The following is a 230,686-nucleotide window of genomic DNA, read 5'->3' as shown; positions in this document are numbered from 1 at the left end:
AGGCGTGCGCCTTAAACCCGCTCTTCTACCCTACTCATGTAATAGAATCACGTTATTTTATATACTTATATTAATTTTAAATTGAATTTAATTGAGCCATTTCGTATTTTCGGATTGCTGGATATGCAGGGCTCCGACGATATGAGCGGATGTAGAGCGGTCAGGTAGCCGGTGTCAGCACGACTACCGGCAGATGAGGTTATAGGTGAAGTATGTGTGAGCGGGCCTTGCGCCCGGTCTTTTCCTGTTAAAGCTCCTCTTTTACGTCTGACCATCGGTTAGGCTATAGTTTTATTTCGGGCCGGGGCTGCCGGGCAGCCTGCGGTTTGTGTCCTGCTTTTTATCCATCTATTCTACCCTTACAGCCTTTAGCTATGAAAAACTTCTTCTTAGCAATAGCATTCTTACTTAGTGTATCCGCCCAGGCCCAATCAAACCAATGGAGCTGGGTACAGGCGGTAGAAGGCAGCAACCCACTGGAAGACATTGCATCAGATGCTTTTGGCAATCTGTATGTTACGGGCACCTTCACGGGGTTTCTCCAGCTGGGCTCTACGCAGCTGAGCAACCCGGGCTATTGCCTATATGTAGCCAAATTCTCGCCCGCGGGCCAGCTGGTATTTTCTACCAAGCTGCAGGCCGACAACTCAGTTTTTCCGGCCAGCATTGCGGTAGATAAACTGGGTAACAGCTATGTCACGGGCGTTTTTAACGGTTCGCTGAGCCTGGGCGACAAGGCATTAGCCACCAGCCAAACCACAGCCGGGCCCGGTGGGGATGATATCATGACCCTGTGCCTGGCCCCGAATGGCGCGGTGCGCTGGCTCCGGCAGATAAGCAGTGTGCGCACCGGCGACGAATGGGAACCCACAAACCAAAGCCGCGCCATTGCGGTAGACGCGGCCGGCAACAGCTACATAACCGGGAGCGTAAGCGGCAGCTCCGTCCAGATTGGCTTCCGCACCTTTTCCGACCGGGCAGGGCAGGCCTTTATTGCCAGCTATACACCCAAGGGCGCCCTACGCTGGGCCAACGTGGCTACCGGCCCCGATGCCGCCCAAAGCGTAGGCTTGCATCTGGCAGTGGCTGACAAAGGGCAAGGCTACGTGAGCGGCAGCTTTTATGGCGGCAGCCTCACGCTGGGAGGCGCCCACGTTCCGGCAAGCTCCTCCTCCGATGATTTTCTGGCACAGTTTGACCCCGGCAAGGGGCTGGTGAAGTGGGCCCAGGATCCGGCAGGTACGGAGGGCCCTCTGGCCGTTGACCGGAAGGGGCATTTGTACCGAGCGGGGCAATTTACCGGCACCGTAGAATTTGGCAAAACCACGCTGAGCAGCACGGGCAACGCAGATATTTTCGTGGCCCGCTACAACAGCCAGGGCAAACCGGAATGGGCCACGGCCATTCTGGGAGAAGGACCCGGCTACAACTACCCCGAGGATATGGCCGTGGATGCCCAATACGGCAAAATATACCTGACCGGAATACGCAGCATTACCTCCGATTTTCAGGCCTTTATTGCCCTGCTGCAGCCCAACGGCAAGGTAAAGCAACTGGAAGCAGTAGATGGACCGGGCACCAGCTCCGGATTTTCCATTGCTATGGCCGGGCCCGACAACCTCTACAACAGCGGTATTTTCACGGGCACGGCGCAGTTTGGGCCTTTCACCCTGTCCAGCCCTTTTACCAGCTACTACCTGGGGCGCTACGGCACCCGGAAAATAGGCCGCTCAGGCAACCAGACAATGCTGGCGGCGCTAGCGGCCAGCCTCTACCCCATGCCCGCGCATGAGCAGTTTACCCTGCGGCTGGAAAGCGGGGAGAAAAACCAGGTGCTGCGGGCCGTGCTCTACAACCAGCTGGGCGTACCCGTAGCCGAGAAAACCCTCCAAAACCCCACCGGCAAGCTGGAAGCAGTGTTTGACACCTCCCAACTGCCGCGCGGCCTGTATGTGCTGTGCCTGCAGCAGAACGGGCAGCTGCTCACCAAAACCGTAACGGTGGAGTAAGCCCCTATTCTGCCTGCATCAATTGCAGGGCTTCCTCATTGCCCTGCTGCACGGCCAGATCAAAGGCCGTGAGGCCGCGCACGTCGCGTAGGGTGGTATCGGCGCCGGCCTCCAGCATTACTTTCACCAGCTGGTTGCGGCCAAATAAGGTGGCAAACATGAGGGCCGTGCCACCGTTGCCGTTTTGCAGGTTCAGGTCGGCGCCGTGGGCAATGAGCAGTTGGGCAATGGCAGGGTAGCCTTTAAAGCACACGCCCATAAGGGCGGTGTTGCCGGCGCGGTCCTGCACGTTGGGGTCGGCGCCGGCGGCCAGCAGCAGTTTGGTGGCGTCCTCATGCTCATCGTAAGCGGCTATAATCAGCGGGGTAAAGCCTTTGACATCCTGGGTATTCACATCTATTTGCTGATCCAGCAGGTGCTGCAGATACGCCACGTCTCCTTTGCGGGCAGCATCAAACAGCAGGTCTTCGGGACGATTGGAGGTAAAGGACATACGGCGCAGGCTGAAGGGGTTAACAGGGGAACGTACCAGCCATACCGCAAAAGCGCGGGCCGGTTATCGTGTTTCGGGCGGCGAGTTTTCGGCTTGGTGGAATAAAAATTTGTTGGTGGCGGCCTGTTGCCCTGCCGGCATTCGAAAAAAAGCAAGCTTATTCACTTTAATCTGTTGATAATCTGTTTATAACAACTGATTCGGGCTGTCAAAATTTTGCACTATGCGGTAGCAAGAACCCCTAAACCGCACTTTCGCGGGGGCTGATTTGCGTTGTCCTTTTCACCCTGCTTTTTAGGCGCTTTTTTATGCAGCCTGCCCAAATGGGCAGGCTGCTTTGTTTTGCCGGGCAGCAGAAAAAGCAGCCTGGCACCGGGCAGGACAATGAATTTCAGCTGCAATTAGATATCAATAATATTTCATTTTGAAGGTGTCACAAAGAGAGCAGAATGTTCCGTATTTGAATCGTGTAGAAAAGGTGCAAAATTTTGACATTTTGATAATACATTAAAATTAAGCCTACTTTTCGGACATAATTTCAACCATCACCCCAAAATCTTCACACATTTTTATGAAAACAACTAAACTATTTGCCTCTGCTCTGCTGCTGGTTGGCGCTACCTTCTTCTCAAGCTGCAGCAAGCAGGAAGACGTTGCCTCTAAAAATGCTATTAGCGAAGACACCCTCACGCAGATTAAAGCCCTTGGCTTCAGCACCCACGATGTAAAGCGGGATGGCGACGAATATGTGGTAGAAGGTGACATCCGCCTTTCGGCCCGCGACCTGAACAGCAAAGCCGACGGCAAATTCCTGCGGGTGGGCGAATCGGAGCAGTACCGCACCACCAACCTGGTAAGCGTGGGCTCTACTACCCGCACCATTTATGTGGCGGTCAGCACTTCGCTGCCCTCAGCCTACGCCACGGCTACCGATGAAGCTATCCGTCGCTACAACGCGGAAGGGCTGCGTATTCGCTTCCAGCGCGTGTCCTCGGGCTACAACATTCTGCTGACGAAGGCGCCAACCAACGCCTCTTATCTGGCTTCGGCCGGCTTCCCCACGTCGGCAGGCAACCCCTACAACCAGGTGCTGGTAAACTCTACCTACCTGGGCTCTAACCCCGGCACCAACTACCTGGGCACCATTCTGGCGCACGAAATGGGTCACTGCATCGGCTTCCGCCACACCGACTACATGGACCGCAGCTATAGCTGTGGTGGTGCCTACACCAACGAAGGCGCCAGCACGGTGGGTGCCATCCTGATTCCCGGTACGCCTTCTTCCGCCGACCCCAACTCCTGGATGCTGGCCTGCGTGGGCACCGGTGTAAACCGCCCCTTCAACACCAACGACCGCACCGCGCTTAACTACCTCTACTAAGCCCCGGTCGTTTCCAATAAAAGAAGCCCCCTGCCAACGCTGGCAGGGGGCTTCTTTTATGCGGCTTCTTCTGGCTGTTGCCAGCAGCCCGGCCCTTAATGCAAGGGCCGTTTCTTCACCAGCCCCCCCTTGGTGTCGCGCACGCTGCTCATCACCACAAAAGCCTGCGGATCGATGCGGTCAATCTCATCCGTCAGGCGCGTGACTTCCAGGCGCGTCACCACGGTGAAGATGATATCAATTTGCCCGGGATGCTGCCCGTGTGAGCCGTAGCCGCCTTTGCCTACATACAGGGTGGCACCCCGGCCCAGCTTCTCCGTTACCATCTGCCGGATGCTCTCACTACGCGCCGAGATGATAGTGACGCCGGTGTACTCTTCAATGCCTTCAATGATAAAATCGACGGTTTTGGCCGCCGAAAGGTAGGCCAGCACCGAGTAGAGGGCCGTTTCTACAGAGAGCAGCCAGGCCGCAATACTGAAGATGAAGATGTTGATGATCAGAATGACATCCCCCACCGAGAGCATGGTTCTTTTGCTGATGTACACGGCCAGAATCTCGGTACCATCCAGCACGGCCCCGCCGCGCACGGCCAGCCCAATACCGGCCCCCAGGAAAAACCCACCGAATACGGCAATCAGCAACTTATCCTGCGTGAGCGTGGGGAAGGATACCAGTAAGAGGACCACTGCCAGCGCCAGAATGGTAACCAGGGTGCGCAGTGCAAAGCCCAAGCCCAGCTGAAAGTAGCCCAGAATGATAAAAGGAATATTGATAACCACAATCAGCAACGACAGGGAGATACCCGTCAGTTCGGTGGTCAGCAGGGAAATGCCGGTTACGCCGCCATCAATGAAGCCATTGGGCAGCAAAAAGCCTTTCAGCCCCAGCGCCGCCGAGAATACTCCGGCCAGCAGCATGCTGGCGTGCAGCAGCTCACGCCGTACACGGTTAAAGGCGGCGGGAGCCGATGCGGAATTTTCCGGGGGGGTATAGGTAAGATCAGGAATATACTGCGGCTGCGCGGCATCCTTTCTCTTTTTAATTCGCTCTAAAATAAGTTGTTGCAGAAGCATCTGGCAGGCGGTTAGCTTTCAGGAAATAGCCGGTTTGCTCCCTCCCCGGCTCCCCATTCTGGATAGCCGGGCAAATAAGCTTAAAGGGCTGTTGCGTGGACCGGGTTTGAGTAAGATACCCAAACTCTCTGGTCAAAAAGTTCTGAAAGCCGCTAAGGCGCGTTGGGGGCAATATCACTTAAGCGGCACCGTGCCCGCTGTGTTGCTATTACCTCCGTCGTAGCCTGGCGCTGCCGGCCGGCCATTTGCAAACCTGCCAGGTGCAACCAGGGGGCATTGTTGCTTACCCAAGCCGGGCCCAGGCCGGGCGGCATATCCGTGGCGGCGGGCGCCAAGGCTTCCTGATGCAGCCGGAAAGTGGCTGCCAGCTGCTGAGGCGTAGTGCCGGCGTGGCTGGTAGCAGGGCGCAGTACATAGGCTACTTTCCCGGCGGCAACTGCTTCAATGGGCGTACCCAGGCTCAGGGCGGTCCAAAGCATGCCCAAAAGCAGTAGAGCAAACTGCCGACAGCGCGGAATAAATAAAGCTGCGGACACGGAGGGCACGGGAAGCGAAAAAAAAGCGAATACCTTTCTGAGTAACGCAGTCGGTAGGATGATGGTTTATTTACCGGGGCAATGGCTGCTGCGCCCCACCTAGATAATCAACCGGCCCACGCTTTACCTTTCTCTTCGCTTTCCTTCCCTATGCCTGCTTTCAAAAGTGTACTTCCTCCCTTACGCGAGGCTGCCGTGCTGGTGCCCGTGTACCGTGATGCGGCCGGCCGCCTGCGGCTGGTACTGGTGCGCCGGGGCAAGGGTGGCATTCACGGTGGGCAACTGGCTTTCCCGGGTGGCAAGCGGGAGGTGCAGGATACTTCCCTGCAAGCCACGGCCCTGCGCGAAACTCACGAGGAAGTAGGCCTGCCCATTGCCCAGGTTCAGATATTGGCTACGCTGCCGGTTATTGTTACCATGGTTTCCAGCTTCCGCATCACGCCGTTTCTGGGGCACATTCATCCGCCGGCCCGCTGGCTGCTGCAGTCTTCTGAAATAGCCGAGGTGCTGGATGTAGAGGTGGCCGAACTCCTGGCCCCCGAAACCCACACCACCGAGGAGTGGCAGCTGCCGGGCTGGGCCAGCCCCCGCCCTATTTCTTTTTACCGGATTGGGCCGTATGCCCTGTGGGGCGCCAGCTACCGTATTGTGCAGCCACTCCTGCCCCGCCTGCTGGCCGGGGAGTGGGCTATATAAGCTTTGGCAGATGTTAACACAGTTTGGCACGAAATTACGTTGCATAGCTGTGCCGGCGGGTTTCGCTCCGTAATAGCCGGCTTTTTCTGCATATGAAACGACTCCTGTTTTTACTGCTTGCCTGCCTGCCGAGCTTAACGGCTTTGGCTCAGGCCGAGCAAAGCATCTGGTATTTCGGCAACCAGGCCGGCCTCAGCTTTTCCACCGGCCAGCCGGTACCCCTGCTGGATGGTAAGATGAACACCTACGAGGGCTCAGCCGTGGCTACCAATGCCCAGGGCCAGCTGCTGTTCTATACCAACGGCGTAAGCGTGTGGAACCGCCAGCATAAGCTGATGCCCAACGGCCGCCACCTCATGGGCGACGCCAGCAGCACGCAAAGCGCCGTTATCGTGCCCGACCCGGGCAGCGGCAACGTGTTCTACATTTTCACCACTGACCTGCAGGGCCGCAGCAACGGCCTGCGCTATTCCGTCGTCGATATGACCCGCGACAACGGCTTTGGCGATGTGCCCCGCGCCAATATGCTGCTCATTACCCCGGTAGCCGAAAAGCTGGCGGCCGTGCGCCACGCCAACGGCCGCGACGTATGGGTGGTGGCCCACCGCTGGAACTCTAACGCCTTTGTTTCCTACCTGGTAACGGCCGAGGGTGTAGCCGGCATGCCCGTGATGAGCAACGTGGGCAGCATGCACGCGGGCCCCGGCCGCAATGCCATTGGCTGCATCAAATTCTCGCCCGATGGCAGCAAGCTGGCCGCCGCGCTGTGGCGGGAAAGCAACAAGTTTGAGCTCTTCGATTTTGACCGTACCACCGGCGTCATCAGCAACCCGCAGCAGTTTGGGCCTTATGAGGAAGCCTACGGCGTGGAGTTTTCGCCCGATGGCAGCAAGCTCTACGGCACCAGCAACGGCGCCGGTGGTGGCGACGCCACCATCACCCAGTTTGACCTGCGCACCGGCAAAGCAGAAAGAGTGGGCAAGTCAGCCAACCGCAAAGTGGGCACCCTGCAGCTCGGCCCCGATGGCAAAATCTACGTGGCCCGCGAAGACAACCCTTATCTGGGCGTAATTCAGAACCCCAATGCCCCGGGCGCGGCCTGCAACTATGTTGACGATGGGTTTAACCTGGGTGCCAAGCGCAGCAAGCTGGGCCTGCCCAACTTTATCCGGTAGTTTTGGCCGGCATCCTGCCTAAAAAAGTAGCGTAAGCCTTAGCTTGCACAGCCGATTAGCCTGCCGGGTTTACCTTCGGGCTTCTGCTGCCAGCAGCTGCGGCTTACGCTACTTTTCATTTCCCCTTGGCCAAGCGCTTTTCCGTTTCCGAATACACTGACGGCATTCTGGCCGGCAACCGTATGCTGCTCAGCCGCGCCATTACGCTGGTAGAAAGCACCCTGCCCAGCGACCAGCGCCTGGCCGAGCAGGTGCTGGACCGCGTACTGCCGCACACGGGCCGCTCGGTGCGCGTAGGTATTACCGGCGTGCCGGGCGTAGGAAAAAGTACGTTTATTGAAGCCCTGGGCATGCACCTGGTGGAGCAGCAGGGCAAGCGGCTGGCCGTGCTAGCCGTAGACCCCAGCAGCCAGCGCAGTGGCGGCAGTATTCTGGGCGATAAAACCCGCATGAACCAGCTGGCAGCACACCCGCACGCCTACATTCGCCCCTCCCCGGCCGGCCGCTCTCTGGGCGGCGTTACGCGCAGCACCCGCGAGGCCATGCTGCTCTGCGAAGCCGCCGGGCACGATGTCATTTTTGTGGAAACCGTGGGCGTGGGCCAGAGCGAAACCGCCGTGCACGGCATGGTAGATTTCTTTCTGCTGTTGATGCTGGCCGGCGCCGGCGACGAGCTGCAGGGCATCAAGAAAGGCATCATGGAAATGGCCGATGCCGTAGTCATCACCAAAGCCGACGGCGCCAATGAGCTGCCCGCCCGCCGCGCCCGCGCCGAGTACCAGAATGCCTTGCACCTGTTTCCGCTGGCGCCCTCCGGCTGGAGCCCCGTGGTAACTACCAGCTCAGCTTTGACCGGTGCCGGCGTGCCGGAAGTGTGGCAACTGCTGGAAACCTATTGTGCTCAAACACAAGCCAGCGGCTACTTTCAGCAGCGGCGACAGGAGCAGCACCTGCACTGGCTGCACGAAACCATCCGGCAGGGCTTGGAAGACCAGTTCTACGCCCGCCCCGAAGTACAGGCGCACCTGGCCGCCATCCGCCAGCAGGTGCTGGATGGGCGCAAGTCAGCCTTTGGGGCCGCGGCGGAGCTGCTGGGTCTGAAGTAATCGAAGTAGCAAAAAAAGAACGTCATGTCGAGCGGTAGAGAGGTATCTCGCGTGCTGATATTGCCACCCTATCTGTCATCCTGACGCAGGAAGGACCTTCTCCCGCTAGAACGACCATCGTAACAAAGACTCGTGCTTGCGGGAGAAGGTCCTTCCTGCGTCAGGATGACAGTCAAAGCGGGCGAGATGCCCCGGGACTCTGCTGGATACGCAGAATGCTCGACATGACGTTTTAAGAAAGGCAGACGCTATTAGTCAGCCTATAGATTGGTCTGCCAGGCTTTGCGCAGGGCCAACTGCTCGGGCGTGGCCTGCGGATTCAGGGCGAAATTATAGGCCTTCACCTCATCGCGCACCAGCGTGCGGGCCAGCACTTTTTGCTCGGCGCCGTTGCGGCTGATGGTGAGGGTATAGTCGGAGCCGGGCTTGCGGGTCTGCACGGCAGCCAGCAGTTGCCTCAGGTTTTGCGGCGTGACGGCTTCTCCATCAACGGCTACCAGCTTATCGTTGGGCTGAATGCCCTGGGCCTGCAGGTTAGCGGGCACGTTGCTGAACAGAATACCATCGGGGCCGGGCCGGAACCCCAGACCTTCCATAGGAATCAGCCCTACTTTCTGGCCTGTTTTCAGCTTGGCATCATAGCGAATACCCACTTTGGCGTAGTACTCCTGCAAGGGCAGTGGCTCGGCGTTTTCTATGTAGCGCGTGAAGAAGTCCCGGATTTCGGGGTAAGTCATCTTTGTAAAGTCATCGAAAAAGTCCTTCTCGCTAACCGGCTTGCTGGGGCCGTATTTCTTGGCCAGATCCAGCAGTACTTCGCGCAGGCCGCGCTTACCGCCGGAAAGTTCCAGCAGGCGCAGATCCAGCAGGGCGGCCGTCATGGCGCCGCGCTGGTAAATGTTGCCGTACTGCTCCTGACCTTCATCCAGGAAGGAGTTCAGCCCGAGGCGCTTCAGGGAGTAAGTGGTATCGGCGCGCAGGTGGTCGTAGCGCACTTTATCGTGCAGGGTGTTTAGGTAATCATCTAAAGAAACCAGGCCGCTGCGCAGCTGCATCATGTGCGCGGCCCACTCCGTGGTGCCTTCATACAGCCACAGGTGCTGCGAGCCGGTAGGCTGCACAAAGTTGAAGTGCTCGATGATTTCCGAATGAATGTTCAGGGGCGTCACGATGTGGAAGAACTCATGCGCGGCCATATCCGTGATGCTCTGCACGTATTCGGGCGTGAGGGGCTGCTCCTGCAGCACGTACTCCGAACTGTAGGAATGCTCCCAGGCACCCTGGCTCTGGTCTTCGAAGTGATACAGGAAAGCATAGCGCTTCACGGGCAGCTGCACCAGGAAAGTCTTGGCGGCGCCCAGCATTTTCTGCATATCAGCCAGCAGGGGCTCGGCCTTAATCAGGTCGGTTTTAGAGTAGCAGTACAGCGCCACTTCGGCGTCGCCGAGCTTGGTGGTGGCTTCCGTGAGGCGGCCAAGCAGAATGGGCGAGTCTACGGCCTGGTCGTAGTCTTTGGCGTGGTAGTAGCCTTTGGAATCGGGCGTGAGGGCCGAGCCGGCTTTCCAGCCGCTGGGGTAGTTTACTTTCAGGCGCAGGGGCTTGTTCTGCATGCCCTGGGGGTAGCCCAGAATGGTTTGCCCGTTCAGCAGGGCGTGGTCGGCCTCCAGGGAGGAGCCGCACATGCGGTAGATGCGGTGCTCCTGCACCTTGGTATCCCAGGTTTCAGCTATGGTGTAGCGGATTTCGCGGGTCTTCTCCGGGTTGGCCAGCTGCCACTGGTTGGTGGAAATCTGTTTGGCTTCCAGCGGCTTGCCCTTCTTGTCAAAAGCCTCAAACTTGCGCACAAAGCGGCCCATGTCCATTACCTGGTACGTGCCGGGCGCGGTGGAGGCAAACTGGTAAATGGCCTGATCTTTTTTCAGCTTTTTGGGCAGCTGCAGCCGCACCTGAAACTCATCAGTGGAAACGGCCGGGTCAATGTTGACGGTGTAGGTAAGCTCGGAAGCGGCCAGCGCTGAGTGCAAGGGCATCAGGGCAGCCAGCAGGGCACCGTACAGTAAGGATTTCATAGAAACTGAATAGGGGGAAAGAGAAGAGGAAGCAAAAGCGCCCCGGCCAGAGACGGCCGGGGCGCCCAAAGGGTTGCCTGAGTGACTACGAGCGTTTGCGCCGCAGCGTGAGATAATCCAGGTAGTACAGCACCTTCACCGACAGCGAATTATTGTGTGGCGTGTTGATGGTGTTGGTCAGGTTATCGAAGTAAAGCGGCGTAGCTTCCTCGGCCTGCAGGGAATTGGCGGCAGCATTCTTCCACACAATGCTTACCTGCGAGCCCGGCGCAAACCACCACAGGAAGTTGGCATCCACGTTGAAGGCATTGAAGCTGGTGTCGCGGTTGCGGCGGTAGTCTACTTTGTACTCCTTGCCCTCTTTCTGGAGCAGCGTGAAGTCATAGTAATGCACGCTGCTGGAGTAGTGCCGGGTCCGAATGTTGAAAGACATGCGGTTGTTGAACGTATACGTGCCCGTTACGGTGTTCACGTAGGTCATTACCCGCCGGCGGCCCAGCAGAATGTTGCTGGGGTCCAGCGCCAGCTTATAATCCTGCGGGTTGTTTACATCCAGGCCCCCATTCACGTAGCCCACCTGGTTGGGGCGCGTACTCCACTCAAAGTTATAGCGGAACGACAGCTGGTTGCTGACGCGGTAGCGTGGCCCGAAGTTGATACCATAGCCCATGCGGCGCGGCCGGATGCCGTCCAGCTCAAAGCGCCGGAAAGCAGTGGAAAGGTCAAATGCCAGCTTCTTGCGGTAGTCAGAAGAGACGAAGGCATTGCCACCCACGTTGGCCGGCAGCCGCACGTAATACGAGCCGATGTCAGCTACGCGGGGCTCAAAGAAGTCGTGCATCACGGCGGTGTAGTCGCTGTTGAAGCCTACCGACAGGAAGTTTTTGGTGAAGGTGGTATTGCCGCCAAAGTACACGCCGGCGCTGTTGTAAGCCGTGGGCTTATACAGCAGCTTATGCTCCACCACCAGGTAGGTATAGGCGTTGTTTACCTTCCAGAAGGGCTTATAGCGGTTGTAGTTCATCTCGGCCACCTGCGAAATGGAGTTGTTGCTGAACAGAATACCCAGGTCGTTGGGGTTATAGGTATTCGATTCTATGCCCTGACTCAGGCGCCACGTAAAGCTGCCGCCGGTTTTGCCTACGCCCAGCAGGTATTTGTAGCCATCCTTATCATCAATAGGCTGATCTGAGTTAAAGCCCAGCCCGCGGCGACGGGAGTACACTACCTGGCCATCCAGGGCGTAGGAGTTCTTCTTGTTGTTGAAGCGGAACAAACCGCCCGTTACGTTGGCATCAAAGGTGCTGCCCTGCCGCGTTACGTTGGTGTTGATGAGCGACACGTAGGAGTTGTTTTTCAGGGACTGGTCCAGCACAAAGATGTTGTAGTTGGCCAGCGGCTGCGTCTGAATGCGGCGCTGCTCCCCAGTCAGGGTGTTCTCGGCGGTAGCATACATATTGGCCGAAACCGCATTAAACAGCCCTACCCCCAACCCTTTGCTGGTACGCCCCGATATTTTGGTGGCATTCAGCAGTCGGCTTTCGCCGGGGTTTTTCAGCAGCCGCTCATTGCTCTGGAGCTTGCTTTCGGCATCGTAGAAGCCCAGGGGCTGGGCACCCACGCGGCGGGAGTAGAACAGATTGCCTTTGTTGAAGAGCTCCGTGCCTTCCGTGAAAAACTGGCGGTTCTCATTGAACTGCACTTCAAAGGGCGAGAGGTTCAGCACCTGGTTGTCGCTCAGCGTCTGGCCAAAGTCGGGCACCAAGGTAGCATCCAGCGTGAAGCTTTCATTGATGCCCCATTTCACGTCGGCGCCGCCGTTAAAGGAGGTATGGGTGTTGCGCACGCCCTGCTCTTTATAGGGGTAGTGGTTAACGTAGGTAGACACATAGGGCGTGAAGGAAAGGCGCAACGGGGCTTTCACGTCCCGAATGCCGGTTAGCTCGCCCCATTGGTTTACAAAGCCATTTTCCTCAGGCTTCACCTCATTCCAGAAGAATCCCTGCTTCAGAATCTGGCGGTTGCGCATAAAGTTCAGCCCCCAGGTCTGCTCGCCTTCCGTGCTGAAGCGGATGGCCGAATACGGAATGCGCATTTCCGCCACCCAGTCGGTGCCGCGCAGGGCGGTGCGGCTTTCCCATACGGCCGTCCAGTTAAAGTCTTCGCCGCTGGCCGGTGAGTAGCGGGCATCGGCCTGCACCCCGGCTGGCGTTACGAAGAAACCGTAGCCGTTCAGCTTATCATGATAGGTATCGAGGAAGATGCCGAAGAAGTCGGTGTTGCCGAAATCATCCCGGGCGGTTAGCTCCCGGGGAATGGAATCCAATGATACATCATGCATCACGGCACCAATATAAAGCGCGGCGTCATCGTACAGGATGCGCACTTCCGTGGGGTGCTTCTCGTGGGGGCCGGGGTTGGGCCGGTTCTGAATAAAATCGGTGGCAATGGCCGCCTGCTGCCAGATGGGCTCATCCAGGGCGCCGTCCAGCTTAATGGATTCAGTAATGCGCAGGGCCTGCAATTGGCGGCGCAGAACGGGGGCCACTGCGGCCTTGGCAGCGGGAGTAACAGGTTCTGACTGAGCGACGGCCTGCAGGGAGACAACTACGCTAAGCCAGCACAGCAGGAAAAGCCTGATGCGAGCCATAGTGAGAGAGAAAAAGTGGGGCAAATCAGAAAATCAACGGCGGATAACGGGGCTGGCAGGGCAGCAAAAAGTGCCGGTACCGGGGGCTGCGCGTACACCCGGTTTTCTCCCGCACAGAGCAATAGATGCGAACTATATAAAAAGCGTTGCCTGCAGCTACAGAATAAGTCATAAAAAACCGGCTTATGGTACCATAAGCCGGTTTTTTATCTGCGTTATCTTAATCAGTGATAGATATTTGCACTGTATTGTTCGAGTTTTTACCGTCTTCGGGAATATTCAGCAGGCGGCGGTATTTGCGGGCCATTTCCGCCGACTGGGTTTTGCCGTTCACTTTCAGCTCGTCGCCGGTCAGCTGCAGCTGGAAGCCTTTCTTGTTGGCATCCAGCAGCCCGTCTTTGCGCAGCTCGGCCCGAATTTTATCGGTGTTCAGGCGGGGTGGCGCAGGAGGTGGCGGGGGCATGGCCGGTGCCCCGGGAGGCGGCGGTGGCGGGGCCAGATTGCTGCCGCTGCCCATGCGTGGGGCGCGCGGTGCCTGCGGCGCCCGCGGTGGTTGGGGCGGCCGGGGTACATTGCGGGCCGTGGTGCGGTTTTCCTCTGAGCGCCAGTGGCTGGTGCTGGTCAGGGGGCGGCCATTGCGCTCCGCATACATCTTGGCATATTTCTGACGCATCTTTTCCGACTGCTTCTTGCCATTCACGGTGAGGGCTTTAGTAGTCAGATCGAAAGTATAGTTGCGGGAGCTGGAAATCAGTCCGTCTTTCAGCAGCTCATCAGTCAGCTGGCGGCTGTCATCGTTGGCGGTGCGGGAGTTGCGGTCCGCTTCGCGCTGCAGGCGGTCGGCTTCCCGGCGGAGGCGGTCCGCTTCGCGGCGCAGCTCGTCGGCTTCCCGCCCCTGGTCGCGCTGCTCATTGCGGCGTTCCACTATTTCCTGCTGCCGCTCCCGGCTATCAGCTCGCTGCTCGCGCAGCTCATTCAGCGCTTCCCGAATATGCTCCCGCTCCTCATCGGTGGTAGCTTCCGCTTCTGCTTTGCGCAGACCGCGCTCCGCATCTTCCAGCGCGTTTCGGCTCAGCTCATCCGTATCGGGGCCGTCGAACTCAAATTCAAAGTCGCCCTCGTTGCCACTCAGGCGTAGCTCGCGCTGCACCCGTGCGCCCTGCTGAGCAGCTCGGCGAGCCTGCTCCCGGATGCGGATCCGTTCGGCCGGGCCGGGCACCACAATAGTGCGGCGGCCGGCATTCCCACCAAAGGGAAAGGCCTGGTTGAAGTTGCGGTTGAAGCTCTGCTCATCAAAGTCATTCCGGAATACCATGCCGTTGGGCCGCACCCGAATAACTTCAACCCGCTTTTCAATTTTCTCCCCTTTTTTGGCTTTGCCGCTGGATACCACCTGCTGGCCATCTACTATTACGTCCGTTACGCGGCCTTTTTTATCCTTCTGAATAACCACCGTGCCAGGGGCGTTGCGGCGGCCGCGGCCGCCTTGCTCCACTACCACAACCTGCTCAACGTTTTTGCCTTTGCGGGCTTTGTCTTTGTCTTTCTTGTTCTTGAATTTGACCTTGCCCGGCTCATCATCCTGAGCCGCCACCGCCATTTCGGACACTTCTTCTACCTCGCGCTCTACTATGGCCGGCACTTTAGTATCAGTGCTCAGGGTGGAGGCGGCGCTGGAATCAGCCTTGGTTTTGACTAAAGCCTTCGCGGTATCCTGCCCATATACGGTTACGCCGGCCAGGGTTTCCTTTAGCAGATGCGTTTTCTCAGCCGGCCGTGGGCCGGCCATGGCCACGGCCGTGGTCAGCAGCACAATGCCCGTGAGCACCACGCAGGCCGCCATAAAGCCTTCCGTGAAAGTAGGGGCGCTGCGGCCCTGCACTAGGCGGCGCACACGGCCCAGCAAAGACCCATCCGTACCCACCGCCGACAGGGCCAGGCGCGGGGCGGCGTGCGGCTGCAGGCAGCGCTCAGCCAGCGCCGTCAGGGCGCGGGCCAGGGTCATAGGGTTTCCCCCTACCAGGGCGGTAGCGGCATCATCGCAGCAGTTTTCCCGCTCATTGCGCAGCGTGGCGGTAATAAACCACACCGCTGGGTGGTAGAAGAACAGAATTTCCGCTACCGACTGCAGCAGGTTCATGAGGTAGTCGCGGCGGGCAATATGAGCCAGCTCGTGGGCCAGAATGGCCTCCAGGTAGTTTTGGCTGAGGCCGGTTACGGTGCCCAGCGGCAGCAGTATCACGGGTCGCAAATGCCCTACCACCAACGGCACGCGCACCAGCGCCGACTCCAGAATACTGACCGACTGCGTAACACCGGCCCTAGAGGCCAGCTCGGCCAGGCGGGCCTGCCACTCCTCGCTGAGAGGGCGCACCCGATAATGCCGCAGGCGCTGCACGTAGGCCAAGCCACCCAGCATGCGCAAAGTCATGGCCAGCAGGCCCAACAGCCAAATGGTGACAAGAATAGGCAGGTTGCGGTCGAAATACTCCAGCCAGGACTGGGCCATAGATACCGATGCTTCTTCTTCTGTCAGCGGGGCCGCCAGCGCGGCTTCTGCCGAAGTATTAGCATTCACCGAGGCCAGAATGACCTGCGCCCCCGACAGCGACGCCGGCAACGAGCGGAACGGTAGCGACTGAGGCTGCGCCTGGGCCGCCTGCTCCGCGTAGTAGTAGCGGCCAAACGTGACCATGCCCAGCGCTAGCATAGCCACCAGGGCTACTGCAGCGGCCCCGTAGCGGATTTGGGCACTATGCCGGCGCAACAGCAGCAGCAAACCGGCCAGCGACAGGGCCACTACCGCGCCCTGCCACAGAGAATGCACCAGCGTCCAGCCTAAGGCTCGCACCAGCGCGGGGGTTAAAAAGGTTTCGAGCCAGTTCATTGTGCTTCGCCTTTAGTGTTTTCGATTTCGTCCAGTAGCGTCCGGATCTGGTCCAGCTCTTCGCGGGAGGTGCGGCGGTTGCCGAGGGCCTGCATTACCAGCTTCAGGGCCGAGCCGCCGAAGGTGGCTTCCACGAAACGGTCCAGCAGCAGCCCCTGGGTTTCTTCCTGGCGCACGGCGGCGCGGTACACGTGGGTCTTGGTGGCATCATCGCGCTGCACTAGGCCTTTGTCCAGCATCAGCTGCAACAGCTTCAGGGTGGTGGTGTAGCCTATTTCCCGGTGTTGGCTGAGGTCGTCGTTCACAAACCGCACGGTGCTGGGGCCGTGCTGCCACAGCACCTGCAGAATTTCCAACTCCGATTCGGTAGGCTTGGGGGGCGGGGATTTACTCATAGCTCAGAAAGGTTGGTCGTACGAAGTGGTTCGTACATCAAACATATACGAATTGATTCGTAGAGTCAAGTTTTATCTACGATATTTTTCGTACAATATTTTATTCAACAGAAGATCAGGCTTTAAAACCGGTTTTCCAGCAAAGACCCGAAAACGCGGGCTAGCGTTGCCCGGCCCGTTTGCGCACCAGCGTAATCTGGGCACGCCGGCAGATGCCGCCTAGCGGCGGGTTAAACTTGGCTACCTTCACTTTCACGGACAGCACGTGGGGAAACTCTTCCAGCACCCGGTCTATTACCCGGTGCCCCAGGTGCTCCAGCAGCCGCGCTGGCGCCTGCATTTCCTCACGCACCATACGGTAGAGCACTTCGTAGTTCACCGTCTCGTGCAGCTTATCTGAGGTTCCGGCGGCGTACAGATCCGTCCGGATGTACAGGTCTACCCCATACTTATTGCCGATTTTCTGCTCCTCGTCATAGTAGCCGTGAAACGCGAAAAACTCCATGCCTTCCAGTGCAATCTGGCCCATGTGGTGAGGTGTGAATTGGTGAGTAGTGAAACGGGAGCGGCAAGTTCTGAAATGAAAAGCCGGTTTAAGCTATTGGCACCTTAAAACTGCTACCTCTTGCGGCTTGCGGAGCATAGCCAAATATTTCACAGACAATTATTTCCTAGCTGTAATTCTTATTAGCTGCTATTAATTCTAGCTCTCATCCTCACTCAGTTGTCATCCTGAGCTTGCGAAGGACCTTCTCACAGCTGAACAACTAGCGTAACAACGACTCTTTCTAACGTGATAAGGTCCTTCGGCTACCGCCTCAGGATGACAATAAGGGAAGAATTGCAACTGAGATACCATAGCAACATCAGCACGCGAGATGTCCCGATCCTCTGCTTGATGCGCAGAATGCTCCACATGACGGCGTAGGATGAGGGCTGAAGAGTAAGCATGAACGATTTTAAACCACAAAGAAAAAGCCCACCCGATTGGGTAGGCTTTTTCTTTATTCACAAAATCCGTGAAATCCGGATGAATCCGAAGAATCCGTGATTTAGATTTCGTCGAAGAAAGACTTCTCCGTTTGCGTGGCGGAGTGCCGCGTAGGGGAAGGCTGGGTGATTTCCGGATGATCGGGCGAAACCGGGCGGATATCAGGGGCGGTGGGCTCTACGCGGGGGCCGGTGGGGTCCGGAACCCGGGCGGGCTCGGGCTGGTAAATGCGGGAAGGGTCGCTGATGCCCGGGTTTTCGTGCGGAGCCGGGTTTGGCTTGATATCGGGGCCGGGGGTTTGGGCCGGAGCACCGGGGTCGGGTTGCTGGCCGGGCTTGGGGTTATAGCTGCCGGGCTGCGCCGTAGCGGGGCGGGCCGCATTGGTAGCATCGTTACCGCCACTGACCATGGCCGGGCGGGCTGCCGGGCTGCCTACGGCCGCCGCTGATGAGGTAGCTGATGTATTCACGAACATAGTAGTAGCGCTTTCGGAGGATGAATCGGGTCGATTCACCTTTACGCTGGCTGCCCGCGAAAGGATGGCAGAAGTGGAGGATTTTGGCCGGTTGCGGCTTTTCTCAACTTTCTCCAGGGCATCGGTGGCCAGGTGCTGCAGGTCGCGCACCAGGCTTTCCAGTACGCCTTCCAGCCGCTGGTGCTCCTGGCCCAGGGCACTTACCTCAGCCTGCATGTCGGCAACGGTTTTTTCGGCTTGCTTGTAGGCTTCATCTACCACGGAGCGGGCCTTCTGACGGGCATCGGCCAGCAGTTGCTCGGCCTTCAGTTGGGCTTCGCGAATGCGCAGCTCGGCGTCGCGCTGGGCTTGCTCCGTGATGCTGTTGCCGGTATCCTCGGCAGTTTTCAGAGTGCGGTACAGGGACGATTCCACTTCGCGCATTTTCTGCACGTCCTGGGTGGCGTGGTCCAGCTTCATGCGCAGCTCCCGGTTTTCATCGCCCATTCGCTCCCACTGCTGGGAGAGCTGGAGCAGGAATGCTTGAACTTCATCTTTGTCTACCCCCCGAAAGGATTTTTCAAAGGTCTTCTGCCGGATATCGAGAGCGGTAATTTTCATTTTGGATGCTTGTTGCTGGGTGGTAGCTCTGGGAAGCGCATGAAAAAAAGAAGTGTCTGGCGGGCGCTGGCAGCGCCCTAGCACTCACAACCCCACCTCCGTACTAAATCATTATTCACTCACCTGCCATACGGCCAGGGTACGGTCGTCGCTACACGAAACTAGCCTATTTCGATGGGCTGACCAAAATAACTTGTTCACGGAAGTGCCATGGCCGGCGTGCCGGGCCCGGTCCAGCACACGCAGCAGCCGGAAGCCGGTGGCATCCCAGAGCTTAATGGATTTATCCATGCTGCAGGTGGCTACATAGCGCCCGTCGGGGCTATAGATAACGTGGTTGATGGCGAACAGATGGGCCACTACACTCAGGTGCTCGGTGTAGCCCGCGGCCACATCCCACACGCGCAGGTGCGCATCGCGGCCAGCCGTGAGCAGGTAGCGGCCATCGGGGGAGTAGCAAACGCTGAACACGGAGCTGGTAGCGCCGGGAATCACCTGTTTTGGCGTTAGAGTTTCCAGATCGAGGATGTGCACCAGGTGGTCGGAGCCGCCTATGGCCAGCTCCTGGCGCTCTTCGTGCAGGATCAGGCAGCGCAGGCTTTTGTGGGAGAGCGGAACCAGGTGCTCCAGGCTTAAGTCGGCGGCATGCAGCACGGCCAGGGTACCGTTGCCCAGGGCCACGTACACCCGCTGCCGGGATTCCGAATAAGCAATATCAAAAATGGCGGCCGGGGGCAGCGCAGTGGCAAAGATCAGCTGGCGGGCTTTCAGATCAATGGCCTGCACGCCCTGAAAGTTGTGGCCGATGAGGAGCAGGCCGCGCTCGGGAAGATATTTCAGGGCGTATACCGAGTTTTCTACCCGGGCCACCAATTCCCCGTCGCGCTCCGGGTTTTCCAGGTCCCATTCCACCACAAATCCATCGGTACCGGCGGAGTAGACGGAGGTGGAATCAGGAGCGCCGGCCAGCGCATACACACAGTCGCGGTGCCCGGTGAGGGTGGCTAGTTTCTCGGCCTGCGGTCTAAAAAGCGTGGACATACCATTGGATTTAGGGCGAAATTACGGCAGTTTTGGCCAGCAGCGCTTTACCCTGCTTCCAGGCACCCTATTCTGGCTCTAACGCAGCCCCTGCTTTATCTGCTATGCCGCTACACTCCCTTGAACACGTTGCCGACCACACCCTGCTGGGCCTGTGGCACCTCACGGAGCCAGCGGAGCAGTTATGGGAAGCCCTTCCCCAGGCAGCGCCTTATGAGCCGCTCTTACCGGCGGGCCGGGATGCTGCCCGCGCCCAGCAATGGCTGGCGGGCCGGGTGCTGGCCCACCAGCTGCTCGCTGAATTTTCTTTGGCCCCTTCTATGGTGCTGCTGAACGATGCCAACGGGCGCCCTTTCTTCCCGGAACGGCCCGAATTGGCAGTTTCACTCTCGCACTCTGGCGAGTGGGTGGCCGCTTTGCTTTCTACCCGGGGGCGCGTTGGCACAGATGTTGAGCTAGTACGTCCCAAAGCGCAACAATTGGCCTCGCGGTTTCTATCGGAAACGGAACGGGCCGATGCCGGCGACGATGTAGTAAAGCACAGTCTCTATTGGAGTGCCAAGGAAACCCTGTACAAACTGCATAGCCGCCGCGCTCTGGTGTTTAAGGAGCATATTCAGCTCAACCCGTTTAGGCTGCGGGAGGCCGGTGTTTTGACGGGGCACCTGCTCACAGAAAACTCCCGCAGCCAACACCAGATTCACTACCAGCGCCTATCTTCTTCGTATGTACTCACATACACCCTCGATGCCTCTCCCCTTTCCTAAATTCTTTGCTATGTCTTTCCGCCGTATTTCTCTGGCTCTGGCCGCTGCCCTCTTGTTTGGAGTGGTGGCCGTGGGCACCGTTCGGGCCCAGTCTACGGGCGGTACCGTCGCCGACTTCACCCTGAAGAATGCCGCCAACGCCGACGTGAAGCTCAGCAGCTATGCTAGCAGTAAAGCCGTGGTGGTAGTGTTCATCAGCCAAAGCTGCCCCTTCTCCAAGCTCTACCAGGACCGCCTGAGCAAGCTGGCTACCACCTACGGCAGCAAGGGCGTAGAATTCCTGTTTATTGATACGCCCATTAACCTGGAAGCCAGCGCGGCCGAAGGGGAAACCGAAAAGCTCAAAATCAAATCGGGCAGCGCCAATAACCTTACCTATCTGCGAGACGACAGCCAGAAGGTGAGCAGCCTGCTGGGCGCCACCAAAACGCCCGAGGTTGTAGTGCTGCAACCCAGCAGCAATGGCTTTGTGGTGCGCTACAAAGGCGCCATCGACGATAACCCGCAGATGGAGGCCTATGTAAAAGAAAACTACCTGGGTACGGTGCTGGCCAACCTCACGGCCGGCCGCCCCGCCGGCGTGGCCTACCAGCGGGCCGCCGGGTGTCTGATCAAGAAAAACTAAGCTGAGCTAGCTGCTTTGCGAGATTGTATCAAGACGCAACTCGCTCTTTGGCATGCACTGATCTGCAATACTCTAGGAAGCACTTACACGCTTTGCGCTACTTTATTTATATTCTTACAAATCAGAATAGAAGCACTTTATACATTGGTGTAACCAATGACTTAAAACGCCGGGTATACGAGCATATGACTGGCTTGCACCAAGGTTTTACCAAGAAATACAATCTGCACCAGCTCGTATATTTTGAGGATTACACTGATGCGCGCCTTGCCATTGACAGAGAAAAACAATTAAAAGGAGGCTCCCGGCAAAAGAAGCTGGACCTTATAAATAGCTTTAATCCGGACTGGCGGGATTTGTATGAGGATCTGACTTAATGCGTCATTGCGAGGCACGAAGCAATCCGTCCTTTTCAACTCCCGGCACTTCCTTAAACCAGAAAGCCCTTGACTACCGCACAGGTGCCAAGGGCTTTCTGGTTTTTTGAGGGTTCAGTACATTTTAGAGGACGGATTGCTTCGTGCCTCGCAATGACGGGAGATTACTCCTGCTCTCCTTCTTCTTCGGGTTCTGAGTCGATAGACTGCTTGTCTTCTTCCATCAGGATAGCCAGCAGCTGGCTTACTTCGCCGGCTTTGCGCGGCTCCTGCATCTTTTCAAAGCTTACGGCCAAGTTCCGTAATGCCCGGCGCACAATATCAATGTGCGAGCAGGGCTCGAAGAACATGTCATTGGCCGTGAGGTTGAGCTGGGCAATGTAGTGCTCAATATCGGTGCGAGACAGAATCAGGCCGCGGTTATAGCAGTTGATGTAGAAAGGCTCAATGGTAGGCAGCGTGGGCTGAAAAGTGAGCACAAACAGGTTGGGCAGGTTTACGCCATATACCGGCAGGTGCAGCCGCTGGGCCACCAGCAGGTAGATAACGCACAGCGTAAGCGGATTGCCGCGCCGGGTTTCCAGCACCAGATGCAGCATGGAGTTGGCCGGCGAGTGAAAGTTCTGGGTATTGGCCGCGAATTTGTGGGTTTTGAAGAGCACATAATTTAGCACCTGCACCTGATCGGCGGGGTGCAGGTTGGGCTTCATCATGGTCCAGGCCTCAAAGCGCAGCTGCTCAATGGCCCGGTTCAGGGCCTGCAGGTCGGCATCGGGATACTGGTAGCTGTTGAGCAGCCACATACCTTCCAGCAGGTTTTCGCCACCGGAGTCGCGCCACACCCGCAGGCGCTGCTGCAAGCCCTCAAACTGCAGGTGGTGAATCAGGTCCTCGATCCGCTGCTGCTGCGCCGGGTCCAGAGTCTCCTCCCACGATTCTTCCAGAAACGGGACTATACTCTCCCCCAGGGTCTGGATCTTGGCCTGAATATCGGGCGCAATTTCCGGGTCGTCGAGCAGGGAGATAAGCGCTTTTATTTCTTTGTTTGTCAAAGCTTAGGGCGTAGGGGCTGTAGAGCGGCGGAGTAGAAATAGCATAAGGAGCTGCAAATTAACGCAACCGGCGCGGGTTTCTACCGCCGGTTACCAGCTTGTAACACGGCAGAAGCTACCGAATGTTCACTTTTTCTGCATTTCCCCGGCTGAAGAATCAACAGTTGACCTGTTGGGGGTGAAACGCCCAAAGGCTACTTCTACCCCATTACCAGGGCAACTGGCGGCCTCAAAAGCTGGTCTTCTGCCTACAACTTGCCTTCCTTATGGCTACACTTTTTCTCCCCGCCGTTTTGCGGCCTCCTTACTACACCGAGCTTGCAGCGGCTCGCGCCGCTTATCTGCGCCAGGAACCTGCCATGGCCTTTCATCATTTGGAGCGCGCCCATGTTCTGGGGCAGCGGTGGGCTTTCCCGCACACCCAGGTGCACCTGCTGATGCTGCGCCATGGCCTGCGCATCGGCAGCGTGCGCGAAGTGCTGGGCCAAATTCCGCGGGTTATGCTGGGCTTTCTGGGTTCTTTAGTGGGTCGGGTACCCATTGGCAACACGGGCGGCGCCAACGTGCCCGCCGAACAACCCATGCCTATTCCTGCCGATCTGGAAGCATGGCTGCGGCTAGCTTAAGCCGGCAATGGGAGTTCAGCCTCCTGACGGCCTAAAGCTTAAACCTGCGTCGTAGCCAGCCCTTTCTTCATGCACACGCTGTTGTCCACGCCTGCATACTGCCCGTAGTTGGGGATGTAGGCGTAGCCGCTTTTCTCGTAGAGGCGGATGGCCTCGGGCTGCTGTTTACCGGTTTCCAACACGCAGGCGGCGTAGTTTAGCTCCCGGGCCCACTGTTCCAACTCAGCCAACACGGCACCGGCAATGCCCTGTCCCCGGTATTCCGGGCGCACAAACATGCGCTTCACCTCTACCTGCCCGGCTTCATATTCCTTGAAAGCGCCGCAGCCTACTGCCTTATCAGCCAGGTAAGCTACTACCACATGGTTGATGGCCACCAGCTTGTTGTACTGGACATAGAAGGCATGGTCGTCGCCGTCGCGCACGGCTAAATCGTGGTCCAGTAGCGCCACCAGTTCCCGGAAATCGGGGTTGTCAGAGGTTGTTCGACGTAGGGTAATCATCAGCAGGTTTTAATGCGTTGCGTTACACCGAAACTTCCGGCTCGGCCAGCGGATGCCAAAATAATATCAGGCTGAAAAGCACTGCGAAAATAGTATATACGCCCGCTACCAGCCACAGACCAGCAGGCAGTTGCGGGTTGCTGATTAGGGCTTTCAGCAACGCCAGCGCTACCATAAAAAAGTGCGCAAAGTTGGCCAGCGCAATAGGTCGGTTGTAGATACCACCAATCCGGCTGCCCTTCGTCATCCAGTTCAGCATGGCAAAGGCGAAGTGAAGCGCACCCAGTATCTGCAGCAGAACATTTATAACCGGGGCTTGGCCAATACCACTCAGCCGGGCTATTTCATCGGGCAGAAACGTCAGGCTGAGGCCTGCCAGTGCAAGCGCTGCCGCGCTCAGGGTCATGACCAGTTTTGCTTTCATCTTAAGCTATCAAGTTCGATGCTTAAAAATACCAGCATGTTGTATTTCTTTAAATTAAGATGAAATTCGCACATCACCTTTTATTTTTAAGCTGACGAGTTGCTATCGAAGCTGATATATTTTTCTTATTATTTGCTTAAACTCCTGTAAATACCGGCTGGCGCTTTTCCATAAAAGCGTTGGTACCTTCCCGGAAATCGGTGGTTTCGCAACAAGTCACGAAGCCATCTATCTCGGAGGCGAAGCCAGCCGGATGGGTGTAGAAGGTATCTACAGCTTGTAAAACCATAGCAACGGCCACAGGAGCCCGGGACAGAATCCGTTCAATCAGCTCATAGCAGCGGGGCATCAGTTGCTCCGGTGTTACCAGCACGTTGAGTAAGCTGATACGGTAGGCTTCCTCCGCTTTGATGAAGTCACCGGTCAGCATGATTTCGAGGGCCTTGCCTTTACCTACAATCTGGGCTAAGCGCTGGGTCCCTCCATAGCCAGGTATAATGCCCAAGCTCACTTCCGGAAGCCCAAACACGGCTTTGTTGCTACCTACGCGAAGGTGGCATGCCATCGCCAACTCACAGCCGCCGCCTAGAGCAAAGCCATTCACGGCAGCTATCACAGGCTTGTGGCATTGTTCAATCAGGCGAAATACGGCCTGACCGCGCTCCACAAACTCGCGGCTATCAGCCGACGATAGAGCAGCGATTTCCGAAATATCGGCCCCAGCCACGAAGGCTTTTTCTCCCATACCGGTCACCATGATAGCGCGTACCTGTGCATCCTGCGCCGCTGAGCGAAAGCACTCTTCTAATTCTCGTAGGGTTTCAATATTCAGTGCGTTCATTTTGGCAGGACGGTTGACGGCAACTATCATCACCCCGTTTTCCTTCACGTCAACAAACAAATTTTCTGAATTGATCATAATAGGTTATATCAATGTGTGATGTTTTATTTCTATTTACCTGAAGTCAGAAAAGCTTGTTCCAATTGTAGCATTTTCTTCTCCCTTTGTTTCACCAAGCGAGCCGGCGAACCTGAATAAATGCCAAAGGCTTCGCAGTTTCTGTTTGCCAACGACATGGCTCCTAACGCGCTGCCTTCGCCTATCGTGACACCGGGCAAAATGATACATCCAGCTCCAACGATGACATGTTTGCCAATATGCACTGACTTATGCGATACATTAGTGAAATCAGAGTGCACAGTAGGACCAGTCAGGTAGTTACCAGAAAAATCGTCTGAGCTGGAATACACACTGGTTTTACCGGAAAGACCGGCAAAATCTTCTATAGTAATAGTGGCTTGCCCAATTAGGGAGACATAACAGGCAATGTGTACGTGTCGGCCAATGACTATACCGCCCGCGCCAGCTGACATAATGCAAAAATCATCGATGCGGCTATTGTCACCGATGGATATATTTTTAGCCCCATAAACAGCAGCTTTATCCGAAAGCAGTACGTTTTTTCCTAGGGCCCTGAAGCCCATTTTTTCGAGTTGTTCCTGAGAGAAAAATGCCATAGGGTTGGAGATGGTAGAGTTGAATTTAGTTGTTTTGTTATTGATTCCTCACACCTGAATAACCCCCACATTGTACGCCTTTTCAATGGGCGCATGGTTAGCCGCAGCAATGCCCTGGGAAATGACTTTGCGCGTTTCCAGCGGGTCAATAATAGCATCTACCCAGAGGCGGGCAGCGGCGTAATAAGGGGAAAGCTGCTCTTCGTAACGGGCTTTGATGCGGTCCAGCAGTTCCTTTTCGGCTTCGGACGTGATGACTTCGCCTTTGGCTTTGAGGGAGGCTACCTGAATCTGGAGCAGGGTGTTGGCGGCGGCGGCTCCGCTCATTACGGCCAGCTGGGCGGTAGGCCAGGCCACAATCAGGCGCGGGTCGTAGGCTTTGCCGCACATGGCGTAGTTGCCGGCTCCGTAGCTGTTGCCGATGATGACGGTGAACTTGGGCACTACGGAGTTGGCCATGGCATTCACCATTTTGGCGCCGTCCTTAATAATACCGCCGTGCTCACTCTGCGAGCCCACCATAAAGCCGGATACATCGTGCAGGAACACCAGCGGAATGCGCTTCTGGTTGCAGTTCATGATGAAGCGCGCGGCCTTGTCGGCGGAGTCGGAGTAGATAACGCCGCCCATCTGCATGGCGCCCTTCTTGGTCTTCACAATCTTGCGCTGGTTGGCTACAATGCCCACGGCCCAGCCATCAATGCGGGCCAGGCCACAGAGCAGCGTCTGGCCGTAGAGGTCTTTGTATGGCTCAAACTCGGAGTTATCCACCAGCCGGTTGATGATGTCCATCATGTCGTAGGGCTTCACCCGGTCAGAGGGCAACAGGCCGTAGATTTCCTCCTGCTTTTCGCGGGGCAGCGCGGGCTCTGTGCGGCTGAAGCCGGCGGTGGGCGTAGCGCCCATCTTATCGAATATGTTGCGGATGTGGTCCAGGCACTCTTCGTCGTTCGGGAATTTGTAGTCCGTCACGCCCGAAATTTCGGAGTGCGTGATGGCGCCGCCCAGCGTTTCGTTGTCAATGGTTTCGCCAATGGCGGATTTCACCAGGTAAGAGCCGGCCAGGAACACCGAGCCGGTGCCTTCCACTATCATGGCTTCGTCGGACATAATAGGCAGGTAGGCGCCACCAGCCACGCACGGACCCATAATGGCGGATAGCTGCACAATGCCCATGCTGCTCATCACGGCGTTGTTGCGGAAAATGCGGCCGAAATGCTCCTTATCGGGGAAAATCTCGTCCTGCATGGGCAGGTACACCCCGGCCGAGTCTACCAGGTAAATGATGGGCAGCTTGTTTTCGATGCTGATTTCCTGGGCCCGCAGGTTCTTTTTGGCCGTGATGGGAAACCAGGCGCCGGCCTTCACGGTGGCATCATTGGCCACCACAATGCACTGCCTGCCTTTCACGTAGCCAATTACCACCACCACGCCGCCACCAGGGCAGCCACCTTCCGACTGGTACATACCCTCGCCGGCAAAGGCCCCAATTTCAACCTGCTCGGCGCCTTTATCCAGCAGATAATCAATCCGCTCGCGAGCCGTGAGCTTGCCTTTAGCTTTGTGGGCTTCAATGCGTTTTTCGCCGCCGCCCAGGGCTACTTTTTTCAGGCGCTGACGCAGTTGGAAGGTGAGTTGTTTAACCAGGTCTTCGTTTTTGTTGAATTCCAGATTCATGCGGGTGGGAAGTGGGGAGGTAAAAGAAGCGGAAACGGGCGGGGGAGAAACGAAAAAAATCCGCCCGAAGGCGGATTTCAAAAGTAGTCAAAAATGACAGACAGCTTAGTTTTTAGGGGTTACTGCTGTATCAGTAGGTGCCAGGGGCTGGGTAGAGCTTTCCACGGTTTTGGTTTCGATTTTCAGCTCGCCGCCGGGTTTCTGCTCTATTTCCTTCTTGGTTTTTTCTTTACCACCCCCGCCAAACACCGAGAAGTGCACGTAGCGCTTGGGGTTAGCTTTCAGATCCACCAGCAGCGCATTGGCCGAGGCGGAGGTAGCATTGAGGTTGGTGTACAGCGAATCGTCGTTGATGAGCTTGCCCAAAGAGCCTTTCGACTGGCTCAGGGACTGGTTCAGGGATTTCATGGCCGTTTGCGCTTCCGTTACGGTGGCATTCAGGTTGCGCAGGGCGGGGCCCACAGGCGCAACCCGCAGAGAGTCGCTGAGCTGGCCGAAGTTGGCGGCAATGCGGTCAATCTTGCGGGAGGTAACGTTCAGGGCCTGCGTAAGCTGGGCCATGTTTCGTGTAATCTGGTTGATGTTGGATTGGTTGGCCACCAGCATTTTCTGCAGCTCGGCGGAGGTGCCCTCGGCGTTCAGCAGCGTAGCCTGAATGCTCTTCTTGGCATCCTTGTTCAGGAAGCTGTTGATCTTGATGAGCGTGGAATCGACGGTGCCCAGCACGGGAAGGGCGCGGGCCTGGAAAGCATCGGTAATGCTGGCCACGGTGTAGGAGCGCAGCTCTTCTCCGCCCTCATACACTTTAGAATTCTTACCCATAAACAGGGTAATGGTTTTGGAACCCAGCAAAGAGCCCGACAGGCTGGCCACGGTGGAGTCGCCTACCACAATGTTTTTGCCCAGCTCAATGGATACTTTGATGTGGTTTTTTTCTTCCGGCAGCAGCTGCATTTCCTTTACCTGGCCTACCTGCACGCCATTCAGTAAAACCGGGTTGCCCACGGTCAGGCCGTCTACGTTGTCGTACTTGGCGTAGTAGGTGCGGTTGGAAGAGAGAATATTGCTGCCTTTCAGGAACCTAAACCCCACAAACAACAACGCTAGGGCCGCAATGGCCAGCAGGGCTACTTTAATTTCTTTCGACACGTTGGTAAGGTAGTATTGGGAGCGTGGGCAGGCGAGAAACGGGTAATCTGACTACGGAACAGTATTTAGTCGGCGGTAGTTGCCTCCAGCTCCTGTTTGTATTCTTTGAAGGCCCGGTAGACACCCGAGGCCATATACGACTGTCCGGATTTATCGTTCAGATACCGCTCTTCGCCGGGGTTCGTGAGGAAGCCGGCTTCAATGAGCACGGAGGGCATGGCCGTTTTCCAGAGCACCAGAAAACCTGCCTGCTTTACGCCCCTGCTGGGCCGGCGCACGGCAGTACGAAACTGCTGATCTACTTTCTGGGCAAACCGAATACTGTTAACCATATACGCGCTTTGAAACAGAGAAAACAGAATATGGCTCTGCGGGGAGTGCGGATCGAAGCCGTTGTAGCGCTCCTGATAATTGTCTTCCTGCAGGATTACGGCGTTTTCCCGCTTGGCTACGCCCAGGTTGGCATCCGTCTTGTGCGGCCCCATCGTCCAGACCTCCGTACCATGCGCTACGGAAGGCCCGGCATTGCAGTGAATACTGATAAACAGATCCGCATTATGCTTATTGGCAATGCCGGCCCGGTCGGCCAGCTCTACAAATACATCTGTTTTGCGGGTGTATACTACTTTTACATCCGGCATATTCTCTTCTATCTGCCGGCCCAGTTCCAGAATCAGCTTCAAAGAAACATCGGCCTCGCGGGCTTTCACGCCGGCGCAGCCACGGTCTTTCCCGCCATGTCCGGCATCCAGTACCACGGTGCGTAGCTTATAGCGCTGCGTGTGGCGGCTGGCCGAGGCAGGAAACGAGGAAGAAGCTGAAGGAGCCGGGCTGCCGGTGAGGAGCATCAGGCCTACAGTACCAAGAGCGACAATATTCCGCACAGAGTTCGTTAGTTGGAGGAGCAACGCGCTACCTTTGCATACTGCCACAAAATAAACGAAAAAACTACGTGGCCCCGATAGCGCCGAATTATAACTTATACTTCTTCCGCCTATCCGGGCGGCCCGTAGTGTCCCTACTATTGTTCCTGAGCCTGTGGCTGGGGCTTATGGGCAACGCATGGGGACAGCGCAGGCCTTTGACAAAGTCCGTGCCGCGGCCGGTGCAGGTAGCGCTGGATACCGCCCGTACGTCCCAGACCGGCGACTCGTTGCGCGTATCGGCGGCTCCCAAGGGGAATATTGAGACCACCATACACTACGTAGCCCAGGATTCTATTCAGTTTGATGTGCAGGAGCGGGTAGCACATTTGTACACCAAAGCCAAGATTGATTATGGCACCTTGTCTCTGGAAGCCGCCCGTATTTCCATTGATTACAAAAAGAATCTGCTCACGGCTGAAGGCGCCCCCGACTCAACCGGAAAAATAAAGGGCCGCCCCATTTTCAAAGACAAAGACCAGACCTATCAGGCCGGGCGCATTGCCTACAACTTCAAAACCAAGAAAGGCAAGATTGCCGATGCTGTAACCCAGCAGGGCGAGGGCTACGTGCACGCCGAGGTAGTGAAGAAAAATGCCCTGAACGAAGTATTTGGGCGCAATGGCAGCTACACCACCTGCAACCTAGAGCACCCGCACTTCTACATCAATGCCAGCAAAATGAAGGTGATTCCCCGCGAGAAAGTGGTGACGGGCCCCTTCAACCTGGTGATTGGCGACATTCCCACGCCCTTGGGCTTTCTGTTTGGCTACTTCCCTACACCCGGTAAAAAGCGGGCCTCCGGGCTGATACTGCCCACCTTTGGCCAAACCACCGACCGCGGCTTTTTCCTTCGTAACGGCGGCTACTACTGGGCCGCCAGTGATTATGTAGGCGTGCGCCTGACGGGAGAAGTCTACTCCGGCGCCGCCGACCAGTTTGGCGGCTGGGGCGCCACGGCCGATGTACAATACCGCAAGCGCTACTCCTATACCGGCTCCTTCAATGCCACCTTCAGCCAGCGCCCGGAAAGCCAGATTCTGCGCTCCTCAGCTGTTAGTCTGGACCAGCCCTATACTCGTCCGCCCTCGCCACGCACCTTTTGGGTTAGCTGGAACCACTCGCCACAGTCGCGCCCGGGTGGCGGGCAGTTCCGGGCCAGCGTGAGTCTGGGCAGCCAGGCCTACAATGTGCTCAACAGCTTTGATACCCAACGGTACCTTTCCTCCACCTATCAGTCCAACATTGGGTATTCCAAGGTGATTCGCAACTCACCTTTCAACTACTCCATCCAGGCCAGCCAGAGCCAGAATACGGGCACCGGCGAAATGAATGTGACCCTGCCCGACTTTACCCTGGGCGTAGCGCGGCAATACCCGTACGAATGGCTGGGCCTGGCGCCCCGGGGCCGCTTTTATGAGCAGTTCTCCCTGAGCTACGACCTGCAGGGCCAAAACCGCCTGACCAACGTGGAGAAGGCCCGGCAGCTAACCATAGACGGCACCAGCATTCCCCTGATTGGTGGTACCAGCCAGGGCCGCCGCATTCCGGTAAACATTGCAAATGTAGGCGACCTGTTTCGCAACGCGGAATCCAGCGTACGCCATAATTTTGGTATCTCGCTGGGTAGCTACACCTTGCTGAAGCACATCAGCCTCTCCCCTTCTGTAAGCTACGGGCTAATTTGGTACAACAAGAAACTCGATTACAAGTATGATCCTTTGGCTCGGGCCGTACGCATTGATACTACGGGCTTTGGTATGGTGTATAACTACGCCCTTGGTGCTTCTGCCTCTACCAACATCTATGGCTTATATGTAATCAAGGGTAAGAAGGTGGAGGCTATACGGCATAAAATTTCGCCCTCTATCAGCTACAGCCACTCCCCCGATTATCTAAGCAGTGATAAATTGTATGATGGGGACACAGATTTTCTGGACCTGCGGGACGGGAATGGCCGACTCTTGGGTATCCAAAGCATATCCCGGTTTGAGGGCTTTGGCGCGGGCGTGCCCGGTGGCCGAACATCTAATCTCCTCTCCTTCCGCCTGCAGAACCAGCTGGAAATGAAAGTACGGGCCAAGAAGGATACCACCGGCAACACCCCGTTTGAGAAAGTAAGCCTGATTGATGGGCTGGACTTTGGTACTACTTACGACTTTGAGGCGCCGGAATTCAAGCTGGGCTTGATCCGGGGCAGCTTCCGCACCCAGATTGCCCGCAAGCTGAACTTTCAGATGGACGGTATTTTTGACGCCTACCAGCGCGACAGCACCAACCGCCGCCTGAACCAGTTCCTTTTTCAGCAAAGCAAATGGCGGCTGGCGCGTATCACGGCCGCTAACCTGTCCATCACTTATCAGTTTAACCCTGAGCAGCGGAAATCAAATCAGAAGAGCAACCTGGCCCCCAACAACACGCCGGTGCTGGGCCAGCCCCAGAATGCTACTCCGTACGAGGACTATGTTGATTTCAGCATCCCCTGGACGCTGAATACCTCCTTCTCGGCCAGCTACTTCAACCAGCCCCCGGTACTTCCCCGCGCCGGCGAGAAGACCACCTCCTCCCTTACCACCGTTACCCTCAGCGTAAACGGCACCGTAAAACTGACCGATAAGCTCCGCTTTGGCTACAACAGCGGCTACGACTTCCGCCATAAGGAAGTAAGCTATACCTCCCTGGATTTCTACCGGGACCTGCACTGCTGGGAAATCAGCGGCAGCTGGATTCCGTTTGGGCAGCGCCAGGGCTACTCGGTTACCATTGCGGCCAAATCATCGTTGCTGCAGGACCTGAAACTGAGCCGCAACCGCTCTTTCTATAACCGCTAACGGCTGACTACCGGGGCGGCTTTACTTTGGCCCGGGCCCCGGCTCTCGCGGATAGGCGGCGTGCGTTTGCCAGAAAATCAGCAGCTTTGGCTTTGCTTTCCTGACCCCAAACTTTCAAAATACCATGTCGCAGCACAAAGAAGTCAAGCTCGTCACCACTCACCAGCTGCTGGCCATGAAGCAGCGGGGCGAAAAAATTTCGATGCTCACGGCCTACGACTTCTCCATGGCCACCATTCTGGATGGCGCCGGCGTTGACGTGCTGCTCGTCGGCGACTCGGCCTCCAACGTCATGGCCGGCCACGAAACTACGCTGCCCATCACGCTGGACCAGATGATTTACCACGCCCAGAGCGTGGTGCGCGCCGTGAAGCGGGCCTTTGTGGTAGTGGATATGCCCTTTGGCTCCTACCAGGGCAATTCTTCTGAAGCGCTGCGCTCCGCTATCCGCATCATGAAGGAATCGGGTGGGCACGGCATTAAGCTGGAGGGCGGCGCCGAAATCAAGGACAGCATTACGCGCATTCTCACGGCCGGCATACCGGTGATGGGCCACCTGGGCCTCACCCCGCAAAGCATTTATAAGTTTGGCACTTACACCGTGCGCGCTAAAGAAGAAGCCGAGGCGCAGAAGCTGATTGAAGATGCGCTGCTGCTCCAGGAACTGGGCTGCTTCTCGCTGGTGCTGGAGAAAATCCCCTCCAGCCTGGCTAAGCAGGTAGCGGAAAAGCTGAGCATTCCGGTAATTGGCATTGGCGCAGGCCCCGATGTAGACGGCCAAGTGCTGGTAGTGCACGATATGCTGGGCATCACCAAAGAATTTAAGCCCCGCTTCCTGCGCCGCTACGCTGAGCTGGGCGACGTAATGAACGACGCCGTGCAACGCTACATTGCCGACGTCAAAAACCGTGACTTCCCCACGCAGGAAGAAGCTTATTAAGCCCACTAAAAAGCCAGACTCCGTTATTGGGTCTGGCTTTTCTTTTTGTTCTTCTGATCAAAAAATCCAGCCTGCGGCTGCTACCATCCTACTCCCGAAGCCCGACGTTCGATGACCTCGCCTTCCACTTTTGAGCGGCTTAATTCCTGGATCCGGCAATCCGTAACCATCAAGCTGCTGTCTATCGGCATCCTGATTCTGTTGCTGCTGATTCCGGCCTCTATGGTGGAAAACCTGGTGCAGGAGCGCGCTAACACCCGCGACCAGGCCACGGCCGAGGTAAGCGCCAAATGGGGCGGGCCGCAGCAGTTTACGGGCCCGGTGCTGGTAGTGCCCTACCGCCGCCTGGAGCGCGACGATAAAAACCGCCTGCTGGAGAGTACCGCCTACGCCTGCTTCCTGCCCGATACCTTATTGATAAAGGGCTCCCTGGCCCCGGAACGGCGTCGGCGGGGCATTTATGATGTGGTGGTATACAGCTCGCAGCTGCAGGTGCAGGGCACTTTCCAGACGGCTTCGCTGGCCGATTGGAACATCAATCCGGCTGATATCCGCTGGCCCGAGGCGTTTGTGGCCGTGGGCTTGTCGGATATGAAAGGCATCCGCAACGGTATTTCCCTGCGCTGGGACGGGCAGTCCATAGATTTTGAGCCCGGCGTACCTTCGCCCGATGTAATGCCCTTTTCCACCGCGCCTCAGTTTAGCTCGCTGACGGCCGAGGTGCAGCATGTTGAAAAGTATACTAGTCCGGCAGAGGTGGGTGTGGCGGGTACTGGCCCGGCTACCGAAGCCATGAGTGCCACAGTGCCCCTGCCGGATGCCGCCGCCCTGGCCCGGAAACACACCTTTTCCTTTAGCGTGGCACTAAATGGCAGTTCCGCACTGTTCTTTGCACCACTGGGCCGCGAAACCCGCGTGCAGCTGCAGGCTCCCTGGCCCGACCCCAGCTTTGCCGGTGCTTTCCTGCCGCGTCAGCACAGCGTAACGCCCCAAGGTTTCCAAGCCTCGTGGCGGGTGCTGCACCTCAACCGCAGCTACCCCCAGCGCTGGCGCACCGCCGACTTCCGCCCCGATGTGGACAACTCCGCCTTCGGTGCCCGCCTGATTGTGCCGGTGGATGAGTATCAGAAAAACATGCGGGCCGCGAAGTATGCGTTGTTGCCTATTTCGCTTACCTTCCTGATTTTCTTCTTTGTGGAAGTGCTCAACCGGAAGCGCATCCATCCTTTTCAGTATATTCTGGTGGGATTAGGGCTGGTCATTTTTTACGTGCTGCTGCTGGCCCTCTCCGAGCACATGTCGTTTAATGCTGCCTACGCCCTGGCGGGGCTGGCTATCATCGGGCTGGTAACGGCTTATGCCGCCAGCATTTTCCGGCAGCGACGCCTTACGCTTATTACCGCGGGCGTGCTGGTGCTGGTGTACGGATTTGTATTTGTAGTGCTGCAGCTGCAGGATTATGCCCTCCTGATTGGCAGCCTGGGCCTGCTGCTGGTGCTGGCCACCGTGATGTATCTCTCGCGGCGTATCAACTGGTATGATACCACTGAAACGCCCGCCGAAAATTCAGTTGCTTAACTTTACCGCGTGAATCGTCCCAATCTATGGTCGGAACGGAAAGAAATTCTGTTCGAAGACAATCATCTGCTCATCATTAATAAACCGGCCGGCCTGCTTGTGCAGGGCGATGCTACCGGCGATGAGCCCCTCTCAGCCAAGGCGGAGGAATATCTGCGTTTTAAATACAAGAAGCCCGGCGCGGCCTTTGTAGGCGTAGCGCACCGGCTGGACAGGCCGGTGAGCGGCGTAGTGGCGCTGGCCAAAACCAGCAAAGCCCTCAGCCGCCTGAACGAAATGTTCCGGGACAATAAGGTGCATAAAACCTATTGGGCGCTGGTGGGCAAATGCCCGCAGCCGCCCAAGGGCCACCTCACCCACTGGCTGGTGAAAGACCCCATCCGCAACACCACCAAAGCCTACACCGAGCGCCACGCCCAGGGCTTGAAATCGGAGCTGGACTATGAGGTACTGGGCCAGGCCGGAAACCGCTTTCTGGTGCAGGTAAACCCCATTACGGGCCGGCCGCACCAGATTCGGGTGCAACTGGCCACCGGGCTGAGCACGCCTATTGTGGGTGATGTGAAGTACGGCTTTCTGGCGCCCCTACCCGATGTGAGTATTGCGCTGCACGCGCGCCGGCTGGAGTTTCAGCACCCGGTTACCAAGGAGGAAATGTGTTTCAATGCCCCCCTGCCGGACATTGCACATTGGGAAGCTGCCCAACCTTTTTATCAATAATCGCCACACCGCCACATCTGGCTGCATCCTTGCTCTTGAACAATATTTTGTCCTTTTGGACGATTTATTGAACACGGGCTAACCCGACCGTAGTTTTGTACTTGTCTTTGAACTAAAGGTCAATTCTTTGGTTTATGCGGGCAACCTGGGTGCCTGCTCTAGCAGTCGGTTTCATTTTATTTCTGGCCATGCCAATTCTTATCTTCTTCGTTGCCCACTATTACCTTTCACTGTTCACGCAGACGTTCTACCTGCACCGGTACGCGGCGCACAAGATGTTTACGATGAATAAGTTCTGGGAGAAATTCTTCTTCCTGTTCACCTACATCTGTCAGGGCTCCTCGTTCCTCTCGCCGCGGGCGTATGCTTTGCTGCACCGCATGCACCACGCATACTCTGACACCGAGCTGGACCCCCACTCCCCCCTGTTCTCTTCCAATGCCTTCAGCATGATGTGGAAGACCAAGAACATTTACAACGCCGTGCTGAACCGCAGTTATGCTGAAGCCGAGCGTTTTGAGGGCGACTATCCGGAATGGAGCCTGATTGAGAACATCGGCGACAAGTGGTATTCCCGCCTAGCCTGGGGCACGCTCTACGTGCTGTTTTATGTGCAGTTTGCTACCGCCTGGTGGCAGTATCTACTGCTGCCCATCCACTTCCTGATGGGCCCTATCCACGGCGCTATCGTGAACTGGGGCGGCCACAAATACGGCTACCAGAACTTCGATAACCACGACCACAGCAAGAACACGCTGGCCCTGGACTTCCTGGCCTTCGGCGAGCTGTTCCAGAACAATCACCACAAGCTACCCATGCGCGTCAACTTCGGCGTGAAGTGGTGGGAGTTTGACCCCACGTATATGTTCATCTGGACGATGGATAAGATGCGCATCATCAAAGTGAAGCGCAAATGGCAGGAAGCTATACCTATGGCTGCTTAGCTATAAAAGAATAATGAAGAGGCTGTTCCGCTAAGGAGCAGCCTTTTTTTATGCCCATTCACCACTGCCTCTTATTCCAATCAACTCTCCATTAAACACCTGTCATCCTGAGCTTGCGAAGGACCTTCTCACGCATCAACGATAATCGTAGCAATGACTCGTTTCAACGGGAGAAGGTCCTTCGCAAGCTCAGGATGACAGATTTGAATATGAATGAAGGACCGGCTTTGATAATAAACCTAGCTTCATCTTCATCCTTCCTCTTTAATTTCCTACCTTTGCGCCTCACTTTCAACTAGACGCACGAGATGCGTCGCTTAACCAAACCGGTTTATGGCAGTTAAAATCCGCCTCGCCCGCCGCGGCCGCAAAAAGGCCGCTCAGTACGACATCGTTGTTGCCGACTCCCGTTCGCCCCGCGACGGTCGCTTCATCGAGAAAATCGGTACCTACAACCCCCAGACCAACCCCGCTACCATCAACTTCGATGGTGACAAGGCATTTGACTGGGTGATGAAAGGTGCTCAGCCGACCGATACGGTTCGTGCTATGCTCTCTTACCGTGGTGTGCTGTATCGCAAGCACCTGCAGCTTGGCGTAATTAAAGGCGCCATCTCGCAGGACACTGCCGACCAGCGCTTCAGCGAGTGGAAAGAGCAGAAAGACGCCAAAATCGAAGGCAAGCGTACCTCACTGGGCACTGCCAAAGATGAGAAGCGCAAAGAGCAGCTTGCTGCTGAAACCAAGGTGAAAGAAGCCCGTGCCGAAGCACAGCGCGCCAAGCAGGCTGCTGCTCTGGCTGCCGCCGCTCCGGCTGCTGAAGCCGAAGCCCCTGAGGCAGAAGCTGCGGCTGAAACCACCGAGGAAGCCGGCGCTTAAGCCCTTTCCGGAGTTTCCAGGTTGAGAGTTTAGGAGTTGCGAGGCGGCGAATTTCGCCCCGGGCAGCTTTTAAACTCTCAACTTTTTTATCCGCCTCAACTTCTCATTCGCATGAAGCCTGAAGAGTGTTACCTGCTGGGTTCCGTTGTAAAGCCCCACGGCCTGAAAGGGTTTGTAGTGGCCTTTATGGATGTGGATGACCTGGACGACTACCGCAAGCTGAAAACGGTGTACCTGGAAATGCCGGCTGCCCCCGGCAAGCTCACGGCCTACGCTGTAGAAAAGGTGCAGCCCCAGACCGAGGACCGCGCCCTGCTCAAGCTGAAAGGCATTGACCGCATAGAGGAAGCCGAGCCCCTGCGCAACGGGCAACTCTACTGCCCCCTCGCCGACCTGCCCGAGCTGGACGAAGACCAGTTCTACTTTCACGATGTCATTGGCTACACCGTCATCGATGAAAAGCTGGGTGAGCTGGGCACTGTGGAGGCGTTCTATGAGCTGCCGCAGCAGGATGTGATGGGCATGCGCTACAAAGGCCAGGAAGTGTTGATTCCGGTGGTAGACGAGCTGGTGTCGCACGCCGATGAGGAAACGCGCCAGCTGCACGTTACGCTGCCCGAGGGCCTGCTGGATGTGTACATGACCCCGGCTTCCCGCGAGCGGGACGAGCCCGACGAGGTGGCAGAGCCCTAGTATATGCGCATCGACATTGTCACCTGTCAGCCGGAATTGCTGGAAAGCCCCTTTGCCTATTCCATTGTGAAGCGGGCCAAGGAAAAAGGGCTGGCCGAAATCTATGTGCACCAGTTGCGGGATTTCGCCATCAACAAGCACGGGCAGATTGATGATTACGTGTTTGGTGGCGGTGCCGGCATGGTGTTGCGGGTAGAGCCCATTGCGGCCTGCCTGGACGGTTTGCTGGCCCAGCGCTCCTACGATGCCGTGATTTATATGACGCCCGACGGGGAAACCCTGCGCCAGCCGCTGGTGAATCGCTTTTCCCTGACTGAAAACCTGCTGATTCTCTGCGGGCACTACAAAGGCGTGGATGAGCGCATCCGTCAGGAATATATCACCCACGAAATCAGTGTGGGCGACTATGTCCTGAGCGGGGGCGAGTTGGGCGCCGCTATTCTGGTAGATGCCGTGGTGCGGCTGCTGCCCGGTGTGCTGGGCAATGAAGAGTCAGCTTTGAGTGATTCTTTCCAGGACAACCTGCTGGCGCCGCCTATTTATACCCGGCCCGCCGAATGGCGCGGCCACGTGGTACCGGAGATTCTGCTTTCCGGCAACACGCCAAAAATTGAAGAGTGGCGGCACGAGCAAGCCGTAGAACGCACCCGTTTGCGCCGCCCCGACCTGCTTCCGGAGGAGCCTGCTGCCTCCGAAAAACCCGCTTCTAAGCCTGCACGCCGCGGTGCCAGTAAAAAAGCCTAACTCCGGGTTGTAATCTCCAAATCAGAGGGCTATATTTGCGCCTCTTTAATAGAAATCCAAGACGGCGCGGCCGTCCATTATAGTTTCCAAAACCATGAGCGTACTTCTCGACTTCATCAACCAGGAATCCCAGGAGCGCCGCGCCAGCTTCCCCACCTTCGCCGCCGGCGACACCATCAACGTGCACGTGAAAATACGTGAGGGCAACAAGGAGCGCATTCAGCAGTTCCAGGGCGTGGTAATCCAGCGTAAGAATTCTAACTCGAACGGCGAAACCTTCACCGTACGTAAGATTTCGAACCAAATCGGCACCGAGCGTATTTTCCCGCTGCTGTCGCCTAACATCGAAAAAATTGAAATGGTACGTCGCGGCAAAGTACGTCGTGCTCGTCTGTTCTACCTGCGTGGCCTGTCGGGCAAAGCGGCTCGTATCAAAGAGCGTCGCAACACTACGGTAGTAGCATAAGTATTCTGGCTGGTGCCTGGCATCAGCTAGTAAAAAGCCCGTTCTCCAGCTGGAGAACGGGCTTTTTTTATGGTTTGGCTAAGCCGATTTCGCGAAGCTTGTTGACAAGTTTCTCCGCTTTCCGGGCTGTGGGTCTGGCGCAGCTATTCTAACTGGTTAGCTGATCTGCGGCCGCAACCAGCGCATCGGCCAGTTTCAGGACCCGTTCGGCGGTATTTGGGTTTTCGGCGAAATTGGCCGCGCGGGTGGTATTGTTGCCCAAGCGGCGTAGCAGGTGCGCGATAACCAGATTATCGAGGGTTCCGCTATGCATATGTGCTTTCAGCTCCTGGAGGTCTACCACCATTTCGTGCAGGTCTGGGTTGTTTAGATGCTTCAGATCCTCAATCCAGCCTTGCAGGTGGTTATCGAGGCCGGCACCATCTACCTGCTGCTGCAGATTTTGCCCCAGCAGCTTGGCCGTACCGTCCAGATGGTTCTGGTGCTGGGTGTCGTCTTTAGGTATTTTCTGGAAAGCCATAGAAAGGAACGTTGCACCGCCGGGCGGTCGTGAAAGATCAGACTTCAGGAAAACGCGCGGACCTTGGCGAAGGTTGTGCGGCAGAATTCAATTCAGTAAGCGTATTTTCGCACCGGTATTCTCCCTATCCCCTTTAATATGAGAAAATTTCTAAGTGGCTGCGTGCTGGCCCTTTCCCCCTTGTTCAGCTACGCTCAGTCCACCAGTACTCCGGCCGCCTATTGGCAGCAGGAGGCAAAGTATTCTATTGATGTAGTACTGGATGACCAGCAGCACATGCTCACGGGCAAAGAAGAGCTGCAGTATACCAACAACTCCCCCGACCAGCTCACCTTTATCTGGTTTCACCTCTGGCCAAATGCCTACCGCGACAATACCACCGCCCTGGCCAAGCAGCTGCGCCGCAACGGCGACCTGAAGTTTGAATTTGCCAAGCCCGAGCAGCGCGGCTTTATTGATCAGCTCGATTTCAAAGTAAACGGGCAGCCCACCAGCCTGGAGGTTGACCCCAACAACCCCGATGTAGCCCGGCTGGTGCTGCCGCAGCCGCTGGCGCCGGGCGCCACTATCACCATTACCACGCCCTTCCGCGTGAAGCTGCCGGAGTCCTTCTCCCGCATGAGTCACCTGGGCCAGTCTTACCAGGTAACGCAATGGTACCCCAAGCCTGCCGTGTACGACCGCAAAGGCTGGCACCAGATGCCCTACCTGCAAAACGGCGAGTTTTACTCCGACTTCGGCTCGTTTGATGTTCGCATTACCCTGCCCGCCAACTACGTGGTGGGCGCTACCGGCGTACTGCAGAATGCCGATGAGCAGGCCCGGCTGGACCAGTTGGCGGCGGCCACGGCCCTGAAAAAAACCGACAAGGATTTCGGTAAGGATGAGTCTTTCCCGGCTTCCAGCCCCGAAACCAAAACCCTGCGCTACGTGCAGGACAAGGTTCACGACTTTGCCTGGTTTGCCGACAAGCGCTTTAACGTGCTGAAGAGCGGCGTCACGCTGCCTTCAGGCCGCCAGGTAACCTCCTGGGTCATGTTCCTGAACAAAGACGGTATGCGCTGGATTAAGGCGCTGGAAAACGTAGACAAGGCCCTCCTGAACTACTCTAAATGGGTAGGCGAATATCCATACGCGTCGGCTACGGCCGTAGACGGCGCCCTGAGTGCAGGCGCCGGTATGGAATACCCCATGATTACGGTAACGCAGGTTTCTGCTGATGCCGTGGTGCACGAGGTAGGCCATAACTGGTTTTACGGCATCCTGGCCAGCAATGAGCGGGAACACCCATGGATGGATGAAAGCGTGAATACTTACTTTCATCACCGCGTACTGGCCCTGGACACTGCCGGCGGCATCTATGCGAAAATCATGCGCAGCCCGTTCCTGAGGAAAGCGGCCTCCTCTGTGGGCGTTGACCAGCAAACCATTCAGGCCGGCTCCTACCTTCCTTATCAGGCCATGGTCAGCCGTGGGCTGTACCAGGCCCCCAGCCAGCCTTCGGCCACGCTAACCAACATTAACTATGGCGTAGCGCTGTATATGGCCGCGCCCGCGCAGCTGAAGTATCTGGCCTCCTATCTGGGGCAGGATAAATTTGATGCGGCCATGCAGGCGTACTACCAGCGGTGGCAGTTCCGCCACCCCTACCCCGAGGATATGCAGGCCGTGTTTGAAGAAACCGCGGGCCAGAAGCTGAGCTGGTTTTTTCAGGATATGCTGAATAATACTCGCACCTACAATGCGTCCGTGAGCGACGTGCAGGCCACTGACACCGTGAAAGTGCTGGTGCGCAATGACTCGCCCGCGCCATTTGCCGTGCCGGTTGCCTCCCTGGATGCGCAGGGCCGCGTACTGGAAACCCAGTGGACGCCGGTACTGGGCGTAACCGATGAGGATGATGAAACCCAACTGAACTTCCGCCGCGAAAACGTAGCGGCCGTGGTCATCGACCCTACTTACCTGACGCCAGAACTCAACCGCCGCGACGACCGGATGAAAACACAGGGCAGTTTCCGGCGGGTAGAGCCCATTCGTCTGCAGCCGCTGCTGGGCTTGCAGCGCTGGGACCGGGCCGCCATCAACTTTACGCCCGTGCTGGGAGCCAACACCTCGGATAAGCTGATGGTGGGTGCGGCCTTCTACAGCAGCCCGGCCGTGCTGCAGCGCCTGAGCTATGTGGCCATGCCCATGTACAGCTTCAATCAGAAAGAACTGAACGGCATCGGCATGCTGAATGTGAACGTGCTGCCCGACCGCTACGCCCGCCAGATTGTGACCGGAGTGCTGGTGCAGCGCTTTGAGCGCTACCGCAAAATAGAGCCCAGCATTACCTTTCTGCTGCCCGCCACCAACTTCGATGCACCCCAGCACCGCGTTAAATTCGCTTCGGCCTCTATTTATCTGCAGGATGAAAAGCATACCAGCAGCATTCAGACCATAGAGTACGGCGTGAAAGGCGGCAATGCCCGCCTGAAGTGGAATGCGGATGTGGAGTACAACAAGCTCACGCGTGACCGTGAGTTAGACGAGCGGAATGCGAACCTGCTGCGCGCCAGTGCTACCGTAGAGCAATTTTATGCTCCTAAGAAGAGCATTCAAATACGACTGTTCGGCGGGCGCTTCCTGACCAATATTTCGGCGCAGGCCAGCGACTCCCTGCTGGCCGACCGCGACGTGCCGCAGCCCTACGTGCTGGGCCTGAGCGGCAGCCCCGACTACCGCTACCAGACGGCTTTCCTGGACCGCCAGCAGATTTCCCCGGCCCTGGCTGCCCAACGCCACCAGACGGATGACCGCGACGGTGCTTTTAAGGCCTACATGCCGGCTACCAGCACCAAATGGCTGGCTTCGCTGAATGTCCTGGCCGATTTGCCGGTTACCCCACTCAAGGCTTTTGTAGACCTGGGCGCCATGCAGAACAAAGTTACAGTGGCGGAAGGCCGTCAGGCCCAGCGGTTATTTTACGATGCCGGCCTAGTAGTACCTTTCTTCGGAAACCGGCTTCAGTTCTACCTGCCGGTGGCGGGCTCACAGTTTGAAAATGGTTTGCCCGGCAGCCGTAAAGACTTCACCGATAACATTCGGTTTGTCTTCCATCTGGAAAGCCTGAACCCCTTCCGGATTCTGGATGAGCAATTGGCCAAATAGGGCGGGCAAACGCCTGCTTTCCGTACTGTTGCTGGCAGGGCTCCTGGGCTCTGCCAGCAGCTGCGGCACGGACTATGCCCAGCTGCCTACTTTCTCTGCGGAGCGCAAGCTGTTACAGGTTGTAGTAGAGGTACCAGCCGGCACCAACCATCTGCAGTACTTTGATCCGGCTACGCAGCAGTTTCGGGCGGTGCACCGCGCAGGCTTGGAGCAAGTAGTAGAGTTCCTTCCCTGCCCGGGCAACCAGGGCTTTATTCCCGGCACCCGGCCGGCGGGGTCAGAATTGCCCATGCAGGCCTTAGTGCTGGCAGAAACCCAGCCGCAGGGCACTGTACTGGAGGTGTTACCCTTGGCGCTGCTTACTATTGATGACAATGGCACGATGAAGAATATTGTCATAGCCACTCCTGCCCGCCCCAGTCAGCAGATTTTGCCCAAAGTGGAGTCCTGGCAAGACCTAACGACGAACTATCCTAGCGTGCGGGAAATGGTGCGCCAGTGGTTTCAGCACCAGGGCCGGGCCGGCGAAATCCGAATAGTAAGCTGGAAAGATGAACGGGCGGCAGAGCAGGCTGTGAAAGGCGCTATGTAAATCACAATCAGTATCAAGCACAAATAGAAAGCCCCGGCAGATAGCTGACGGGGCTTTTTATATAAGAGAAAGGCGTTGCGAAACGACTACTCGATTTTGTTCATGCGCTCTTTCACGGCTTCCAGAGCCACACGCATGTTAACAATATCGGCGCGGGCCGCTTCCTGCTCTTTCAGGTTCATGTCAATCTGGTTGTTGTACTGCTGCAGTTCGGCAGCGTTCTGCACCAGCTGCTGCTGAATTTCCAGTTTCTTCACCTTGTTCTTCTCGATGTCCTTACGGATGGCGTCGGACTTGGCAATAACCGTGTTGTGGTTGTTCTGCGAAGCTACCAGTGCCTTTTCGGCTTCAGCTACCTGCAGGGCCAGATCTTCGCGGTACAGCATGCGGGCGAAATCCTTCAGGTACTGCTCGCTCGACTTCCACTGTACGGGGGTAGCCTCTTTGCTCAGGTAAGCGTTGCCCAAGTCAATAGACCACCAAACGGTAGTACCGGTTGGCGTAGCGTCCACTTTGCTGATAATGCGGATTGGCGTCTTGGAAATCGACTCCACTACTACACCATCCATCGTGTAAACGCCTTTATCAGCTTTTACCTTACCGATTTTCTCGGTAATCCATTTTTGCCATGAATCCTCAACCCGCTTGCTGTCGAGCTGAATGGTTACCCGCTGGCCTTTACGCGGGATGCCTTTGATAGCCATTTCCGTTTCGTCCACCGGCGACTTCTGAGCATAGCCAGTCACCGTCAGTACAAACATCAACAGCAGGGTTAAGAGTATGCCTGGTTTCATAGATGAGAGTGTTGAAAAGTAGTTAAATGCAATAGGTTAGGGTGGAGCCAGTGGAGGCAAACCGACTCATCAAATTTAACCATAGGTTAGGCATTTCCTTCTGCCACCCTTCTCTTTTTTTTACATTTTGTTGATTTTATTATATAAACACAATCATATCTTTTATACATTACATTAATCAAAGAATCCTAGCGTTTAACGCCATAAATTCTTCTCTCTTGTCCAAACATTAGCAACCTCTAGGAGTTAAAAGGCGACTATGAAAGTTACCGTTTGCCGAAAAGAGCACTTTAATGCAGCCCACCGATTGTACAATCCGGCCTGGACGGATGAGCGCAATGCGGAGGTATTTGGCCCTTGTGCCAATGTGAATTACCACGGGCACAATTACGAACTGGTGGTGCGCGTAACCGGTGAGATAGATCCGGACACGGGCTACGTGTATGACATGAAGCGCCTGAGCTCCCTGATTAAAAGCGAGATTCTGGATACCTTTGACCACCGAAATTTGAACCTGGATATTGCTGATTTCCGCAGCCTGATTCCAACGGCCGAAAATATGGCCGTGGTCATCTGGCAACGCCTACGTCCGCACCTGGCAGCCCCCCTGGGCTTATCGGTCACCCTGTTCGAGACCGAGCGCAACTTTGTTGAATACCATGGATAACTCCGTGCCCGGCCATGAGGCCGACGCCCACCTGCCTTTAGACCTGCGGACTCCGCTGCGGCCTGATGCCTTCGCGCTGTCCGATCAGGAGAAAATTGCCGCCATTGAACCCCATTTTCGGGAAATCATGACCCTTCTGGGGCTTGATCTGACCGACGACAGCCTGAGCGGTACGCCGCGGCGGGTAGCTAAAATGTATGTGCAGGAGTGGTTCCGGGGGCTTAACCCGGAGCACCAGCCGGAGGTGCGGCTGTTTGAAAACCGCTACCACTACCACCAAATGCTGGTAGAGCGCGACATTACGCTGTTTTCCTGCTGTGAGCACCACTTTGTGCCCATCATTGGGAAGGCACACGTGGCGTACATGCCGGGAGAGAAGGTGGTGGGTCTGTCTAAGCTGAACCGCGTAGTGCAGTACTATGCGCGCCGCCCCCAGGTGCAGGAGCGCCTCACGCGCCAGATTGCCGAGGAGCTAAAGCACGCCCTGCATACCAATGATGTGGCGGTGCTGATTGAAGCCGACCACTTGTGCGTGATGAGCCGGGGGGTGAACGATACCAGCAGCAGCACCATTACGGCCGAATACTCCGGCATTTTCTTGCAGCAGGAACACTATCGGACTGAGTTTCTGCGTCTCATCGGTAAATAAGAAATACGCCAAGTAGGTTTTTGGTTGTAGCTTGCGCGCCCAATTTCCTACCCAGCTTCCGGCCCATGCCTAATAGCACAAATGAATCGGCCCGCAAAGTTCTCATTGCGGGCGGCACTGGTCTGATTGGCACGCGCCTAAGCGAAATGCTGATTGACGCGGGCTATGACGTGGCCCATGTGAGTCGCCAGAGCGGCGCCTCGCACTACCGGCGCTTCCGCTGGGATTTGCGCGCCAAAACCATCGACGAAGCCGCCGTTCCCTACGCCGACTATATCATTAATCTGGCCGGCTCCAGCGTTTCGGATGGAAAGTGGACGGATGAGCGCAAGCGCGATATTATGGAAAGCCGCCTGGGCGGCACCAACCTGCTGGTACGGGAGCTGCGCGAGCGGCCCAACCATGTGCGGGCATTTATCTCCGCCTCTGCTATTGGTATCTATGGTGATGCCGGCGACAAAATTGTAAACGAAGAAACGCCCCCGGCCTCTTCCAAAGACTTTCTGGCTGATGTGGCCCACCAGTGGGAACTGGCCGCCGAGCAGGCGGCTACGCTGGGCGTGCGGACCGTTATTTCGCGCATTGGCATTGTGCTAAGCGACCAGGGCGGTGCCCTGCCGTCTATGGCCCGGCCCGTGAAGCTCATGGCCGGCGCGCCGCTGGGCTCGGGCCAGCAGTTTATGTCCTGGATTCACCTAGATGACCTTTGCCGCCTGATTATTCAGATGATGGAGGAAGGCCATTGGGAGGGCACCTACAATGCCGTAGCGCCTAACCCGGTGCGCAACAAGGAATTCACCCAGATGCTGGCCGACGTCATGCACCGGCCGCTGGTGCTGCCCAAAGTGCCCGAGTTTGGCCTGAAGCTGATGATGGGCGAAATGAGTGAAATTGTGCTGGCCTCGCAGCGGGTTAGCGCGGAGAAAATCCTGCACGAAGGCTTCACTTTTGAGTACCCGCATCTGCATGAAGCCCTGGAGTCGTTTTACGGCGAGGATGAATAGATTCCCGGCTGAAAATCTTTAGCCGCCCATCCAACTAGAATTAAAAAGCCCCGGACGTTAGCTCAACGTCCAGGGCTTTTTGCTTTTGCGGAAGCTGCTGCCTATAAGCTATCCGGCACGGCCACTGCCCCGCTGTTTATTTGCTCCAGCAGGTTGTCTACCACAATGCTGTCCACCGGCTCGGCGCGTTTGGGGCGGGGCTCCTCGGTATAGCAAACGTACTTCTTGGAAATCTTGACGGTAGGCTTGGGGAAAGGTCCCATGGTGATGTCCAGGTTCCGGTCCTGGTAGAGCTTTTCCATGTAGGTGCCAAAGATGGGCAGGGCCATGCGGCCGCCTTCGCCCTGTTGCGAGCGGAAGAAGTGGATGCTGCGGTCTTCGCCGCCCACCCACACGCCGGTTACCAGGTCTTTGGTGACGCCCATGTACCAGCCATCGGAATAGTTGGAGGTGGTACCGGTTTTGCCGCCTATCTGGTTGTTCTTTTTCCAGAGCTCATAATCCCAAAGCCCCTGCGAGGTTCCACCGGGCTCGTCCATGCCGCCGCGCAGCATATAGAGCATCAGCCAGGCCGTTTCGGCCGGAATCACGCGTTTCTGCACGGGGTCAAACTGCTTGATGACGTTGCCGTTGCGGTCCTCGATGCGCGTAATGTACATGGGCTCGGTGCGGAAGCCGGTATTCACGAAGGTGCTGTAAGCCCCCACCATCTCATACACATTCACATCACCGGCCGAGCCCAGGCCTATGCTGGGCACGGGCAGCAACGTGCTTTGTATACCCACTTTATGGGCATATTTTACCACGTTTTCCCAGCCCACCAATTCTGTTAGCTGAGCTGTGACGGAGTTAATGGAACGGGCCATGGCGGTACGTAACGTCATGTTGATGCCGGTGTACTCGCGCGTTACGTTATCGGGCTTCCACTCCATGTCCTGGCCGTTTTCCACGTACTTGATGGTCACGTGCTGGTCCCGGATACGGTCGCAGGGCGAGTAGCCATTATCAATGGCGGTGAGATACACGAAGGGCTTGAAAGTGGAGCCGGCCTGGCGCTTGCCCTGCTTCACGTGGTCGTACTTAAAGAAGCGGAAGTTGATGCCGCCCACCCAAGCCTTCACGTGCCCGCTGAAGGGGTCCATGGTCATCATGCCCGCGTGCAGGAAGTGCTTGTAGTACGCCAGCGAGTCGAGCGGGGAAAGCACCAGCGTGGTGTCACCGTCGCCCTTCCAGGTAAATACCTTCATGGGGCGCTTGTGGTGCAGGGCGGAGTCCAGCAGATCAGGGCGGCCTTTGTAGCGGGCGGCCAGTAGCTTGTACTGGTCGGTGCGCTTCATCTGGTTTTCGATGAAGTTGGGAATCTCCTTGCCATCCTCATCCACCCAGGGGTTGGAGCCCCGGTTGCGCCAGAAGTTATCGAAGGAGCGCTGCAGGGCCTTCATGCGGCTCTGCAGGGCCTCTTCGGCGTGGGCCTGCATGCGGGAGTCGATGGTGGTGTAAATCTTTAGGCCGTCGCGGTACATATCGTAGCCGTTCTTCTCGCACCATTTATTTACAAACTGACTCACAGCCCCGCGGAAATAATTTTCCGGCCCGTCTACGTGCCGCTCTACCTGGTATCGTAGCGAAATGGGCCGCTGCTGCAGCATTTTTACACTATCAGCGGAGAGGTAGCCAGCCTGGCCCATGCGCTCCAGCACCAGATTGCGGCGGCGCAGGGCGGCCTCGGGGTGAAAGCGGGCATTGTAGGTAGTAGGTGCATTTACGGCCCCGATCAGCATGGCTGCTTCTTCGGGCTTGAGGCTATCGGGCGAGGTGCTGAAGAACGTTTTGGCGGCTACTTTAATGCCGAAGGAGCTGGAGCCGTAGTCCACGGTATTGAGGTACATCCGCAGAATTTCTTCCTTGGTGTAGCGCTTTTCCAGCTCCACAGCCGTCAGCCATTCCTTGGTTTTGCTGATGACGGTGCTTACAACCGGAATATAGCCCAGCAGTCCGCGCGTTTCGCCGCGGCGGGTTTTGTACAGGTTTTTGGCCAACTGCTGCGTAATGGTGCTGCCCCCACGCTTATCTCCCTGCACCACGGCATATACTGTTCCCAGCAGTGCCTGGGCATCAATGCCGGAGTGCTTATAGTAGCGCACGTCCTCGGTGGCAATGAGGGCCTTCACGAGCATGGGCGACATTTTGCTGTAGGGCACGGGCACGCGGTTTTCGCGAAAGTACCGGCCTATCATTACCCCATCAGAAGTATACAGCTCCGAGGCTTGCTCCACTTTGGGGTTTTCCAACTCCTCCAGGCTCGGCGACTTGCCAAAAAGGAACAGAAAGTTGGTACTGACCAGAATAGGATACAGCAGAAACACCCCCAGCCCGACCACAAACGCACCCCAGATAGCACGGGTCAGAATATTGGGCCAGCGCCGCCGGGGAACTGTTTGAGCAGGGGATTTAGACGAATTGGAAGCGGACATGCAGCGCGTGTTGGGACCAAGACAGAACCAATGCCTGACGTTGGGAAAGCAAATATACCAGTTAGCAGCGGCTCAGCGGTGCGCTAACTCTGCGGAACGGCCGTAAGGTAGTCAGCGCGTTCAATGTGCGCGGGAATCCGTTATTTGCCTGTTCAGCTTTTCTCTGCCCGTGCGCCTTCGCCTTCAGCTATTCGAATTTGAGGATTTACCCTGGTTTCCGGCCCCGGTCCGGGCCGGAATGATGGATTATCTGCGCTTCATGATAAGCCTGCTGCGCACCTATCAGCCCATTGTGCCTTTGCTGCAGGAAGCCTTACAAAAAACCGGGCAGCAGCACATTGTAGAGCTTTGCGCTGGCGCCGGAGGTGGCACTGAAGGCATTCTACAAACCCTGCGCACCAGCGGCCAGCCTGATCTAAATATCACCCTTACTGATTTGTACCCCCAGCCAGCGGCCTGGGAGCTGCTGCAAGAGCGAACCCAAGGTGGCCTGCGCTACCAGCCCACGGCCATTGATGCCACCCACGTTCCGGCCGCGCTAACGGGCTTCCGCACCGTTTTCTCTGCTTTCCACCACTTCCCTCCTGCCGTAGCCGAGGCTATTCTGGCCGATGCCGTGCGCCAGGGAACCGGTATTGGCGTGTTTGAAGGCGCCGGCAAGCACTGGCTGGAAATACTGCTGGCCTGGACGGTTCTGCCCATCGCGCAGCTGCTCATCACCCCCTTTATCCTGCCGTTTCGCCTTAGCCGGCTCGTGTTTACCTACCTGATTCCTCTGATTCCCTTGTGTACCATCTGGGACGGCACGGTTTCCATTCTGCGCATGTACCCCCCCGATGCCCTGCTGGCGCTGGCCCACCAGGCCGATCCGGCCGGCCGGTTTCAGTGGCGGGCCGGTAAGGTGCGGCATAGCTGGGGACCGGAGGTTACGTATCTGGTGGGCTGGCCCGTTTAGCCTTTTTTCCTGTTATCTGTTCGAGCTTATATGGCCTTTGCCGCTTACCGCCGCGTTTTCCCACTGCTGCGCATTCCGTTTTCTGTTTATCTGATGCCCGTATTCTGGTTTGGGCTGAGCGCCTTGCGCGAGCCCTTAAGCCTGTGGCGGGCGGTGGGCGTGTTTGTGGTGCTGCACGTGCTGGCCTATCCAGCCTCCAACGGCTACAATTCCTATTACGACCGGGACGAAGGCAGCATCGGCGGCCTCCGCCAGCCGCCCAAAGTGGCACCTGAGCTGCTGCACCTGGTCTGGCTGTTTGATGTGCTGGCCATTGTGGGCGCCAGCCTGCTGTCGGTAGCATTTGCAGGCTGGGTGGCGGTGTATCTGCTTATCTCGAAGGCCTACAGCTACGAAGGTATCCGGCTGAAAAAATACCCTATCATCAGCACGCTGGTGGTGGTGTTATTTCAGGGGGCTTTCACTTTCCTGATGACGCAGGTAGGCGTTGGCGCACCGGCGGCGGCCATCCAGGCCCCCGACAACCTGCTGCTGGCCCTGGTCAGCACCCTCTTTCTGTGTGGCTCCTACCCGCTCACGCAGGTGTATCAGCACCAGGAAGACCGCCAGCGCGGCGACCAGACTCTGAGCCTGCTGCTGGGGATACGGGGTACTTTTGTGTTTGCCGCTCTGGGGCTGCTGGCCGGCGCCGCAGTATTGGCCGCTGCTTACATTAAGCGCGAGGAAACCCAGAACCTGCTGCTTTTCCTGGTAGCTACCGGCCCGGTGGTCTGGCTGTTCAGCCGCTGGGTATGGCAGGTATGGCGCAACCCCGCCGCCGCCGACTTTGAGCATACGATGCGCATGAACCAGGTATCTTCCCTGTGCCTCAGCGCAGCTTTTGTGGCCATGCTGCTTTTCCGGCATTACCACTTGCTGCGCTTTTAAGTCGAAATTCAACAGGAGAATAATTGCGTCCGTATGAAGGGCTTCACCTACCCTCCTACTGCTATGCGGCTCTTACTCTCTCTGTTGATAATTAGTAGCTTGATGACCCTAGGTGCCTGTAAGGGCCCCACCAAGGAGCAATTAGAAACCGCGGAAAAGCCTTCCGCCAGTGCCGCACAAACGGCTGCTACGGAACCGATGGATACGCTGCGGCCTCTTGGCGTGACTGCTCAGGCTGATACACTACAACAGGTACAGAAGCTACACGAGTTTTCTCAGGTGGGAAAGCCCGATAAGTTTACGTTGGTGCTACGGGGTAAAACGCTGCTTACCGGCGAGCTAACCTTTACCATTGCCAGCGGAGCCGATAACCGGGTCATATTCCGCGAAACGTTTCCGGTTTCCGATCTGGAAGCGGCTATGGTGTATGAGATGAAAACCCCAACGGCTACCCCGGCTGAGCGCGAAGCCTATGTGCGCAAGCGGCTGCAGGAGTTTTTTGCCGACAAAAACTTTGTACAGCCGGCTATTGGCCCCCGGGATACCTACCAGCCCGGCACCACCCTGGACCAGGCAGCCTGGCAGGAATTACACAGCCGTAAGGACGCTGTAGGCTTTGTTTATCTTCTGGGCAAGGAAGACCGTCGCAAAATTGCCTGGTCGCCTATGCGCCAGCAGGTAGTGCAGGTTGCCAGCTATGGCGGCTAGCCGGGGTCGGGCAGCCTAATTCTTACCCGATTCTTCGGCGGCCTGTTGCAAAGCCTGCTCTACTCCTTCGGCCAAAACTGCATAAGGCTGGTAGCCGCGGGCCACTACGTACCCTTGATTCCCTTCCCGCAAGAGTATCGTTGGAAATCCCTGAATGCCCATACGGGCAATGGCGGCAAACTCCTGGCGCACAGTCTGGGCAGTTTGCGGGTCTTCAAAGCGCCTTCTAAACTCCGGCACATCCAGCCCAAACCGGCCAACTAAGGCCTCATAGGTTTTCGGGTCGTTCATATCCTGTCCTTCCTGAAACCAGGCCAGCTGCAGGGCATGGGCAAAATCAAGGGGCTGTTGCGCAGGGGCCAGCTGCCGAAACACCGATAGTGCCCGGCTTGGTGGCTCCGAATCCTGCACCCGTTTGCCTTCCTCGCCTACCTGCCAAAACGCCGCCCCAAACGCAACCCCGGTAGCCTGCTCTATCTGACGCGCGGCCGACCGGATAGCGGGCCACTCTTCGCCAATAGGCCCTGCCTGCTCTCCGGTCAGCATGCCGCCGCTCAAAACCGAAACCTGCAGACGGCCCAAAAAGTCCTGCTGAATCTGCTGGATGACGGGCGTAGTGCCGTAACACCACCCACACAGCGGGTCATAGAGGTAAAGCAGTTCGGGCAGATCAGGAATAGTTGCTTCCATGGTTCAGACTGGTACGTATTGGCCTGCACGTTTTGCTATTGCACGTTCAGGCTAAATCTATATTTAAGAATTTTCACTACAGCAAAGGGCCCGTATGCTAGCATACGGGCCCTTTGCTGTAGTGAAATGAATTACCGTTAGCCATTCATGGACACCAGGAACTCGTCGTTGTCGCGGGTGCCTTTCATCCGGTCCTTCAGGAATTCCATGGCCTCGGCGGGCGTCATGTCCGACATGAACTTGCGGAGTACCCAGATGCGGCTGAGCTCGTCTTTGCTCATCAGCAGGTCTTCGCGGCGGGTGCCGGAAGCAGGTACATCGATGGCGGGGAAGATGCGGCGGTTGGCCAGCTTGCGGTCCAGTTGCAGTTCCATGTTGCCGGTGCCTTTGAATTCCTCGAAGATTACCTCGTCCATTTTAGAGCCGGTATCAATCAGGGCCGTGGCAATGATGGTGAGCGAGCCGCCGTCTTCCACGTTGCGGGCCGCGCCAAAGAAGCGCTTAGGCTTGTGCAGGGCGTTGGCATCAACACCACCCGAGAGGATTTTACCGGAAGCCGGCTGCACCGTGTTATAGGCTCGGGCCAGGCGGGTAATGGAGTCCAGCAGAATTACCACATCGTGGCCGCATTCTACCAGGCGCTTGGCCTTATCCAGCGCAATGCTGGCAATTTTCACGTGGCGGTCGGCGGTTTCGTCGAAGGTGGAGCTGAGCACCTCGGCTTTTACCGAGCGGGCCATATCCGTTACTTCTTCCGGGCGCTCATCAATCAGCAGAATAATGAGATAAACTTCGGGGTGATTCTCGGAAATGGCGTTGGCAATTTCCTGCAGCAACACCGTTTTACCAGTTTTGGGCTGGGCCACAATCAAACCACGCTGGCCTTTGCCGATGGGCGCAAACAGGTCCAGAATGCGGGTGCTATACTGGTTGGATTTCGTGGAAAGCTTCAGGCGCTCCTCAGCAAAAAGCGGCGTGAGGTGGTTGAACGGTACCCGGTCCCGCACTTCATCTACTGTGCGGCCATTGACCAGCTCCACGCTCACCAGCGCGTAGTATTTTTCACCTTCGCGGGGCGGACGAATGGTGCATTTCACCGTGTCGCCGGCTTTCAGGGCAAACTGCTTTACCTGCTGCGGGGCCACGTAAATATCATCGGGCGAGGCGAGGTAGTTATAGAAAGGACTGCGCAGGAAGCCGTAGCCACCATCGGGCATCATTTCCAGGGTACCTTCACCCGGGATGGTGATATCGAAATCGGGACGGGTGCGCTGAGGCTGGTTTGGGCTGGGGGCCTGGCCCGGAGCGGCTACCTCTCCTACCGGGCGGTTGCGCTCCTCGCGGCGCTGCTGGTCCCGGGCAAACCGGTCTTCGCGGCGCTGCTGGTCGCGCTGCTCCCGGTCGCGCAGGGGGCGTGGCTGCTGATCGTCGCGCAAGGGGCGCTGCTCACGGGTAGCCTCGCGGGAGAATTCTCCACGCGGGGCATCGGTGCGGAACTCGCGGGGGCCCTGCTGCTGGTCACGGCCCCGGTCCCGGTCGCGGGGAACATCGCGCAGCCGGTCGCCGCGGCCAGGCTGGGGAATAATCACCGCGCCCGGCGAAGGCATAGGAATCCCCGGTGCTGCTGGCGCTACGGCGGCTACTGCCGGGGCTTCTACTACCTCTGTTACCAATGTTTCGGCGGCCGGCTCAGCCGGAGCCGATACTACAGCCGGAGCTTCCGGCAGCACAACGGAATCCGGCACGTCCAGAGCCACGGCATCTACAGGAACCAAGTCACCATTGAGGGCCTGCACACCACGCGGGGCGCGCTCTTGCCCACGAGCCCGGCGCTCCGGCCGCTGGTAGGGCTTAATGGGGCGAACGGTGGCATCAATCTGAGTGGCTTCATTGGTAGATTCCGTGCCGGAAACAGCCTCTACGGCGGGCGCTTCTACCGGCTGCATAGCGGCCGGGGCTTCCTCTACTTCTGCTGCCACAACTGCGGCAGGAGCACTTTTGCTTGCTTTTGGGCTGCTTGGCTTGGTCTTTTGCGGGAGTTGCTCCAGCGGCGTTACAGCTTGCTGATCTAGAATCTTATAGACTAGATCCTGCTTGCTGAGTTTCTTAAAGTTTCCAACCTTCAACTCTTCAGCAATTTCTTTAAGCTCAGAAAGCAGGCGGTCTTTTAACTCGTCAATAGTGTACATAGAGTAAACTGGAAGGGGGGGAAACGCGCGGCGCAACGTCGTGAACCGGACAGCACAAACCAATCGGAGGCACCAACGGCCGGCCGTGAGACGGCGCGCAACTACTGGAAAGTCTAAACGAAGGGTGGATTTTATAAACGGGAAGGTGCTGGCAAAAAACGGACCGTACGCACAGCAAAAAAAGTACCCGCGGGCCCGGCATCAGCTACCGGCTTATTAGCGCAATGTTAGCGTAATACGCTTGAACTACCAAATTGGATATCGGAATTTTAGCCCCTATCCTTGCCCTATCTATCGATTAGCAGAACAGACGGCGGACTACTCCCAGGGGAAGATAGTGAAAAGCCCGCGTATCCGGTTGTTCTCCCTACTTTTGTCCTGTTCCAATTCGCGTTTTCTGCCTTATGCTGCAAGTTTCCGTTCTGAAAGAGCACCCCGAAGCGGTGCTGGCCGGGCTGGCTAAAAAACACTATACAACCGCCGAAGCCGATGTGCAGGCCATTCTGGCGCTGGACCAGCGCCGCAAGGATCTGCAGACCGGTCACGACCAGGCCCAGGCCGAAGCCAACGAGCTGGCCCGCCAGATTGGTGGCCTGATGAAGTCCGGCAACAAAGCCGAGGCTGAAACGCTGAAAGCCCGCACCGCCGAGTTGAAGCAGCAGACCAAAGCTCACAGCGAGGAGCTGGCGGAGGTAGAAAAAGAGCTGCAGCAAATCCTGTATAAACTGCCTAACCTGCCCCACAGCAGCGTACCCGAAGGCCGCACGCCGGAGGAGAATGAAGTATTGCGCGAGGTGGGCCAGAAGCCGGACCTGCCCGCCTCGGCCAAGCCCCACTGGGAGCTAATTGAGCAGTACGACATCATAGACTTTGCGCTGGGCAATAAGATTACCGGCGCCGGCTTCCCCGTGTACAAAGGCCAGGGGGCCCGTTTGCAGCGTGCCCTTATCAACTTCTTTCTGGATGAAGCCCGCGAAGCCGGCTACACCGAAATTCAGCCGCCTATTCTGGTCAACGAGGCTTCCGGCTTCGGCACCGGCCAGCTGCCTGATAAGGAAGGCCAGATGTACCACGCCACCGCCGACGACCTGTACCTGATTCCGACGGCGGAGGTGCCCATTACTAACCTTTACCGCGACGAGATTATTGCGCCGGAGCGGCTGCCCATCCGCAATGCCGGCTACACGCCCTGTTTCCGCCGCGAGGCTGGCTCTTGGGGTGCCCACGTGCGCGGCCTCAACCGTCTGCACCAGTTTGATAAGGTGGAAATAGTGCAGATAGCTCACCCCGACCAGAGCTACGCCATTCTGGAGGAAATGCTGGCCCACATTGAAGGCCTGCTGCAGAAGCTGGAGCTCCCCTACCGCGTGCTGCGCCTCTGCGGCGGCGACATGAGCTTTACCTCCGCCCTTACTTATGACCTGGAAGTGTGGAGCGCCGCCCAGCAGCGCTGGCTGGAAGTAAGCTCCGCGTCTAACTTCGAAACCTACCAGGCCAACCGCCTGAAGCTGCGCTACCGCGCCGAAAACGGCAAGATGCAGCTGCTGCACACGCTGAACGGCTCGGCCCTGGCCCTGCCCCGCATTGTGGCGGCCCTGCTGGAAAACAACCAGACGGAAGAAGGCATTAAGCTCCCGGCGGTGCTGCATAGCTACTGCGGCTTCAGCCAGATTGGCTAGTCAGTCTTATTCCTTTACAAAAAGCCCCTGGTGCCAGCTGGCATCGGGGGCTTTTTGTATGTCAGCAGGAGCCTTAGTACTCTGCCATTTTGCTCATCTACATAGCACCAAGGTTCCTAACGCTGACAGGTGCGTGCAGAATGTCATTTTCAGTGGGCTTCAACGGATGGTTGATGCGCCGGAAGCAGGCAGGTCACTTTGCATGGCGGTGCTTTCTGATTTTTCATCATCCAGCACCGTGGTTATAATGCGCAGGGTACCGCTGGTAAGGGTTTTCTGTACGGGGCACTTTTCGGAAACCAATTGCAGGCGCTGCCGCTGCGTAGCGGTAAGTGGCCCCAACAGCCGGACTTCCTTGTGCACTTCATCCAACATATAGCCAGGCTCCTCACTATGCTCACAATCCTGCTCATGCACCCGCTGATGGCGCAGCCGTATTTCTATGGTTTCCAGGGGCCACTTCTTTTGGTTGGCGTACACGCGCAACGTAATGGCCGTACACGTACCCAGCGCCGATAACAGCATATCATACGGCGTGGGTCCTGTATCCTGGCCGCCCACTTCTACCGGCTCATCCACGAAAAAGGTATGGCGGCCGGCGCGCACATCGGCCAGCAGAGCGGTGGCTCGTACGTGCACCAGCACGGTAAATTCAGGCGGGGTCATGGGTAGGGGCTCAGGCACGGGGCATCTGCAGTTTGCGCATTAAAGCATCATTTTCCGGCTCAGAATAAGGGCCAAAGGCACTAACCAGCAAGCCCTTCACACCCTCCTCCGACTCTATGGCATATACAATGTCTTCATCACCGGGGTCAGAATTGCCTTCAAACCGATGAAACTCCCGCACCTGGAACTGCTCCGGATGCAGCCGCAGGTTCAGCCCTGAGCATACCAAGTGACCATCCTGAATATTGAAGTCTACCTGGTAGCCTCGTTTTTGCAGGTCGCGCACGGCCTGTAAAACGGTATCATAGTGTGGTGCAGCCATGGCCTGATTGCTTGGAGGATACCCCCTTAAGATAGCAGCTTTTCTCCTCTTTTGCCGCCCGGCCAGCAGCTACCCCACGCGGTTTTGAGAAGCCGGCGCCGCTGCTGCCGGAGCCGCAGGGAAAAACGGTTCAAACTGAATATCACGCATGCACTTGAAATGGCCGCGCGGGCATTTTTCATACCCAATTTTGGAGCACGGCCGGCACTCCAGCCCCGGCACCTCCAGTATATGGTATTTGGTGCGGTACGGATACATGCCGAAGGCGGGCACCGTGTTGCCCCACACACTGTAAATCTCCTTCTGAAAAGCCGCGGCAATATGCATCAGCCCGGTATCGTGGCTGATAACAAACTGCGCCTGCCGTACCAGAGAGGCCGATTGGTTCAACGAATACTGGCCGCAGGCGTTTAGAATTCGGGACTGGCTTTTCTCCGCGTCACGGTTCGAGAAATGCGCTTCCACCAGTTGCCCATTGGCGGCGTCTTCGGGCCCGCCCAGCAGCACAACCGGCTGGCGCAGCAAGGCACACAGTTCTATAATGCGCTCTACCGGCAGGCGCTTGGTGGCGTGCTGTGCTCCAATGGCAAAGGCTACATACCCCTGCTGAAAAGCGGCCGGCAGCGTGGTCAGGCTTACTTCCGCTTCAGCGGGAATAAAATAGTCCAGCCCCTGCCCATCATTGTGTACCCCCAGCGGCGCGGCGGCCGCTAGGTAGCGGTCCACAATATGCACCTGCGGCAGCGTGTTGATTTTCAGATTGACCAGCAGCCATTTCTGCCAGTTCAGCTTATCAAATGCCGCTGATTTTACACCCAACTGCAGCTTGATCAGGCTGGTGCGCAGGTTATTGTGCAGGTCCACGATGAAATCAAACTGCTCGACGCGCAGCTCCTGCACCAGTTCGCGGAGAGAGCTGTTGAGGTAGTGCGCCTTATCCACGTAGGGGTTGGCCTCCAGCAGGCTGCGGTAGCCGGGCTTGGTGGCAAAGTGCACCTCAGCCCCGGGCACCTGCTGCTTAATGGCCCGCACCACGGGCGTAGTCAGCACAATATCCCCGATGGAAGAAAAGCGCAGCACCAGAATTTTCATGCGCCTACCCAAACAGGGAATCCTTGAACTCCAGCGGTGCCTTAATGCCCGCCTTGCGCTTGGCAAAGTAAGCAGCTACTTCTTCCATTGATTTCGCATTGAAAGTCATTTCCTTAGTGAGCCCGCCCTTGCGGCCCATCATCACGCCGTAGCGCATATCGGCGTAGCCATCGGTGTGGTGGGCATCGGGGTTGATGCTGAGCTGCACGCCTTTCTCCAGCGCGTAATGTACCCAGCGCCAGTCCAGATCCAGCCGCCAGGGGTTGGAGTTGATTTCGATGATGACCCCGTGCGCGGCACAGGCATCAATAATGGCTTTATGGTTGATGGGGTACCCTTCGCGGCGCAGCAGCAGGCGGCCGGTGGGATGGCCCAGCATGGTGGTATAAGGGTTTTCAATAGCCCGCAACAGGCGCGTGGTAGCCTTTTGCTCGTCCATGCGCAGGTTGCTGTGCACGGAGGCCACTATGAAATCGAATGTATTGAGCACGGTAGGCGGATAATCCAGGGCGCCGTCGCTCAGAATATCACTCTCAATCCCTTTAAAAATGCGGAAGGGCGCCAGCTCCTGATTGAGCTGGTCTATTTCGCGGTGCTGCTGGCGCACCCGCTCCGGGCTGAGGCCATTGGCGTAATGCGCGGCCTGCGAATGGTCGCAGATACCGAGGTACTCATAGCCTTTATCGCGCAGGAAGGTGGCCATTTCCCGCAGGGAGTGGGCGCCGTCGGAATAAGTGCTGTGGTTGTGCAGGGAGCCGCGCAGGTCCTTTTCCTCCAGGAGTTTGGGCAGCTTATGTTCTTTGGCCAGGGCCAATTCGCCCAGGCCTTCCCGCATTTCGGGCTCTACGTACTGCAGGCCGGCCTTTTCATAGATGGCGGCTTCCTGATAAAACCGCTCCTTATTGATCAGCTGCCGCAGCGAGGCTGGCTGCCCCGGCGCGGTACCGGGCAGGGCTTCTGACAAGTGGGCTTCATTAGCGGAATGCAGAAAAAGCTCCTTCGTAAAATCTTCTTTGGACGTAAGCAGCACTTCCACCCGCACCCCGGAAGCGGCGGTGGTGCCCCGCCACGCAAACGGACCCGACTGCGCCGGGTCGGGCACGAGGCCTTCCAGCTTATCGAGCACCTGATGCGCTTTCCAGGGCTTATCGGTAGCGGCTATCAGCTGCACATTTTCTACTATTTCCAGACGGCGACGCACTTCCCCGGCTACGGCTACCTGCTCCGTATGCAGGGCCGTGCGCAGCTGCGCGGCCAGCTCGTCGGCCAGCTGCTCGGCCTGGGGGTAGAGCAGTTTACCCTGGCTTTGCTGGGTGAATTCCAGCGCCGCCAGAATGGTTTCCTGGGTTTTCTTGCCGAAGCCCTTGAGCTTGCTTACCTCGTCGCGCTCGGCAGCCTCGCGCAGCTGCTGGGGGCTTTCAATGCCCAGCTCCCGCCACAGGGCCCTGATTTTTTTAGGGCCGATGCCTTTCACCTTCAGCAGCTCTACTACGCCGGGAGGCGTGATGCTGAGCAGGCGCGTGAGCTCCTCAAACGAGCCGGTATCCAGCATTTCGGCTACGCGGGCGGCGGCGGTTTTGGAGAGGCCGGTGCGGTCGGGCAGGCCGGTGCGCTCTATATCCGCTACCGGAAAGCTCAGCTGCTCCAGCGCAGTGGCGGTGCCTTCATAGGCACGAATCTTAAAAGGATTTTCGTCGTGCAGCTCCATGAGCTGGGCGGCCAGCCGGAAGGCACGAATAAGAGCACGGTTATCCACGAAGTAGCAGCGCTAAAGGAATGAATCAGTAAACCCGAGGGACCGTAAAAGTACGGGAAAGCCACTGTCAAAGTCGTACTTTCGTTTACTGCTGTTCCGGTTCCTCTGCCTTTGCTTCCTGCTCTTATGCGTCTATTCTCCTTGCTTGCGTGCCTTTGCCTGCTTCTGATGGCTAATACCTGCACCCCGGATCCGCGCCGCGGCAACCCGGAGCTGCAGCTGCTGGAGCAGACGTGGCTGCACGCGCATGAGGAAGACCAGGGCAATGTGCACGTCTACCGGCCCAACACGTTTGCTTTTCCTCCTTCGCGGGGCCGTACGGGCATGGCCTTTGAGCACAACGGCCTGTTTACCCAATATGATATTGCCCCCACCGATGGCCTGGAAGGGCATAAAGGCCAGTGGCAGGCAGTAAAAGAAAATACGCTTCATATTTCCCTGGAGGACCACTCCCAGCCCGACTATACGCTGGAAATTGTTTCCCTGGAACCCGGACTATTGAAAGTGCGCCGGGTAGAGTAAACCCAACATCTACTGCTGGCAACCCGGCAGTAAGGGTCGCGCACCGCGCACCATTCCTTCCTTTTTCTGTCCTTCTCTGCTTGCCGCTGCCTAATAAGTCAGCGGCTTTCACCCGTTCAGCCAATATTATTTCGCTTCAACAGGGCCAGCATTATATCCCCACAAAAAACTTGTTATCAAATACTTAGTTTATCAAAACCCAGCCTTTGCGGTTGAATTAAGAGAGCCGGGGAATATTTTTTATTGCCTCATGCAACCTCCGGCGGTAACAGGGCCTCTTACCTCTGAGAACAGGCAGCCTGTGCGCAGGCAATTTGTTCCCGGCTAAGACTATAGAAGAATTGCGTGTGCAGCGTGTTCCTTGATATTGGGAATTGAGGAGTTTGGGAGACCCTGCCATGGGTACCGGGGTGGTGGCTCGATGGCAGGTGGGTAGCTCGCAGGTCCGCTGAAGTAAGAGAGGAGGTCGAAATTCTTTTTCGACCTTTCGGCGGGTTTAGATAAAGCAACCCTTTCCTCCCAAACTCCTCAGTTCCGAATTACGCAACACACATGATGAATTTTTGGCTAGTCAAATCTGAACCGGCGGCTTATTCCTGGGCTGATTTCACCCGGGATGGCCACACCGACTGGACCGGCGTACGCAACTTTCAGGCGCGTAACTTTCTGCAGCAAATGCAGCCCGGCGACCTGGTACTCTTTTATCATAGCGTGACCGACAAGCAGGTGGTAGGCGTGGCCGAAGTGGCCCAGCCTGCGGCGCCTGATGCCACAGCCGCGCCTGACAGCGGGTGGGTAGCCGTTCAGCTACGTCCGCAACAGGCCCTGGCTCAGCCGGTCTCTCTTGCGCAAATTAAACAAGATATTCGATTGAATAACATCGGACTGTTGCGCCAGTCCCGGCTTTCGGTCATGGGCCTGCGGCCGGAGGAGTTTGATGCTATTCTGGAGCTGGGCAGCTGATTTTTGCCAGTTGTAATTCCGGGCCGCCCGGGATGCATTTCTGCGTGGGGTGTTGTATATTAGGAGTATATCCTGCTTTTATATTTCAGCCTATGCGCTACTTGTTCTATACCTGTTGTTTCCTGGTGGTGCTGGGAGGCAGCACCCCGCGCGCCTGGGGCCAGGCACCCGTGCAGCCCGCCCGGTTTGAGCTGGCCATTACCCCCGGCAACAGTGATGTAAGCGTATTCCCCCTTCCCGATAGCTCAGCCGTACTGTTGGTGCGCAAAGATGCCTTTCTGAGCCCTCAGGACAGCTATACCTTTCATAAGCTGAACACCAGACTGCAGGAGCGCTGGCAGCATTCCATTAAGATGGAAACGCAGTACCAGCAGGTGCTGAGCGGCACCGAGGGCAACCAGGTATACGTCCTGTTTCAGTCTAACTACCTGCCCAGCCGCCTGCTGCTGGTGCATCTGGATGGCAACCGGGGCACAACCCGCCTGGTTAAAATTGACACCCGCGTCTCCCGGGACTTGTTTGATCTGAAAGTGCTGGCCGGCCGGGTATTTGTTACCACGCTGGTTTCCCAGCACGTTACCATTTTGCATATCAACCCGGAAAGCGGGGAGTTTCAGTTCCTGCCCTCGGTATATGAGAGCCTGCCGGCGCAGTTTACCTTCCTGGCCGATTCCGTTACCAAGCGCGCCGAAGTGATTTTAACGCAGACCAACGGCTTAAAATCCCGGCTGCAGGTAAAGCAGCTTTCCCCCCACGGCAACCTGCTGCGCACAGAGTTTGTGCAGACGGAGAGCGACCGAAACCTGATTTCTGCCCAAATAAGCTCCGGCGACAGCACCTCCCGGATCCTGGCCGGCACCTACACCCTGCGCGACCTGCAGTACTCCCAGGGCCTTTTTGCCGCCGACCTCACCGCTGGCGTTACCGCCACGGGGGCCCGCAAGTCGCTGCGGTTTTATGACTTTCTGGCCTTCAAGCATTTCTTTGATTTCATGAACCCGGTGCGGGAAGCCCGTCTGCGGGAACGGGGCGCCCGGCGCAAGGCGGCGGGAGTTCCCATGCGCCTGCACTACCGGCTCCTGATGCATGATATGCTCCCCACTCCCCAGGGCTATATAATGGTGGCTGAGGTGTACTACCCCCGCTACCGCTATGATAATGTGAGTGGCTCGCTTGGGCTTTCCAATACCCGCCAATTTGAAGGCTACCGCACCACTCATGCCATAGCCTGCGGGTTTGATAAGCAAGGCAACTTACTCTGGGACAACACCTTTGTCCTGAAAGACAACTGGAGCTACGAGCTGGCCCCCACGGTGCGGGAGCGGCTGCTGCCCGATGGACGCCTGGCACTGGCCTACATCATAGACCATAAGATTCATTACAAGATTATTGACCGCACCGCTCCCGCCCCCAATGATTTGCAGGTGCCCGTGCGCAGTTCCCTGAGTGACCTGAAAGAGAAGCTGAGCGATACCCAGCAGGAAGAAGTTCTGCCCTGGTTTGGCAGCCGGTTCCTGGTATATGGCTACCAGCATGTGCGCCCCGAGAAGGGCGAAAGCCGCAGTGTGTTCTTCGTGAATAGCCTCGCCTTTGAGCAGTAGTTGATGCCTGATTGCGTGGGCATGCGTATGTTGGGGAAACTTTTTTTCCCTCTATGCGCCACTATTCCCCCCTCCTCCTGCTATTGCTGAGCCTGCTGCTGGGCTCTGCCTCCTCCTGCCGCACGGCCGCCGGCCCCGAAAAGCCGGCCCGTACCGTGGCCGAGTTCTTCCGAAAGTATGAAGCCCGCCCGGGCTTTAAGGCCCAGACTATTGAAGCCAGCTTCACTACCCGCCTGCTGCTGGGCCAGCTGGGTCGCTTGGGTGGAGAAAACGACGTTACCGCTGCGGTGGCTGCATTGCGCAGTGTGCGCGTGCTCACCTTCACGCCTACCGCCAGCAGCGCCCGTAATCTAGTGGAACGGGGCCTGAATGAGGAAGTAGCCGGTCTGCTGAAAAACGAGCGCTACCAGCCACTCCCCGTAGCATCTTCTGCCGATGCTACCACGCAGTATAATTTCTCCGTCCGTCAGGATGGTGACCGGGTGCAGGAAGTAGTAGGCACCGGTAAGGTTGAAAACGTGCCGGATTCCTTCGTGCTGCTGGCTATATCCGGCAATTTCACGCAGGACCAGCTGCAGCAGCTGCTGAAAATTCTGCCGGGAGCAGTAGATCAGATGGCCAAGTAACCGGAAGCATCTGCTCCCGCTACCCCATAAAAAAAGCGGTGAACCGAAAGGCTCACCGCTTTTTTTCATCTAGCCGGGCCGGTTAGGGCTGAGGCTGGCTCGGAATGTAGAACTCAAACTTGAACTCTACCCGACGGTTTTTCGACATGTTCTTCGAGTTAGTGTTCGGGGCAGCTGGCATCGATTCGCCGAAGCCTTCCGTGGTTACCCGGTTCGGATCTACCTTCTTGGTGGTGAAGTAGCGCTTGGCCGAATTTGCACGACGCTCTGACAGACCCTGGTTGTACTCATCGGTACCGCGGCTATCGGCGTGGCCCGAGATGCGCAGGCTGTACTCGGGGTACAGTTCCAGAATCTTAATCATGTTGTCCAAGGTAGGATAAGCGCTGCGCTTGATAACCGTGCTGTTGGTTTCAAACTGCACTGGCTTCACCTTATTGAACAGGGCGGGGTCAATTACGCGGCAGCCGGTAGAGTCTACCTGAGCACCGGTTGGGGTGCCGGGGCACTTATCACGGTTGTCCGGAACACCGTCGCCGTCCTTATCCAGGTTCAGGGGGCAGCCTTCGGCATCTACCTGGGTACCAGCGGGGGTATCGGGGCACTTATCGTTTTTGTCTGCTACACCGTCGTTATCGGCATCGGGGCAGCCGCGCAGGGCAGCCGTACCAGCCTGGTCGGGGCACTCGTCTTCGGAGTCGCGCACGCCGTCGTTGTCACGGTCGGGGCAGCCTTCCAGAGCAGCTGTACCGGCTTCGGTGGGGCACTTATCCTGGTAATCTGGTACACCGTCTTTGTCACCATCAAGCGGGCAGCCGGCTTCATCCACCGCTACGCCGGCAGGGGTGCCGGGGCATTTGTCTTTCCGATCCGGAACACCATCAGCATCGGTATCCTTGGCTTTGCCCAGGGCAATGTTCAGGCCCACGGTGTGCTGCAGGAAACGGTCGTCAATCTTGTTATCGTCGCGGGAAGGGTCGCCATCAATGTTGGCCCCCAGCGGGAAGTGCTGGCCAGTCTGCACAAACAGACCTACTGACTCACCCAGCTGGAAGTTGATACCCGCGGCACCGAACAGATCCAGGTGGTTTTTGTCTTCGTCGGTTACTATTGACTGATTATTGCGGTTGATAACCCCTTCGCGGCTCAGGTACGTGAGGCCCGGAGCGAGCAGCAGGTAGGGCTGAATAGGAGAATCTTCTTTCAAAGCCCAGCCGTTGTTCAGCTTCAGCTTCAAACCCAGATTCACGTTTACCACATTGGTGGCGAAGGTGCTGCCGTAGAGATTGGGGCCGGCGGGGGCCGTCTTCTTGAACTCTACGTAGTTACCGCTCAGCTGCAGGTCCAAACCGGGGGTCAGGTAGCGACTAATGGTCAGGCCTGGTGCGTACTTGTTTTCACCAAACTTCCAGTAGTCGGAACCGAAGTTGCCTTTGTACTGCATGGCACTGACATTGAGGCCGATAGCCGTCTTACGGTCGGCTGTCTGCGCCTCGGCCTTGGGAGCCGCTGCCAGGAGCGTCAGACCCAAGAGAGTTGAGGTTGCTAAAAAGTGTTTCATAGGGACGAAATTAGGTGGAAGAATTGCACAGGCGGGAGCCGCCACCGTTTGGGTATAGCATATCCGAACTATCCGCCTATACCCTTCTTAGCCAAATAAAGTTGCTCCCGGGGTGGCCAAACACGAGCCTACAGGGCATTATTAGGCCTTCAACCCATACATATTCAACAATTTATATTTAAAATAACTACGCAAAAGCCCGATTGCACTGTTCTTTCCAAGGGTAAATTTGATCCTGTAGAAAGCCAATAAAAATAAATGATAAAAAAAGAAGACGCTTGTACTTACAAGCGTCTTCTTGGGGTGACTTAAGCGTATTTTTCTTCTGGCAGGCCTAGGCTTATCGGCGCATGAGACGCTCAATGTCGTCGGCCTCCAGCGGGATAGTTCTCATCAGGTCCTCATTGCCGGATTTCGTGATGAGAATGTCATTTTCCAGGCGAATGCCCAGCCCCTCTTCCCGGATGTAAATACCCGGCTCGCAGGTGTACACCATACCGGCTTCGAAGGGTCGGTATTTGAAGCCGACATCGTGCACATCCAGGCCCAGATAGTGGGAGGTGCCGTGCATGAAGTACTTCTTATAGAGGGGGGCGGCGGGGTCCTGGTTTTTCACGTCCTGCGCATTGAGCAGGTCCAGCTTAATCAGTTCCTGCTCCATGGTGCGGCCTACGGCGGCGTGGTAGTCTTCAATATTGTTGCCGACCACCAGTTGGGAGGTGGCAAACTTCATAACGTGCAGCACGGCATTGTACACCTGGCGCTGGCGCTTGGTGAAGGTGCCGTTTACCGGAATGGAGCGGGACAGGTCGGCGGCGTAATTGGCGTACTCGGCGCCGAAGTCCATCAGCAGCACGTCGCCGTCTTTGCACTGTCGGTCGTTGCTCACGTAGTGCAGAATGCAGGCATTGGCGCCGGAGGCAATAATGCTGCCGTAGGCCGGGCCGCGCGAGGCGTTGCGCAGGAACTCGTGGTACAGCTCAGCTTCAATTTCATACTCCATCACGCCGGGCTTCACAAAGCCCAGCAGGCGGCGGAAGGCCTTTTCTGTGATGTTGCAGGCCTGGCGCATCAGCCGGATTTCTTCCTCGCTCTTGATGGCCCGCAGGCGGTGCATCAGCGGGGCGGAGCGGCGGTAGTTGTGCAGCGGGTAGTCTTGCTTAATCTTTTTGGCAAAGCGGGCATCACGCGTTTCTACCTCCACCACGGCCCGGATGTGCTCGTTGGAGTTCAGATACACGTTTTCGGCCTCATTCATCAGGGCTATCAGCACCGAGGGAAAAGAGTCGAGCCACATGATGGACTTCACGCCGGACTGCGCGCGGGCTTCGTCCCTGGTCAGCTTATAGCCTTCCCACACCAGAATATGCTCGCTGGTTTCCTTCAGGAACAGAATTTCGCGGTGCTGGGGCAGCGTGGCATCCGGGAACAGCAGCAGAATGCTTTCCTCCTGATCTACCCCGGACAGGTAAAACAGGTCGTTGTTTTGCCGGAACGGCATGGTGCCGTCGGCATTGGTCGGCATCACATCATTGGCCTGAAAAATGGCCATCGATGCCGGGGGCAGCAGTAGGGTAAAATTGCGGCGGTTCTGGATGAAAAGCTGCGGATCGATGGAGCCGTAACGCATAGGAGGGCGGAATAGTGAAAAGAGCTACAAAGACGTGCCACGAAGGCGGGGGCTGCAAGTTAGAAGAATGACGCGCACAATGAAGCGCCCCGGGCTTGGGCGGCTGCCGCAAAAACAATAGCTTAGTCGTATCTTTGCAGCCTGCTTTCTTGCACTTTATCGATGTCCGACGCCTCTTCCCGTGCTGTTCTGCTGATTCAGACTGCCTTTATCGGCGACGTCATTCTGGCCACGGCCCTGCTGGAGCACCTGCACCAAACGGAGCCCGACACGCCGGTGGATTTTCTGGTCCGCAAAGGCAATGAGGGCTTGGTGCAAAACCACCCACACGTGCGCAACGTGCTGGTATGGGATAAGAAGAAAGCTAAATACCGGGGCCTGTGGCAGCTGCTGCAGCAAATCCGGCAAACGAAGTACGAGCGGGTTATTACCCTGCAGCGCTTTGCCTCCACGGGTTTTCTCACGGCTTTCTCCGGATCCCCGCAGCGCATCGGCTTCGATAAAAACCCCTTCTGCTCCCGCTTTACCATGGCCATTCCGCACCTGATTGGGGCGGGCATTCATGAAGTATCGCGCAACCTGCACCTGCTGGACCCGGCCTACGAAGGTCCGCTCACGCCCCCCCGCCTCTACCCTTCTGCCGCTGATGAAGCTGCCGCGGCCCAGGTGGCGAGCCTGGCTGAGGATAAGCCTTATATATGCATTGCGCCTACTTCCGTCTGGTTTACCAAACAGTTTCCGGAGGAGCAGTGGCTGAAGCTGCTGGCCGCGCTGCCGCCCCGCTATACCGTGTTTCTGCTGGGCGGCCCGCCCGATGTGGCCGCCTGCCAGCAGCTGCTGGAGCGCAGCAACCGGCCTCACGTATATAATACCGCCGGCAAGCTCTCCTTGTTAGCCTCCGCTGCCCTCATGCGCGGGGCTGTGCTCAACTATGTGAACGACTCGGCACCCATGCACCTGTGCTCGGCGGTAGGCGCTCCTACCTGCGCGGTGTACTGCTCCACGGTGCCCTACTTCGGGTTTGGGCCGCTGAGCCCGTTTGCGCGGGTAGTGATGCTGGAGGAAGAGTTGGCCTGCCAACCCTGCGGCCTGCATGGCCACCGCAAGTGCCCGCTCAACCACTTCCACTGCGCGCACGGCATCCAGACCAGCCAGCTGCTGGCTGTGCTGGCCGAAGCCGAAGCGGTGAAAAAAGGCGAAATGGTAAGCTGGTAACAGCTTACGTTGGCTCTTCACTTTTACGGCCCTCTCCCCGCCTCCTTGCGTACCTTTGCGGCTTCCGATGCCCAACTAACCGGCGGGCTTGTTGGTTATTATCTGGCAGGGCTTTCTGATAACCGGGCCCCGCTCCTCCCAGCTTACAAGACTCTATCCAATGTCTGATTACGACCTGTACGAGCTGCCTAACGGCATCCGGGTTTTGCATAAACAAGTTCTGCACACCAAAATTGCGCATTGCGGCTTCCTGCTGGATATTGGCTCGCGCGATGAAAAACCGGAGCAGCAGGGCCTGGCGCACTTCTGGGAGCACATGGCTTTCAAAGGCACCGAAAAGCGCAAAAGCTTCCATATCCTGAACCGCCTGGAAACCGTGGGCGGCGAGCTGAACGCCTACACCACCAAGGAGAAAATCTGCTTTTACGCTTCCCTGCTCAGCACGCACTTTGAGCGCGCTTTTGAGCTGCTGACGGACCTCACCTTTCACTCCGTTTTCCCGGAAAAGGAAATTGAGAAAGAGCGCGGCGTTATTCTGGAAGAAATGGCCATGTACCACGATGCGCCCGAAGACGCCATCATTGATGATTTCGATGCCGTGGTATTCGGCAACCATTCCCTGGGGCACAACATTCTGGGCACCAAGGAAAGCGTAAGCGGCTTTCAGCAGGGTGATTTCCGGGAGTTTCTGGGCCAGAATGTACGCACCAACCGACTGATCTTCAGCTCGGTCAGCAACCTGCCTTTTAAGGAAGTAAAGCGGCTGGCGGATAAATACCTGGCGCCGCTGCCCGCTCAGCTGGGCACCCAAGCCCGCACGCCATTTGGCCATTACCAGCGGATAGACCGGGTGGAGCGCAAGCCCATTACGCAGGCCCATTGCCTGATTGGCGGCCCCGCCTACGCCATTGAGGATGACCGGCGCATTCCGTTTTTCATGCTGAGCAATCTGCTGGGCGGCCCCGGCATGAACTCCCGCCTGAACCTGGCCGTGCGCGAGAAATACGGCCTGGTATATACCATAGACTCTACGTACTCGCCCTACACCGATACCGGCCTGTTTGGTATCTATTTCGGCACGGAGAAAAAGCAGGTAGACCGCACTATTTCCCTGGTACAGAAAGAGCTCAAAAAGCTGCGTACCACCCCGCTGGGCGGCCTGCAGCTGCACACGTCCAAAGAGCAGCTTATGGGTCAGTTGGCCATGGCTGAAGAAAGCAACGGCGGCCTCATGCAGCTCCTGGGAAAAAGCACCCTGGACCTGGGTCGCGTGGAGTCGCTCAATGAAATCTTCGACCGGGTGAAGCGCATTACTTCCCCGGAGCTGCAGGAGCTGGCCAATGATATCCTGCGCGAGGACAACCTGAGCATGCTGCAGTATCTGCCGGAGTAATTTCGCTTTTATGGACTTCCTCTCCGACGAGCTGCAGGCCTACGCCGACCAGCATACCTCGCCCGAAACGCCGCTGCTGGCCCGCCTCAACCGCGAAACCCACGTGCAGGTGCTGGCCCCGCGCATGCTCTCGGGGCAGCTGCAGGGCCGGCTGCTGAGCATGCTCAGCCACATGGTGCGCCCCCGCCGCATACTGGAGCTGGGCACTTACACGGGTTATTCCGCGCTTTGCCTGGCCGAAGGCCTGACGGCCGATGGCGAGCTGCATACCATTGAGCAGAACCCTGAGCTGGAAGACCGGATACGCCGCTACGTGGCGGAAGCGGGCCTGACCGGGCGCATACACCTGCACATTGGCGAGGCCCTGCAGGTGCTGCCTACCTTAGCGGAAACCTGGGATTTGGTATTTATTGACGCCGATAAGATTAACAATGATGCCTACTATGAGCTGGTGCTGCCGCAGGTGCGGCCCGGTGGCTTTATTCTGGTAGACAATGTACTGTGGAGCGGTAAAGTGCTGCCCTCCCATCAGGTGCGTCCCTCAGATAAGGACACGCAGGCGCTGCGGGCGTTCAACGACAAGGTGCAGCAGGATGAGCGGGTGGAAAATGTGCTGCTGCCCGTGCGCGATGGAATCCTGATGATTCGAAAGCGCTGATTTTTATTTATCTGACTAATTGATACTTAGCCATTTTTTATCGGATCCGTTAAACGGAACCCGAACTCCCGTGTCTGTATGCGGTGTGCCCTGTTCCTGATGCAATGCAAAAATCTGTTTACCTCCTTCTTGTTCTTGTTTTTTCCGCCTTTACCCCGGCTCTCGCGCAAACCAGCTCCGTGAGCGGGCGCATTGTAGATGGGGCTGACCAAACGCCGCTGGGCGGGGCCAACGTGGTGCTCATTCACCTGCCTGATTCCGTAAAACAAGGTACTGCCGCCGATGCCAGCGGCAATTTTACTTTGTCTAGTGTAGCGCCGGGGCCTTATGTGCTGACGGCCTCTTTTCTGGGGTATCAAACCCTGCGCCGCACGGTGCGGGTGGGCAGTCAGCCGCTGGTGCTGGGGCCAGTGGTGCTACGCGCCGGGGGCGTTACGCTTAAAAACGTGGAGGTAGTAGGCCGCGCCGCGGCCGCCGTACAAAAGGGCGACACCGCCCAGTACAGCGCCAAAGCCTTCAAAACCAACCCCGATGCCGACGCCCAAGACCTGATTACCAAAATGCCCGGCGTAACCGTGCAGGATGGTAAAGTGCAGGCCCAGGGCGAAGACGTACGCCAGGTACTGGTAGATGGCAAGCAATTTTTTGGCGATGATGCCAGCGCCGTACTCAAGAATATTCCGGCCGAGGTAATTGATAAGATTGAGGTATTCGATAAGAAAAGCGAGCAGGCCCAGTTCTCGGGTATTGACGATGGCAACGCGGCCAAAACCATCAACATTGTAACCAAGCCGCAATTCCGCAACGGGCAGTTTGGACGCATCAGCGTGGGCGGCGGGCCGGATCGGTACCGGGCCAGCGGCAACATAAACTCCTTCCAGGGCAGCCGGCGCATTTCCGTGGTGGCGCAGTCCAACAACGTGAACGAGCAGAACTTCGGAACCGAGGATCTGCTGGGCGTGGTGGGCAACTCGCAGCAGGGCGGACGGCGCGGTGGTCCGGGTGGCGGCGGTGGCGGCCCCCGGGGCGGCGGTGGCGGTCAGCGCGGCGGCCAAGGCGGCGGTGGCGCCAGCGACTTTCTGACCAACCAGAACAACGGCATCAATACCACCCACGCGCTGGGCATCAACTACGCCGATAAATGGGGCCAGAAGCTGGAAGTAACCGGCAGTTACTTCTTCAACCGCAACAACAACGACCTGGGCAGCAATACCTTTCGGCAGTATATCCTGCCTTCGGCCGCCGACCAGAACTACACGGAAACCTCTAACAGCAACAGCCACAATACCAACCATCGGCTTAACTTCCGGCTGGATTACAAAATTGACTCCATGAACTCGCTGCTGCTGCGGCCCCGCTTCTCCTATCAGCAAAACAACGGAGCCAATAACCTGCTGGGTCAGACGCTGAACGGCGAAACGCCGGTGAGCAACCTCACCAGCCAGTACGGCTCGAAATATAGCGGCATCAACTTCAACAATGAGTTGCTGTTCCGCCACCGCTTTGCCAGGCCCGGTCGCACGCTTTCCATTGGCGCCACCACGGGCTACAATGATAAGAACGGCACCAGCACGCTGCTTACCACCAACTCTACGGTGGCCAACGCCAACCTGGACCAGTTTTCCCGCCTCACGCAAAGCGGCTGGAACCTGGCTTCCAGCATCAACTACTCGGAGCCGCTAACCAAGCAGGACTTCCTGCAGGCCAGCTACGATTTGCGCTACGCTCCCAGCAACTCCGATAAGCGCACCTACAACCTGAACGAAGGCGGCCAGAGCTACACCGTTCCCGATACTGCCCTGAGCAACGTGTTTACCAATGCCTACCTCACGCAGGCGCTGGGCACCAGCTACCGCCGCCAAACCAAGCAGTTTCAGGCCATGGTGGGCGTATCAATTCAGCGGGCCACGCTCAGCCGCGACCAGGAGTTTCCGCTGGTTACCACCGGGAAGTACACCTTCCTGAACGCGCTGCCCACGGCCATGCTGCAGTACAGGCTCACGCAGCAGAAAAACCTGCGCCTGAACTACCGCACCAACACCTCCCCGCCCAGCATTAGTCAGCTACAGGAAGTGGTGAACAATGCCAATCCGCTGCAGCTCACTACCGGTAACCCGGCCCTGAAGCAGGAGTATCAGCACAACCTGTTCCTACGGTACTCGGCGGCCAAGCCGGAGAAATCCACCAACTTCTTTGCCCTGATTGGCGGCTCCTACACGCAAAACCCCATCAGCAACAGCACCCTTATTTCTACCCGGGATAGTGTGCTGAATGAAAGCGTAACGCTGCCGGCTGGCGCCCAGCTCACGCGCCCCGTTAACCTGGACCGCCAATTCTCGCTCCGCTCCTTCCTGAACTACGGCGTACCGTTGGCGGCCATCAAGTCAAACCTGAATCTGAACGCCTCGGCTACGTATTCGCGCACGCCGGGCCTGATTAACGGAGCCCTGAACTATGCCCAGACGCCTGCTTTGGGCGCGGGCGTGGTGCTGAGCAGCAACATCAGCGAGAAGCTGGACTTCACCTTGTCCTCCAATTCTAACCTGAGCTTTGTGCGCAACACGCTGCAGCAGCAGCTGAACACCAACTACTTTGTGCAGAACTCCCGGGCCCGCCTAAACTGGATTGTCGGCAACGGCATCAGCCTGGCCTCCGACGTGACGCACCAGGCCAACCGCGGGCTTACCGCCGGCTTCAACCAGCAGTATGTGCTCTGGAATGCCAGCTTGGGCAAAAAGCTGTTTGCCAAACAGCAGGGTGAGCTGAAGCTGTACGCCTTCGACTTGCTGGGGCAAAACCGCAGCATTCAGCGCAACGCCACCGAAACCTACATTGAAGACGTGCGCACCGATATTCTGCAGCGGTATTTCATGCTGATGTTTACCTATAACCTGCGCAACACCGGCAGCGGCCAGGCGCCGGGCCGCCCCTAACGGCCGCGCCGCGGTACGGAACCCGGGAATAGTTGTATTTGTGGGGCATATTCCCCGGAAACGGGATATTTCGCCTATTTTGGAGGCTAGCAACGCCGGCAGTTTATTCAGGCCGGGCTTTGCTAGCCTTCTTTTTTGCCGATGAAAAAACTATTACTCGCTATAATCTGCCTGTTGCCCCACCTGTTGCAGGCGCAAAGTGTCCCGGTTCCTTCTGATTTGTACCTGGGCGGGCTGCACGTGCGCCTCACCGAAGGTGGCCGTACCGTGGTGCAGCAGAAAGTAGACGCGCTGCGCCGCCACACTACCTCCTTCCAGAACCGCGTAGCCCTGGCCGATGCGTATTTCCCGCTTATTGACCGGGAGCTGCAGCAGCAAGGCGTACCGCTGGATTTCCACTTCCTGGCTCTGCAGGAAAGCGGGCTGCAGGGGGATGCGCAAAGCATTCATGATGCCGTGGGCTACTGGCAGTTCAAGCGCGAATCGGCGCAGGATTTTGGGCTGCTGGTGAATGAGGTAGTAGATGAGCGGAAGCACATTTCGGCCGCTACCCGGGCCGCTGCCAGGTACCTGGTTCGCAGCAACGGCACCTACCGCAACTGGCTGAATTCCTTGCTGAGCTATAACCTGGGGCTGAGCGGCGCCCGCCCCTACACGCTGCCCACCGACGCGGGAGCCACCGAAATGGAAGTTTCGGAGAAGACCCATCCATATATTCTCACGTTTCTGGCGCACAAAGTAGCCTATGAGCCGGCCTGCGGACAAAATCCTAAGCCGGCGTTGCTCCTGCAGGAGTTTCCGGCTGTAGCTGGTCAGCAGCTGGCACAGGTAGCGGAGCTGCTGCACACCAGCCCCGAGGAACTGGCCCGCCACAACCGCTGGCTGCTGGCCGGCGCCACCGTGCCCGCCGGCCGGAGCTACACGCTCATTGTGCCCGTTACCGATCCGCTGCAGCTTACGGCCATGGCCGTGCAGCAAAAGCAGGTGGCCACCGAGCTGATTCATAAGCCCCAGACCGACCCGGAAAACGCGGATTTTGTTCGTATCAACGGGCTGCGGGCCCTCATTTCCTTGCCCGGCGACACGAAAGAAAGCTTGGCCAAGCGTGCCGGCTTAAAGGTGCGCAAGCTGATGCAGTACAACGACTTGTTTCTGTTCGATAACATCACGCCCGGCCAGGCCTACTTCGTGCAGAAAAAGCGCGACAAAGCGGCCGTGGAATATCATATAGCCCAGCCTGGCGAAACGGTAGCGGCCGTGTCTCAGAAGTATGGCGTACGCTCCAAAGCCATCTGGAGCAAAAACCGCATGGCCCGCAACGAAGAGCTGCACCCCGGCCGCCTGCTGTGGCTGCAGCACACCCGCCCACGCGAAACGGCGGTAGAATATCTGCCTGTCAATAACCCGGCGGCTCTGGCTGCCTTTGAGCAGTCGGGTGTTCCGGCTACTCCTGCAGCCCCGGCTCGCACGCCCCGCCCCGATAACACCGACGTGTACAGCGGCCGCACCGCTTCCGGCCAGCGCGTACTGGACGACAGCCCCGATGCCGAAGAGGAAACCGACAGCACCGCGGTTACTTCGCGCCTGAGCCGTTTGCTGAAAAAGCCAATTGGCAAACCTACCGCCAAAGCTTCCACTCCTGCTGTTATTAAGAAGGATCAAGCAGCTGAAGAAAGCGCGGAAGCCTCCGTAACTGCACCAGCCCCTGCTCCGGCACCAAAGCCTGCGCCTGCCAACCGCGCCATTTACACCGGTACCCAGAATGAGCGTAACCTGCCGCCCTCTGCCCCGGTAGCCGATGAGCCTGCTCCCGCAGCAGAGGCGCCGGTTGAGCCCGCCGTGCTGGCCGCCCAGGAACAGGAAGTAGTTACCGCTGCTCCGGTTATAGCCACTCCGGCGCCCGTTGCTACCCTAACCCCTCAGCCTACTGCCCCGGCGGCGCAACCAACTCCCACCACGGCGCCCAATGCGCCAGTGGTACCGCCACCGGCCGCGCAGACTACTACCGCTGTAGAGCCGGTGCCGGCCAATGGTATGCACGTGGTGCAGCCCAAAGAAAGCCTGTACAGTGTAGCACGGCGCTACGGTCTGCGCCCGGCTGAGCTCATCACCTGGAATAATCTACCCCAGAATCCCTCTCTGCGCATTGGCCAGACGCTGCGCGTAGTAGCGCCCGCTACTGATGAAGTGGCCATTCCGGCTCCAGAAACAGCCGCCTTGGCGCCGGCCGTGGTGCCCTCTGTGCAGCACACGGTGGTAAAAGGGGAATCAATGTATAGCATTTCGCGCAAGTACGGCGTTACCATCAAGCAGATTATGGAGTGGAATAACAAGCCTGACTTCAACGTAAAACCCGGCGACAAGCTGGAAATTAAGCCTGCCAAATAAGCTGCTTTTAGTGGCTCCTTCCTGTTATCATGCGTTTTTCTCCCAGCTTCTTTCTGTTTTTTTCCGGTTTGGTGGCGGCTTCGCTGTCAGCGCAGGCCCAGCAGCCTGCTCCCGCTCCTACTGTTGCGGCACCAGTTCCTCTGCCCAGCCTCTCGGAAGACTCTGTGCGCGTGATGACGGGGCTGGTGCAAACCAGCGTCCGGCAGCTGCATAACATCTATTTTGAGCCGAACGATGCCCGCGCGGTGCAGCTGATTGAGGCCGCTTTGGTGGAAATGCCGGCCCTGAACAAGCGCCTGAGCTTTTACACCGCCAGCCTGCCCCGCGAGCAGCAGCATCTACTGGCCCAGCGCCTGCGCCAGCAGCCATGGCAGGTGGAGCTGCAAACCTTGCAGCGCAGTCCCCAGTACCACGACTTCAATACCCGCGCTGATAAAAATCCGGCGCTTAAAACTGCATTTGATCGTCTGCAGGCCGCCGGTTTCATGGGCACTGCAAAACCAGCCGTTGCGGCAGCAAATCCGGCTGCGCCTACCGCTGTGCCGGCCGCCAAAGCAGTGGCAGCCCCGGTAGTAGCCACACCTGCTCCGATTAAAGCATCTGCGGCGATACTATCGGCTCAGAAGCCAAGTGCTGCTGTTGCAGCGGCTGCCAAAGCTCAGCAGCCCGCACCTGCAAAGCCGGCTGCGGCAGCAGTAGTTGTGGCCAAACCGGTAGCAATTAGTGCGCCCGGCCCCAAACCCGTGACATCCAAGGCCGCGCCGGGGAAAGCGCCGGCCGCAGCCCATGAAGTAGCTGCTAAACCAGCTGTGATAAAAACAGAGGTGGTGACCGTTACTGCTCCCGTCGCTTCAGCGCCGCAAATGAAGCGTCATACCGTTGTGAAAGGAGAAACGCTGTTTGGCATTTGCCGGCAATATCATGTTAAGCCCGCGCAAATGCGGGCCTGGAATCATAAGAAAGAGGATGGGGTAAGAATTGGGGAAGTGCTGCAGGTGCAGGTCGCGCAGTAGCTCAATCTACACTTGATTTATAAAACAGGGCAGCTCATATGGGCTGCCCTGTTTTATGGTGATACATAAAAACCCCTTACCGCGCAATCTTTCCTGGGCCCGCTTTTGGAGGTAACTTTACTTATTAATTAGGAGTGCTCATTTCTGATTACCGGCCTGCTTTGTGTCAGTAATTTCAGAACCTAACACTCCTGATTCAGCCTTCAGAAGTAACAGCCATGCCCGTTTTCTCGCACCTTCACAGCCACACGCAATACTCCCTTCTTGATGGTCAGGCCAGCATTTCGGCTTTGATGAAGAAGGCCCAGGCCGATGGGATGCCCGCCGTTGCCCTCACTGACCACGGCAACATGTTTGGGGCGTTCAACTTTGTGGCTGAGGCGAATAAGTACAACGTGAAGCCCATTGTGGGCTGTGAGTTTTATCTGGTAGAAGACCGCCACAAGAAAAGCTTTAGTCGGGAGAAGGGCGAGCGGGACGTGCGCCACCACCAGCTGCTGCTGGCCAAGGACCAGGCCGGCTACCAGAACTTGGCCAAGCTCTGCTCCATGAGCTTTATTGAGGGCGTGTACTCCAAGTACCCGCGTATTGATAAGGAGCTGCTGCTGCAGTACCACGAGGGCCTGATTGCCACCTCGTGCTGCATTGGGGCCGAGATTCCGCAGGCGCTGCTCTGGAAAACCGAGGCTGAAGCCGAAGAAAAGCTAAAGTGGTGGCTGGATGTGTTCGGCGACGACTACTACCTCGAAATCCAGCGCCACGGGCTGCAGAACATAGATAATACCGGCAAAAGCCAGGAAGACCTGAACCAGGTATTGCTGCGCTGGGCCCAGAAATACAACATCAAGGTTATCTGCACCAACGACTCCCACTACGTGGAGCAGACGGACTTTGCCCCGCACGATATTCTGCTGTGCGTGAATACCGGCGAGGAGCACAGCATTCCGGTCGGTGACTTCCAGACCAAGTACTTCCGGCTGATGTCGCAGGAGAACAAGGTGCTGTATGACCACCTGGATAATCTGCGCCCCCTGGCCAGCTCCGACGACCAAGTGCGGCGTCAGCTCATGCGCATTGATGAGGAAGCCCAGATGCCCAAGCCGCGCGCCCGCTTCGGCTTCCCTAACGACCAGTTCTACTTCAAGACCCAGGAGGAGATGAACCGGCTTTTCCGGGACGTGCCGGAAAGTGTGGATAACACCAACGAAATTGTGGACAAAATTACGCCGCCCAAGCTGCAGCGCGATATTCTGCTCCCCAACTTCCCGCTGCCGCCCGAGCACCCCACCGCCGATGCTTTCCTGCGCTTCTTAACCTTCAAAGGAGCTTTTGAAGGACCTAAGCGGCGTTATTCTGAGCGCACCCCTGAAATTGAGGAGCGCCTCAACTATGAGCTGCGCGTGATTGAAACCATGGGGTTTGCGGGCTACTTCCTCATCACCCAGGACTTCATCAACCACGGCCGCAATATTGGCGTGGCCGTAGGTCCGGGCCGGGGCTCGGCGGCAGGTTCTGCCGTGGCCTACTGCGTGGGTATCACCAACATCGACCCGATTAAGTACTCGCTTCTGTTTGAGCGTTTCCTGAATCCGGAGCGGGTTTCCATGCCCGATATTGATATTGACTTTGACGACGTGAATCGTCAAAAAGTCATTGATTACGTGGTGGATAAGTACGGCAAAACGCAGGTGGCCCAGATCATCACCTTCGGTACCATGGCCGCCAAGTCCAGCATTAAGGACGTGGCCCGCGCCATGGATTTGCCCCTCCCCCAGGCCAACGACCTGGTGAAGATGGTGCCCGAGCAGGTGGGCACTACCCTGGCCAAGGCTTTTGCCGAAAACCAGGAGCTGGACATGATCCGGCGCGACGACTCGCCCGACAACCTGCGCGGCCAGATTCTGCGCCTGGCTGAGAAGCTGGAGGGCTCCGTCCGCAACACCGGCATTCACGCCGCCGGCGTTATCATTGCCCCCGACGACATCACCAAGTACATTCCCGTCTCCACTTCCAAGGACTCGGACCTGCTGGTAACCCAGTTCGACGGCAAGGTGATTGAGAGTGCCGGGATGCTGAAGATGGACTTCCTGGGGCTGAAAACCCTGACCATCATCGTGGATGCCATCAACCTGATTGAGCAGAACCACGGCATCAAAATCGACATCGACGAAATTCCGATTGACGACCCCAAAACCTACGAGCTGTACCAGCGGGGCGACACCATTGGCACGTTCCAGTTCGAGTCGGAGGGCATGCGCATGTACCTCAAGGACCTCAAGCCCACCAACATTGAGGACCTGATTGCCATGAACGCCCTGTACCGGCCGGGCCCCATGCAGTTCATCCCGAACTTCATTAACCGCAAGCACGGCCGCGAGCCGGTGGAATACCCGCACGAGCTGCTGGAGCCCATCCTGAACTACTCCCAGGGTATTATGGTGTATCAGGAGCAGATTATGCAGGCCGCCCAGATTCTGGCCGGCTACTCCCTGGGCGGCGCCGACTTGCTGCGCCGCGCCATGGGTAAGAAGGACATGAAGAAGATGGCCCAGGAGCGGGAAAAGTTTGTGGAAGGCGCCAAAAAGCTGCACAACATTCCCGCGAAGAAGGCCTCCGAGGTATTTGACGTGATGGAGAAGTTTGCGGCCTACGGTTTCAACCGCTCTCACTCCGCTGCCTACTCCGTGGTAGCCTACCAGACCGGCTACCTCAAGGCCAACTACCCCGCCGAGTACATGGCGGCAGTGCTCACCAATAACATGGGCGACATCAAGAAGGTGACATTCTTTATTGAGGAAGCCCGCAAGCAGGGTGTGCCCGTACTGGGCCCCGACGTAAACGAATCCATCCTGAAGTTCAACGTGAACGACAAGGGCCAGATTCGCTTTGGCATGGCGGCAGTGAAAGGTGCCGGCGAAGCGGCCATTGAAAGCATTGTGCAGGAGCGCGGCAAAAAGGGCCCGTTCACGGATATTTTCGACTTCTCGAAGCGGGTGAACCTGCGGGCAGTGAACAAGAAGACGTTTGAAAGCCTGGCTTTATCGGGTGCATTTGACTCGTTTGAGCGCTACCACCGCCGGCAGTTCCTGGAAGCCCCGGCCGGCGACCAGAACCTGATTGAAAAGGCCGTGCGCATGGGCCAGCAGTTTCAGGCCGATCAGGACTCGGCGCAGCAAAGCCTGTTTGGCGGCGGCGCCTTTGGGGCTGTAGCTATGCCGCTGCCAAAAGTGGCTGACCTAGAGCCCTGGGCCGCCACCGAGGTGCTGCGCCGCGAAAAGGAAGTAATAGGCTTCTACCTTTCGGGCCACCCGCTGGATGACTTTAAGCTGGAAATTGACTCCTACTGCACCTGCGGCCTGGACAAAGTAGAGAGCTACAAAAACCGCGAGGTAACGGTAGCAGGTTTGATTACCAACGTCTTGTTCAAAACCACCAAGACCGGCCAGCCCTTTGTGTCTTTCACGGTGGAAGACTACGAATCCTCCCTCAACCTGGCGCTCTTCCGCGACGATTACTCGCGTTTCTCGGCTCTGATTAACCCCCGCAACTACGACAAGGAGCAGGTGCCGCCCATGTACATCCGGGGCAAATACGCCCAGCGCTTCCGCGACTCTGACCAGTTCGAGTTCAAGATTCTGACCATGGAGCCGCTGTTTAACGTGGCCGAAAAACTGGCCAACGGCGTGCGCGTGCAGCTGGATCTGCGCACCATCACGGAGCCGTTTATGGACCGCTTTATGGAAGCCGTAGAAGCCTGTGCAGGTTCCAAGAAACTGGAAATCAAGTTTGCCGAGCCCCACGAGCATATGACCGTGGATATGTACTCGCGCCGCTACCGCATCGAGCCCAAAGAATTTATCCGGAAGATGCGGGAAATGGAAATTGAGGCCTGCCAGCTGATATAAGATAAACGGTGCATTACAAAGACAAAGACAGTATTCGTGGCTATTATTGGTTTGGCTTCCAAGCATATTGCCTTTGCCGGTAACTTATAGCGTTATTCAATGGAGCTTTCCACTTACCAGAAATGGGCAGCCATGTTTTTATTAAGCTCCTCAGGCCTTTGTATGGCAAACTGCCGGCCGGGTCGGACGCTTTTCCTGCCAGCCTCCGGTTATCCTGCCGCGCCAGCTGTGGGCCATAGTGCACCGCTCCAAAAAGTCATAGACAGGACACCAGCTCTTGGCGGTTTCTTCATACCGGAATCTGCACAAAGAGAACAGACGTACGCACAGAGGGTACTAAGCAAGCGGATGCCAGGCACTCAGCATGTATTGGGCAAAGGTATTTTCAGGAATATTCAGAAGCCCTCTAACATTGCCGGACGGCTTACTGCTTTGCCTCGTGGATTTTTCGTGAAACTCGCATCCAATACAGTAAGTGCCCAAAGACCAGCTTCAGCAGGTGCAACTATACTCAGCGTGCTTTATGGGTTGGCATGCTTATTTGTGGCAGCTGTGTTTTACGGTGCTGGGTCTCATCCTTTTTCCTATCAGTCTAGTTTGGGGTATTCTAGCTTTCCTGATTGTACTGGCAGCCTTAATTCCGCCTGGGCCAGGTAATTGTCAGGCTGATTTCAGACCGTTGATGAATTGACCTATAGCAATCTGAAAGCAGGCTGCTGCAGACTTAGTGCTTACTCACCCTGCCAAACTGGCCGACGGAACTTTCCGGCGCGCTCCTTGTTTGAACCGCAATCTGCTACCTTGCAGACCCAAGCCCCGTAAGAGGCATTTTCAACGTCATCACATCAAACCCCTTTTATCATGGGACATAAAGCCATCGAGATTACCGATGCCAACTTCGACCAGATCATCAACTCCGACAAACCCGTGCTCGTGGATTTCTGGGCCGAGTGGTGTGGCCCGTGCCGCATGGTGGGTCCGGTAGTAGAAGAGCTGGCTGGAGAGTACGAAGGCAAAGCCGTTATCGGCAAAGTAGACGTAGACGCTAACCCGCAGACCTCGGCTAAATTTGGTATCCGCAGCATTCCGACGCTGCTGGTGTTCAAAAACGGCCAGGTGGTAGATAAGCAAGTAGGTGCTGTACCAAAGCACGTATTGGCTCAGAAGCTGGATGCCCAGGTAACGGCGTAAGCTGCTTCTTTCCCGCTTACACCAACAGAAAGCCCTGCTCCGGATAACGGAGCAGGGCTTTCTGTTGGTAGTTAGTACGTATAACCGTTAGTAATGCTGGCCTGGGAAACCCGCCTGCGCCTCCGTAGGCAGAATGCGGGGTGGGCGGGTGCCACCAAAAAGGTTGAAGTTGGGCGCAAAGGAAATAGGCACTGTGTAGGTGACGGCCGTGGGCACGTTGTACTCGCGGCCGGGCCGGAACTGTGGCAGGCTGGCCACTACGCGCCGGGCCTCGTTATCGGCTTCGGGAGCCAGGCCGCGCACCACGCGCACCTGCCCTACATGCCCTTCCTCATCTACAGTATAAGAAACGTAGACCTTTCCGGAAATGCCTTTGCGGCGGGTATCGCGGGGGTAGTTGGTGTTGCGGGCCAGGAAGTCCAGCAGGGCGGTTTCGCCACCGGGGAACTCGGGTTTTTGATGGCGCTGCAGCTTGCCCACATAAGGGGAGCCATCCGGGTTAAAGAAGATGAGGGCGGGCCCCTTGGCCCGGTTCAGCAGCTCAATGGAGCTTAGCTGCCCAGTGTTATAGTAATAGCGCCATTCGCCCACCGGCCGGCCGTAGAGGTAGCGACCCTCGGAGCGTTTCTGCCCGTTCCGGTGAACGGTTACCCAGCGGCCTACGCGCTGGCCTTCCTCGTACTGGCCCCGCTCACTTACTTTACCATTGTCATACCAGGCTACATACACGCCTTCGGGCTCATCATCATGGAAGTGCACTTGGCTGGCCTTGGAGCCATTGGGATGATACCAGGTGAACACGCCATTACGCAGAGGTGGCTCGGTGCTGAGAAAGGTACCGCGCAGGAACAGTACGCCATTCATGGCATATTCCCGCATGGCATAGCCTGCATCAGTCTTTCGTTCAATAATGCGGTAGTGGGTGGCGCTATCGGGAATAGTTTCCTCGTCGTGGTCATTGAGATAAACGGCCGGCATACTCTGGCTGTAACCCCATTGCGGCAGCAGCCAGATGATTAAGACCGTAATTAAAACTCTCATGGCCGCCCAACTAAGTACGTAACCCTTAAATATACAAAATTGTATTAAACACAGCTTATAGATATATACTGATACCACGAAAATAAGTTATCCGCCCTGCCAGAATGCCCGGCAGGGCGGATAAGCACTTTTATTCTTTCACAAAGCGGAACTGTTCTAGTCCGTTGGCACTAGTAATTTGCACTAAGTATATACCGCGCTGTAAGCTGGCAACCGACACGGGCACGGCAGTAGTAGTATTGGTTTCAGTAGCAGCCATCTTCTCGGCACAAATACGGCCGGCGGCATCCAGAATGCGAATGGCCGTGCGCGGCTGCCCTGCCCGGAAGCTAACCGTCAGCTGATCAGTAGCGGGTACCGGCCAGGCAGTTAGCTGCACATTCCGACCGCCGCCATTTACCGTCACTACCGGGAAGTAATAAACAGAGCCATCATTATCTACCTGCTCCAAGCGGTAGTAGCGCGTGGTTTCCGCTCCCAGAAATGCGGTTTTGTCAATATGAGCATAGTTGCTGATTGAAGTGGCGGCGCCCCGTGCCTGGTAGGTGCCAATGCTTTTGAAGGTGCGGCCATCGGTGGACACCTGCACTTCAAATTGTTTGCAGTCGCGCTCCTGCGCGGTTTGCCACGTTAATTGCACATTCTGGTTAGGCAGCAGCTTAGCCTTAAAGCTGATTAGCTCAATAGGCAAAGGATTGCGCACTACGCCACTACCAAGCGTAATTGGCGTAAAACTAGCCGTAACGGGCAGCACTAAACCGGAGTTGAGGTAGCGCTCCACGGTATTGGGCAAGCCCTCCTGGCCGTAGCTCTGCCAGAAGGAGCCGTCGAACCCGGCAACGCGCAGCTCCTTTTGGGCTTCAGGTGACTCAGCAATACCGCTGTAGGGCACTGTGTAGTAAAGCCGCACAAACGCGTTGGCGGTGCCCGATACCCGGCGCAGGTTCCAGTATTGCTGGGAACTTACTAGCACCAGTCCTGAATTGGCGGCAAAAGACGTAGGCGATGGGGCCGAAGCTCTATGCGTATCCATCTCAAATACGGTTGGCGTGGCGTTTTCCGGCCGTACACCTGCCAACTGCAGGCCGCCTCCGTCGCCCACAGGGAAGGTATAATACTGGTTATCCAGGTTCGTAGCGCGTTGCAGGGGGCCGCTCACATAGCTCTGGTCGCTGGCACCGGACCAGGTGCCGGTAGCCTGCAGGCGCAGCGTAGCATTACTAATACCCGTGCGCAACAAGCCCTGCTGGAGTTTCAGTGTACCGCTGATATAAGTGGTTTGTGACAGCGTGACGTTGCCGTTGGCGTTATTAATGACCAAGCCACCATTTGTATTTAGGGTGCCGGGCAATCCATCACCGGTGACCATGTCACCGAGGGCACCGGCATAGGTGTATATGCCGCCGGGTGAAAAGGTACGGGTACCACGGGTACGAATAGCGCCGTTCTGGCCCGTTACCCGAATTCCTTCGCCGTGACCTATGATCAGGCCGGCGCCACTCTGGAGAGTGAAGTTTGACCGGCCGGCATTATCGTTGCGTAGCTCGGCCCGTCCCATATTCAGCGTGGTGCCTGATACCACTGTTACATGCACGCGGTTGAGCAACATGCCGCCATTACTGGCATTACTGAAGTTTTGCTGGCGTCCACCATCAAAGTACAGTTGTGCGTTGATAGCACCGTTTCCGTTAGAACCCGTTTCTGAAATCTGAGTACTGGCCCCTAAGGACAAGTCGCCGTGCAGGTGCAGTTCGCCTCTGATGGGCGTGTTGCCAATAGTGGTTACCAGCAGGTTAGCTTGTCCTTCTAAGGCGGTGTTGCCCTCAATGGTCAACACGCAACTGGGTACGGCTGACGTATTGTGCATGGTAAAGGTGCTGTTGTTCAGGAGAAAGTTACCCAGCACTTTTACCTTTTGCACCGCAGTACCCGACTGGGAAATAAATACCTGCCCACCGCTTTGCTCGTAGCTACCCACCTGAAACTCTACGTTATTACCAGCCAGTGTATTGAGCAAGTCCAGCTTACCAGCACCTGTGCTGATAACGTTAAGCTTACCAGCAATCCGCATCAGGCCCGATTCGTTTAGGGTACATACCCGGCCTACCCCATAGGTGGCCGTATTCCAGGTCACGTTGCCAAAGGTTTGCCCGTTATTCCCAAATGAAACCGCATCTGTCATACCCAGAATTTCCAGGGTAGAGGCTGGGTCCCAGTTGGCAGTAGGCACGTCGCCGCCGTTACTCTTGTGCTGGTAGTGGCCGGTGACTCCTACCGCCATAGTGGCGTTAGCACCCAATGCAAGAGGAGTAACATCGGAGGCATCTACGTAAATACCGTTCAACTGCAAATCCGGATTGGCGGCGGTGTTGGCAATAGTTAAGGTATTGGCTGTGGTACCAACTTTCGTGCGTCGGAGTGTGCCACCATTCTCCACCAGAATGTTTCTTAAAGTGGCATTGCGGCGGATGTTCAACAAGCCGTTTGCTTTCACGGTTACGGCCGTAGCCCGACTGCCGGGGGCTTCCATGGAAAGTTCTCCCCCATCGTTGATAGTAATGGGGCCCGTGAGGTCGGCAGCGTTGGCCGTAATGCCGGTTACTTTTATAACACCGCCCGTACCGGCACTTAGCGTGCCTAACGAATTCTTCACGGTTACGCGTAGCGTTCCATTGTTGCGTACCTGTACCTCATTCAGCACGGCAGTCAGGCTATTCACCTGCACTTCGGTATTTGCCCCATCTATTTCCAGTAGCTGCGCCCCAAACTTTGCGCCCAGAGCTAGGGTACCAGATACATTGTTTTCCCGAATCAGTATCACTCTGGCGTATAGGCCATTATCATCAACGGTTACTACCCGGGGATGACGGACGTAAAACGTTTTGGTCACATCCAGGGCGGCAGCATTGTTTACCCAGGTGGTACCATTGTACACCTGCCAGCCGCTGGTTAAGCTAAATTCTGTGTTACTGTTAATAGTGCGGTAGTCGCCAATGTTTTGGGCGGAGGCAGCGGTATGCCCCAGAAGGATCAAAACCAACACCACCAGCCAACGACCCAACATAGAAGTAGAAGTAGCATTCATGGAAATAGTGAATAAGGATGAGAAAACTCCAACATCGCCTACTTCAATAGCAGACGAAACAACCTTATTCCCTTAAATCAATTAAAGCTGGGATAAAGGCTATTTGATGTAATAATATGTATATTTTTTCTCCATCAAAATAAAAATAAGTAAATTCTTTAAGATTATTATTACATTTATATGATTCCGAAAAAGTACAATCAATTGGAAAGGGAGTTGGGCAAATAGAAAAAGCCTGATATGACGCCGTAGCGCCATATCAGGCTTTAGTAAAATGGTTTGCAGGGGGTTACACCAACTGGATAGGCCGGTTCAGGGTTTCTTCCAGGGAGATGAGCGTTTCGGTCCGTTCAATGCCATCAATCAACTGAATCTTATCGTGCAGAACTTCGCGCAGGTGGTTGGTGTCGCGGCAGATGATGCGGGCAAACAAGCTGTAGTTACCGGTGGTGTAGTAGATGCTCAGGATTTCGGGAATGGCTTTCAGCTGCTCGGCTACACTGTTGTACACGGAGCTTTTGTTGAGATAGATGCCCAGGAAGGCATTGATATCATAGCCGAGCTGGGCATAGTCAATGTTCAGGGTGGCCCCTTTCACTATGCCCAATTCCTCCATACGGGACATGCGCACGTGCACGGTGCCGCCTGATACATGCACCTTCCGGGCAATTTCAGTGTATGGCATCTTCGCATCGTCAATAAGCAGAGCCAGAATCTTTCGATCTGTCTCATCAAGTTCATAATTACGCGCCATTTTTGAAATGTATGATTGAGGAATTTTTAACAAATTAACTGTTTATATAAAAACAGTGTAAATTTTAATCAGTTTACCTGCAATAATTTTATTATTAAGGACAAGTCCCTACATTTGTCATAATCAAACGCAAGCGGCGCTGATCATATTGTAGGATGATGGAATTGGCAGACATACCCTCCTCTCTCGGGGGTGGAGATTCGGGAAAAACTGGTCCGGCGGCCGGCTAACTACTCCGTGGAGGTTCGAGCCCTCCTTCTACAGCAACATCTTTTGGGTGGATTATGTGTGGGGTTAACATTGGAACGTATCTGGGTGGGTGCGTTCTTTTCTAGAGGGCTGCATCTGGGTGGGTGCAGCCTTTCTTTTTGTATGCCTGCCAAAGGCACCTGCTGAAAAATGCTGCAAAGGTCCCCTTTTTCTGCTACAAAAGCCACCCGCATTAGAAAAAAGCCCCGCAAGCATCAGAGTAGCTGGCGGGGCTTTTGGTTGCATGATGCTGGCAGCACTATTCTTTATAAATCAGAATCTGGCTTTTTCCATCGGCTTTAATAAAGCCCCGGTACATGCCTTCTGAGTTAAAGGGCATAGCCACATTGCCTTGGCGGTCCAAGGCTATCAGGCCACCATCACCACCCATCTTGCCTACTTTATCAATGGTAGCCTGTGCGGCCTGGGCCAGGGGCTTCTGCTGATATTCTACCCGGGCGGCCACGTCCCGGGCTACCGTGGCCCGGATAAAGTACTCGCCCCAGCCCGTGCACGACACGGCGCAGGAGTTATTATCGGCGTATGTGCCGGCGCCAATAATGGGCGCATCGCCCACGCGGCCGTAGCGCTTGTTGGTCATGCCGCCGGTGCTGGTGGCGGCGGCCAGGTTGCCAAACTGATCCAGCGCCACGGCGCCCACGGTGCCGTATTTTTTGCCTTCGGTGAAGATATTGTTCTCCGGCAGGCTGCCCTGGGCTTTACCGGCCTTCATTTTCATCTTGACTTTCTTGGGTGCCTCCGCTGCTTTGGAAGGCGCATTCAGTTGGTCGGGCGTGCCGGCGGCTTTTTCCTCCTGCAGGGCTTTTTGTAGCTGCTGATACCGGGCTTCGGTATAGAAATACTGGGCCGGCACTATTTCCAGGCCTTTTTCCTTGGCAAAGGTTTCAGCGCCGGGCCCTACCATCATTACGTGCTCCGACTTTTCCATCACGGCCCGGGCCGCGGTAATAGGGTTACGAATAACCGTGACGCCCGCCACAGAACCCGCTTTCAGCGTTTGGCCCTCCATAATGGCGGCGTCCATCTCATTGCGGCCCTCATGCGTGAATACAGCGCCTTTGCCAGCATTAAATAAGGGGGAGTCCTCCATTACGCGCACGGTGGCTTCTACCGCATCCAGGGAAGTACCACCCTTTTTCAGAATAGCATAGCCAGTATGCAACGCCTGGTCCAGTACCTGCTGGTAGGCCTTTTCCTTTTCGGGCGTCATCAGGGCCTTGGTAATGGTGCCGGCGCCGCCGTGGATAACCAGCGTAATCCGACTGGGGTCGGGCGCGGCGGTTTGCGCCTGACCAGTGGCCGGACTCAGCAGCAACACAGTGCTCAGCAAAAACAATAGCTTTTTCATGCAGACAAGGGAAGCAGGTGAGATGGAAAAACTGCAAAAACTAACTTATCGGGCCGCTACCGGCTGCGCCTGCTGCCGATACTGGGCCAGCCCGGCATCCAGAAACTTAACAAAGTTGGTGACGCTGGCCTCGTAGGCTACGGGCGTTACCAGGGGCTTGTCGGCAGGGTCGTTGGGGTTCAGGAGCACATAGTAGGGCTGGGCATTTACGCCGTACTTGGTTACCTGCAAATCGGCGTTCTGCTTGCCCAGCGTGGATTTTACTTTGCCATCACGCTTGGAGGTATACCACTCGTTTTGCGGCAGCTCGGTTTTATCATCCACATACAGGGCCACTACCACAAAGTCTTCCTGCAGGCGGCGCAGCACCTGCGGGTCGCTCCAGACGCTGGCTTCCATCTTGCGGCAGTTCACGCAGGCGTGGCCGGTGAAATCAATGAAGATGGGCTTGTTCTGGGCGCGGGCGCAACGCTTGGCCTGCTCCAGATCGAAATAGCCCTGCAGGCCGTGTGGCAGCTCCAGAAAATCGGCATGGCGCGGGACCTCACACAGGGTGTTGCGGGTGGCGCTGATGGGAGCCACCACGGCGGAGGCCAGGGAAAAGTCACGGCTGGTCTGGGGCGGCAGGTAGCCGGCCAGCAGAGGCAGCGGCGCCCCGAACAGACCCGGAACCAGGTACACCATAAAGCTGAAGGAGAGCACTGCCATCAGCAGGCGGCCAACGCTCAAATGGGTCAGGTCGCTGTCGTGGGAGAGCTTGTACTTACCCAGCAGGTACGTGCCCAGCAGGGCAGAAAGCACTATCCAGAGCACCAGGTACAGGTCGCGGGAGAGCAGGTTCCAGTGGTAGGCCAGATCGGCCATGCTTAGGAATTTCAGGGCCAGCATCAGCTCCACAAAGCCCAGCACCACTTTCACGGTGTTCAGCCAACCACCGGAGCGGGGCAGGCTTTTCAGCCAGGAAGGGAAAATAGCAAACAGCGTGAAGGGCAGCGCAAACGCCAGCGAGAAGCCCAGCATGCCAATAACGGGCAGAATGGTTTGCCCGCGAGCCGCCAGGCCCAGAATGGTAGCCACAATGGGGCCGGTGCAGGAAAAGGACACCAGCACCAGCGTAAAGGCCATAAAGAATACGCCCAGCCAGCCGCCCTTATCGGCTTGGGCATCGGCTTTATTCACCAGGTTATGGGGCAGCGTGATTTCAAACAAACCCAGAAACGAGAGGCCAAACACCACAAACACGGCGAAGAACAGCAGGTTAGGCAGCCAGTGTGTGGCCATGAAGTTAGGGCCATCCTCGCCCAGCAGCCGGGCCACAATCACCCCCAGAATGGTGTAGATAACAATGATAGACAGGCCGTAGACCAGCGCCTTCAGAATGCCCTGCGCCCGGGTGTCGCTGCCGCCCGTGAAGTACGATACCGTCATGGGAATCATGGGGAACACGCACGGCGTGAGCAGGGCCGCCAGGCCGGAGAAGAAAGCCAGCAGCGCAAAGCTGAACAGGCCCCCTGACTCAGCCGTTTCGGCCGGAGCGGCGGCTACCGTGGCGGTGGTGCCGCCTGCCGTTACTGCCGCCGACGCTTGCCGGGCACTGGTATCCGGCGATGCCGGGGTGGCAGCAGCCGTAGCTGCGGAGATGGTGTCAGGGGCAGTGGTTGGCGCAACGGCTGCCGCAGGTGTCGCCGTGGCCGGAGGCGTTGTGGCGGGTACCCCAACGGCTTTGTTAACGGTGGCTGTCGGCGTGGCCGCGGTTGGTGTGGCGGCAGCGGTGCCGCTTACTTCAATGGGACCAAAGCTGAGAGTTTCCTCCCCGGGCACGCAACGGCCATCCACATCGGTGCAGGTCTGGTATTCCACGTCGGCTTTGATGGTGAGCGGGCCCGGCTGCAGTACCCGGATGCGCTGCCGGATCTGCCCGGTTTTCTCGAAGTAGGAAATGTCGCCTTTAAAGACATCATCAAACTTCTTTTTGGCGCCAACGGACTTTGGCTTGCCTACCAGCGCGTACGCCGGGCTTTTGGCAAACGTGAAGGCGAATACCGTGGGGCCCAGGTCGGGGTCGAAGTCGGTGGCGTAGAGGTGCCACGTATCCTGCATGCGGGCATTCACAATCAGGTCCAGCTCCTCCCCCACTTTGGCGGCGGGCTGACTGAGGGTGGTGGAGAGCTTGGTAGGCGTGAGCACCTGGGCTACCGCACTCTGGACCAGTAAGGCCAGGAGCAGCAGCGGCAGAAGCAGTTTTCGGGAAGCAACAGACATAGGAAAATCAAGTCAGGATAGTAGCGGAACAGCGGCTCAGCACCAAACAAAGAACGGGAGGAAGTAGCACAAATATCTTAACACAACACACAAACTGCCGAAGAGATGCCGGCAGGAAGGCGCCCGGCCAGCACGTACAATATCCTGCCGGTAAGGGAAAAGCCAACCGCTTGCCCGGATTCTCGTACTTTTGCACTACTTAGGAGTAACGGGCCGCGTGAGCCCCACTCCGCAACTATGGTTTTACAGATACTGCTTACCCTTCTGCTTGTATTGCTGAATGGTTTTTTCGTGGCCGCCGAGTTTGCTTTGGTGAAAGTCCGGGCCTCGCAAATTGACCTGCGCGCCCAGACTGGCGACAACCTGGCGCGCATCACCCAGGGTATTCTGCAAAACCTCAACGCTTACCTCTCAGCTTGTCAGCTGGGTATCACGCTGGCCTCGCTGTTGCTGGGTTGGATTGGGGAAAGCGTAGCCGAGAAAGTAGTAACCGGTGCCCTCACGGCCGTAAATATCAGCATCTCCCCGGAGTGGCTGCACCGGGTTTCGCTGGCACTGTCTTTCGCTTTCATTACCACGCTGCACATTGTAATTGGTGAGCAGGCGCCCAAAGTAATGGCCCTGCAGCGCTCCGAAACAGTGAGCATGGTGGTGGCCTGGCCCCTCAAGATTTTCTATTTTGTATTCCGGCCTTTCATCTGGCTGCTCGACCGCCTCAGCAACCTCACGCTGGGCTTGTTTGGGGTGAAAGCCCTGCACGGCGAGGCCGCCCACACCACCGAGGAAATCCGCATTCTGCTGGACCAAAGCAAGCAAAGCGGCGAAATTCAGGACTCTGAGCACGAGCTCATTGAAAATGTCTTTGAGTTCAACGACCGGATGGTGAAGCAGATCATGGTGCCCCGCACCAAGATTGTGGCCATCGATGTGAACTCGCCGGAGGATAAAATCTTTGAACTGGTACAGAACGAAGGCTATTCGCGGGTGCCGGTCTACGAAGGCTCCATTGATAATATTGTGGGCATTCTGTATGTGAAAGACCTGCTCAATATTGTTCGCCTTAAGGAGCACATTGAGCTTTCGCGCATTATGCGGCCGGCCTACTTTGTGCCCGAAACAAAGAAAATCAACCGGCTGCTGCGCCAGTTCCAGCGCAAGCACATGCATATTGCCATTGTCTCGGATGAGTTTGGCGGCGTTTCCGGCATTGTCACCATCGAGGACATTATGGAAGAGCTGGTAGGCGAAATCCAGGATGAGTATGATAATGAGGTGCCCGTGGTAGAAAAGGTTTCCGAGACGGAATACCGGGTGCATACCTCCACCGCCATTCCCGACGCCAACGAATTCCTCCCCTACCCCCTGCCCGAAGGCGAAGACTACGAAACCGTAGGCGGCTTGCTGAACATGATTTACGGCAACATCCCGGAAGTAGGCGACGTGGCCGTGCTCGACCCCTACGAGTTCCGGGTGCTGCAGCGCTCCAAGCGCTCCGTGGAGCTGGTGCAGCTGCGCGTAACCCCCAGCCAGGAGCAAACCATTACTTTTAACGAGGAGAATCTACCTGCCTTGTAAGGCATTTACTTTACTTGTGAAGCACAAAAAAAGCCCTCCTTAGAGGGCTTTTTTTTAGGGCAAGCCTGAATAAACGAAGTGCTATTCCGATTTATTGGAGGCTATAAGCACACGGACCAACGCCAAGGCTACACCAATACCGATAATGATCCAGACGGTTTTGCTGGACTTGGTTTTGCGACGCTTAACCGGTTGCGCCGCCTTGGCGCTTTCCTTTTTCACTACCGCATCCACCGCTTCCGGAGCCGTACTTTCCTCCATCTGCATGGGTACAGAAGCAGGCTGTCCTGCCCGGGTGCCGGCTAATGCACTGGCTGCGTTTTGGGCTGGAGTTATAACCCGGATTGGCGCAGCTACGGCAGAACCCGCCTGCGCAGTAATTGCATCAGTTGCTATAACCGGTGCCGCCGCTGATTCAGTTATAGGCGTGTAGGCTGGTGAATTAGAACGAAACGCATATTCTGCGCGGTTACAGCTTCCCAGCAATAAAGTGGCAGCCAGAGTGGCTGTTAGAAAGGAGTAATTTTTCTTCATACAGAAATAGGAAAGAGAAGGATAATAGTGCCCGCTGGCTTTATACGCCCAGCAAAAGCGGCACAAATTAAGGAAACTTCTATCCTGCCGAAGAATTATTTCTAGGCCTGCTCTTTCGAAAACCAACCCGCATACATCACATAATTATCCGCCGTGCGCAGCATGTTAGCGCGCTGCTCTTCCGTGACGGGCTTGATTTTGCGGGCTGGTATGCCCGCATATAGGTAGCCCGGCTCACACTGAGTGTTTTCCAGCACCACGGCTCCGGCCGCAATAATGCAGCCCTGCCCTACCAAGGCATGGTCCATCACAATGGCGCCCATGCCAATCAGCACATCATCTTCCACGGTGCAGCCATGCACAATGGCTTTGTGGCCAATGCTTACGCGGGCCCCCACGGTGGTAGCCGCCTTCTGATAAGTGCAGTGCAGCACGGCCCCATCCTGAATATTGGTTTTATCCCCGATGCGGATCTGGTTGACGTCGCCGCGGATAACGGCGTTAAACCACACGGTGCATTCGGCGCCCAGCGTTACGTCGCCTACAATGGTGGCATTGTCGGCCACAAAGCAATTGGGGCCCAGTTGAGGCGAAATGCCCCGTACGGGCAGGATGAGAGCAGGCATTGGATTCAGGTTTAAGATTGGTTAACTTATTAACAAGGTATGAGACAACACCTTATCCGTCTGACCTACTGATGGGGTTGCGGTAGAAGACGGCGGCAACGGCAACCCTGTTATCTTTTATCAGCGGAGCTATGAATGAGCAACAAAACATCCAGGCAGTGCAGGAGGGCTATTCTCTCTTTAACAAAGGGGATATCCCAAACTTGCTGAGACTCTTTACGGACGACATCGAAATTATTATTCCGGGCACTCCCGATGTTATTCCCTATGCCGGCGTTTATCGCGGGCAGGAGCAGGTTACTACGTTTTTCACCAAACTGCACCAGGCCGTTCAGTACGAGCGGTTTGAGGCGCAGGAGTTGATAGCCCAGGGCAATAAAGTAGTGGCTCTTGGCTACTCCAAAGGACAGATACGATCCAACGGGCAGATTATTGAGGAAGAATGGGCCCACGTATTCGAGCTACAGGGTGAAAAAGTAAGCCGGCTCCAGGTATTTACCGATACTGCAGCCGTGGTGCAGGCTTTTCAGACCAATAAGAAAATGGCGTTCTAGCCGGTAGTATCCCAAAGCGTAAGAATCCCCCAGGTGACTTCAGGCGGCTGTCCAATGCCGGGAGCCGCCCGGGGGATTTTAACGGGCCAGCATCCGCTTCCAGGTACCTTTTTCCCAGTTGTATTTGAGGGTGCTGGGCAGCGCCTGCCAGAAGTACTTACTGGTTTCCACGGCAAAGCTGGGCTGCATGTAGCAGTTAATGGTGCAGCCCTCGCACTGCGGCAGGCGGCCCTCCAGCGCGGCCAGCCCCTGCACCTCCGGCGACTGATACAGGGAGAAAAGCTGCCCGTTAATGGGAAATTTCTGCTCGCCCAGGTGGTAGCAGGGCAGCACCAGCTCATTGCTGGGTGAGATAACCAGCGTAGTGCTGGCGGCGCGGCATACGGGCGTGGCTACGTGGTTGCCGCCGTCGCGGCGCAGCGCAATAAAGGCCTCGTTCAGATACACGCCTTTGCGCTTGCCAAAAGCGGAGAGGTAATCCAGCTCGGCGGGGGTCAGTTGCTCGCCGGTTTCTACTGTGTTGTACTCAAAGGCGGGGTTCAGTATCAGCACCAGCTTATTGGGCTGGGCAATGTCGCGGTACACGGCTTCCAGCTGATCCAGGTTTTCCCGAAACACGGTGAACAGGATATCCGGCCGCTCGCCCAGCTCCAGCGCCAGCTTAATGCTTTCCAGCACAAAATCGTAGCAGGCTACGCCCCGGCCGAGGTCGTGCACTTCCTTTTCAGATGAATCCAGGGAGAAATGCAGCATGTCTACTTTCCCGCGCAGCCGCTCGGCGTACTTGGGGTACAGCAGGCAGTTGGTGGTAAGCGTGGTGATAAAGCCCATATCATGCGCCAGGCCCACAAACTCGTGTATCTGGCGGTGCAGAAGCGGCTCTCCCCCGGTAAAATCAACCACCGAAACGCCCAGCTTCTTTAAATCACGCAGGTTCTGCTCTACATCCGCCAGCTGAATATAGGGTGAAGGCTTCTCCCAGATATCACAGAAAGAACAGCGCGCATTGCACCGATACGTGACGTAGTAATTGCACAAAACCGGATGTCGAACAAGACGCATAGGCAGTAAAGGTAAGTACTGGCAAAGTTACCGCTGGCTTAATGCGGCAGCTCGCCCCAAGCTCGGTCCCATTTAGCCGGCGTAGCGGCTATGGCCTCCGCGGTGGCCGGCCCAAAGTGCTCCAGATAATAGTTGCAGAAGCCTTTCAATGGGCATTTAGCACAGTCCGGGCGGGTAAAGAAGCATATACGCTGCCCATGCCAGTAATTGTGCTTATGAAAATTGAGGAGCACCACCGGGTCTTTGGGCAATTGATCTAACAGCAGCTTGTGCGCCTTTTCCACCGATGCCTTGGGGCCAATCATGCCCACGCGCTGGGCTACGCGGTGCACGTGCGTATCCACGGGCAGCACGGGCTTCTGAAAGTTAAACAGCAGCACCAGGGAAGCCGTTTTCCAGCCGATGCCCGGCATGGCGGTCAGCCACTCCATACCTTTCTCCACCGGCCAGTCGGCCAGGAAATCCAACGTGAAATCTCCCTGCTCCGCCTGGATGCGGCGCAGAATTTCCTGAATGCGCGGGGCCTGCGTATCGGGCCAGCGGGTGGTCCGGATGGCGTGGGCCAGCTCCGCGGTGGGGGCCGCCAGCACGCCGGCCCAGTCGCCGAAGGCTTCCAGCATCCGGTCGTAGGCCAACTCTTCATCGGCGTGGGTGGTGCGGTGCGACAGCACGGTGCTGATCAGCTCCCGCATGGGCGTGCGGCGGGGCACGGTGGAGAGCGGGCCATAAAAGGCATCCAGCACCAAATGGTCCTGCCAGGTTTTCTGCTCGGGTGGAGAGGTATAAGTTACCGCGGTAGTGGAGGTAGGCATGTGCCCTTGTACCTGCCCCAACCGGCCGGGGTTGCGCCGGGGGCGGTCTGCTTATGCCGGGCGCAAAAAAATCCGGCGGCACCTGAGAACAGGTGCCGCCGGACGGGAGAGAATACTAGCGGAAAAAGAAGGCTTAAATGTCGCCGCGCTCCGCTGCTTTCTTCAGTTTGTCGTTGGCGAAGATGGCAATTTCCACGCGGCGGTTAGCCCGACGACCTGCGTCGGTGGAGTTGTCAGCCACGGGCTGGCGCGAGCCGTAGCCGTTTACCTGGAAGCGCGAGGCATCTACCCCTTGCTGCTGCGTGTAGTTAGCCACTGCCTGGGCCCGGCGTACCGACAGCGGGTTGTTGATGGCATCGTTACCGGAAGTATCGGTGTGGCCGTCTACAATTACGTTGGTGTCGCCGTACTTAATGAGGGTTTTAGCCAGCTCATCAATGTTGGTTTGAGCCGTGGAGGTGAGGGCCGAGGAGTTCTTAGCAAACAGAATACCGGAGTCGAAGGTAATTTTGATGCCTTCACCCACCCGCTCTACTTTGGCACCAGCCATTTCGCGGCGCAGCTCTTCCGCCTGCTTATCCATGCGGCGGCCGATGAGAGCACCCGCCGAGCCACCTACTACGGCACCCAGAATGGCGCCTTTAGCCGTGCCTTTTTTACCACCAATTACGCGGCCCAAAACGGCACCGCCGGCAGCACCACCTAGGCCACCAAAAATGGCGCCTTTAGCCGTTCTGCTCATCGGCTTCTTGGTGGTAGTGGTTTGTGCTTGCGTCAGGGTGCTGCTCAGGAGCATCACCAGAGCCATCAGAATGGCGAAAGGAGAACGAAGATTTTTCATGAGTTGTACTTGTTGTGTCCTGGAAAAAAGTAGCCGGTGTGCTTGTTATCGAAAGCAACCAGAGAGCTTATGTTCGCCCGGGCTACTGGTCGGTTGTCTGGCATTTTGCAACCACCTTGCCAAAAATCCAAATACAGGATCAGCCGGCAATAGAAAGGTGGCTTACAGGCCGTAAATCAGGATTTTATCTTCAGAAGAATCTTTCAAATACTGTTTACCAACCCAGCATACAAGAAAAAGGCTGCCCACGTGGGCAGCCTTTTTCTTGTATGCATTGCTGCAAGCGGGCAGCTTAGAGACGGCCTTCTTCGGCCGCTTTCTTCATCTTCTCGTTGGCGAAGATGGCAATTTCTACGCGGCGGTTAGCCTGCTTGCCTTCTACCGTGGTATTATCAGCTACTGGCTGCGTCGAGCCATAGCCTTTAGAAGTAACACGGGCAGCATCTATACCCTGCGCGATGGTGTAGTTAGCAACTGCCTGGGCACGACGCTCGGAGAGCGGCTGGTTGATGGCATCGGAACCGCTGTTGTCGGTGTGGCCTTCTACAATTACGTTAGTGTCAGGATACTTCTTCAGCGTGGCGGCCATTTTCTGGATTTCCGTCATGGAAGCAGCGCGCAGGTCCGACTTGTTAGTGTCGAACAGAATACCGGAGTCGAAGGTGATTTTGATGCCTTCGCCTACCCGCTCTACTTTAGCGTTCTGCATATCACGCTGCAGCTCTTCGGCCTGCTTGTCCATTTTGCGGCCAATGATAGCACCTGTGGCACCACCTACGGTAGCACCAATAATGGCACCGGCGGCCGTACCACTTTTGCCACCAATTACGCGGCCCAGTACAGCACCAGCAGCGGCACCGGCACCAGCGCCAATCAGGCCGCCTTTAGCCGTTTTGCTCATGCCGGTTTTGCGGGCTCCCGCGCCATTGTCGCTGGGCAGGCTGCCGTCGCTGGCTGGCTTGCTTGAAGCACAAGAGGCCAGGAACATCATGAAGGCAAGAAAAAGGGAGAGAATCGATTTGGGAGAATTCATCGGAATGAAACTTGGTGAAAGGAAAAAGGAATCGGGAAAAAGAAAACTTGGGAGTTGGTGGTGCTTACTGATTTCAGCTGAAAAATGTTTGGCAAATATAGAGCCAGACCTATGCTAGGGAGAAAGTAAGTGGCTTTATTTCGCCCCCTGAACGTGAAAATCCCCCGCCCCGGTATACACCGCAGCGGGGGATTTCAGCTTTTTCAGGTCTTTCCAGGGTCGGTTACAGCCGTGAAATATTGGCAGGCACCTCAACCTCAGCGGCTTCTGCTTTGGGCTGCAGCATGCGCAGTAAATCAGACAGGCGCTGCTTTAAATCTTTGCGGTCCACGATAAAATCGAGGAAACCGTGCTCCAGTACAAACTCCGCGCTCTGGAAATCCTTGGGCAGGTCTTTGCCAATGGTTTCCTTGATAACGCGCGGGCCGGCAAAACCAATCAGGGCGCCGGGCTCCGAGATGTTGAAGTCGCCGAGCATGGCGTAGGAAGCCGTAACACCGCCCGTGGTGGGGTCCGTGAGCATGGATATATACGGAATACCCGCTTCCGAGAGCAGGGCGAGCTTGGCCGAAGTCTTGGCCATCTGCATCAGCGAGTAGCCCGCTTCCATCATGCGCGCGCCCCCGGATTTGCTGATCATCAGAAACGGAATGCGGTTCTGGCGGGCATAATCAATGGCGCGGGCAATTTTCTCACCTACCACCGAGCCCATGGAGCCGCCAATGAATTTGAAATCCATGCAGGCAACTACCAGCTCTACACCGTTCATTTTGCCGTGGGCGCTGCGCACGGCATCTTTCAGGCCGGTAGCGCGCTGGGTAGCGGCCACCCGTTGCGGGTACGCCTTGGTATCCACAAACTTCAGCGGGTCGGCGGAGGACAGGTTGGCATCGAGCTCGGTGAACTGGTTGTCATCGAAAAGAATTTCGAAGTATTCGGCCGAGTCAATCCGGTCGTGGTAGTTGCACTTGGCGCAGGTATACAGCAGGCGCTTGTGCTCCACCATAGGAGCTACGGTTTTGCACTCGGAGCACTTATACCACAGGCCATCCGGCGTTTCCTTTTTCTGTTCTGTGGGAGTGACGATGCCTTTTTCGACGCGCTTAAACCAAGACATGATATACTGTGAGAAGTGAATGGCTGACGAATGCAGACTGCTTTGCCAACGCAGAGCGGCTGCCGGGCAGCAAAGGTAACATCGAATTTAGGCAAAAGCAGGAACAAGTATTCTACTGCCGGCCCTCTTTCTTATTGGCGCGGAGTTTTACGCCAGGGTAATGGAGCTATCCAGATACACGTCCTGAATGGCGTTCAGCAAGTCTACCCCCTCGGCAAAGGGCCGCTGAAAGGCTTTCCGGCCCGAAATGAGACCCTGACCGCCGGCCCGCTTGTTGATAACGGCCGTGCGCAGGGCCTCGTCACGGTCGGTGGCGCCTTTGCTTTCGCCGCCGGAGTTAATCAGCCCAATGCGGCCCATGTAGCAGTTGGCCACCTGGTAGCGCGTGAGGTCAATGGGGTTATCGGAGGCCAGCTTATCGTACATGGCCGGGTGGGTTTTGCCGAATTTCAGGGCAGCGAAGCCACCGTTGTTTTCGGGCAGCTTTTGCTTGATGATATCGGCCCCGATGGTAACGCCCAAGTGGTTGGCCTGCCCGGTGAGGTCGGCGGAGACGTGGTAGTCTTTGTCGGCGGTTTTGAAGGCGTTGTTGCGCGTGTAGCACCACAGCACGGTGGCCATGCCCAGCTCGTGCGCCCGCTCAAACGCCTGCGACACCTCCTGAATCTGCCGGTTCGATTCCTCGGAGCCAAAGTAAACAGTAGCCCCCACGGCCGCCGCGCCCAGGTTCCAGGCTTCCTCCACGGAGCCAAACAGAATCTGGTCGTACTTATTGGGATAGGTCAGCAGCTCGTTGTGGTTGATTTTGACGAGGAACGGAATGCGGTGGGCATACTTGCGGGCCACCGTGCCAAACGTACCAAAAGTGGTGGCTACGGCATTGCAGCCACCTTCCAGCGCCAGCTTAATAATGTTTTCGGGGTCGAAGTACATGGGGTTGGGCCCGAAGGAAGCGCCGGCCGTGTGCTCAATGCCCTGATCAACGGGCAGAATGCTCAGGTAGCCGGTGCCGGCCAGACGGCCGTGGCCATAGAGCTGGCCCAGGCTGCGCAGCACCTGGGGCGGGCGGCTGGAGGGCACAAAGCAGCGGTCCATAAAATCGGGGCCGGGCACGTGCAGCTGCTCTTTGCTGATGGTAGTGCACTGATGCTGAAGCAGGGCATCCATTTCGGCAGTCTGGGGAAGAACGGTGGCCATTTGCAAGGAATTTGGGTGGAACAAAACCAGGAAGGCAGGAAAACAAATATAGACCGAAAACGGGTTGGTGCTACCCGGTAGTTTGCACCGTGCGGCCCGAAGTAGCTACCTTGGCCGGGGTATGCGGCCCAGGGGCCGTCTGCGCGTTTTCGTTGTGTTTACCCATGTTCCGGTTGTGAAAAAATCCTCTCTCCTGCTGCTGGCGGCTTCTCTGGCTACCACTTCCCTGCTGCCCGGCTGCGTAGCCTCCAAAAAATACGACGACCTGCGCGCCCGCCAGGCCGCCACCGAGCAAGCCAAAACCGAAGCGGAGCGCCAGCAGCGGCAGGCCGTAACCGAGCTGAAGAAAGCTACCGACGACCTGACCGAAATGCGCCTGCAGAACCGCCGCCTCGCCGACGACTCGGCCCAGACCGGCAACGCCCTGCGCCGCACCCGCTCCCTCTACACCCAGCTTACCGATAGCTACGATAAGCTCCTGAAGAACTCGGACCGGGCCATGGCCGATAAATCCGCCGACTACAACAAAGTAGCCCGCGACCTGGCCCGCCGCGAGGCCGAGCTGGGCGAGCTGGAAACCTCGCTCAACAAAAGCAAAACGGCCATAGATAAGCTGAACGCCGACCTGAAAGTGCGCGAAGCCCGCATGGCCGAGCTGGAAAAAGCCCTGGCCGAGAAGGACAAAGCCGTCAACGACCTCAAAGCCAGTGTAAGCAACGCCCTGCGCGGCTTCCAGGGCACCGATCTGCAGGTGAAGATGAAGGACGGCAAAGTGTACGTTTCCCTCTCCGAGCAGCTGCTGTTCAAATCCGGCTCCACCAAAGTAGACCCCAAGGGTCAGGAAGCCCTCAAACAGCTGGCGGCCGTGCTCAAAACTCAGCCCGATGTGAACGTGGTAGTAGAAGGCCACACTGATAATGTGCCCATTCTGCGCGGCACCGCCGGCATGCAGGACAACTGGGACCTGAGCACCCTGCGCGCCACCGAAATTGCCCGCCTGCTCACCAGCGGCGGCATTCAGCCGGAGCGCGTTACGGCCTCCGGCCGCGCGCAGTACGTGCCCGTAGCCCCCAACGACAACGCCGCCAACAAAGCCCTGAACCGCCGCACGGAAATCATCCTCACCCCCAAGCTCAACGAGCTACTCAAGATTCTGGACTCCAACTCCACCAGCGGTAAGTAAACAGCATCTGTTCTAAAGCAAAAAGAGCCGGCCCTATTGTAGTGCCGGCTCTTTTTGCTTTAGACTTAAACATTAATGTCATGCAGAGCACAGCGAAGCATCTCGCGTGCTGACTCTGTTGGGAAAGGCCGTCATAAAAGAACGTGTCATGCTGAGCGCAGTCGAAGCATCTCGCTAGTGTGGCAAACCCAACGAAGCAGTAGAGATGCTTCGACTGCGCTCGGCATGACCGTTAATATCGGCTATCTGCATGCCGGGCACTATGGAACGGCTGCTTCTACTTTACTAATCCCTGCAGAACCGGCAAGGCAGCACTGGCCCACCAGGCCATATGCTTTCCCGAGTAATGGAGACCGTCCATCGTAAACTGGGAGGCGTCGCCAGCCGCGTTTCGGGTAAGGCCGGTGATATCCAGAAAGGCGACGCCGGCCCGCTGGCATTCCTGTTTGGCAGCGTCATTAAACTGGTCTATTTCCCCGGTAATTTTAGTCTGGTCGCGGCCCCGGGCGTAGGGGGAGGCGCCCCAATCGGGGATAGACAGCACGAATACCCGGCCGGGCCGCCCACCCGCCAGCTCAATGGCAGTGTGGAGCAGCTCCCGAAACTCGGTCTGATAAGAAGCCAGCGGCAGGCCCCGGTACTGATTATTCACGCCGATAAGCAATGAAACCAGTTCGTAGTTTTTCGGTGGGTTAGCAGCCCGAATAGCGGCCTGCAGCTCGCCCGTGGTCCAGCCGGTGCGGGCAATGATATCGGGGGTTTGCAGGTTGAGGCCCTGCGTCTGGGCCATGCGCGCCAGCTGCACGCTCCACCGGTCGGTGGCCGGCACGCCCTCCCCAATGGTATAGGAATCGCCTAAAGACAGAAAGCTGATAGCCGGGCCGGCAGGCGGCGGAATGGGCGTGGTGCTCGGCCCGCTGGTGGGTGCGGGCTCTACGGTAGGCTTGGCACAACCAAAGCCCAATATCATCAGGATCAACAGTAGAATACGCATGCAGAGCAGTCAGTGAGGGGAGAGTTCCTGCATGTACGCCATGCCAGAGGTTTCAGATTGATACCGGCTTATTCAGGCTATTGTTCCGGGTTACTTCGCCGGCTCCACCACACACTCCGGCCTGCTGGTGCTCCCCGTTTAGCTTCCCTCCTATTGGGTAGTATTTGCCGGAGAATCAGCCTCATCCCAACCTTTATTTACTTCGGTATGCATGCCACCAGTAGCCGGACAAGGGCCCTTCCGCTACGGTTACCCGCTGGCCTGGAGCCGGCAGTAGCAATGGCACTTCCGGTCCGGCCGCTGCTACCAGCCGGTCAGCGGGCTCGTGCCAGCTATGGAAGGCCAGGTTGAATGTGGCCCAGTGCAATGGCAGCAGTGCCCCGCCACCTAATGCCCGGTGGGCCACCAGGGCATGGTCGGGACCCATATGGATATCGGCCCACATTTCATCATACGCCCCAATTTCCAGCATCACCACATCAAAAGGTCCATAGGCGGCGCCGATTTCGCGGAAGCCGGCCTCGTAGGGGCCGGAGTCGCCGCCGAAGAAGGCGCGGTGCAGCGGGCCAAGAATGCACCAGGAAGCCCATAGGGTATCGTCCCGGGTGAGGGTGCGGCCCGAAAAGTGGCGGGCGGGTGTGGCGGCCAGCGTATGGGTGTCGTCCACTTTCACTTCCTGCCACCAGTCCAGCTCAGTTATCTGTTCCGGCTTAATTCCCCAGCGACGCAGGTGGCCGCCCACGCCCAGCGGGCAGTAAAACGGCACCCCGGTACGGCCCAGCGCCCGAATGGCGTCTTTGTCGAGGTGGTCGTAATGGTCGTGGGAAAGCAGGACGCCATCCAGCGCAGGCAGCTCGGCCAGGGACAGCGGCGGGGCAAAAAACCGCCTTGGGCCCATTAAAGTGGAGGGAGATGCCCGCTGCCGCCAGACCGGGTCCGTTAAAAAGCGCTTGCCATCCAGCTCAATCAGCGTAGACGAATGCCCGAACCAGGTGACCCGCAGCGCATCGGCCGGTACGGGCTCCGAGAGGGCAGCGGCATCCGCTGCAAAAGGCCCCAGCGGGATTTGCGGCTCCCGCTCCTCCTTGCCCGTGAGCCAGCGCCGCGCCATGCGCCCATACTCCCCCGACATGCCAGTGGGAATGGTATTCAGGTATTTTTTGCCGTTGAATTGGGAAGGCGTTTTCATAGGAAGGAGCACGTGCCGGTTGGGCGCGTTTGGAGGATGACGAGTGAGCGTGCTTAATTACTTTACCGGCAGCCTTTAAAAAAGAAACCGCCCGACCAAATGGCCGGGCGGTTTTAGACATGGCAACGGTTATTTTACCCAATAGCCTGCTTCAGATCCTCAATCAAATCTTCCACGTCTTCAATCCCCACACTCAGGCGAATCAGTGAGTCAGACAGGCCGGATTTGCGGCGCTCTTCGGCGGGAATGCTGGCGTGCGTCATGGAGGCGGGGTGGCCGCTCAGGCTTTCTACGCCGCCGAGGCTTTCGGCCAGCGAGAACAGCTCAAATTTCTCCAGCACCGCTACGGCATCTTCCATCCGGTCGCCCTTCAACACAAACGACATCATACCGCCGAAACCACGCATTTGCCGGGCAGCTACGGCGTGGTTGGGATGCTCGGGGAAACCGGGCCAGAACACCTTTTCTACTTTGGGGTGGCTCTGGAGGTACTCCGCTACGGCGCGGCCGTTTTCGCAGTGGCGCTGCATGCGAATGTGCAGGGTTTTGAGGCCGCGCAGCACCAGGAAGCAGTCCTGGGGGCCAGGCGTGCCGCCGCAGGCATTCTGCAGGAAGCGCAGCCGCTCGTGCAGCTCGTCGTCCTTCACAATCACAGCACCCATTACCACGTCGGAGTGGCCGCCCATGTACTTAGTGAGGGAGTGCATCACCATATCCGCCCCCAGATCCAGCGGAGTTTGCAGGTAGGGGGTGGAGAAGGTATTGTCTACCACCAGCAGCGCACCGGCTTTCTTGGCTACGGCAGCGGCGGCTTCAATATCAATAACGTTGAGCAGCGGATTGGTAGGCGTTTCTACCCAGATGAGCTTGGTGTTGGCGGTTACCTTTGCCTCCACGGCCGTCATATCGTGCATGGGCACGAAGTGAAATTTGATGCCGTAGGCCGCATACACTTTGGTAAAGAGGCGATAGGTGCCGCCATACAGGTCGTTGGTGGAAATCACCTCGTCGCCGGGCTGCAGCAGCTTAATGATGCAGTCGATGGCGGCCATGCCTGAGGCGTAGGCCAGACCATGCTTGCCGTTTTCCAGCGCCGCCAGCGCATCCTGCAGCTGGGTGCGGGTGGGGTTGTGGGTGCGGGAGTATTCATAGCCTTTGTGGTCGCCGGGGGAGCGTTGCACGTAGGTCGAGGTCTGGTAGATGGGCGTCATGATAGCCCCGGTTTCGGGGTCAGGGTGCACGCCGGCATGGATGGCTTTGGTTCCGAATTTCATAGGTCGGGGCTTGGGATTGGGGCGGCAAGTTAGCCAAGATGTAGCGTACGCCGTAGCTTGCATTGCGGGGCGGCATCACAAAACAACCGGCCCGCTGCCTATTCTGCCTATGGCTTTCCTCAAAGAGCTTTTTCAAAAAAACGCCTCCACCCTGCTGTCCATGCTCTTGCTGGTGGCCATGCCGGTGGTAGGCAGCTCCTCGCTCACGTATTTCCTGTACCGCAACCAGGAGCTGCTCCAGAACCTGAGCCTGGGTGGTGCGGTGTTTTATTTTGTGGTTATTGCCTTCACCATGGCTTTTGCCCTCACGCCCACCACATTTGTGGCCATCGTCACGGGTTTTTATCTGGGCTGGATTGGCCTGCCCGGCATGGTGCTGGCCTACGCGCTGGCTGCCTTCATTGGCTACCATATTGCGGCTTCGCTGGACCACGGCCGCATGCTGCAGTTTCTGCACCACTTTCCCAAAGCCGATGCCGTGATGCAGGAGTTGCGCCACGAAAGCTGGCAGCTGATTGTGCTCACCCGCATTTCCCCGGTGCTGCCCTTTGCTCTCATGACGTTTGTACTGGCCGTGATGCGTGTAAACCGCCGGAAGTTTCTGCTGGCCTCGGTGGTGGGCATGCTGCCGCGCAGCCTGTTCTTCTACTGGTTGGGCACCCAAGCCCAGGATGCGCTGGCCCTGCTCAGCAACCCCGATACCGGCACGGGCGGCAAAGTTCTGGTGCTGGTGCTCATTGTTGTGTCGTTATTCGGGTTGTATTACTTATTTAACCGGGCCCTGAAGCGTGCCTTAGGCAAAAATGCCGCGACGCCGCAAAAAAATTAAAACTGACTTTCAGCTTCTTGCGCCCGTCAATCCATTTTTTCGGCAGAAAATCAGCCCACCGGCTTGCCAGACAAAAAATTTAGCTGTTATCTTTGTGCTCCTCAAAAGGGAAATGGTTGTGTAGCTCAATTGGATAGAGCATCTGACTACGAATCAGAAGGTTTAAGGTTCGACTCCTTACACGACCACAAAAGCCCCTCAGCGCCATGCTGAGGGGCTTTTTCTTTTTCCTCCGGGCTGTGCGCTGCCTCTGGGCGGCCATTATTGCAGCAGCAAATTCCCGGGGCAGCATCAACCCGCTCGCTTACAACGCGTACCTTTGCAGCCGTTTGCCGGGAGCGGCCAACGTTTTGCCTAGTTTTCTTGTTACGAGAGCAACCTTTTCGCGAATCTTTTGCTACGTATGAATACCATTTCCACCGATATCTGCATCATTGGGGCTGGCCCGGTGGGCCTGTTTGCCGTATTTGAGGCCGGACTTTTGAAATTGCGCTGCCACGTGGTAGATGCCCTGCCGCAGGTAGGCGGGCAGCTCTCGGAGATATACCCCAAGAAACCTATCTACGATATTCCGGGCTTCCCCAGCATTCTGGCCGGCGACCTGGTGCGCAACCTGATGCAGCAGATTGAGCCCTTCCACCCCACCTTCACGCTGGGTGAGCGGGTAGAGCGTTTTGCCAAGCTCGAGGACGGCTCTTTTCAGCTCTTCACCACCGACGGCACCGAAATCCTCTGCAAGACCATTGCCATTGCGGGCGGCCTGGGCTCTTTTGAGCCGCGCAAGCCGGCTATTGATGAGCTGGAGAAATTTGAAGGCGGCCGCGGCGTGCACTACATGGTGCGCGACCCGGAGTACTTCCGCAACCAGCGCCTGGTTATTGCCGGCGGCGGCGACTCCGCCCTTGACTGGACCATTTTCCTGGCCGATTTGGCCAAAGAAGTAACCTTGGTGCACCGCGGCACCACCTTCCGCGGCGCCGCCGACTCGGCGGAGAAAGTGCAGAAGCTGCACGAGGCCGGCAAAGTACGCCTGGTGCTGAGCAGCAACGTCACCCACGTGCACGGCAACGGTAAGCTGGAGGCCGTCACCATCACCGCCAACAACGGCGAAACAGAATCTGTACCGCTTGACCACTTTATCCCCCTGTTTGGCCTCACGCCCAAGCTGGGGCCCATTGGCGAGTGGGGCCTGGAGCTGGAAGATGATGCCGTGAAGGTGAATACCCTGGACTACTCCACTTCCCTGCCCGGCGTATTCGCCATCGGCGATATCAACACCTACCCCGGCAAGCTGAAGCTCATTCTGTGTGGCTTCCACGAGGCGGCCCTGATGGCGCAGGGGGCTTTCAAGTACATCAACCCGGATAAGAAATACGTCCTGAAGTACACCACCGTAAACGGGGTGCCCACTCTCTAGCAGCGTTATCCTTTTCGGATATTATGAATGGAGAAGAGGTGGGTTTGCCTGCCTCTTCTTTTCTTTGCACCCCGGCCCGGAAATCTGGCGCCCTTGTTTTGATAGTTTTACTGACGCTGAGATATGAGCCTGGACGTTACTGAAGTTCGAGTATATGTAGAGGAAGAGCCGGGCCACCGGCGCGAGATTGTAGGCCCCACCGATATGGGCCTGAGCTTAATGGAGCTGCTGAAGGCTGATGGCTACGACATTCAGGCTACCTGCGGCGGCATGGCGCTGTGCGGCACCTGCCACGTAGAAGTGCTGGCCGGCCCCGAGCTGCCTGAGCCCAGCGACGATGAGCTGGCTATGCTGGAAAGCCTGCCCGTAATGACGCAGGGCAGCCGCCTCTCCTGCCAGATTCGCATCAACGCCCGCCTGGATGGGCTGGTGGTGCGCCTCATGCCGCAGGGCACCTAAGCTGCTCAACCACATCAGCCATAAAAAAAGGCGCTACCGAAATCCGGTAGCGCCTTTTTTTATGGCTGGCGTATTCTTAGCGGCGGTGCCGACGGCTCTTTTTCTTCCGGGCGGCGGCTTTCTTTTTTGCAGCTGCCTTACGGGCCGCAGATGTTTTGCGGGCCGCAGTCTTTCGGCTGGTGTGTGCAACCGAAGCAGCACGCGCGGTGGTGCGGTTAGAAGTGCTGGAAGCAACCGGCTCTGCCACGAGCTTCTCCGGAACTTTAGCGGCGGCTTCGGCCTCCGCCTCCCGGGCGGTTTCTATGTTGCGGGCCGTCATGCTGGGCGATGGTATGGCCACAGACTCTGCCTTGGAAACGGACTGCTTGCGGCGCACGGGCATCAGAAAGTCCCGCTCTACCCGCTCCCGGGCCGATAGTTTTTCTTCGCCCGGCAGGGCCGGTTTCACCGGCACGGCTACCTTGCCATCGTGGTCAATAACCGGGGCTGGGGCAGCCTTTTTCTTACCCTGGGCAAACACTCCCGCACTGCTCAACAGCAGTCCGACTAGAAGGAAAATAGTGCGCATTTACTACTCTTTTCGGTGGACAGGGTGGCAAAAGTACCAGATCCTGAATCGAATAGCAAACTACACCTTTGCCTACACGCTGCAAAAGCCCTTTCACAGCGCACAGGCATCGATGGCCAAATTAAAAATGCAATTTCACCCTACTTTCCTGCCATGCCAGAAATCAGCACCCGCGTACCGGCCGAATGGCTGGTAAACTCCGGCGCATACAGGCACTGCAGCTGGGAGAGGCCACCCGAAAAATCACCGCTCTGGGCCGCACGCAGGCGGTACTCAAAGGTGTGCATACCCTTCGGGAAAAAGCCGATAAAGAAGTTGTTGGCCGCGTCGCGGGGGCTCTCATAATACCCCAGGCCGGACTGGTAGCGGTAGCCTGAGGTCTGGCTGATGAGCTCCAGACCAGCGGCGCGCTGGTCTTTCAGATGCACGTACTCCAGGTCACGGTCGGAGCGCAGTACGAGGCGCACCACCAGCACGTCGCCTACCCGCAGCGGCGTGGCGGCGGTGAGACGCTCCAAGGTGGGGCCGCCGGCCGTGCGCTGCTCGCGGAAGAGCTGGCGCTCCAGGCTCAGGGGCGTGGCAGCCGGGGTTATCTTATCAATCTGCTCAAAATACTGCCAGTACAGCGCGCCCCAGGCTACGCCGGCATCGGTCTTTTGCACCGTTACCTTACCCTGGGCGGGTTTGATTTGCGTGGCGGGGAAGGTGGTTTTGAAGTAGCCCGTACCGGCCTGTTGCGTGCTGGGCTTCACAGTCTCCCCTCCTACCGTTACCTGAATGGGTTTGGTCGGCTGGAGCCAGTCGGAGCCGCGCAGCAGCAGGGCGTAGCAGGCATCGGCGGTGGCACGGGTGCTTTCCCAGTTCTGGGTTTGCTTCTGCTTCAGCAGCCACAGCTTCATTTCATCCACTGATTTTTGGTCGTTGCGCACTTCATCGAAGGCTTCGATGAGCGTGGCCTGGGTTTCTGTGGGTGCTTCGCGCCAGTAGTAGCCGCCGCGCACCTCTTTCCAGTACATGCCCAGCTCCGGTGAGTGCAGGGCATTTTCCGAAAGGGCCGTGAGAATATCCTTTACGGCAGCCGGCTGTGTTTTCTGCCGATGCAGGGCCAGGGCTGTTTGCGCCTGCAGGTAGCGCGTGTGCACTTTCCAATAAGTGGCGGCTTGCTGTTGATAATAGGTTTCAGCGGGCTGGGCTGATTTGGCTACGGCCTGTTTCCGCCAGAAGCTGCGGGCGTACAGCGCCTGAATCTGAACATCCGAAACGTGCTGCTGCTTCAGGTCTACGCCTTTCTGCTTGCGCAGCTCGGTGTAGTCGTGCTGTAGCTGCTCATCGAGGTAGCGCACGGCGTTTTCCAGCAGCGGGCGGGCCTGGGCATCCTGGGTAGCATCGAAAGCGCCCAGCTTCTGCAGCTTGCCGAAACCGGCAATAATCAGCTGGGTGATGTACCGGTCATCGGGCATCTTCTCAAACCAGGGGAAGGAGCCGTTGGGATGCTGCATTTTGGCCAGCTTGGTGAGGGCTCGGGCAGTTTCCGCCTTCAGGCGCGGCTCGTCAAACAGCTCCGTCAGCCGGCGCATCCGCTCGGTTTCATTTTGCGCATCACGCACCCACGGGGTTTCCTGCAGCAGCAGGTTTTTGAGCTCCTGGTTTTGCTCCAGCTTGCTGGTGAGGGCGGCTTTGTCGCCGCTTTGAGCGGCGCGCTTCCACTCTTCCAGCACCGTTTTCAGACGCGGGTTGCTTTGCAGGATCTTCGCGGCTATCAGGTTGGCATACAGGCGGCTAAATACCTGCTCGGAGCACTCATAGGGGTACTCCATCAGGTACGGCAGGGACTGCACGGCATACCACGCGGGGTTTTCGGTCATTTCCAGCGTGAGCGAGTAATTCCGGCGCGTGGGCGACGTGGTACTGGTCAGCTTTTTCAACTCAAACTCCCGTGTGGCCGGGCCTACAATAGGCAGCGGCAGGCTCTCGGTAACCAGCAACCGGTTAGGCAGCACCGGTAGCGTGTTTTCCTCGCCATCGGAATAGGTTTCTACCGGCTGCTTTTTGGATTTGCGCTTCGACTGCTTGGGGGCTTCCGTTTGGGCTACTACGCGGTAGGTTATGGCTTCCAGCGGCAGCTCACCTTCGGCGGTTTCCGGAATTTGCAGGTCCCAGCCCACGGCGCTGCTTTGGTTGGCGCTGAGGGTGAACTTCTGCTGCGCGGCCCCTTTCAGCAGCTTTCCATCAAGGGGCTGCTGAGTGCGGGCATCCAGCAGAAACAGCTGGGCAGTGCCGCTCATGGGTTGATCAGTGAGGTTGCTGAGCTTGGCGGTGAGGCGCAGCTGGTCGCCTTCCCGGAAGAAGCGCGGGGCATTAGGCGTTACCTGCAGCTGTTTCTGGGTAACCAGCTCGCGGCGCAGCAGGCCGGTGTGCAGTTGCTGATCGTGGGCCAGGGCCAGCAGTTGCCAGCGCGTGACGGCTTCCGGCATCTGGAACTCCAAGACCATTTCGCCTTTAGCATTGGTGCGCACGGCTGGTAACCAGCAGGCTGTTTCACGGAAGTCTTTGCGGGCTTGGATGGCGGAGAGGTCAACCTGTGGTGGCGCCGACTTCTCCTCAGCTCCTAGGCCTGTGACTACCACTTCGCTGAGTTGCTTTCCTTGAGCCATGTCCATGGCTGCGGGCGCAGCAGCCATTTCTACCTGACCTGAAACCCGGGCTGTTTTGCCTTTGGTAGTTTTCCTTCCACCACCATTCTGTACGACTACGCTTTCATAAAGCATCATACCCTGGTTATCTAAATAACCCCACTGATTCAGCAGCGGATATTCGACTAAGTCAACCTGGATATTGGGTTGCTGCCCAGCTAAGAGTATTCTAGACTCCTCCGTCCCAAACTGTCCATTCCACGCCAGCACAGCCGGAAAATACGGTTTCGGGAATTCCAGCGGCATGAAAGAATGTGGCCGGAATACATCCAGCGACTGATCATACAGGCTGGCCATCAGCTCCGCATCAGCGGGCTTGCCGGCGGTATTATAGATGGTGACGCGCCAGGTTTCCTTCTGGCCGGGCTGGAGCTTGTCGCGGAAGGTGGCAATGCTGAGCACCAGCGGCGCAGGCGGCGTAGCTACCTGCACCGGGGCCGTGTGGGTGTACAGGCGGTTGTCGCGCACTTGCGTGGCGTGCAGGTAGAGCTGGGTTTCGCCGAGGGCAGCCGGCACTGCTATTTCCACCAGGCGCTGCTCATTAGCTTTCAGCGTGAGCCACTCGTGGCGCAGGGTTTTGCCCTTGGCCTCGGCTTCCACCAGAATGCGGGCACCGGCCTCACTGCTCCCCACCAGAAAACGGGCCGTTTGTCCGGGTGCTACGCTGTCCTGCAGGGTAACAAACCAATCCGGGGCAGGAATTGGCAACTCTTTGGCCGTGGGCGAAAACAGTGTAAAAGCCCGCTCCGTTTTAGCCGGCGTTCCGATAGTTGTGGTGGCCGTAGCCTCCAACAGGTAGCGGCCGGGTACCTGCTGTTGCAGTTGGGTAGCCAGAGCCGTTAGCTGCGGGGTTTTCTCGGTATCGAAATCCTGGGTGAGTACAAGCGTGCGGGCCCAGGTGCTGTCGTTGTCTTCCGGGCCGTAGGCATCCAGGGGGAACTGCCGCTTGAACTCCTCCCGGCTCAGGGCTTCGCGCTCGGGCCGTTCCCAAAGGCGGGGGCGCAGGGCGCGGGCGGGCGGGGTGAGGCGGTAGAGGCGCAGCTGGCCACGCGCGACTTGCGGCTCGCCGGCCGCATTGGTGCTGAAGAGCTGCAGGGCCGGCATTTTGTCACGGTTCAGTAATTCGGGAATTTCTAGGCGCAGGTTGAGGGCCGTGGTGCCCAGGCTCACGTTCTGCTGGCCGGTGCGGGTTTCGCCGCCGGCGTCCGTCACATCAGCCGTTACTTCAAAAATATAGCCCGGTCCCCAGCCGCCGCGCCCGCGCCGCATTTCTTCATCGGCCTGAGCCAGGAACGTAACGGCAAAGCCACCCGCCGAATCGGTTTGGGTAGTACCATTCAGGATTTCAACCTCCCCTCCTCTCCCGGGGCCGGGGTAACCGATTTTTCCTCCGCCACGCCCATAGTAAGGCTCAAACAGCGGCCATACGGTGCGGCGCACCACGCGGTACTGCACCGTGCCGCCGTCAATGGGTTGGCCGGCATAGGCCGTGGCTTTGCCGCGCACCGTCACCTCCTTGCCCAGAACGGGCGTGCCTTGCACTGGCCCAAACGTAACCTGGAACGTAGGGCGCTTGTAGTCTTCCACGGCGAAGCTGACGCCGCCATTATCGGTTTGAAGGCTCATTTCTCCGTTCAGCAGGCCCGTGGGCAAGACCAAGGAGCTGTTGAAGGAACCAAAATCAGAGGTAGTAAAGGAAAGGGTTTGTACCGTCTGGCCATTCACGTCGACCAAGCGTACGGAAACGGATTGTTTGGTCAGAAGCCGGGCTTTGCCAGCCAGGCTTTCAGTCAGGATGCCTTTGAAATAGAGCGTCTGACCAGGGCGGTAGATGGCGCGGTCAGTGTAGAGAAAAGTGCGGCGCTCGGGTTGTTCGGCCTCGGGCGTGCGCAGCCGGCGCGGACCATAGTAGCCGCCTTCGGTTACCAATAGGGAGTCGGGACCCTGGGAAAGCAGAACCGCCTGTAGCTGAATATTCTGTTCGGTGGTCGAGCCTATGGGGAGCTGGGTCTGACCCTCCGCGTTGGTGGTTTGTACCTCGCCGCGGCGCTGTTTGTATGTACGGCTTGGCTGGTCGTAATACTGAAAAAAGGGCAGCGCTTTTACGCCGGCCAGCGGCTGGCCGCCTTGCCGATGCAGCACCAGTAGCTCGGGGCCGTCCTGGGTTGCGGCGGCGCGGCGCACCTGGCTTAGCTCGCTCACACTTACTTCCGCAGTGGCCGTGGTCACGCCGGGGCGGTTCTTGGTAGGGTCGTCGGCCGCCGTGCTGACGATAATCAGATAGCGACCGAGGGGCAGTGCTACGCCGGCCTGCTGCACGGAGTGGCTTTTATAGTCCGGCGTGCCGGGCACATTCAGGGGCCAGACTGCCGCGGGCTTGGCGGCCAGCACGCGGGCGTAGCGCTTCTGCAAGGGCTGTACTTCGCCTCTTTCTTCCCGGCTGAGGTAGCGCATGGCCTGCGCAGTACTGATGCGGTAAGCCCGGGCGTACAGCTTGGCTACGTTGCGCACCTCCAGTTTCAGCAGCCAAGGCTGGTTGGGCAGCAGTACTTCCTCAGCGGTAAACTCAAGCGTGACAGCTTCAATACGCTGCCGAATGGCCTTCGCCTGCTGAGCACCCCGGGATTTGGGAAAGCGCTTTTCTGCTTCCAAAGCTACTTCCCGGGCTTTGGCAGGTTGGCTTTCTTCCAGTTGGTCCGCTAAAGCAGCCAGAAACTCGGTGCTGATGGGCAGCGTTTGATACGATTGGGCTTCCCGGGTCAGGGCGGCAGCATAAAGGGAATCTTCCTTCGCCATTTCGGCGTGCTCCTTCACAATGGCCAGCCGCTTGCGGTCCACATCGGCCAGGGCCGCCAAGTTTTTAGCATCCTGCAGGCGGAAGGCTATGAGTTGCTGTAGCACTTGCAAGGCATGAAACTGACCGTTAAGCGAATCGGCTTTAGGCGCGGTGAGCCGGAGACGGGCAAACTCCGCGGCCGGGCCAAACAGGCGCGCATCTTTCAGCTGAAACTGAGCAGCGGGGCGCGTAACGTAGTATTCATCGTTTTGCAGGCCATCCACGGCGCGGTGGGCCAGCAGGTCGTAGAGCGTGGGGCGCAGGGCACGGCCTTCAGCATTGCCACCTCTAATGGCGTAGCCCAGCTGCGACAGGAACAGCTGTTGCTGGCGCTGCGGCTCATCGGCAATGGAGGCTTTGTAATGCTGCACTACGGCGCTGCCGAGGCGGGCAGCATCCCAAGTGCGCAGGTCGGCGGCGCTGGTATCGGTGGGAGCTGCACTTTGGTTCGCGCCCTGGGTGCGGTCGTAGAGCTGGTAGCGGTGCTCCTCGTAATAATTGGCGTAGAACTGGGCCAGCAGACTGTGCAGGATAGGCCGGGCGGGAAATTTCGCCTGCTGCAAATCGGCTTCTACCAGCGCAATGGCTTTTACATCCGCTTCTTCCTCCTTAGCTTCCAGCAGACGCAGCTTGTAGAGCAGGGCGCGCAGATATTCGGGGGTATCCTGCTGCTGGCGGGCCTGCTGGTAGATTTCATCCACCAGCTTTTTGGCGGAGGCTGTCTGATCCTTCGCCAGCAGCGCATCAATCTGCTTCCACTTTTTGGGGTTGGGGCCAGCGGGGGGCGTGGGCGCGGAGGAACCACTGGAGAAAAGCATCAGCAAGAGAAAACAGGCGGAGAGAAGGAAGCGCATGGGTGGTTACCGCGGCAAGCGGGCTAAGTAAGTATCTACTAGATGCCATTTATCAGTCAAAAGCATACATGCACGCACAGCTTTTTAGCCCTTGCCATGCCCTTTGTATCCTATTATGGCTGGTTTTCAGGCTATATACTGCTAACGCTATACCATCTTTATCCTATTAGTCAGGCCGTAATTTTCTCTGCAGGGAATAAGCCTAAAAAAATTCACATGAAATTATTAAAATAATACTCAGATAAATTCTGGTTCTCTACTTTCACCCCGTGACGGGTTTCCGTCATTTCAACCTATCCCTTTTTATTTATTGAACAGTATGAAAAAACAACTTCGCAATGGTTTATTAATGAGTGCCTGAATACTAGCAAGTAGCGCTGCTCAAGCTCAGATTACGGTTGGTCCACGTGTCGGCCTTAACATTGCTTCTGCAGATTATGAGCATAAGGATAAAAGTTATGATTCAGACCCTAAATCTATCTTGGGTCCGCAGGTAGGGGTTACCCTAAATGCTCAGTTTGGCAACTTCTCGGTGCAGCCGTCCCTGCTTTTCTCCCAGAAGGGTTTTAAGATAGACTATTCGGAGTCTGATCGGGGCTACACCTTCCATGTGGAGACTAGCTCGCGCTTGAACTACCTGGAGTTGCCGATTAATTTCGTGTACACGGTGGGAGGCGAAGAAGGCTTTCAGGTTTTTGCCGGACCTTATGCGGCTTTTGGTATCAGCGGTAAATACAATTACAAGGCAACGCTCACCGGCAATGGCACAGATGAGAGCCAGTCGAATGAAGCTGACATTCACTATTCAAACAAGATTAAAAACAATGACAACGTGTACTACCGGGCGCTTGATGCGGGCTTAAATGCAGGTATAGGCTACAAAGTGGGACCCGTTCAGGCATAGTTGGGCTATGAGTATGGCTTAACGAACCTGTTTCCTAACTCTCCTAATGATGAGGAGCCGGATGCCAAAATGCAGAACCGGGTGCTGCATGTATCAGTTGCCTATTTCTTTGGCGGCAAGTAAGCTGCGTTAACCTTCTGATAAAAAAGAAAGCCCGTTTCAACAATTGAAACGGGCTTTCTTTTTGTGTTTGATGCTCTATTGGGCTTCGGATTGCTCCGCGTTGGCGGTGGTTCGGCCGTCCAGCACCCGCTCGGCCTGGGCCAGGTGGCGCTCCAGGTGCACAACCAGGAACTCCAGCTGATCGGTGAGGCGCAGGCGTAGCAGGGGGATGATGGGATTGGGGATGCGCACGCGGTTGGCATTTACCTCGCGGGCTACTTCAATAATGCGCAGCAGCTCATCCAGCTGCCGGCCAAACACCTCCACTACCGTGCGGGGCAGGCGGCTGCCGCTGGGGGCATATTTCTGCGGCGATGTCAGGGCTTTTACACTAGCCGGGGTGCGCATGGCCTCGGTCAGTTTCTTGCCAATGAGGCCGTGCTTTACCAGCTCGGCGGGCTTGCTGCCGCGCTGCCGCGCCAGGCGTACCCGGCGCATCATATCCGGCAGGTAGTGTCCGCCAATAATGTTCAAATGCTCCAGGCACTGGCCCACGCTCCATCTCCCGGGGCCGGGGCGCATGTTCAGCTCCTGCACATCCAGCGGGCGAAAGCGCTGGTTGTTGATGGTGCGGGCACGCTGCACCACCTGTTCGAGGTGCGCCAGAAAGTCTGCGGTTCGGGTGGGAGTAGCGTCCATACAAGTATTACCTAGGTGCCCCAAGGTACGGCACTCGGGGCGTTTGGCCAACCTAAGCCATGACAATAGGCGCAAATAGATGCCGGGAAAGCACATTTGCGCCTATTTTGCTTCCTATGCCCCGCCAATTATCCAACCCTTCCATTCTATAGTGCAGTTGCTTATATTTAGCCTATGTCGGAAGCTACTTCACCTCTGCCTTGCCTTGTTATAGCTGCCGATGCCTTGTTGGCACAGCAAGCCGAGAGTTTTCTCGCTACCTCTCCTTCGCTCCAATGCCTGGGCAAGTATCCCTCCCTCGCTGCGGCGCAGGCCCAACCCGGGCCGTCCCCCGCCATTCTGGTGCTGGACGAAGCCACCCTGCTGGACCAACCAGACTTTACTTCCCTGGCCTGGCCCGAACCGCCAGTTGTGATTTGGTTGGCGCAGGCACCGGATGCGGTTCCGCCCCTACCATGGCCCGTAGCTGATGTTGTAGAAAAGCCGCTGCACTTTCCCCGCTTTCTGAAAGCCACGCAAAAGGCGCTGGAAATGTGTCTGCCGCCCGTTTATCAATCTATGCCCACTCCCAACAACAATGATTTTATTATTATTAAGCAAGGGAAGCAGCTGCTAGAAGTAGTGTTTGATGAGGTGCGCTACGTGGAGGCCCTCAGCGACTATGTGCATATCATCACGGGGCAGCGCAAATTACTGGTGCATGGCACCATGCGGGCCATGGAACAGCGCTTCCCGAGTCCGCTCTTTTTACGGGTGCACCGATCCTATATTATCAATACCAAGTGGGTGCAGGCGCTGGAGGGCAATACCATTACCATCACCCACAAGCAAATTCCCATCGGCAGTACCTACCTCAAGCGGGTACGGCATGAACTCAGAGCCCTGTAGGCTTAGGTGGCTTATTAAAGTTGGCCTATGCTGGTAGCAGGAGTCTGGCTTTTATGTTCCTGCTATAATCAGATTGTCTTTGATAAAGCATATTAATAATTAGACTTAGATAAATAATTTCTATAATAGTGTACTTTATACATATTTAATTGCTTTATTTACTCGTCCTATACTACCACCTAGTACCCTATTGTCATGAAAAAAGCTGTTCTCTTCGCCTTTCTCTTGTCTCTCTCGCTGGCAGGAGCGGCGGCACCATCCGGTGAGGTTACCCGCCAGTACGCCAATGAGGTTACCCGTAAGCTCACGGAACAATTAGCTTTAGATGAGGGGCGGTATCTGCAAATGCGCCGCCTGGTGTATGAGCATCTGGTGCAAGCGGCCGAGATAGACACCCAATACGCCGACGATAAGGCCGTGCACGACCAGAAGCAGCAAGCCCTGCAAGCAGAGTTTGCCGCCCAGCTGAAAACCGTGCTGACGGAAGCCCAGTACACCCGCTACACCAATCTGGCCATCAACCTGTTGGCCGATTCATCTACTCATAAGCAGCCCTAGCGCCCCTCAGAAGGCATCTGCAGGATCTGCAGCGTTTGCTGCCACAGGTTCTCGTAGGGAATAATTTCAATTCCTGCGAAGGCTTCGCCCGGCATTGGCGTTTGTTCCAGCCGGGCGAAGAGTGGCTGGCCTTTTCGCTCGCAGGCTTTTATATCAAAGTTTTCCTTCACAGTAAGCTGTAGCAATCTAAAAAACAGCTTGGTGCGCTGTGCGGCAGGGTTCCGCAAGTGCTTACTGGCATACTTTCGTAAGCCTTCCAGGCGAGGCAGCAGTGCTTCTACATCTCGCAAACGCAGGTAGTGCAAAAACTGCAGAATCAGAATAGCTACGTTTAGCCCCTGCTTGTCCCGGCTGTGCTCCGGCAAGGTTTGCATGAATTGTGTGAAATGTAAACCTCGTAAAGGCGAGTTTTCAGGGTCAATGAAATGGTGATAGGCCCGATATAATTCCCAACGCTGGTGGGCTGAATCACGCAACTGAGAATAGAATGGGTTTTGGAATACCATGTTCAACAGCTCATTGGCTTGCGCATAATCGCCGGCATGCATGGCCAATGTCAGATACAATTCCAGCAGCACAAACCAGTTGCCGGAGGAGCGGTGGAATGCCTTCAGATATTCGGGAGCCAGCTTTAACCCCTGCCGTACATGCCGGGCCTGCAAATGCGCATACACGCTGTAGTACATGTTATAACGCCTGTCGAAGCGCTTGGCATTCAGCTTACCCCGCTGGTATAGCTTTTCAGAGGAGGCTGTGGTTTGTATAATGCCCTCATAGTCGCCAATGAGCTCCTGCTGCATCAGGCGCAACTTATACAGGTAATCGTATATCCGGAAGGTATGGGCTTGCTTGTAGTATTCTTCCGTTTGCTGAATAAACTCGGGTAGTTTATTCAGCAAGTTCTGGCGCACCCGTACCCGGTCAGCCAAAAGCATCTTTGCTTCCCAGAAAATATGCCCCGCCTCATTTTCTATGAGAAGCAACCGCTCAACCCGCCGTAGCTGTGTACAAATAGCCCGAAATTGAAGTACCTGTCGCTGTTCAGCATAAATCTGACGGAGCCCAAACAGACAGTTTACCTGGTGGGAAGTAAACTCGCCTTCTACTGTAAGGCGCAGGCATTTACGGTAGAGTTTCTCAGACATGGTGTACTCCCCTTCCCGAAGTAGTACCCCGGCCTGATAGAGCAGATCCAGACATTCCTGCTCAAAGCGCCGGTAGACGGGGTGCCGCGTATCAGAATGATCAAGAAAATAGAGATTATTCAGCAGCTTATGCTGTAAGCGAGACTTTAGCTTACGCAGCGCTGTTTGCTGCGCCTTACCATGATTACCATATAGCTCCCGTGTTGCCTGCAGATTAGTCAGGTTATGGTTAGTCTGAAGAAGGTGCAATAATTGTCCCTCTTTGCCTTTCCCAGCTTTAGCAGTGAAGTCTACAACGGGCAATAATTTCTGCCGTCGGTTGGAAACGATTCTGGCTACTGACCCTATCTCTTTCATCTAAGGAAAATATTATCTAATTGTTAGCAACGAACCACTTTCCCTGAAAGCCCGTTCTTATCCTAGCACAATAATCACCTCTGAGTGCTATACCCTCTAGGGGCTATTTATTATTGTGTCTAGGCCATCTTTTTCAGGTAACACAATGTCACAATTATACTTATTATTCTTCTGACTATGAAAGTAAAATACAAAACTATCTGCAGTAAATTAGCAAATTCAACGTCTTACATCAATAAAAGTCATAATTCCTGTATTAATCCAGGATTATACTTATAGTCACGTTTATCGTTGTTACTTCCTTTACTTCCTTCTAATTTTGGAAGAAATTCGGGACACTTAATAGCTTCTACTAACCCATTCCTTACGCCACTGGTCATGTTCGAACTCCTCGCCCTCATTCTGCTTCAGCTTGCTACAATCTTTCATTCTCCCAATACTCCTAAGCCAACTACTACCGCTACTACGGCTACTGAAACTACTCCCCCCACTCCCCCTACGGTTAATACAGGTGGCGGAATCTGGGGTGAAGGGCACTAAGGTATAAGGAAGCTGTTACCTCCTCTTGCTGCCGGTGTTAAAACTTGGCTAACTTGCCCGGCAACGTACCAAGAGGTGTAGCTCCGATGAACCGTTACTTGTCGACTTGTGGGGTTGTGTTGCTGTTATTGTTGGGCTGTCGCCAGGAAACGAAACGGACGGATAACGTCCGCATTCGATGGCCCCGCGACCCGGAAACACTGCACCCGCACACACTGGCAAATGCGCTAGCCATACAGGCCATTAACCTGACCTACCAGAGTCTGCTGGCTATTGATGCGCCCCAACAGCGCATTGTTCCGTGGCTGGCAGAAGCACTACCGGTAGTACGGCGGGCCGGAAATACGTCCTACCTGACGTACCGCATCCGGCCGGCTGCTACCTGGGACGATGGCCAGCCCATTACGGCCCAGGACATTCTATTTACGCTCAAAACCATGCGGTGCCCGGATCTGCCCAATGAGCGGATGCGGGCTACGTATGGTTTTGTGCGTTCGGTGCAGCTTGATTCCACTGACGCCCGGCGGTTTACGCTGGTTTGCAACCAGTTTGCGCCCGATTATGTGCTGACTTCCGGGGATTTTGCCGTTCTGCCGGAACATTTACTGGACCCCCGGCACCAGCTACGGGCTTTTTCTTTAGGCCAGCTGGACTCTATGGGCGCCAGCTCTCCGGTAGTGAAGCAATTTGTGCAAGGCTTTTCGCAAGCCCGGCTGGAACAGTCTCCGGGTAAATATGGCAGTGGGCCCTATGTGCTGAAAAGCTGGCAATCGGGCCAGCGGCTGGTCTTTGCCCGCAAAAAGCCATGGTGGGGCGACCAGGTAATACCTACTCCCGCCCCTTTGCTGGCCCGCCCTAACCAGATTTCCTTTCACATCATTCCGGATCAGACCACGGCCTTGCTGGCTTTGCGCCGGGGAGATATTGATGTGTACAGCAGCCTGCCCGCCACCGATTATCAGCAACTGGCATCGTCTGCCTCTGATCAGAAACGGATAGCCCTTTATGCCTCGGACTCTTATGAGGCAGTAACTGTAGGCTTCAACACCAAAAAACCGACGCTGGCCGACCGCAAGACCCGTCAGGCAATCAGCCACTTATTTGATATTCCTACCCTGATAAAAGCCACCCAGCATGGCTTGGCTTACCAAAGCGCCAGCCTGATCAGTCCCCACGACAAGCATTATTACAACGATAGTCTGGCACCGGTAGCGTTTAGCCCCGCCCGGGCTACGCAGCTGCTTACCCAGGCCGGCTGGCAACAGCAAGCCGATAAGTCCTGGCAGCGGCAAAGCGCGTCTGGCCCGGCCCAGCAACTGGCGCTGTCTATTAGCTACCGGGCCGGAGATGCTGCTTATGAATTTACAGCGCTGCAGCTGCGCACTGCCGCGGGCAAGGTGGGCATTCCCATCAACCTGCGCCCTACGGAGAGCAGCGTGCTGACGCAACAACTGCAGGCAGGGGCTTTTGATTTATATATCCGCTCCCTCATCGGCAATCCGTTTGCGCACAACTTTCTGCCACTGTTGCATTCCGGCAGCACCGGCGTGAATGGCGGCAACTACACCGGGTTTGGCAATACCAGCTCCGATGCCCTGCTGACGGAACTGGCCGCCGCTCAGGATACCGTGCGAAAGAAACAGATGCTCCGCCGGCTGCAGCACGTTTTGCAGCAGGAAAACCCGCTCACGGTGCTGTACTTCAAGCGCAACCCGCTGGCCGTTGCCCGGCGCTTTACCGATCTGGGCCTCTCCGGGCTGCCGCCGGGCTATGAGGCCACGCGCTTTTCGGTGCGCCCGCAGCCGTAAGCTTATGCCACCCTTGCTGCGCCAGATCCTCACGTCCACCCTATCGGCGTGGGTTATTGCCTCCATCATTTTTTTACTTAGCCGGAGTATGAGCCCGGCTGATGGGGAACAGTTTGGACTGACGGAAAATATGCCTGGCACTACCGTCCTAACCGTGGCGCAGCAGCAGGCCGCCCGCCAGCAGGTACGCAACCGGTTAGGCCTCAGCCAGCCCCTGTTTTACTTCACTCTCCATGCACCGCCGGCTGGTGCCCACCTGTTACTGCCCCGGCTTTCCTGGCACGGAACAGCCAACCAATACCATGCCTGGGCGCGGGGGTTAGCCCAGGGCCAGATGGGTACTTCATACCGAAACGGCACGCCGGTAACTGACTTACTGGCCACTGCCCTACCGCGCACCTTGCAGTTCACCTTACCCGCGGCCCTAGCTGCCGCGGCCTTGGCCGTGCTGCTGGCTACGCGGCTGGCGGCCAGGCTCTGGTGGCGAACGGCGGTTATCAATCTGCTGCTGATCCTGGACAGCATCCCGCTGTTTTTGCTGGCGCTGCTCTTACTGCTGCTGCTCGCCAATCCGGATATGCTTACCTGGTTTCCCGCTTATGGCATGGGCGAGGCTGACGATTTATCGGGATGGAATCAGATGATGAATACTGTCTATTACCTCACGCTGCCTACGCTTAGCCTGATACTGGTTACCCTGCCCGGGCTTACGGTGCAGCTGGAGGCCGCCCTGCAGCGGGAACTGGCCATGGACTATGTCACAACGGCCCGGGCCAAGGGCCTGTCGACGCAGCAGATCATCCGCCGGCATGCTTTGCGCAACGCCTTGCTACCACTGCTTACGCTGCTCGCCGATTTGCTGCCGGCCGTACTAGCCGGTGCGGTAGTGGTGGAAGTAATTTTTGCGCTGCCGGGCATGGGGCAGCTGCTTTCGGATGCGGCCACGGCGCGGGACTATCCTGTATTGCTGGGCGCCTTGCTCGTGATACTGGTGGCCCGGTTAACCGCCTATATTCTGGCCGATGCGGCCTACCGCTTAGCAGACCCCCGCTTACAGAAATCGGCTGCATGAAAACCAAACGGCGGGTTATTCCATGGCAACGGGCGCTGGCGCTGGGCTGGCTGGGGTTGGTGGGGGCGCTGGGAGTTTTCGCCCCGTGTCTGCCCTTGCCCTACCTGCCTGCTACTTCCGACGCTTTATCGTTAAGCACTCCACCGCAACTTGGTTCCGCTGTAGCCGCGGCCCACTGGCTGGGTACCGATGCGCTGGGCCGGGACGTACTTACCGAATTGGTATATGGCTGCCGCACCCTTCTACTGGTGAGCTTACCGGCTACCCTATTGCTCACCGCCGTTGGTATGGCGTTAGGCAGCGTGGCCGGTTATTATGCTGTTTCCAGACTACGATGGGCAAAAGCGTATTGGGTGGCGCTGGCCCTCTGGCTGGTTTGCACCCTGGCGTATGCTCCTTTGCTCGGCGCCGGGAATGCAGCTGCTTACTTACAATGGCTGCTGGCCTTGGGAATAGGCACGGTGCTGGCATTTCTGTTACGTTCTTTTAGCTGGGGGCGGCAGCCGGCGGCTTTTCCCATTGACTCCCTGGTGCTGGGAAGCGCGGCTTTGCTGGGCTCCGTGCCCCGGCTGATATTGGTACTTACTGTGGCGGCTATTCTACCCTTGTCGTTTGTTTCTATGCCTTTGCTGCTGGGCCTGACGTGCTGGCCGGGCATGATGCGCCTGGTGCGGGCCGAAGCGCTGCGCATTCGGGAGCTGCCCTACTTGGAAGCGGCCCGGGCCCTGGGGCTTCCGGATAGCCGCATTGTCAGCCGGCATGTGCTGCCCGGCCTCTGGCCGGTAGTGCGGGCAGCCTTTCCCTTATACCTCACCCTGATTGTCACAACCGAGACTACTATTTCATTTCTGGGGGTGGGGCTGCCGGCTGAAACCGCCAGCTGGGGGCACCTGCTCAGCTCGGCCCGACTGGCGCCCGGCAATTGGTGGCTGATTGTATTCCCCGGTTTCAGCCTGGTTTGTACCATTATCAGCCTGCGTTTTCTGACGCAGAAGCAGGTTTTTTCAGCCTCAACTCCCAAATAGGCAATTAAGCAATGTCACGTTTTGGGCTGATTTATTCAGTGCGCTACTCAGCATCGGAGAGGCATATGGTCTATTCTCTGCCATATTCTTTATAAAAGCAGCTTTTTGCTTGCTGCAAGCATGACAATCCCACATATGCTTTTATAAATCCGGCGTCACAAAAGACCGATAAGCTTCCTTTCCATCCATACAAGGCTGCCGTATCATTGTATAGCGAAAAGGATCAGACAGCTTATCTAAGCTACTCCGATTCATCTCTTCGCTCACCGTATTATGCCTGCCCGGTATATCAAGCGTCGTCAGGAATTTGTGATGCGCTGCCTGTTGCTTCGTCTGCTGAAACAACATACAGCCGTCCCTCCTGCTGAGCAAGCTTACTTCACTCCGGAAGGCGACTTAATAACACGGGAGCAGGGGGATGATGCCTTACGGGATGGAACCGCCATTCTGATAGGCAGCTTACTGGTGGCCGAGTCTAACATTCCCCGCTTCGTAGTTCCGTAAAAGTGGAAATTGAAAGTGAATTGAAAAAAAGAAATTGGTTCTTCTCTTACTCGTTAGGACAGAACTAGAATTGTTGCAATAGGTGTGTAGAAAAGCCGTGGATCATGTCCACGGCTTTTCTGCGTTTTACCCTTTTCATACATCATCAAAAAAGCTCCTGGCACCCGCCTTACAGGCAAGTACCGGGAGCTTCGTGAATACAACTTTCAATACCAGGAATTATTTCTCCAGCACCTTAAACTCGGTGCGGCGGTTAAGCTGCCGGCCCTGCTTGGTGGTGTTAGGCGCTACCGGCTGCGTCATGCCATAGCCCGCAAAAGTCAGGCGGCCTTTATCAATGCCTTTGGTCACGAGGTAGTCTACTACCACCTTGGCGCGGTTCTGTGAGAGCTGCTGATTATAGGCGGCATTGCCTACGTTATCGGTATGGCCGGATATTTCGATGCGTAGCTTGGGGGTTTCGTTCAGCAGTGCCACCAGCCGTTCCAGCTCGCCGGCACTTTCCTTGCGCAGCGTCGACTTATCGGTATCGAAGAAGATGTTGTTCAGCACCACTTTCACGCCTACATCCAGACGCTGCAGCGCAATGTCCTTCACTACTTCGGAATAAGCCGCGCCGGCCGGTACGTCAAAGTTTTCGGAGTGGAACAGGTAGCCATCCTGCCGCACCACAATGCCGTAGTTGATGCCGGAGGGCAGCGAAACCAAGTAGCGGCCCGACTGGGAGTTGGAGCGGAAGGAAGCAATAACCAGGTTTTTCTGGTTGTCGACCACATCAATGGAGGCTTCCAGGGGCTGCTTGGTTTCGGCATCCGTCACCACACCTTTCAGAATGGTTACCTGCGCGGTGGAAATGGGCACGGCTGCGGCCAGTACGGTTTCTTTTACCGGTGCCACGCGCGAAGCCAGCAGCTGGTCCTCGGTGTTGAGCATAGGGGGCTTTTCGGCGCCTAGGAAGGTAATCTGATAGATATCCTTGCCGCCCTGACCGTCTTCCCGGATAGAAGAATAGTAGCCGTGCCGGCCCGAGGCGGAAATCACGAAGAACACATCATCATCAGGAGTGTTAATGGGCCAGCCCAGGTTTTCGGGCTTGCTCCACTTGCCGTTTTCGTACACCGATTTAAAGATGTCGTAGCCGCCCATGGAGTTATGACCTTCCGAGCTGAAGTACATGGTTTTGCCATCGGGGTGCATAAACACGCCTTCCTCGCCGTATGGCGTATTGATGCCGGGGCCCAGGTTTACGGCTTTGCCCTTTCCCTCAATTTCTACCTTATAGATATCCCGGCTGCCCAAGCTGCCCTCGGGCTGGTCGCTCACAAAATACAGGAAGCGGCCATCGGGAGAATAAGAGGCCGAGGACTCGTGGGCGTTAGTATTGATGCGCCGACCCAGGGTTTGGGGTTTACTCCATTTGGTGCCGCGCAGGTCGCACTCGTTCAGGTCGCCGCCGTTATTTTCCACGTAAATCAGCATGCGCTGGCCATCGGGGGCCAGGCCCACGGTGGCATCGTGGCCATCGGTATTCACGGGCTCATTCAGCGCGCGGGCCGGGCCCCACTGCTTGCCAGAGCGCGAGGACTGGTAGATATCCTCGTAAAAACCGCCGGTTTCCGGCTCGGTCTGGGCGCCCGTGGAGTTGTCGCGCCGCGAGGTGAACATGATGACGGATTCATCGGCGGAGATAACCGGGCTGTAGTCCGGGAAGGGTGAGTTCACGCCGGGGCCCGCATTATCAATGAACACCCGCGAAGGCTTCTTCATTAAGGCCAGCCCCGATTCGCACTCCGCTATTTTCTTGCGCAGCTCCTGCTGCAGCACCAGGCCGTTTTTAGCACCGGCCGGCGGCATGGCTTTTTTATATTCGGCAATGGCCTCGGCCCAGCGGGCATTCAGGTGCAGCCCGCGACCCAGCAGGTAGTGCATGCGGGGGTCTACCTCGGCATCCAGCTCAAAAGCCTTCTGCAGATAGCTCAAACTGCGGGACTTAAAGCCGGAGTTCAGATAACAGTCGCCGATTTTAAAGTTCAGCTGGGCATTGTTGGGGTTGAATTTCTGGGCTTCGAGGTAGTTTGGCAGGGCCCGCTCATACTTGGGCGGGTCGGCGTTGTACCACTGGTCGCCGGCTTTGATGTCGCGCAGGGCTTCTTTCAGGCCGTCTTTGTTATCGCCAAACCGGTCTTTGCTGAACTCCACATTTTGCGCCAACGCCTGGCGGGACGAGGCTAAGAGACAGAAAGCCAGAGCGGCCGGCCATAATGGGCTGGAAAGCCGCGAAATACCACGGGATAACACGGATGCAGCGAACGTAGAGTTTGTTTTCATCGGGAGCAGAGCAAAGCGGCGCTTATTCACAGGAGGCATTAGCGTAGGCCGTACCACTTTCCAGGCCCAGCTCGGCGGCTTTGCGCCAGTCCTGGCAGGCACCATCCGCGTCGCGCAGCATTTCGCGAGCGTGGCCGCGGTTCAGGTAGGCTTCAGCGTATGCCCCGTTCAGCTTAATGGCCTTACTGGCATCTTCGGCGGCCTGCTTGTAATTTTCCAGCTTGAGGTAAGCAGCCGCGCGGTTGTTGACGGCAAAGGCGTAGCCCGGGTTCAGGGAAAGCGCCTGGCTGAAATCCTCCACGGCGCCTTTGTAGTCGCCGGCATCGTAGCGGGCGCTGCCCCGGTTGTTGTAGGCCACGGCATTATCAGTGCGCTTGGCCAGGTAGGCAGAATAATCGGCCAGGGCGCCTTTCAAATCCCCCAGGCGGCGCTTGGCGCTGGCCCGGTTCAGCAGCGCCGAAACCAGCTCGGGCTGCAGCTTCAGGGCCTGGTCGTAGTCCTGCACGGCGGCGGCAAAGTTACCCAGCTGGCGCTGGGTGCTGGCGCGGTCGTGGTAGGCGTAGGCGTAATTGGGGTCGGCTTTGATGGCGGCCGAGAAATCGGCCAGGGCGGCTTTAAAGTCGCCTTTTTCAAAGCGCAGGTCGCCGCGGTAGTACCAGCTGGGGGCGTAGTCGGGCTTGGCTTCGGCGGCTTTGCTATAATCCTGCTCGGCGGCATCGGTCTGGTTGAGTGCCTGCCGGGCCTGGCCCCGCCCGAAATAGGAGGTAAAGCCCGCCGGCTCCAGCTTGATGGCCTGGTCGTAGTCCTGCACGGCCTGCTCGTACTCTTTCAGCTCGTAGCGTGTGGTGGCCCGGTTGTAGAAAGCTTTGGCGAAATCAGGCTTGGCGGCCAGGGCCTTGTCGAACTCCTGAATGGCCGAGCGGTAGCTTTTATCGGCAAACTTGGCTACCCCGCTGTTGTAGTATTTTTCGGCCAGCTGGGCCGGCGGCAGGGTGCTGGCGCGCACGGTATCTACCTGGGCCCGGGCGGGCGTGGCGGCCAGCCAGCCGGCACCTGCCACAAGCAGTAAAGCAGTAAATCTTGTCATCATAGCCCATCTGCCGCGCTGGTGCAACGGCACGGGTTAAATGTACTTTCCTTTCCCAACACTGCCAACATCTGCCAAAACCTTTCCTTGCAATTGAACTATATCTATAACCATCAGCATTTTACTAGCTGAAAACCGGTGATAAATAATCCGGCTCAGCAAATGGCGCGAGCTAAGCGGCCCGCAAAACTTTTTGCAGGCCGCTTAGCTTTTAGTTTCCGTATTTTTGCATCGTTTTATTACTTGAATTTCTCACTTCAGCCTTTTTAGAAAAATGGCAACATATCCCGAATACATGGTGGCTCCTATCCGGCAGGACCTGGTAGAAGCTGGCTTTGAACAACTGATGACGCCTGAGGAGGTAGATCAGGCGCTGATTCCCGCCGAGGGCACGGTGCTGGTAGCCGTAAACTCGGTATGCGGCTGCGCCGCCGCCAAGGCCCGTCCGGCCCTGAAAATGGCCCTGGCCAGCGCCGATAAAAAGCCGGCCAAGCTGGTAACGGTATTTGCCGGCATGGAAACCGAAGCCGTAGCCAAGGCCCGGGAGCATATGCTGCCCTACCCTCCCTCCTCGCCCTGCATTGCCCTGTTTAAGGACGGTGAGCTGGTGCACATGATTGAGCGCTACCACATTGAAGGCAACGACATGATGCGCATTGTAGACAACCTGCAGGGCGCTTTCGCGGAGTACTGCTAGTATTTTAGGCTGAATAAGCCGCCCTTATGCTCCCCGCAGGGAGCATACCTCAGCAAAACCCCTGGCACGTTGCCAGGGGTTTTGCTTTTATGTATCTTCCTTATCCTATTTCTTTATTTCCTGTTGCTATGTCTACCCACATCCTGCCGCTGCCCTGGGACTCCAGCTTTCTGGGATTTCCGGTAGGACGCTTACAGGGCAGCCACCTCTCTACGGTGGAGCTGCGCGATACCCTGCAGGCCGCCCACGACGAGGGCTGGGCCTTGCTGTACTGGATGGTAGACCCCAACGATGCCGAGTCTTTGGCGGCCGCGCAGGGCAACCGCCTGCATGTTACAGACCGGCGCGGGCATTATGAGCTGACGTTTCCCGAAGGCCTGCCGCAGCCGCTCCCCGTGGGCGTCTCCTCCACCGTGCAGCTTTCGCCGGCCCTTATGGAGCTGGCTTTGCAAAGCGGGCAGCAGTCGCGCTTCCGCCTGGATCCGCACTTTGCCAAAGGCGTGTACGAGGGGTTGTATGCCCACTGGATAGCCAATTCCCTCAGCGGCGAAATGGCCCACGATGTGCTGGTATTCCGCACTTCCCATGACAGCCCCGAAACCGGGATGCTCACGCTGTGCCTGCGCCCGGAGCACGTAGAAATAGGCCTGATTGCCGTGGCGCCCGGCTCGCAAAACCATGGTATTGGCACCCTGCTGGTGGAGGGTGCCCGGCAGCGGGCCCTGGCTTGGAGCCGCAACAAGCTGTTAGCCGTCACGCAGCTCGATAACGAAGGCTCCTGCCGGTTTTATGAGCACCAGGGGTTTAGGCTGGCCCGCGAAGAGCACCTGTACCATCTCTGGCTGCAGGAAATCCAGACTCCATAAAAAAGGCCCATTCCTGGTCAGGAATGGGCCTTTTAGTCAGTAGCCAGGTAACTTAGTTAGCGTACTCGCTCAGGAATTTGATGCGCATCAGGCGCAGGTCTTCTTCCGTGTAGTCATCTGACCCCAGCTCCTTGAGTGCCACCGCAATATTATCGGTGCTGGAGCTCATGAAGTAGTCGGTAATCTCCTCCTGGCGCTCGTAGTCCAGTACGGAGTCGATATAATAATCCAGGTTGAGCTTGGTGCCGGAGTAGCAGATGTGCTCAATCTCCTCCATCAGCTCGCGCATTTCAATGCCCTTGGAAGAAGCAATTTCCTCCAGGTCCATCTTTTTATCGATCTGCTGAATGATGTAGATTTTGATTTTCGACTTGTTGACGGCTGATTTCACCACCACGTCGGCGGCCGTCATGATGTCGTTTTCCTCTACGTACTTCTTAATCAGGTCCAGGAACGGGGTGCCGAATTTCTGCGCCTTGCCGTGCCCCACGCCCGATACATGGGCCAGATCCTCCATTTTGGTGGGGAAGGTGGTAGCCATTTCCTTCAGGGAAGGGTCCTGGAAGATAACGTAGGGCGGCAGGTTTTTCTGGTGAGCCAGCTTCTTGCGCAGGGCCTTCAGCATATCAAACAGCGCGGCATCGTGGCCGGCGGCTTGCTGCACTTCTTCCTGCACTTCCTTCTGCTGTACCTCTTTCTCGTAGTCGTGGTCTTTGGAGAGCTTGATGCTGTAAGGAGCCTGAATAAACTCTTCGCCTTTGGGGCAGATTTTAATTACGCCAAAGTTCTCAATGTCTTTACCCAGGAAGCCGGCAATCATGCATTGGCGCACCACGGAGTGCCAGAAGGCAATATCATGGTCTTTGCCTTTGCCATACACGGGCAGCTTAAAGTGACCGTAGCTTTCCACGTGCGGGTTGGTGAGGCCGGTGAGTACGGTAGTCAGGTGGTCGATGCCGAAGCGCGACTCGGTCTGGACCACGGCTTCCAGCGCCAGCTTCACAAAGTCTTTGCCTTCAAACTTCTCGCGGGGGTGGCGGCAGTTGTCGCAGAAGCCGCAGTCTTTCTCGAACTCCTCGCCGAAGTAGTGTAGCAGCTGCTTGCGGCGGCACACAGCCGAATCGGCGTAGTTCGCCATTTCCTGCAGGAGCTGCTTGCTGTTGTCGCGCTCGGTTACGGGCTTGTCTTTGTTGAATTTCTCCAGCTTCACGATGTCATCGTAGCTGTAGAACATCAGGCAGTCACCCTCCATCCCATCACGGCCACCGCGGCCGGTTTCCTGGTAGTAGCCTTCAATGCTCTTGGGCGTATCGTAGTGAATCACAAAGCGCACATCGGGCTTGTCGATACCCATGCCGAAGGCAATGGTGGCCACAATCACGTCGCAGTCCTCGTTGAGGAAGGCGTCCTGGTTGGCCATGCGCACGCCGGGGTCCAAGCCGGCGTGGTACGGCAGGGCGCGCACGTCATTCACGCGCAGCAGCTCGGCAATTTCCTCTACTTTCTTGCGGGAGAGGCAGTACACAATGCCGGCCAGGCCTTTGCGCTGCTTCACGTACTGAATCAGCTGCTTTTTAGTCTGGTGCTTGGGCCGTACTTCGTAGTAGAGGTTGGTGCGGTTGAAGGAGGTCTTGAACACCGAGGCCTCGTCCATCTGCAGGTTTTTCTGGATATCCAGCTGCACCTTGGGTGTGGCCGTGGCCGTGAGGGCAATAATGGGCACCTGCACACCCAGGCCATCAATAATGCTGCGGATTTTGCGGTATTCCGGCCGGAAGTCGTGCCCCCACTCCGAGATACAGTGCGCCTCATCAATAGCCACAAACGAAATGGTGGCCTTGTTGAGAAACTCGATGGTTTCGTCCTTGGTCAGGGATTCGGGCGCCACGTACAGCAGGCGCACTTCGCCGCTGATAACGTCCCGCTTCACCTTATTCATTTCTGATTTCGACAGCGTCGAGTTCAGAAAGGCCGCGTTTACCCCAAACGCATTCAGCTGATCCACCTGATTTTTCATCAGGGCAATCAGCGGGGAAATAACAATGGCGGTGCCGGGCAGCACCAACGCTGGCAGTTGGTAGCACAAGGACTTACCAGCGCCCGTGGGCATAATCACAAACGTGTTATGACCCTCGATGACGTTCTGAATGATGGCCTCCTGGGTGCCGCGAAACTGGCCGTACCCGAAAACTTCCTTTAACTTGCCCTTCAGATCAGCCTGCTGCTTCACAACGGCTTTATTTTCGGCTGGCATGGACTTCCTCACTTCTCGGTTGGGGGATTGCAGACTTGAGCAGCAACACCACGTGTTGTCTACTCAATCTATACAAATTTAGATTGAAACCGCTGAACGATACCAACTCGCTGGCAAAAAAAGTGCTTCTCGAAGAAGCCGATGCCATTCGGGGCGTGGCGGAAGCCATTGCCCTGACACCTGATTTTGCGCTCTGTGTTGCCGCCATCCTGTCCCTTCGTGGGCGAGTGGTCGTCACCGGAATCGGCAAAAGTGCACATATTGCCGGAAAGATCGTGGCCACGCTAAACTCGACAGGTACGCCTGCCCTGTTTATGCACGCCGCCGATGCCATTCACGGCGACCTGGGCATGATTCAGGCCGAAGATTTTGTTGTAGCCATTAGTAAAAGTGGTGATACCCCGGAGATAAAAGTGCTGGTGCCCCTGCTCAAACGGAAAGGCGTGCCGCTGGCCGCCCTGGTGAGCAACGCCGACTCCTACCTGGCCGTGCAGGCCGACTTTGTGCTGCACGCCCCCGTAGACCGGGAGGCCTGCCCCCACAACCTGGCGCCCACCACTTCCACCACCGCCGCCCTGGCCCTGGGCGATGCGCTGGCCGTGTGCCTGCTGGAGAGCCGGGAGTTCACCTCCGCCGATTTTGCCCGCCTGCATCCCGGCGGCACGCTGGGTAAAAAGCTCTACCTGAAAGTAGGCGACCTAAGCCGGCAAAACCAGCAGCCCCAGGTGCTGGCCGATGCGCAGCTCAAGGAAATTATCCTGGAAATATCCGGCAAGCGCCTGGGCGCCACTGCCGTGCTGCAAGCCGCGGAAGGCCCGTTGCTGGGCATTATTACCGATGGCGACCTGCGCCGCATGCTCTCCACCTTTGCCGGCCGCCTGGAAGACGTCCGCGCCCAGGACATCATGACGCCTTCGCCCATGACCATTGAAACTGATGATTTTGCGGCTGAGGCGCTGGTGCGGATGCAGAACCGCAACATTACGCAGCTGGTCGTGACGGAAAATGGTAAGTTCAGCGGCTTCATTCACCTGCACGACCTGCTGCGCGAAGGCCTGGTGTAGCCGTTACGGGAGATGCCGCAGATAACGCGGGCATCTTTCTCTTCTTGCTTCACCGGAGCCGACAATTTCATATCTTACTCTCCGGTGTAGGTCTCTTTCCACTGCTCAAGCGCGCAGCCCGTCTGCTTATGAACTCAAATACCTTCCTTGTGGTAATGGCTGGCGGCATTGGCAGCCGCTTCTGGCCGTTCAGCCGTACGCAGCACCCCAAGCAGTTTCACGATGTGCTGGGCGTGGGCCGCTCCATGCTGCAGCTAACCGTTGACCGGTTTAAGGGAATCTGCCCCATGGAAAATGTGCTGGTGGTCACCAACCGCGACTACATTCCGCTGGTGCAGCAGCACTTACCGGATTTACTCCCCGAGCAGATTCTGGGGGAGCCCATTGGCCGGAACACAGCCCCCTGCATTGCTTACGCCAGCTACCGCATTGCGCAGCGCAGCCCCAATGCCGTGATTATGGTAACGCCCGCCGACCACGCCGTGCTGCACGAGGACGAGTTCCGGCGCGTGATCCGGCAGGCCGTGGAGGCTGCCCGCCAGCATGATATCCTCATTACGCTGGGCATTCAGCCCTCCCGCCCCGATACCGGCTATGGCTATATCCAGTTCCTTGATGAGGACGCCACTTCCATTGGCCCCCTGAAAAAGGTAAAAACCTTCACTGAAAAGCCGAATCTGGAGCTGGCCCGCATGTTTGTAGACAGCGGCGACTTCCTCTGGAACTCCGGCCTGTTTGTGTGGCGGGCTGATGTCATCATCAAAGCCTTCCATCAGTACCTCAGCGACATTGCCGAAGTATTCGACGAAGGCAGCACCATGCTGAACACGGTACTGGAGGACAACTTCATTTCCCGCGCCTACACCCGCTGCCGCAACATCAGCATCGACTACGGCGTGATGGAAAAGGCCGACAATGTCTTCGTGCTCCCCGCCGACTTCGGCTGGAGCGACCTGGGCACCTGGGACTCCCTGCACCGCATGGGTCACCACGATGCCGAAGACAACGTGGTAGACGGCAACGCCCTGCTCTACGATACCCGCGAGTGCGTCATCAAAACCCCTTCTGAGCGCCTGGTAGTAGTACAGGGCCTAGACGGCTACATTGTGGCCGAGTACGATAACGTGCTCCTCATCTGCAAACGCACAGAAGAGCAACGCGTGAAGGACTTTGTAGCTGACGTAAAGTCGAAAAAAGGCAACGGGTATAATTAACGTGATTGCGAGGCACGAAGCAATCCGTCCCCTAAAATGGGCTGTACCATGATAAACCAGAAAGCCCTTGACGTGGAGTACGTCAAGGGCTTTCTGGTAGAAGGAAGTATCTGGTGTTGTAGAGGACGGATTGCTTCGTGCCTCGCAATGACGGCTAGGCTTTCACCAGCCGCTGGCGTAGCACTTCAAACAGCATGATACCGCTGGCTACTGATACGTTCAGGGAACTGATCTGGCCGGCCATGGGAATCCGCACTTTGTGGTCCGCCAGGCGGAGGTATTCCGGCGAGATGCCGTCTTCCTCGCTGCCCATCAGAATAGCTACCGGCCCGGTCATGTCCACCGATTCGGTTTCCAGGCTGGTGTCGGCCTTCTCGGTGCAGGCTACTATCTGCACGCCGGACTGCTTCAGGAAGTCAATGGTTTCCTTCAGGTTTGGCTCGCGGCACACCGGAATCAGGTTCAGTGCACCGGCGGAGGTTTTCAGGGCATCACCGTTAATCTGGGCGGCTCCGCGGCTGGGCACTACAATGGCGTGCACGCCCATACACTCGGCGTTGCGGGCAATAGAACCGAAGTTACGCACGTCGGTAATGCGGTCCAGAATAAGCAGCAGCGGGTTTTTACCTTCTTCGTACAGACCCGCCAGAATACTATCCAGCGGCTGATAATCGATAGGCGACACGAAGGCAACGGCGCCTTGGTGGTTTTTGCGCGTGATGCCGTCCAGCTTTTCCAGTGGCACCAGGGATACCGGAATATTGGCCGCTTTGGCCAGGGCCGTAATATCCTGGGTGATGCTGTTTTTAGTGGTGCGCAGCAGGTATATTTTCTCCAGCGTACGGCCCGCGTTCAGGGCTTCCAGAATGGGGCGCAGGCCAAACAGCATGTCAATGCTGCGGTCGGCGGCCGGGCGGTGCGGGTAGCGCGGCTTGAAGTCACCGCGCGGGTCGCGGCTCTCCCCCCGGTCCCCTTCCGGGCGGCGGGCAGGCCGATTGTCGCCTACTGGGCGGTTTTCGGCATCGTAATAGGTGCGGCGCTCATTCTGCGGCCGGTCGGGGCGGTCAGTCCTTTTCTCCATTGTTCCATGGCGGCCTGGCAGAGTGTTTCGTACTCGGAGCGGCGCACCTGTTCTTATAGTGTTCAGCTACAAAGGTACTGGGTTTACGGTAGCTTGCGCGGGCTGTTCTTTGCCGGCTTTCCCGGCCCTAGTATACCGCACAAAAAAAGCGGCTCCCTGGGGAGCCGCTTTTCAGTAGTCATGCTTATGCAGGCTTACTGCTCCTGCTGCGGATAGTACTGCTGCAGAATCTGCATGGCTTTGGTGGCGCGCACCTCGTCCTTCACACTATCGGCGGCGCGGTATACGCTTTGCAGCGCTACCAGGCTCAGCTGCATATCCTGGTCGTGGAGGCTGGGATTGTGCGTGCTGTAGTAGGCCAGCGCCTGCTGGGCCCGGTTAGTCAGCACATCCATAATCTGATTGGCCCGGGTTGTTTCGCCGGCTTTCACCAGGGTTTCTACCAGCTGCGGGGTGTAATAGTCGTAGGGAATCGACTTATCCGGCATGACGGACAGGCATTTATCGGCTACTTCCTTGGCTTTGGCCAGGTTGCCGGCCTTCAGGTATTCGTTGGCCAGGCGCCCGAACTTATCCCGGTAGTTGGCCGGGAAGCGCAGGTTGTTCTCGTCGTAGAACACGCTGGGGTCGTCGAGGTTGCGGTAGGCGAATTTGTGCATCATGATGTCATACATCTGATCCTTCACCACGTAGCCATCGTCGCCGCTGCGGGGGTTGTAGTTGGGGTCGCGGGCGGGCAGCACGCGGTAGGCCATGCCTTCCAGCTGGAAGTAAGGCTGCAGACCCATGTAATCCTGGCTGTTTACGGTGCTGGAGAAGTAGATAGGCCGCTTCCAGTTGTTGGTAGCCAGCATATCCAGAATGGCCAGGTTTTTCTTCTCAATGGCACCTTTGCCCATATCCCACTCCATGCGCGATACCACCTGATTGCGGCGCTCGGGCGCAATAATGCCGGTTTTCAACACAGCAGCAGTATCAATGGGCAGGTAGAATTTGGTGGTAGGGAAGGAAAGCAGGCTGGGGCCGCCTTCGCCGTAGCTTACCTGCAGCAGCGGGCTGTTCTGCTTCACCAGGGAAACAAACTCCTTCAGGTTCACTTCCTTCACCGCCGGGTTGGCCACGAAAGGCAGATAGTCGTTGGTGCCTTCTACATAATTAGCGCGCTCCATGGAGATGGGCAGCGGCTGTGACTTGTAGGCGCGGCGCTTCATCTGGTCAATGTACCAGTCGGTGTTCAGGTAGCTGAGTACGGCTACGCGCACGTCGGTCCGCACACCTTCCACTTCCTGGGCATACCAGAGCGGGAAGGTGTCGTTGTCGCCGTTGGTGAACAGCACGGCATTGGGCGCCAGGGAGTTCAGCAGGTTCTTGGCGGAGTCGGTGGAGTTATAGCGGTTGGAGCGGTTGTGGTCGTCCCAACCCTGGGCGGCCATAATGCCGGGCACCACTAAGCAGATAAGCGTGGCTACGGCGGCCCGCGTGCCATCGGCTTTTACCAAGTTGCGCAGCGCATCAGACAAAGCCAGTACCCCCAGGCCAATCCAGATGGAGAAGGCGAAGAAGGCACCGGTGAAAGTGTAGTCCCGCTCGCGGGGCTCAATGGGCGGCTGGTTGAGGTAGAAGGTAATAGCCAGACCGGTGAACAGGAACAGCAGACCCACGATGAGGGCATTGCGGCTGTCTTTGCGCACCTGAAAGAACAGGCCTACCAAGCCCAGAATCAGGGGTAGGGCCAGGAAATTGTTGTAGGCCTTGCTTTCGGCAATACGCTCCGGCAGGCCGTTTTTGCTATCTACGGGCCATATTACACCGGCCTGCTGAATGTCACTTTCTCGGCCCACAAAGTTCCAGAGGAAGTAGCGCCAGAACATGTGCCCAAACTGATAGCGGAACATGAAGGCCAGGTTCTGACCCATGGTCGGCTTCTTATCCTCGCGGATATCCACCCACTTTTTGTACTGGTATATGTGCTCGGGCTGGGAGCTGTAGATGCGCGGCAGCAGCATTTTGTCGGCATCATCATACTCATACTCAATGCGGGCCGGGCCCTTCACGTATTTGTCGCCTTTACGCACGTAGCGGGCAGCGCCTTCTTTGGAGCCGGTGGGGCGGGCGTTGAACTGCGGGCCGTAGAGCAGGGGCCGGTCGCCGTACTGCTCCCGCTTCAGGTAGCTCACGAAGGACAGGACATCCTCCGGGTTATTCTCGTTGATGGTTGGCTGATAGCTGCTCCGGATGGGCACAATCAGATACGAAGAGTAGCCGATCAGAATAAATATCAGGCTGAGAATTGCCGTATTCAGGGCCCGGTTGCCGGTGCGGAAAGAGTGCCGGAACACCAGATAAATAAGCCCGCCAAACAGCAGCAGGAAGATGATGATACCCCAGTTGAAAGGCAGGCCGATGCTGTTCACAAAGAACACCTCGAAGTTACCTGCCAGCGAAGGCAGCCCGGGGATAATACCCACCAGAATAATTCCGACAATAACACTGCTGATAGCCAGCGTTAGCACAGCGCCCCAGAACGTGGGCTGCTGGGTTTTGCGGTAGTAGTAAATCAGGCCCAGGGCCGGAATGGTGAGCAGGTTCAGCAAGTGCACCCCAATGGAAAGCCCAATGGCGTAGGCAATCAGAATCAGCCATTTATCCGCATCGGGGCCGTCGGCGCGGTTTTCCCACTTCAGCATGGCCCATACCACAAAGGCGGTACCCAGCGCCGACATGGCGTATACCTCGGCCTCCACGGCATTAAACCAGAACGAATCGGAGAAGGCAAAGGCCAGGGAGCCTACCAGGCCGCTGCCCAGAATCTGCAGGGCCTCGCCACGGGTGGGCTCTACGGTGCGGTGGCGGTGCGGGTGCCCGGCCTGGTGCAGCACAATGCGCTTGGCCAGCATGGTAATAATCCAGAACAGGAACAGCACGGTAAAGGAGCTGCTTAGCGCCGACAGCATATTCACCAGAATCGGCACCTTGGTTACGTCGCCGAAGGAGAGCAGTGACATAATGCGGCCCAGCAGCAGGAAGGTAGGCGCGCCGGGAGGGTGCGGCACCAGCAGCTTGTAGGAGCAGGCAATAAACTCGCCGCAGTCCCAGAAGCTGGCCGTGGGCTCCAGCGTGAGCAGATAAGTAAGGGTGGCCACGGCAAACACCAGCCAGCCCACCAGATTATTTAAGCTTTTGTAACTACGCATAGAAACCAAATCAGAGAAGGGCCAAAAGTAGAGAATAAATCCGGCCGCACCGCACCTTCCCGTACCGGCCCATAAGGCCACAGATGCAAAAAAAGCAGCCGGGGTTGCCGGCTGCTTTGGAAAGAATTTGCGGGAAGAAATGCGGACTAGTTCTGTAGAATCAGACGCTTGGTACCTACTACCTTATCGTTCAGCACCAGATTGCAGATGTACATTCCTGCGGGCAGGTCCGAAAGATTCAGGGGCAGACCGGCATCCGTCAGCTCGGGCTTGAGCGTAATGGCGCGCACCTCGCGGCCAATAATGTTGGAAATACGCAGCTTATAGTCGGCTCCTGGCTTCTGGTTAACCGTGAGCATTATCATGCCCCGGGACGGGTTGGGATACAGCGTAAGGACCGGCGCGGTCAGCTTAGCACCGATGACGGGGGTAGCCGCATTTACGGTAATGGTGCCAAACATACCGTTGCCAGGGCTGCCATGGGCAGTGCAATGATACCCATACACCCCAGCCGTAGCAAGCGTGCGAGAAGCGGTGGGGGTAGCGGAGGCCATAGTAAAGGCCGCAAAGGCGTTATTATCCGATACCACCGGGTGGACACCCGATTCCCACTCAAATTTTACCTCGTCGCCGGGGTTAATGGTGAGAAACTGCGGATCAAATGCGAAGTTCCTGACCTTAACGGTATGGCTGGCTGCCACTGACACCAGCTGCGCCAGTAACAAGGAAGCGGCAATACAAAACTTAGTAAAGGTTTTCATGGCTTAGCGGGACAAAGGATGAAAGAACAAACTCACGGCTCTGCCCCTTGTCCTGGAGAGAGCCACTATAGCCTATGACAAGCACCGTGCCTGACTTTACAGACCGGTTTCTTCCTACCAGATACCATTGATCTGGCAACCGTTGCACCAAGGCCACAGCTTTTATTTACTGCTGCCACCTTTTATTAAGGTAATCGAATATTTAAGCAAAAGGGTTGCCTTCTACAGGAAAAAATAATTGGCTATAAACAGAACTTAATTTCCTGCATGCCAAAGCTTTGCAGTTGCCCATTTATTTCCAACACCAGCCGGCCTGTTTCCTCGATTCCCACTATCTGCCCGGTTAGCCGCCGGCCCTCTACTTCAAAATAATGCCATTCCTGAAAGCGGTACAGCACCTGTAGATAGGCGTAGCGCAGGGCCTTGGCCTGGCCGGCGCGCAGCTGCAGATACCGGCGCTCCAGGCATTCCAGCAGGCGCTCCGCCAGCGTGGGCAGCACGTAGTGCCGCCCCGTGAGGCGGGCCAGGGAAGTAGCCGTGGGCATGCCAAATTCCAGTTGGTTAATATTTATCCCTATTCCCACGATGCTGGATTGAATTCCTGCGCTGCTAAGTGTGTTCTCAATGAGAATGCCGCCCAGCTTCTGGTCGTGATAATACACATCGTTGGGCCACTTCAGGCGCAGGGCCGGATCGGGCCCTAGCACCATGGAAACCCAGTCCAGCACAGCCAGCGCCACGGCCATGCTTAGCTGAAACTGGAGCGAGGCGGCCAGAAACGTAGGCCGCCATACCACCGACAAGGTTAAATTCTCGCCGGGGGCGGCTTCCCAACTATTGCCTCGTTGTCCGCGGCCGGCGGTCTGTTTGTCTGTTATGACGGTACAGCCTTCCGTGGCGCGGCTTTTGAGAAGTAATTGCTGTGCCTCCGTGTTCGTGGAGGCACATTCGGCCAGCCAAATCACTTGCTGGCCCGTGAAGAGGGTTTTGGGGGATAGTGCCTCCACCTGATTTTCGCTACTTTGTACGTTCAAACCTAATAATACCACATGAAAAGTACCCTGATTCGGCAGGATTCGGACAGATTGGCAGAAGTAGTAGTACGCGGCATGCAGGAAAAGAAAGCAGCCGATATCGTGGTACTCGACCTGAAAGAACTTAAAAATGCGGTGGCCGATTACTTTGTGATTTGCTCCGCTTCCTCAGATACGCAGCTTGATGCCATTGCCCGCTCGGTAGAAGAAGAAGTTGAAAAGCTCACCGGCCAAAGCCCCTGGCAAACGGAAGGCCGCATGCAGCGCGAATGGGTGCTACTGGACTACGTAGACGTGGTAGTGCACATTTTCCTGCGCGACCGGCGCCAGTTCTACGCGCTGGAAGAGCTTTGGGGCGATGCCAACATTAAATATGTTGAGGAGGCTGCCTCCGCCGTTTAAAGTAAAAAGCCGCGGGCTGCGTCTCTGCAACAAACCCGCTGGTGGTGGGTTTAGCCTTTGATTTTTGTTTTAGCCTTTTTGCTTATCCATGTCTGATAAGACTCCTTTAAAAAAGAAAAAGCCATTGCTGCCTACTCCGCCCCCGCGGCCGGGTATGCAGCTATGGGTACTGGCCGGTTTGGTGGTGTTCATCTTCGGGCTGCTGTATTTCAACCGGAGCAATTCGGCTATTGAAACCACGCAGCAGAAGTTTGAGCAGATGCTGCTGGCCGGTGATGTAAGCCGCCTCACCCTGGTCAATGACCGGGCTGTGGAGGTAACCCTCAAACCAACTGCTGTCCGCAAGCCGGAATATCAGGCTGAGTTGCAGCGTCGTGGTATGCTGGCTATTGATGCCGGCCCGCAGTACACCTTCCGGGTTATTGATGGCAAGTCTTTCAAGGAAGACTACGACAAGCTGCGCGCTACCATTCCGCGGGAGCAGCAGGTGGGCCTGGAAGTAGATACCCGCCAGGGCTATGGTGAGTTTATCACCAGTTGGGGCTTCATGATTATTTTGATTGTGGCCTTCTGGTTCCTGATGCGCCGGATGGGCGGCGGGGCCGGACCAGGCGGTCAGATCTTCAACATTGGCAAAAGCCGCGCTGCCCTCTTTGAAGGCGGTGACAAGGTAAAAATTACGTTTAAGGACGTAGCCGGTCTGGAAGAAGCCAAAGAGGAAGTAGAAGAAATTGTGGAGTTCCTCCGCAACCCTTCTAAATTCACGGTTCTCGGCGGCAAAATCCCGAAAGGCGCTTTGCTGGTAGGCCCTCCCGGCACTGGTAAAACCCTCATGGCCAAAGCCGTAGCCGGTGAGGCCGACGTCCCCTTCTTCTCCCTGTCGGGCTCCGACTTTGTGGAGATGTTTGTAGGTGTAGGTGCAGCCCGGGTGCGTGACTTGTTTAAGCAGGCCAAAGCCAAAGCGCCTTGTATCATCTTCATTGATGAGATTGACGCCATTGGCCGCAGTCGCTCCCGGGGAAATATGCCCGGTGGCAACGACGAACGGGAAAACACCCTGAACTCGTTGCTGGTGGAAATGGATGGTTTCGGTACCGACTCCGGGGTGATTATCCTGGCCGCTACCAACCGCCCCGATACTCTGGACTCTGCCCTGCTCCGTCCCGGCCGTTTCGACCGTCAGATCAGCATCGACAAGCCCGACATCAACGGCCGCACGCAGATTTTCACCGTGCACCTGAAGCCCTTGACCTTGGGCCCTGATGTGGATGCGCGCAAGCTCGCCGCCCAGACCCCCGGGTTTGCCGGCGCCGAAATTGCCAACGTCTGCAACGAAGCTGCCCTCATTGCCGCCCGCCGCGACAAGAAGATGGTGACCATGCAGGACTTCACCGATGCCGTTGACCGCGTAATCGGGGGCCTCGAGAAGAAAAATAAAATTATCAGCCCCGGTGAGAAGCGCATTGTGGCTTACCACGAGGCCGGCCACGCCGTTGCCGGCTGGTTCTTGGAGCACGCCGACCCATTGGTGAAGGTGAGCATTGTACCCCGCGGCGTGGCCGCGCTGGGCTACGCGCAGTACCTCCCCCGCGAGCAGTTCCTCTACAACACCGAGCAGCTAACCGACGAAATGTGCATGGCCTTAGGTGGCCGCGCCGCCGAGGAGCTGGTATTTGGCAAAATCTCGACGGGTGCCCTCTCCGATCTGGAGCGGATTACCAAGATGGCCTACAGCATTGTAACCATGTATGGCATGAACGCCAAGCTGGGCAATGTTTCCTTCTATGACTCCAAGGGGCAGAATGAGTATGGCTTCTCGAAACCGTATTCCGAAGCTACCTCCCAGATGATTGACGAGGAAGTACGCACCATCATCGAGAATGCCTACATCCGCACCAAGGAGCTGCTTACGGAGCGCCGGCACGAGCTGGAAATCATAGCCAAGGAGCTGCTGGAGAAAGAAGTGCTGCTGCAGGATGATCTGGAGCGTCTGGTGGGCAAGCGCCCCTACGACACCCAGACCAGCTATCAGGCCCACATGGCCGGCACCGACCGCTCCGAGACGCTGAGTGAGGTAAAAGAAGAGCACACCGTAGCCCTGGGCAATGATTTGCCTGAGAACCACCTGCCTGGGGTAGATGATAATACTACCGGCTCCAATGGGTCGGCGGAAGTACCGAGCGGCACTACTGTTTCGCCGGTTTAGTTCTTCTGAATTAATGCAAAAAAGCCAGCCCGACGGGCTGGCTTTTTTTGTGTGCATGGCTTCGAAAGAGCAGTAAATCACCCTACTCCAGACCCTTAATATTGATGTATTGCTTCTGGTTGCGGCGCCCTGCCCGCACAATACTCCGCTCAAATTCCTTGGGACTGTTCAGGGTCTCGTAAAACTCATCCAGAAACCTGACGGCAAACGCTTTTTCATCGTTGCTAAGGTATTCACAGGAGAGGTAAACGTTATTGAAGGCGGGCCGACGGGCGTTAAAAAGGGCCCGGGTTTCCTGGTATATCTCTTCCGGGAAGCTGTACCCCCGGAAGAGGCGCTGCCGCACCGAGCTAATGCCGAGCTGCTCCGGCGGCACGGCGTAGGGCGCCATCACCAGGCCGGTATAATCAAAATCGTAGGGCACGGGAATGGGTGGGGTATGCCGGTCTGGTGCCAGCAGGCGGATATTGTGCCGGTAAGGCACCGACCAGTCCGTATTACCGACCATATACTGAAAGAAAGCCAGCCTGGCCATGGCCCGCTGGTGGGTGTATTCCATGCCAATGGCGAGGCGATTAGGCACCACGGTGGCATGGTTGCGCTGGGCCATGGCCTTGACTTCCTCCAGCAAAAACGCCTGGTGCACGGAGCCGCGCCGCTTGCCATTGGCATCCTGATAAGTCACCCGACACAGCCGCACGCGGAAGCTCATATCCGTCAGCATATTGTAGAGCTTATACACCAGATATTCGCGCAGTACATAATTATCCTGCAGACAATGGGTGGTCAGTTTCAGCTCCTCCACCTGGCCAAAGGGCGTGGCCTGTGTACCGCTGCGCGGAAATCGGATAAGCAGGGGCGGAAAGTCACAAACCGTAGGGTCTTTGCGCCGGTGCCCCCGCGGCCGTACCTGCACCACCAGCGTTTGGGTAGCTCCGGCGGCATCCTGATATAGAATCGTGGCCGGATAAAAACGGGGTTTATCACCTCTATCCTTCAACAGAGCATCTAAAGGCAGCACCAGCGTAAACGGCAGCTCCTTCTCATTGGTGAAAAGCGGATTTTCACTGGTAATTCCCTGAGTTTTCAGGCCGCTGGCATTCGTATTTCCCAGGTTGACCTGCGCCAACCCTGGCTGCGGCCTAAGCAGTAAACTAAGAATGATCAGTAGGAAGCAGAGCACCCGTACCATCACAATTGGAGGCAGGTTTTTCCGGCTTCATAGCCGGTTTACTCAGAAAGTAACCTGCCGCAGGGCAGCAAAAAATTACTCCGCCTTCCCAGGGCGCGAGGCTGGAACAACCTGACTCTTAAACAGGCTTTGGATTATTTTCCCCTCTCCTTGCGGAAAAGGAAAGCCCAGCAAATAAGCCACGGTAGGCGGAATATCTACCAGGGTGTGTTGCTCGGCTATGGTTCGGCCGACTTTAAAATCAGGCCCCAGACCCAGCAGACTAATGTGGCGGCAGCCTTCGCAGTTGTCGCCATGGTCTACAAAGCCCGTGCTGATGCCGTTGAGGTGGCGGCCATGGTCACTGGTGATGAGCAGGGTAGTGTTGTTTTTGTAGGCCTTGGTCCTGCGCAGGAAATCGTACAGCTGCATCACGTACAAGTCGTCCCGTGAAATTCCGCGCAGATAATTGGCCCAGTTGCCGGCATGGGCATAGCCATCGGGCTCCATAAAATTGATGAGCACCAGATTGGGCTTGTACTGAGTGAGAATGCGCTTTACGGCTACCAGGGTCAGGGAATCGGAGCGGTAGCCGCTACCGGGGCCGCTCACACCACAATCCATAGAGGGCATAAACTGGTCTTTCCACTCTGGGTTCAGGGTATTACCCAGAATGTGCAGCTTGTCTTTACTGGTGATAAGCCAAGCCGAAGTAGCGGGTTTGCCGGTGGCTTTGCGCCAGTATTGAAAGATAGAGGGCTGCTGCGGCAACTCCTCGCCATAGTTATCAATGGGTTGGTTGATGCCCGTGGTGATGGCCACGTGCCCGGAGTTGGTGTAGGTAAAGGCGTTATTGTAGAAGTTAGGCAGAAATACGCCCCGGGGCTTCAGGCGCGTGGCCATATTGGGAATCATGCTGGTGCTATCCCAGGTTTCTGAGTACCGGGGGCCATCAATGACTACAATAATAACGTTGCGGGTTTTGAGCTTCTTTTTGGCCGCTCCCGGGGGCACCGGCGCAAAAGAAAACAGCAGCAAAAGCAAAAAGCCGAGGGCATAGTTCAGCCAACCGGTGCCAGAAGAAAGGCGGCCCCGCCGCCCGAAGGTTGCTGGAAAGGGCATGATGCTAAGCTGAATATAAAGCAATTCTTGCTTTCGATAGTCTACGTTAGCAAATTGACCATGGACGATAAATTCCTAACTATCAATCTATAAAATCATAACCTACACCTCCCTCTTTACCAACGAGGTGGTGCATGGCCCTACTCTGTTACCTTTGCGCTATGTCTCAGACCTCCCGCGACATTATGCTGCGCCGTATTCGCGAGTCATTGGCCAAGCCGGCTCCCCTGCCGGCCGCGCCTGACTTCACGGCGCCCCTGCACCCCACTACCAACGAAGACCTGGCTGTGGCTTTTGCCCAAAGCTTCCGGCGGGTGGGCGGCGCGTTTTATTACTGCGAGTCCGTGGAGCATTTCTACGACCAGCTCTTCCTCTATAAAAAGGAGAAGGGCCTGGAGAATTTGTACGTGTGGGAGCCGGAGCTGAAAAAGCTGCTCCACGCCGGTGGCCTGGTGTTTAACGGAGACGAAGCCGACTTCCTGCAGAAAGCCGATGCCGCCCTCACTACCTGCGAAGCCTTGGTGGCCCGCACCGGCAGCGTGCTGGTGAGCGGCGCTACCAGCAGCGGCCGGCGCCTGAGCATTTACCCCGAGCAGCACCTGGTTTTTGCCCGCACATCGCAGGTAGTAACTGATATTGGCGATGCCCTGCAGGGGATGCGCGCCCGCTACGGCGCCGACAAGCTGCCTTCTATGTTTTCCCTGACCACCGGCCCCAGCCGCACGGCCGATATTGAAAAAACCTTGGTTCTCGGGGCGCACGGCCCCCGCGCCATTGCCCTGTTTTTACTGGATGACGCCCCCGAACCGACTGCCTGACCTGGCGCTGCCGCCCGGCCGCAAGGTGTACTTTGCTTCCGATTTTCACCTGGGTGCCCCCGATGCCGCCCGCTCCCTGGAGCGGGAACGGCGCATTGTGCGCTGGCTGGATATGGCCGCCCAGGACGCCGCCGCCATTTACCTGCTGGGCGACATTTTCGACTTCTGGTTTGAGTATAAGCACGCCATACCGCGCGGCTTTATCCGGCTGCAGGGCAAGCTGGCCGAGCTGACGGACGCCGGCCTGCCCGTTACGTTCTTCACCGGCAACCACGATATGTGGATGTTTGACTACTTCACCAAGGAGCTGAACATTCCCATTCTTCGCCACCCCGTCAGCCAGCGTATTGGCGGGCAGGAGTTTCACATCGGGCATGGGGATGGCCTGGGGCCGAAGGACCACACTTACAAAATGCTGAAGCGGGTATTTTCCTCGCCGGTAGCCCAGTGGCTGTTTGCGCGCCTGCACCCCAACCTGGGTATTGGGATGGCCAACCGCTGGAGCCGCCACAGCCGCGTGCAAAACGCGGAAGCCGATGAGAAGTATTTCGGCGACGAAGAGTGGCTGCTGGTGTACTGCCGGGAGCTGGAGCAGCGCTACCACCACGATTATTACGTATTTGGCCACCGGCACTTGCCCTTGGATGTGCCCGTTACGCCCCAGAGCCGCTACGTGAACCTGGGCGAATGGGTCAATTATTGCTCCTACGCGGTATATGATGGCAATGAACTGGCGCTGCAGCATTTTGAGCAGGCATAGCATCCGGCGCACGGCGGGCAAAACCTCCTGGCTGCTGTTGTTTTCATGCTTGCTTCTGAATGCCGGCTATGCCCAAACCGGCGTACCGGCCGCGGCTTCCGTTTCGCCACCCTCCAAAACGGCGCCAGTAGTCAGTAAACCCCTTCCAACCACTCCCGATAGTCTGGGCTGGACGCTGGTGCGCACCATTCCGCTGGCCGCCCCCGCCCATGCTTCCCTGGACCGGCGCGGCACGCTCTACGTGGCCGATGGCCAGAACAACATTCATCAGTACTCGGCTGATGGGCAGCCGCTCAATACCTACTCCCCTGCCCTACCCGGCCACATTGCGCAGCTGGAAGCCTGGAACCTAACCAAGATTCTGGCTTTCTACGACGACCAGCAGCAGATACTCCTCCTCGACCGTTTCCTGGCCCCCATCACCCAGGTACGCCTCACCGATTACATCGATGGCCAGATCCGCACCGCCACGCTGGCCCCCGACAATAAAATCTGGCTGCTGAATGAGAGTGACCTTACCCTGCGGCAGTTTGACCCCACGCCGCAGCGACTGGTAGCTGCTACCCCGCTGGACGTGCTGCTGGGCCGCACCAAACCCGATTTCCGGTTTATGCGTCACTATCAGAACAACCTCTATCTGATAGATTACAGCAGCGGCATCTACGTGTTCGACAACCTGGGCACATACCGCAAAAAGCTGCCCTTTCCCGGCCTCAGCTACGTTGGATTCCGCGGCGACGAGCTGTACTATGTAGCCAACGGGGCACTGCATTTCTTCCAGCTTTACACCTTAGCCGAGCGAATAATACCCCTGCCCGCCGCCGTGGCCAGATCCACCACGCAAGTACTGTTCGGGGAGCAATATATTTACCTGCTGCTGCCCAACAGTGTGCAGGTGTATCGACTGTAGGGTAGGTTTCTCTTCCCGCATCACATCAGCAAAAGGCATGGACAAAATTTTGTCCATGCCTTTTTAATTTACTCTTTATCAAATACTTACATACTATTATCGCCTTCAAGTCCGCAAACCATCTCAACTATAGCCCGTTATTCAATAACTGCCTCTGAAAATACCTGCTCAGCTCGGGTAAGCGGTTGTCCTATTTCTCTACCTAATCACTATTCGTATGAAAGCACTCGTGTTCCATGGGATGAAAGACGTCCGCGTCGATAACGTGCCCGACCCCCAGATCGAAGAATCACGCGACGCCATCATCCGCGTAACCAGTACCGCCATCTGCGGCTCTGACCTGCACCTGTATAACGGCGGGCTCCCGCAGCCCGTGCCCATGGTGCTGGGACACGAGTTTATGGGCATAGTAGAGGAAGTAGGCAAAGGCGTTACCAACCTCAAGCGCGGCGACCGGGTGGTAGTGCCCTTTCCCGTAGCCTGTGGCACCTGCTTTTTCTGCAACCATCAGCTGCCCGGCCACTGCGAAAACTCCAACCCCGAGCATTATGGCCCGGAAGGCGGCGTGCTCACCCAGAAAGGGGGCGGCATGTTTGGCTACACCGATTTGTACGGCGGCTACAACGGCGGCCAGGCCGAGTATGTGCGGGTACCTTATGCTGATTTTGGCCCCCGCATTATTCCGGATTCCCTCACCGATGAGCAAGCCCTGTTCCTGACCGATATTTTCCCCACCGGCTATTCCGGCATTGATTGGGGCGAGGTGAAAGGCGGCGAGTTTGTGGCCATCTTCGGCTCGGGCCCGGTGGGTATTATGGCTGCTAAATCGGCGTGGCTGCGGGGCGCCGCCCGGGTGGTGATTGTGGATACGCAGAAGTACCGCCTGGACAAATCCCGGCAAACTGCCAACTGCGAAACCATTCTGTGGGAGTCGCAGAAACAGGTGCTTGAAGAAATTCGCAACATGAGCGAAGGCCGCGGCGCCGATGTGTGCGTGGAGGCCGTGGGCTTTGAGCCCGACCGGGACCTGCTGGACCGCGCCAAGGCCGTCGTCAACTTTGAGAAAGGCTCAATTAAAGTGCTGGAAACCTGCATGAGCGCTGTGCACCGCGGCGGTATCGTCTCGGTGCTGGGTGTGTATCCTGCATACTATGATAATTTCCCCGTCGGCCAGTTCTTTGATAAAGGCATTGTGCTACGGGGCGGGCAGGCACCCGTGCACAAGCACATCGATAAGCTGCTGCAGTATGTGGTAGATGGCCGTGTGAAGCTGGATGACATCATCACCCACCGCCTGCCCTTGACCCAGGCGGCCCACGGCTACGACATCTTCCGCAATAAAAAAGACAACTGCGTGAAAGTGGTGCTCAAACCCTAATCCCACTTTTGCCTCGTTTACTTCCTCAGGAAAGACCTGCCGGCTCCGGCAGGCCTTTCTTTTTGCTTGTATGGCAAGCTGTTCTCCAGTTCCAACCGGCCCGGCCGCACAAACGCCACATTTGGCTACATTTGAGATTCGTGCTCTGGTCTGAATGTCTGCTGTTTTTTGCCCGTTAACGTTCCCTTTTCATGCGTCCATCTTTCCTCCGCTCCGCAGTATCCTGTTGGTTTTTGATGCTGCTCTGGAGTGGAACAAGTCGGGCGCAAAGCACGGCGGCTAGTCCGCCGCAAAAGCTGCAGGCCCGGCAGAAACTGGCACCCGCCCTGCGCACGCCTGCCTCTGCCTACTACCAGGAGTGGCGCGTAAGCGTGCGGGAGCCGCAGCAATTCCGCAGCTGGCTCCGGCAGCATTTGCCCCAGGCCCGCCTTCTGCCTTTAGGAACCACCGGGCGCCTGTTTCAAATTTCAAATCTGAAGACTGATCAGCTAACCGAGCTGGCTGCCAGCCCATGGGTGGAATTTGTGGATGTATCCAACCGGCGCGCCCGCGAGGAGCGCCTCATCCCCTCTTCCGATCTGACCTTGAATACCCTGGCCGCCGTTTGGCATCAGTTTCCGGAGCTGACGGGCGCCGGCCTCACGGCTTCCATCAAGGAAGAGGCTTTTGATACCACCGACCTCGACCTGCGGGGAAGGTCCCTGCCGTTTTCGCTGACCGGGCGCTTTGTCTCGCGCCATGCTACGGATATGGCCACCCTGATAGCCGGCGCCGGCAATACCGGCCCCCAGGGGCGCGGCGCGGCGCGGGCCGCCCGGCTTACTTCTTCTGATTTCGCCAATCTGCTCCCCGATGACCTCTCCGGCCTGCAGTCGGATAAAGTATCGGTGCAAAACCATTCCTACGGCGTGGGCGTGGAGAATTATTACGGGGTAGAGGCCAAAGCCTATGATGAGCAAACGGTGCAGGAGCCTACGCTACTACACGTTTTCTCCTCCGGCAACAGCGGCGAGCAAGCCCCAACGGATGGCCCCTATGTCGGGCTGGCCGGCGTAGCCAACCTCACCGGCCAGTTCAAGCAATCCAAGAACACCCTGAGCGTGGGGGCCACCAACGGCATCAGTGAGCTGACGCCGCGCAGCTCCCGCGGCCCCGCCTACGATGGCCGCCTGAAGCCGGAGCTGGTGGCCTATGGCGCCGGGGGCACTTCCGATGCCGCCGCCCTGGTATCGGGGGCGGCGCTGCTGGTGCAGCAGGCCTACCGCGAGACATATGCGGGGGAGCTGCCTGCGTCGGCGCTGGTAAAGGCTGTGCTTTTGAATGCTGCTGATGATGTAGATGCCGCCGGGCCCGATTTCCGGACCGGCTACGGCCAACTGGATGCCTTAGGCGCCGTGCAAACGGTGCAGCAGAAACGCCTGTTTAGCGGCACGGCCAGCCAGGCAGCTACCAGCACCTACACCCTGAGCGTACCAACCGGCACGGCCCAGCTTAAATGCACGCTGGCTTGGCTGGATCCGGCCGCGGCGGCCAACGCCCCCCAGGCCCTTCTCAACGACCTGGACCTGGAGCTGCAGGAAATCACCACGGGCCGCAAATGGAAGCCCTGGGTGCTCAGCTCCGCCCCCCGCCTCGATTCCCTCACCAAAGCCGCCCGCCGCGCCTCCGACCACCTGAATAACGCCGAGCAGATTACCCTCTCAGCCCCCCCTCCCGGGCAGTACCAAGTGCTGGTGCGTGGGTACGCCGTAACGGCCGGCCCTCAGCCATTTTATGTGGCCTATGAACTGGCCCCGGCGTTTCAGTGGACCTGGCCGGTGCAGGGCAGCCAGGTAGAAGCCGGGCAGCCCGCCTACGTTCGGTGGCAATGGCTGGGCGCCGCCACCCCAGCCACGCTGCAATACCGCTTCGAAGGCGCTACCACTTGGAATACCGTGGCTACCGACATCAACCTGCAGCAGCGCAGCTACGCCTGGACCCCACCCGATACCGCCGCGCAGGTTTATCTGCAGCTCCAGGCTGGCAGCCTCACCCTGCCAACCGAGCAGTTTTTGATAAGCCCGGAGGTGAAGGCCCGCACCGTATACTATTGCGCCCCGGATGCGCTGCTGGCCTGGCCCGCGCTGCCGGGCGTAACCGACTACCAGCTCTATACCCTGCAGGGCGCTTACCTCCAGCCGTTGCGCGTTATTTCCGATACGACGCTAATGGTTTCTGATGCTGACAGCCCCAGCCCTTACTATGCCGTGGCGCCCCTGGTACAGGGAAAACCGGGCCTGCACAGCCAGTTGCTTAACTATCAGCAAGGCACCAGCTGCTATTTCATATCGTTTCTGCCCAGCCAGCTGGTAACCTCGCAGCCCATCGATTTTGAAGTGTTGCTGGCCAGCACCTACCAGCTGGTATCGGCTACGCTGGAGCGGCAGGATGCCTCCGGGCGCTATGTTGCCCTGCAAACCATTTCGCCGGTTACCCAGACCCAGCTGCACTTCACTGATGCCTCCCCCACCCCGGGCAGCAGCCTGTACCGGGTGCGGCTGATTACCAGCACCGGCCAGACCATTGACAGCCGCCCCGAACGGGTGTTCTCGCTTGCCACTGATGACCTGGCCGTATTCCCTAACCCGGTGCAAGCGGGCCAGGTACTGCAGATAGCTACCGCCGATGCGGCTGCCCTGCAGTGGTGGCTTTATGATGGTATTGGCAAGCTCCAACAGGAAAACACAGCGGATGGAGTCATTAACGAGCTTACTACCTACAATCTGAAACCCGGCCATTATGTACTGCGCGTACGAGCCGAAAACGGCCGGCAGTGGACGCGGCATGTAACCATCTATTAACGGCAAAACTGCCCCGGCCATCATGACCGGAGCGGTTTTGCCGTTAGATAAACTAGATCTGACTGGCGGTTTAGTACAGATAACCAAGCGCCGTTTTATCGTTTTTGTTGAAGGGCCGGTTCTGGCCGCTGCCAATACAGGCCAGCATCCAGGAGTCACGGTCAGGGCCGCTAGGCGTGCCCGGAATTAGGATAGCGCCCACCGAACTGGCACCTTCATTGGAATAGGCGCCGCCGCAGCTGTAGCTGCGGTCCATGAAGTCGGTGTGGCGGAAGCCGATGCAGTGGCCCATTTCGTGCGCCAGAATGGTGCCCAGGTAGTTGGTACCGGGGTTAGCGCCCAGGTAATTGGAGTTCACTTTTACCTGGCTGTAGGGCTGGCCCGTGGAGGTAGGAAATCCCGCCGATGCCAGATAGCTGCCGTTACCTCGCACAATGGAAATATTAGCGCCCGATGCCACCCGGGAGAATTTGAGCGTCATGTTCTCCGCATTATACCGGCGGATGGCCTCATCCAGCGCCGCGCCGTACGAGGCGGGCAGCATGCTGGAAACGCTTACGGTGATGTTTCGCGGCGCGGTTACCAGGTTGGTAGTGCGGTATTGTTCTACGTCACCTATGCGTAGCAGCTTACCGTTGCTGTAAGCACCGGCCAAGTCGCGGTCCGTCAGGCGAATGTCGCCTTCCACAATGTAGGTATCCCCGTCGCGCTGCACGTTGTGGGTGCTAAAGCCCAGAGCCTGAATTTTGGCCAGTGCTTCGGGCGAAACCTGGTCTTTGGCGACTTCGGTTTTCTCAGAGCAGGAAGTAAGCAGAAGCGCAGCCAAAGCCAGCGCGCTGAGAGTGGAGGAAAAAGCAGTTGTTTTCATAAGTATGCGTGGGGTTTGGGGTGATGGAAATGATTGTTAATTCAATCTATTTATCATTATATTAAATAAAATCAAAATACAATTATCAATTCTTATAAAACAACTCATCGGGTTTCGTCCCGCTGCTTTCAGAGAAACTGCCTTAAGTACAGGCACAAAAAAATACCCTGACCAAATGGGCCAGGGTATTTTCAACTAACTCTGCTTACGCAGCCAAACGGCAGTTTAGTAGAGGTAGTTAAGAGCAGTTACGTCATTGGCATTGAAGTAACGGTTCTGGCCGCTGCCAATGCAGGCCAGCATCCAGGAGTTTGGATCAGCAGCTGAAGGCGTGCCGGGAATCAGGATAGCGCCCACGGTGCTGGCGCCTTCGTTCGAAACCGAGCCACCGCAGCTGTAGCTACGATCCATATAGTCCGTGTGGCGGAAACCGATGCAGTGACCTACTTCGTGAGCAATGATAGTAGCCGCGTAGTTGATTTGGGCCGTGGTGGATACCGTGCCGATAGCGCGGGTGTTTACCTTTACCGAGTTGTAAGGCTGACCATCGGCGGTTGGGAAACCAGCCGAAGCCAGGTAGCTACCGCTAGCCGTGTTTAGCACGATGCTGCCACCGGAAGCTACGCGCGAGAAAGTCAGGCTCAGGCCCTGTGCGTTGTAGCGACGGGCTACTTCGTCAAGAACGGCACCATACGAAGCCGGCATTTTAGACGACAGAGAGAGAGTGATGGCGCGGGGAGCAGATACCAGGTTTGTGGTGCGATACTGCTCAGCTTCACCTACCCGCATCAGTTTACCGTTGCTATAAGCACCGGCCAAGTCGCGGTCTGTCAGGCGGATATCACCTTCTACCACATAAGCATCACCATCACGCTGGATGTTCTGGGTGCTGAAGCCCATGGACTGGATTTTGGCAATAGCCTCAGGCGAAACCTGATCTTTAGCCACTTCGGTTTTCTCGGAGCACGAAGCAAATACAACGGTAGCCAGCGCCAGAGCGCCTACTTTAGCGGAGAGGGAAGAAAACTTCATCAAAATGGATGGGGGTGAAGGTGAAAAATGTAAAAGAGTCCCAAAATGTATGATTTTAGTATAGTAGAACAAAATTAATCCCATTCATTTTTGCCATAATGACAAAATCTTGTTCATAATATTGTAAACTTGATATTCCTTAAACCAAGCACCCGGCTTCTCATGCTTGGTCGCCTGCCTCCGGAAAAACACGGACTAGAGGTTCTGCCTGCTGATTTCGGCAGGTAAGCCACCCTTTCCGAAATGCTTATCTTTGTTGAAACCGATTTCGTGCGGCTTCTAGCCGCCTCACTATATATATTCTCAAGCCGTGGCTTGTTCATCTTGTTCTTCCGGTGGGGGCTGCTCCACCACTGCTGCCGGCTGCGGCTCCAAAGGGAGTTGCAGCACCGGCGGTTGTAACCGCCTCAACGTATTCGACTGGCTGCAGGACCTGGACCTGCCTGCTGACTTTAAGGGTTTCGATATCGTAGAAATCCGCTTTAAAGGTGGCCGGAAAGAGTTCTTCCGCAATGCCGAGCATTTGCCCCTGGTTACCGGCGACGCCGTAGTGGTAGAAGCCGCCGGCAACGGCTGGCACCTGGGCCATGTCTCCTTAAAAGGGGAACTGGTGCGCCTGCAAATGCGCAAAAAGAAAGTACCGCTCGATTCTAAGGATATCCGCCCCATTCTGCGGGTAGCCACGCCGCAGGATGTGGAGCGCTGGGAAGCCGTGCGCGACCTGGAAACCGGCACTATGTTCCGGGCCCGTTCCGTGGTAGATGAACTGCGTCTGAAAATGAAGCTCTCCGACGTGGAGTACCAGGCGGACCGCTCGCGCGCTACCTTCTTCTATTCGGCCGAAGACCGGGTAGATTTCCGGGACCTGATTAAGCGCCTGGCCGAAGAGTTTCGGGTGCGGGTAGAAATGCGGCAGATTTCGCTGCGCCACGAGGCCGGCCGCCTGGGCGGTATTGGCTCCTGCGGGCGCGAGCTGTGCTGCTCTACCTGGCTCACGGAGTTTAAAAGCGTGAGCACCACCGCCGCCCGCTACCAGAACCTGAGCCTGAACCCGGCCAAGCTTTCCGGGCAGTGCGGCCGCCTTAAGTGCTGCCTCAATTATGAGCTGGATACTTACCTGCAGGCTCTGAAGGATATTCCGCAGGTGCAGCGGGCCCTGCAAACGGAAAAAGGCGAGGCCTTCCTGCAGAAGACAGACATCTTTAAAAAGAAGATGTGGTTTGCTTTCCGGGGCGATAATAACTGGGTGATGCTGCCCACCGAGCGGGTGCGCGAAATTCAGGACATGAACAAGCGCGGCGAAAAGCCGGAGTCGCTGCTGCCCCCGGTAACGGAGGAAGAGCGCCAGCCCGAAGTGTCGGCCATTGTGGAGGGTAACCTAGACCGCCTTGACGACAAGATAAAGGCCAACAAGCGCACCAAGCGCAAAAAGAAAAAGTCGGAAACTTCGCCAGACGTGGCCGCCTCTGCGGGCCGCCAGGAACGCTCCGAGCGTTCTGAGCGCCCGGAACGCCCCGAACGCCAGGCAAGGTCTGAGCGCCCGGAACGGGCAGAGCAGGCGCCGGAAGCTTCAGGCACCTCAGCGCCGGCTTCTTCCCGCAGTGATGGCCGCCCCCGGGGAGCCGCTGCTAAGCCCGCCAACCGTCGGCACCGCCCACCACGCCCCTCGGGCGAGGCTGGCGAGAGCCGCCAGGCCCGCCCCGAAGGCGGTACACCGCCCGCTGCCGGCGGTGCTGAAAACCGCACCGAGCGCCAGGGCCGTAATGGCCGGCGCGGCGGGGGCCGCCGTCAGGGCGGTGGTCAGGATGCTACAACGCCACCTGCTGTATGAACATAAAAACCTCTGCCCTGGTGGTGGCCGGCTTTCTGCTGCTAGGCCTCACCGCCTGCGACCCGAATCAGGTATTCGAAAAAAACATTGATCTGAAGGATACGACCGGCCAGCCCTATGTATGGGTGGTGCAGGAAAAGCCTACGTTTGAGTTCACCATCACCGACACCACGCAGCGGTATGATGTGTACTTCAACGTCCGCAATGCTTCCTCCTACGGCTATTATAATCTGTACATGAAGCACACGCTTACGGCGCCCAACGGGCAGGTACTGTCTACGCTGCTGCACCAGATGCTGCTGATGGACCCGAAAACCGGCGAGCCGCGTGGCAAAGGCGCCGGGGATATTTTCGACCATGAGTTTCTGGCGCTGCCGGCACAGCGGTTCCGTCAGGTCGGCACCTATAAGATTACACTGGAGCAGTACATGCGCCAGGATGCCCTGCCGGGCATTATGTCGGTGGGGGTGCGCGTAGCTAAAAAGGCTGCCACGGAGTAAGCGCTTTCCCGTTTTCCTGCCTGAGCTGTCGGCCAATAAAAAGCCCCTTTCCTTTTCAGGAGAGGGGCTTTTTATTGGACAAAAAAATTCCCGCTCCCTGAAAGACAGGGAACGGGAACAGGCAATAGGCGTAGCAGAAATCAGGAGCTAGATGCGCTCTACTTTCACGGCATTCAGGCCCTTCTTGCCATCAATGACATCAAAGGAAACCCGGTCGTTTTCCCGGATTTCATGCACCAGACCGGTCTGGTGAACAAAAATTTCCTGCGAATTCTCATCCTGAATGATGAATCCAAACCCTTTGGACTCATTAAAGAATTTGACTTTGCCCGTTTTCATAATGGCGTTGGTTGTAGGTAAATTAGGCGGTAAAGCTACTGTTTATTATGAGTTAAGTTCAAGTCTAGCGATAATAATACTGTTCAGCATGCCGTTATCGAAAGCAATATTATCTACAAACTCCTATATAGTCAAGCTTTTATCCCAAGAAGTTATACAGTTTTTAGGTGGGGATAGTTGAACTAGGGCTTTTCAGGAGCGTATAGGTAAAGTATTATAATTTCTTTTTCCCACCCTAAAAACTAGCTTTATGAACAACGACCCTAAAAATCAGAATAGCAGTTCTCCTTCCTCCGGTTCTCCCGCGAAAAGCAATACTGGTATTGGTGGTACTGGCATGAGCAGTGGTATGAGTGTGGGTACTTCTCCCGGAAATAATACTTCCATTGGCTCTTCCTCCTCTATGGGCACCGGCTCCACCCCCGGTAGTATGGGAAGCACCAGCGGCAGTATGCAATCTGGTAGCAATGCTAATAAAGCATCGGGCTCATCCGCTATGAGTGCTGGTGGTACTGATAAAACGAAGACCGGTAGCCAAGCAGGTAAATCAGCTACGGCTAAAACCACGGATACCAAGCGTAGTACCAGCAGTAGCAGCAAGCCCACGGGCTCGGCCAGCACTTCCAGTACTTCGCGTACCGGATCTTCCACTGCCAAAAAACCAACTTCTTCCTCTTCCCGCTCAAAAGGCTCGCAGGAAATGATGGGCAACCAGCAGGAGAATCAGAACATGGGCAACTACGGTGGTAACTTTGGCAACAGCATGGAAGGCAGCTACCAGGACCGTGACCGGAACGAGAATATGCAAAGTGGCGTTGGCCGGGGCGAGTTTGGCAGCCACGGCTACGGCAGCACGCAAGGGGGCTATGGCAACCAGTACCGTGAAAATGACCGCAACATCGGCGACAACCGTGGCGGCTATTACGGCAGCAACCAGCCTGCCGGCGGCTACAGCCAGCACTCCGGTTCCTATCAGGATTATGATGGCCGGGGCAACATGAACCAAGGCAACATGCAGGGTGGCTACGGCCAGCGCGACAGCTACGGGTACCAGGAACGCGGCTATCAGCAGGACTACAACCGCCAGGGCAGCTATGGCAACCGCATGCCAGAGGACCAGCAGCGCTGGGACGGGGGCAGCAGCAGTCACCTGAACGATAATGGCTCGCGCCAGGGCCGCGACCGGGGCTACAGCGAGGACTATGGCCGCTCTTCCATGAACAGTGGTATGAGCAGCAGTATGAACCGCGGCAGCAACTGGATGAGCGACCAGGACCGCAATAGCCAGGGCATGAACCATGGCTACGACCAGGGCCGCAGCAGCTTTGGCAACCAGTACCGCAATCAGAACGAGGAGTATCGTCCTTCCCAGGGCGGTGGTCACCGCATGAGTGAGTGGGACTCGCAGCAGCAGCACCAGAACCGGACTGAGTACGGCAGCCGTGACCGGAATGAGCGCAACTACCGCGGCTATTCTGACCGGCCCAGCGACCAGTACGAGTCCCGGAGCGGCTACAGCAACCCCAACTATGGCGGCAGCTCCCGCGAGGGCTTCGGCTCCCGGGGTGGCTCCTACAACGATGAATATTCCTCCGGTAACCGCGACATGCGCGGGGGCTCCCCTTCCCGCGGCGACTACGACAGCTACAGCCAGAGCCGCAACTACGGCCCGGAGCGCCGCGGGCAGTATCGCAGCCAGCACGAGGATGAAAGCGACTATGGCTCGGCCCCGCGCCGCAACCGTGGCCGCGATGAGGAAGACCGCTAAGCGGTAGTTACCGTTCAGCAAAAAAGGCTCTTTACAGGTTGTAAGGAGCCTTTTTGTTTGACTTCGATTTACATTATGCGGGGGAGAACTGCGGGTGGAAGTCCTGCGCAAACTGCTGAAACGTGTGTGGTGCGCGCCCCGTCAGGTCCTGAATGGTGTTAGTGATGGCAGCCGCGTAGCCGGCCTTGCCAATGCTATGCAGCTCCAGCATGGCGTCCGTCATCCACTCGGGCGTTTGGGCGCCCAGCATAGCCTGGCGGGCGGCTGCCTCCGGCACATCAACATACTGTACCGGCCGGCCCGTGGCCTGGCTAATGGCTTGTGCCACATCGGTAACGCTCAGGGCCTGTGGGCCGGTGAGGGTATAGGCTTTGCCGTAGTGTGGCTCCTCCTCCTCGGCTGTGAGTATGGAGGCGGCTACGGCCGCAATATCGCGCACATCTACATAGCTGATTTTTCCTTCACCCAGCGGCAGATAGATGCGGCCTTCCTGCCGGATGGAGTCGCCGTAATACACCAGGAAGTTTTGCATGAAGCTATTGGGGCGCAGCAGCGTGTACGCCAAGCCGCTCTGCTCAATATACTGCTCCGCGGCCCGGTGCCAGCGCCCCAGCAGAATGCCCGGCTCCTGCTCAGCCCCCAGCACCGATACGCGCAGAATGTAGCGCACGCCGGCCTCGCGGGCCGCATCTACCAGCTGTTTGGCTTCCTGCACCTGCTGCTCATCAAACGGGGTAATCAACACTACTTTATCCACGCCGGTAAGAGCCACAGCCAGGGTTTGCGGATTAGCAAAGTCCATCTCCACCAGCTGCACGGCGGGGTTAAGCTTTTTTAGCCGGTCGCCTTTGATAAGGGAGTGTACCCCGGCGCGTACGGTAACCCCGCAGTTAGACAGGGCCTTCACAACTTCGGAGCCCACGGTGCCGGTAGCCCCGGTAACCAGAATGGTGTGTGACATGATAAAGCTTTGCTAGTGATGAACAGAGGGGTTGGGTAACAGCTTAACAGCTGAGCAGGCAGTTGGAATGTGCCCGGCCAGAGACTGGGCTAAGGCATAGCCACATCGGTGCGGCGCTTGACGTGGTAGAGCCGGCCTTTCTCATTGCTGATGACAAAATCCTGGTTGTTGAGGTAAACCAGTCCTTCGGCCTGCCCGGTTTTTTCTACCGGCAGGCAATACTTCTTACCCTGAAAAAGCCGGCGGCCCGGCTGTCCCTCAAACAGGTACACGTTGCCATAGCCCAGCAGCGCTACCTGCCGGCCATCGGGGCTGATATCGGCGGCGGTAATCCAGCTGCTGATGCGGATGCTGTCGGCCAGCGTAGCCACGTAATTGCCGGGGCGGGCAGGCAGCACGTATTCCTTCACCCATTTCCCCTCGCCGCGGTTTTTGGTGAATAGGTAGAGGGAGTCGTTGTGGTAGAAAAAGGCCTCGCAGTCAAAGTTGCGGGCAGGCTTTTTCGGAGGAAACAGCTTTTGATCAGGATACCTAAAGGCAATGGTATCCACCTTCTTGAAGTCGGCAGTATTTAGGCGGTAAATGCGCAGGTCGCGGCGCTTGTTGCCGTTGTTGCCGAAATCACCAATAAATAAATAGCCGCGCTTGCGGTCTTGAGCCAGGTCTTCCCAGTCTATGTTGTTGGCATCGGGGATGCGCTGGCGCTGGAGCAGGTCGCCCTGGGCGGTTACTTTATAAAGGATGGAGGTATTGCCGCCGTCGCCGTGCGTCCATAAGTCGCCGTTGTCATTGACGAGGGCCAGGCCGGAGCTTTCCACTACATCATCCCGCTGCATCAGGCCGGCCTTTTTTACCTCATAGGCCGCCGTCACTTTCTCAAACTTGCCATGTCCGGTATCGGAGCTGCAGCCGCACACCAGCGCGTGCAGAAAAAAGGCAAGCGGAGCCAGTCGGTCGCGCAGATAAAAGAAGAGCATAAACGGGGTATTAGTCTCACCAAACAGGAGCCCGGCGTCGCGCCAGACTCTCCTCGCAAAACCATACGCAGTTAGCCGAATTTTGTCACGTTTTCTACCGGCAAAACCCCTAATCAGTTTTTACCCCGGTAGCCCTCTTGGCCGTCGGCATCATCCCACTTACCTCCTCCTGTGTGTTGATGCGCTGACTACCAACGCTTCACAGCAGCATATCGCAGTTTTAAAACCAACTCTGACCGGCTGGATAGTAGCGCTGGGTTTCCTCAAAAGCGCAGATAAGGGCGCAGCTTTTCCAGCGTAGCCGCATCCATAATCCGGATGGGCCGCAAATCATCGGGCTGATGAAAAGGGCCATGCTGCTCCCGATAGGAAATGAGCACGCGGCCCAGCCGCAGGCCCACGTAAGGGTGGTCGCGCAGCTCCGCTAAAGTTGCCTGGTTAATATTTAAAGAGGCTGGCATGTAGCCTTCTTTCACAAACGTGTACTTGCGCAGGCTGTCTACCAGGTCCGGGGCCAGGTTATATATCTCCCCTACCTGTTCTTCCCGAACAAAGCCGCCCAGCCGCTCGCGGTAGCCTACTACCCGCGCCGCCAGCCGCCGGCCCACTCCCCGGATTTGCTGGAGCTGGGTTGTATCTGCCGCGTTCAAATCGAAATGCGCCAGATGAAGGGGTTTGCGGGGGTAGCGGGCGGCCGTGGGCAAGCCGGCTATAGCACCGCCCGGCTGATCTTTCCACGCCGGATAATTGGCGTGAGCCGCCCAGGCAGTTTTAGTTCGGGGCGGTTCCTGGTCCGGGAGCTGGATATAGGGCGCCAGCCGCGCATACACTGCCGGCTCCAGCCCATAGGCTTTCTGAATCTGGGATTTGGCTTTAAAGCCGCCCACCGCATCCCGGTAGCGCACCAAACGCGTGGCCACGAAGCCCGGCACGCCGCGGGCTTCCCAGTCCGGCGCGGTGAGCGTGTTGGGGTTAAAGGGCGTCAGCTCCACTTGCGCTACTGTAGGGCGCGCGTACCGGGGCCGCTGGGGCCACGTTTTCCGGAATCGGGGCTGCCGGTTGGCAGTCAGCTCGGCGGCTACCCGGTCCAGTTCCTGCTTATCAGTGGTGGCATTGTACTCCGGCAGAGCGGGCTGCAGCAAATAGGGCAGCACCAGCCAGAAAACCATCAGCGCCAGCAGGAACAGAAAGCCATTAGTTTCACCACGTGAAAAGCCGAAATACCGACGGATAGCCCGCACCAGGGCTGCAGGGCGCTTAGTAGCCACAACACAACAATAATAACGTTAACAATAAATGACTGCCGGGCGGTGTGAACCCTCAGCAGCAATAGGGAAATAGCGCGGGAAATATAAAGAACGAAGGAGGTAAATCAAGGGTTTCCCACTGCCATTACCAGTTAACGAAAGGTAATTTAAGCCGTTTGTTGAGCCAGCAGTGCAATACCTTCCTCAAAGGTGTGCGGCCGGTAGCCCAGCTCCTGCCGGGCTTTGGTAATGATAAAGCCTGTGCGCAGCGGCCGGCGGGCCGGCTGGGAAAACATGCTGGCATCTACCTTTTGGATGAGCGACTTATCCAGCTGGAAATAGTCGGCTACGCGGAGGGCCATTTGGTAGGGCGTCAGGAGCTCGTCGCTGCTGATGTGGAAGATGCCGGTAGCATTATGCCTGGCGGCCAGCCAGCAGCCCTGCGCCAGATCTTCGGCCAGCGTGGGGGTGCGAAACTGGTCGTTGACTACCTGAATGGTTTTGCCGGCCCGGAGCGAGTCGCGCACCCAAAGCACGATGTTGGTGCGGCCGTAGTCGTGGGCGGTGCCATACACCAGCACCGTGCGCAGAATAGCCCACGGTCCGGGGCTGGCCTGCACCAGCTTTTCCGCCGCCAGCTTGCTTTCGCCATAAAAATTGACGGGCGCCGGCACTGCTTCTTCGGTCAGAGGGCCTTCTTCCCCGCTGAAAATAAAGTCGGTGCTCACGTGCAGCAAATGAATGCTCAGCTGCGCGCAGGCTGCTACCAAGTATTCTACCGCCGTTACGTTTTGCTGCCAGCAGGCTTCATGGTTCAGCTCGCACTCATCCACGTTGGTCATGGCGGCCGTGTGAATCAGATGTGTGGGATGCTCCTCGGTCAGGATCTGCTGCACCTGCTCCTGGCTGGTTACGTCCAGCGGCACAAACCGCACCTCAGGATAGAGCGAGGCCAGCTTATTGGCGCCGCGCGAGGTAGCTATGAGCTCAACCCCGGGCTGCTGCCGGAGCAGGGCTACTAGTTTCTGCCCCAGCAGGCCATTAGAGCCCGTAATAAGTATGCGCATACCGCTAGCTGTGCTCGTGTTTATTGGTACTGATAGCCGTAGAGCTCGGTAATTTTCTTCTTCTTGAGCTTCTCCACTTTCACCGTCATTTTGATGTCGGTCAGGGGCCGGTCACGCTCATCTTTGGGCTGCTGCGCAATTTTATCAATGACGTCGAGGCCGCTGATTACCTGGCCGTACACGGTGTAATTGCCATCGAGGTGGGGCGTGCCGTTGTGGTTCTGCACAATGTAGAACTGCGAGGCGCTGCTGGCTTTGGTGGGGTTGGCAAAGTCGCCCTGGCGGGCGGCGGCTACCGCGCCGTATTTGTGGTGCAGCTCGGGACGGATTTCGGCGGGAATGGTTTTCTCGCCGGCCGGGCCCATGCCGTCGTTGCTGGGGTCACTGTCCTTCGTGTTCGGGTCGCCGCCCTGAATCATGAATTGCGGAATGATGCGGTGGAAGGTAGTGCCATCGTAAAAGCCGCTTTTGGCCAGCTTGAGGAAATTGGCTTTGTGGCCGGGCGTCACGTCAAACAATAATAACCGGATGTCTCCCTGCGAGGTGCTGATGGTCACCAGCTCATCTTTTTTACTGGATTTAGGTCGCTTGGCCGCCTGCACGGCCGATACCATCATCAAAAGAAACAACCCTATCAGCAGGGCCCGGCGAGAAACAGTATTCATATATAAGTGAGTAAAAGAGGTACAATTGCCCAAAGCCTACGGGGCTGGCCATGATGCGGTTCCGGCCGCCGAATGCATCAAACGGCAAACACCAGCCCCGGGAAGTTGCCGCGCTACAACAAGTGGGAAGTAACCAGCGGCATCAACATGGAGTAAAGGGCTGAAATTCGGCGGCAAGATATCAGCTTTCCCTTCCGGACGCACCCCTATCCTGCCTATCTCTTCCACTTCTCTTTTATGGACCACGTCCTACCCGCCCCTACCGCAGTGCGCAACACTTCCTGGTTTCCGAAGCTGCTGCTGGCTATTTACCTGATTGAATTCACGCTGCTGGGCATAAACCCCGCTGAGCGCGGCACCTGGTGGGCCGAGAATCTGCCCATTTTTCTGATTGTGGTAGCGCTGGTGGTCCTATACCTGCGCGGCGTGCAGTTCTCTAATCTGGCGTATGCGCTGATGAGCGTGCTCCTCTTTATGCACACGGTAGGCGGGCACTACACCTTCGAAAAGGTGCCTTTCGATTGGTTTAACAACACCTTTGGTTTCAAGCGGAATATGTTTGATAGAGTCGCCCACGTCTCGGTCGGCTTCTTCGCCTACGCCCTCATTGAGTACACCGACCAGCGTAACCTCATCCGCAGCCGCGTTATCAGCTACCTGTTTCCGCTTTGCGTCATCGGCACCGTAGCCATGGCCTACGAGGTAATTGAGTGGATTTACGCTGTAGTAGCGGGCGGCAGCGCCGGCGCTGCCTTTCTGGGCAGCCAGGGCGACATCTGGGACGCGCAGAAAGACATGCTGGCCGATACCAGCGGAGCTATTGTGGCGCTGCTACTGTACGCGCTGCTGGGCAGAAACAAAAAAGGGTAAAGCCGCCTGGCCTTACCCCTTCCTTTCTTATTGACTTTTACTGCCGCTCCTGCCGGATAGCGGCCAGAATTTCCTGGCCGCCGCGACTCAGCACGCTTTCTGCCACGCGCACGCCTAGGTCTTCGGCGTGCTGGGCATTAGCGGTGGTCAGCTTTTCATCAATGTAATGCTCGCCATTGAGGCTGATAAGGCCGCCGTGCAGTTGCAGCACGCCCTCCAGCCCAAACGTAGCCAAAGCAAACGACGGAATGCTGCAGCCGCCTTCCATGGTGCGCAGGAAAGCGCGCTCGGCCAGCAGGCAAATGTGCGTGGCCTGGTGGTCGAGCGCGACTTTGAGCTGTGCTTTTAAATCAGCATCCAAGCTGCGGGCACACTCAATGGCTACGCTGCCCTGGCCGGTAGCCGGCACAAACTGGGTTTCGGGCAGCACGTGCCGAATCAGGCCATCGTACTCCATGCGGTGCACGCCGGCATAAGCCAGCACCAGAGCGTGGTATTGACCTTCTTCCAGCTTGCGCAACCGGGTTTGCAGGTTGCCGCGCGACTCTGCCGTAGTAGCGTTAGGATAAAAGCGCTGCAGCATGGCCTTGCGGCGCGTGCTGCTGGTGCCCAGAATCAGGTCGGGGCGGTGAATATCGAAAGTGGTATCAAAGCTCACCACTACGTCATTCACCCGCTCCCGGCGCATAAAGGCCAGCAACTCCAGGTCATCGGGGATGGAGCTTTGCACGTCTTTGGCGCTGTGCACGGCAATATCTACGTGGCCCGTGCGCAGGCCTTCCTCCAGCTCCTCGGTGAACACACCCTTCGCCCCAATCTTATCCAGGGAGCGGTCCAGCACTATGTCGCCTTTGGTGGTGATGATGACAATTTCGGTGGCGAGGCCGGCTTTCTGCAGCTCGTCGGCTACGTGGTTGGCCTGCCACAGCGCCAGCTTACTGCCACGGGTACCTATACGGATGGGCTTCATCAATTACTTACTAACAGGTGGGCAAACCAGCGGCGGCCGCAGTTGGGTGGGGAAGCAGCCGCTGTATTTTCTAATAATTATGCTTGCTATGAAAAACGGAATCCGATTTTCATTTTCTTGCGCCCGGCAAAGGTACAACACCACTATTCTTGGCCTTGGCTATAGCTATTTTAGCAGCTGCTATAGCTATTTACCAAGCTGTATTTTTGTGCCTCAGGAGCCTTAGGATGCGGTTTTCAGCAGCTCTCCTACCCGCAAAGAGGTATCCAGGAACACCATTTTGGGGTTGGCGTTGCGCTCAATGTGGTAGTGCGCATCATTCAGCTCGCGTGTGAGTAGGTCGGCGTTGCGGGGCGTTACAAAGCGGCTGAAGCCTTTCATGAACTGCTCTTCCTTGGCGGGCAGGTGGGGCACCAGCTTTGTGTCAATACCAAAGAGCAGCACCTTGCGCAGCACCACCAGGGCGTAGTGCAGAAACTCCTTCTGGTTCTCGCGGCCCAGCTTCTGGAACTCGTCGCTCTTGGTCAGCATGTCATTTACTTTGTAGCTGAAGCACATGCGCATCCAGGCCACAAAAAACTCGAAGTAGTCGTGGTCGGTGGCGGCTTCGCGCAGGGCCAGTGCCATACCGGGACGGCCTTCGGCCAGCTGGGCAATCTGCCGGGCTTTCACCTCGGGCACCTGGTGTACATCACGCAGCCAGGTCGTCAGCTCATCTTCTGACAGGGCACGTACTACCACGGGCTGCACGCGGCTGATGATGGTGGGCAGCAGCTGCTCCGGCGCGTGGCTGACCAGCAGGAATACCGTGGCGGGTGGCGGCTCTTCCAGCAGCTTGAGCACGGCATTGGCCGCGGCCGGGTGCATGAGCTCCGGCAGCCAGATAATCACAATTTTAAACTTAGCCTCGAAGGCTTTCAGCGACACCAGCTTGAGCAGCTGCAGGCTTTCTTCCTTGGAAATGCTGCCCTGCTTGTTTTCAGCCCCAATGTGCTGCATCCAGTCGTTGAGGCCCTGGTAGGGATTCTCCAGCACAAAGGCGCGCCAGTCGGCGGCAAACTTGCTGCTGACGGCATCCTTGGCCACCGTTTTGGTAGTGGTGACGGGCAGAATAAAGTTGAGGTCGGGGTGGATCAGCTTGTCGATTTTCTGACAGCTGGGGCACCGGCCGCAGGAATCTTCGGGCTGCTGGTTTTCGCAGTTCAGGTAGGTAGCGTAAGCCAGTGCCAAGGCCATTGCCGCCGAGCCTTCCGCCCCGCGAAACAGCTGGGCGTGCGCCACGTGCTGGCGCTGCACACTCTGCAGCAGCAGTTGCTTGACGCCTTGCTGACCAGGAATTTCGGAAAAACGCATGTTGATTTAGTTGCCCGTAATGAGTAGCCCGTTGTTGCTCGACTGTGCCTACAGTTCCACGTTGGTTTGCGGCTCGGCAGGTAGTACTGCCCGCTCCCATACCCGGTCTTTGGCCGTGGCAGCGTACACTTCCAACATAATACCCTGCTCAACGGCATCGTAGGGCAGCTGTCGGCGCGCCATTACGCGCTCAGCTACTTCCGCCACTTTGGGCAGCTTAAAGGTTTCGAAGCCAGCCGGCCCGCCCCAGCTGAAGCTGGGAATGAAGGTGCGCGGGAAGCCCGCCCCGAAGATGTTGGCCGCCACGCCCACCACCGTGCCGGTGTTGAACATGGTGTTGATGCCGCACTTGCTGTGGTCGCCCATCATCAGGCCGCAGAACTGCTGCCCGGTGTTCACGAAGCGGCCCACGGCATGGCTCCAGATTTTTACCGGGGCGTAGTTGTTCTTGAGGTTGGAGGTATTGGTATCGGCGCCCAGGTTGCACCACTCGCCAATCACGGAGTTGCCGAGGTAGCCGTCGTGGCCTTTGTTGGAGTAGCCCAGCAGGATGCTGTTGCCCACTTCGCCGCCCACTTTGCAGTGCGGGCCCACGGTATTGTCGCCGCGCATTTTGGCGCCGGGGTTGATGTGGGAGCCTTCGCAGAGCGCCATGGGGCCGCTGATGATGGCGCCTTCATGCACCTGCGAGTTTTTGCCCAGGTAAATGGGGCCATTTTCCGCGTTCAGAATGGCGGCTCTGATCTTCACACCTTCCTCAATAAAGATGTTTTCGGCGCCGTACACAATGGTATGCGCATCGCCCACGGGCTGCGACTCGCGGCCTTCGGTGAGTAGAGCGAAGTCGCGGCGGATTTCGCTGCCATTGCGCAGGAACAGGTGCCAGGGGTGGCGCAGCACCGTTACGGGCTCCAGCACATTCACCACGTTAGGAAAGCCCTTTTCGTAGAGCTCGGCCAGGGAAGTGCTGTTTTCCACGCAGGCGGCCACCAGCGTATCATCGCACATGAGGGCCTGCCCGGGCTGCAGGTTTTGCACCTGCTTTGCCAGCACATCATCGGGGCACACGGCGCCGTTAATGAGCAGGGCCTGGCCGTCGGTAACGGGTGCGGCGGGAAACTTTGCCTGCAGGTAGGCTTCGGTGAGGTAATAGATTTCTTCCAGCTTCAGGCGATGCTGCCACTTTTCAGCTACGGTGAGAATGCCGCAGCGCAGCGCCGCCACCGGGCGCGTGAAGGTGAAGGGCAGCAGGTGCGGCCGAATGGCAGGGTCGTCGAAGAAAAGAACAGTCATAATAGTAGCTGATAGCGGGTAGATGAGTTTCCGCCTGAGTAGCCCTCCGGGAAATGGCGGCCGCCGCAAAATTGGCAAATAAAAAACTCCCTTCCGTGCAGGAAGGGAGTTTCTCCAATTTTCTCAACAAAACAACTGTCTCAGGCCCGGGGCCGGCGACGGTTGGTTTCGTTAGGCTTTCTTCTGGTAGCGGTTGCGGAACTTCTCTACGCGGCCAGCGGTGTCGATAAACACGTTTTTGCCGGTGTAGAAGGGGTGCGAGGCCGAGCTAACTTCCACCTTGATGACGGGGTACGTCTTGCCATCTTCCATCGTGATGGTCTCGTTCGAGCTCATCGTCGAACGGGTGATGAATTTGAAGTCGCTCGACGTGTCCTGAAACACCACTTCGCGATACTGGGGGTGGATGTCTTTTTTCATGATGGGGATACCCGTTAAAACCTTGTCTGCCTGCCGATTTTGCGGAAGGGAGTGCAAAGGTACAGCCTAATGGCGGATTTCAAAACCAAACCCTTGCTTTTTACGGTTTTTGCGCAGGTTTAAGCCATTCGGTGGCTGAAAGAGGCTTTTTATAACGCCCTTCATTCACCCAAACGCTCTATTTATGCCTTCTAGAGCAGGCGTTTTCAGCTAGTATTCGGCCTAAACCCACCCAAATGCGCCGGCCGGCGGCCTTCTGAAACACCCTACTTCCACTACCTTCGTGCTGACTTATCTGCTGCTGATGCCTCGGCCAGCGGAGCAGTTTCTGCTTTCTTCAGCCTTTATTTTCTTTTGCCATGCGCCTTTGCTTTGCCTCCAACAATGCTCATAAGCTGGATGAAATCCGGCCCTTGCTGCCTGCGGGCGTAGAACTGCTCAGCCTGGCTGATATCGGCTGTGCGGAGGAGTTGCCCGAGACCCAGGAAACGCTGGAAGGCAATGCCCGGCAGAAGGCCGAGTACGTTTGGGAGCACTACGGCGTGGCCTGCTTTGCCGATGATACCGGCCTGGAAGTAGAAGCCCTGAACGGTGCTCCCGGCGTATACTCAGCCCGCTATGCCGGCCCCCAGCGCAACGCGGCCGATAATGTGGCCCTGCTGCTGCAGGAACTGCAGGACCAGCCCAACCGCCGGGCCCAGTTCCGCACGGTGGTGGCCCTGGTGCTGCCCGATGGCCGCCGGCCCGTATTTGAAGGGGCTGTAGAAGGCCAGATTGCGGAAGAGCTGCACGGCGAAGGCGGTTTTGGCTACGACCCGGTGTTCCGGCCGGAGCAGCACCAGCACACCTTCGCGGAGATGCCGCTGGCCGAGAAAAATACCATGAGCCACCGGGCCCGGGCCGTAGAAAAGCTGGTTACATTCCTTCAGCAAGAATTATAAACCACTGACCTACAAGACCGAAAAGACTGCGCGTGGAGGTAATCTTTCGGGAGGCTGCCGGGGCTAAGCGGCAAAATGCCTACTTTTGCAGGGTTGGCCCTGCCGGTACGGGCCTCCAACCCACCCCATGCAACATCCTTATATTGTCGGTATCACGGGCGGTAGCGCCTCCGGCAAAACCACCTTTCTGCGTCGCCTGCTGGCGGCTTTTCCTAAAGAGGAAATCTGCCTTATTTCGCAGGACAACTACTACCACCCGCGCGAAACGCAGACGGTAGACAGCAACGGCGTCACCAACTTCGACCTGCCTTCCTCCATCGACTCGGCGGCCTACGCGGCCGATGTGCTGCAGATCAGCAAGGGGCTGGAAGTACGGCGCCCGGAGTACACTTTCAACAATCCCGGTGCCGAGCCCAAAGAGCTGGTGTTTAAGCCGGCCCCTATTGTGGTGGTAGAAGGCATTTTCGTGTTCTACTTTGAGGAAGTGGCCAAGCTGCTGGATCTGAAAGTATACATCGACGCCGAGGAGCACGTGAAAGTGCTGCGCCGCATTGTGCGCGACCGGGACGAGCGGGGCTATGATCTGGAAGACGTGCTCTACCGCTACACCCACCACGTGGCCCCCACCTACGAGAAGTACATCAAACCCTTCAAACAGGACGCCGACATCATCATTCCTAATAATCGCCACTTTGATAAGGGCCTGGACGTGCTGGTTTCGTTTCTGAAAACCAAAGTCGCCCAGGATGCCAAATCGGCCTAAGGCCTGGCTCTCCTAAGTTCTTAAAGCCGAGCTGCTCCATCCGGGCGGCTCGGCTTTTTTACGCCCGGCCGGGGCTGCAGCTTACCCAGATTTGGCCGCTGGCAAGCAGGAATTGCAGGCTAGTTTTCCCTGCGGCTTTCGTCAAGCGGCTGATTTGGCTATATTTGCACTCCTGATTTTCTGATGACTCTGACTATCACCACGTTTGCTCCGCGTCTGCGCCTGATGCTGCTCTTCTTCACCCTGCTCTGGGTGCTGGGGCTCAACCATCAGGCGGTAGCTATGCTCCGCCTGCCGGAGCCGCTGGCGGCGCGTGCTGCCCGCGTAGGCGCTACGCCGCGGGCGGCGGTGGTGAAACAGAAAGTAAGCTTTGAAGCCACGGCTCCGCTGGGCACCTGGCTGGCTCCGGCCACCGACGCCTGGCTGCCGGTTGTGCGGCCCCTGGTGGGCTGGCCCCTGGCAGCGGCCTTGTTGCTGCCTGCTCCTGCACGTGCTCCGGCGGTTAGCAGCACGTTCTGCACCCGGCTGCTGGGCACGTCGGTTTCGCCGCACGCGCCCTAGCGGCCCTGGCTTCCGCTGCTGTGTCTGGCAGCCTGCTGTTGCGGTAGCGCGTGGCGGGTTGAGCCCAGCACTCCCCTCGTTTTTTAGACTACTTTTTCTTCTTGGTTAATGCGTAATAAAGGACTCATTATCACGCTCACGGTTATCGTATCCGTGCTGTGTGCCTATTTTTTGATGCTAACGTTTGTATCGCGCAACGTGCAGCAGAAAGCCGTAAATTATGCCACCCGCAACGGGAGCGTAGATCAGCAGCGGCGCCAGCACTATCTGGACTCCGTTTGGCGGGCGCCGGTATTCGGCCCCCTCACCTACCGGGATGTGCGCGAGAAGGAACTGGGCCTCGGCCTTGACCTGAAAGGCGGCATGCACGTTACGCTGGAAGTATCGCCGGTGGAGATTGTACGCGCTATGGCGGGCAACTCCAAGGACCCCAAGTTCAACCAGGCTATTCAGCGTGCCCAGCAGCTGCAGAAGGCCAGCCCTACCACGCCCTTCACGGCTCTGTTTGCGCAGAGCTTCCGCGAAGTGGCTCCCGGCGACCGGCTGGCCCGCATTTTCGCTAACACTACCAACAAGAGCCGGGGTATCGACTTCAACTCCTCCGATGAAAAGGTAATTGCCGCCATCGATAAGGAAGAAGAAGAAGCCATTGACCGCTCCTTCAACATCCTGCGCACCCGCGTAGACAAGTTCGGCGTAAACCAGCCCACCATTCAGCGGGTGAAAGGTACCGGCCGCATTCAGATTGAATTGCCCGGCGTAGATAACCCCGAGCGTATCCGCAAGCTGCTCCAGGGCCAGGCTAAGCTGGAGTTCTGGGAAGTATGGCGCACCGATGAATTCGCCCCTTATTTCAACCAGTTGAACGAAGTACTGACCGCGCAGGAAGCGGCCGGCAAAACCTCTGCTACTACCTCTACCGCTGCTACCGTAACGGACAGCACCTCGGCTAAAGCCGCCGCCGGCGACTCTACCTCACTGGCCAGCCAGCTGGCCAAGAAGAAAGACACGAAAGCTACTGCTGACACCGCTGCCGCGCAGCAGAGCAGCCAGCTGGCGCGTTTGTTCACCATGCCCGGTGCCCTGGGCTCTAACGTGCGCGACACCGCCCGCGTGAATGCCCTGATGCGCAGCCCCGAAGTACGCGCCGTATTGCCCGCTAACCTCACCTTCCTGTGGGATGTGAAGCCCAGCGTAATCGACGGTCAGGAATACCTGCAGCTGTATGCTATCCGCAAAACCCGCGAGGCGACGGCCCCGCTGGGTGGCGACGTGGTATCGGATGCCCGCCAGGACTACGACCAGGGCGGCCGCCCCGAGGTTTCGATGCAGATGAACCCCTCGGGTGCCAAGAAGTGGCAGCGTCTCACGGCCAGCAATATTGGTCGTCAGGTAGCCATTGTGCTCGATGACAACGTGTACTCCGCCCCGGTGGTGCAGTCGGAAATTGCCGGTGGCAACTCCAGCATTTCGGGCAACTTCACCATTGAAGAAGCCCAGGATTTGGCCAACGTACTGAAGGCCGGTAAACTGCCCGCTCCTACCCGCATCGTGGAAGAAGCCGTAGTAGGTCCGTCGTTGGGTCAGGAGGCTATCAACCAGGGTCTGTTCTCCTCGCTGGCTGGTCTGGCTATCATCATGATTTTCATGGCCGCTTACTATGGTCGTGCGGGTCTGGTGGCTGATGCCGCGCTGCTCTTCAACGGCTTCCTGATTATGGGTGTGCTGGCGCAGTTTGGTACTGCCCTTACCCTGCCCGGTATTGCCGGTCTGGTGCTCACCTTCGGTATGTCGGTTGATGCCAACGTACTGATCTTCGAGCGTATTCGGGAAGAGCTGAACCACGGTCTGCACCTGAAGGACGCTATTAACAAAGGCTACGCCCGCGCTTTCACGGCCATCTTCGACTCCAACGTGACGACGATGCTGATTGCCGTGATTCTGGGCTTCTTCGGTACAGGTCCGGTACAAAGCTTCGCGGTAACGCTGGGCATTGGCGTACTCACCTCGTTCCTGTCGGCCGTATTCGTGTCGCGTCTGATCATTGAGTATCTGACCAAAGGCAAAGACACCAGCAAGATTCAGTTCACCACGTTCCTGTCGCGGAACCTGTTCCAGAACCTGAATTTTGACATTGTGGGCAAGCGCAAGTACGCTTATACCTTCTCCACGGTGTTCATTGTTATCGGCTTTGTGCTGATGTACTTCCAGGGTGGTCCTAACCTGGGCGTTGACTTCCGCGGTGGCCGTTCGTACATCGTTGACTTCAACAAAGCGGAAGTTGCTTCAGACGTTCGTATTGCCCTGGAGAAAGACTTCCAGGGTGCCGGTACTGAGGTAAAAACCTTCGGCTCGCCCAACCGTCTGCGCATCACCACCGGCTACCTGGCCGATGACGAAAGCGTAGGAGCGGACAAGAAAGTAGAGCAAGCTCTGCTGAATGGCCTGAAGAAATACGGCGCCGACCAGCCCCAGATCAAGAGCACTTCCAAAGTAGGCGCTACCATTGCCGACGACATCAAGAAGACCTCGATTCTGAGCCTGGGCCTCACGCTGCTGGGTATCTTCGTGTACGTGCTGTTCCGCTTTGAGAAGTGGCAGTACTCCATGGCGGCCGTAGTGGCACTGTTCCACGATGCCCTGCTGGTAATTGCGGCCTTCCCCATTGCCCGCCTGTTTGGTCTGAACTATGAGATGGACCAGATTTTCGTGGCGGCCGTGCTGACGGTTATCGGTTTCTCCATGAACGATACGGTGGTTATCTACGACCGTATCCGGGAGTATCTGCACGAGAACAAGCACCTCACGTTTGCCCAGGTGGTAAACCCGGCGCTGAACAGCACCTTCTCCCGTACCATGATTACCTTCACTACGGTATTCCTGGTGGTGTTGGTACTGTACATCTTCGGCGGTGAAACGCTGCGCTCCTTCTCCTTCGCCATGATTGTGGGGGTAATTTTCGGCACGTACTCGTCGCTGTTCATTGCCACGCCTATTATCCTGGACACCTACGGCCGCAAAGAGGCCCGCGAGCGGGGTGTGGAGCACACCACGGAAATTGCCGATGCCGGCGGTGCCCCCAAACTGTCGACGACGGTTCAATAGTCTATCTGACTTCCTTTTTGAAAAGCCCGGCCCTATGGCCGGGCTTTTCTGCTTTTAGGCCAGCTCCACCGCAGGTATTGCTCTGATTTTCTGATAACTTATAGAAGGCAGGCAACCATCGGCCCGCTTTCTGCGAGCTACCTAAAAAGAGCTTTTCCAGTGACTGCGCAACCTCCTATGCAACCGGAACAGCTGCCTGCCCTACTGGCGGGCTGCCGCCGTATGGAGCGCACCAGTCAGCGGCAGCTCTACACCCGGTACTACAGCTATGCCCTGAGCATCTGCCTGCGCTATGCCCATGATCGGGAGGCAGCCATGGAAGTGGTGAATGATGGGTTTATGAAGCTATTCCGCGACATCGGGCGCTTCGACCCGGGCCGCTACGAGTTGCAAAGCTCATTTCATGGCTGGCTGAAGAGCATCATGATTCACACGGCCATTGATTATTACCGGGCCCAGGTGAAGCACCAGCAGCAGCTGGCCCTGGAAGAAGAAGCCTACATCCGCCCGGATGCCGCCCCTACCCCACTGGACAATCTGGCCTACGAAGACCTGACCGCGCTGATTCAGCAGCTCACGCCCGCCTACCGCACAGTATTCAATTTATATGTATTGGATGGTTTCACCCACGAGGAAATAGCCCGCCAGCTGGGCATTTCGGTAGGCGCCTCCAAATCAAACCTCTCCAAAGCCCGGGGTCATCTACGGGCGTTTTTGCAACGCACCCACCACTATGCCCACGCCCAATCTATCGGATGAAGAGCTGGACGCTCTGTTCCGGCGCACCACGGCGGCTTACCCCCCGGCGGACGCTTCGGAGGGCTGGCACCACATGGAGCCGCGGCTCAACGGGCTGATGCGCTACCAGCGGGCAATTCGGCAGGTGGTGCGCTGGTTTGTAGCGGAGGTGGGCCTGATTGCCGTACTTTTATCAGGCTGGTTTATGTACGCTCCGCACCTATCGGCGCCTCCGGCCCGGTCGGCGGCGCCGGCTGTTGGCAGGCTGCGGCAACCATTAGCTTCTGCATCCCGCTTTCCGCAAGCTTCGCCGCACGTATCCCGGTCTTCCACCCAAGAAAAATCAACCTCCCCTACGACCAAAGCCCAGCCGCAACTTGCCCTGAAATCCACTGCACAACTCCCCCAAACGGTAGTGGCAGCACCTCGGGCAAAAGCAGCGCCACACAACCTTTCTGCTCCGGCTAAAGGATTTTTAATGCTGGAGGCTGCACCCAGAAAACGGGCTAAGCTCGGGCAGGTATCTACAGAAAAATCAAACACGGCCCCTTCCATTGCAGCCAGCCGCACGCTACTCTCCTCCGGCCGGCACCGGTCTTCTTCCGGCTCATCAGCTATTGATGCGTCAGAGGTTCCGGTTGCTGGTTCTGCAGTTACCGTTCCCCCAGCTACGCCAGATCCACCTACTACAGACTCAACTGCTGCGCCTGCCCCGCCCGCGGTAGCGGCTACAACGCCTGAGGATACCACCAGCCACTCAAAAAGTCCACGCCGCAAGCCTGTTTACCGCCTGGGCCTGGCGTTGCAATATGCGCCGGAGGTAAGCGCCGTGCGCATGTCGGAGATAGAAAAAACCGGCCGGGACGTGGGCGTGCAGCTGGAATACTTCTTTACCCCTCGCCTCAGCCTGAACACCGGCCTGCTGCACGCCGTGAAGCGCTACGAAACCCGCGGCTCCGACTACCACGTGACCTACGGCAAAGTGCCCCTGGACCGGGTTTATGCGGTATGTGGCATGCTGGATATTCCCCTGAACCTCCGCTACGCGCTGCTTTACCGGCCCACCTATCAGGTATTTGCCAGCGCGGGCCTCTCGTCACTGCTCATGCGCGACGAGCAATATGAGCTTTGGTATACCTATGCGAACCAGCCGGTGCGCCGCACCAGGCAGGTAGTAAATGGTAGCAACCATCCACTAAGTGTGTTGAATCTCTCTGCCGGGTATGAGCGGCAGGTGCAGGCGCGCTGGGGCGTGCGTGCGGAGCCGTTTGTAAAGGTTCCGCTGGGCGGTGTGGGCTATGGCAAGGTGAAGCTGAGCAGCGCCGGGGTATTCTTCTCGGTACAGTACCGGCTGCTGCCGTCGGCATTACAGATGAATTAAGATAAGATATCCAACCCGCAGTAATCTGTTATTCTATGCTACTCCGACTGTTTTTGCTGGCCGGGGCCCTCAGCCTGGTCAGCGGTTGCGCCTATGATAATGCCGAAGAGCTGTTCCCGGCGCCGGCCTGTGATACTTCCGCCGTTACCTACCAGGGCACCATTGCGCCTATCCTGCAAGCCAACTGCCTTTCCTGCCATAACAGTACTACCGCCGAGGGCAGTATTGTGCTGGAAGAGGCGCACGAAGTACAGCATCTGGCCGAGCAGGGTACCCTGCTGGGCGTAGTAACGCACGCCCCGGGCTTCCCAGCCATGCCCAAAGATGCCCCCCAGCTAAGCGCCTGCGACATAGCCGCCATTCGGGCCTGGATAGAAGCAGGTGCTCCTGATAACTAGCTTCTCACTTCTTTTTCCTGCAGCTATGAGACTTCTCAGAATCTTTTTTCTCTCGTTTCTGCTACCCCTGGCTGCCTTAGGGCAGGGCCGATACATGACGCACAGCGGGGGCATCAGCTTTTACTCCTCCGCGCCCCTGGAAGATATTGAGGCAAAAACCCAGCAGGCCGGCGGCATCATCGACCTCGGCACCGGCCAGCTGGCTTTCTCCGTTTCCATGAAATCCTTTGTATTCCCCAACGGACTGATGCAGGAGCACTTCAATGAGAACTATGTGGAATCGGACCGCTACCCGAAATCCACCTTTGTGGGCAAGCTTTTGGGCTTTAACGCGGCCACCATGCAAACCAGCGGCCCGCAACAAGTACAGGCCGAAGGCGACCTGACCATTCATGGCGTAACGCATCAGGTACGGGTACCCGGCACGCTGGAGCTGCGCGACAATGGCCTGCAGCTCCACGCAAAATTCAGCGTGGCGCCCGCCGATTACAATATAAAAATCCCCCGGCTGGTGCGCGAGCATATTGCCAAGTCGGTGGCCGTAACCGTGAATATGCTTTGTCCGCCTGCTTCTCAACCTTAAGCTATGCTGCTATGCGCTACCGGTATCTGCTTTCCCTTCTGGTTCTCCTATCAGGCTTTCTTCCCCTACGCAGCTCGGCGCAGGACACCAGCAACGACCTGCTCCGGCAGCTCAACCAGCAAGTGCCCGCCGATAGCGTCGCGCCGGTAGCCGCTACGTTTAAAGGTACGCGCGTCATCAACGGGCAATCCGTAGAAACGCCCAGGGCACAGGTACTGCTGTTTCTGATTTCGCACCGCTTTGGGCCGCTGAACAGTGGCGCCTACAACTTCTTTGGGCTAGATCAGGCTACCATCCGGCTGGGGCTAGAGTATGGTTTCACCGACCGGCTGGCCCTAGGTATCGGGCGCAGCTCCCTAGAAAAGACCTTCGATGGCTTTGCGAAATATCGGCTGCTGCGGCAGCAAACCGGCAGCCGCCTCATGCCCGTCTCGGTAACGCTGCTGGGAACTACGGCTCTCACCAGCTTACGCTACAGCGGGCCGGAGCGGCCTTTCCGCACGCGCTTAGCCTATACCGGGCAGGCCCTGGTAGCCCGCAAATTATCCGAAGGGCTTTCCTTGCAGCTGATGCCCACCTTCATTCACCGCAACCTAGTGAACACCCCGCACGACCAGAACGACGTGTGGGCGCTGGGCGCGGCCGGGCGCCAGAAGCTAACCCAACGCGTAGCTTTCACGGCCGAATACTACTATGTTTTGCCCGGCGCAACAGCCGATGATTTCCGCAATTCCCTGGCCCTGGGCTTTGACATTGAAACCGGTGGCCACGTATTTCAGCTGCACGTAACCAATGCCCAGGCCATGATTGAGCCGCTGTTCATCCCCCGCACAGCCGGTGACTTCTTCGATGGCGACATTTTCTTCGGGTTCAATATTTCCCGTGCGTTTGCCTTTGGTGGTGAGAACCCCCGCCGTTGGTAACCCGGCATAGAAAAAGCCCGGCCGGATAGGCTGGGCTTTTTCTATAAAGAGCTATAAGGCTGAAGCAGCTTCAGCGGTGCGCTTAGTGGGCGGTAATGCCTTCAGCAACTACTTCCGTTACTTCCGGTACCATGCGCTTCAGCAGGTTTTCAATGCCTGATTTCAGCGTAACGGTGGCGGAGGGGCAGCCGGAGCAGGAACCCTGCAGGTTTACGGTTACCACGCCATCTTTATAGCTGCGGAAGGTGATGTTGCCACCATCCTGCTCCACGGCGGGGCGCACGTAGTTTTCCAGCAGGTCGATGATTTTCTGGCTGGTTTGCTGGTCCTGCTCGGAGGAGTCGCCGGCGGCGGCCGTTTGGGCCGCTTTGTGCTCAGCAGTAGGGTCTACGGTGAAGATGGGGCCACCGGCTTCCACGTACGATTTCAGGAAAGTGCGCAGCTCGGGAATCAGCTGCGTCCACTGGTGCTCAGAGGTTTTGGTGATGGTTACGAAGTTCTGCGCAATGAACACGCGGCCTACATAATCAAAGTTAAAAAGCTCCTGGGCCAGCGGCGAATTGGTAGCGGCTTCTACGTTAGGATAGTCTACGCTCACACCTTCGCTTACCAGCGTGGCGTTGAGCACAAACTTCATGGACTCAGGGTTGGGCGAGGCTTCGGCGTAGATGGAAACCGGCGCGGTAGGGGAAGTAGTATTCATAAGAAATGGAATGCTTAGGAATCAGCGTAAACTGGAGGATCCGGTAGTACAACAAGGAACCAGCAGCAGAAGTTACAAAGGTACGCAGCAAGAGCTTATACCCGGTTAGCGCGGGCCCGCAACAGCATATCGGCCAGCACCAGGTTGGTCATGGCATCTACGATAGGTACGGCGCGCGGCAGCACGCAGGGGTCGTGGCGGCCCCGGCCGGCCAGGGTAATTTCCTCGCCCTGGTCGTTAATAGTGGCCTGAGGCTGCAGAATGGTGGCTACGGGCTTAAACGCTACCCGAAAATAAATTTCCTGCCCGTTGCTGATGCCGCCCTGAATGCCGCCGCTGTGGTTGGTGCGGGTGCGCACCGCGCCCTGTTCATCGGTGTAAAACTGGTCGTTGTGCTCAGAGCCGAACAGCAGCGTGCCGGCAAAACCGGAGCCGTATTCAAAGGCCTTCACGGCATTAATGCTCAGCATGGCTTTGCCTAGCTCGGCGTGCAGCTTATCAAACACCGGCTCGCCCAGTCCGGCAGGTACGCCGTGCACTACGCCAGTTACCACGCCACCCACGGTGTCGTGCCGGTCGCGGGTCTGGCGGATCAGCTCGGCCATGCGCTCGGCCGTTTCCGGGTGCGGGCAGCGCGCGGGGTTGGTATCAATCAGCCCCAGATCCAGCTGCTCATGCCCCACGGGCACCTGCACGGCGCCTACCTGGGACACGTAGCTTTGGGCCACGATGCCGTGCTGGCGCAGCAGAGCGGCGGCAATGGCTCCGGCAGCTACGCGGGCGGCCGTTTCGCGGGCAGAGCTGCGCCCGCCCCCACGGTAGTCGCGGCGGCCGTATTTCTGGTCGTAGGTATAGTCGGCGTGCGAGGGGCGGTAGGCGTGCTCGATGTGGGAGTAGTCGTGGCTGGCCTGGTCCTGGTTGCGGATGAGCAGGCTGATGGGCGTGCCGGTGGTATAGCCGCCAAACAAGCCGGACAGCACTTCTACCTGGTCGGCTTCTTTGCGGGGCGTGGTCAGGTCGCTCTGGCCGGGGCGGCGGCGGTCCAGGGCCGCCTGAATTTCTTCCGTGCTAACGGCCAGTCCCGCCGGGCAGCCATCCAGGATAACGCCAATGCCGGGCCCATGCGATTCGCCGAAGGTGGTAATGCGAAACAGGCGTCCGTATGAATTGCTCATGGGAAATCAGGCCAGGTCTATACTGAGGTCAAATAAAAAGGCGCCACGCAGGTTTAACTGCCGGTGCTGAAAGCGGCTGCAAGCTAGCCCCGCGGGCCGGCATTCCCGCGCCACCAGCCTACCACTGCCAGCAGAAACAGCGCTACCAGCAACAGGTTAGCGTAGCGGCGCACAAAGTCGGGGGTGTGCAGGGGCCGCAGCGTGTTATTATAGTCAAACAGGCGCGGCTCATAATAGGGGTCGGTGGTGCGGGCGCTGAGGGTGCGCAGCATGCGGGGCGCCCCTTTCACTACCACGCGCAGCTCGGGGCGCAGCGTAACATAGCTGGCCGCCACCGGGTCAAAGGTCAGAATAGAAAACAGGCTATCCAGCGGTACGGGGCCGGGCTGGCGTGATATGAGACGGTAGCGGAAGGTTTTGCGTCCGCCCACACGCCCCCCGGACCGGGTGGTTTCCTGCTGCACCTCGGGGCCATATATTTCCAGCCCGGGGCGGGGTGCCGGCACCGGGGCCTGCATAGCCGTCAGGTTACCCTCGCCTTCTACCCGCAGGGTGTAGGTAAAGGCCTGGCCCGTCATGAAATTGGTTCTGTCGATGGACTCCAGCAGGCGGTAGGAACCTACCACGGCTTCGTCGCGGCGGGGGTGCAGCGGCAGGGGCTTCACGGCCACGGTGCGCGGCAGCGAGAAAAACGTTTTAAGGCCTTCCATCCGGTTATCCAGGCCGGGCTCCGGCTTTTTGGCCACTTTATACTTCACCATTTGCAGGGCCACAGCGGGCAGCTGCAGGGCACGGGTGGTCAGAGGGTAATACTCGGCTTCGTAGAGGCGGTAGCGCAGATAGGGCTTTCCACCTACTACGGTGGCTTCGGGCAGCACTTCCTGCTCATCAAAAGGCTCTTCCCACACCGTGGGCTGGCGTAGCTGGCGCAGAATACCGGGCAGCTGCCCGGCAAAATTGTAGAAGTTGAGCAGGCCCTGGTCGGCGGGGGTCAGGTAGAAGTAGAGGGCCACGTGCACGCCTTCGCCCACATACACGCTGCCTTTATCGGGGGCTACGGCCAGGAAGGCATTGTCGCGCGGCTCCACAAAATCCTGGAGCTTGGGCTTGCCAAAAAGCTGATCCAGCAGGCCGATGCCGGGAGCCACGCCGCCGGGCGGCGGCACGGGGGCAGCCTGCTGCGGTAGCACTTTCAGCGTAGCCCCCCCCGAGCGAACCGCCTGACCATTAATGGTGAGGGAAAATGGCTTCAGCACAAACTCCCCCTCTTTAAAAGCCGCGTAGCGCTGGGTAATGGTCAGCTCCGTGGTGGTTTGGCCATTGACGATGCGCGTGGTGGTGGTGCTGGACTTGCCGCTTTTCTTGAAACCTTCGATATCCGGGAAAGCAGAATACCGCTCCAAGGGTGCCCCGGTCAGCTTAAAGCTGATGGTGAAGTACTCATTGATGGGAAAGGCGGCCGGGCCCAGCACTATGGCAGCGGTGCCGGTGGGCATGGCTGGAGCAGCGGGGGTAGGTTGCGCCGGTGCGGGGGCCGTGGTGGGCGACGTAGTAGGCTGCGCCCCCACCACCAGCGGCAGCAGCAAGGCAAAAATTAAGCATAACCAACGAAACCCGGATATCATACCACGCCAGCAAAGCAGAACGTCAAAGCTACATAAAAGCTTGCGGAACGCTTTCCTATACTCTCTATCAGCATTTTACAGAAGAATTGCAAGCAAATATTAGATTATACCACAGCTAATGTGTACAAAATTCAGGCTTCAGGGAATCCACTTTGCTGAAGAGGTCGTAAGTGATGTCAGATTCAGGATTTCTCGGGTTTAGCACTGAAAAACAGGCTTCTAGCGTGTGCTGACTTTGTATTGCCTGAAGTTTCCTATTCATCATCCAATTATCCAACACTCATGTCAAAAGTACTCCATTCCGGTGAGGAGGAAGCAGGTTTTGCCGCTCCCCTGACCGCCCCGATTCAACGCCGCTCCTTCATGATGTACAGTGGTGCCGCCGTTGGTATTGCAGCGCTGGCTTTATCGGGCTGTGATGATGATGAAGATAACAACATGACCCCAGCCGACGGCACGGTTGACCTGGGCACTGGTGATATCGGCGTATTAAACTATGCATATGCCCTGGAGCAGCTGGAAGCCGCTTTCTACGCTCAGGTAATTGCCAGCCCTTACGACGGCATCAGTGCCGACGAAAGCAAGTACATGACGGCTATTGCCAAGCATGAAGCCATTCACCGCGACTTTTTCAAAGCGGCGCTCGGCAGCAAAGCCATTAAGGGCCTGACCCCCGATTTCAGCAAGATTGATTTCAAGAGCCGCACTTCCGTACTCACCTACGCCAAGACCTTCGAGGACCTGGGCGTAGCAGCCTACAACGGCGCCGGCAAGCTCATTAAGGATACCACTTACCTGCTGCTAGCCGGTAAAATCGTGTCGGTGGAAGCCCGCCACGCGGCTTATATCCGTGACCTGATTAATAATGGCGACTTCGCTTCAGATGATATCGTGGATCCTGCTACGGGTCTCGATAAAGCAATGGAAGTAGCTGATGTGCTGAAGGCTGCCCAGCCCTTCATCAAAGAAACCATCAGCGGAAGCAACGTAGGTAAATAACTCACCCCCTGAAGAACGAATCCCATGAATCTTTTTCATATCCTATCTGAACTGGAGAAAGTAGAGCCTGAAACGATGGCGAAGCTGAACTCGCGCCGCGACATCTTCTCCTCCCTGGCCTCTATGGGCAAGAAAGCGGCCCTGGCTGCTGCCCCTATTGCCATTGGCTCCGCCTTCAACAAGGCCATGGCCGGCACCAAAGACGTATTTGACGTTTTCAACTACGCCCTGCTGCTGGAATACCTGGAAGAAGACTTCTATGCCCAGGCCCTGAACAAAGCAGGTCTGATTCCTGCCGGTGCTCCTACCTCCGCTATTCAGCTGATCAAGAAGCACGAAACCGCCCACGTAGCCCTGCTGAAAGGCGCGCTGGGAGCTAAGGCAAATCCCCGCCCCAAAGGCTTTGACTTCGGTCCTGCTTTCGACAACTACGCCAACTTCTTGGCCTATGCCCAGTCTCTGGAAGACACCGGCGTACGAGCGTACAAAGGCAAAGCCGGCGAGATTAAAGATGCCGGTAACCCCAACAACTACCTCACGGTGGCTTTACAGATTCACTCCGTAGAAGCCCGCCATGCCTCGCACATCCGCGCTATGCGCCGTGCTAATGGCGTAATGCAGGCCAACTGGATTACCAACGCCGAAGCTAACGGCGCCGTGGCTGCTGTATATGGTCCCGGCAAGCCAGCTACTACCTTCCCCTCCGAAGCCAACGTAATGCAGGGCGGCGTAGACCTCACCACCCTGGGCTACACCAAAGAGCAGGTGAGCGAAGCCTTTGATGAAGGCCTGGATCAGGAAACGGTAGTAAGCATTGCCGGACCCTTCATTCAGTCATAAGACTGCTATCATTATCCTATCTTCGTGTTATAGAAAAGGCTGCTCTCTTGGGCAGCCTTTTTTGTGTAGTAGGCTCTTTGCAACGTTACCGGGCCGGCACGACTCCTGTGGTTGGGCGTCCCGGTTTATCGGGTTACCTTTGTTTTATCCGGCCTCGTGTGGTGGCTGGCATTTGCTGGCGGGTATTTAATGCCAATGTCTGATTCTGGAGCTTCTACTTTGCTGACGCGCGCAATGCAGCGCCGTTCTTTCTTTCAGGTGGCCGGTGCGGCTGCCGCAACTTCCGCTTTGCTGCTGGCGGGCTGTAAAGACAATAACGTAACGCCCACCGAGCCCAGGCTTTCGCTAGAAAGTGGGGAGAAAGGCGTGTTTACCTATGCTTACATTCTGGAGCAGTTGGAGGCCGCCTTCTATCAGAAGGTGGTAGCCGCACCGCCGACCGATTTCAGCACCGAGGAAAAAGCCATTTTCCAGCAGCTGTACGAGCACGAAGTGCTGCACCGGGAATACCTGGCGCAGGTGCTCACCTCCCTGGGCAACGCACCGCCAGCCAACCTGGAATTTACGTTTGCTGCCTTCACGCTGACTACCCGCGTCGGCGTGCTGGAAGCCGCGCAACAGCTGGAAGATCTGGGCGTAGCCGCCTACAACGGGGCCGCCAAGCTTATTAACACACCGATTTTCCTCACCGCCCTGGCTAAAATATCCTCCGTGGAAGCCCGGCACGCCGCCCTGGTGCGCGACTTGCGTCAGCCCGGCTCGTTTGCCGGCTCCGATGTGGTAGCGGCTTCCGGTGCTCTAGCCGGCCTCGACGACAGCAAAACGCCTCTGGAGGTGCTGGTAGAGGTAAACAAGTTCTCCGTCATTCAGATTTCGGGCGCGGCGCTGCCCACGGCTTAATTCTCGCGGCTTTTCTCTTCGTATCACATGAATATTCTTCAACTTCTGGCCGAGCTGGCCGAGGCGAATCCCGCAGTATACGAGCAGGCCAGTCAGCGCCGCGCTATTCTGGGCCGGCTGGGCGCTATGGGCGCGAAAGTGGCCGCCGCCAGCCTCCCGCTGGCCGCCGGCAGCCTGCTGTTTGCTACGCCCGCGCATGCCCGCAACACGCCCCTGGATGTGCTGCAGTTTGCCCTGGTGCTGGAACACCTGGAAAACGACTTCTACCGCACCGCCCTGGGCCTGCTGGCAAAGCCCGACGGTAGCAAAGTACCGGCCGGCTTTATCCCGGCCGATGTGCGCGCCGATTTTGTGACCATTCAGCAGCACGAGCAGCAGCACGTCGATTTCCTGACCACGGCCATTACCAACTCCGGTGGCGTGGCGGAAACCAAGCCCGCCTTCGATTACACCGGCAGCCACAATGGCTCCCAGGCGGCGCTGTTCCCCGATGTGTTCACCAACCTGGATACCTTTTTGGCAGTAGCGCAATTTCTGGAAGATGCCGGCGTGCGCGCCTACAAAGGCCAGATAACCACGCTGCAGAGTGATAACGGCATTCTGGAAGCCGGTGTGCGCATTCATTCCGTAGAAGCGCGCCACGCCGCGCACATCCGTACGCTGCGCCGCCAGCGCCAGTCAGCCGGTGCCGCCGATGCTATCCGCAGCTGGGTGGGCTCCGGCGCCAGCGGCAGCCCCCTGCCTGGCAAAACCGACCTGGCTTACGTGGGCGAAGACCTGCTGACCCAGCCTCTTTCAACCGTCAGCAACGTCACTTTCTCGGAGCTGACTACCCTGGCCCCAGTATTTGGTACCGATAGTGCCCGCCTGCAGCGGGCCGTGCAGGAAGCCTTTGATGAGCCCATCACCACGGAGCAGGCCAGTGCCGTAGTAGCCCTGTTTACCTACTAGCTTTCTAAGCTCGACACTAGAAGAAAAAGGAATGGTGCAAACCATTCCTTTTTTATTTCACAATGAATTATACTTGCACACTTCAGGTTTTAAGTTGTATATTTCTCCAAATAACCCCACTATTGATCCTCGGTCGCAGACTTTTTTAGCTGGCTGCGTATACTCGCCTACTTACCTTATTTTCTAGCTCCGCACTATTCTAAAAGCACTTTCCATGCTGGAGTACGCCAAAACAATCCTGACCAAAGTTAGCTTCGATAAAATCCTTTTTGAGAAAGAGCTTCGCAAGGCCCTGCGCATGTTAGGGGCCGAGGAGCTGCACCAGCTAAAGACCTGGTGCTACCAGAAATTTGCTCGTATCTATCAGAATATTCTGAACCGCGTGTTCGCACAGTTCAGCCCCGCAATTTAGCCTGTTAGCCGGCTGCTTCGGCCGCGTTGTTTTCCTCCCCTGTCACAAACCGAATATTGCGGGTAAGCCCCGCATAGCCCGTCCGTTTCACCGCCGACTGCCGGAATAGCTCCGAGAATAACTCGTGCGTTATTTCCTGCCAGTCGGTGGCGCGGAGGTCTTTCAGGCCGGGGTGCGGGTTGAACTGGGGTTCCTGGTGCGGTTTGGCAAAGCGGTTCCAGGGGCACACGTCCTGGCAGATGTCGCAGCCAAAAACCCAGTTGCCAAACTTGCCTTCCACTTCCCGCGGTATCTGGTCCTTCAGCTCAATGGTGAAGTAACTGATGCATTTGCTGCCATCTACCACGTAGGGCTCTGTAATAGCTTGGGTGGGGCAGGCATCCACGCACTTGGTGCAGGTGCCGCAATAGTCCTTGATGGGGCCGTCGTAGTCCAGCTCTACATCCACAATGAGCTCGGCAATGAAGTAGAAGGAGCCGATGCCGGGCGTAATGAGGTTGGAGTTTTTGCCTACCCAGCCCAGCCCGCTCTTCTTGGCCCATACTTTATCCATCACCGGGGCCGAGTCGACGAACACGCGGCCACCTATCTCCCCTATTTCCTGCTGCATATCCTGGAGCAGCGTCTTCAGCTTGTCTTTAATGACGAAGTGATAGTCGCGGCCGTAGGCGTATTTGCTGATTTTGAGGGTATCGTCGGGCTGCTGGTCTTCCTCGGGGGGGTAGTAGTTCAGGAGCAGGGAAATCACGGATTTGGCACCGTCTACCAGCAGGCGCGGGTCCAGGCGCTTATCGAAGTGGTTGGCCATGTAGCCCATCTGCCCGTTCATCTGGCGGTTCAGCCAGTTTTCGAGGCGCGGGGCTTCTTCTTCCAGGAACTCCGCTTTGGAGATGCCGCAGTACATAAAGCCCAGCTCCGCCGCCCGGCGTTTAATGAAAGCAGTATAGTGGGCAGTGGGTAGCATGGCGTTGGAAGTAGCGAACTGCAAAAATACGGCATTCTGCTCCCTTCCCGCTGCCTGCTTTAGTCGGGTACTCGGGCCAGCGGTAACCGAAAGCCGAAAACCGGCAGGTTTCCTTGCATGAAATCCAACTCTTCGGCCCTTTGAAAGCCTAAACCTTCATACATCTTCCAGGCAATCTGCATGGCCTTGGTGCTGTGAATAATCAGCTGGCGGCGGCGCTGCTCGCTGGCTTTTCGGATGCAGGCTTCGGTCAGCAGTTTGCCAATGCCCCGGCCCCGGGCTGCCGGAGCAACAGCCAGCAGCCGGAAGCCGGCGGCATCCGGCTGTTGGGTAGCAATGCCACCCGAGCCATAGTGCTGCATATCACCAAAAAACAGTACCGTTCCTGCTATCTGGTTATCCGCAGTAACAGCTACCAGCAGTTCGGCGCCGGGTTTGTGGGTCAGCTCGCCAATGGAGGCCAGCAGGTTATAATATGCCGGCTGTTCCGCTGGCGTTGGAAAGCCCTCCAGCTGCGCGTACACCTCCACCAGCAACTGCCCAATCTCCACAAACTCATCGGGGCTGGCGTTCCGGATGGTATAGTCTGGCTGGTTCATGGTTTGCCGGGTAGACTGACCGGGCGCTTTTCCGCCGTGGCAGCCAGCACCAACAATACCATTATTAGCAGGAAACTATACTCGCTACCGCCGGTGCCATGCTCGCCCACAAACCAGCCCAGCGAAGCATGAATGAGCACAATACCGATCAGCAGCATCACCATAAACCCCGCTGACAATGCCCGCACGAAATAGCCCAGCGCCAGCAGCATACTGCCGGCTAATTCAAATGCCGTAATCCCCCACACCATCGGGTGGCCGTACACCAGCCCTTTGGTATTCAGAAAGTCGCCGAATTGGCCCATGGTACCCGTACTCACGCGAACGGCAGCATGCGCAAAGAATATAAACGCCGTAGCCACGCGCAGCAGCATCAACGTTTGGGGTAAAGTCAGAAACGGGAAGAGCCGCATGGCATGGAGGTTGGTAGCAGCAGCGAATATAGACGGATATATAGCTACCCGGCTATGCGGCGGCCTACCAGTTGCTGGCTTTTTCCTGCCACTTTTCTACGTCAATCCCCTTTATGAGCAGCCATAGCGAGAAGGTTAACTCGGCAATGAAGGGCGGCGTCATAAGGAAGGGGAATAGCTGGGAGGCAAATGACAGGTCCAGAATCAGCGCAATGCTGTTGATTAAGTAACACGCGCCGGCTACCTGCATCAGAATACCGATGAGCCGGGGAAGGAAGCCGGACCGGCGAATCAGATACCCATTGAGCAGGCAGGTAAATCCGAAAAATATCAGCCCGACGCCGAAGCCGTAATCATGGGTTTTGATGGCCACGTAAGCCAGCGCCTGCAGTTGCTGGGCGCTGAACGCCTTCAGATACACCCCATTGCCCAGGAGAAATAATGGGACCAGCAGGGTGATTTTATTGGCGACCAGCACGGCCGTCTGAATCAGATTGAACAGCAGCGCCATTAAGGCCAGCGTTTTATTTACGGTTCTGAACAACCGGTAAAACACCAACATCACGAGGATATCACACAGGTGCATCAGCAGGTCGCCGGCAATGCCGGTGCGCCATAATCCCTCAGAGGCCATCAGGTTGCGGGCCGTAGCCGCTGCATCGCCGGATACAATGATTTTACCCCGGATAAACAGCTCCCCGCATAGCCCGGCAATGATGATAAGCAGATAGGCAGCGCCGGCTAATCGGACATAGAGTTGGGGAGAGGTTTCTGTTGGGTAATCAGCCGTTTTCAGTTTCATTGGATTCTATAAAACACCAGGAAGTAATATTCAGTCCAATCTATGTATTATTTCCTTAGTGCCTATACTGCCCACGGTATAACCGGCTACTTCCTGATATACAGGATGCTTACCTTATTTAGAACTCCAGTAAAATGTTGATTTGGGTATAACAGCATCAATCAGGTGAACCAGCAATTTCCGGTTTGCCGATACCTGCTGTCTAACTTTTTTGAGTTGGCGCTTTTCGCCTGAGCTTACGCCATTGCGCACGGCCTTTTTCAGATGCCGAGTAGCTATCTGATAGTCGTGCCATTTTCCTAACAGAACGCGCAAATCATTCTTCTTTCGATTTAACTGGACATTATCTGAAAAGCCCGCACCTTCCTGCAGATACGCAAACTGCTGCAACTTCTTCCGCAAGAAATGGAATTCAGAATTTTTTCGTCTATTCTTCCTAACAACATGCCTTATATTTTTTTGCCTTTTTCTGGCGTAATTAGCCCATTTTTTACTGTTAATTTTCGTGGCATATACAATTATTTTACGCAAGCTTTTTTTAAGCCCTTTAATTAATTTATTATTTATCATCTCAAAATAAGACTCCTTTTCCTTACCTATCTTTTCTTGCAGGCTGCTCCGATAATCCGTAAGCAGATCAGCCCGGATGTATTGCCGGAGCATGGCTTTCTCTACCTGCAGCTCCCTCACCTTTCCGGCCTGCCGAAACACAACTTGATAAGGCTTGAATATTTTTTTCGGGTGGAAGCCCTTGGCGTAGTAGTGAATCAGGCCTAAATGTGCCTGTAGCTTCTTAATTTCTACCCGCAGTTGATGAAACGTGGCTTTGCGGGCAGCATCCGGAGGCTGCTTTACCAGGTACCGAATGGCCTTTCCCCGTTTTTTCAGGTATCTGACAATGGCTTTCATATAGTCCCGCTATTTACTGACCGGCGGCCGGCCCGCGTCCGCCTTCATTCATACGAAGCGGAATTAATCGGAGTCTATAAACTCAAGCATCACTTTGAATAACCCGGATGAGCCAGGCAGTGTGCTGATGCCAGGTGACAGTAAGCTATGCTTGAAATCTGCCCCAATATTATTTTATATAAAAAGACTTAATTACTCGCCCATAAAATTTTCAACTCCAGACATATTTTCAATAATAATATACAAACAGAAAGCGGCGGAAAGACCACACAAGGTGGTGCTTTCCGCCGCTTTCTGCACAAGCGTAATTTAACTTTAGCTAAATAGCTCGCCCGTGGCCGTATTGCCGCGCAGATGCTGCGGCATGGTGCGGCCCAGGTGCTGATAGGCGGCTTCGGTGGCTTCGCGGCCGCGGGGCGTGCGCTTGATGTAGCCTTCCTGAATAAGGAAGGGCTCGTACACTTCCTCAATGGTTTCGGCTTCGTCGCCGCAGGCGGTGGCAATAGTGCTCAGGCCTACGGGGCCACCCTTGAACTTGTCGATGATGGTGAGAAGGATGCGCTTGTCCATGTCGTCGAGGCCGCGGGCGTCTACGTCCAGCGCGCCGAGGGCGAAGTGGGCAATGGCCTGCGTGATGGTGCCGTCGCCTTTCATCTGGGCAAAGTCGCGGGTGCGGCGCAGCAGGTTGTTGGCAATACGCGGGGTACCGCGCGAGCGGCGCGCAATTTCGTAGGCCGCATCCTCATGAATGGGCGTGTTCAGGATTTCGGCCGAGCGCTGCACAATGCTAGTAAGCAGCTTGGCATCGTAGTACTCCAAACGGGAGTTGATGCCAAAACGCGCCCGCAGCGGCGAGGTTAGCAGACCGGAACGGGTGGTAGCCCCGATGAGCGTGAACGGCGACAACGAAATCTGCACGGAGCGCGCATTCGGGCCCGAATCGAGCATGATGTCGATGCGGTAGTCCTCCATGGCCGAGTACAGGTACTCTTCCACCACAGGGTTCAGGCGGTGAATTTCGTCGATGAACAGCACGTCGTGCGGCTCCAGGTTGGTGAGCAGGCCGGCCAGGTCGGAGGGCTTGTCCAGTACCGGGCCACTGGTCATTTTGATGCCGGAGCCCAGCTCGTTGGAGATGATGTGCGAGAGGGTGGTTTTGCCCAGACCGGGAGGCCCGTGCAGCAGCACGTGGTCGAGGGCCTCGCCGCGCTGCTTGGCCGCGCCCACGAATACCTTCAGGTTTTCCACCACCTTATCCTGGCCCGCGAAGTCAGCGAAACTTAAGGGCCGCAGGGCTTTATCAATGTCTTTTTCGGTGGCGTCCATATTGTCGGCGCCGCCGGTCAGATAAGATTCACGCATATGCAAAAAGAGCGGAAAGTTGAGTGGCAAGATAACACCTGAGGGCCGGGAAACGTCCCCGGTTTTAGCAATTTTTTTAGCAATGAATCAGTAGAAAACCGCTGTATTACCAATTTAATTAGCAATTAGTGGAAATAACCATCTTACAAAGCTACAGACCGTCATGTCGAGCGAAGTCGAGATATCTCGCGTGCTGATGTTGTTGGAAAATGAACGTCATGCTGAGCGCAGCCGAAGCATCTCTACCGCTTCGTTATCTAGGTATACCACACTAGCGAGATGTCTCGACTCCGCTCGACATGACGGTCTTGTTTTGGCCGGAATATTTGACAGTTCACGCAGCTTTAAAAAGGCTTTAGAGAGGCGCAATACCGTACTTTTGCAGGCAATTATCTTACCTCATGTCTGATTTCACTCCCACGGGCGCTTCGCTCCAGCAGCTACCTCCTCACGCTTTTTCGCAGCTTTCCCCCGCGCTTTCCTTGCTCGGTATGGCCTGCACGCAGCTGTTCGCTACCGAAGCCTCTCCCCTACCCGCAGCCGTGAGCAGCCTTACCCGGCTGGATGCGGCGGCCGTAGCGCAGCTGAATGCTATTCAATCTACTGAGGCGCTGCAGGAGCTATTGAATACCCGCCCGTTGCGGCTATATGACTTTGTGCTGGTAGGCCGCGCCGCCCTGCACAGCCCGCTGGCCGCGCCGGTCCGCCAGTTCCTGCGCCAGCAGATGCAGGTAGAAGGTGAGCCGCTTGCGGTGCTCTGGGACTATTGCCTGGGGCTGACGGCGGCGCTGGAAAACGCCCTGGAGCAGCTTATTGCCGGCCCCAGCGGCGCGGCCGCCCTGGCCCCGCTGCGCCACCGCCAGCAGCAATTGCAGCACTTGTTTGATGCGCACAGCCGTAGCCTCATACCGCCTGCGCCCGCTATTGTGACGCTGGGGTTTGATGAGGCCCGGCTGCAGATGCTGCGCCTGGCCTTGCTGCTGGTACAGAGCCTGCCGCAGACCGACACCGAGCATCCGTTTCTGCAGGCCGTAGCGGCCCTGCCTAATCTGCAGCCCGCGGCGGTGGAAGCTATGATGGCGCGCCTGGGCGGCATTACGGCCACTGAGCGCCTGCCGCTTTCTATGCCTGAGCTAACGCTGCTATACCAGGCCATGCATGTGTGCGGTCTGGTGTTTGTATCCGATGTGATGAGCAGCCTGGGGCTGGAAGGCGCTATGCCCATGGCCGAGGCGGACGCTACCACGGGTACCTCGCCCGGCAGCAGCCGACAGGCCGTGGGCGCGCTGGTAGCCAGCTTCACGCAATGGGTGCAGCGCGAGTTCGGGGAGGAACCGGCCATTCAGCAGGCCCGCCAAGAAATTTTTGGCTTAACGGAATTGCTGTAACGGATTCTACCGGTTCAGCAGCACTTCAATTTCCAGGTGCAGCCAGTCGTCTTCCCAGGCTTTGTGCGTGAGGCGGGCGCTGAGGTTGAAACCGGCATCGAGCAGGCGGGCAATGGTTTCGTTGCGGCCTTCGGGCAGGTAGCCCAGCCAGAACGGGGGTGTATCGGTAGTAAGCACGCGCACGGCCCAGTCATCGTAGGCACTGTCGGGCTCCCGCTGCAGGGTAAGAGCCTGGCCGGGTTGCAGCTTGGGTTCATAGGCCGGCAGGCCTTCGCGGTGGGTGGTGCCGGCAATCAGGCATTCAAGCAAGACAAGCGGAGAAGCTGCGGCCATAAAGCAAATGGAACAACGAATGAAGGCGTAATAATAACACGCCGGCCGGTAAAACTACCCATATGCCCCACTCCCCTAAACCGTAGTATCCCGCATCAGTCTGATATTTTTACCCCCGATGTATAGCAAAACCGAAGTAACGCAACTGCGCCAGGCCTTCTGGACCACGTTTGGGCAGTATATGCAGCCAGTGCCATCGGCTGAAGGCCTGCCTGCCAACTGGATAAGTTATAAAACCGGCCTTAAGCACGTGTACTTCCGCCTGCAGGCCGATGGCAAGCGCGCCAGCATCGGTATTGAGCTGACGCACCCGGACGCGGACATGCGCGAGCTGTTTTTTGAGCAGTTTCAAGCGTTAAAAGCAATGCTGGAAGAGACCCTGGGCGAAACCTGGCAATGGGAGCCCGATACGCAGGATGCCAACGGCCAGGCCATCGGCCGCATTTATCAGGAGCTGGCCCCCGTAAATCTCTTCAACCGCGACGACTGGCCCAGCCTGATTTCGTTTTTCAAACCGCGCTTGATAGCGCTGGATGAGTTCTGGAGCACAGCGCAGTATGCCTTTGACGAGCTGCGGTAAGGCTGGGAATTATTCCTTTTATTGGCCGGATGAAAAAGCTACTATCTATTCTCGCATTAGTATGTGTAGCCATCGGCTGCTGGGCTTTCTATCCAAAAACCAGTGCTGAATCCGGTTACATGATGCTGTTATTAGACTCTTCCAATCAGCTGACGATTATTTATCCAAACGGACAAGAAGAACGGCAGACGATAAAACTGAAGTTCAAAGGCCCCTCGCCACAAGTCCAAGTGCTGATAAAGTTGAATGAGCTACGCAGCCAAGGCTGGACAGTGGCGCAGATGCATATTTCGGAATACAGTACACCTGATCCTAGCTTCCCTAAAAGCCCGGATCATACTCGGTCTGAAACCTATTTGTTGGAAAAGCGCTAACCCAGTATCTCTTAAAGATTATTAGTCTTCGGGGCTATATCAACTTTAGCGCGTTTTGTATCTTCTGAGCAGCACATCATAAAACAGGGAAGCCGCTTCATAATGAAGCGGCTTCCCTGTTTTATGACACTGGATTATTTACTTAAACGCCTGAAGGCCGGTGATATCGGCACCGGTAATCAGCAGGTGGATATCGTGGGTGCCTTCGTAGGTCACTACCGATTCCAGGTTCATCATGTGGCGCATAATGGGGTACTCGCCGGTAATGCCCATGCCGCCGTGAATCTGGCGGGCTTCGCGGGCAATTTCCAGGGCAATTTCCACGGAGTTGCGCTTGGCCATCGAAATCTGGGCCGAGGTGGCTTTGCCTTCGTTTTTGAGCACACCTAAGCGCCACACCATCAGCTGGGCTTTGGTGATTTCCGTGAGCATTTCGGCCAGCTTTTTCTGCTGCAGCTGGAAGCCGCCAATAGGCTTGCCGAACTGGATGCGCTCCATGGAATACTTCAGCGCCGACTCGTAGCAGTCAATAGCCGCACCGATAGCGCCCCAGGCAATACCGAAGCGGGCGGAGTCGAGGCAGCCCAGCGGGCCTTTCAGGCCGTCGATGTTGGGCAGCAGGTTTTCCTTGGGCACTTTCACGTCCTGGAACACCAGCTCGCCGGTGCAGGAAGCGCGCAGGCTCCATTTGTTGTGAATTTCGGGGGTGGTGAAGCCTTCCATGCCGCGCTCCACAATCAGGCCTTTGATGCGGCCATTCTCGTCCTTGGCCCACACCACGGCCACCTGGCACTCGGGAGAGTTGGAAATCCAGAGCTTGGCGCCGTTCAGCAAGTAATAATCACCCATATCCTTGATATTGGTGGTCATGCCGCCGGGGTTGGAGCCGTGGTCGGGCTCCGTGAGGCCGAAGCAGCCCAGCCACTCGCCGGAGGCCAGCTTAGGCAGGTATTTCTTGCGCTGCTCCTCAGAGCCATAGGCGTAGATGGGGTACATCACCAGGGAGCCCTGTACCGAGGCGGTGGAGCGCATGCCGGAGTCGCCGCGCTCAATTTCCTGCATAATCAGGCCGTAGCTGATGTAGTCCAGGCCGCCGCCGCCGTACTCGGCGGGAATAGTGGGGCCGAAAGCGCCGGCCTCGCCAAACTTGCGCACAATTTCCGAGGGGAAATGCGCGTCCTGGGCCCATTTCTCAATGTTGGGCGAAATTTCCTTCTTCACGAAGTCGCGGATGCTCTGGCGGATGAGCTTGTGCTCCTCGGTCAGCAGGCCGTCGAGGTCGAAATAATCGGTGAAGCCGGCGGCATTGGTAGAGCCGTGATGATTCGAGGCTTTGGCCTTGGGGGAAAGAACGTCAGCTTGCGAAGACATAGTGCGGGTTTGGGTGGGGATGAATAGCCCAAAGATAGGGATTCTGGGATGGTGAACAGGCACCTGGCCGCCTTGGTTTCGGCAGAAAGCCACCCGCTTGCCCAGGCAAAACCGACTGGATTTCCCGGTTCCCGTATGTACTCCAGCGAATTTCTTGGTAAACTTCCTCCCTAAATAATTCTATCCACTCTTTTCCTCCCCATGAGCCACCCTAAAAAGCTGAGCGAGCTGGAAGCCACGGCCATCTGCGGCAACGATATTTCCTCCTCCTGCCTGTACGTGTCGGCGCTGGCCATTGCGTATGCCGGCCAGTATGCCTTTGTGGCTTTGCTCCTGGTGGGGGCCGTGCTGTTTCTGTTCCGCAAAATTTATGGCGAGGTAGTAGGCGCGCTGCCCCTGAACGGCGGCGCCTACAACGTGCTGCTGAACACCACCAGCAAGCGCAACGCCGCCCTGGCTGCCTGCCTCACCATTCTATCGTACATGGCTACGGCCGTGATTTCGGCCAGCGAGGCCATGCACTACCTGCACACGCTCTGGCACGCCCTGCCGGTTATTCCGGCCACCATGGGCCTGCTGGGGCTGTTCCTAGTGCTTACTCTGCTGGGCATGTCAGAGTCAGCGAAGGTGGCCGTCATTATCTTTCTCACGCACATCGGCACGCTTATACTGCTGGTGGCCGCCGGCGTGTGGTACCTGTTCACGCACGACCTGGACACCCTCTCACTAAACTTCCACACTCCCCTGAAAGGCAGCCTGACCACGGCTTTGTTCTTTGGCTTTAGCGCCGCCATGCTGGGCATTTCCGGTTTCGAAAGCTCCGCCAACTTTGTGGAGGAGCAGGCACCCGGGGTGTTTGCCAAAACGCTGCGGAATATGTGGATTGTGGTGAGCTTTTTTAACCCCGTTATTGCCTTTCTGGCCATTGCTGCCCTGCCGCTCACCTCGGTAGACACCCATACGGAAACCCTGCTCTCGCACCTGGGTGATACCACCGGGGGCCGCTGGCTGGGCATTCTGATTTCCGTTGATGCCGTGGCCGTGCTGAGCGGGGCCGTGCTTACTTCTTTTGTAGGCGTAAGTGGCCTGATGAAGCGAATGACGCTGGACCGGATTCTGCCGCAGTTTTTCCTCAAGGAAAACCGCCGCAACAGCAACTATGTCATTCTCATCACCTTCTTCCTGCTCTGCATTTCAGTACTGCTGATTACCAACGGCGAGCTGGGGCCGCTGGCCGGGGTCTACACCATTTCTTTCCTGTCGGTAATGGCCTTTTTTGCGCTGGGCAACTTCCTGCTGAAGAGCAAGCGGCCCCAGTTGCCCCGGCCCGTATACGCCAGCATTCCAACGGTATTGCTGGCGCTGGTGGGCGTTATTATTGCGCTCTACGGCAACATCAAAATCCACCCCGATTACCTGGTGGTGTTCCTGCAGTATTTTATTCCCACCATGGCGCTGGTGTATATCATGCTCAACCGCATTGCCATTCTGAATCTGGTACTGGCCGCCGCAAAATCCTTAGCTGAGCATTCCCCCCGCGTATCGCGCCTGGCCCGCCTGTCTATCCGCCGCATGCTGCGGGATTTGAACGAGCAGGAATTTGTGTTTTTCACGAAGGGTGATAATGTGGAAAATCTAAATAAAGTACTGGCCTACGTGCAGGAAAACGAGTTTACGCACCGCCTGAAAATCGTAACCCTGCTGCAGGAAGGCGAAAAGGTATCCCCCGAGCTGCTCACTGATATCCGCGTACTTGACCGGGCCTACGGCGACCTGGATATTGATTTTGTAGCCCGCCCCGGCCACTTCGGCCCCGACCTGATTGAAGCTTTGTCCCAGGAGTGGAAAATCCCCAAAAACTTCATGTTCATCGGCTCCCCCGGCGACCGGTTCCCCTATCATATTTCCGAGCTGGGCGGCGTGCGGCTGATTATCTGAATCACGGATTCGTCGGATTTTGTGGACGGCTTTGTATTTATAGACACAGTTGTTTTTAAATGAAAAAGCCTCGCAGGTTGCGAGGCTTTTTTTTGGACTGACTTGAATTGGCAGAGAGTGTAGAAACCTACCGAGTGTGGTTAAAACTTCACCCCAACTGAGGCCAGAAAATTGCGGGTAGCCTGGGGGAAATACCAGTTGAAGGTTTGCTGCTCGCCGGTAGTATCGGGGTACCCGTAGGTATAGCCATTGGCCACATAATTGCGGTTGAGCACGTTATTTACCAGCACACCCAGTTCAATTTCCTTTACTACCACCGGCCGAATGGTGTAGCGCAGGCGTAAATCCATTACTTGGTAGGGCTTAATGCGGCGGTCCTCGCTGGTAGAGTTATCCAAGTATTGGCGGCTCACGGTTTTGTAGAGTAATGCCACGCGCAGGCCTTTTAGCGGCTGCCCCTCCAGCGTGTGCGCTGAAATGGTGGAAGGGGAGTAAGAAACAGTGGTTGTCCGGGCCTGATCGGCCACCACAGGCTCGTAATTGGCGTTGTAGGTCACGTCGCGGTAGTTCAGGATGCGGTTCCGGCTCAGGGTGAGGGTGCTGCTGAGGCTGATTTTATCCTGGGCCGAGACAAAGCCCGTCAGCTCCAGGCCGGTGCGGTAGCTGCGAGCTACGTTGGTCCGCAGTGCAGTGCCTACATCATTTAGTTGGCCGGTAGCTACCAGTTGGTTGCGGTAGCGCATGTAGAAGTAGTTGGCCTCGAAGCGCACAGCCGTATTGGTACCTAACAGGCTCAGAGCGGGTTGGGAGAAGCGGTAGCCGGCTTCATAATCATGGAGGCGCTCGGCTTTGGCTGTCTGGTCGCCGGCGGGGCGGTCTGTGAAGTCGGCGCGGACTGGTTCCCGCTGCCCTACGGCGTAGCTGGCATACAGCTGCTGGCCGGTGCCTACGGCAAAGGTGGCCCCTGCTTTCGGGTTGAAAAAGGTGTAGCTGGCCCGGGTCGTTACGTTGTTCTGGTCGTCTTCTATCCCATCAATCTGATACTTAATGTGGCGCACCTGCACATCACCATATACGCCCAGGCGGGGCAGCACCTGCCAGGTAGCGCGGGCGTAGGCGTTGTAATCGGTTTTGGTGGCGTCGTTGAAGTAGTAGCGGTGGCGCATGCTGCCATTGGAGGTGTACTGCGCCCAGATGACCTCGCCGTAATGGTCGTTGAGGAAGCGGTTCCAGGCTCCGCCCACGGTGGCCTGCAGCTTATCATTCGCCTGGGGCTGGTAGTTGAGGGCAAAGGTGCCGCCGTAGAAATAGTTATCCAGCCACTTGCGGTCAATCAGGTTGGTCCGCTTGATGGTAGTGTCGCCAAGCACGACATTGGCCAGACCGTAGTTGGCCAACTTCCGGTTGGCGCGGTAGCTTTCGTAGTAGCCAAAACCGCGCGTGAGGTGTAGCGCCGCGCCCAGGTTCCAGTCCTGACCTAGGCCCTGCGAAAGGTGGAGCTGGTAGTGGTTCTGCTGGTAGTTATCGGTCTGGTTGTCGTAGGTGTAGTAGCTGTAGCGGCGGCCTTCCTGCAGCACCCGCGCCGCATCCACCTCCGACAACTCCCCATTATCAATGAATTGCTGTAGTAGTTGCCGGTTGCCGGTTATAGCGGGCTCGGGCACGCCGTTCCAGGCCTGGTAGGTCTTCTCCCGCCCTGAGAAGGTGATGAACTTGAGCAGCGTGTTTTTCTGCTGATACCCCGCCGACAGATAGTACGACTTCAGATCTGACGACGCCCGGTTCATGTACCCATCGGAGGCAATGCGCGAGAGGCGCCCATCCATGGTAAAATGCCCGTTGAGCAGGCCCGTGCCGAAGGACACATTGTTTTTCCAGGTGTTGAAGGAACCGTAGGTATTCTGAGTTTCGCCGTAGGCCTCTGGGCGCATTTCCAGGGTAGAAATATTGATACTGGCCCCAAAAGCAGCGCCGCCGTTCTGGCTGGTACCTACGCCCCGCTGCACCTGAATGCTGTTGATAGAGGAAGCCAGATCCGGCAGGTTCACCAGAAACGAGCCGTGGGACTCCGGGTCATTCAGAGGCACCCCGTTGATGGTCATGTTGATGCCCGTGTTGCTGGTTCCCCGAATGCGGATATCCGTGTACCCCACACCCGCGCCGGCATCAGAATTTACTATTACCGAGGGCGTCTGATCCAGCAGATACGGTAAATCCTGCCCAAAATTGCGCTGGGCAACTTCCTGCTTGCTCACGTTGGTGTAGGCTGTAGCGGTGCGCTCGTTGGCGCGGGAAGCCGTTACCAGGGCCTCGCCGGTGAGTACGCCACCGGGCTGCAGCGCCGGGCTTACCCGCTGCTCCCGGGGCTGGCCCTGCACGCGTTGCTCCAGGGCCGTGTAGCCCAGAAAGCTAATGCGCAGCACATGCGCCCCGGGGGGCACTGCAGGCATCAAAAAAGCACCCGTGGCATCGGTAGTTCCTACCACGGTACCATCCAGCAAAATGGTGGCGCCGGGTAAGGCACTGCCCGTGCGGGCATCCGTTACCTGGCCGGACACGGGGCCTTGCGCCCATGCCGTACCGGATAGCGCCAGAAGCGCCAGGCCAGTCATCAGAAAATTTTTCAAGGATGAAAAAAAAGAAAGAGTGGAACGGACCTGGTGCCAGGGGTCGGCACCAAAAGGTTTTTCGCTCGCGGATCGTTTGTTCCCTTCGCCGGCATTACCCGGGCAGGTTCAATGGGTATGATCTCAGCCCCGCTGCCACTCCCGGCATGGGGCACCCCTAAACTGTGGGGCAAAACTAGAGCGCCCGGCGCCGAGTTCCAAACCGACGGGCTATAAAGCACTACTCCTCTTTACTTTTGCCTGAAAATCAAGTAACTTAAGGTAAGAACAAGGAGCCATAACAAAATACGGGCAAGCGAGAACCAGCACCTACGCGTGTTCGTTAGCGTAGTAAAAGCTCTGGTCTTTCTGTGCGTTACACCTAAGTCTCCCCGCCATGATCAGCCTTGTCTATACGCTCGTGGTACTCGGTATTCTGGCTTACTTTATGGTGATGCCACGCCGCCGGTTTCAGCGCCCTCCCTTCCCCGATAACGACGACGACGGAGGCGAACCACTGGACGATGGTTTACCGGATCTGGACCTCCCGCCCGGCATTACCCGCCCCATCAATGATTGGGAACCCGACTACAACCGCCGGCCCCGCACGCCGGTGCGCCCCAACCAACCCATGATTATCTGACGGCAGCGCCGGACGCACGTCGGTTTTCCTGACTTCTTGCTACAGCCTTACCGGCTGCCCGGAACATCATACGGCTCTTAGGAGCCGTTTTTCATTTCTACTGACTCCGGGAAACTCTCCCTAATCCGGAAAAAAATCACCGGCCTTTCGGGCCGTGGCCCAGGACATAAATATCAGCAGCAGTTAGCGGGCTGATGTACACTGCCGCTAGTCCAGCTTTATTCAACCGTGATGCTGTAAGACGTCACGAACTCCTGGCCGGGACCGAGCGTGAGAATACCTTCCTTATCGGCCAGCTCGCCGGTGTCTCCTACGGAGCTGGCAATGCCGTGCCAGGGCTCTATGCACACAAAGGGCGCGCCGGTCTGCTTGGTCCACAGGCCCAGATACGGAAATCCATCAAAGCGCAAACGCACGGCCCGCTCGGAGTGGCGGCTGCGCAGGGCCAGGTGCGTGAAATCGAAATGCTTTAGCACCACGGCATCCTGCTCAAACAGCGGGTAGCTTAGGGGCAGCTTCTGTTGCTGGTCTAGCAGCGGCTCCGTTTCTCCATTCAGCAAGCCACCTTCCAACAGGTGCCGCTCCAGGGTAACAGGGTGGTCGAACTCAAAATAGTAGTCTTCAAACTTCTCATCAGGGAGCAGCGGGCAGCGGAACGCGGGGTGGGCACCAATGCTGAAAAGCAGCTCGCCGCGGCCGGGGTTGTGCACTTCCCAGCCAATGGTGAGCATGGGGCCAGCCAGCCGGTAGCTGATGATGAGTCGGAAATCGAAAGGGTAGCGGGCCAGGGTGGCTTCGTTGGGGCGCAGCTCCAGCACTAGTTCGGCGGCGGTTTGGCGCATCAGGGTAAACTCCTGGTCGCGGGCAAAGCCGTGCTGGGGCAGCTGATACGTTTGGCCCTGGTAGGTATAGGTATCCTGCGGGAGGCGGCCCACAATGGGGAACAGCACCGGCGCGTGGCGCGCCCAAATGGCGGCATCGGCGGGCCAGATGTATTCCAGGTTATCGAGGTCTTTGCGGATAAAGCTGCTGAGCTCGGCGCCGTGGGCCTGCACGGTTACGCGGCTCAGCTCGTTTTCAAGAATATGCATCGTTAGACTTTAGCTATGGAATACGCTGCCTGGGGTGCCGGGGCGGCGAGGAGTTCATCTACCAGAAAGCAGGCCTGCTCCAGGCGCTGGGCGGGTGTGCCGCTGATATCAGCAAACGGGGAAATGCTTTCCTGCAGCTCACGGCGGTACATCTGGTGGAAGTGCTGGCGCAGGTTAGGGTGCTCCCGCAACGGGTCGGGCTCCCAGGGCAGGTCTACGTTCAGGAGCAGCACCAGGTCGTAGCGGTGCCGCTGCAGCTCCTGCAGAATCCACTCCGGGCAGTAGCCAAAAGCATGTTCGCTCCAGATTTTAATCACCAGCAGGTCCGTGTCGCAGAACACCACGCGCGAGGCCTGGGCCGCGGCCTCTTCTTCGGCGGCCAGCTGGCCCCGGGCAATTTGCTCCAGGTCCGCCAGCGTATACTGAGGCCCATTTTTTTCCAGGTAGGCGCGGGCATACTCGGGGGCCCAGGTGGTGCGGTAGTGGGCAGCCAACTGCTGGCTGAGGGTGGTTTTGCCCGTAGATTCGGGGCCAGTAAGGGAAACGCGAATCATGCGGACAAGGTAAGTTCGGCGACCGGGCGGCGCAGCATCAGCTGCCGCCATTCCCAGTAACCGTAAGCGGCCAGAAACAGATAAACCAGGTATAGTCCGCTGGTGAGGTACAGGTCTTTGTGCCAGTACATGGCCACGTAGGCCGCATCTACGAGCACCCAGAGTATCCAGTTCTCTATTTTTTTGCGGGTGAGCTGCACCTGCGCTATCAGGCTGATGGCCGTGGTGGTGCTGTCCCAATAAGGAATGGCGGCATTGGTATACTGCTGAAACAGAAAGCCCGCGCCCACCGCATACGCCAACCCCACGGCACTTAAAGCCAGCCACAGGCGGCTGTTGGTACGGGTTACGGGCAGCTCCCGGTGCTGAGGGCCGCCGTGCAGCCACTCATACCAGCCGTACACGCTGAGGGTAATAAAAACCACCTGCAGCCCTACATCGGAATACAGGCGGGCCTGCAGGAAAACCACCACGTACAGCAGGCAGCTGACAATGGCTACCGGGAAATTCCAGATGGAATTGCGGGCCGCCAGCCAGACGCAGGCAATGCCCGTGAGTACTCCCGCCACTTCAATCGGGCTACTGGCCAGCACCGCCGACCACACTTCAGCAACAGTCACAAATCAGGCGAAAAAACCGGTAAACACACATGAACGAACCGAAGGTAGAAAGTCCGGGGTTAATTTTGCGGATCAGGGTGAGTAGTCATCCTGCCGGATAACTGCTTTTTATGCTCCCCGAACTCACTCCCGAAGCTCTCCAGACCCGCCTGCAGGAAGGTCCCGCCGCGCAGCTCGTAGATGTCCGTCAGCCGGAAGAATACGACTTTTGCCGCATCGAAGGCAGCCTACTGATTCCCTTAGGCGACCTGCCCGGCCGCGTGGCAGAGCTGGCTACCGACAAGCCGGTGGTGCTCATTTGCCATCACGGCGTGCGTTCCATGCAGGCGCTGGCCTACCTGCAGCACCGCCACGGCCTGACCAACCTGCTGAATCTGCGCGGCGGTATTCACGCCTGGAGCCTGCGCGTAGACCCTTCCGTGCCGGTATACTAACCTTCTTTTCTGCCCCGCGTGCAACTGCCTGATTTACCCATTCGCGTTGCTCTTCCCGAGCTGCTGGCCGCCCTGCAGGAGCAACCGTGCGTGGTGCTGCAGGCCCCGCCCGGCGCCGGCAAAACCACGATTGTGCCGTTGGCTTTATTAAATGCCGACTGGATGCCGCCCACCGGCCGCATCATTGTGCTGGCGCCCCGCCGCCTGGCGGCCCGGGCAGCGGCCACGCGCATGGCCCAGCTGCTGGGCGAGCCGGTAGGCCAGACCGTAGGCTACCGCATGCGCCTGGAAAGCAAAATATCGGCCCGCACCCGCATCGAAGTCGTAACGGAAGTGATTCTGACGCGCCAGCTGCAGGACGACCCCGCCCTGGAAGGCGTAGCAGCATTGCTGTTTGACGAGTTTCATGAGCGCAACCTGCAGGCCGACCTTGGCCTGGCCCTAGCCCTGGATGCTCAGGCCGTACTGCGGCCAGATCTGCGAATTCTGGTGATGAGCGCCACCCTGGATGCCGAGCGTTTGGGCCGGTGGCTGAGCGCACCCGTGGTCAGCAGTTTGGGGCGCATGTTCCCCGTCGAAACCAACTACCTGTCGCCGGCCCGAGCGGCAGCGGCCAGCCGCCGCCCGCATGAGCTGCTGCAGGATTTGGCGCCCGTCATCATCCGCGAAGCCCTGGCCCACCACCCCACCGGCGACGTGCTGGTATTTCTGCCCGGCCTAGCTGACCAGCGCCGCGTGGCGGAGCGCTTGACGCCCACCCTGGCTGCTACCATTGATATCCATCTGCTGCACGGCGAGCTGCCCATGGAACAGCAGGATGCCGCCCTGCGCCCCGCTCCCGCCGGCCGGCGCAAGATTGTACTGGCCACCAGCATTGCCGAAACCAGCCTCACCATTGAGGGCGTCACCATTGTGGTAGATTGCGGCTTTGCGCGCGTACCGCAGTTTGAGCCCCGCACGGGCCTTACCACGCTGGCCACCGTGCCCGTAAGCCAGGCCGCTGCCGACCAGCGCCGGGGCCGGGCCGGGCGCCTGGGTCCTGGTACCTGCTACCGCCTCTGGACCGTCGCCGACCAGCAGCACCGCCCCCATCACCTGCCCCCCGAAATCCTGACGGCCGACCTCAGCAGCCTGGCCCTGGAACTGGCCCTTTGGGGCACCCGCGACGCTGGAACTCTGCGCTGGCTGGATGCCCCACCTGCCCCGGCCCTGACACAGGCCCGCGAGCTTTTGTTACGCCTGCAGGCCGTTACTACCGATGCGTTGCCCACTCCACACGGCCGGGCCCTGGCCGGGTTGGGGCTGGCTCCTCGCTTGGCGCATTTAGTCGTGCGCGGCAAAGAAGTGGGCCACGGGGCTACCGCCTGCGCCCTAGCCGCCCTGCTCACGGAGCGCGACATTCTGCGCCCCGCCGATGGCTCCTTTGGCCCCCCGGACCTGCGCCTGCGCCTGGAAGCTCTGGCCAGCGGCCGCGCCCCCCTACCCGGCCTGCACCCCGATGCGGCCGCCCTGCGCCGCGTGCGGGAAGCAGCAGCCATGCTCCGGTCCCGCATCGGGGTAAGCTCATCCGCCCTGGAGCCCGATGTAGCCGGTTTGCTGGCGGGCCTGGCGTACCCGGACCGGCTGGCCCAGCGCGAAACACCCGAGCGGGTACGGCTGGTTACCGGCCAGCGGGCCGCCTTGCCGGATGAGTATTTCAGCAAAACCGACCTGTTCTTCGCCGTTGCGCACCTGGATGGCACCGCCACCAACCCCAGAGCCGGACTGGCGGCTCCGTTAGACAAAGCCGAGCTGGAGCAATACTTCGCCGACCAGATTACCACCACCGAGGAAGTGCGCTGGGATGAGGCCACCGGCCGCGTTACCGCGCGCCGGCTGCGGCAGCTGGGGGCCCTGCGCCTGAGTGAAAGCAGCCTGACCAACCCCGCCCCCGAAGTAATTCAGCAGGTGGTGTTGGAGGCTTTGCAGGCAGCCGGCATTAGCCGTTTGCCCTGGTCGGAAGCCGCTACGCAGCTGCGTGAGCGGCTGGCTTTCCTGCATCACCATAGCCCTACGGAGTGGCCCGATGTTTCGGATGAGGCACTGCTGGCGGCCCTGCCGGAATGGCTGGGGTTGTTTTTGGACAATGTGCGCTCCTGGGCCGAAATTCAACGCATCGATTTAGGCGAAGCCCTCTTGAACTGGCTGCCGGAAGGCTGGGCTCAGCGCCAGGCCCTGGACCGGCTGGCGCCCTCGCACCTGGAAGTACCCACCGGCACGCGCATTCGGCTGGACTATGCGGAGCCAGCCGCGCCGATACTGGCGGTGCGCCTGCAGGAAGTGTTTGGCCTGCTGGATACGCCCACCGTGTATAATGGGCAGGTGCCGCTCACGCTGCATCTGCTCTCACCCGGCTACCGCCCGGCCCAGGTTACCCGCGACCTGCGCAGCTTCTGGGCTGCCGGCTATTTTGAGGTGCGCAAGGATTTGCGGGGCCGCTATCCCAAGCATTATTGGCCTGATAACCCCCTGGAAGCGCCCCCTACCCGCGGCACCAAAAAGCAGAACGGTCTGTAAAATTTCTTGTGGGCATTTTTTCGGCGAAATTCCGGGCAGCAGTTATCTACTGGATAAAATCAGCAGCAAAATCAGCTTCTGACCTTTCAGAGCGGCTTTTTACGGCTTTTCGGCAGCGGTTGAAAGTAGCTTCCCTTCACAAACCCAAGGCCCCGATAACGCGCAACCCAACTTTTCGTCGTAATTTTATCCGGCAATAAGAATCACCTAATACTTCTTGTTGCCATGGCTGACTACGCTGCCAAAATTGCCTTCGAGGCGCTTACTTACGACGACGTCCTGCTGCTACCTGCCTATTCGGAGGTATTGCCCCGCGACGCCGACACCAGCACGCAGCTGACCCGCAACATCCGGTTGAACCTCCCCTTCGTTTCGGCGGCCATGGATACCGTGACCGAAGCCGAAATGGCCATTGCTATGGCCCAGGAAGGCGGCATTGGCGTCATCCACAAAAACATGAGCATCCGGGCCCAGGCCGAGCTGGTGCGCCGTGTGAAACGCTCGGAAAGCGGCATGATCCTGGATCCGTTTACGCTGGCGGAAAATGCCACCCTGGGGGACGCCCGCAAGCTGATGCGCGACAATAAGATTGGCGGCATTCCGATTGTGGACGGTCAGCACCGCCTGAAAGGCATTCTGACCAACCGCGACCTGCGCTTTGAGAAAGACATGACCCGCGCCGTATCGGAGGTGATGACCCGGGAGAAGCTGGTAACGGCCATGGCGGGCACCGAGCTGGCCCGCGCCGAGGACATCCTGCAGGAATCGAAAGTTGAAAAACTGCCGGTGGTGGATACCGAAGGCCGCCTGGTGGGCCTGATTACTTATAAGGACATCCGGAAGCGCCGCCGCTCGCCCAACGCCTGTAAAGATGAGTTTGGCCGCCTGCGCGTAGGCGCCGCGGTAGGCGTAACGCCTGATTTACTGGAACGTGTAAAGGCCCTAGTAGAAGCCGGCGTAGATGTGGTAAGTGTGGATACCGCCCACGGCCACAGCAAAGGCGTGCTGGATGCCGTGCGCAACATCAAGCACCACTACCCCACCCTGGAAGTTATAGCCGGCAACGTAGCCACCGCCGAAGGAGCCCGCGCCCTAGCCGATGCCGGCGCTGACGCCGTGAAAGTGGGCGTAGGCCCCGGCTCTATCTGCACTACCCGCATTATTGCTGGTATTGGCGTACCCCAACTCTCGGCGGTGATGGAAGCTGCCCGCGGCTTGGAAGGTACCGGCGTGCCGCTGATTGCGGATGGGGGCGTGAAATTCTCCGGTGACGTGGTGAAAGCCCTGGCCGGTGGCGCAGCCTCTATTATGATTGGCTCCCTGCTGGCCGGCACCGAGGAAGCGCCCGGCGAGGTCATCATCTACGAAAGCCGCAAGTTCAAAAGCTACCGGGGCATGGGTTCTGTGGAAGCCATGGAAGAGGGCTCGAAAGACCGGTATTTCCAGGATGCCGAAGATGACATCAAGAAGCTGGTGCCGGAAGGCATTGTGGGCCGCGTGCCATACAAAGGTGGCGCCGGCGAGGTACTGTACCAACTGGCCGGAGGTTTGCGGGCCGGTATGGGCTATTGCGGAGCCGCTACCATAGAAAAATTGCAGGAGGCCCGCATGGTGCGCATCACCGGGGCCGGCCTGCGGGAGTCGCATCCCCACGATGTGCAGATTACCAGTGAGTCGCCTAACTACAGTAGCCGCTAGGCCCTTGCAGGTGTTTAGATAAACCACAACAGGCAGCCAGATTGGCTGCCTGTTGTGGTTTATAGCCAGCTGAATTTTTCCCGCACTATATATTTTAGCCCCCATACTTCGGCGTAGTGGACGAAAGGGCTGTATATTGCCCTTCCTGCGCCGGACCCTTTGCCTGGCGCCGGAAGGTTTTACCGTGTTTACGGTAATTTGTCTTTGCTTTTTCACTCCACGCTTACCTCCGCTTCGGCGTATTTCTGTTCTCTGTTCATGCTCCAAAAGCAGCCATTGAAGTCCTTGGCGTTGCCACTGGCATTAGTAAGCTGGGTTGCTTTGCTGCTCACCACGCTGCTGCGGGCTAATCCCACGCTGCTGGCCATAGAATTGCCGGCCTGGCTCACACTACTGGCCCAGGGTGTTTTTGTGGGCAGTGTTTTTGTGTACCAGCGCTACCAGCCCGACCCTCTGCGGGGAACGGATTTTGTGGGGGTGCTGCGGCGCCTGCTCAAGGGCCCGGGTTTGTTGGCCATCATTTGCGTGGGTCTGCACTTACTGGAGCGGCTGCTACAACTGCAGCTGGGCATAGCCGACCGCACCCTGTTTGCCATCATCTACACCCTGAACTTGGGGCTGTTTGTGCTGTTTCTGGCCCACACCTGCTACACGTGGCGGTCGTTGGTGCTGTTTCGGGCTTCGCCTACCGTCCATAGTCAGTGGGCCTTGTTTGAGGTGCTGCTGGGCAGCACCCTACTGCTCCGGCTGGTAAATGTGCAGCTGCCGCTGTTGGCCGCCGGCATTATTCTGGGCGCTTTGGGCGTGTTTGGGGCATATCTCAGCAGCCACCAGCGGTGGGTGGCTTACCTCAACCGCCGCCAGAAGTGGGAGGTTATTCTGCTGCAACTGGGCATACTGCTGGCGCTGGGCGTCTTCACCATCTATTTCCTGCGCATCCGCCAGGATCCGCAATTGGTAGCGCCCCACCCCCAGCATGCCTTCTTGTTGCTGACGGTATTCTTCGCCGCGTTTTATGCCCTGATGGGGTTGCTCGTTACGCTCTTTAACCTGCCCACAGCTGGCATATTTGAGCAGAAGCGCGAGGAAATTATGAGCATGCAGCGCCTGACGCAGCAAATCCAGCGCGGGCAGTCGGAACTCGAGATTTACAGCTCCCTGTTTGATGCCGCCCGCCAGACGGTGAATGCCGAAGCTGCCTGGCTGCGCATAGATAGTCTGGAAGGGGAACCCTACAGCCGCCTGGAGCTGATTACGGAGGCGCAAGGCCAGGCAGTGGAAAACCTGCTGAAGGATTATAACATCAGCGGCATAGAATACCTCAACAACGACTTACCCGGCAGCAGTGGCTTCCGGGCCCTTGACCTCCCGTTTGGCTCCCTACTGGTGCTGCCCCTGCGTTCCTCCAAACATGCCTACGGCGACTTATACCTGCTGCGCCAGACCCGCCAGGGCTTTGACCGGGAAAGCCTGAGCGTGCTCCAGACGTATGCCAGCCAGACCATTCTCAGCATTGAAAACCTGCGCCTGCTGCAGGATTCCATTCAGAATGAGCGCTACAAAGAGGAGCTGAAAATTGCCAGTTCCGTGCAGGAAAGCCTCATTCCCAAAACACTTCCTACTGATAACTGGTTTGAAATCAGTTCCCATGCTTTAGCGGCCAAGGAAGTAGGCGGTGATTTTTATGACTTCCTGCACCTGCCCGGCAAGGGCTTGGCTATTCTGATCGGGGACGTATCGGGTAAGGGGATTACGGCGGCTTTCCACATGGCGCAGATGAAAGGCATCTTTCATGCGCTGATGCAGGAAAATCCGCTGGCCAAAGACGAGAAGGAGCGGTTTCCGCTGCCCAGCAAGTTTATGGCCATGGCCAACCGGGCTCTGGTGCATTGCCTGGAGCGCTCCTCCTTCATCACGGCCACGCTCTACATTGTGGAGTATGAAAGCGGAGGCTTTGTGTTTGCGCGCGCCGGCCACTGCCACACGCTGTATTACCACTCTTTGAAAGAGGAAGTGGCCTTTTTCCGCTCGGCCGGCCTGGGGCTGGGCATCATCCGCAACGACACGTACGATAAGTACATCAAAAACCAGTTCTACGATTACAACCCCGGTGACGTGATGGTGATTTACACCGACGGCATTGTGGAGGCCCGTAACGCCGAGCAGGAAGAATATGGCGAGGAGCGCCTGCGCCAGATGCTGGAAAAGACCTATTATCTGCAGGCTGACGAAATCAAAGAAGCCATTCTGGAGGATTTAGGCGAATTCAGCTACGGCCAGCCTATTCACGACGACCAGACCCTGCTGGTAATCAAATTCAAAACGGCCCAACCAGCCACTCACCCCTAACGTACAGAAGTGTTATGAAAATAACTCAACAGACTTCGGAAAATACCCTCACGCTTACCCTGGACGGAGAACTGGATGCCAGCTCATCTGTTCTGCTGGATACGGAGCTCTCCCAGCCTGACATTCTCAATAACAAAAAGGTGCTGATTGACTGTCAGCGGCTGAATTACATTTCTTCGGCCGGCCTGGGCGTATTTATCTCGCATCTGCAGCGTTTTCAGGATGCCGGCGTGAAACTGGCTTTCTTTAACATGCAGGAGAAGGTGCACAACGTATTCGAAATTCTGGGGCTGGATAGTCTGATGACTATTGTACCATCGGAAGCCGAGGCAGTTGCCTTATAATTCTTACCTGCTAACAACGCCTCTGAAATGAAGAACGCAATCCGAATCAGTTGCAACCGAAGCAATCTGAAAGTGGTGCGCGACTTCGTGTCCGGGTACTTAGTGGACTACGGCCAGAATGCCGTGCAGGTAAACCAGATTATTCTGGCCATAGACGAGGTAGTAGCCAACCTGATTATTCATGCCAACGCCGAAGATGCCAATCAGTACCTGGACATCCGGCTGGACATGCACAACAAAACCTTCACCATTGAGCTGCGCGACCAGGGCATTTCATACTCGCCCACCACTTATCTGGAGCCAGACCTGCTGGAGCATATCCGCACCGGCAAGAAAGGCGGGGTGGGCATGACGCTGGTCAACCGCATCATGGATCGGGTGGAGTTTACCCACAGCGGCAACTATAATATCTGCCGCCTGTACAAGACGCTGGCCTGAACCTACGGCTCTGAGGCTGTGTTGAGCACCCTGTTCCCCGCAGGGTGCTTTTTTATGGGCTGGACGGGCAGAAAAAAATCCGTAAAATTGCGGTAGTCAGCTTCTCCGGAGTGTTACCCCGCCGCCGACTTTCCTTGCCTTCTATCCTACTGTATGCGCAGACGCATTCTTTTGACCGGGGCAGTTGCCGCGGTACTGCTGGCCGGTTGCCAGACGTCCAAGACTCCTTCTTCCGCCAAACAGCCTGTTCTGGAAACCCTGGGCACGCATGAAGTGCCCGCTTCGGAATTTGCCTACGTGTACCGCAAAAACAACAGCGGTACGCCTGAGGCCGGTACCAAGGCCAGCGTAGCCGAGTATCTGGACCTCTATACCAACTTCAAGCTGAAGGTGCTGGAAGCCGAAAGCCGCGGCCTGGACACCACCCAGGCCTTTCAGCGCGAGCTGGACGGCTACAAGCAGCAGCTGGCCCAGCCCTACCTCACCGAGAAAAGCGTAACCGACCAACTGGTGCGCGAAGCCTACGACCGGCTGAGCAAGGAAATCAGTGCGGCGCATATTCTGGTGCGCATTGCCCCGGATGCCGACCCCAAAGACACGCTGGTAGCCTACCAGAAAGCCCTGGCCCTGCGCCAGCGCGTGACAGGCGGTGAAGATTTTTCGAAAGTAGCAGCCGAGACGTCGGAAGACCCTTCGGCGAAGGAAAACGGCGGCCGCCTGGGCTACTTTACGGCCCTGCAAATGGTGTATCCGTTTGAAACCGCGGCGTATAAAACGCCCGTGGGCCAGGTGTCGCAGCCGGTGCGCACGCGCTACGGCTACCATATTATTAAAGTAACCGATTCGCGGCCGGCGCAGGGCGAAGTTAAAGTAGCCCACCTCATGATTCGGGCCACGCCCGGCATGCCGGCTGCCGACTCTGTAACGGCTAAAAAGAAGATTGATGCCCTGTACAGCCGTTTGAAGCGCGGCGAGAACTGGGAGAAGCTGGTAAGTCAGTTCTCTGAGGATGGCGGCTCCGCCACCAATGGCGGCGAGTTGCCTCCCTTTGGTACCGGCCGCATGATTCCCAGCTTTGAAGAAGCCGCTTTCAAGCTGCAGAAGCCCGGAGATTTGTCGGCGCCGGTGCAAACGCCCTACGGCTGGCACATCATCAAGCTCATCGGCAAGCAAACGCTGCCCAGCTTCACGGATATGGAGCCCATGCTGAAAAGCAAAGTGGCCAAAGACTCCCGCTCAGAGCTGAACCGCGAAGCTTTCCTCAAGCGCATCCGCACCGAAAATCAGTTTACGGAAAATAAAGCCGCCGTAGACTACGCCTTCAGCAAGGCCGATACCTCCCTCACCAACGGCCATTTCAAATACACCGCCCCGGCAACTGGCGCCAAGCCGGCCAAAGGCAAAGTGAACGATGAAACACCGCTATTCACCATCAAAGGCAAGCCGTACGCTACCAAGGATTTCCTGATGTACGTGCAGCAGAACCAGCGCGCCCGCCCCGGCGCCGATGCCCGCCACACCATGCAGCTGCTCTACGATGAGTATGTAAACCAGAGCCTGACCGACTTTGAGAAGGCTAACCTGGAGCAGAAATATGAAGACTACCGCATGCTGGTGCGTGAGTACCGCGACGGTATTCTCCTTTTCCAGCTGATGGATGAGAAAGTATGGTCGAAGGCCGTGGAAGACACCGCCGGCCTGCAGAAGTTCTTCAACGACCACCAGGCCAGCTACCAGTGGGAGCCCCGCGTGCAGGCCACGGTTATCAGCGCCGCCTCGCCGCAGCTGCTCAGCCGTGCCCAGCAGCTGCTGGCGGCCGGCAAATACCCCGTAAAGCGCGGCCTGCCCACCAGCGCAGCCTTTAAAACCGGCACTACTACCCTTACCAAAGCCGGCCAGGACGCCCTGGACCGCCTGGCCATCAGCCTGAATAACGACACCGCTATTACCGTGCGCGTAGTAGGCCAGATCAAGCGCGGTGAAGCTGCCAACCTGGCCCAGCGCCGTGCTACCCGCGTGGTAGATTACCTGAAGAGCAAGCAGGTAGGCGCCCAGCAGCTGAGTGTAGCCGTGGCCCCGCGCCCCGTAGCCAGCAGCGTGCAGTTCGATATTAGCACCACCATTCTGAGCGGTCTGGAAGAAGCTTTGAACGAACAGAACCCGCTGGCCGTGAAAGCCGAGCAGCGCGGCTACCCCAAAGGCGACAGCAAAGTGGTGGACAGCCTGCCGCAAAAGCCCGGTACCTACAATGCCCAGCTGGATGGCCGCTACTATTTTGTGCGCATTGAGCAGGTGCTGCCCGCCGGCCCCAAAACCCTGGCCGAAGCCCGCGGCCAGGCCACGGCCGATTACCAGAACTTCCTCGAAAAACAGTGGATTGCCGAACTGCGAGCCAAGTACCCGGTTACGATAAACCAAGCCGAGGTAGACAAGCTGGTTACGAAGTAAACCCGTACCTTTCGTAAAGCCCCGGCCATTCCAAAGCCGGGGCTTTTTCTTGGGCGCACGTGCAACGCCCGGCGCTTCTCCTGACTCCTTGCAGAGGCTTCGGGGCCTGTTTTGCCGGAGAAAGGAATTATCCTGAAATTTACGGGCGGCTTGGGACGTTCTCCTTGCCAAACAGCCTCCGGCGCAACCTTGACCCGGCAGGCTTTTATCAGCATCTCATGATTGATTTTTTTGGTTCGTCGGCCCGTGTGGTCCTTTTGGTGGCCGGTTTATTGGCGGGCACCACTGCCACTAGCTACGCGCAGCTGGGTGTTTCCCGCAACGCCGCCCCCCGCCAGGTGATTGATGGCATTATTGTGAAGGTGGACAACCAGATTGTGCTGCGCTCTGACCTAGAGAATATTTACCTGCAGGAACAGGCGCAGGCCAACGGCAAGCCACTTTCGCCCAACATCAAATGCGAGATTCTGCAGAGCATTGTGCTGAATAAGCTGATGCTGGCTAAGGCCGAGACGGACTCCGTAGTGGTAGAAGACAGCCGCGTGCGCGACGAGCTGGACCGCCGCATGAACTACTTCGTGCAGCAGATTGGCTCGGAAAAGAAGCTGGAGGAGTACTACAACAAGCCCATCCGCGTGCTGAAAGAAGAGCTGCGCGCCCAGGTAAAGGAGCAGCTGGTTACCCAGGAAATGCAGAAGATTATTGCGGGCAAAGTAACCGTGACGCCCCGCGAGGTGCGCCAGTATTTTGAGCGCACGCCCAAAGACAGCCTGCCTTACTACTCCACGGAGGTAGAAATCGGGCAGATTGTGAAGCTGGCCAAAACCAACACCAAGGCCAAGCAGGAAACCATTACCAAGCTCAACGACATCCGGGCCCGCATTGTGGCCGGTGAGGATTTTGCCACGCTGGCCAAGCAATATTCCGAAGACCCGGGCTCCGGCAAGGAAGGCGGCTACCTGGGCTTTTTCAAGCGTAAGGAATTGGTGCCCGAATATGAGGCCGCCGCCCTGCGCCTGGAGCCCGGTCAGATTTCGCCGGTAGTAGAGTCGCAGTTTGGCTTTCACATTATTCAGCTGATTGAGCGGAAGGGGGACAGCTTCTCCACCCGCCACATTCTGCTGAAGCCCAGCACCGGCACGGCCGACGTGAACGAAGCCGCCGACGCCCTGAACAAAGTGCGCGCCCGCATCCTGGGGGACAGCATTACGTTTGCCAAAGCCGCCAAAGATGTTTCCGACGACAAACTTTCCGGCGCCAACGGCGGCCTGCTGCAGAATCAGCAGACCGGCACCACGTACCTGCCCCTGGATAAGCTGGACCCTGCTATCTTCTTTACCATTGATACCATGAAGGTGGGCAGCATTACCAAGCCCCTACCCTACCGCACCGACGACGGCAAGGACGCCATGCGCATCATCTGGCTGAAGTCGAACACCCCGCCTCACCAGGCCAACCTCAACGACGACTACCAGAAAATAGCCCAGGCTGCTCTCACCGAGAAGAAAAACAAGGCCCTGGACGACTGGTTCCTCAAAAACCGGGGCAACGTGTTTATTGAAGTTGATCCGGAATACGCCGGCTGCAAGCTGCTGCAACCCCTCAATTAAGGATTGATTGGGCAGTGTCTGCGGCGGCTATGTCAGCCGTATAAGCCCACCAGCCACTGCCACCCTTTATCAATCAACAACTAAGAATCTATCTATGCCATTCGCCTCCGATAAAGAAGCCGCCGATGCGCTGGCCCAGTCCTATCAAACGCTGCGTCAGGAAATCGGCAAAGTCATTATCGGGCAGGATGAGGTGGTGCGGCTGGTGCTCACGGCCGTGTTTTCGCAGGGCCACTGCCTGCTGGTAGGCGTACCGGGCCTGGCCAAAACGCTGCTCATCCAAACCATTGCCGACTCGCTGGATTTGTCGTTCAACCGCATCCAGTTCACGCCGGACTTGATGCCTTCTGACATTGTGGGCTCCGAAACGCTCACGCAGCAGCGGGATTTTCAGTTTGTGAAAGGGCCGATTTTCGCCAACATCGTACTGGCCGACGAAATCAACCGCACGCCGCCCAAAACCCAGGCCGCGCTGCTGGAAAGCATGCAGGAGTACGCCGTAACCGTGGCCGGGCAGCGCTACCCGCTCAGCCGCCCGTTCTTTGTGCTGGCCACCCAGAACCCCATTGAGCAGGAAGGCACCTACCCCCTGCCCGAAGCCCAGCTGGACCGTTTCATGTTCAACATTCAGCTGGACTACCCCAGCTATGAGGCGGAGCTGCAGATTGTAAAAAACACCACTTCCGACCACAAGCCTACTGTACGGAAAGTGCTGCACGCCGACGAGATTCAGGCGTTTCAGCACTTGGTGCGCCGCGTGCCCGTAGCCGATAACGTGGTGGAATACGCCGTAAGCCTGGTCCACCGCACCCGCCCGAACACCGAACGGGGTGCAGCCCGCGCCACCCAGCTTCTGGAGTGGGGTGCCGGCCCCCGGGCCTCGCAGCACCTCATTGTAGGTGCCAAGTGCAACGCCCTGCTCAACGGCAAATATTCCCCCGACATTGAAGACGTAAAAGCGGTAGCCCTGCCCATTCTGCGCCACCGCCTGGTACGCAACTTCAAAGCCGAAGCCGAAGGCATTTCGGTGGAGCAAATCGTAAAAGAAATCCTTTAAGGAACCGCTGAACTCACTGCTCCTCCCGGAGCCCTTCAGCTTTATACAGAAGTACACTACCATGGAAGTCCCCGCTTACTACCAGCAGTTTGAGCGCAACATTGATATCATCCTGGATGCCATTCGGGCCGGGCTGGACCTGCGCACCACGGCGCTGGGCACCTCACTGCCCTTAGAAATTTATGTGCTCTGCGAAGTTCTCAACCAGGGCGGTGCCCATTTCACGCTGACCACGGATGGCCTGTCCCGCGTGGAGGAGTTTCAGCGCCAGTACATGCAGCATGAGTCGGAGACGGAAGCCGAGATGAAGCGCATTCTGGAGGATAAAAAGTCGTTTATGCGTACCCCGGAAGGCCGCGTTCTGACCAAGGAAATGCTGATTCGCCGCCTGGAGTTCTTCAATGAAGCGGCCCGGCAGGTGAACGTAATGCGCACGCAAAGCGCCCTGGGCAGCCCCACGCAATACAAAGTACCCGGCACAGAAGTTGCCCGGTAGGAATCAGCTGAAAACAAAAAAGGCCGCTCTTTCCAGAGCGGCCTTTTTTGTTTTGCCAGCCGGCGTGGGCCGGTGCTGGCTTATCTGCTTCCGATTACTGCGCTACCATAGTACCGGCATCCTGCGGGCGGATTTTGGTGTGACCTTCCTTAGCGTGCTGCACGTCTAAGTGGCCAGCGGGCTCCTGTTTCAGGTTGCTGGGCACATCGTCGCCGTGGGGGCCTTTGGAAACGGTGGTGCCGCCATCTACAAAGTACAGGGAGCCGGTTACGTAGCTGGCTTCATCAGAGGCCAGAAACAGGTACACGTTGGCCACTTCCTCGGTAGTGCCGCGGCGGCCCATGGGTGTACCGGAAATCAGACCTTTCTCCATTTTAGACGTCATAGGGCCGGTTTCCTTGTGCGTCCAGGCCGTATCGATGGGGCCGGGGCAGACGCAGTTGGCACGCACGCCCTGGGGCGCCTGCTCTACGGCTACGCCTTTCATAAAGGAGTGAATAAAGCCTTTGGTGCCGCCATACGGCGTGTTGTTGGCCAGGCCCATCTGGCCCGACTCCGAACCCGCTGAAACAATGTTGCCGCGCGTTTTCTGCAGCTCCGGCAGGGCGGCGCGGCTCATCATGAAGGCGGAGTAGATGTTGTTTTTGATCATATACTCAAACGCCTCCACCGGATATTCATCCAGGGTAGCCGTGGCAGGAAACACACCGGCATTGTTGATCAGGATATCCAAACGACCATACTCGCGCACGGCCAGCTGCACGCAGGCCTCAGCGGTAGCCAGCAGGGAAATGTCACCGGTAAAGGCAACGGCCCGGCCACCAGTCTGTAGTATTTCTTCTACTACTTCGCGCACAGGGTCTTCGGCGAAGCCGGCCACCACCACGGCGGCACCTTCTTTTGCAAAGCGCTTGGCCACGGCCTCGCCAATACCGGAGCCACCGCCGGTTACAATAGCCACTTTATTTTCCAGTCGTCTGATCATCTTAAAAGGCGTTGGTTGTGGATAATTCAGCCAAAAGCTGCTAACAATACACCCGGCCACCCGCCACCATAGCGCGCCACCGGGCGTACTGACTTAACGACCATGGCCAGGAGGAGTTACCAGATGCCCAAACTTTACTCCGGTCATCGGCTTTATAGGCAGTAACCGTCGTATAAGCTGGCGTATTACGTTTTATGCCTTCCTCCTGCCCGCCTCTTCCAGCCCCTGAAATGTTGCCGCTCAATACAGCGCGGCTGGAGTTGCGGCCCTACCGGCCCAGCGACGCCCTACCCTTCTTTCAGCTTTTGGATGAAAACCGCCAGCGCCTGCAGCCTGCTTTTCCCTCCCGGGTAGCGGCGGTACAAACGCTGGCCGATGCCCAACAGGTGCTGGATGCCTTCATGGATGACTGGCGCAGCGGGCAGCTCTATGTATTTGGTATGTGGGAGCAGGCCACCGCCCGCTACATCGGCGACATCAGCCTGAAGCCCAATTGGGCGGCCAAGGTCACGGCGGAAATCAGCTATTACCTGGATGCCGGCGCGGAAGGCAAAGGCTACGCCCGCGAAGCCGTGCGTGGCACCCTGGCCTTTGGTTTTAATACCGTGCGCGCCGACCGGCTCCTGATCCGGTGCCGCGCCAATAACCCCCGCAGCTGCGCCGTGGCTGAGTCGGTGGGCTTTCAGCTACTGCCCCCGCGCCACCGTGCCTGGACCATGCGGCCCCTGCGCACCGATGTTATTCAGTACTTCCTCTTCAAGCGCGAGGACATGCCGGCTTCCCTGGCTTAGTCGGGCTGCAGCGTAGTCAGCAGGAAGCTCTGGTTGAAATTGAGATACAGGGCGAAGGAAAAATCGAAGAGGCCGTTGTTCAGATCATACAGCGGCTCGAAGCGCGTGGTGAGCGTGAGGTGCCCGGGCAGTTGGTAGTCGCGCAGCACGCGCAGAATCAAGAGCTGGCGCCGGCGCTCCACGTAATCCTGATCTACGGGCGAGGAGGATATAGACTGATACAGGCGGCCCCCCAGCGGGGAGATGTAGCCGTTGCCCTGCCAGTACGCCACTTGCAGGTTGGAAAGCCGCGTATCAGCCCCGGCATTCAGATACAGGCCGGTGCCATCCTGAAAAGCCAAGGCGCGGGTAAAGGAATAGTCGTTGAAATACGTGACGTACCCATCAAAGTGCACCGCGCTTACCAGATTGGAAGGCAGTGCGCGCCGCACTCGCAGGCCGGTGGCCACGTTGAAGAGCGTTTGCAGCGGTTTCTCAATGGTATCGAGCTGGCCGCCGTGGTGCGTGGCCGTGAACTGGAAAGGCAGCTTGACCAGCCAGCCCGTGGAGTCGCCCAGAATCTGGCGCTCGGCCGTGAGGCCACCGGCTACTTCCTCCTGAAAATCACTGAAGCGGTACTGCTGGCGCTGCCAGTTTACCCAGGCATCCACGGTGCTGCGGGGCGTTTGCAGCTGGTACTGGATGCCTTCCTCCAGCCGGTCGGTCATCACCCGCTCAAAGTCGAACAAGGGCTCAATGTAGCCGTGGTGCAAGTTGCCTTCCAGGTTGCCGAAAACCAGGCTGTGCGGGCCGTGGCGGTACTTGAGGGTGAACAGCGGCCGGATCTGCTTGAAACGCGGGGTGCCGTAGTCCTTCCACAAAAACACGCCCGCCTCTAAGCGTAGGTTTCCCGTTGGGAAATACACCAGGCGCGGGGCCAGGTGGGCACCAAAGTAGGTGCGGCCCGGGTCTATCTTGTTGAAATACTCGTTGTCCTTGTTAAAGAGGAAGCCCTGCACATCCAACCGCAGCTGCCGCTCGTATTGCGGCCCAAGGGGTAGCGGGTGCAAAAAAGCCCGGTTATCCAGCTGGGCCCAGGCCGGGTTGACACCGCTCAACCAGCCTAGCGCTATCAGGATCAGCGGGTAACGCAGCAGGCGCTTTCCTAAAAAATTTAGCACAGAAAAAACATCCTAAAACCAACGAATTTTTTTAGCATTGCGGGGACAAAATATAGCTCGGCTGCGTTATCATGAGCCGGCCCGAAACGGCCTTGCTGTCCGGTACTCAAAAGCCGGCTGCCCGGTTGTGCAGGCCGCCCAAAACGCCTACATTCACCAAACCTAAGCATTTCTACTTAACCCCTCCCTAATGGCTGCAACCTCTGATAAAGCCGAGAAAACCGCTTCAAACCCTCTTACCGAGAAAATGAAAGCCCTCCAGCTTACAATGGACAAGCTGGACAAGGCCTACGGCAAGGGCACCGTCATGAAACTGAGCGACAACAAGGTCGTCGATATTCCGGCTATCAGCACTGGCTCGCTTGGTCTGGACATTGCTCTGGGTATCGGCGGATTGCCTCGCGGCCGTGTCGTTGAGATTTACGGCCCGGAATCCTCGGGCAAAACCACGCTGACGCTGCACTGCATTGCCGAAGCACAGAAAAAAGGTGGCCTGGCGGCTTTCATCGACGCCGAGCACGCCTTCGATAAGTCGTATGCCGAGAAGCTGGGCATCGATACCACCAATCTGCTTATTGCCCAGCCCGACAATGGCGAGCAAGCCCTGGAAATTGCTGATCAGCTGATTTCCTCCGGCGCCATTGATATCATCGTTATTGACTCCGTAGCTGCCCTGGTGCCGAAAGGCGAACTGGAAGGCGACATGGGTGACTCGAAAGTGGGTCTGCATGCGCGTCTGATGTCGCAGGCCCTGCGGAAGCTCACCGGTACCATCAACAAAACCGGCTGCTGCTGCATTTTCATCAACCAGCTGCGGGAGAAAATCGGGGTAATGTTCGGCTCGCCCGAAACTACCACCGGTGGTAACGCCCTGAAGTTCTACGCCTCGGTTCGCTTGGATATTCGCCGCATTGGCCAGATCAAGGAAGACAAGGACAACGTAACCGGTAACCGCACCAAGGTGAAGGTGGTGAAGAACAAAGTAGCACCGCCCTTTAAAGTGGTGGAGTTTGACATCATCTACGGCGAAGGCATCTCCAAAGTGGGTGAAATTCTGGACCTGGGCGTTGATATGGGCATTATTGCCAAGTCGGGCTCCTGGTTCTCGTACAACGGCGACCGGCTGGGCCAGGGCCGTGAGGGGGTAAAAACCATCCTGCACGATAACCCTGAGCTGGCGGACAAGATTGAAGCGCAAATCCGCGCTATGGTGAAAGGGGAACCCGAAGCTGCCCTGGCCGCTATTCCGGAAGACCGCACTGTAGATGCACACGGCGAAGGCGCTGACGAAGAATAAGCCCGTTCGCTGCGAAAGACAAAGCCCCTCCAACTATTGGAGGGGCTTTTTTGTTGTACTATGGTTTTCCCGATACACTTTCCGTAAATTGCTAGGGTTGGTTCTGCTCTTTTTGCACTTCAGCAATATCTAACTCATTCCAGTTTGCTCCTGCCAACTCCTTTCAGGCTTTTTCGTTCGTACGGAACAAATGGACTGAGGCAAGTACTTTGTGGGTTGCTTATATTTGCTGGCACCGCATTTGAATAGGGCCAGCCATTTCGCTTCAACTGACGCATCATATGTTTCGCCGCTGGTTTATACTTTCTACTCTTTCTGCGCTGGCTACTGTGGGACTGCTGGCTGCCCGGCCGGAGGCTACCGTACGCACGGTACCCAACTCCAGCTTTACCAAAGGAGAATCCCTCCACTACAAAGTGCACTACGGCCTGATTAATGCGGCCGAAGCCACCATCGTCCTCTCCGACGACCTGCACCGCGTGAACGAGCGGCCCTGCTACAAGGCCACCGTTACCGGCCGCACCACCGGCTCCTTCGACTTTTTCCTGCGCATCCGCGACACGTGGCGCTCTTACATCGACACCACCAGTATTTTGCCCCAGAAGTTCTTCCGCAATATTGAGGAGGGTAACTACCGCAAAAAGGAAACCATCGATTTCGACCATGAGCGCGACATGGCCAAGGTAGAAAGCCGCAAAAAGGACAAAGACGCCCCTAAGCGCGGTACCTACAAGGTGCCGGACAACATTCAGGATGTGGTCAGCGGGTTTTATTTCCTGCGCACCGTCAATTTTGACCAGCGCCGCATTGGCGAGGTAATTCCCGTGAAAGGCTTCTTCGACGACCAGGTGTTTGACATGGACGTGGTGTACAGAGGCCGCGAGACGGTGGAAACCAAAGCTGGCAGCATCCGGGCTATTAAGCTGATACCCAAAATGCCGAAGAATAAGCTCTTTAGCGGTGAAAACGCCATAACCGTGTATCTCTCTGACGACCGGAACAAGATTCCGGTCCTTATCCAGGCCGAAATGTTTGTCGGGTCCGTGAAAGTGGACATGTACAAGTACCAGGGGCTGAAAAACCGGCTGAATGTGGTAGCCAAAAACTGACCTCCAACGAAAGCGGCCCATTCGGGCCGCTTTTTTTATACCTGCCGCGGGTTTGTTCACGAAAAGGTAACACGTAGTAAGCCCCAGCCCGGTATACTTTTGTCCTCGCGCATTCTTTTCCGCTCTAACCCTCCCCTGCTGTGCATACGCCCGCTCAACCCAATGCCTACAAAATTCTGGTGGTAGATGATGATCCGGATATTGTAGAGCTGCTGGAATACAACCTGCGCAAGGAAGGCTATGAGGTAGCCAGTGCTCCGGATGGCCGCAAAGCCCTGGAAATAGCCCCCCAGTTCGGCCCCGATATCATCCTGCTGGATGTAATGATGCCCCACCTGGACGGCATTGCGGCCTGCCGGCAGCTGCGCAGCATGCCCAAATTTAAAGACACCTACATCATCTTTCTGACGGCCCGCGCCGAGGAATTTTCGGAAGTAGCGGCCTTTGAGGCGGGGGCCGATGATTTCATTGCCAAGCCCATTAAGCCCCGGGCCCTGCTCAGCCGCTTGGCTGCATTTGTGCGCCGCGATAAAGACCCGCAGCATCAGTCGGAAACCATTGAACTAAACGGCCTCACCATTGACCGCACCGGCTTTGCCGTGTACCAGAACGGTAAAAAAATCAGCCTCCCTAAAAAAGAGTTTGAACTGCTGGCCTTCCTGGCGGCCTCGCCCCACAAGGTGTTTAACCGCGACGAACTGTTGCAGAATATCTGGGGCAACGACGTGTTTGTGCTGGCCCGCACCGTGGATGTGCACGTGCGCAAAGTGCGCGAGAAAATAGGCGACCACCATATCCAGACCATTAAAGGCGTCGGCTACAAATTCAATATAGACCAATAGCCGCCGCGCTACTCTTCTGGCCTCATGCGCAATGGCCCGCCTGGCTATGACGCTTTATTTTTAGCCCCACCAGATACCCGATTTTTTTAGCTGATTGGCTGAAGGAGGTTTCTGGCGGCTTTTGTTGCAGGCAATTTTTCCCATGGACCTCTCATCACGCTCTATTGCCATTATCATTGCCCTGCTGGTGGGGGGAGTGCTCACGGCCTTTGCCTGGATAGCGCCCACTTTACCGTTCCGCGAGGCATTTCTGGGGGCCGGCGTCACGGTGGCGGCCTGTTTCCTGCTGGTGTATCTGAGCTTTGAAGCGCTGATTTTCCAGGAAATCAACAACATCTACGCCGGCCTGGAGCACATTAAGCGCAAAGAATTCCGCCGCCTTTCCAACAAGTTTCTGTTCCGGCCGGAGCCGCTGAAGCGCATGCGGGACGAAATTCTGCAGATGGCCGAGCGAAAGCAGCGCGAAATTGATGAGTTGCGCCGTCTGCAGGAGCTCCGCCGGGAGTTTCTGGCCGATGTATCGCACGAGCTGAAAACTCCCATTTTTGCGGCCCAGGGCTTTGTGCACACCGTGCTGGAAGAAGGTGCGGAGATGGACGAATTCATCCGGGACAAGTTTCTGCGCAAAGCGGCCAACAGCCTAGATGCACTGGATGCGCTGGTACATGACCTGGTGACTATTTCGCAGCTGGAAAAAGGCGTAATCCGGATGCGCCGCAAGGTGTTTGATGTAGTGGAGCTGGTACAGGAGCTGTTTGAGTTGCTGGAGCAGAAAGCCGCCGAGCGCCATGTGCACTTAGAGCTGTTTCCGCCCACTACTCCACCCGGCGGCCTGCGCGTGCTGGCCGACCGTAACCGCATCCGGCAGGTGCTCATCAACCTCATTGATAATGCCATTAAGCACGGCCGGGAGGGCGGGCACGTGGTAGTAAGCCTGCACGAAAGCGGCAAAAACGTGCGGCTGGAAGTACGCGACGACGGCGCCGGAATTCCCAAAGAGCACCAGCACCGCATTTTTGAGCGCTTCTACCGCATTGATAAAAGCCGCTCCCGCGACTCGGGCGGCTCCGGACTGGGGCTGGCTATCAGCAAGCATATTGTGGAGGCGCATAAGTCCAGCATTAGGGTGCACAGCGAGGTAGGCCAGGGCACGGCGCTGGAGTTTAAGCTGCCCAAGCCGCGGAAAGCGGCAGCCCTTCAAAAGGAAGAGTAGGGAAGCCCGTTGGCCGGCACGGTAGGGCTTCGCGAACATTGCCGTACCTTTGTGGCCTGTTATGAAGCTACCGAATTTCAAGGATCTGATTTTGTTTGAGGACGAGGACTTCGTCATCATCAATAAACCCCCGTTTTTAGCCACGCTGGATGAGCGGTTTGGCGGCGCTCCCAACATCCTGCGCCTGGCGCGCGAGGTGTACGAAGATGTGCAGGCCTGCCACCGCCTCGACAAGGAAACCAGCGGCGCGCTGGCCCTGGCCAAAAACCCCGAAGCCTACCGCCACTTGGCTATGCAATTTGAAAACCGCGAGGTCAAGAAAGTGTACCACGCCGTGGCCTGGGGCGTGCACCAGTACGATGGCCTGCGCGTAGACCGCAGTATTGAAACCACTACCAAAGGCAAGGCAAGGCTGGCCTTTAAGGGTAAGCCTGCCGTCACGCTGATCCGCACCTTAGAAACGTTTGCCCGCCACACTCTGCTGGAGTGCCAACCCGTAACAGGCCGTATGCACCAGATCCGGCTGCACCTGATGTACCTGCAGGCGCCTATTGTAGGCGACAAGGTGTACGGCGGCGACGACTTCTTTCTTTCCTCCCTCAAGAAGAAATTCAACATGAAGGAAGGCGAGGAAGAGCAGCCGTTCATCAAGCGCTTCGCCCTGCACGCCGCCAACCTCACCTTTGCCCGCCTGAATGGGGAAAGTATTACGGTAGAGGCGCCCTATCCCAAGGATTTCCGCGTGCTGGTGGATACGATGCGGCAGTACGCTTAAAACGTATAGATGGCAACCAGGAAAGCAGAGTATGCTTTCCGAATGTAAACTAAAACCCAAACTCCGTGGGTTTCAGGGACAATAATTAGCCAGCAGCTTGCATTTTGCCTGAAAGGCGGTAACTTTGTGTCCGTTTTTGCCGGACCGTGTTCGGTTTCCTTCTCATTTCCAAACGCTTACCCCCTTCCCCAATGGATCATCTGAGCTTCAAGACGGTATCCGTCAACAAAGCCAACGCCGATAAGGCCTGGGTTGTGGTTGATGCCAGTGTTGCGCCGCTGGGCCGTCTGGCCAGCCAGATTGCCAACATGCTGCGTGGCAAGCACAAGCCATCGTTCACGCCCAACTCCGACTGCGGCGACAACGTCATCGTTATCAACGCCGACAAGCTGCGCGTGACTGGTAAAAAGATGACCGACAAAATCTACATTTCGCACTCGGGCTACCCCGGCGGTCAGAAGCGCATTAACCTGCGTGACAAGAAAGCCAAGAACTCCGCTAGTGTGATTGAGCACGCCGTGAAGGGCATGCTGCAGGGCAACCGCCTGGGCCGCGAGCAATTCCGTAACCTGTTCGTGTATGCCGGTGCTGAACACCCACACGAAGCCCAGCAGCCGAAAGCTGTTGAACTGACGAACCTCTAAGCCGTAACAGGCTTCACTGTTTTCTCTAACCTTTCTATTAATGGAAATCTCCAACACCTCTGGTAGAAGAAAAACCTCGGTGGCTCGCATTTACATGCAAGCCGGGCAAGGGAATATCACTATCAATGGCCGGGAAATGAAAGCCTATTTTGGCAATGAACTCCTGGAAAACATCGTGAACCAGCCTTTCGCTACCCTCGAGCAACTCGGGCAGTATGACGTGAAGGTGAACGTGCGCGGTGGTGGCATCTCGGCTCAGGCTGAAGCCATCCGTCTGGCCATCTCGAAAGCCCTTGTAGGCGACAACGCTGAGGTTCGTCCCGCGCTGAAGAAAGAAGGCTTCCTGACCCGTGACCCGCGCATGGTGGAACGTAAGAAATTCGGCAAGCGCAAAGCGCGTCGTTCGTTCCAGTTCTCGAAACGCTAATCTTCCAGAGGAACCCCTATCATGGCTCAGACCACCACATATAAAGAACTGCTGGACGCCGGTGCCCACTTTGGTCACCTTACGCGCAAGTGGGACCCGAAAATGGCGCCGTACATCTTCATGGAGAAGAACGGCATCCATATCATTGACCTGAACAAAACGCTGGTTTCGCTGGAGCAGGCGTCCAATGCTATCCGCAACATCGCCAAGAGCGGTCGAAAAGTATTGTTCGTAGCCACCAAGAAGCAGGCGCAGGAAATTGTAACCGAAGAGGCCAAGCGCCTGAAAATGCCATTCGTTACCGACCGGTGGTTGGGTGGTATGCTCACCAACTTCGCTACGGTTCGCAAGTCCCTGAAGAAAATGAGCACCATTGACAAGATGGTGAAGGAAAACACGGCTTATGCCGCTCTCGCTAAGCGTGAGCGTCTGATGCTCTCGCGTGAGCGGGAGAAGCTTGAGCGTGTACTGGGCGGCATTGCCGACCTGAGCCGCCTGCCCGCTGCCCTGTTCGTAATTGACGTGAAGCGCGAGCACATTGCCGTGAAAGAAGCTCAGAAATTGGGCATTCCGGTATTCGCTATCTGCGACACGAACTCGAACCCCGAGCTGGTAAACTTCCCCATCCCGGCCAACGATGACGCTTCCAAGTCTATCCAGCTCATCGTGAGCGTAATGGGTAAGGCCATGGAAGAAGGTCTGTCGGAGCGCAAGGTGGACAAAGAGGAAGCCGACAAGAAGCAGTCGGAAGACGAAGGCATCAAAGAAAAACAGACCGCCGAAGAATAGGCTTCTGTAGATAATTGAGAAGAGGGGAACATGCGAAGCACTTGGCTCCGGTGTTCCCTTTTTCTTTAACTCCGGAGGCCCTGCCGGCTTTGTAGGTGGCAGCCCTCCAACCCCGGATTTACTAATCTCACCCTCATACAACTCACAACAATGGCCGCAATTACTGCCGCAGACGTGAACAAGCTCCGCACCATGACTGGCGCGGGCATGATGGATTGCAAAAAAGCCCTGACCGAAGCCGATGGCGACTTCGAAGCAGCTCGTGACATTCTGCGCAAGCAGGGTCAGAAAATTGCTGACAAGCGTGCTGAAAACGCAACGTCGGAAGGCTTTGTAGCCGTAAGCGTAAGCGAAGATGGCACCAACGGCAAGCTGGTTGCTCTGGCCTGCGAAACCGAATCGGTAGCGAAAGTGGCTAACTTCCGTGAGCTGGTTCAGCGCATTCTGGACGCCGCCGTACGTACCAACGCTACTTCGAAAGAAGAGCTGCTGGCTACCAAGGAAGAAGATGGCCTGACCATTCAGGAGCACATCACCGACTTGATGGGCAAAATCGGCGAGAAGCTGGACCTGACCTACGCTACCCTCACAGCTGAGAAAGTGGCTTCTTACATCCACTCCGACAGCAAGAAAGGCGTACTCGTGGGCCTGAAGAACGTAGGTGGTGCTGACACTGCCGCTGTAGGCCGCGACGTAGCTATGCAGATTGTAGCCATGAAGCCCGTAGCCGTTGACAAAGACGGTGTGGACTCGGCTATTGCAGAGCGCGAAATTGAAATCGGCAAAGAGCAGGCGCGTGCTGAAGGCAAGCCCGAGGCAATGCTGGAGAAAATTGCTCAGGGCAAACTGAACAAGTTCTTCAAAGAGAATACCCTCCTGAACCAGGAGTTCGTGAAAGACAACTCGATGACCATTGCTCAGCTGCTCGACAAAACGTCGAAAGGCATGACGGTATCGGACTTCAAGCGCGTGGCTATTGGTGCCTAAGCTTTTAGTTTAGCATAGAAAAGGCCCCGCTGGCATATGCCGGCGGGGCCTTTTTTGTTGTGCGAAGCTCCGGCTTCGCGCACGAGCAGAGTGAGTTCCAACAGGCTGTTATAAGCGGCGCGATACTGCATATTCGCTTCGCTCATACGCGAAGCCGGAGCTTCGCGCTACTATCGCTACTGTTGTTTCTGATAGGCGCGCACCCGCGCTGCCGCGTTTTGCCGCAGGTTCAGGTAGAACAGGCTGTAGTCGGCAATGTGGAAGGAATGGCGCAGCTCCGGGCGTCCGGGCAGCAGGAAGCGGGGGTAGCCGGCAGGCTTGGGAGTGTGTACCCACACAATACCATCGTGCACCTTGGCATCTACTACCTGAGGATCTGTTTTATCAAAATCGAAGCGCACACCGCCTTTGTTTAGGGTAGCGGGGGCCGTTAGCGTGTCCAGTGTCCAGGTAAGCGGGTTTATGGCGGTAGCTCCCTTAAACGGCTCGTATTCATAGCCCCACTCTACTGTGTTCCAGCTGATGTAGCAGCCGGTTTGGGTGGAGTCTGCGCAGGGCTTTAGGACCTGATATTCATCCTGCTTCACCTTATAGCCTACCAGATAGGCGGCCACCAGTCGCTTTCGGAGCTGTGGGTTATTATCGAAAAACTCGTGCAGCAGCCGCGTGGCGTGAAACGTGCCCTGGCTATGGCTGGCAATAATAATGGGCCGGCCCTGGTTGTAATGCGCGAGATAATACTGAAAAGCAGCCTTTACATCGGTATACGCCAGGTTTAGTGCCTGCTCCCCATTGGTATCCTGCGTATCGAAAAACGAAAACAAGGTGGCCTGCCGGTAGCGCGGCGCGTAAATGCGGCCGGCGGCGTTGAAGGCGCTGGCCTGCTTCCGGATGGTGCTGTTATCGGTGAACCGGTTCAGCAGCAAATCATTCAAATTTGCATTCCAGGAACCGCGGCGGAAATACGTGGTGGGGTGCACGAAAAATACATCGGCCGTGGCTTGGGCCTGCTCGTCGTGCAGGCCGCTGTGGGGGGGCACGGCATCGGCGGAGTCGCGGCGCTCGGGCAGGGCAGCCCAGTTGGCGGGCAGGGCATAATCGGGCAAAGCCGGCGGCGTGTAGGCCGCAAAGCTTTTTCCGGGCTGAATTACTTTAATGCACCCGGCGCTGGCAAGCAGCAACAGCGCAGCGGCCACCCAGGCAGACTTAACAGGCAAAAGCAAGCGCATAGCAAAGCGGGAAATCGGAACCAGACGTTAATCGGTGAAGGAGTTTTCCAGCAGCCGTTCCTGGCGCAGGTAGACTATTTTCAGGTTGCGGTCGAAGCGCACGCGCACCTGGGCAATGGTTTGCTGGTGCTGCTGGCGCGACACGCGGAAGGCCCGGCTTTTCTCGCGGTAGGTAACCACGCGGGAGCCGTCGTTGGTTTCGGGGCCTATCTGCAAAGTACCAGGCTCGATGATGGTTTCAGCTTCCTGAAACTCCGGAAAGTGGGATTTAGCCAGCTCGGCCTCAATGGCGGCGGGCGTGGTATTCTGCTGGGTGTAGAACCGCTCTACCTGCCCGGCAAAGTGCTGCGAGGCATTAAACGGGGCCGCTTTCAAATCCTCGTAGTAAGAGAGCAGTGCATTCTGCACCTGGGTACGCAAATCGGCATCTACGGCAGCCGTCGGGGCCGGTGAGGCCGCTGGCGCGGGCTGCGTGGCCGGCGTTGTAACTGAATCGGTGGTGGCGGTAGCGGCGGGCGACGGAGTAGCAGGTACTACCCGCACGGTTTCGGGCGCGGCCGCCGGGGGAAGCTCAATCTGCTCGGCCTGGGGGCCTTCTTCCGGGCGCACGGCTACAGAATCAGAGGCGCTTTGGGAAATGCTGGTCAGGTGCTCTGATTCCCGGGAGCCCATGGCCAGATACAGCACCAGGCCCAGAAGCGCCACAATGCCTCCGATAATCAGCACCAAAGTCAGCGGATTGCGCGGGGGCGTGGTGTCCGGAGCATTATCCTCCGGCAGCTCCGTAGAAGATTCGTAGGAATTCTCAGCCGTGGGCGACGCCCCGGGCCGGCCGGCAATAATGGGGTGGTTAAAATTCTCGGCCGGCGTAGCGGGGGCCTGCGGCTGCAGGGGTGCTACCGGGGCGGGCTCTTCGCCCAGTACAAAAGGGCGCAGCAACGGGTCCTCAATAGGGGCCGGAATGCTGGTTTCCGTGGGCTCATTCACCGGAGCAGCGGGTACGGCGGCAGTACCTTCGCTAAACAGCAGCTTGCGCTTCAGGGTATCAAACTCCTGCTGGGTGATGGTACCGGCGTCGAGCCACTCTTTGAGCTGGCGGAGGGTATCGAGCGGGGAAGGATCTTGGGACATGGCACAAAGGGTACCGGGCTGCGCCGTTACGGGCGCGCCGGTTTGCGGGGGCTTTATTTACGGTCGAGGGCGGAGAGGCGGTCCTTGCGGCGCTGCAGCTGCAGCTTGCGCAGCTCCAGCTGACGGGCGTTATCCAGCAGCTTCACGGAGTCCTGGCGCACCTTCAGCACGTTCTCCATATTCTGTTTTTTGAGGGCCTCGATGCGCTCCAGGTTGCTGGCCGTATTGGCCTTCGCATTCTTTATGTCCCGGTTGAGCTGGTCTTTCTCCTTTTCCGAATCCTTGAGCTGCTTTTCTGCCTGATCTACCTGGTCTTTATAGGCCTTGAGGCGCGCGGCTACAGCAAACGACTGCACCATATTGCGCAGGGCGGCATACTCGGAAGGAGTTTTATCCGGGTTTAAAAAGGCGTCAGGCCCGATAGAAGCAAAAACGGATAGCTCCGATGTGCTGTCAGAAGGCGAGTTAACCGTGGCAAACAGGTCCATCAGCTTGCCCGAAACGCTGGAAATAGGCGTTTGGCGGGCTTCCAGCACATCTTTCTTGCCTACGCCCATCACGCCGCTGCCTTTCAGCTTGATGTTGTACGTGTCCTTCAGCCAGGACTGCCAGAAGTCGCGCGTCCATTGGGCGGTGCCGTCTACCTGCACTTTCACGGCATCCCGCTCGCGCTTTTCAAAGCTGGTGGTGCCGGGACGCACTTCGTAGAGCTGGGCGGTGGCGGGCAGGGCGCTCAGGCCGGCCAGCACCAGCAGCGCGGCGAACAGAAAGCGAAAAAATGGATTCATAAGAAAAGTCGATGGATGTAAAACCTGATTTCAGCCACGCGGCTATATCACAGACCGTGCCGGTCGAAGGAGGCCTGCAGGTCGGCGCGCATGAGGGCAAAGCGCCGAACGGCGGCTTGCAGAAACTCTTCATCGAGCAGGGCAAAAACGTCCTCCTCTCCGGTAATGTCCAGCTCACTTACCTTGTAGGTTTGCTCCAGGTCGCCTTTTTCCAGCTTGATAAGATATTTACCATTCCAGGAGAACAAGGTGATTTTAGCCTCTGAATTAGGAATATCTGCAACGTGACGCATGCGTATGGAAGGTAAGTGAATTGACAGGCGAAGATAGCCAGCCGGCAGCGAGAAAAGCCGGGTAATCTGGAAACAGCCCCTAATAACTGACGTATACGGGCTATACCTTATGGTTTCACCTTTTAGTTTAAAGTTATGCCCAGAGGAGATAAATCAGCCTACACCGATAAGCAGAAGCGGCAGGCTGAACACATAGAGGAAGGGTACGAAAAGCGCGGCGTTTCGGAAGAAGAAGCCGAGAAGCGCGCCTGGGCCACCGTAAACAAACACGATGGTGGCGGGAAGAAAAGTGGCTCCGGCCGCAAATCTTCCTGATTAATACTGAACATCCATTTGCACAAAAAAGGCCGGCTTGGTATCAAGCCGGCCCTTTTTTATGATCAGAAGGGTAAGCCTTAGCTACACCACCGTGTGCAGAATAACCCAGAGCGAAGCGGCCGAAACCACGCCCCACAGCAGAATGCCCTGCACAAAGGGGCGCACACCCACGGAGCGCAGCACTGCCAGAGAAAGCCCGGCCCCAATCAGAAACAATGTAACGGTGAGGCCCAGCTTGGCCAGCTTTACAATGGCAGGAGTAAACGGCTGCAGCGCCGGCACCAGGGTATTGAGCAGCATGGCGCCCACAAACCCTAGAATAAACCACGGCAGCTTTACTTTGGCCTCTTTGGTTTTGAAGAAGAAAGCGGTGCCCAGGGCCACGGGAATAATCCAGAGGGCACGGGCCAGCTTAACGGTGGTGGCAATCTGCAGGGCCTGGTCGCCGTAGTGGCTGGCGGCGCCTACCACGGAGCTGGTATCGTGAATGGCAATGGCGGCCCAGAGGCCAAACTGGTTCTGGCTCATCTGCAGGGCATGGCCCACCGCCGGAAACAGAAACAAGGCTACCGAGTTCAGAATAAACACCGTGCCCAGCGCCACCGACATCTGCCCTTCCTCAGCCTGAATGACCGGCCCCACAGCCGCAATGGCACTGCCCCCGCAAATAGCAGTGCCACTGGAAATGAGATGGGAAATTTTACGGTCGATACCCAGCCAGCGGCCTACCAGAAACCCCAGGGTGAGCGTGCCCAGAATAGAAACTACGGTGAACAGCAGCCCCTCGCGCCCGGCCTGCAGGGCCGTCTGGGCATTCATCCCAAACCCCAGCCCTACTACCGACCATTGCAGCAGCTTGCTGGTGTAACGCCGGCTTTGCGCCGGAAAAGGGTTGCCAATGACCAGTGCTACCACCAGCCCCAGCGCCAGGGCCAGCGGCGGTGAGCCCCACGGCGACAGGCAAATGAGCAGAGCAATACCAAAAATCAGAATGCGCGGCGTAACGGCCAGCCCCCTTATCTCCCAGCGGTGCGCCAGAAGCGCAGCCCAGCGGTCAGCAGTAAAAACAGGTTTACTACCGGAAGAGGATAACGGGTGGGCACTTTTCATAAACCGGGGCACAGCAAATAGTACCCCAAACTTACGCGCCGCCCCCCCTATCGATAATCAAAAAAGATTATCAGCAATAACCTGACGTTATACCTCTTCCAGCAGCTCACGCCGGGCATACGCCAGGAAGCGCTCCGCCTGCGCCGATAAAGGCTGCCCCTGCACCCAGGCAGCTTCAAACTGCCGGGCCAGGCGCAGCTCCGGTATGGGCACAATTTCCAGGCGGCCTACCTGCACATCCCGCGTCACAGCCCGCTGCGACACAAACCCCAGGCAGGCCGGCGCTGCTTCCAGGTAGGACTTGATGCCTTCCGTATTATCGAGGTAGAGCGCCACGTGGAGCTGGTCCAGCCGGATCTGCTGGGTGCGCAGGGCAAATTCCAGCACCTCCAGGGTGCCGGAGCCCCGCTCCCGCAACACCAGCGGGTGCTGCAGGGCTTCGGCCAAGGTCATGGCCACGGGCGGGGTACCCGTACTCCGTCGCACGGCTACCAGTTCATCCTGCAGCAGGAGCTCATAGTGCAGGTCGCGGTTTTTGCTGCGGCCTTCCACAAAAGCCAGGTCCAGGTGGCCGTGCAGGAGGGCTTCGGCAATCTGCTCGGAGTTGGCATTGAGCATGGTGAGCTCAATATGCGGGTAGCGGGCCTGAAAAGCGGGCAGAATGGGAGGCAGCACGTACTGGGCCAGCGTGGTGCTGGCGCCCAGGCGCAAGCGCCCCGCGGCTTCGTGGTGCAGGGCGTAGAGCTGGTCGGTGAGCTGATGGTGGAGGGCTTCCACGGTATCGGCGTGGGTGAGCAGCAGGTGGCCGGCGGCGGTGAGGGCTACGCGGTTGCCGCGGCGCTCAAACAGGCGCTGCCCGTAGCTGCGCTCCAGCTCCCGCACGTGCTTGGTAACGGCGGGCTGGCTGATGAACAGCTCCTGCGCGGCCTTGGTAAAGCTCAGGTGCCGGGCCACGGTCTGAAAAACACGAAGACGGAAATCGGGCATGCGCTACAGGTTAAAGCAGGCCGCCGGAGC

The 230,686-nt window shown here is 57.2% G+C and carries 200 protein-coding genes, 1 tRNA gene and 1 riboswitch; of the genes, 108 read left to right on the top strand and 93 right to left on the bottom strand.

Annotated features, from left to right (window positions below; all coding sequences use genetic code 11):
- Nucleotides 1-374: 374 nt before the first annotated feature.
- Nucleotides 375-2,009, top strand: coding sequence for an SBBP repeat-containing protein (locus AM218_RS02225; protein ID WP_054411476.1), 1,635 nt, complete (start codon nt 375-377; stop codon nt 2,007-2,009).
- A gap of 4 nt (nt 2,010-2,013) precedes the next feature.
- Here AM218_RS02225 and AM218_RS02220 read toward each other — a convergent pair whose 3' ends face one another.
- Nucleotides 2,014-2,502: an ankyrin repeat domain-containing protein gene (locus tag AM218_RS02220; protein WP_054411474.1), complete on the bottom strand. Its 489-nt coding sequence runs from the start codon at nt 2,500-2,502 to the stop codon at nt 2,014-2,016.
- Between the two features lie 571 nt (nt 2,503-3,073).
- On the opposite strand from AM218_RS02220, the gene AM218_RS02215 reads away from it, so the two are divergent.
- On the top strand, nt 3,074-3,883 hold the full coding sequence (locus AM218_RS02215) for a M57 family metalloprotease (protein ID WP_054411472.1): 810 nt from the start codon (nt 3,074-3,076) through the stop codon (nt 3,881-3,883).
- A gap of 95 nt (nt 3,884-3,978) precedes the next feature.
- Here AM218_RS02215 and AM218_RS02210 read toward each other — a convergent pair whose 3' ends face one another.
- Together AM218_RS02210 and AM218_RS02205 are read right to left on the bottom strand one after the other, a co-directional pair.
- Nucleotides 3,979-4,959: a YitT family protein gene (locus tag AM218_RS02210; protein WP_054411470.1), complete on the bottom strand. Its 981-nt coding sequence runs from the start codon at nt 4,957-4,959 to the stop codon at nt 3,979-3,981.
- 152 nt (nt 4,960-5,111) lie between these two features.
- Nucleotides 5,112-5,438 carry a hypothetical protein gene (locus AM218_RS02205; protein WP_054411468.1) on the bottom strand — a complete coding sequence of 109 codons (327 nt, stop codon included), beginning with the start codon at nt 5,436-5,438 and terminating at the stop codon, nt 5,112-5,114.
- Nucleotides 5,439-5,645: 207 nt separating this feature from the next.
- Here AM218_RS02205 and AM218_RS02200 point away from each other — a divergent pair, with 207 nt between their 5' ends.
- The 3 genes from AM218_RS02200 to meaB all read left to right on the top strand — a co-directional run bounded on the left by AM218_RS02200 (nt 5,646) and on the right by meaB (nt 8,472).
- Nucleotides 5,646-6,191 carry an NUDIX hydrolase gene (locus AM218_RS02200; protein WP_197274004.1) on the top strand — a complete coding sequence of 182 codons (546 nt, stop codon included), beginning with the start codon at nt 5,646-5,648 and terminating at the stop codon, nt 6,189-6,191.
- 92 nt (nt 6,192-6,283) lie between these two features.
- Complete coding sequence (locus tag AM218_RS02195; protein ID WP_054411465.1) at nt 6,284-7,366, top strand: WD40 repeat domain-containing protein; 1,083 nt, start codon at nt 6,284-6,286, stop codon at nt 7,364-7,366.
- A gap of 125 nt (nt 7,367-7,491) precedes the next feature.
- Nucleotides 7,492-8,472, top strand: a complete 981-nt coding sequence (gene meaB, locus AM218_RS02190; protein WP_054411463.1) for a methylmalonyl Co-A mutase-associated GTPase MeaB — start codon at nt 7,492-7,494, stop codon at nt 8,470-8,472.
- A 260-nt stretch (nt 8,473-8,732) separates the two neighbouring features.
- Here the strand turns inward: meaB and AM218_RS02185 are convergent, their stop codons facing one another.
- From AM218_RS02185 to AM218_RS02155, 7 genes are all read right to left on the bottom strand, one after another.
- Nucleotides 8,733-10,541 (bottom strand): M61 family metallopeptidase, encoded by a 1,809-nt coding sequence (locus AM218_RS02185; protein WP_054411461.1) that lies wholly within the window; start codon nt 10,539-10,541, stop codon nt 8,733-8,735.
- Between the two features lie 85 nt (nt 10,542-10,626).
- The gene (locus AM218_RS02180) at nt 10,627-13,191 is read right to left on the bottom strand and encodes a DUF5916 domain-containing protein (RefSeq protein WP_082318029.1); all 2,565 of its coding nucleotides are present in this window, start codon (nt 13,189-13,191) and stop codon (nt 10,627-10,629) included.
- A 220-nt stretch (nt 13,192-13,411) separates the two neighbouring features.
- The gene (locus AM218_RS02175) at nt 13,412-16,078 is read right to left on the bottom strand and encodes a M56 family metallopeptidase (protein WP_054411457.1); all 2,667 of its coding nucleotides are present in this window, start codon (nt 16,076-16,078) and stop codon (nt 13,412-13,414) included.
- Entirely contained in the window at nt 16,075-16,473 is a 399-nt protein-coding gene (locus AM218_RS02170) for a BlaI/MecI/CopY family transcriptional regulator (protein WP_054411455.1), read from the bottom strand. The genes AM218_RS02175 and AM218_RS02170 overlap by 4 nt, the downstream gene beginning before the upstream one ends.
- Before the next feature lie 160 nt (nt 16,474-16,633).
- Nucleotides 16,634-17,002 carry a dihydroneopterin aldolase gene (gene folB, locus AM218_RS02165; RefSeq protein ID WP_054411453.1) on the bottom strand — a complete coding sequence of 123 codons (369 nt, stop codon included), beginning with the start codon at nt 17,000-17,002 and terminating at the stop codon, nt 16,634-16,636.
- A gap of 523 nt (nt 17,003-17,525) precedes the next feature.
- Nucleotides 17,526-18,539: a DivIVA domain-containing protein gene (locus AM218_RS02160; RefSeq protein WP_054411450.1), complete on the bottom strand. Its 1,014-nt coding sequence runs from the start codon at nt 18,537-18,539 to the stop codon at nt 17,526-17,528.
- Between the two features lie 111 nt (nt 18,540-18,650).
- Entirely contained in the window at nt 18,651-19,580 is a 930-nt protein-coding gene (locus tag AM218_RS02155) for a WD40 repeat domain-containing protein (RefSeq protein WP_054411448.1), read from the bottom strand.
- A 104-nt stretch (nt 19,581-19,684) separates the two neighbouring features.
- On the opposite strand from AM218_RS02155, the gene AM218_RS02150 reads away from it, so the two are divergent.
- The 3 genes from AM218_RS02150 (at nt 19,685) to AM218_RS02140 (ending at nt 21,349) form a co-directional block, all read left to right on the top strand.
- Nucleotides 19,685-20,347 carry a 4'-phosphopantetheinyl transferase superfamily protein gene (locus AM218_RS02150; RefSeq protein WP_054411446.1) on the top strand — a complete coding sequence of 221 codons (663 nt, stop codon included), beginning with the start codon at nt 19,685-19,687 and terminating at the stop codon, nt 20,345-20,347.
- Between the two features lie 10 nt (nt 20,348-20,357).
- The gene (locus AM218_RS02145) at nt 20,358-20,972 is read left to right on the top strand and encodes a redoxin domain-containing protein (RefSeq protein WP_054411444.1); all 615 of its coding nucleotides are present in this window, start codon (nt 20,358-20,360) and stop codon (nt 20,970-20,972) included.
- A 92-nt stretch (nt 20,973-21,064) separates the two neighbouring features.
- The gene (locus AM218_RS02140) at nt 21,065-21,349 is read left to right on the top strand and encodes a GIY-YIG nuclease family protein (RefSeq protein WP_054415213.1); all 285 of its coding nucleotides are present in this window, start codon (nt 21,065-21,067) and stop codon (nt 21,347-21,349) included.
- Between the two features lie 164 nt (nt 21,350-21,513).
- On the opposite strand, the gene AM218_RS02135 is transcribed toward AM218_RS02140, so the two are convergent.
- Nucleotides 21,514-22,401 carry a transglutaminase-like domain-containing protein gene (locus AM218_RS02135; protein WP_054411442.1) on the bottom strand — a complete coding sequence of 296 codons (888 nt, stop codon included), beginning with the start codon at nt 22,399-22,401 and terminating at the stop codon, nt 21,514-21,516.
- Between the two features lie 266 nt (nt 22,402-22,667).
- On the opposite strand from AM218_RS02135, the gene AM218_RS02130 reads away from it, so the two are divergent.
- A complete protein-coding gene (locus tag AM218_RS02130) occupies nt 22,668-23,027 on the top strand; it encodes a DUF3703 domain-containing protein (protein ID WP_054411440.1) in 360 nt (119 codons plus the stop codon).
- 38 nt (nt 23,028-23,065) lie between these two features.
- Here the strand turns inward: AM218_RS02130 and AM218_RS02125 are convergent, their stop codons facing one another.
- The 7 genes from AM218_RS02125 to AM218_RS02095 all read right to left on the bottom strand — a co-directional run bounded on the left by AM218_RS02125 (nt 23,066) and on the right by AM218_RS02095 (nt 29,182).
- The gene (locus AM218_RS02125; RefSeq protein WP_054411438.1) at nt 23,066-23,530 is read right to left on the bottom strand and encodes a GNAT family N-acetyltransferase; all 465 of its coding nucleotides are present in this window, start codon (nt 23,528-23,530) and stop codon (nt 23,066-23,068) included.
- 22 nt (nt 23,531-23,552) lie between these two features.
- A complete protein-coding gene (locus AM218_RS02120) occupies nt 23,553-23,954 on the bottom strand; it encodes a hypothetical protein (protein ID WP_054411435.1) in 402 nt (133 codons plus the stop codon).
- Nucleotides 23,955-24,090: 136 nt separating this feature from the next.
- On the bottom strand, nt 24,091-24,873 hold the full coding sequence (locus tag AM218_RS02115) for an enoyl-CoA hydratase/isomerase family protein (RefSeq protein WP_054411433.1): 783 nt from the start codon (nt 24,871-24,873) through the stop codon (nt 24,091-24,093).
- A gap of 32 nt (nt 24,874-24,905) precedes the next feature.
- Nucleotides 24,906-25,472, bottom strand: coding sequence for an acyltransferase (locus AM218_RS02110; RefSeq protein ID WP_054411431.1), 567 nt, complete (start codon nt 25,470-25,472; stop codon nt 24,906-24,908).
- Between the two features lie 48 nt (nt 25,473-25,520).
- Nucleotides 25,521-27,149 (bottom strand): acyl-CoA carboxylase subunit beta, encoded by a 1,629-nt coding sequence (locus AM218_RS02105; protein ID WP_054411429.1) that lies wholly within the window; start codon nt 27,147-27,149, stop codon nt 25,521-25,523.
- Nucleotides 27,150-27,254: 105 nt separating this feature from the next.
- Nucleotides 27,255-28,298 carry an MlaD family protein gene (locus tag AM218_RS02100; RefSeq protein WP_054411427.1) on the bottom strand — a complete coding sequence of 348 codons (1,044 nt, stop codon included), beginning with the start codon at nt 28,296-28,298 and terminating at the stop codon, nt 27,255-27,257.
- Nucleotides 28,299-28,363: 65 nt separating this feature from the next.
- Nucleotides 28,364-29,182, bottom strand: a complete 819-nt coding sequence (locus tag AM218_RS02095) for an N-acetylmuramoyl-L-alanine amidase family protein (protein WP_231717524.1) — start codon at nt 29,180-29,182, stop codon at nt 28,364-28,366.
- A 197-nt stretch (nt 29,183-29,379) separates the two neighbouring features.
- On the opposite strand from AM218_RS02095, the gene AM218_RS02090 reads away from it, so the two are divergent.
- The 9 genes from AM218_RS02090 (at nt 29,380) to rplS (ending at nt 39,016) form a co-directional block, all read left to right on the top strand.
- Complete coding sequence (locus AM218_RS02090; RefSeq protein ID WP_157547477.1) at nt 29,380-32,052, top strand: putative LPS assembly protein LptD; 2,673 nt, start codon at nt 29,380-29,382, stop codon at nt 32,050-32,052.
- A 124-nt stretch (nt 32,053-32,176) separates the two neighbouring features.
- The gene (gene panB, locus AM218_RS02085) at nt 32,177-32,992 is read left to right on the top strand and encodes a 3-methyl-2-oxobutanoate hydroxymethyltransferase (RefSeq protein WP_054411422.1); all 816 of its coding nucleotides are present in this window, start codon (nt 32,177-32,179) and stop codon (nt 32,990-32,992) included.
- Between the two features lie 111 nt (nt 32,993-33,103).
- A complete protein-coding gene (gene creD / locus AM218_RS02080; RefSeq protein WP_054411418.1) occupies nt 33,104-34,570 on the top strand; it encodes a cell envelope integrity protein CreD in 1,467 nt (488 codons plus the stop codon).
- A 9-nt stretch (nt 34,571-34,579) separates the two neighbouring features.
- Entirely contained in the window at nt 34,580-35,290 is a 711-nt protein-coding gene (locus AM218_RS02075) for an RluA family pseudouridine synthase (protein WP_054411415.1), read from the top strand.
- A 188-nt stretch (nt 35,291-35,478) separates the two neighbouring features.
- Entirely contained in the window at nt 35,479-36,234 is a 756-nt protein-coding gene (locus tag AM218_RS02070; RefSeq protein WP_054411412.1) for an acyl-CoA desaturase, read from the top strand.
- 333 nt (nt 36,235-36,567) lie between these two features.
- Nucleotides 36,568-37,113, top strand: a complete 546-nt coding sequence (locus AM218_RS02065; protein WP_054411409.1) for a 30S ribosomal protein S16 — start codon at nt 36,568-36,570, stop codon at nt 37,111-37,113.
- 111 nt (nt 37,114-37,224) lie between these two features.
- Nucleotides 37,225-37,806: a ribosome maturation factor RimM gene (gene rimM, locus AM218_RS02060; RefSeq protein ID WP_054411406.1), complete on the top strand. Its 582-nt coding sequence runs from the start codon at nt 37,225-37,227 to the stop codon at nt 37,804-37,806.
- Between the two features lie 3 nt (nt 37,807-37,809).
- On the top strand, nt 37,810-38,550 hold the full coding sequence (gene trmD / locus AM218_RS02055; protein WP_054411403.1) for a tRNA (guanosine(37)-N1)-methyltransferase TrmD: 741 nt from the start codon (nt 37,810-37,812) through the stop codon (nt 38,548-38,550).
- A gap of 94 nt (nt 38,551-38,644) precedes the next feature.
- On the top strand, nt 38,645-39,016 hold the full coding sequence (gene rplS, locus AM218_RS02050; RefSeq protein ID WP_054411401.1) for a 50S ribosomal protein L19: 372 nt from the start codon (nt 38,645-38,647) through the stop codon (nt 39,014-39,016).
- A gap of 148 nt (nt 39,017-39,164) precedes the next feature.
- Here the strand turns inward: rplS and AM218_RS02045 are convergent, their stop codons facing one another.
- Nucleotides 39,165-39,536 (bottom strand): hypothetical protein, encoded by a 372-nt coding sequence (locus tag AM218_RS02045; RefSeq protein WP_054411398.1) that lies wholly within the window; start codon nt 39,534-39,536, stop codon nt 39,165-39,167.
- A gap of 138 nt (nt 39,537-39,674) precedes the next feature.
- Between AM218_RS02045 and AM218_RS02040 the strand changes: the two genes are divergently transcribed.
- Nucleotides 39,675-42,686 (top strand): M1 family metallopeptidase, encoded by a 3,012-nt coding sequence (locus AM218_RS02040; RefSeq protein ID WP_157547476.1) that lies wholly within the window; start codon nt 39,675-39,677, stop codon nt 42,684-42,686.
- A gap of 28 nt (nt 42,687-42,714) precedes the next feature.
- On the top strand, nt 42,715-43,278 hold the full coding sequence (locus AM218_RS02035; protein ID WP_054411393.1) for an inorganic diphosphatase: 564 nt from the start codon (nt 42,715-42,717) through the stop codon (nt 43,276-43,278).
- A gap of 86 nt (nt 43,279-43,364) precedes the next feature.
- Here the strand turns inward: AM218_RS02035 and AM218_RS02030 are convergent, their stop codons facing one another.
- Entirely contained in the window at nt 43,365-44,072 is a 708-nt protein-coding gene (locus AM218_RS02030; RefSeq protein ID WP_157547475.1) for a hypothetical protein, read from the bottom strand.
- 259 nt (nt 44,073-44,331) lie between these two features.
- On the opposite strand from AM218_RS02030, the gene AM218_RS02025 reads away from it, so the two are divergent.
- The 3 genes from AM218_RS02025 (at nt 44,332) to AM218_RS02015 (ending at nt 46,392) form a co-directional block, all read left to right on the top strand.
- Complete coding sequence (locus AM218_RS02025; RefSeq protein WP_054411386.1) at nt 44,332-44,739, top strand: 6-pyruvoyl trahydropterin synthase family protein; 408 nt, start codon at nt 44,332-44,334, stop codon at nt 44,737-44,739.
- Nucleotides 44,732-45,388 (top strand): GTP cyclohydrolase I FolE, encoded by a 657-nt coding sequence (gene folE / locus AM218_RS02020; RefSeq protein ID WP_054411383.1) that lies wholly within the window; start codon nt 44,732-44,734, stop codon nt 45,386-45,388. Before AM218_RS02025 ends, folE begins: the two co-directional genes overlap by 8 nt.
- Nucleotides 45,389-45,453: 65 nt before the next feature.
- Entirely contained in the window at nt 45,454-46,392 is a 939-nt protein-coding gene (locus tag AM218_RS02015) for a TIGR01777 family oxidoreductase (RefSeq protein WP_054411380.1), read from the top strand.
- A 101-nt stretch (nt 46,393-46,493) separates the two neighbouring features.
- Here AM218_RS02015 and AM218_RS02010 read toward each other — a convergent pair whose 3' ends face one another.
- The gene (locus AM218_RS02010; protein WP_231717523.1) at nt 46,494-48,866 is read right to left on the bottom strand and encodes a transglycosylase domain-containing protein; all 2,373 of its coding nucleotides are present in this window, start codon (nt 48,864-48,866) and stop codon (nt 46,494-46,496) included.
- Nucleotides 48,867-49,035: 169 nt separating this feature from the next.
- Here AM218_RS02010 and AM218_RS02005 point away from each other — a divergent pair, with 169 nt between their 5' ends.
- From AM218_RS02005 to AM218_RS01995, 3 genes are all read left to right on the top strand, one after another.
- Complete coding sequence (locus tag AM218_RS02005) at nt 49,036-49,821, top strand: class I SAM-dependent methyltransferase (RefSeq protein ID WP_157547474.1); 786 nt, start codon at nt 49,036-49,038, stop codon at nt 49,819-49,821.
- 30 nt (nt 49,822-49,851) lie between these two features.
- Nucleotides 49,852-50,748 carry a UbiA family prenyltransferase gene (locus tag AM218_RS02000; protein ID WP_054411374.1) on the top strand — a complete coding sequence of 299 codons (897 nt, stop codon included), beginning with the start codon at nt 49,852-49,854 and terminating at the stop codon, nt 50,746-50,748.
- A gap of 102 nt (nt 50,749-50,850) precedes the next feature.
- A complete protein-coding gene (locus AM218_RS01995; RefSeq protein WP_054411371.1) occupies nt 50,851-51,456 on the top strand; it encodes a hypothetical protein in 606 nt (201 codons plus the stop codon).
- A gap of 15 nt (nt 51,457-51,471) precedes the next feature.
- On the opposite strand, the gene AM218_RS01990 is transcribed toward AM218_RS01995, so the two are convergent.
- The gene (locus AM218_RS01990) at nt 51,472-52,146 is read right to left on the bottom strand and encodes a DsbA family protein (RefSeq protein WP_054411368.1); all 675 of its coding nucleotides are present in this window, start codon (nt 52,144-52,146) and stop codon (nt 51,472-51,474) included.
- Nucleotides 52,147-52,283: 137 nt separating this feature from the next.
- The gene (rho, locus tag AM218_RS01985; RefSeq protein ID WP_054411365.1) at nt 52,284-54,335 is read right to left on the bottom strand and encodes a transcription termination factor Rho; all 2,052 of its coding nucleotides are present in this window, start codon (nt 54,333-54,335) and stop codon (nt 52,284-52,286) included.
- 404 nt (nt 54,336-54,739) lie between these two features.
- On the opposite strand from rho, the gene serS reads away from it, so the two are divergent.
- Nucleotides 54,740-56,014: a serine--tRNA ligase gene (serS, locus tag AM218_RS01980; protein ID WP_054411363.1), complete on the top strand. Its 1,275-nt coding sequence runs from the start codon at nt 54,740-54,742 to the stop codon at nt 56,012-56,014.
- Between the two features lie 159 nt (nt 56,015-56,173).
- Here serS and AM218_RS01975 read toward each other — a convergent pair whose 3' ends face one another.
- The 4 genes from AM218_RS01975 to AM218_RS01960 all read right to left on the bottom strand — a co-directional run bounded on the left by AM218_RS01975 (nt 56,174) and on the right by AM218_RS01960 (nt 59,850).
- Nucleotides 56,174-56,680: an OsmC family protein gene (locus AM218_RS01975; protein ID WP_071843667.1), complete on the bottom strand. Its 507-nt coding sequence runs from the start codon at nt 56,678-56,680 to the stop codon at nt 56,174-56,176.
- Between the two features lie 10 nt (nt 56,681-56,690).
- On the bottom strand, nt 56,691-57,002 hold the full coding sequence (locus tag AM218_RS01970; protein WP_054411360.1) for a hypothetical protein: 312 nt from the start codon (nt 57,000-57,002) through the stop codon (nt 56,691-56,693).
- A 69-nt stretch (nt 57,003-57,071) separates the two neighbouring features.
- Nucleotides 57,072-58,094 carry a glycosyltransferase family 9 protein gene (locus AM218_RS01965; RefSeq protein WP_054411358.1) on the bottom strand — a complete coding sequence of 341 codons (1,023 nt, stop codon included), beginning with the start codon at nt 58,092-58,094 and terminating at the stop codon, nt 57,072-57,074.
- 4 nt (nt 58,095-58,098) lie between these two features.
- Nucleotides 58,099-59,850 carry a DNA polymerase/3'-5' exonuclease PolX gene (locus tag AM218_RS01960; RefSeq protein WP_054411356.1) on the bottom strand — a complete coding sequence of 584 codons (1,752 nt, stop codon included), beginning with the start codon at nt 59,848-59,850 and terminating at the stop codon, nt 58,099-58,101.
- A gap of 168 nt (nt 59,851-60,018) precedes the next feature.
- On the opposite strand from AM218_RS01960, the gene AM218_RS01955 reads away from it, so the two are divergent.
- From AM218_RS01955 to AM218_RS01940, 4 genes are all read left to right on the top strand, one after another.
- Nucleotides 60,019-60,372: a hypothetical protein gene (locus AM218_RS01955; protein WP_231717522.1), complete on the top strand. Its 354-nt coding sequence runs from the start codon at nt 60,019-60,021 to the stop codon at nt 60,370-60,372.
- Nucleotides 60,373-60,924: 552 nt separating this feature from the next.
- Nucleotides 60,925-61,335: an EVE domain-containing protein gene (locus AM218_RS01950; RefSeq protein WP_316937426.1), complete on the top strand. Its 411-nt coding sequence runs from the start codon at nt 60,925-60,927 to the stop codon at nt 61,333-61,335.
- Between the two features lie 92 nt (nt 61,336-61,427).
- Nucleotides 61,428-62,936 (top strand): hypothetical protein, encoded by a 1,509-nt coding sequence (locus tag AM218_RS01945; RefSeq protein WP_054411351.1) that lies wholly within the window; start codon nt 61,428-61,430, stop codon nt 62,934-62,936.
- A gap of 53 nt (nt 62,937-62,989) precedes the next feature.
- Complete coding sequence (locus AM218_RS01940) at nt 62,990-63,562, top strand: DUF4252 domain-containing protein (protein WP_082318025.1); 573 nt, start codon at nt 62,990-62,992, stop codon at nt 63,560-63,562.
- Nucleotides 63,563-63,644: 82 nt separating this feature from the next.
- Here the strand turns inward: AM218_RS01940 and AM218_RS17160 are convergent, their stop codons facing one another.
- Together AM218_RS17160 and AM218_RS01930 are read right to left on the bottom strand one after the other, a co-directional pair.
- Nucleotides 63,645-65,123 carry an OmpA family protein gene (locus AM218_RS17160; RefSeq protein ID WP_082318024.1) on the bottom strand — a complete coding sequence of 493 codons (1,479 nt, stop codon included), beginning with the start codon at nt 65,121-65,123 and terminating at the stop codon, nt 63,645-63,647.
- 340 nt (nt 65,124-65,463) lie between these two features.
- On the bottom strand, nt 65,464-66,753 hold the full coding sequence (locus tag AM218_RS01930; protein ID WP_054411343.1) for an aminopeptidase P N-terminal domain-containing protein: 1,290 nt from the start codon (nt 66,751-66,753) through the stop codon (nt 65,464-65,466).
- Nucleotides 66,754-66,915: 162 nt separating this feature from the next.
- On the opposite strand from AM218_RS01930, the gene AM218_RS01925 reads away from it, so the two are divergent.
- From AM218_RS01925 to trxA, 8 genes are all read left to right on the top strand, one after another.
- Nucleotides 66,916-67,968: a glycosyltransferase family 9 protein gene (locus AM218_RS01925; protein ID WP_054411340.1), complete on the top strand. Its 1,053-nt coding sequence runs from the start codon at nt 66,916-66,918 to the stop codon at nt 67,966-67,968.
- A 160-nt stretch (nt 67,969-68,128) separates the two neighbouring features.
- The gene (locus tag AM218_RS01920) at nt 68,129-69,361 is read left to right on the top strand and encodes a M16 family metallopeptidase (RefSeq protein WP_054411337.1); all 1,233 of its coding nucleotides are present in this window, start codon (nt 68,129-68,131) and stop codon (nt 69,359-69,361) included.
- Nucleotides 69,362-69,371: 10 nt separating this feature from the next.
- Nucleotides 69,372-70,019 (top strand): O-methyltransferase, encoded by a 648-nt coding sequence (locus AM218_RS01915; protein ID WP_054411335.1) that lies wholly within the window; start codon nt 69,372-69,374, stop codon nt 70,017-70,019.
- A 104-nt stretch (nt 70,020-70,123) separates the two neighbouring features.
- Nucleotides 70,124-72,952 carry an outer membrane beta-barrel protein gene (locus tag AM218_RS01910; RefSeq protein ID WP_071843666.1) on the top strand — a complete coding sequence of 943 codons (2,829 nt, stop codon included), beginning with the start codon at nt 70,124-70,126 and terminating at the stop codon, nt 72,950-72,952.
- Nucleotides 72,953-73,093: 141 nt separating this feature from the next.
- Nucleotides 73,094-75,340, top strand: coding sequence for a lytic transglycosylase domain-containing protein (locus AM218_RS01905; RefSeq protein ID WP_071843665.1), 2,247 nt, complete (start codon nt 73,094-73,096; stop codon nt 75,338-75,340).
- A gap of 29 nt (nt 75,341-75,369) precedes the next feature.
- A complete protein-coding gene (locus tag AM218_RS17155) occupies nt 75,370-76,353 on the top strand; it encodes a LysM peptidoglycan-binding domain-containing protein (RefSeq protein WP_054411328.1) in 984 nt (327 codons plus the stop codon).
- Between the two features lie 218 nt (nt 76,354-76,571).
- Entirely contained in the window at nt 76,572-80,258 is a 3,687-nt protein-coding gene (dnaE, locus tag AM218_RS01895) for a DNA polymerase III subunit alpha (RefSeq protein WP_054411326.1), read from the top strand.
- Between the two features lie 861 nt (nt 80,259-81,119).
- Nucleotides 81,120-81,449 carry a thioredoxin gene (trxA, locus tag AM218_RS01890; protein ID WP_044515051.1) on the top strand — a complete coding sequence of 110 codons (330 nt, stop codon included), beginning with the start codon at nt 81,120-81,122 and terminating at the stop codon, nt 81,447-81,449.
- A gap of 87 nt (nt 81,450-81,536) precedes the next feature.
- Here the strand turns inward: trxA and AM218_RS01885 are convergent, their stop codons facing one another.
- The 5 genes from AM218_RS01885 to AM218_RS01865 form a co-directional block, all read right to left on the bottom strand.
- A complete protein-coding gene (locus AM218_RS01885; protein WP_082318023.1) occupies nt 81,537-82,490 on the bottom strand; it encodes an energy transducer TonB in 954 nt (317 codons plus the stop codon).
- 130 nt (nt 82,491-82,620) lie between these two features.
- Nucleotides 82,621-85,575 (bottom strand): T9SS type A sorting domain-containing protein, encoded by a 2,955-nt coding sequence (locus tag AM218_RS01880; RefSeq protein ID WP_082318022.1) that lies wholly within the window; start codon nt 85,573-85,575, stop codon nt 82,621-82,623.
- Between the two features lie 289 nt (nt 85,576-85,864).
- Entirely contained in the window at nt 85,865-86,329 is a 465-nt protein-coding gene (locus AM218_RS01875; RefSeq protein ID WP_044515053.1) for an Lrp/AsnC ligand binding domain-containing protein, read from the bottom strand.
- 508 nt (nt 86,330-86,837) lie between these two features.
- A complete protein-coding gene (locus AM218_RS01870) occupies nt 86,838-87,947 on the bottom strand; it encodes an isoaspartyl peptidase/L-asparaginase family protein (RefSeq protein ID WP_054411321.1) in 1,110 nt (369 codons plus the stop codon).
- 45 nt (nt 87,948-87,992) lie between these two features.
- On the bottom strand, nt 87,993-90,209 hold the full coding sequence (locus AM218_RS01865) for a protein-disulfide reductase DsbD family protein (RefSeq protein ID WP_054411319.1): 2,217 nt from the start codon (nt 90,207-90,209) through the stop codon (nt 87,993-87,995).
- Nucleotides 90,210-90,446: 237 nt separating this feature from the next.
- Here AM218_RS01865 and AM218_RS01860 point away from each other — a divergent pair, with 237 nt between their 5' ends.
- The gene (locus AM218_RS01860; protein ID WP_054411317.1) at nt 90,447-91,784 is read left to right on the top strand and encodes a hemolysin family protein; all 1,338 of its coding nucleotides are present in this window, start codon (nt 90,447-90,449) and stop codon (nt 91,782-91,784) included.
- Nucleotides 91,785-91,865: 81 nt separating this feature from the next.
- On the opposite strand, the gene AM218_RS16650 is transcribed toward AM218_RS01860, so the two are convergent.
- Nucleotides 91,866-92,318 (bottom strand): hypothetical protein, encoded by a 453-nt coding sequence (locus AM218_RS16650; RefSeq protein WP_157547473.1) that lies wholly within the window; start codon nt 92,316-92,318, stop codon nt 91,866-91,868.
- 101 nt (nt 92,319-92,419) lie between these two features.
- A complete protein-coding gene (locus tag AM218_RS01850) occupies nt 92,420-92,944 on the bottom strand; it encodes a gamma carbonic anhydrase family protein (protein ID WP_054411313.1) in 525 nt (174 codons plus the stop codon).
- A gap of 131 nt (nt 92,945-93,075) precedes the next feature.
- Between AM218_RS01850 and AM218_RS01845 the strand changes: the two genes are divergently transcribed.
- Nucleotides 93,076-93,498 (top strand): nuclear transport factor 2 family protein, encoded by a 423-nt coding sequence (locus AM218_RS01845; protein WP_054411311.1) that lies wholly within the window; start codon nt 93,076-93,078, stop codon nt 93,496-93,498.
- 78 nt (nt 93,499-93,576) lie between these two features.
- On the opposite strand, the gene AM218_RS01840 is transcribed toward AM218_RS01845, so the two are convergent.
- The 6 genes from AM218_RS01840 to AM218_RS01815 form a co-directional block, all read right to left on the bottom strand.
- Complete coding sequence (locus AM218_RS01840; protein ID WP_054411308.1) at nt 93,577-94,560, bottom strand: radical SAM protein; 984 nt, start codon at nt 94,558-94,560, stop codon at nt 93,577-93,579.
- A gap of 38 nt (nt 94,561-94,598) precedes the next feature.
- A complete protein-coding gene (locus AM218_RS01835; protein ID WP_054411305.1) occupies nt 94,599-95,372 on the bottom strand; it encodes an endonuclease III domain-containing protein in 774 nt (257 codons plus the stop codon).
- A gap of 133 nt (nt 95,373-95,505) precedes the next feature.
- Complete coding sequence (locus tag AM218_RS01830; RefSeq protein WP_054411303.1) at nt 95,506-96,213, bottom strand: YiaD family glycine zipper/OmpA-like lipoprotein; 708 nt, start codon at nt 96,211-96,213, stop codon at nt 95,506-95,508.
- A gap of 292 nt (nt 96,214-96,505) precedes the next feature.
- Complete coding sequence (locus AM218_RS01825) at nt 96,506-97,246, bottom strand: YiaD family glycine zipper/OmpA-like lipoprotein (RefSeq protein ID WP_231717521.1); 741 nt, start codon at nt 97,244-97,246, stop codon at nt 96,506-96,508.
- 223 nt (nt 97,247-97,469) lie between these two features.
- Nucleotides 97,470-98,363 carry an acetyl-CoA carboxylase, carboxyltransferase subunit beta gene (accD, locus tag AM218_RS01820; protein WP_054411301.1) on the bottom strand — a complete coding sequence of 298 codons (894 nt, stop codon included), beginning with the start codon at nt 98,361-98,363 and terminating at the stop codon, nt 97,470-97,472.
- Between the two features lie 147 nt (nt 98,364-98,510).
- A complete protein-coding gene (locus AM218_RS01815) occupies nt 98,511-99,560 on the bottom strand; it encodes a class I fructose-bisphosphate aldolase (RefSeq protein WP_054411299.1) in 1,050 nt (349 codons plus the stop codon).
- Nucleotides 99,561-99,735: 175 nt separating this feature from the next.
- Here AM218_RS01815 and AM218_RS01810 point away from each other — a divergent pair, with 175 nt between their 5' ends.
- Complete coding sequence (locus AM218_RS01810; protein ID WP_054411297.1) at nt 99,736-100,743, top strand: OmpA/MotB family protein; 1,008 nt, start codon at nt 99,736-99,738, stop codon at nt 100,741-100,743.
- A 277-nt stretch (nt 100,744-101,020) separates the two neighbouring features.
- On the opposite strand, the gene AM218_RS01805 is transcribed toward AM218_RS01810, so the two are convergent.
- The 3 genes from AM218_RS01805 to AM218_RS01795 form a co-directional block, all read right to left on the bottom strand.
- Nucleotides 101,021-101,737, bottom strand: coding sequence for an SGNH/GDSL hydrolase family protein (locus tag AM218_RS01805; RefSeq protein WP_071843663.1), 717 nt, complete (start codon nt 101,735-101,737; stop codon nt 101,021-101,023).
- Between the two features lie 193 nt (nt 101,738-101,930).
- On the bottom strand, nt 101,931-102,926 hold the full coding sequence (locus tag AM218_RS01800) for an MBL fold metallo-hydrolase (RefSeq protein ID WP_071843662.1): 996 nt from the start codon (nt 102,924-102,926) through the stop codon (nt 101,931-101,933).
- A 134-nt stretch (nt 102,927-103,060) separates the two neighbouring features.
- Entirely contained in the window at nt 103,061-104,200 is a 1,140-nt protein-coding gene (locus AM218_RS01795; protein ID WP_054411295.1) for a cystathionine gamma-synthase, read from the bottom strand.
- A gap of 109 nt (nt 104,201-104,309) precedes the next feature.
- Between AM218_RS01795 and AM218_RS01790 the strand changes: the two genes are divergently transcribed.
- The 4 genes from AM218_RS01790 (at nt 104,310) to AM218_RS01775 (ending at nt 106,905) form a co-directional block, all read left to right on the top strand.
- Nucleotides 104,310-105,029, top strand: a complete 720-nt coding sequence (locus tag AM218_RS01790) for a TVP38/TMEM64 family protein (protein WP_157547472.1) — start codon at nt 104,310-104,312, stop codon at nt 105,027-105,029.
- 114 nt (nt 105,030-105,143) lie between these two features.
- Nucleotides 105,144-105,217, top strand: a tRNA-Arg gene (locus AM218_RS01785).
- Nucleotides 105,218-105,432: 215 nt separating this feature from the next.
- Complete coding sequence (locus AM218_RS01780; protein ID WP_054411292.1) at nt 105,433-106,446, top strand: NAD(P)/FAD-dependent oxidoreductase; 1,014 nt, start codon at nt 105,433-105,435, stop codon at nt 106,444-106,446.
- 123 nt (nt 106,447-106,569) lie between these two features.
- A complete protein-coding gene (locus tag AM218_RS01775; protein WP_054411290.1) occupies nt 106,570-106,905 on the top strand; it encodes a 2Fe-2S iron-sulfur cluster-binding protein in 336 nt (111 codons plus the stop codon).
- A 76-nt stretch (nt 106,906-106,981) separates the two neighbouring features.
- Here AM218_RS01775 and AM218_RS01770 read toward each other — a convergent pair whose 3' ends face one another.
- Entirely contained in the window at nt 106,982-107,473 is a 492-nt protein-coding gene (locus tag AM218_RS01770; RefSeq protein ID WP_157547471.1) for a hypothetical protein, read from the bottom strand.
- Between the two features lie 140 nt (nt 107,474-107,613).
- Nucleotides 107,614-113,820, bottom strand: a complete 6,207-nt coding sequence (locus AM218_RS01765; protein WP_197274003.1) for an alpha-2-macroglobulin family protein — start codon at nt 113,818-113,820, stop codon at nt 107,614-107,616.
- A gap of 397 nt (nt 113,821-114,217) precedes the next feature.
- Between AM218_RS01765 and AM218_RS01760 the strand changes: the two genes are divergently transcribed.
- Nucleotides 114,218-114,760, top strand: coding sequence for a porin family protein (locus AM218_RS01760; RefSeq protein WP_082318021.1), 543 nt, complete (start codon nt 114,218-114,220; stop codon nt 114,758-114,760).
- Nucleotides 114,761-114,958: 198 nt separating this feature from the next.
- On the opposite strand, the gene AM218_RS01755 is transcribed toward AM218_RS01760, so the two are convergent.
- A complete protein-coding gene (locus AM218_RS01755) occupies nt 114,959-115,561 on the bottom strand; it encodes a DinB family protein (protein WP_054411282.1) in 603 nt (200 codons plus the stop codon).
- Between the two features lie 174 nt (nt 115,562-115,735).
- Here AM218_RS01755 and AM218_RS01750 point away from each other — a divergent pair, with 174 nt between their 5' ends.
- Nucleotides 115,736-116,449 (top strand): LytR/AlgR family response regulator transcription factor, encoded by a 714-nt coding sequence (locus AM218_RS01750; protein ID WP_082318019.1) that lies wholly within the window; start codon nt 115,736-115,738, stop codon nt 116,447-116,449.
- A gap of 195 nt (nt 116,450-116,644) precedes the next feature.
- Nucleotides 116,645-117,007, top strand: coding sequence for a hypothetical protein (locus tag AM218_RS16645; protein WP_157547470.1), 363 nt, complete (start codon nt 116,645-116,647; stop codon nt 117,005-117,007).
- On the opposite strand, the gene AM218_RS01740 is transcribed toward AM218_RS16645, so the two are convergent.
- A complete protein-coding gene (locus tag AM218_RS01740; protein ID WP_157547469.1) occupies nt 117,004-117,942 on the bottom strand; it encodes a hypothetical protein in 939 nt (312 codons plus the stop codon). The genes AM218_RS16645 and AM218_RS01740 overlap by 4 nt on opposite strands.
- Nucleotides 117,943-119,165: 1,223 nt before the next feature.
- Between AM218_RS01740 and AM218_RS01735 the strand changes: the two genes are divergently transcribed.
- The 4 genes from AM218_RS01735 (at nt 119,166) to AM218_RS01720 (ending at nt 123,458) form a co-directional block, all read left to right on the top strand.
- Nucleotides 119,166-120,857 carry an ABC transporter substrate-binding protein gene (locus AM218_RS01735; protein ID WP_197274002.1) on the top strand — a complete coding sequence of 564 codons (1,692 nt, stop codon included), beginning with the start codon at nt 119,166-119,168 and terminating at the stop codon, nt 120,855-120,857.
- 4 nt (nt 120,858-120,861) lie between these two features.
- A complete protein-coding gene (locus AM218_RS01730) occupies nt 120,862-121,929 on the top strand; it encodes an ABC transporter permease (RefSeq protein WP_197274001.1) in 1,068 nt (355 codons plus the stop codon).
- The gene (locus AM218_RS01725; protein WP_054411273.1) at nt 121,926-122,954 is read left to right on the top strand and encodes an ABC transporter permease; all 1,029 of its coding nucleotides are present in this window, start codon (nt 121,926-121,928) and stop codon (nt 122,952-122,954) included. The genes AM218_RS01730 and AM218_RS01725 overlap by 4 nt, the downstream gene beginning before the upstream one ends.
- A 273-nt stretch (nt 122,955-123,227) precedes the next feature.
- Nucleotides 123,228-123,458: a hypothetical protein gene (locus AM218_RS01720; RefSeq protein ID WP_054411271.1), complete on the top strand. Its 231-nt coding sequence runs from the start codon at nt 123,228-123,230 to the stop codon at nt 123,456-123,458.
- A 219-nt stretch (nt 123,459-123,677) separates the two neighbouring features.
- Here the strand turns inward: AM218_RS01720 and AM218_RS01715 are convergent, their stop codons facing one another.
- Nucleotides 123,678-125,786: an OmpA family protein gene (locus AM218_RS01715; protein ID WP_197274000.1), complete on the bottom strand. Its 2,109-nt coding sequence runs from the start codon at nt 125,784-125,786 to the stop codon at nt 123,678-123,680.
- A gap of 22 nt (nt 125,787-125,808) precedes the next feature.
- The gene (locus AM218_RS01710; protein WP_082318015.1) at nt 125,809-126,876 is read right to left on the bottom strand and encodes a tetratricopeptide repeat protein; all 1,068 of its coding nucleotides are present in this window, start codon (nt 126,874-126,876) and stop codon (nt 125,809-125,811) included.
- Between the two features lie 271 nt (nt 126,877-127,147).
- Here AM218_RS01710 and AM218_RS01705 point away from each other — a divergent pair, with 271 nt between their 5' ends.
- Both AM218_RS01705 and AM218_RS01700 read left to right on the top strand, forming a co-directional pair.
- Nucleotides 127,148-127,570 (top strand): BrxA/BrxB family bacilliredoxin, encoded by a 423-nt coding sequence (locus AM218_RS01705; RefSeq protein WP_054411266.1) that lies wholly within the window; start codon nt 127,148-127,150, stop codon nt 127,568-127,570.
- A gap of 128 nt (nt 127,571-127,698) precedes the next feature.
- Nucleotides 127,699-128,436 carry a GNAT family N-acetyltransferase gene (locus AM218_RS01700; protein WP_054411263.1) on the top strand — a complete coding sequence of 246 codons (738 nt, stop codon included), beginning with the start codon at nt 127,699-127,701 and terminating at the stop codon, nt 128,434-128,436.
- 52 nt (nt 128,437-128,488) lie between these two features.
- Here the strand turns inward: AM218_RS01700 and recQ are convergent, their stop codons facing one another.
- Nucleotides 128,489-130,690 carry a DNA helicase RecQ gene (recQ, locus tag AM218_RS01695; RefSeq protein WP_054411261.1) on the bottom strand — a complete coding sequence of 734 codons (2,202 nt, stop codon included), beginning with the start codon at nt 130,688-130,690 and terminating at the stop codon, nt 128,489-128,491.
- An 83-nt stretch (nt 130,691-130,773) separates the two neighbouring features.
- Here recQ and AM218_RS01690 point away from each other — a divergent pair, with 83 nt between their 5' ends.
- Together AM218_RS01690 and AM218_RS01685 are read left to right on the top strand one after the other, a co-directional pair.
- Nucleotides 130,774-131,754 (top strand): KpsF/GutQ family sugar-phosphate isomerase, encoded by a 981-nt coding sequence (locus AM218_RS01690; protein WP_054411259.1) that lies wholly within the window; start codon nt 130,774-130,776, stop codon nt 131,752-131,754.
- 128 nt (nt 131,755-131,882) lie between these two features.
- Nucleotides 131,883-132,968, top strand: coding sequence for a mannose-1-phosphate guanylyltransferase (locus AM218_RS01685; RefSeq protein WP_054411257.1), 1,086 nt, complete (start codon nt 131,883-131,885; stop codon nt 132,966-132,968).
- A 154-nt stretch (nt 132,969-133,122) separates the two neighbouring features.
- Here the strand turns inward: AM218_RS01685 and rlmB are convergent, their stop codons facing one another.
- The 4 genes from rlmB to AM218_RS01665 form a co-directional block, all read right to left on the bottom strand.
- Nucleotides 133,123-134,049: a 23S rRNA (guanosine(2251)-2'-O)-methyltransferase RlmB gene (gene rlmB, locus AM218_RS01680; RefSeq protein ID WP_231717520.1), complete on the bottom strand. Its 927-nt coding sequence runs from the start codon at nt 134,047-134,049 to the stop codon at nt 133,123-133,125.
- A 194-nt stretch (nt 134,050-134,243) separates the two neighbouring features.
- Nucleotides 134,244-137,243, bottom strand: coding sequence for a glycosyltransferase family 117 protein (locus tag AM218_RS01675; protein WP_054411255.1), 3,000 nt, complete (start codon nt 137,241-137,243; stop codon nt 134,244-134,246).
- A 146-nt stretch (nt 137,244-137,389) separates the two neighbouring features.
- The gene (locus AM218_RS01670) at nt 137,390-138,004 is read right to left on the bottom strand and encodes a T9SS type A sorting domain-containing protein (RefSeq protein WP_054411253.1); all 615 of its coding nucleotides are present in this window, start codon (nt 138,002-138,004) and stop codon (nt 137,390-137,392) included.
- A gap of 242 nt (nt 138,005-138,246) precedes the next feature.
- On the bottom strand, nt 138,247-139,038 hold the full coding sequence (locus tag AM218_RS01665; protein WP_082318013.1) for a biotin--[acetyl-CoA-carboxylase] ligase: 792 nt from the start codon (nt 139,036-139,038) through the stop codon (nt 138,247-138,249).
- A gap of 15 nt (nt 139,039-139,053) precedes the next feature.
- Here AM218_RS01665 and rsfS point away from each other — a divergent pair, with 15 nt between their 5' ends.
- Together rsfS and ftsH are read left to right on the top strand one after the other, a co-directional pair.
- Nucleotides 139,054-139,440, top strand: a complete 387-nt coding sequence (gene rsfS / locus AM218_RS01660; protein ID WP_054411251.1) for a ribosome silencing factor — start codon at nt 139,054-139,056, stop codon at nt 139,438-139,440.
- A gap of 88 nt (nt 139,441-139,528) precedes the next feature.
- Nucleotides 139,529-141,646, top strand: coding sequence for an ATP-dependent zinc metalloprotease FtsH (gene ftsH / locus AM218_RS01655; protein ID WP_054411249.1), 2,118 nt, complete (start codon nt 139,529-139,531; stop codon nt 141,644-141,646).
- A gap of 82 nt (nt 141,647-141,728) precedes the next feature.
- Here ftsH and AM218_RS01650 read toward each other — a convergent pair whose 3' ends face one another.
- Together AM218_RS01650 and AM218_RS01645 are read right to left on the bottom strand one after the other, a co-directional pair.
- Nucleotides 141,729-142,775, bottom strand: coding sequence for a hypothetical protein (locus AM218_RS01650; RefSeq protein ID WP_054411247.1), 1,047 nt, complete (start codon nt 142,773-142,775; stop codon nt 141,729-141,731).
- 138 nt (nt 142,776-142,913) lie between these two features.
- Entirely contained in the window at nt 142,914-143,939 is a 1,026-nt protein-coding gene (locus AM218_RS01645; RefSeq protein WP_054411245.1) for a sulfatase-like hydrolase/transferase, read from the bottom strand.
- Nucleotides 143,940-144,100: 161 nt separating this feature from the next.
- Here AM218_RS01645 and AM218_RS01640 point away from each other — a divergent pair, with 161 nt between their 5' ends.
- The 5 genes from AM218_RS01640 to AM218_RS01620 all read left to right on the top strand — a co-directional run bounded on the left by AM218_RS01640 (nt 144,101) and on the right by AM218_RS01620 (nt 150,645).
- Nucleotides 144,101-144,757 (top strand): LutC/YkgG family protein, encoded by a 657-nt coding sequence (locus AM218_RS01640; protein WP_054411243.1) that lies wholly within the window; start codon nt 144,101-144,103, stop codon nt 144,755-144,757.
- Nucleotides 144,732-145,517, top strand: coding sequence for a UDP-2,3-diacylglucosamine diphosphatase (locus AM218_RS01635; protein ID WP_054411241.1), 786 nt, complete (start codon nt 144,732-144,734; stop codon nt 145,515-145,517). Before AM218_RS01640 ends, AM218_RS01635 begins: the two co-directional genes overlap by 26 nt.
- Nucleotides 145,474-146,427: a hypothetical protein gene (locus tag AM218_RS01630; RefSeq protein ID WP_197273999.1), complete on the top strand. Its 954-nt coding sequence runs from the start codon at nt 145,474-145,476 to the stop codon at nt 146,425-146,427. Before AM218_RS01635 ends, AM218_RS01630 begins: the two co-directional genes overlap by 44 nt.
- A gap of 217 nt (nt 146,428-146,644) precedes the next feature.
- Nucleotides 146,645-147,805, top strand: a complete 1,161-nt coding sequence (locus AM218_RS01625; protein WP_054411236.1) for a zinc-dependent alcohol dehydrogenase — start codon at nt 146,645-146,647, stop codon at nt 147,803-147,805.
- A gap of 191 nt (nt 147,806-147,996) precedes the next feature.
- Nucleotides 147,997-150,645, top strand: coding sequence for a S8 family serine peptidase (locus AM218_RS01620; protein WP_082318011.1), 2,649 nt, complete (start codon nt 147,997-147,999; stop codon nt 150,643-150,645).
- 70 nt (nt 150,646-150,715) lie between these two features.
- On the opposite strand, the gene AM218_RS01615 is transcribed toward AM218_RS01620, so the two are convergent.
- Together AM218_RS01615 and AM218_RS01610 are read right to left on the bottom strand one after the other, a co-directional pair.
- Nucleotides 150,716-151,513, bottom strand: a complete 798-nt coding sequence (locus AM218_RS01615; protein WP_054411231.1) for a M57 family metalloprotease — start codon at nt 151,511-151,513, stop codon at nt 150,716-150,718.
- A 225-nt stretch (nt 151,514-151,738) separates the two neighbouring features.
- On the bottom strand, nt 151,739-152,545 hold the full coding sequence (locus AM218_RS01610) for a M57 family metalloprotease (protein ID WP_054411229.1): 807 nt from the start codon (nt 152,543-152,545) through the stop codon (nt 151,739-151,741).
- Nucleotides 152,546-152,855: 310 nt separating this feature from the next.
- Between AM218_RS01610 and AM218_RS01605 the strand changes: the two genes are divergently transcribed.
- Both AM218_RS01605 and AM218_RS01600 read left to right on the top strand, forming a co-directional pair.
- Nucleotides 152,856-154,376, top strand: coding sequence for a PSP1 domain-containing protein (locus AM218_RS01605; RefSeq protein WP_197273998.1), 1,521 nt, complete (start codon nt 152,856-152,858; stop codon nt 154,374-154,376).
- Complete coding sequence (locus AM218_RS01600) at nt 154,373-154,876, top strand: gliding motility lipoprotein GldH (protein WP_054411227.1); 504 nt, start codon at nt 154,373-154,375, stop codon at nt 154,874-154,876. Before AM218_RS01605 ends, AM218_RS01600 begins: the two co-directional genes overlap by 4 nt.
- A gap of 147 nt (nt 154,877-155,023) precedes the next feature.
- Here the strand turns inward: AM218_RS01600 and AM218_RS01595 are convergent, their stop codons facing one another.
- Nucleotides 155,024-155,215 carry a cold-shock protein gene (locus AM218_RS01595; protein WP_044515154.1) on the bottom strand — a complete coding sequence of 64 codons (192 nt, stop codon included), beginning with the start codon at nt 155,213-155,215 and terminating at the stop codon, nt 155,024-155,026.
- A gap of 250 nt (nt 155,216-155,465) precedes the next feature.
- On the opposite strand from AM218_RS01595, the gene AM218_RS01590 reads away from it, so the two are divergent.
- On the top strand, nt 155,466-156,983 hold the full coding sequence (locus AM218_RS01590; protein WP_157547467.1) for a hypothetical protein: 1,518 nt from the start codon (nt 155,466-155,468) through the stop codon (nt 156,981-156,983).
- A gap of 73 nt (nt 156,984-157,056) precedes the next feature.
- On the opposite strand, the gene AM218_RS01585 is transcribed toward AM218_RS01590, so the two are convergent.
- The 5 genes from AM218_RS01585 to AM218_RS01565 all read right to left on the bottom strand — a co-directional run bounded on the left by AM218_RS01585 (nt 157,057) and on the right by AM218_RS01565 (nt 161,900).
- Nucleotides 157,057-157,944, bottom strand: coding sequence for an SDR family oxidoreductase (locus AM218_RS01585; protein ID WP_054411223.1), 888 nt, complete (start codon nt 157,942-157,944; stop codon nt 157,057-157,059).
- 89 nt (nt 157,945-158,033) lie between these two features.
- Entirely contained in the window at nt 158,034-158,921 is an 888-nt protein-coding gene (locus tag AM218_RS01580) for a hypothetical protein (RefSeq protein ID WP_054411222.1), read from the bottom strand.
- A gap of 263 nt (nt 158,922-159,184) precedes the next feature.
- Nucleotides 159,185-160,189: a ComEA family DNA-binding protein gene (locus tag AM218_RS01575; RefSeq protein ID WP_157547466.1), complete on the bottom strand. Its 1,005-nt coding sequence runs from the start codon at nt 160,187-160,189 to the stop codon at nt 159,185-159,187.
- A 146-nt stretch (nt 160,190-160,335) separates the two neighbouring features.
- Nucleotides 160,336-161,235: an SDR family oxidoreductase gene (locus tag AM218_RS01570; RefSeq protein WP_054411217.1), complete on the bottom strand. Its 900-nt coding sequence runs from the start codon at nt 161,233-161,235 to the stop codon at nt 160,336-160,338.
- Between the two features lie 20 nt (nt 161,236-161,255).
- A complete protein-coding gene (locus AM218_RS01565; protein WP_054411215.1) occupies nt 161,256-161,900 on the bottom strand; it encodes a peptidylprolyl isomerase in 645 nt (214 codons plus the stop codon).
- A gap of 237 nt (nt 161,901-162,137) precedes the next feature.
- Here AM218_RS01565 and AM218_RS01560 point away from each other — a divergent pair, with 237 nt between their 5' ends.
- Nucleotides 162,138-162,770 (top strand): DUF2238 domain-containing protein, encoded by a 633-nt coding sequence (locus tag AM218_RS01560; RefSeq protein ID WP_054411213.1) that lies wholly within the window; start codon nt 162,138-162,140, stop codon nt 162,768-162,770.
- Between the two features lie 37 nt (nt 162,771-162,807).
- On the opposite strand, the gene hemC is transcribed toward AM218_RS01560, so the two are convergent.
- The 4 genes from hemC to AM218_RS01540 all read right to left on the bottom strand — a co-directional run bounded on the left by hemC (nt 162,808) and on the right by AM218_RS01540 (nt 166,806).
- Nucleotides 162,808-163,740: a hydroxymethylbilane synthase gene (gene hemC, locus AM218_RS01555; protein ID WP_054411211.1), complete on the bottom strand. Its 933-nt coding sequence runs from the start codon at nt 163,738-163,740 to the stop codon at nt 162,808-162,810.
- A gap of 222 nt (nt 163,741-163,962) precedes the next feature.
- Nucleotides 163,963-165,093 (bottom strand): DNA polymerase III subunit, encoded by a 1,131-nt coding sequence (locus AM218_RS01550; protein ID WP_054411209.1) that lies wholly within the window; start codon nt 165,091-165,093, stop codon nt 163,963-163,965.
- Nucleotides 165,094-165,141: 48 nt separating this feature from the next.
- Nucleotides 165,142-166,386 carry a GlmU family protein gene (locus tag AM218_RS01545; protein WP_054411207.1) on the bottom strand — a complete coding sequence of 415 codons (1,245 nt, stop codon included), beginning with the start codon at nt 166,384-166,386 and terminating at the stop codon, nt 165,142-165,144.
- A gap of 171 nt (nt 166,387-166,557) precedes the next feature.
- A complete protein-coding gene (locus tag AM218_RS01540; protein WP_044515169.1) occupies nt 166,558-166,806 on the bottom strand; it encodes a type B 50S ribosomal protein L31 in 249 nt (82 codons plus the stop codon).
- A 359-nt stretch (nt 166,807-167,165) separates the two neighbouring features.
- Between AM218_RS01540 and AM218_RS01535 the strand changes: the two genes are divergently transcribed.
- The 9 genes from AM218_RS01535 (at nt 167,166) to AM218_RS01495 (ending at nt 176,199) form a co-directional block, all read left to right on the top strand.
- Complete coding sequence (locus AM218_RS01535; RefSeq protein WP_054411205.1) at nt 167,166-167,747, top strand: non-canonical purine NTP diphosphatase; 582 nt, start codon at nt 167,166-167,168, stop codon at nt 167,745-167,747.
- A 127-nt stretch (nt 167,748-167,874) separates the two neighbouring features.
- A complete protein-coding gene (udk, locus tag AM218_RS01530; protein ID WP_054411203.1) occupies nt 167,875-168,510 on the top strand; it encodes a uridine kinase in 636 nt (211 codons plus the stop codon).
- A 183-nt stretch (nt 168,511-168,693) separates the two neighbouring features.
- Nucleotides 168,694-169,071 carry a hypothetical protein gene (locus tag AM218_RS01525; protein WP_054411201.1) on the top strand — a complete coding sequence of 126 codons (378 nt, stop codon included), beginning with the start codon at nt 168,694-168,696 and terminating at the stop codon, nt 169,069-169,071.
- Between the two features lie 108 nt (nt 169,072-169,179).
- The gene (gene secDF, locus AM218_RS01520) at nt 169,180-172,176 is read left to right on the top strand and encodes a protein translocase subunit SecDF (protein WP_054411199.1); all 2,997 of its coding nucleotides are present in this window, start codon (nt 169,180-169,182) and stop codon (nt 172,174-172,176) included.
- A 177-nt stretch (nt 172,177-172,353) separates the two neighbouring features.
- Nucleotides 172,354-172,935 (top strand): RNA polymerase sigma factor, encoded by a 582-nt coding sequence (locus tag AM218_RS01515; RefSeq protein WP_054411197.1) that lies wholly within the window; start codon nt 172,354-172,356, stop codon nt 172,933-172,935.
- Entirely contained in the window at nt 172,910-174,295 is a 1,386-nt protein-coding gene (locus AM218_RS16640) for a porin family protein (RefSeq protein ID WP_157547465.1), read from the top strand. Before AM218_RS01515 ends, AM218_RS16640 begins: the two co-directional genes overlap by 26 nt.
- Before the next feature lie 35 nt (nt 174,296-174,330).
- On the top strand, nt 174,331-174,693 hold the full coding sequence (locus AM218_RS01505; protein WP_157547464.1) for a c-type cytochrome: 363 nt from the start codon (nt 174,331-174,333) through the stop codon (nt 174,691-174,693).
- 25 nt (nt 174,694-174,718) lie between these two features.
- Nucleotides 174,719-175,276 carry a YceI family protein gene (locus AM218_RS01500; RefSeq protein ID WP_071843661.1) on the top strand — a complete coding sequence of 186 codons (558 nt, stop codon included), beginning with the start codon at nt 174,719-174,721 and terminating at the stop codon, nt 175,274-175,276.
- Nucleotides 175,277-175,287: 11 nt separating this feature from the next.
- On the top strand, nt 175,288-176,199 hold the full coding sequence (locus AM218_RS01495) for a DUF5777 family beta-barrel protein (protein ID WP_054411189.1): 912 nt from the start codon (nt 175,288-175,290) through the stop codon (nt 176,197-176,199).
- An 82-nt stretch (nt 176,200-176,281) separates the two neighbouring features.
- Here AM218_RS01495 and AM218_RS01490 read toward each other — a convergent pair whose 3' ends face one another.
- The 3 genes from AM218_RS01490 to AM218_RS01480 form a co-directional block, all read right to left on the bottom strand.
- Nucleotides 176,282-176,902 carry a NifU family protein gene (locus AM218_RS01490; protein WP_054411187.1) on the bottom strand — a complete coding sequence of 207 codons (621 nt, stop codon included), beginning with the start codon at nt 176,900-176,902 and terminating at the stop codon, nt 176,282-176,284.
- Nucleotides 176,903-176,997: 95 nt separating this feature from the next.
- Nucleotides 176,998-178,077 carry a chorismate synthase gene (gene aroC / locus AM218_RS01485; RefSeq protein WP_054411185.1) on the bottom strand — a complete coding sequence of 360 codons (1,080 nt, stop codon included), beginning with the start codon at nt 178,075-178,077 and terminating at the stop codon, nt 176,998-177,000.
- Nucleotides 178,078-178,160: 83 nt separating this feature from the next.
- Nucleotides 178,161-179,702, bottom strand: a complete 1,542-nt coding sequence (locus tag AM218_RS01480) for a BatD family protein (protein WP_082318010.1) — start codon at nt 179,700-179,702, stop codon at nt 178,161-178,163.
- Between the two features lie 282 nt (nt 179,703-179,984).
- Between AM218_RS01480 and AM218_RS01475 the strand changes: the two genes are divergently transcribed.
- From AM218_RS01475 to AM218_RS01455, 5 genes are all read left to right on the top strand, one after another.
- Nucleotides 179,985-180,701, top strand: coding sequence for a ferritin-like domain-containing protein (locus tag AM218_RS01475; protein ID WP_054411182.1), 717 nt, complete (start codon nt 179,985-179,987; stop codon nt 180,699-180,701).
- A gap of 24 nt (nt 180,702-180,725) precedes the next feature.
- The gene (locus tag AM218_RS01470) at nt 180,726-181,541 is read left to right on the top strand and encodes a ferritin-like domain-containing protein (RefSeq protein WP_054411180.1); all 816 of its coding nucleotides are present in this window, start codon (nt 180,726-180,728) and stop codon (nt 181,539-181,541) included.
- Nucleotides 181,542-181,736: 195 nt separating this feature from the next.
- Nucleotides 181,737-182,441, top strand: a complete 705-nt coding sequence (locus AM218_RS01465; RefSeq protein ID WP_071843660.1) for a ferritin-like domain-containing protein — start codon at nt 181,737-181,739, stop codon at nt 182,439-182,441.
- Nucleotides 182,442-182,468: 27 nt separating this feature from the next.
- Nucleotides 182,469-183,392 carry a ferritin-like domain-containing protein gene (locus tag AM218_RS01460; RefSeq protein ID WP_054411176.1) on the top strand — a complete coding sequence of 308 codons (924 nt, stop codon included), beginning with the start codon at nt 182,469-182,471 and terminating at the stop codon, nt 183,390-183,392.
- Between the two features lie 214 nt (nt 183,393-183,606).
- Nucleotides 183,607-183,804, top strand: coding sequence for a hypothetical protein (locus AM218_RS01455; protein WP_054411173.1), 198 nt, complete (start codon nt 183,607-183,609; stop codon nt 183,802-183,804).
- Nucleotides 183,805-183,808: 4 nt separating this feature from the next.
- Here AM218_RS01455 and queG read toward each other — a convergent pair whose 3' ends face one another.
- The 6 genes from queG to ruvB all read right to left on the bottom strand — a co-directional run bounded on the left by queG (nt 183,809) and on the right by ruvB (nt 188,853).
- Complete coding sequence (gene queG, locus AM218_RS01450; RefSeq protein WP_054415193.1) at nt 183,809-184,768, bottom strand: tRNA epoxyqueuosine(34) reductase QueG; 960 nt, start codon at nt 184,766-184,768, stop codon at nt 183,809-183,811.
- Between the two features lie 59 nt (nt 184,769-184,827).
- On the bottom strand, nt 184,828-185,367 hold the full coding sequence (locus AM218_RS01445; RefSeq protein WP_054411172.1) for a GNAT family N-acetyltransferase: 540 nt from the start codon (nt 185,365-185,367) through the stop codon (nt 184,828-184,830).
- Nucleotides 185,364-185,780 carry a DoxX family protein gene (locus tag AM218_RS01440; protein ID WP_231717519.1) on the bottom strand — a complete coding sequence of 139 codons (417 nt, stop codon included), beginning with the start codon at nt 185,778-185,780 and terminating at the stop codon, nt 185,364-185,366. The genes AM218_RS01445 and AM218_RS01440 overlap by 4 nt, the downstream gene beginning before the upstream one ends.
- A 64-nt stretch (nt 185,781-185,844) precedes the next feature.
- Nucleotides 185,845-186,582, bottom strand: coding sequence for a DUF4386 domain-containing protein (locus AM218_RS01435; protein ID WP_054411170.1), 738 nt, complete (start codon nt 186,580-186,582; stop codon nt 185,845-185,847).
- 114 nt (nt 186,583-186,696) lie between these two features.
- The gene (locus AM218_RS01430; protein ID WP_054411168.1) at nt 186,697-187,491 is read right to left on the bottom strand and encodes a CHAD domain-containing protein; all 795 of its coding nucleotides are present in this window, start codon (nt 187,489-187,491) and stop codon (nt 186,697-186,699) included.
- A 315-nt stretch (nt 187,492-187,806) separates the two neighbouring features.
- Entirely contained in the window at nt 187,807-188,853 is a 1,047-nt protein-coding gene (gene ruvB / locus AM218_RS01425; protein ID WP_044515211.1) for a Holliday junction branch migration DNA helicase RuvB, read from the bottom strand.
- Between the two features lie 401 nt (nt 188,854-189,254).
- Here ruvB and AM218_RS01420 point away from each other — a divergent pair, with 401 nt between their 5' ends.
- Nucleotides 189,255-190,241 (top strand): hypothetical protein, encoded by a 987-nt coding sequence (locus AM218_RS01420; protein ID WP_157547463.1) that lies wholly within the window; start codon nt 189,255-189,257, stop codon nt 190,239-190,241.
- Nucleotides 190,242-190,247: 6 nt separating this feature from the next.
- Here the strand turns inward: AM218_RS01420 and AM218_RS01415 are convergent, their stop codons facing one another.
- Entirely contained in the window at nt 190,248-190,574 is a 327-nt protein-coding gene (locus AM218_RS01415; RefSeq protein WP_082318008.1) for an HIRAN domain-containing protein, read from the bottom strand.
- A 118-nt stretch (nt 190,575-190,692) separates the two neighbouring features.
- On the opposite strand from AM218_RS01415, the gene AM218_RS01410 reads away from it, so the two are divergent.
- The gene (locus AM218_RS01410; RefSeq protein WP_054411161.1) at nt 190,693-191,154 is read left to right on the top strand and encodes a DUF4268 domain-containing protein; all 462 of its coding nucleotides are present in this window, start codon (nt 190,693-190,695) and stop codon (nt 191,152-191,154) included.
- 29 nt (nt 191,155-191,183) lie between these two features.
- Nucleotides 191,184-191,528, top strand: coding sequence for a hypothetical protein (locus AM218_RS01405; RefSeq protein ID WP_054411159.1), 345 nt, complete (start codon nt 191,184-191,186; stop codon nt 191,526-191,528).
- 138 nt (nt 191,529-191,666) lie between these two features.
- Here the strand turns inward: AM218_RS01405 and AM218_RS01400 are convergent, their stop codons facing one another.
- The gene (locus tag AM218_RS01400; RefSeq protein ID WP_054411157.1) at nt 191,667-192,899 is read right to left on the bottom strand and encodes an acyl-CoA dehydrogenase family protein; all 1,233 of its coding nucleotides are present in this window, start codon (nt 192,897-192,899) and stop codon (nt 191,667-191,669) included.
- A 201-nt stretch (nt 192,900-193,100) separates the two neighbouring features.
- On the opposite strand from AM218_RS01400, the gene AM218_RS01395 reads away from it, so the two are divergent.
- Nucleotides 193,101-194,837 (top strand): APC family permease, encoded by a 1,737-nt coding sequence (locus AM218_RS01395; protein WP_054411155.1) that lies wholly within the window; start codon nt 193,101-193,103, stop codon nt 194,835-194,837.
- A gap of 140 nt (nt 194,838-194,977) precedes the next feature.
- Here AM218_RS01395 and AM218_RS01390 read toward each other — a convergent pair whose 3' ends face one another.
- Complete coding sequence (locus AM218_RS01390) at nt 194,978-197,464, bottom strand: TonB-dependent receptor (RefSeq protein ID WP_054411153.1); 2,487 nt, start codon at nt 197,462-197,464, stop codon at nt 194,978-194,980.
- A gap of 61 nt (nt 197,465-197,525) precedes the next feature.
- Nucleotides 197,526-197,633, bottom strand: a riboswitch (TPP riboswitch).
- A gap of 207 nt (nt 197,634-197,840) precedes the next feature.
- Between AM218_RS01390 and AM218_RS01385 the strand changes: the two genes are divergently transcribed.
- Complete coding sequence (locus AM218_RS01385) at nt 197,841-198,086, top strand: hypothetical protein (RefSeq protein WP_044515229.1); 246 nt, start codon at nt 197,841-197,843, stop codon at nt 198,084-198,086.
- 218 nt (nt 198,087-198,304) lie between these two features.
- Here AM218_RS01385 and AM218_RS01380 read toward each other — a convergent pair whose 3' ends face one another.
- From AM218_RS01380 to pnuC, 3 genes are read right to left on the bottom strand one after another with little or no spacing between them, the layout of a single operon-like run.
- Complete coding sequence (locus AM218_RS01380) at nt 198,305-199,177, bottom strand: aldose 1-epimerase family protein (RefSeq protein WP_054411151.1); 873 nt, start codon at nt 199,175-199,177, stop codon at nt 198,305-198,307.
- Nucleotides 199,178-199,179: 2 nt separating this feature from the next.
- Nucleotides 199,180-199,731 carry an AAA family ATPase gene (locus AM218_RS01375; protein WP_054411149.1) on the bottom strand — a complete coding sequence of 184 codons (552 nt, stop codon included), beginning with the start codon at nt 199,729-199,731 and terminating at the stop codon, nt 199,180-199,182.
- Nucleotides 199,728-200,351, bottom strand: coding sequence for a nicotinamide riboside transporter PnuC (gene pnuC, locus AM218_RS01370; protein ID WP_082318007.1), 624 nt, complete (start codon nt 200,349-200,351; stop codon nt 199,728-199,730). The genes AM218_RS01375 and pnuC overlap by 4 nt, the downstream gene beginning before the upstream one ends.
- Before the next feature lie 110 nt (nt 200,352-200,461).
- Between pnuC and AM218_RS01365 the strand changes: the two genes are divergently transcribed.
- The 10 genes from AM218_RS01365 to AM218_RS01320 all read left to right on the top strand — a co-directional run bounded on the left by AM218_RS01365 (nt 200,462) and on the right by AM218_RS01320 (nt 213,781).
- Nucleotides 200,462-200,785, top strand: coding sequence for a rhodanese-like domain-containing protein (locus AM218_RS01365; RefSeq protein WP_054411146.1), 324 nt, complete (start codon nt 200,462-200,464; stop codon nt 200,783-200,785).
- Between the two features lie 18 nt (nt 200,786-200,803).
- Nucleotides 200,804-203,341 (top strand): ATP-dependent helicase HrpB, encoded by a 2,538-nt coding sequence (hrpB, locus tag AM218_RS01360; protein WP_082318006.1) that lies wholly within the window; start codon nt 200,804-200,806, stop codon nt 203,339-203,341.
- Between the two features lie 225 nt (nt 203,342-203,566).
- A complete protein-coding gene (guaB, locus tag AM218_RS01355) occupies nt 203,567-205,039 on the top strand; it encodes an IMP dehydrogenase (RefSeq protein WP_054411144.1) in 1,473 nt (490 codons plus the stop codon).
- Between the two features lie 198 nt (nt 205,040-205,237).
- Nucleotides 205,238-207,388: a PP2C family protein-serine/threonine phosphatase gene (locus tag AM218_RS01350; protein WP_157547462.1), complete on the top strand. Its 2,151-nt coding sequence runs from the start codon at nt 205,238-205,240 to the stop codon at nt 207,386-207,388.
- 14 nt (nt 207,389-207,402) lie between these two features.
- Entirely contained in the window at nt 207,403-207,732 is a 330-nt protein-coding gene (locus tag AM218_RS01345) for an STAS domain-containing protein (protein ID WP_044515245.1), read from the top strand.
- 27 nt (nt 207,733-207,759) lie between these two features.
- Nucleotides 207,760-208,170, top strand: coding sequence for an ATP-binding protein (locus AM218_RS01340; RefSeq protein ID WP_054411140.1), 411 nt, complete (start codon nt 207,760-207,762; stop codon nt 208,168-208,170).
- Between the two features lie 153 nt (nt 208,171-208,323).
- On the top strand, nt 208,324-210,618 hold the full coding sequence (locus AM218_RS01335) for a peptidylprolyl isomerase (protein WP_054411138.1): 2,295 nt from the start codon (nt 208,324-208,326) through the stop codon (nt 210,616-210,618).
- Between the two features lie 218 nt (nt 210,619-210,836).
- On the top strand, nt 210,837-212,228 hold the full coding sequence (locus tag AM218_RS01330) for a peptidylprolyl isomerase (protein ID WP_071843659.1): 1,392 nt from the start codon (nt 210,837-210,839) through the stop codon (nt 212,226-212,228).
- A gap of 94 nt (nt 212,229-212,322) precedes the next feature.
- Entirely contained in the window at nt 212,323-213,285 is a 963-nt protein-coding gene (locus AM218_RS01325; protein ID WP_054411136.1) for an AAA family ATPase, read from the top strand.
- Nucleotides 213,286-213,346: 61 nt separating this feature from the next.
- Nucleotides 213,347-213,781, top strand: coding sequence for a hypothetical protein (locus AM218_RS01320; RefSeq protein WP_054411134.1), 435 nt, complete (start codon nt 213,347-213,349; stop codon nt 213,779-213,781).
- A 94-nt stretch (nt 213,782-213,875) separates the two neighbouring features.
- On the opposite strand, the gene AM218_RS01315 is transcribed toward AM218_RS01320, so the two are convergent.
- Complete coding sequence (locus AM218_RS01315) at nt 213,876-214,766, bottom strand: SDR family NAD(P)-dependent oxidoreductase (RefSeq protein ID WP_054411131.1); 891 nt, start codon at nt 214,764-214,766, stop codon at nt 213,876-213,878.
- Between the two features lie 230 nt (nt 214,767-214,996).
- On the opposite strand from AM218_RS01315, the gene AM218_RS01310 reads away from it, so the two are divergent.
- Nucleotides 214,997-215,557 carry a GNAT family N-acetyltransferase gene (locus tag AM218_RS01310; protein WP_054411129.1) on the top strand — a complete coding sequence of 187 codons (561 nt, stop codon included), beginning with the start codon at nt 214,997-214,999 and terminating at the stop codon, nt 215,555-215,557.
- Here AM218_RS01310 and AM218_RS01305 read toward each other — a convergent pair.
- Nucleotides 215,554-216,717: a lipid A deacylase gene (locus AM218_RS01305; protein WP_054411127.1), complete on the bottom strand. Its 1,164-nt coding sequence runs from the start codon at nt 216,715-216,717 to the stop codon at nt 215,554-215,556. The two genes, AM218_RS01310 and AM218_RS01305, sit on opposite strands and share 4 nt — an antisense overlap.
- A 190-nt stretch (nt 216,718-216,907) precedes the next feature.
- Here AM218_RS01305 and recA point away from each other — a divergent pair, with 190 nt between their 5' ends.
- From recA to tsf, 9 genes are all read left to right on the top strand, one after another.
- The gene (gene recA / locus AM218_RS01300; RefSeq protein ID WP_054411125.1) at nt 216,908-218,014 is read left to right on the top strand and encodes a recombinase RecA; all 1,107 of its coding nucleotides are present in this window, start codon (nt 216,908-216,910) and stop codon (nt 218,012-218,014) included.
- 281 nt (nt 218,015-218,295) lie between these two features.
- Nucleotides 218,296-219,123 (top strand): DUF3108 domain-containing protein, encoded by an 828-nt coding sequence (locus tag AM218_RS01295; protein ID WP_054411124.1) that lies wholly within the window; start codon nt 218,296-218,298, stop codon nt 219,121-219,123.
- A gap of 140 nt (nt 219,124-219,263) precedes the next feature.
- Entirely contained in the window at nt 219,264-219,965 is a 702-nt protein-coding gene (locus AM218_RS01290) for a response regulator transcription factor (RefSeq protein ID WP_054411121.1), read from the top strand.
- Nucleotides 219,966-220,107: 142 nt separating this feature from the next.
- A complete protein-coding gene (locus tag AM218_RS01285) occupies nt 220,108-221,178 on the top strand; it encodes a sensor histidine kinase (RefSeq protein ID WP_054415185.1) in 1,071 nt (356 codons plus the stop codon).
- A 61-nt stretch (nt 221,179-221,239) separates the two neighbouring features.
- Nucleotides 221,240-221,953: an RluA family pseudouridine synthase gene (locus AM218_RS01280; protein WP_054411119.1), complete on the top strand. Its 714-nt coding sequence runs from the start codon at nt 221,240-221,242 to the stop codon at nt 221,951-221,953.
- Between the two features lie 191 nt (nt 221,954-222,144).
- Nucleotides 222,145-222,597 carry a 50S ribosomal protein L13 gene (gene rplM / locus AM218_RS01275; protein WP_044515266.1) on the top strand — a complete coding sequence of 151 codons (453 nt, stop codon included), beginning with the start codon at nt 222,145-222,147 and terminating at the stop codon, nt 222,595-222,597.
- A gap of 40 nt (nt 222,598-222,637) precedes the next feature.
- Nucleotides 222,638-223,024, top strand: coding sequence for a 30S ribosomal protein S9 (gene rpsI / locus AM218_RS01270; RefSeq protein WP_054411117.1), 387 nt, complete (start codon nt 222,638-222,640; stop codon nt 223,022-223,024).
- A 21-nt stretch (nt 223,025-223,045) separates the two neighbouring features.
- Nucleotides 223,046-223,813: a 30S ribosomal protein S2 gene (gene rpsB, locus AM218_RS01265; protein WP_054411116.1), complete on the top strand. Its 768-nt coding sequence runs from the start codon at nt 223,046-223,048 to the stop codon at nt 223,811-223,813.
- 150 nt (nt 223,814-223,963) lie between these two features.
- A complete protein-coding gene (tsf, locus tag AM218_RS01260) occupies nt 223,964-224,800 on the top strand; it encodes a translation elongation factor Ts (RefSeq protein ID WP_054411114.1) in 837 nt (278 codons plus the stop codon).
- Nucleotides 224,801-224,976: 176 nt separating this feature from the next.
- On the opposite strand, the gene AM218_RS01255 is transcribed toward tsf, so the two are convergent.
- The 4 genes from AM218_RS01255 to AM218_RS01240 are packed head-to-tail and all read right to left on the bottom strand — an operon-like array spanning nt 224,977 to nt 228,241.
- Complete coding sequence (locus tag AM218_RS01255) at nt 224,977-226,029, bottom strand: DUF3089 domain-containing protein (RefSeq protein ID WP_054411111.1); 1,053 nt, start codon at nt 226,027-226,029, stop codon at nt 224,977-224,979.
- A gap of 27 nt (nt 226,030-226,056) precedes the next feature.
- Nucleotides 226,057-227,160, bottom strand: a complete 1,104-nt coding sequence (locus AM218_RS01250) for an SHOCT domain-containing protein (protein WP_054411109.1) — start codon at nt 227,158-227,160, stop codon at nt 226,057-226,059.
- Between the two features lie 53 nt (nt 227,161-227,213).
- The gene (locus AM218_RS01245; RefSeq protein ID WP_054411107.1) at nt 227,214-227,948 is read right to left on the bottom strand and encodes a hypothetical protein; all 735 of its coding nucleotides are present in this window, start codon (nt 227,946-227,948) and stop codon (nt 227,214-227,216) included.
- 47 nt (nt 227,949-227,995) lie between these two features.
- Nucleotides 227,996-228,241 carry a hypothetical protein gene (locus AM218_RS01240; protein ID WP_054411106.1) on the bottom strand — a complete coding sequence of 82 codons (246 nt, stop codon included), beginning with the start codon at nt 228,239-228,241 and terminating at the stop codon, nt 227,996-227,998.
- A gap of 135 nt (nt 228,242-228,376) precedes the next feature.
- Between AM218_RS01240 and AM218_RS01235 the strand changes: the two genes are divergently transcribed.
- Nucleotides 228,377-228,556 (top strand): hypothetical protein, encoded by a 180-nt coding sequence (locus tag AM218_RS01235; RefSeq protein ID WP_054411104.1) that lies wholly within the window; start codon nt 228,377-228,379, stop codon nt 228,554-228,556.
- An 84-nt stretch (nt 228,557-228,640) separates the two neighbouring features.
- Here the strand turns inward: AM218_RS01235 and AM218_RS01230 are convergent, their stop codons facing one another.
- Both AM218_RS01230 and AM218_RS01225 read right to left on the bottom strand, forming a co-directional pair.
- Nucleotides 228,641-229,669, bottom strand: a complete 1,029-nt coding sequence (locus tag AM218_RS01230; RefSeq protein WP_082318003.1) for a YeiH family protein — start codon at nt 229,667-229,669, stop codon at nt 228,641-228,643.
- 87 nt (nt 229,670-229,756) lie between these two features.
- Nucleotides 229,757-230,656, bottom strand: coding sequence for a LysR substrate-binding domain-containing protein (locus tag AM218_RS01225; protein WP_071843658.1), 900 nt, complete (start codon nt 230,654-230,656; stop codon nt 229,757-229,759).
- Nucleotides 230,657-230,686: the final 30 nt, after the last annotated feature.

This window comes from Hymenobacter sp. DG25A, assembly GCF_001280305.1.
Classification (GTDB): domain Bacteria; phylum Bacteroidota; class Bacteroidia; order Cytophagales; family Hymenobacteraceae; genus Hymenobacter.
Note: the sequence above shows the minus strand (reverse complement) of the source record. Positions and strands in the feature narration are given on the sequence as shown.

Coding starts and splice junctions, on each gene's coding strand:
- AM218_RS02225 (WP_054411476.1), top strand. CDS start 375: ATGAAAAACTTCTTCTTAGCAATAGCATTCTTACTTAGTGTATCCGCC.
- AM218_RS02220 (WP_054411474.1), bottom strand. CDS start 2,502: ATGTCCTTTACCTCCAATCGTCCCGAAGACCTGCTGTTTGATGCTGCC.
- AM218_RS02215 (WP_054411472.1), top strand. CDS start 3,074: ATGAAAACAACTAAACTATTTGCCTCTGCTCTGCTGCTGGTTGGCGCT.
- AM218_RS02210 (WP_054411470.1), bottom strand. CDS start 4,959: ATGCTTCTGCAACAACTTATTTTAGAGCGAATTAAAAAGAGAAAGGAT.
- AM218_RS02205 (WP_054411468.1), bottom strand. CDS start 5,438: ATGCTTTGGACCGCCCTGAGCCTGGGTACGCCCATTGAAGCAGTTGCC.
- AM218_RS02200 (WP_197274004.1), top strand. CDS start 5,646: ATGCCTGCTTTCAAAAGTGTACTTCCTCCCTTACGCGAGGCTGCCGTG.
- AM218_RS02195 (WP_054411465.1), top strand. CDS start 6,284: ATGAAACGACTCCTGTTTTTACTGCTTGCCTGCCTGCCGAGCTTAACG.
- AM218_RS02185 (WP_054411461.1), bottom strand. CDS start 10,541: ATGAAATCCTTACTGTACGGTGCCCTGCTGGCTGCCCTGATGCCCTTG.
- AM218_RS02180 (WP_082318029.1), bottom strand. CDS start 13,191: ATGGCTCGCATCAGGCTTTTCCTGCTGTGCTGGCTTAGCGTAGTTGTC.
- AM218_RS02175 (WP_054411457.1), bottom strand. CDS start 16,078: ATGAACTGGCTCGAAACCTTTTTAACCCCCGCGCTGGTGCGAGCCTTA.
- AM218_RS02170 (WP_054411455.1), bottom strand. CDS start 16,473: ATGAGTAAATCCCCGCCCCCCAAGCCTACCGAATCGGAGTTGGAAATT.
- folB (WP_054411453.1), bottom strand. CDS start 17,002: ATGGGCCAGATTGCACTGGAAGGCATGGAGTTTTTCGCGTTTCACGGC.
- AM218_RS02160 (WP_054411450.1), bottom strand. CDS start 18,539: ATGAAAATTACCGCTCTCGATATCCGGCAGAAGACCTTTGAAAAATCC.
- AM218_RS02155 (WP_054411448.1), bottom strand. CDS start 19,580: ATGTCCACGCTTTTTAGACCGCAGGCCGAGAAACTAGCCACCCTCACC.
- AM218_RS02150 (WP_054411446.1), top strand. CDS start 19,685: ATGCCGCTACACTCCCTTGAACACGTTGCCGACCACACCCTGCTGGGC.
- AM218_RS02145 (WP_054411444.1), top strand. CDS start 20,358: ATGTCTTTCCGCCGTATTTCTCTGGCTCTGGCCGCTGCCCTCTTGTTT.
- AM218_RS02130 (WP_054411440.1), top strand. CDS start 22,668: ATGGCTACACTTTTTCTCCCCGCCGTTTTGCGGCCTCCTTACTACACC.
- AM218_RS02125 (WP_054411438.1), bottom strand. CDS start 23,530: ATGATTACCCTACGTCGAACAACCTCTGACAACCCCGATTTCCGGGAA.
- AM218_RS02120 (WP_054411435.1), bottom strand. CDS start 23,954: ATGAAAGCAAAACTGGTCATGACCCTGAGCGCGGCAGCGCTTGCACTG.
- AM218_RS02115 (WP_054411433.1), bottom strand. CDS start 24,873: ATGATCAATTCAGAAAATTTGTTTGTTGACGTGAAGGAAAACGGGGTG.
- AM218_RS02110 (WP_054411431.1), bottom strand. CDS start 25,472: ATGGCATTTTTCTCTCAGGAACAACTCGAAAAAATGGGCTTCAGGGCC.
- AM218_RS02105 (WP_054411429.1), bottom strand. CDS start 27,149: ATGAATCTGGAATTCAACAAAAACGAAGACCTGGTTAAACAACTCACC.
- panB (WP_054411422.1), top strand. CDS start 32,177: ATGTCGCAGCACAAAGAAGTCAAGCTCGTCACCACTCACCAGCTGCTG.
- creD (WP_054411418.1), top strand. CDS start 33,104: ATGACCTCGCCTTCCACTTTTGAGCGGCTTAATTCCTGGATCCGGCAA.
- AM218_RS02070 (WP_054411412.1), top strand. CDS start 35,479: ATGCCAATTCTTATCTTCTTCGTTGCCCACTATTACCTTTCACTGTTC.
- AM218_RS02065 (WP_054411409.1), top strand. CDS start 36,568: ATGGCAGTTAAAATCCGCCTCGCCCGCCGCGGCCGCAAAAAGGCCGCT.
- rimM (WP_054411406.1), top strand. CDS start 37,225: ATGAAGCCTGAAGAGTGTTACCTGCTGGGTTCCGTTGTAAAGCCCCAC.
- trmD (WP_054411403.1), top strand. CDS start 37,810: ATGCGCATCGACATTGTCACCTGTCAGCCGGAATTGCTGGAAAGCCCC.
- rplS (WP_054411401.1), top strand. CDS start 38,645: ATGAGCGTACTTCTCGACTTCATCAACCAGGAATCCCAGGAGCGCCGC.
- AM218_RS02045 (WP_054411398.1), bottom strand. CDS start 39,536: ATGGCTTTCCAGAAAATACCTAAAGACGACACCCAGCACCAGAACCAT.
- AM218_RS02040 (WP_157547476.1), top strand. CDS start 39,675: ATGAGAAAATTTCTAAGTGGCTGCGTGCTGGCCCTTTCCCCCTTGTTC.
- AM218_RS02030 (WP_157547475.1), bottom strand. CDS start 44,072: ATGAAACCAGGCATACTCTTAACCCTGCTGTTGATGTTTGTACTGACG.
- AM218_RS02025 (WP_054411386.1), top strand. CDS start 44,332: ATGAAAGTTACCGTTTGCCGAAAAGAGCACTTTAATGCAGCCCACCGA.
- folE (WP_054411383.1), top strand. CDS start 44,732: ATGGATAACTCCGTGCCCGGCCATGAGGCCGACGCCCACCTGCCTTTA.
- AM218_RS02015 (WP_054411380.1), top strand. CDS start 45,454: ATGCCTAATAGCACAAATGAATCGGCCCGCAAAGTTCTCATTGCGGGC.
- AM218_RS02010 (WP_231717523.1), bottom strand. CDS start 48,866: ATGTCCGCTTCCAATTCGTCTAAATCCCCTGCTCAAACAGTTCCCCGG.
- AM218_RS02000 (WP_054411374.1), top strand. CDS start 49,852: ATGGCCTTTGCCGCTTACCGCCGCGTTTTCCCACTGCTGCGCATTCCG.
- AM218_RS01995 (WP_054411371.1), top strand. CDS start 50,851: ATGACCCTAGGTGCCTGTAAGGGCCCCACCAAGGAGCAATTAGAAACC.
- AM218_RS01990 (WP_054411368.1), bottom strand. CDS start 52,146: ATGGAAGCAACTATTCCTGATCTGCCCGAACTGCTTTACCTCTATGAC.
- rho (WP_054411365.1), bottom strand. CDS start 54,335: ATGTACACTATTGACGAGTTAAAAGACCGCCTGCTTTCTGAGCTTAAA.
- serS (WP_054411363.1), top strand. CDS start 54,740: ATGCTGCAAGTTTCCGTTCTGAAAGAGCACCCCGAAGCGGTGCTGGCC.
- AM218_RS01975 (WP_071843667.1), bottom strand. CDS start 56,680: ATGACCCCGCCTGAATTTACCGTGCTGGTGCACGTACGAGCCACCGCT.
- AM218_RS01970 (WP_054411360.1), bottom strand. CDS start 57,002: ATGGCTGCACCACACTATGATACCGTTTTACAGGCCGTGCGCGACCTG.
- AM218_RS01965 (WP_054411358.1), bottom strand. CDS start 58,094: ATGAAAATTCTGGTGCTGCGCTTTTCTTCCATCGGGGATATTGTGCTG.
- AM218_RS01955 (WP_231717522.1), top strand. CDS start 60,019: ATGGCTAATACCTGCACCCCGGATCCGCGCCGCGGCAACCCGGAGCTG.
- AM218_RS01950 (WP_316937426.1), top strand. CDS start 60,925: ATGATGAATTTTTGGCTAGTCAAATCTGAACCGGCGGCTTATTCCTGG.
- AM218_RS01945 (WP_054411351.1), top strand. CDS start 61,428: ATGCGCTACTTGTTCTATACCTGTTGTTTCCTGGTGGTGCTGGGAGGC.
- AM218_RS01940 (WP_082318025.1), top strand. CDS start 62,990: ATGCGCCACTATTCCCCCCTCCTCCTGCTATTGCTGAGCCTGCTGCTG.
- AM218_RS17160 (WP_082318024.1), bottom strand. CDS start 65,123: ATGAAACACTTTTTAGCAACCTCAACTCTCTTGGGTCTGACGCTCCTG.
- AM218_RS01930 (WP_054411343.1), bottom strand. CDS start 66,753: ATGCGTTACGGCTCCATCGATCCGCAGCTTTTCATCCAGAACCGCCGC.
- AM218_RS01925 (WP_054411340.1), top strand. CDS start 66,916: ATGTCCGACGCCTCTTCCCGTGCTGTTCTGCTGATTCAGACTGCCTTT.
- AM218_RS01920 (WP_054411337.1), top strand. CDS start 68,129: ATGTCTGATTACGACCTGTACGAGCTGCCTAACGGCATCCGGGTTTTG.
- AM218_RS01915 (WP_054411335.1), top strand. CDS start 69,372: ATGGACTTCCTCTCCGACGAGCTGCAGGCCTACGCCGACCAGCATACC.
- AM218_RS01910 (WP_071843666.1), top strand. CDS start 70,124: ATGCAAAAATCTGTTTACCTCCTTCTTGTTCTTGTTTTTTCCGCCTTT.
- AM218_RS01905 (WP_071843665.1), top strand. CDS start 73,094: ATGAAAAAACTATTACTCGCTATAATCTGCCTGTTGCCCCACCTGTTG.
- AM218_RS17155 (WP_054411328.1), top strand. CDS start 75,370: ATGCGTTTTTCTCCCAGCTTCTTTCTGTTTTTTTCCGGTTTGGTGGCG.
- dnaE (WP_054411326.1), top strand. CDS start 76,572: ATGCCCGTTTTCTCGCACCTTCACAGCCACACGCAATACTCCCTTCTT.
- trxA (WP_044515051.1), top strand. CDS start 81,120: ATGGGACATAAAGCCATCGAGATTACCGATGCCAACTTCGACCAGATC.
- AM218_RS01885 (WP_082318023.1), bottom strand. CDS start 82,490: ATGAGAGTTTTAATTACGGTCTTAATCATCTGGCTGCTGCCGCAATGG.
- AM218_RS01880 (WP_082318022.1), bottom strand. CDS start 85,575: ATGAATGCTACTTCTACTTCTATGTTGGGTCGTTGGCTGGTGGTGTTG.
- AM218_RS01875 (WP_044515053.1), bottom strand. CDS start 86,329: ATGGCGCGTAATTATGAACTTGATGAGACAGATCGAAAGATTCTGGCT.
- AM218_RS01870 (WP_054411321.1), bottom strand. CDS start 87,947: ATGAAAAAGCTATTGTTTTTGCTGAGCACTGTGTTGCTGCTGAGTCCG.
- AM218_RS01865 (WP_054411319.1), bottom strand. CDS start 90,209: ATGTCTGTTGCTTCCCGAAAACTGCTTCTGCCGCTGCTGCTCCTGGCC.
- AM218_RS01860 (WP_054411317.1), top strand. CDS start 90,447: ATGGTTTTACAGATACTGCTTACCCTTCTGCTTGTATTGCTGAATGGT.
- AM218_RS16650 (WP_157547473.1), bottom strand. CDS start 92,318: ATGAAGAAAAATTACTCCTTTCTAACAGCCACTCTGGCTGCCACTTTA.
- AM218_RS01850 (WP_054411313.1), bottom strand. CDS start 92,944: ATGCCTGCTCTCATCCTGCCCGTACGGGGCATTTCGCCTCAACTGGGC.
- AM218_RS01845 (WP_054411311.1), top strand. CDS start 93,076: ATGAATGAGCAACAAAACATCCAGGCAGTGCAGGAGGGCTATTCTCTC.
- AM218_RS01840 (WP_054411308.1), bottom strand. CDS start 94,560: ATGCGTCTTGTTCGACATCCGGTTTTGTGCAATTACTACGTCACGTAT.
- AM218_RS01835 (WP_054411305.1), bottom strand. CDS start 95,372: ATGCCTACCTCCACTACCGCGGTAACTTATACCTCTCCACCCGAGCAG.
- AM218_RS01830 (WP_054411303.1), bottom strand. CDS start 96,213: ATGAAAAATCTTCGTTCTCCTTTCGCCATTCTGATGGCTCTGGTGATG.
- AM218_RS01825 (WP_231717521.1), bottom strand. CDS start 97,246: ATGAATTCTCCCAAATCGATTCTCTCCCTTTTTCTTGCCTTCATGATG.
- accD (WP_054411301.1), bottom strand. CDS start 98,363: ATGTCTTGGTTTAAGCGCGTCGAAAAAGGCATCGTCACTCCCACAGAA.
- AM218_RS01815 (WP_054411299.1), bottom strand. CDS start 99,560: ATGGCCACCGTTCTTCCCCAGACTGCCGAAATGGATGCCCTGCTTCAG.
- AM218_RS01805 (WP_071843663.1), bottom strand. CDS start 101,737: ATGCGTATTCTACTGTTGATCCTGATGATATTGGGCTTTGGTTGTGCC.
- AM218_RS01800 (WP_071843662.1), bottom strand. CDS start 102,926: ATGAAAACGCCTTCCCAATTCAACGGCAAAAAATACCTGAATACCATT.
- AM218_RS01795 (WP_054411295.1), bottom strand. CDS start 104,200: ATGAAATTCGGAACCAAAGCCATCCATGCCGGCGTGCACCCTGACCCC.
- AM218_RS01790 (WP_157547472.1), top strand. CDS start 104,310: ATGGCTTTCCTCAAAGAGCTTTTTCAAAAAAACGCCTCCACCCTGCTG.
- AM218_RS01780 (WP_054411292.1), top strand. CDS start 105,433: ATGAATACCATTTCCACCGATATCTGCATCATTGGGGCTGGCCCGGTG.
- AM218_RS01775 (WP_054411290.1), top strand. CDS start 106,570: ATGAGCCTGGACGTTACTGAAGTTCGAGTATATGTAGAGGAAGAGCCG.
- AM218_RS01770 (WP_157547471.1), bottom strand. CDS start 107,473: ATGCGCACTATTTTCCTTCTAGTCGGACTGCTGTTGAGCAGTGCGGGA.
- AM218_RS01765 (WP_197274003.1), bottom strand. CDS start 113,820: ATGCTTTTCTCCAGTGGTTCCTCCGCGCCCACGCCCCCCGCTGGCCCC.
- AM218_RS01755 (WP_054411282.1), bottom strand. CDS start 115,561: ATGGACGCTACTCCCACCCGAACCGCAGACTTTCTGGCGCACCTCGAA.
- AM218_RS01750 (WP_082318019.1), top strand. CDS start 115,736: ATGTCGGAAGCTACTTCACCTCTGCCTTGCCTTGTTATAGCTGCCGAT.
- AM218_RS16645 (WP_157547470.1), top strand. CDS start 116,645: ATGAAAAAAGCTGTTCTCTTCGCCTTTCTCTTGTCTCTCTCGCTGGCA.
- AM218_RS01740 (WP_157547469.1), bottom strand. CDS start 117,942: ATGCTTTTGGCTGACCGGGTACGGGTGCGCCAGAACTTGCTGAATAAA.
- AM218_RS01730 (WP_197274001.1), top strand. CDS start 120,862: ATGCCACCCTTGCTGCGCCAGATCCTCACGTCCACCCTATCGGCGTGG.
- AM218_RS01725 (WP_054411273.1), top strand. CDS start 121,926: ATGAAAACCAAACGGCGGGTTATTCCATGGCAACGGGCGCTGGCGCTG.
- AM218_RS01720 (WP_054411271.1), top strand. CDS start 123,228: ATGCCTGCCCGGTATATCAAGCGTCGTCAGGAATTTGTGATGCGCTGC.
- AM218_RS01715 (WP_197274000.1), bottom strand. CDS start 125,786: ATGAAAACAAACTCTACGTTCGCTGCATCCGTGTTATCCCGTGGTATT.
- AM218_RS01710 (WP_082318015.1), bottom strand. CDS start 126,876: ATGATGACAAGATTTACTGCTTTACTGCTTGTGGCAGGTGCCGGCTGG.
- AM218_RS01705 (WP_054411266.1), top strand. CDS start 127,148: ATGGCAACATATCCCGAATACATGGTGGCTCCTATCCGGCAGGACCTG.
- AM218_RS01700 (WP_054411263.1), top strand. CDS start 127,699: ATGTCTACCCACATCCTGCCGCTGCCCTGGGACTCCAGCTTTCTGGGA.
- recQ (WP_054411261.1), bottom strand. CDS start 130,690: ATGCCAGCCGAAAATAAAGCCGTTGTGAAGCAGCAGGCTGATCTGAAG.
- AM218_RS01685 (WP_054411257.1), top strand. CDS start 131,883: ATGAACTCAAATACCTTCCTTGTGGTAATGGCTGGCGGCATTGGCAGC.
- rlmB (WP_231717520.1), bottom strand. CDS start 134,049: ATGGAGAAAAGGACTGACCGCCCCGACCGGCCGCAGAATGAGCGCCGC.
- AM218_RS01675 (WP_054411255.1), bottom strand. CDS start 137,243: ATGCGTAGTTACAAAAGCTTAAATAATCTGGTGGGCTGGCTGGTGTTT.
- AM218_RS01670 (WP_054411253.1), bottom strand. CDS start 138,004: ATGAAAACCTTTACTAAGTTTTGTATTGCCGCTTCCTTGTTACTGGCG.
- rsfS (WP_054411251.1), top strand. CDS start 139,054: ATGAAAAGTACCCTGATTCGGCAGGATTCGGACAGATTGGCAGAAGTA.
- ftsH (WP_054411249.1), top strand. CDS start 139,529: ATGTCTGATAAGACTCCTTTAAAAAAGAAAAAGCCATTGCTGCCTACT.
- AM218_RS01645 (WP_054411245.1), bottom strand. CDS start 143,939: ATGCCCTTTCCAGCAACCTTCGGGCGGCGGGGCCGCCTTTCTTCTGGC.
- AM218_RS01640 (WP_054411243.1), top strand. CDS start 144,101: ATGTCTCAGACCTCCCGCGACATTATGCTGCGCCGTATTCGCGAGTCA.
- AM218_RS01635 (WP_054411241.1), top strand. CDS start 144,732: ATGACGCCCCCGAACCGACTGCCTGACCTGGCGCTGCCGCCCGGCCGC.
- AM218_RS01630 (WP_197273999.1), top strand. CDS start 145,474: ATGATGGCAATGAACTGGCGCTGCAGCATTTTGAGCAGGCATAGCATC.
- AM218_RS01625 (WP_054411236.1), top strand. CDS start 146,645: ATGAAAGCACTCGTGTTCCATGGGATGAAAGACGTCCGCGTCGATAAC.
- AM218_RS01620 (WP_082318011.1), top strand. CDS start 147,997: ATGCGTCCATCTTTCCTCCGCTCCGCAGTATCCTGTTGGTTTTTGATG.
- AM218_RS01615 (WP_054411231.1), bottom strand. CDS start 151,513: ATGAAAACAACTGCTTTTTCCTCCACTCTCAGCGCGCTGGCTTTGGCT.
- AM218_RS01610 (WP_054411229.1), bottom strand. CDS start 152,545: ATGAAGTTTTCTTCCCTCTCCGCTAAAGTAGGCGCTCTGGCGCTGGCT.
- AM218_RS01600 (WP_054411227.1), top strand. CDS start 154,373: ATGAACATAAAAACCTCTGCCCTGGTGGTGGCCGGCTTTCTGCTGCTA.
- AM218_RS01595 (WP_044515154.1), bottom strand. CDS start 155,215: ATGAAAACGGGCAAAGTCAAATTCTTTAATGAGTCCAAAGGGTTTGGA.
- AM218_RS01590 (WP_157547467.1), top strand. CDS start 155,466: ATGAACAACGACCCTAAAAATCAGAATAGCAGTTCTCCTTCCTCCGGT.
- AM218_RS01585 (WP_054411223.1), bottom strand. CDS start 157,944: ATGTCACACACCATTCTGGTTACCGGGGCTACCGGCACCGTGGGCTCC.
- AM218_RS01580 (WP_054411222.1), bottom strand. CDS start 158,921: ATGCTCTTCTTTTATCTGCGCGACCGACTGGCTCCGCTTGCCTTTTTT.
- AM218_RS01570 (WP_054411217.1), bottom strand. CDS start 161,235: ATGCGCATACTTATTACGGGCTCTAATGGCCTGCTGGGGCAGAAACTA.
- AM218_RS01565 (WP_054411215.1), bottom strand. CDS start 161,900: ATGAATACTGTTTCTCGCCGGGCCCTGCTGATAGGGTTGTTTCTTTTG.
- AM218_RS01560 (WP_054411213.1), top strand. CDS start 162,138: ATGGACCACGTCCTACCCGCCCCTACCGCAGTGCGCAACACTTCCTGG.
- hemC (WP_054411211.1), bottom strand. CDS start 163,740: ATGAAGCCCATCCGTATAGGTACCCGTGGCAGTAAGCTGGCGCTGTGG.
- AM218_RS01550 (WP_054411209.1), bottom strand. CDS start 165,093: ATGCGTTTTTCCGAAATTCCTGGTCAGCAAGGCGTCAAGCAACTGCTG.
- AM218_RS01545 (WP_054411207.1), bottom strand. CDS start 166,386: ATGACTGTTCTTTTCTTCGACGACCCTGCCATTCGGCCGCACCTGCTG.
- AM218_RS01540 (WP_044515169.1), bottom strand. CDS start 166,806: ATGAAAAAAGACATCCACCCCCAGTATCGCGAAGTGGTGTTTCAGGAC.
- AM218_RS01535 (WP_054411205.1), top strand. CDS start 167,166: ATGCGCCTTTGCTTTGCCTCCAACAATGCTCATAAGCTGGATGAAATC.
- udk (WP_054411203.1), top strand. CDS start 167,875: ATGCAACATCCTTATATTGTCGGTATCACGGGCGGTAGCGCCTCCGGC.
- AM218_RS01525 (WP_054411201.1), top strand. CDS start 168,694: ATGACTCTGACTATCACCACGTTTGCTCCGCGTCTGCGCCTGATGCTG.
- secDF (WP_054411199.1), top strand. CDS start 169,180: ATGCGTAATAAAGGACTCATTATCACGCTCACGGTTATCGTATCCGTG.
- AM218_RS01515 (WP_054411197.1), top strand. CDS start 172,354: ATGCAACCGGAACAGCTGCCTGCCCTACTGGCGGGCTGCCGCCGTATG.
- AM218_RS16640 (WP_157547465.1), top strand. CDS start 172,910: ATGCCCACGCCCAATCTATCGGATGAAGAGCTGGACGCTCTGTTCCGG.
- AM218_RS01505 (WP_157547464.1), top strand. CDS start 174,331: ATGCTACTCCGACTGTTTTTGCTGGCCGGGGCCCTCAGCCTGGTCAGC.
- AM218_RS01500 (WP_071843661.1), top strand. CDS start 174,719: ATGAGACTTCTCAGAATCTTTTTTCTCTCGTTTCTGCTACCCCTGGCT.
- AM218_RS01495 (WP_054411189.1), top strand. CDS start 175,288: ATGCGCTACCGGTATCTGCTTTCCCTTCTGGTTCTCCTATCAGGCTTT.
- AM218_RS01490 (WP_054411187.1), bottom strand. CDS start 176,902: ATGAATACTACTTCCCCTACCGCGCCGGTTTCCATCTACGCCGAAGCC.
- aroC (WP_054411185.1), bottom strand. CDS start 178,077: ATGAGCAATTCATACGGACGCCTGTTTCGCATTACCACCTTCGGCGAA.
- AM218_RS01480 (WP_082318010.1), bottom strand. CDS start 179,702: ATGATATCCGGGTTTCGTTGGTTATGCTTAATTTTTGCCTTGCTGCTG.
- AM218_RS01475 (WP_054411182.1), top strand. CDS start 179,985: ATGTCAAAAGTACTCCATTCCGGTGAGGAGGAAGCAGGTTTTGCCGCT.
- AM218_RS01470 (WP_054411180.1), top strand. CDS start 180,726: ATGAATCTTTTTCATATCCTATCTGAACTGGAGAAAGTAGAGCCTGAA.
- AM218_RS01465 (WP_071843660.1), top strand. CDS start 181,737: ATGTCTGATTCTGGAGCTTCTACTTTGCTGACGCGCGCAATGCAGCGC.
- AM218_RS01460 (WP_054411176.1), top strand. CDS start 182,469: ATGAATATTCTTCAACTTCTGGCCGAGCTGGCCGAGGCGAATCCCGCA.
- AM218_RS01455 (WP_054411173.1), top strand. CDS start 183,607: ATGCTGGAGTACGCCAAAACAATCCTGACCAAAGTTAGCTTCGATAAA.
- queG (WP_054415193.1), bottom strand. CDS start 184,768: ATGCTACCCACTGCCCACTATACTGCTTTCATTAAACGCCGGGCGGCG.
- AM218_RS01445 (WP_054411172.1), bottom strand. CDS start 185,367: ATGAACCAGCCAGACTATACCATCCGGAACGCCAGCCCCGATGAGTTT.
- AM218_RS01440 (WP_231717519.1), bottom strand. CDS start 185,780: ATGCGGCTCTTCCCGTTTCTGACTTTACCCCAAACGTTGATGCTGCTG.
- AM218_RS01435 (WP_054411170.1), bottom strand. CDS start 186,582: ATGAAACTGAAAACGGCTGATTACCCAACAGAAACCTCTCCCCAACTC.
- AM218_RS01430 (WP_054411168.1), bottom strand. CDS start 187,491: ATGAAAGCCATTGTCAGATACCTGAAAAAACGGGGAAAGGCCATTCGG.
- ruvB (WP_044515211.1), bottom strand. CDS start 188,853: ATGCGTGAATCTTATCTGACCGGCGGCGCCGACAATATGGACGCCACC.
- AM218_RS01420 (WP_157547463.1), top strand. CDS start 189,255: ATGTCTGATTTCACTCCCACGGGCGCTTCGCTCCAGCAGCTACCTCCT.
- AM218_RS01415 (WP_082318008.1), bottom strand. CDS start 190,574: ATGGCCGCAGCTTCTCCGCTTGTCTTGCTTGAATGCCTGATTGCCGGC.
- AM218_RS01410 (WP_054411161.1), top strand. CDS start 190,693: ATGTATAGCAAAACCGAAGTAACGCAACTGCGCCAGGCCTTCTGGACC.
- AM218_RS01405 (WP_054411159.1), top strand. CDS start 191,184: ATGAAAAAGCTACTATCTATTCTCGCATTAGTATGTGTAGCCATCGGC.
- AM218_RS01400 (WP_054411157.1), bottom strand. CDS start 192,899: ATGTCTTCGCAAGCTGACGTTCTTTCCCCCAAGGCCAAAGCCTCGAAT.
- AM218_RS01395 (WP_054411155.1), top strand. CDS start 193,101: ATGAGCCACCCTAAAAAGCTGAGCGAGCTGGAAGCCACGGCCATCTGC.
- AM218_RS01385 (WP_044515229.1), top strand. CDS start 197,841: ATGATCAGCCTTGTCTATACGCTCGTGGTACTCGGTATTCTGGCTTAC.
- AM218_RS01380 (WP_054411151.1), bottom strand. CDS start 199,177: ATGCATATTCTTGAAAACGAGCTGAGCCGCGTAACCGTGCAGGCCCAC.
- AM218_RS01375 (WP_054411149.1), bottom strand. CDS start 199,731: ATGATTCGCGTTTCCCTTACTGGCCCCGAATCTACGGGCAAAACCACC.
- AM218_RS01365 (WP_054411146.1), top strand. CDS start 200,462: ATGCTCCCCGAACTCACTCCCGAAGCTCTCCAGACCCGCCTGCAGGAA.
- guaB (WP_054411144.1), top strand. CDS start 203,567: ATGGCTGACTACGCTGCCAAAATTGCCTTCGAGGCGCTTACTTACGAC.
- AM218_RS01345 (WP_044515245.1), top strand. CDS start 207,403: ATGAAAATAACTCAACAGACTTCGGAAAATACCCTCACGCTTACCCTG.
- AM218_RS01340 (WP_054411140.1), top strand. CDS start 207,760: ATGAAGAACGCAATCCGAATCAGTTGCAACCGAAGCAATCTGAAAGTG.
- AM218_RS01335 (WP_054411138.1), top strand. CDS start 208,324: ATGCGCAGACGCATTCTTTTGACCGGGGCAGTTGCCGCGGTACTGCTG.
- AM218_RS01330 (WP_071843659.1), top strand. CDS start 210,837: ATGATTGATTTTTTTGGTTCGTCGGCCCGTGTGGTCCTTTTGGTGGCC.
- AM218_RS01325 (WP_054411136.1), top strand. CDS start 212,323: ATGCCATTCGCCTCCGATAAAGAAGCCGCCGATGCGCTGGCCCAGTCC.
- AM218_RS01320 (WP_054411134.1), top strand. CDS start 213,347: ATGGAAGTCCCCGCTTACTACCAGCAGTTTGAGCGCAACATTGATATC.
- AM218_RS01315 (WP_054411131.1), bottom strand. CDS start 214,766: ATGATCAGACGACTGGAAAATAAAGTGGCTATTGTAACCGGCGGTGGC.
- AM218_RS01310 (WP_054411129.1), top strand. CDS start 214,997: ATGTTGCCGCTCAATACAGCGCGGCTGGAGTTGCGGCCCTACCGGCCC.
- recA (WP_054411125.1), top strand. CDS start 216,908: ATGGCTGCAACCTCTGATAAAGCCGAGAAAACCGCTTCAAACCCTCTT.
- AM218_RS01295 (WP_054411124.1), top strand. CDS start 218,296: ATGTTTCGCCGCTGGTTTATACTTTCTACTCTTTCTGCGCTGGCTACT.
- AM218_RS01285 (WP_054415185.1), top strand. CDS start 220,108: ATGGACCTCTCATCACGCTCTATTGCCATTATCATTGCCCTGCTGGTG.
- AM218_RS01280 (WP_054411119.1), top strand. CDS start 221,240: ATGAAGCTACCGAATTTCAAGGATCTGATTTTGTTTGAGGACGAGGAC.
- rplM (WP_044515266.1), top strand. CDS start 222,145: ATGGATCATCTGAGCTTCAAGACGGTATCCGTCAACAAAGCCAACGCC.
- rpsI (WP_054411117.1), top strand. CDS start 222,638: ATGGAAATCTCCAACACCTCTGGTAGAAGAAAAACCTCGGTGGCTCGC.
- rpsB (WP_054411116.1), top strand. CDS start 223,046: ATGGCTCAGACCACCACATATAAAGAACTGCTGGACGCCGGTGCCCAC.
- tsf (WP_054411114.1), top strand. CDS start 223,964: ATGGCCGCAATTACTGCCGCAGACGTGAACAAGCTCCGCACCATGACT.
- AM218_RS01255 (WP_054411111.1), bottom strand. CDS start 226,029: ATGCGCTTGCTTTTGCCTGTTAAGTCTGCCTGGGTGGCCGCTGCGCTG.
- AM218_RS01250 (WP_054411109.1), bottom strand. CDS start 227,160: ATGTCCCAAGATCCTTCCCCGCTCGATACCCTCCGCCAGCTCAAAGAG.
- AM218_RS01245 (WP_054411107.1), bottom strand. CDS start 227,948: ATGAATCCATTTTTTCGCTTTCTGTTCGCCGCGCTGCTGGTGCTGGCC.
- AM218_RS01240 (WP_054411106.1), bottom strand. CDS start 228,241: ATGCGTCACGTTGCAGATATTCCTAATTCAGAGGCTAAAATCACCTTG.
- AM218_RS01235 (WP_054411104.1), top strand. CDS start 228,377: ATGCCCAGAGGAGATAAATCAGCCTACACCGATAAGCAGAAGCGGCAG.
- AM218_RS01230 (WP_082318003.1), bottom strand. CDS start 229,669: ATGAAAAGTGCCCACCCGTTATCCTCTTCCGGTAGTAAACCTGTTTTT.
- AM218_RS01225 (WP_071843658.1), bottom strand. CDS start 230,656: ATGCCCGATTTCCGTCTTCGTGTTTTTCAGACCGTGGCCCGGCACCTG.